The organism is Pseudomonas sp. TSRC2-2, from assembly GCF_049897785.1.
Taxonomy (GTDB): Bacteria; Pseudomonadota; Gammaproteobacteria; order Pseudomonadales; family Pseudomonadaceae; genus Aquipseudomonas.
In genome coordinates this window covers 52,328-283,013 of record NZ_JAFCWZ010000004.1, presented here as the reverse complement: position 1 = coordinate 283,013, position 230,686 = coordinate 52,328, and the positions used below count along the sequence as shown (strand labels likewise).

Below are 230,686 nucleotides of genomic sequence, written 5' to 3'. Positions count from 1 at the left end.
CAGCACCTGGCTGGAGAGGGGAGAAAAGGCTGCGGTGACGATCTGGAAAATCGAGAACAGCAACGCTACGTAAAACAGGCTTTTTGGCCAGTCTCGCGGGTTCGCGGAAATACCGTGATGCTCGTCACTCATTGGCTGCCTTCCTCATGACCACGCAAAGGAATCGACGCTGCAGCGGCTGTCACGCCACTGCGCATAAGCGCTTATAAGGCGCCTTTTTCCTTGTAGTAGCGCTCGGCGCCAGGGTGCAGCGCGATCGGCAGGTTTTTCGCGGCCGCTTCCAGTTTGATGTCCTTGGCCGCTGAATGGGAGTTACCCAAACGCGTCAGGTTGTCGAACAGCAGCCGGGTCATGTCGTAGACGACGTCATCAGGCAGGTCGGCGCGAGTCACCAGAATATTGGTGATTGCCACGGTGGGCACGGCTTCGGCCTGTCCGTCGTAGGTGTTGGCCGGGATCATTGCGCTCTGGTAGGCCGGATTGCCGATCTTTGTCACCACCTCGCTCGGGATCGCCACGTAGTTCAGCGGCATCACCGACGACAGGTCACGAATGGCGGCCATGCCCAATCCAGACGACTGCAGGGTGGCATCCAGTTGCCGGTTCTTGATCAATTCCACCGATTCGGCAAACGGCAGATATTGCACCTTGCCCATGTCCTCGTAGGTCAGGCCGGCCGCTTTGAATATCGCCCGCGCATTCAATTCAGTCCCGGATTTAGGCGCGCCGACCGAGATGGTCTTGCCCTTGAGATCGGCGAGGGTTTTGATCCCCGACTCTTTGCTGGCGACGATCTGAATGTAATTGGGATAGGCACCGCCCAAGGCGCGCAATTTGGTCAGCGGTGCTTTGAAACCGGCGTCTTCCACGCCGTTTTTGGCGTCGGCCACTGAGTCGCCCAAGGCCAGGGCCAGCTCGCCGCGTCCGGCCTGCAGCAGATTGAGGTTTTCTACCGACGCTTTGGTGGCCTGCACCGATGTCTTCGAACCGGCAATGCCGTCGCTGTAGATTTGCGACAAGCCGACGCCGATCGGGTAGTAAACCCCGCTGGTTCCGCCGGTGAGAATATTGATGAACACGGGCGCGGCCTGCGCAGCACTGCTAAGGGTCAGCGTGGCGGCGGCCAGCAGGGCAAAACGTGTTTTGACTCGCATGGGGGCATTTCTCCGTCTTGTTATGGTTTTAAGCAGAGTGATTGCACTCTGTCGGTCCCGGCTGAACGTGATCGCCACTTCAGTTCATCCCCAGCCAGGTCGGCAGCACCAGTGAAATCCAGGGCACGTAGGTGATCAGCACGAGGAACAGCAGCAGAATCATCAACCAGGGCATGGCGGCTTTTACGGTGGCGGGCAAGGACATTCCCGTCACCGCTGAAGTCACGAACAGGTTCAGGCCCACGGGTGGCGTAATCAGGCCGATCTCAAGGTTGACCACCATGATGATGCCGAGGTGAATCGGGTCGATGCCCAGTTTCATCGCGATAGGGAAAAGGATTGGCGCGAGGATGAGGATGATCGCTGACGGTTCCATGAACGCGCCGGCAATCAACAGCACGATGTTGACCATCAGCAGGAACGTCACGGGCGTCAGGCCGGCTTCTATTACCCAGGCAGTGATTTGTTGGGGTAATTGTTCGGTGGTCAGCACGTGGGCGAACAGCATGGCGTTGGCAATGATGAACATGAGCATGATGCTCAGCTTGGCCGAGTCCAGCAGAACCTTGGGTGTCTCGCGAAAGGTCAGATCCTTGTAGACGAACAGAGCGATGAAGGCCGAATAGACGGCTGCCACTGCGGCAGCTTCGGTCGGGGTGAACATGCCCGAATAGATGCCGCCGAGGATGATCACCATCAGCAACAGGCCCCATATTGCCTTGCGCGCCGTACTCAAGAATTCGCGAAGGGTCGCACGCGGCAAGGCGGGGAGGTTTTTCTTCACCGCGACGATGTAGATCGCCACCATCAACGCCGTGCCCAGCAGCAGGCCAGGTACCACGCCGGCCATGAACAACTTGCCAACGGAGGTTTCTGTAGCAGCGGCGTAGACCACCATCACAATCGAGGGCGGGATGAGAATGCCCAGCGTCCCGGCATTGCAAATGATCCCTGCGCCGAAGGCCTGCGGATAGCCGGACCGGACCATGCCGGCGATCGCAATCGAGCCCACCGCCGCGACCGTTGCGGGACTCGAACCGGAGAGGGCGGCGAACAGCATGCAGGCCAGCACCGCCGCGATGGCCAGGCCGCCGCGAATATGCCCGACACAGGCGTTGGCGAAGTCGATCAGCCGGCGGGCAACGCCGCCAGTGGTCATGAAGGCCCCGGCCAGCAGGAAAAAAGGAATCGCCAGCAGCGTGTAGTGTTCCGAGGTCTCGAACAGTTTGATCGCCAGCGAGCGGACCGAATCGGGACTGAAGAAAATGATCGTCATCGAGCCGGCAAGCCCCAGAGAAATGGCAATCGGCACGCCGATGAACATCAGGGCGAACAAGGCTACGAAGAGGAAGGCAATGGTCATGGCTTGTCATCCTCGTGTTCGGCGAGTTTCAGCGCGTCGGCGGCTTCGTCGGCCAAGCCGAGGCCGGTTTGGCGATTCAGCAGGATGCGCAGCAGAATTTCAGCGAAGCGGATGAACACCAGCGCAAACCCCAGCGGCACGATCAGTCCGATATGCCACTGCATGACGCCGAAATGGCCGAGATCCTCGGCGCCGATACCGGCGTTCATCAACGTTTCAATCCATTCGAAGCTGGCGACGCCCAGCAGCCCGGCATAGGCCAGACAGCACAGGCAGGCCAGAATGCCGATGTAGCGCTGCACCGATCGCCGCGCCAGTTTGACCAGTGCGTCGACACCGATATGCCCGGCGGTGCGTACGCCGTAAGCCAGGCCGAAAAAAATCAGCCAGCCGAACAGCGCTTTGGTCAGGGCAGTGCTCCAGGTCATGGCCTGCGCCATGCCCATGATCTGATCGCCAACGGCGAACAGCGGAACACTGGCGGCCGGCCAATGATCGGCGAGCCAGTAAAACAGACTGTAGAAATTGTTGAGGATCACGTAGACAAACGTGACGAGGGTCATGGCCGCCAAGAGGAAGACGATGAAGCCTTCCTCGAAGTGTTCCCAGATTCGCCGAAGCGCTTTCATGGATGGCAATCTCACGTCGGTGGAAGACGGGCAGGTTCCGCCCCGGCGGCGCCTGCCGTGCGATTATTGCGCCTGGTTCGCGGCTTCGGCGGCAGAGATCAGCTCAGGACCGATTTCGCCTTCGAACTTCTTCCACACCGGTTTCATCGCATCGCGCCATTGCGCACGTTCTTCTGGGGTGAGCGTGATGATTTCCGTGGTTTTGGCTGCAAGGATGCGTTGCTTGTCACCCTCGTTCAGTTGCTGGGCTTCCTTGTTCACGTGAGTGGTGACTTCCACGACGATCTTGTCCAGTTCGCTGCGCACGTCCGGTGGCAGACCGTTCCAGAATTTGGTGTTGGTGATCAGCATGTAGTCCAGTACACCGTGGTTGGACTCGGTGATGTATTTCTGCACTTCATGCATTTTCTGGCTGTAGATGTTCGAGTAGGGGTTTTCTGCACCGTTGACCACGCCGGTCTGCAGCCCCTGATACACCTCGGCAAAACTCATCTTGCGCGGATTGGCGCGCACTGCCTTGAACTGCTCCTCCAGTACCGCCGAGGCCTGTACCCGGAACTTCAGGCCGCGCGCATCAGCCGGTACACGCAGTGGCTTGTTGGCCGACAGTTGTTTCATGCCGTTGTGCCAATAAGCCAGGCCGGTGATGTTTTTGCTTTCCATGGATTTGAGCAGACCCTGACCCTGCGGGCTCAGCTGAAAGCGATCGACAGCGTTGATGTCATCAAACAGAAAGGGCAGGTCGAAGAGCTGAACGGTCTTGGTGTATTGCTCGAATTTGGCCAGCGATGGCGCAATCATCTGCACATCGCCGAGCAACAGTGCTTCCATTTCCTTGCCGTCACCAAAGAGCGAGGAGTTAGGGTAGACCTCGACCTTGACCTTGCCTGGCAAGCGTTCTTCCACCAGTTTCTTGAACAGCAACGCACCTTGACCTTTGGGCGTCTGGTCAGCGACGACATGCGAAAACTTTATGATCACCGGGTCTGCCGCCATGGCCGGGTTCATGCTGCTTACCGCCAAAGCGCAGGCAAGTGCGCTGAACAGAGATCTGAGCATCTGGGTTATTCCTCTTTTTTTATTGTAGTAACAGCTCTATGCGCGGGACGCGTTCGAATGCCGGGACATGCTCAAGTCTAGGCAGAAATATCTGATTTGCCGGGAAAACTGGCAAGAAAGCGCAAAACATCAACGCAGGGTTGGTCTCGCGCCTTCAACCAGGAACTCTTCAGGACATGGCATGCGTCCAGTCGCTGCCCGTTCCTCGTGACATTGCGCCACGCGGCTTGCATTTCGAGATCCGGTTTAACTCATCAAGGCGAGGTTCAGCGCTCAATGTTTCACAATATTTCCGATGAGCTCATCCCATGTCGTGGTTGCTGGGAACAGTTCAAGCAAAAACGCCGTGAACACTTTGACATTCGGGCTACCGCAGTCCCCGTTGCGAGGTCAGCACATGTTCAAGCTGAGGCTCGAGCACGGCTCTGTACGCGGCCAATAGATGTGCCTGCGCCCACTCAAGATCCGGGCGCAACCATTCCAGCGCATCCTGAGCAGTGAACGCCAACAGACGCTGTCGTTTCATCTCGGCATCTTCATGGGTGATCAGTGCCAAGCCATCACAACTGTTATAGGTTTTGCTGACCTGAGCGAGCGCTGCGAGAAAAATCGGCCGAGGTTCGCGCGCTGTGGTGTAGGCAAGGTTGCGCGAATGGATCGACATTCCGGTGTCGAGGGCCTCATACCAGCCTTCCACTGCGACGAGCATGCGCCCGTTGTGTTTGACTCGGTCAAACACCCTCGAACGCATGACCAGATGCAGCGGCAGATGAGTCAGCGGTGGCAGCGTGCCCATCGACCAGTTGGGTGACCACCCCCAGCGTACCGGCAAGCAGTCCAGAGTCCCGTCGCGGCGACAGATGCCATGGACCCGCATACCCGGTTTGATCAGATTACGCCGCTCAGGTGGTGCTTCGCCTGAAGTGTCGTCTTCTGCCAACCCGATTGGTGCATCTACGTTCGCTGTCTCACCGGTGACCAGAAGAGAAGCCATTTGGTGTGCTGCGGCGTGTTGAACGATGTACTCACACATGGCGAATCTCTTGGTCGGCAGGGCTTTGTGCACTGCACGCACCTCGGGCGTTTGTGATGTTGTGCTGCTCTGGGACAGGCGGGCGGCGCAGGATATTCATATCGCCAGATCCTCGTCCCAGCACACCGCCTTCGACTCGTGCCATTGCACCTCGGTGACGCCGAAACGCTCGGCCATGGGTTTCGAGAACCGTTTCAACGGAGGCCGGCCGGGCTTGGGAATCGGCGTCAACCCGGCGTCGCAACTTGCCCACTGCCAGGCATCCGCGTTGTTCATCAATTTGGCGCGGATAATGAAGGATTTGGGCACACCGTGGAGTCGGTACTTGATCATGTACAAATCTGTCTGGCTCATGAGGCTCTCCTGTTGCTCATGAAAGAGGGATGCCCCTCGTGCCAGGAAATTCATAGATTTTTCTAACAACTCGACATGCGTTCGTATCGGTTGAAAATAAGTTATACAGACCGCGCTTCTGGTATAAGGAACTTTTGTTTTTCACTGAGCTAGTTTGTGGAAAGAAACTAAGCGGAACGACAAAATCAAATGAAGTTAGATGCCGATGGTGGCATTTAAATATTATTTTTCTTCATGATGAATATTGCTGCTTTTATTAAGCAGAACCGTGCAATTTCGCAGTTGATACAACTAAGTTGGCACGCAAGTGCAAGTACTCTGAAGGTTCTGTTAATCAGGAAGTCTTGCAAACGAAGCGGCAATCGAAATTTTTTCTGTACAAGTTTAATTCGCCTCATGTAATGGTTGATGACCCGATTGTGCCTTGACAGGAAGAGGGGCCATGGAAAACGACGACCTGCATCAAACTTGTACAAGTTGCAATAAGCTGTACAAAACCTCGCTGCAAGCAGAACGTTACAAGGCAAGCGCCGGCCATGCGGGGCTTTGTGAGACCTGTCTCCAAACCGAACAGGAGCGGGTGATCGACGAGCGTTTGGCCCTGTGCGCCGCGAAGATGCTGGTGATTGATCGTCAGTTCAAGCCCCCGGCGAAGCGCTGATGTCGGCTTTCAAGTAAAGCGGGGCGCCGGACATGCCGATGCCCATCAGTTTTGATTTGTCGTTTTATTGATCACTGTTCAGGTGCTGCGATCAATCAGCCAAGCAATAAAAACCACGAAGGGCTTCCACAAGATTGCTCCGCCAATTACTGCTGCCCAACCCAGGCAAAGCCACGCTCACCCTTGAACCGCCCGCCGCTCAATAACCCAGTACAAAAACGCCTATGCGATGGGCCAGTAAATCAATAATGAGATCCACGACATCGCTGTCAACGCCGCGCCGTGCGCGTACTCACATCCACCCAGACCGCCAACACCAGAATGCTGCCCTTGACGATCATCTGCCAGTAGCTATCCACATCGAGCATCGACATGCCGTTGTCCAGGCTGGTGATCACCAGCGCGCCGAGGAGGGCGCCGTAAACGGTGCCGGAACCGCCGCGCATGGAGGTGCCGCCGATAAAGCAGGCGGCGATGGCGTCGAGTTCGCCCATGCTCCCGGCGGACGGTGAGCCGGCGGCGAGGCGTGCGGTGTTGACCACGCCGGCGAGGGCGCACATCACGCCCATGATGCCGAAGATCCACAGCTTGACCGCCTGCACATTGATCCCCGACAGGCGCGTTGCTTCCATGTTGCTGCCGACCGAGTAGACCCGGCGGCCGAACACGGTCTGGCTGGTGACGTAGCTGAACACCCCGAGCAGGATCAGCAACAGCAGCACCGGCACCGGAATGCCGTCGTAGCTGTTGAGGGTCTGGACGAAACCGGCGAGCACCGCGCCGATCACCAGCACGCGAACAACATCACGCACCAGTGAATGCGCCGCCAGGCCATGCAGGGCGCGATTGCGCCGTTGTTTCCAGGTCAGAAAAATCGTCAGCACGAACAGCACAATACCCAGGCCAGTGCCGATCGCGTGGGGCAGATAACCCTGGCCGACGTAGACCAGCTCCGGCGAGACCGGGGCAATGGTGGTGCCGCCGGTAATCCCCAGCAAAATGCCGCGAAACGCCAACATGCCGCCCAGGCCGACGATAAATGACGGGATGCGCAAGTACGCTGCCATGTAGCCATTGGCGAGACCGATCATCAGGCCGCACAGGGCGACCAGACTCAGATTCGCCAGCAGCGGAATGTGATAAACCACGTCGAGTATTGCCGCCAGACCACCGAGCAGGCCGAGCAATGAGCCCACCGACAAATCGATCTCGCCACTGATGATCACCAGCACCATGCCGCAGGCCAGGATTCCGGTGATCGACATCTGCCGCAGCAGGTTGGAAAGGTTACGCGGGGTGAGGAAGCCGCCCTCGGTCTGCCAGCTGAAGAACAGCCAGATCAGCACCACGGCAAATACCAGCGCGAGCATCTTGTAGCGGGTGAACAGTTGTTTGACCTGATTCATTTACGCGGTTTTCCGATCGTTATTGTTATGGCTGCCGGGCTGGCTGAGCGCGGCGGCGAGCACCTGTTCCTGGGTCAACTCATGGTTGACGAAGTCACCGCGCAACTGGCCCTCGCCGATCACTAATACGCGGTCGGACACGCCGAGCACTTCGGCCAGCTCCGACGAAACCATGATGATCGACACGCCTTCGGCGGCCAGCGCGCCCATCAACTTGTAGATCTCGTACTTGGCGCCGACGTCCACGCCTCGGGTCGGCTCGTCGAGAATCAGCACGCGCGGTTTGGCCAGCAGCATTTTCGCCAGAACGGCTTTCTGCTGGTTACCGCCCGACAGGCTGGTGATCGGCAGGGACGGACTTGCGGTCTTCAGATGCAGACGGGAGATTTCCCGGTCGATGCAACCCAGCTCGGCTTCGGCATCGATGCGGGTCATTTTCGAATAACTCTCGAGCACGGCGAGGGTGATGTTCTGGCCGACGCCGAGGTCGGGAATGATGCCCTGGCGCTTGCGATCTTCAGGGACCAGGCACAGGCCGGCGCGGATCGCCTTGAGCGGCGTGCGCGTGTCGATCGGTTGGCCGTCCAGCCAGACGTCGCCTTCGTGACGCCCGGGGTAAGCGCCGAACAGCGCAGTCACCAATTCGGTCCGGCCGGCCCCGACCAGCCCGGCGATCCCGAGAATTTCGCCACGTTTGAGGCTGAAGGAAATGTCGTCGACCCGTTTGCGCCTGGGGTTGTCGACGTCGTAGCAAGTGATGTGGCGCGCCTCGAAAATCACCTCACCGATCTCATGCGGCTCGCTGGGGTAAAGATTGCTCATTTCGCGGCCGACCATCTGCGTGATGATCTGTGGAATATCCATGTCTGTCATGGCGGTGGTGGCGATGTGTTTGCCGTCACGGATCACCGAAATGGTGTCGCATACGGCGGCGACCTCATCGAGTTTGTGCGAGATGTAGACGCAGGCAACGCCCTTGGCTTTGAGGTCGCGGATGATGTCGAGCAGCACTTCGATTTCCGAGCGGCTCAGGGCCGAGGAGGGCTCATCGAGAATCAGCAGACGCGCCTGTTTGTTCAGGGCCTTGGCGATTTCCACCAATTGCTGGTAGCCGCCGCCGTACTGCGAAACCGGCAGCGACACGTTCATGTCCGGCACTTTCAATTCACGCATCAAGGCTTCGGCACGGTGGATCATCGCCGGGTAGTTCATGCGCCCGCCGGGCAGCGTCAGCTCATGGCCCATGAAGATGTTTTCGGCCACCGACAGATCGGGCACCAGGGTCAGTTCCTGATGGATGATGACGATGCCGGCGGCTTCGGTTTCGCTGATTGATTGCGCCCTGAGCGGTTGGCCGTCCCAGAGGATTTCGCCGTCCCAGGTGCCATGGGGATAGACCGCGGAGAGGATCTTCATCAGCGTCGACTTGCCGGCACCATTCTCGCCACACAGACCCACGCATTCGCCGGGCCGAACCTTGATGTCGATGCCGTTGAGCGCTTTGACACCGCCGAAGGTCTTGACGATGCCGTTCATTTGCAGCAGATAGTCGGACATAACCAGGGCTCGTATTCCAGGGGCTCAGAAAACACGGAACCTGTCGGAGCGAGCTTGCTCGCGAAGGCGTCAGCACATTCGTTCACGATGCAAGCTGAACCAGCGTCTTCGCGAGCAAGCTCGCTCCCACAAGGTTCCTCATAACCAAAGGATCACTGCCCGGCAATCTGTGCCTTGGTGTAGAAGCCGTCCTGTTCGAGCAAGTCGATGTTGTCCTTGGTCAACGGCGTGGGTGTCAGCAGGATGGTGTCGACCTTTTTGCTGCCGTTGTCGTACTGCGAGGTGTAGGCCGGTTTCTCGTTGCGTGCCAGTTGCACCGAGAGCCTGGCCGCTTCGGACGCGATGAGTTTCAGTGGTTTGTATACGGTCATGGTTTGCGTGCCGGCGATCACGCGTTTGACCGCCGCGAGGTCAGCGTCCTGCCCGGAAATCGGCACTTTGCCGGCCAGTTGCTGGGCGGCCAGCGCCTGAATCGCACCGCCGGCGGTGGCATCGTTGGAGGCGACGATGCCGTCGATTTTGTTGTTGTTACGGGTCAGGGCGTTTTCCACAATGCTCAGCGCTTCGGTCGGGTTCCATTCCTTGACCCATTGCTGGCCGACAATCTTGACATCGCCCTTGTCGATGGCCGGTTGCAGCACCTTCATCTGGCCTTCACGCAGGATCTTGGCGTTGTTGTCGGTCGGCGCACCGCCTAGCAGAAAGTAATTGCCCTTGGGCGCTGCTTTCAGCACTCCGCTGGCCTGCATTTCGCCGACCTTTTCGTTATCGAAGGAAATGTAGGCGTCGACATCGGCGTTGAGAATCAGCCGGTCATAAGACACCACTTTGATCCCGGCTTTCTTCGCTTCGGCCACCGCGTTGGTCAGCACCGTGGCGTTGAATGGCACGATGACGATGACATCGACGCCGCGAGAGATCAGGTTTTCGATTTGCGAAATCTGCTTCTGCTCGTTGGCGTCCGCCGATTGCACGAAGACTTTGGCGTCCATTTTTTCCGCCGCCGCGACGAAGTAATCGCGATCGCGCGACCAGCGTTCCAGGCGCAGGTCATCAATCGAGAAACCGATTTTCGGGTGGGTAGCGTCAGCCATTACCGGCAGGGCCAGCAACGCCAGGGCACTGGCCAACAGCGTACGTTTCAAGTTCTTCATGGTGGTGCGTCCTTTTATTTTTGTTGGAAAGACACGGCCTGACGATGAATCGGGCTGGTAGAACTGTAGAGAATCTGCCGGCGCAGCAGGCACAGAATTGTCGTGCAATTGTCACAGCGTCGTTGCGTCGGCAGAGGGTCTCGGCAATCAGCGATAGAGGTAACGGTTGACGATATTTTCGATCATTTCCTGGCGGCCACTGACGGCTTGCGGGTTCAACTCGTTGGTGAACGCGTGCTCGGCCAGCGACTCAAGATTGAAATCGCCTGCCATCACCGCTTGCCCGAACGGCTGACGCCAGCCGGCGTAACGTTGATCCTTGAGGGTTTGCAGTTGATCGTTCTCAACCATCGCGGCGGCGCGTTCCAGCGACAGGGCGAGGACGTCCATGGCGCCAACGTGACCGTGGAACAGGTCGATCTCGTCGAGGCTCTGACGGCGCACCTTGGAGTCGAAGTTGAAACCGCCATTCTTGAAGCCGCCGGCCTTGAGAATTTCATAGGTTGCCAGGGTCATTTCTTCGACGCTGTTGGGGAATTGATCGGTGTCCCAGCCGTTCTGTGGATCGCCACGGTTGGCGTCGATGCTGCCGAAAATCCCCAGCGAGGCGGCGGTGGCGATTTCGTGATGGAAGCTGTGACCGGCCAGGGTCGCGTGGTTGGCCTCGATGTTGACCTTGATTTCCTTCTCCAGGCCGTACTGCTGGAGAAAGCCGAACACCGTGGCGCTGTCGTAATCGTACTGGTGCTTGGTCGGCTCCTGCGGTTTGGGCTCGATCAGCAGGTCGCCGGTGAAACCGATTTTGTGCTTGTGCTCGACGACCATGCGCATGAAGCGCCCGAGTTGTTCGCGCTCGCGTTTCAAATCGGTGTTAAGCAGGGTTTCGTAGCCTTCGCGGCCACCCCACAGTACGTAGTTGGAGCCCTTGAGGCGATGCGTTGCGTTCATGGCACTGAACACTTGCGCGGCAGCGCAGGCGAATACTTCCGGATCCGGATTGCTCGCAGCACCGGCGGCAAAACGCGGATTGCTGAAGCAGTTGGCCGTGCCCCAGAGCAACTTGATGCCGCTCTGTTCCTGATGCTGCTCTAGGCGATCCACCATTTGCGCGAAGTGTTCGCGGTACTCCTTCAGCGAGTTGCCTTCGGGGGCGACGTCCGTGTCGTGAAAGCAGTAGTAATCGATGCCCAGTTTGCTGAAGAACTCGAACGCCGCTTCAGCCTTGCCGATGGCCAGTTGCATCGGCTCGCCGCTGCGTTGCCAGGGGCGTTTGAAGGTGCCGGCGCCGAACACATCGGAGCCCGGCCAGACGAAGGTGTGCCAGTAGCAGGCGGCCATGCGCAGGTGTTCGCGCATGGGTTTGCCGAGGATCAGTTTGTCGGCGTCGTAGTGGCGGAAAGCGAGGGGCGAATCACTGTTCGGGCCTTCGTAGGGAACCGGCTCGATATGGGGGAAATACTGCATGGACGTTGTCCTTGTTGTTCTTGGCGGTGTCTCGATACTAGCAACGGCCCCGCACCTGCTGATTATGAAAAGCCTCAACAGCGAGTGCGATTTTGCGTATTGAGATTCGGCGGCTTCGCGCCTAGTCTGTGTCCATCGTCGCCGCGACAAGGCGGCCCGGAACAGCATAAAAACAATGAAAAGCTTACCGCCCGTGCACCGCATTGCCCTGTTATTCAACGGCAGCAAGATCTACGACCGTGGAATCATCAGCGGCATCGGCAACTACCTGAGCAGCACCCGCGCTTCCTGGGACTTGTTTCTGGAGGAGGATTTTCTCTGCCGCTTGAAGGGCATCGAGCGCTGGCAGGGTGACGGCATCATTGCCGACTTCGACGATCCGCTGATCGGCGAGGCGCTGGCCGATATTCATTTACCGGTGGTGGCGGTGGGCGGCTCCTACGAGGATGCGCGCGCCTATCCGAAAGCGATTCCCTACGTCGCCACCGATAACAATGCCTTGATCAGCCTGGCGTATTCGCATCTGGTCGAGGCGGGGCTGCAGCGCTTTGCCTGTTTCAGCCTGCCGCAGGCGCAAGCCAATCGCTGGGCGCAGGAGCGGGAAAAAGCCTTTCGTAAACTGATGCAGCGCGACGGCCTGCACGCTGAGGTCTATCGCGGCATGGGCACCAGCGCACCGCTATGGGACAGCGCCGTCGAACAACTGATCGCCTGGCTGCACAGCCTGCCCAAACCGATCGGTATCATCGCCGTCAGCGACGCCCGCGCTCGGCAGTTGCTGCAAGCCTGCCTGACCGCCGGCATCGCCGTGCCGGAGCAGGTCGCGCTGATTGGCATCGACAACGACCCGCTGACCCGCAGCCTGACGCGTGTGCCGCTGAGCTCGGTGATTCAAGGCACCGAAACCATGGGCCGCACCGCCGCGCAGCTGCTGCACCAGATGCTCCACGGCATGCCGTCCACCGGCACGCAAATCCTGATTCCGCCGGACGCGGTCAATGTGCAGGTGTCGAGCCTGCATCAGCCGCTGGGCAATCCCTACGTGATGCAAGCGCTGCTGTTCATCCGCCAATATGCCTGCCAGGGCATCAAGACCGCGCAAGTGGCGGCCTATGTCGGCGTGTCGCGCTCATCACTGGAAGCGCATTTTCGCGCCGAGCGCGGTTGCAGCGTGCATGACGAAATCTTGCGTTTCAAACTGGCGGCGGCCACCAGTGGTTTGAAAAACACCGATGCTGCGATTGCCGACATTGCCCAGGCCTGCGGCTTCAAGTCTGCGCAATATCTGCACACGGTGTTCCGTCGCGAGTTCGGCTGCACGCCCCGCGAATATCAGCAGGGCGGGGCGTAGCGCTGCGAAGACTTACGCCAGCGCAGCGGCACTGGCTCTGGAGCGCCAGGCAAACGCCAGCACCATCAGCAGGCCCAGAGCGGCCATCGCCGCCCCGGCCAGAGAAATCGCCGGATAACCCAGCCCGGCATTGATCACCGCGCCACCCAGCGCCGCGCCGATCGCGTTGCCGAAATTGAACGCACCGATGTTTACCGCCGAAGCCAGATTCGGCGCGTCCTTGGCCGCTTCCATCACGCGCATCTGCAGCGGCGGCACCAGAGCGAAGCTGGCGAAACCCCAGATCAGAATGGCGACGGCGGCCGGCAGCGGCCAGCGCATCAGCACAGTGAACGCCAGCAACACCACAATCAATGCGCTCAGCGACACGATCAGGGTGCGGTCGATCGAACGGTCAGCCGCCTTGCCACCCCACATGTTGCCCAAGGTCAAACCGACGCCGAACAGCACCAGCATGGCGGTGATGAACGCGGCGGAGGCGTGGGTTTCGCTGCTGAGAATCGGTGCGATGTAGGTGAACACGGTGAACATCGCACTTGAGCCGACCACGGTCAGGGCCAGCGCGGCCAGCACCGGACCTCGGCCCAATACACGAATTTCCGCCAGCGCACCCGCGCCTTGCTCTGCTTTCAGGTTGGGCAGGGCGAACCACAACGCGACCATGGTCAACACGCCGAGGCCAGTAATACCCCAGAAAGCAGTGCGCCAGCCGAACAACTCGCCGAACCAGGCCGCCAGTGGCACACCGCCAATGGTTGCCAGGGTCAGGCCCATGAACATTGCCGCCACGGCGCCGGCACGTTTTTGCGGCGCGACCACGCTGGCGGCAACTACGGAGCCGACGCCAAAGAACGCACCGTGATTGAGCGAGGTGATCACTCGGGCGACCATCAGGCTGTAGTAATCGGTGGCCAGCGCCGACATCAGATTACCCAGGGTGAAAATCGCCATCAGCCCGATCAGCAGGTAGCGCCGGGGGATCTTGCCGGTGGTCAGGGTCATCAGCGGCGCGCCGAGCAATACGCCCAAGGCGTAGGCGCTGACCAACAACCCCGCAGCGGGAATGGAAACGCCGAGATCGGCAGCGATGCCGGGCAACATGCCCATCGGCGCGAACTCGGTCACGCCGATGCCGAAGGCGCCTACAGCGAGTGCAACAAGTGGTGGATTGATACGCATGGAAAGTCTCCTCATCTATGCCGCCAATGCTACGATCCATCGTTTTAAGGCGGTAGATAGCGATTTTGGCAATCACCTTTGCGCAAGAGGCACGAATGGACTTCAACGGCAGGTCAGGCGAAATGAGCGTGTTCGTCACCGTGGCGCAGGAGGGCAGCTTATCGGCGGCCGCGCGCGCATTGGGGCTGACACCCTCGGCGGTCAGTCGCATCATCGCCCGCGCCGAACAGCGACTGGGCACGCGTCTTTTGTTGCGCACCACCCGCGCACTGACTTTCACCGCCGAGGGCGAGGCCTTCCTGCGCGGTGCCCGGCGGATTCTGGCCGATATGGACGAAGTGGAAGGGGCCATTACCGATCAAGGCGTCCCCAAGGGCCGCTTGCGTGTCAGTGCCGCCCTTGGCCATGGACGGCTGACCATTGTGCCGCTGGTCGCAGCCTTCACCGCTCGCTACCCGAACATCGTCGTCGACCTCAGCCTGGGCGACGAAGTCGTCGACATCCTCGCCGGTCAGGCGGACGTCGCCATCCGCTTCGGCCATCTGCCCGACAGCCCACTCACCGCGCGCCGGCTCGGCCACACCGGCCAGGTCGTGGTAGCATCGCCCGACTATCTGCAACGTCATGGCACGCCTCGGCAACCCGAAGACCTGCTCAAGCACAACTGCCTGCGCTTCAACTTCCGCCGCGCCGAAGCCAACTGGCCGTTCATCCGCGACGGCCAGGAATTTTCCCTGAAAGTCAGCGGCAACATTGAATGCAGCAGTGGCGAAGCATTGGCCCAGTTCGCCCGACTCGGCGCCGGCATTGCGCGCATTGGCGAGTTCACCGTCAGGGAGGATTTGCAGCGCGGCACGCTGATCGCGCTTCTGCAAGCGTGGAACCCCGGCGATGAGGAACCGATTCATGCGGTGTTCGTCGGCGGCGCAGCGATGCCGGTGCGGGTGCGGTTGTTTGTGGATTTTTTGCTGGAGCAGCATCGGATATAGGCGTGCTGCGCGGCATTTGCTTTCACTCGTTCGCAAGATTTTCCCGCGCCCACTGCTCGGCCGTCGTGACCTGTATCGTCTGCTGCTCATTGAACGTACCCGCTTTCGGCCACGCCACACCTCGACCTTGGGCAAACACCGCGCGGTACTTTTTGATGTGATGCGTAGGGTCTTTTTCCAGTTCCTGCATCAGGTGCGGCACTGTCCAGACGTTACGCTTGAAGGGCCGCCCGAGCACGCGTTCGAGAAGGCTCGCAACCTGTCCATAGGTCAGCGTGTCGCCAGACAGATACACGATCTCGTTGCGCAAGCGCGGCTCGAAAAAAACGATTTCTGCGGTCAGCTTACCGATGTCGCCCGGGGTCGTGAGCGTCACGCTTGTGTCCAGGCTGCCCAGGGCGTTGACAGCGCCATTCTCAAAATCAACGACTTCAAACACTGGCTCAAACAGGAAACTGGTGAACATGCCGGTCGAGATGATCACCCATTCGGTTTTGTCCTGCGCGCGCAGCAGTTCGCGCACGTCGAGCTGAGCATCGAACAGATCCTGCGGACTGCCCCGGCCGATCACCTCGAAATCTACGCCAAACTGCCAGGGAAAGTAGCGCTTGATGCCGGACTTGAGCGCGGCGGTCGCCAGCTTCATCGGCGTCTCGCGACCGGCGACCATGCCGGCGCAGCCGATGACGGTATCGAACGGTGCGAAGACTTCGGCCAGTTGGTCGATCGAATCGTTGACCAGATCTGCCGCCACCATGTGCACGCCGAACCTGCGCAGTTCATCGATTTCGGCTTTCTTTTCCGGCACCTGACTGTCGATCGTCGAGGCCCTGAGCAGGACGCTGATCGTGCTGCCGGGCGAGCGCTTTGCCACGCGCGCAAGGTTGCGCAACACCGGCAGGCCGAGCTCACCTGCGCCCAGGACGAGAATGGATTGCGAGGAAGGGGTGGTCGATTCGGTCATGATGTCTCCTGGGATCTGCATGTAAGATCGGCAAATGCTGGCACGATCGGGCGGCATTCAGAAGAAGGCACACGCGTGATACCAGGTGAAGAAATGACTGATCAGCAAGCGCTCAGCGAGGCAGAAGCGATCTGCCAGACGCTCAGACGAGACGATGATGGCGTGCGTCGCGAAGTTCTCGCTCACGCCGGCAGCCGTTGGTCTCTGGGCATCCTCCATGCTCTGGGTGTGTACGGCACGATGCGCCATGCCGAGATCAAACGGCAGATGACCGGCGTGACTCAGCGCATGTTGACCAAAACCCTTCGTGCGCTGGAACGCGACGGCCTGCTGACCCGGCGAGAGCTCGACCAGGTGCCGCCGCACGTCGAGTACGAACTCACGCCATTGGGTATGGGATTGCTGGTGCGGATGTCGCCGATCTGGACCTGGGTGGTGGAAAACGTCGAGGGGTTCCGCCAAGCACGACGTACATTCGATAGCCAGACCGGCAGGAAACCTTCCTGGCAAATTCCTGTGCCGGCGCGGGACGCTTCTGAAGCGTCAGACTGAGGTTTCGCGCTTCAACTCGTCGGCACGGCGAACACGGCACTGGCGCGCGCGACCGTTCGCTCACCGACATGCAGACTGACGCCAGCAAACGCCAGTTGACGTCCTTTTCTGGAGTACTCAAGACGCACTTCGAGCCATTCGTTGATGTGCACCGCGCCGAGATAATCCAGGGTCATGCTCGCCGTGATCAACGGCTGCGGCGGATCGCTGGAGAAGGCCATGGCGTAGCCCATGCCGACATCGGCCAAAGTCGCCAATACACCGCCATGCAAAGTACCGCGACCATTGGCGTGGCGGGAGTCGGTCAGCAAGCCCAGTTCCAATTGCAGACCGTGGCCTCTGGCGTAGATCGGGCCGAGCAGATCCAGCAACGGGCTGCTGCGGGTGAATGGAGTGAAGCCTTCGGCAATGGCCGTGGTGTTCATGTTCCCTTCCTGCTACGGGGGACTGACCTGTGCGATTGAGCGAGGAATCGCAAGACGGGGCAAGCACTATGCGAATGTGGAATTTACTGCGATAAGTGCGCGAGACATGAAACTGACAGGCAAGGAGCCACGGGTGAATATTCAAATTCAAATCGCAAAAGATACGGATGCGCCGGCTATCAGTAAAACGATCATCAAGACGCTCCGTGAGAGTAATGCTGGCGACTATCCAGCCGAAATCCTTGATCGAGTGATGGAAAGTTTTTCGCCCTCGAAGATCCTTCGCTTGTTGGCTGAACGTCAGGTGCTGGTCGCTGCGCTCGACAGTCAAATCGTCGCAACGGCGAGTCTCGATCGAGACGTTGTTCGAAGTGTATTTGTCGACCCGAACTTTCAGGGAATGGGTATTGGCAGGCAATTGATGGAGCGCATTCAGTCCCTCGCCGTGGGCGCTGGTTTCGAACTGCTGCGCGTTCCTTCCTCAATCACCGCAGAAGGCTTTTATGCTTCGCTTGGCTTCAAGAAGATCAGAGAGGAATTTCATCAGACGGAGCGCACGATCATCATGGCGAAAACGTTGAAACGTTAGACCGTCAATGCGACGACACAAACGGCGAAGCAGTCGTCGGTGCCGGCGGCGCGTAGGCCTGTTTCATCCACGCCACTTCCGCGAGCGGCGTGCGGCCGAAGAGGCGTTTGAAGTCGCGGCTGAATTGCGAGGCGCTTTCGTAGCCGACCGGAAAGGCAGTTTTTGCCGCAGTCAGGTCGTTACGCAGCATCAGCAGTCGTGCCTGGTGCAATCGCGTCGACTTCAAATACTGCATCGGCGAGGAATCGGTGACCTTGCGAAAGTGCAGATGAAAATTCGGCATGCTCATCTGCGCTTCCTCGGCCAGGGAGGCGATGCCCGGCATGGTGATATGACGCTGTTGGACTATGCCGGATCGGATCGAAGTATTGCCTGATCCTATCAACAAGGTTCTGAATCCAGTTGTTTAGCGCTGGCCCCCAGAAAGCGGGAAAGTCCTGCAGGTCTCAAACCCGCAGGACTTTCGCCTCTTGGCAACACGCGCTTAGGCTGCGCGACGACCCGGTGTGCGGTCCGATCCATCAGCGGCCAGAGCCTCACCCAATGGGGTGCGGTCTGAGCCGTCGGCAGCGATGGCCTGGCCTTGCGGGGTCTTGTCATAACCGTCTTCAGCCACCGCCCGGCCCTGGGGCGTACGCTGCGAGCCATCGGCGGCAACGGTCTGCTGTGGTTCGCTGACTTGGGTGAAGAAACGATCTTCCTGATTGCTCGGTAGTGCGAATGCGCTGGCGCTGAGGGCGAAGGTCGCGACGGCGATCAGTTGGTTTACAGTTTTCATGGCGGTGACTCCGGTCAAATGGGATTGAGGTCCGGGTCGTTCAGATCAGTCTCTGGTTAACCCGTTGCAGCGGTGTGTTCTGCATGGGTTCAGATTAGGGGGCAGGGCGCCGGTGGCGTTAGGCGGATACTGTTGGCGATTTGCCTGATTCTGCCTGATTGAAAACAGCCATCGACTTCAAATCGTAGATGTGCTGACTGCAGAACATGCAGGGTAAAGTCAGATTCAGCCTTCCACCCACCCCGCATGTAACTGCACAAACCGCACCTGCAGCCATTCGATAAACACCTGTACCTGCGCCGGCAAATGCGTGCGGCTCGGGTACAGCAGCGATACTGGCCGAGGCGCGGGGCGCAGCGGTTGCAGGATCTCTACCAATGCTCCGCTGGCCAGATGCTCGGCCACCGCGATACCCGGTGCCTGAATAATGCCGAAGCCCGACACGCCACACTGCACATAGGCGTTCGACTCGGTGACGGTAATGCCTTTGCGGCTGACATAGGTTTTCTGCTTGCCCTCAACTGAAAACTGCCAGGGCAAGGTGCGGTTGTTCTGGCCAGACAAAAAGTTAACGCCTTGATGGTTCGCCAGCTCTGCAAGCGTTTCGGGTGTGCCGTGCTCGCGCAGATACTCGGGCGCGGCGCAGGTGACCATGGTCGCCTGCGCGATGGGGCGGGCGATCAGGGTTGAATCAGGCAACTCGCCGATGCGCAGCGCACAATCAATGCCTTCGCCGACCAGATCAACCGTGCGATCGGTGACGCCCAGCACCATGTCGATGCCGGGGTAGGCGTCGGTGAATTCGCGCAGGCTTTTGATGAATTCCAGCTGCGCGAACGCGGTGGGGATATCGATACGCAGTCGGCCGGACAGCGTGGCTCCGGTGCGATCGAACATCGTGGTGGCGGCAGTGATCTCGGCCAGGATTTCCTGTACCCGCTGATAGAAAAGTTCACCCTCGGCGGTGAGTGCGACTTTCCTCGTAGTGCGCTGGAACAGGCGCACGCCGAGTGAGGTTTCCAGCTCCTGAATATAGCGAGTGACCTGCGGCCGGCCGATATCCAGTGACTGCGCCGCTTTGGTGAAACTGCCCAGCTCCGCCAGTCGGGCGAACAGGCGCATCGATTGCAGTAATTCCATGACTTTCCCGGTGAGCTTCAGTGTCTGGCTTTGTTGCCTCAGAGTAGAACAATCCTGTCTGTTTCCAAGCATTTATTGCGTTGGCATAAAAGCCAATCATGGGCCCAAGGCAAACCTGCTCAGGGTTTGTGGCCAATAACGCATTTGGAGACTCATCATGAAAGCGTGGTTACTGAAAGATTTCGGGCTCGACAATCTGCAACCGGGCGAGACGCAAACGCCGCAGCCCAAGGCTGGCGAACTGCTCGTCAAGGTCGGCGCGGTCTCGCTGAATTTTCGCGACAAGGCCATCGTTGACGGCATCTATGAGCCGCACCTGGTGCCGAAACCGCTGATCCCGGTAAGCGATGCCGCTGGTACCGTGGTTGCCATCGGCGACGGCGTTGCCCGCTTCAAGATTGGCGACCGGGTCAATTCGCATCTGTATTCGCGCTGGCTGGACGGCGAGCCGGGGCCGAATGAGCCGGATTATTGCTTCGGCTCGCCGCTGCCCGGAGGCCTCGCCGAATACATGATCATCCACGAGGACAGTGCCGTCGGCGCGCCGGCCAACATGAGCGATGAAGAGGCGGCGACGCTGCCGATCGCCGCGCTCACCGCGTGGTACGCACTGGTCGATTTCGGTGCCATCCAACCGGGCCAGACCGTGTTGGTGCAGGGCACCGGCGGCGTATCGATTTTCGCCGTACAGATCGCCACGGCGCTGGGCGCCAAAGTCATCGCAACCTCAAGCAGCGATGACAACCTGCATGCGGTAAAACGTCTGGGTGCTGTCGCCGGTATCAACTACCGCACCACGCCGAACTGGGCGGACGAGGTGCTGAAACTCACTGACGGCAAGGGTGTGGATCTGCTGCTCGATGTGGCGGGAGGCAATGGCATCAATCAGTCGGTAGCAGCGACCAAGGCCTCGGGGCGGATTGCGCAGATCGGCTTTCTCACAGGGCAGACAGTCGAGCTGAACCTGATGCCGCTGATCTTCCGCCAGACCACGATTCGCGGCATCGCGGTAGCACCGCGTTCATCGTTCGACCGGATGAACGTGTTCCTCGCCGAGCACGACATTCGCCCGGTGATCGACCATGTGTATCCGTTTGAACAAGCGCGCGAGGCCTATGAGCATCTGGCGAAAGGGGCGTTTGGCAAGGTTGTGATCAAGGTGGGCTGATGCAAGTGAGGCGCCAGGGAAGGCGCCTTTTTTCTCGTTTCAGGTTTGCGGTTCGCCGCGCTCAACCATCGCGCGCCATTCGCGCAGTGCTGTGCAGTCTTCGGGGACTTCCAGCTCAACCAGCGCCGAGAAGATCATTGCGCCCAACACGGCAATATCGGCCATGGAAAAACTGGTGCCGGCCATGAGCGGCTGATGACGAGCGGACATTGCGTTGTTTGATGAATTGATCGGCAGTTACGAAAGCGCTGGGCTGATGTCGGCGGATTTCGCCAAGTAGCTTGCCAGTCGTGCCGAGATCCACTGCCGGCTGTAAGCCAGCACATGGTCAGCAGTGGCTGTGGGGAAGTGAATGAACCCATGCGGACACTCCGGCAGCCTATGCATTTCCACCGGCGCCGTGTGTTGCCAGCGCTCGGCGATGAGCAGCGTGTCATCGCGCAGCGGATCGAGCTCACCGGCAAACAGCAGCGCTGGTGGCAGCCCACTGAAGTCGCCATACAGCGGCGACAGCGGGGGCTGACGTCGTTGTTCATCGCTGATATCGGGGGTAAGCAGGCGTAACGCTTCGACCATTCCCGGGCCGTCAAGCACCAGAGTATCGGCCGGCGCGGTGCGCACACTGGGCGTGCCGGTCAGGTCATAGACGCCGTAGTAGAGCAGCGCACCGCAGATCCGTTGCAGCAGCTGCGGCGAAGATTTGAGGGCGAGCAGGGTGGCCGCTGCCAAATGCCCGCCAGCCGATTCACCGACGACAACTACGGGCAAACCCGCAAACTCACCACCGTTCAAAATGCCGCGAGTGGCGCGTAGGCAGTCTTCCAGCAAGCCCTCGATCGGCGTCGACACGGCCAGCCGATAATCCACTGACACCACCGCCACGTCGCAGGTGTTGACGATGGCGATGTTGAAGTTGTCGTCCATCTGCGCATTGCCGATCACCCAGCCGCCACCATGGAAATCCAGCACCACGCCTTTGGCTTTGCCCTTGGGGCGGATAATCCGCACCGGCACCGTGTCGATGGTCTTGCACTCAGCCGCCAGCCCATGCTGGCGCAGCCTGCGGCCACCACCCACCTGACCCGCGCGCAGCAACGCCTGGATCAGCCGTGGCGTGAGCCGGTTGCGGATCTTGAACCGCGGCAGCCAGGCGAGCTTTTTGTTGAACGCACGAATCTGCGCCAGCTCGCGCTCGCCTTGTGGCCATGGAAAATCGCTCACAGGCGATTCTTCATCAGGATCGAGCAATTCAGCGCCGCCGCGACGCTCAGCCATGCCAGGTACGGGAATAGGATCAGCCCGGTGACCACGTCAAGTTGCAGGGCGAGTACCACCATCACCGCAACCACCACCCACAGCACCGCCAGAATCACCAGCGCCGCCAGCACCTGATGTGCACCGAAGAACACCGGCGTCCACAGCGTGTTCAGGGCGATTTGCGCGGCCCACAAGGCCAGCACCGTTTGGCTGCCGGGGATCAGGCTCAGGCGATAACCGGCCCAGGCCAGCAGCAAGTAGATGATCGTCCACGCTACGGGAAAGGCCCAGTTGGGCGGGGTGAAAGAGGGTTTGGTCAGCGATTCGTACCACGGGCCGGGTTTGAACATCACGCCGGTGGTTGCCGCCGCTGCGCAGGCCAGAAGGAAAATGAAAAAGGTCATTGCCAGTCCTTAGCTGTGATCAGCTGTTATGGAGAGTTAAGAAGAGGACGCTTCGCTGCGCAAAAAGTTTGTTTGAACATGCAATTTGGCAGCGAGGTTGAACTAAAAGCTGACTGCTGCGTCAGGATAAACACTGCCATTTACCCACCGACGCGGACGACATCATGTACACCCATCACATCGAATATCGATTCAACGGCGAGCCTCGTACTTATCTGCTCGAACTCAAGGAAGCGCAACTGGCCGAGCACGATGCAGCGATGCACCTACTGGAACTGCATCTGGGCGATGCGGAGAACAGCCTGGTCATGCCCACGGCAGACTCGACGCCAGAGCAGGTTGTTGAGCAGGCTGAGCGCGTCGGTTTGACGGATATTCGGGTGATCAGCCGGACTGCTTGACCTTCACGGCCCTTCGCATTCCAGGCCGCTGTCCCCGCCACTGCAATAGCGATCACGCCCTCGTTGCTTCGCTGCATAGAGCATCTTGTCAGCCGACTCGATCAGGGTGGCGGGTGTGACGTGCTCGTCTGCAGGCTTGGCCACTGCAATGCCTGCACTGGCAGTGACGTGACCCAGCGGATGCGCCTTGTGCTCGAGCGCCAGGGATCGAACGGTTTGAAGTATGTCCTGAGCCACAAGCGCCGCCCCTCGAATATCGGTGTTGGGCAGCAACACGGAAAACTCCTCGCCGCCATAGCGCACGGCCAGATCACCCGGTCGCTTGACCGCTCGCGCAATCGCTTGGCCGACAGCGGCCAGGCAGTCGTCACCTGCCGCATGCCCGTAGGTGTCGTTGTAGAGTTTGAAGTGATCAACGTCGAGCATGATCAATGAAATCGACGAACCCTGGCGTCTGGCCAGGCGAATCTCGTCGGCCAGCGCAGTGTCCAGACGGCGGCGGTTGGCCAGTCCGGTCAGGCTGTCGGTCAACGCCATGTCCTTCATCGCCTGGTGCGCCTTGCGCAGATCCTTTTCCATCACCATCCGTTGGCGCAGTTGCCTCAGAACAATCAATCCGAAAACCGTGAACGCGGTGATCACCGACAACAGCACGAATCCGGTTTTGATCAAGTCCCAACGCCATGGCGCAATGATCGATTCGCGAGAAAGTCCGGTTTCCACCACCAGTGGGTACGTGGTCAAGGCTCGGTAGCCATACAGACGCGGGGTGCCATCGACGATGGCCCGGACCTCGGCAATACCTTGGTTGGATAAGGGCAGGTAGCGCTTGAACACTTCACTGTCGGCGAGACTCTGACCGATCACCGAGGCGATGAAGGGCCGACGTACGAGGATGGTGCCATTGCGCAACGCCAGTACCAGTGCACCCTTGTCATCGATCTTGAAATCGCCGTAATAGTCGACGAAGTAACTGACCTTGATCGTTCCCAGCAGCACGCCGGCGAACGAGCCGTCCGGGTTATTCAAGCGGCGGGAAATCGGGATGATCAGGTCATCCGTGGATTTGCTTTTGACGACATCACCGATGCGCACGCTTCGATCGGTGTGGGTGCGGTGGTACTGGAAATAATCGCGGTCGGCGTTGTTGGCCGGGTCCGGGATAATTTCCTTATCGGTGACAATCCACTGCCCGTCCGGGCCATAGATGAACAGGCCGTGCAACTGCGGCATCAGTTTGGCTTGCTGGACCAGCAGCTTGTGAATGCGAGGCACGTTGATGTTTTGTAAGCCATCGCCTTCCACGCGCTCGCCCAGCGCGGCGGTCAACACGTCTACCTGGCGAATGGCGTCCTCGGCATGCTGCGCCGTTGCCCGAGCGAGGTTGGTGACTGAATTGCGGGCAGACGAAAACGCAGAATGGTAGTCACGCCACGTCCGCCATCCTTCGACACCCAGAAACGCCAGAATGACCGTCAGCATGAAGATCACGGTCAGGCGGAAAGCGGCTATCTCGCTGGAAGCTTTGATGGGAGCGGGTTGTGCGGCGTCATGCCCTTTCGTGTCGGGCAGTTTGCAACCGAGCATTTGAAGATCCTTATGCTTGTCATCTCGCATCTCTGAAAGATGACCTTCCTTCTCCCCTTGGAATTCAATCTATTGCCCTGGCCAAGCGGCGGCCGTTGGATCGTTCCAAGCCTTGTCGGGTCTATATCTCCAATGGAAGCGCTCTTTGAGGAGAGACTTGTGAGTGGAATCATCACGGCCCGTGACTTGAACATCGATCTGCAAAACCCCAGCGAAACCGGCCTGTTCAAATGGTTACTTGCCAGTTTTCTGATGGGCAAGAGGATTCAAGGTGCGATCGCAGCGAAGGCGTATCAAGTCATAGTAGAGCAGCATCACAAAGACACGCCGCAAAAGCTTGCGCAGTGTACTCACCGTCAACTGGTGTCAATGCTGGGGCAGGCGCGTTACGTGCGTTACGACGAGAGCACGGCGTCGCGATTACTCGCGTTGGCAAACAAGCTCAACAGCGAATACGCCGGTAAGGTCGGTCACATCGTGGCGGCAAGCGCGGATCGTAAGGCGCTGGAGAAGCGCCTGTCCGAGTTCGAGGGGATAGGGCCGAAGACCGTCGAGATCTTCATGAGGGAAGCGGCTGCTGTGCTGTTCTGACTGTGCGAATTCTGTACGCCCGACGCCGCGACGCCAGGATCACGGCGCAATGAGTTTCCCCGCCAGTTCGCTCATCATGATCAGCGTTCCGCCGGCGAATATCGCGCAGCCCAGCACAAACTGGAGTCCAGGGGCGACGATCGGCATGAAGGGTGACTTCCGGTTTTCAAGCGTTTTCATGTTGTCCTCCCGTTAACGATGAAATCCTTCAGCCACGTCGAGTGATCGGGTGCGCGCCGCCAATGCGCGCCTGGCAACCACTGGCATCGTGGGCGAGGCGTCGTCGATTGTTGCTGGCTCGTCGGAAGGCGGAACTTCGGTCTCGTCGGCGAAGTTATTCGGCAGCAGCGTACCCAAGCCGAATACATTCACCGCCATGCTGACTTTCATTCCTCGACAGGCCTGTTTGCAGTCGAGCTCAAAACCAGCGTACGCGTGCTCCATCAAGCGTTGAAAATGTTCAGAGGTCAGTGCCGTGACTTTGCTGCTTTTCATGTTGTTCACCTTGAGCAAGTGGCGACCCCGGTCCGGGGCCGCCGGGCCGGGTTCAGACATCTTTGCCCTGTACGTAACCTGAGCCCAGATCAGCACCGGTCACCGGTTCGCTGAGTGGGTCGGAGGCCGTGCGGATCTTCATCGCCTCAAGCACTTGTTCATCTTCGGCTGGAAGGTTGACGGTCGCCAGACCATCACCGCCGTCGACTGCCGGCTGTGGATTTTCCACGTATTCCCACGCACCGCCTTCATTCCAGGGACCACGAACGTTGGGTTCGCCGGACATGTTGAAGTACTTGTGGGTGAACTCAGGCATCCCGGGCAGTTTGCCCTGCGGGAAGTTGGGCTGGATCGAATGCAGGGCCTTTTCGAAGGACTGTTGATGCGCAATTTCCCGCGTCATCAAGAAGCCAAGTGCCTCTTTCACACCCGGATCATCAGTGATGTTGATCAGGCGCTCGTAGAGGATCTTCGCCCGCGCTTCGGCGGCGATGTTGGAACGGAAGTCGGCGGTCGGCTCGGTGATCGAGTCAACGTAGGCCGCTGTCCACGGCACCCCGGCCGAATTGACCAGCGGTGCGCCTGCACCGTAAAGCAGGCTGGTGATATGCGAGTCATTACCGGCGCCGTTCAGCGCGCGGTACAACTCGCCTTCCTCTTGCACGCCTTCGGCCATCTGGCCCTTGGCACCTTTGTTGAGCATCACGATGATCGAGCCGACCACCTCCAGATGGCTCAACTCCTCGGTGGCAATGTCCAGCAGAAGGTCTTTACGGCCCGGATCTTCCTCGGCCAGGGCTTGCGTGAAATAGCGGGCCGCTGCCGCCAGCTCGCCATTGGCACCCCCGAATTGTTCCAAAAGCAGATTGGCCAGACCCGGATTGGGCTCGGCCACGCGAACGGTGTACTGAAGTCGCTTGTTATGTATGAACATTCAAATTTTCCTCAGACCAGGCTATCGCGCCTTGACCCTTGTGGGCGTTGGCGCATGCATAGTTTGTGAGGAGGGCGCGCAGCAGAAATTTCGTTTTTTGCACAGTGGCTGGACGGGCGGCAGAGTGCGGAAAGTTCAGCAAACAGGACGGTTGGCTCAACCCTGCCGGGAGCAACCTCGCTCTCACAGGATCTGTAACGTTCAAGATTATGGACAGATCACGCACCTCACGGCCCATTCGCGCGGCCATTTTATTGCCAGCCGAAACTGTCATATTTCCTCCCGCTCGCCTGCGCATAGTGACCAGCCCAACGCTGATTTCATGAGGCTGCACTGTGTTCCAACGTCTTCTGTGTTCGCTGTCCGTTCTGAGCCTGTCCATCGCCGCTGCGCACGCGGGCGAGCCAGTAACCCTTGATACGCCGCGATTGTCCGGCATCGACAATTTTCGCGACCTTGCCGGCACCACTATCGCGTACTCCACAACCCACGACGGCACGATGCGCAGCGGCGTGTTCTACCGCTCCAATGCGCTGACTCCTTCGGCGGCGGATCTGACCACGCTCAATGGCCTCGGCATCAAAGCCATTTACGACTTGCGCACTCCCAGCGAAATCGCCGCTACGCCTGACACGATGATCACGGGAGCGGCTTATCGCAACATCGACATCATCGGTAGCACCACCTCAGGTGCGAACATCACCGACATTTCTTTCCATAGCGCCGCCGAAGCCGTGGCGATGATGGAGCAAACCAACCGTGCTTTCGTCAGCGATGCCGGCATGCGCGGGCAGTTCGGCCAGTTGTTCAATGAACTGGCGAGTGTCGACGCCGCGCAGTTGTTCCACTGCACCGCCGGCAAGGACCCACCGGCTGGACCGCCGCGGTGTTGCAGAGCATCGCGGGGGTCGATGACGCGACGATCATGGCCAATTATCTGGCGACCAACGACTACACCGCCGCCCGTGTCGCTGCGACGTTGAAAGCCTTGCCGCCGAGCATGGCCGCCGTTTACGAGCCGCTGCTCGGCGTGCAGGCCAGTTACTTGCAGGCCGGCCTCGACCAGGTCGCCGCCGAGTACGGCAGCATGGACAACTACCTCAAGCAGGGCCTCGGTCTGTCGCAGGAAACTATCTATGTGCTGCGCGGCAAACTGGTCGAATACAACAACTTGCCGGGGCAGGCCGGGCTGATCGGCAATGCCGCCGCGGGTGCCGAGTTGCTGCGCCAGTTGCAGAGCAGCGAGCTGTCCGGCACCTACAGCGCTTACAACTATTACCTGCAATCGGCGATCGACGCCGGCACCTTGGGCGGCGTCGAATCCCAGGTCGGCGGTCAGGTTCACGCCGATGCGGCCAGCTACCTGCTGCGCCAGAACGCGATGATCGAACAGGCCGCCGCAGCATTCGCCAGCGGCAGCGATTTGAAGGTCGGCCAATACCGTCTCTGGAGCACAGCACTCGCCAGCTACCTGGGCACCGACGGCTCGGCCCACGCCGACAGCAGCAACGAACACAGCCAGGGCTTGATGCTCGGCATCACCCAGCGCTTCAGCCAACAACTCAGCGCGCGCGGCGGTTTCGGTTACAGCAAGGGCAGCGTGGGCGGGGCGGGGGGCGAGGCCGATACAGACTTCACCTTCATCAACCTCGGCGCGCGTTATGGTTTTACCAGCCTGGAGCGCGGCGTGTTTGTCGACGCCAACGCCAGCGCCGGTTACGTCGACTACGACAGCAAACGCGAGCTAGGCGGCCTCGGCACAGCCAGAGGCGATACTCACGGCAACCTCACTGGCGCGACACTGGCGTTGGGTTATCGCGCGCCGCTCAGTGGCATGACACTTGAACCGAGTCTGGGCTTTCGCATCAGTCATCTCGACTTGCAGGGCTTCCAGGAGAAGGGCAGTGAACTGGCCCTCGACGTCGACGGCATCAAGCAGACTCGTCGCAGCGCGGTGGCCAATCTCGATGTCGCGTTCACACCGATGACAATCGGCGCGTGGCAGCTGGTGCCGGGGGTGCGCGTAGGTTACGAGCGTGCGCTGGGCGATCAGCAAGTCGACAGTGAAAGCCACCTGCTGGGGCTGGATATCGAGCAGCGCGCGGCGTTCGATAATCGCGATCAGTTCAGCGGCGGCGTTAATCTGATGGCCAGCCTCGGTGCCCTGAGTGTGGGCGCCGAGGTCGGGGCCAACGGTGGCGGTGACAGCCATGGATTTAATGGCGGTCTCAAGGCCAGTTACGCGTTTTGAACGACACGAGCCCGGCAGATTACCGGGCTCCTCTGCTCAGGCATGCTGCGCACGCGACGGTTGCTGTGTGCGTGCCGGCTGCGCGGTGGGTTCGGGCAGCGAGGCAACGTGCACCGTGCGCGCCGGGAAGGCGAATGTCGCGTCCAGTTCGCTTACCGCCTCCATGATTGCCAGATTGATGCGTTGCTGCACATCCATGTAGACGTTGTAACTGGCGTCCAGAACGATGTACACCGTCTCGAATTCCAGCGCGCTTTCACCAAAACTGCGGAAATGGCAGCGGTCGAAGCGCGCCTGTTTTTCGTTCTTGATGATGCTTTCTACACGTTGAGTGATCTGGCGAATCTGTTCGGTCGAGCACTCGTAAGTCAGACGAAATTCGAACACCACCCGTCGTTCCTGCAAGCGCTTGTAGTTCTGAATGGTGCTGCCGATCATGTCGGCGTTGGCCATGACAATCTGCTCACCGCCCAGACTGCGGATGCGCGTGGTCTTCAGGCCGACGTGTTCGACCGTACCGGCCAGCGTGCCGACCACGATGAAATCACCCACCTCAAACGGCTTGTCGACGGCAATCGACAGCGAGGCGAACACGTCGCCAAGAATGTTCTGCACCGCCAGCGCCACAGCGATACCGCCGACACCGAGGCTGGCGACAAACGCCGTGATGTTGACGCCCAGGTTCGACAGCATCGCCAACAGAATCACTGCCCACAGCAACACTTTGACGCCCCACAGGCTCAGGGTCGCCAAAGCGCTCGCCTGAAAAGTACCGGTCGCGTTATGCCGCGAAAAATAGCGGTGCAGCCCCAGCGCCAGCGCGCGGTTGGTCCATAGGCCGACCTGTAGCGCCGCAACCACGAACCACAAACTGCTGACCCGTCCGAGCCAGCGCTGCGGCAAATCCAGCAACCCGATGCCGACCAGAATCGACGCCAACAGCAGCAACGTGGTGCTGGTCGCCGCCAGCACTTCGCTGGCCATATACGTCAGATGCCCGTTGCCAGCGCTGGCCCGCGCCTGCACCTTGCGGAAAACAAAACGGATCGCGGTGGTGGTCAGCAGATAACTGAGCGTCGCGGCGAGAAACGCCAGCACCCAGTTCGCCAGTGAAATTCCTAAAATCGTGTGCGCTGTGAAAAATCCGATGAAATCCTCGGTCATTGAAACCCCCTTTTTCGCCACGTGGCCTGTCTGGGGTTAGTCGCCCTGAGATTCCTGCTGTTCCATCAAATGCAGATTTCACCGGATCGAATGGTCAACGCCTGGCTTTCAACTGCGCTGGGCTCACACCGTAAGCACTTTGAAAATACTGACAAAAGCGCCCGACATTGCTGAAGCCAAAACGCAACGCCACCTCCGTCACCGAGCCCGCATGACCCCGCTTTAACGCTTCATAAGCGCGCTGCAAACGCACCTGACGCTGATAGGCCACGATCGACATCCCGACAAAACGCCGAAAACCTTCCTGCAACGCGCGCTGACTGACATGACTCAACCGGGCCAGATCCACACCACTGACCAATTGTTGCGGATGTGCCTGAATAAACTCCATCGCCACCTTCACATGCCGCGGTGCCACACACGGCGCCGGCCGGCGCAACGCCTCGGTGAAATTGTGCGGCCACGCCTCCAGCACCGCATCGATCAGCATCTCGCGCAAGCGCGACGGCATCAACGTGCCGCTGTTGATCAGCGCATCGAACTCAGTGCCCGTGGCCAGGTCGATCAACGCCTTGAGGCCATGAAACGCCGGCGTATCCAGATCCACGCTCGGCTCAAACACGATCTTCTGCACGATCGGTTGCTCCAGCAGCGCCGCCAAACGTTCGGTGAGCTGCTGGCGATTGATCGAAATGCCGTGATGCGCGTGATCGTCAACAAACCGCATCGAACGGATGTCCGCCTTGTCGATCGCCAGACCGACGTGCGACATGCCAATGGATTCAGTGACGTGGTTGAAAACGATCTTGCCGGCGGTGGGAATGACGAAGGTGATTTCATTCTGCGGGTCGGGGAGCGTGACGCTGAAGTCGCCGTGATAATGCATGCGCCGGAAACTCACCCCATCGTGCCGCCCATAGACACCGCCGATGATGATATGGGAGGGCGGCGGCGGGGTGTCAGCGTAACGGTTGCCGAAAAGCCTGGAGAAGAGGGCGCCGAAGTCGCAGGAGGTGAGGTTGTCGGAGCGCAGGACGATTTTCTGACGGGTTGCGGATGTTGTGGCGATCGGCGGCATTTTGGAATGCGGGCTCTTGGGGCGACGGTGGAGACGGGAAGATTAGGGGGTGGGCGTGACTGTCTGGTGACAAGGCTTGGCAATCGTCTGCTTTCGGCCAATAGCGGACATCCATTCCGTTACTGGCCAATCATCAGCTCCTCACATCCGGTCCTTCAATTGATCTTGTTCAGCTGCGGTAGCTGCCACTTGCCCGAAAGAGCATCCTGCGATGGTTGATACAGACGTAACATCACGTAGAAACCGCCTTCGGGTGCGGGTAACCAGTTAGCAGCATGCTCTCCCTGGGGTTTTTTGTGGGAAATGGGAATGGTGATAGAACCATCCGCCGCGACTTTTAACCCCGGCGTGTCGGAGCCGACCTTGTAGCGACCGATTTCGTTGTCGACCAGCATCTTGTTGCTCGCGTCATACAGGGTCAGCGACCAGAACGCATTCACCGGCGGCGCCGAAGCCAGTTTGATTTCGTATTGACTGGCGCCAGTGAGTGGTTGGTTTTTGCTGTCGGTAAAGCGCAGCGGATACATCGCTTCATGCTCACCCTGACCGCCCAGATAAGGCCCGGCCACCATGGCGCGCAGCGGATAGTTGAAGCCAAAGCTGTCGAGACCCGTCACCCAATTCCAGCCGTTGCGCACTTGCGACGTGCTGGCCAACGACGCAATCGCCACGTAGGGCGCATCTTTCAAACCTTCCTCAAGGCCTTTGCGAGTGGCCGGATTGAGCTTGTCGGGTGAAAAGCCGCTGTCCGTTAGCCCAATGCGGGCGAACTGGGCAAACAATGCAGCATCGGCAGGTTTGACCGGATTGTTCTTTAGCGCCGAGGCCAGTTCGGTAAAGAAGCCCAGCGGGTCGTCGCCAGTCTTCGGTAAGGCTGGCAAGGATTCATCCGTGTGCGACTTCCCACTCAGCGGCACGACACTGAATTGTTTTTGCAGCGCCAGGATCGGCGCGACATCTTCGCCCTGCTTGACGTGGATACGCCCCCACAGCCAGATTTTCTTGGTTGAAACGTCGAGACGCGTCGCATCTTTTGGCAGCTCGCCCTTCCAGCCAGGTGGCACCAGCACATATTTGCCGGCCTTGGTGCCGGTCGTGCGCCGTCCGACATAGTGCTCAAGCTCTTGCCACATGTTGAACACGTCGACCACGTAATAGCGGTCATGTGTATCGGGCACGGTCAAAACGTAGGGCTCGGTCAGATCCAGCACCGCACTCATGTAGTAGGTGTCATTGTTGGCGGTGGGCATGTCCTTGGCGGACGGTGACGCCAGCGAAGTGGCCCAGCCGATCTGGTTCAGGCCTGCTCGATAGCTGGTGTCGGGTTTTGGCGAGGGGACGGTTATGTATTCACGAACCACTCTTTCCATGCGCACAAGCGGATAGCCCCAGTTGTAGGCAGAAATCGCCAGGCTGTACCCATCAGCATGCATGCCTTTTTCCACGGCATCGGGAGTGGCAGGTGTGGTCAGGAGCAAGTCCGGCGTACTGGCTTGTGCATTCATTGCACTGCCGAGCGCAGCACACAGGGGCAAGACACAGAGAAACCACTGGCGAGATGAATTCATAACGAGCGTCCTTTCACGAGGAAGTGCGCCGGGCAAACCCGACTCGAGCACTGACCTGACGGCTGAATGTCTGCAAGAACCCTAGGCACAGAGTTGCTTGGCGTCAAACAGGCATGCCAGCCCCAGTGGTTCAGCGGTTGGCTATAGTGTTGATCGCTTGTTGGAATTCAGGGATCAATAGCGGGGATTAACCGATGCGCAACAACGGAGTGCTTAACGTCAGCCTGCTGGCCTTAGCGATGCTGGCCAACCCGCATCCGGCCCTCGCCCAGACGAGCATCGAAACGCAGGGTGGACAACCGCCTCCCGGTTCGCACAGTTCCATTGTGGACTTTGACTACCAGATCAAATATCAGCGCGCTTTTGAAGCCGTGCTGTGGAATATGCCGGCGATCGCCATCTACAGTTTCAGACGCGCGGCTTTTGACAATCTTGGGGTCAGGGACAACGACATCATTGCCTATTCGGCGCCAGCGACACCGAAGCTGGAAGCCATCACCGCCAACAGCAGCACGCCTTACATCACCGCATTCACCGACCTGCAAAAAGGCCCGGTGGTTCTGGAACTCCCTGCCGCCGGCGAAGACGGCAGCGTCTATGGCCAAGTCGTTGATGCCTGGCAGTTGACCATCGCCGACGTTGGCCCCTCGGGTCTGGACAAGGGCAAGGGTGGAAAATTGCTGTTCACGCCTCCGGGGTTTAACGGTGAAATACCCGCTGGCTACATTCACGTTCCATCACCCAATTACCGCATCGCCCTCGCATTTCGCTCTGTGCGCGCGCCCGGCAAAAGTGCCGCTGATGCCTATCAGTATGCAAAGAAGCTGCGCATGTATTACCTGGCCGAGGCGAGCAATCCGCCACCGCAACGCTTTATCGACCCGATCGACAAGGTTTACCCGACCCTGCCTTTCTATGACGAGCGCCATTTCGCGGACATGCATGCGGTCATGAGTGTCGAGCCTGCACGCCCGCAGGACAAGGTGATGCTCGGGATGTTGCGTTCGCTGGGGATCGAGAAAGGCAAGCCGTTTGCCCCGGACGAGGTGACCAAAAAAGCCATGCGCCAGGCGGCCATTGATGCCTGGTTTTACCTTCAGCACTGGTTCGATAACCTGCCAAAAGACAAATTCTACTGGCCAGATCGGCACTACGCGTCTCTGCTGATGACCGATGAAAACAAGCGCTTCTCGTTCGAGTACGAAGACAATATTGATCTGATCGGACGCGCGACGGAGTACTTCTGGTGCACCTATATGCCGAAGGAGTTAAGCGACTCGCCGGCAACGCAATACCTGATGGCCATGGCCGATAAAAACGGCAAGCCACTTGAAGCTGGCAAGACCTACAAAATCGACGTCCCGGCAAAAATGCCGGTCAAGCAATTCTGGGCGTTGACTGTTTATAACCGCGACACCATGTCGTTCATTTACAGCGAGACCAATCGTACAACCCTGTCCTCGTACGACCTGGAAGCAATGAAGAAAAACGCCGACGGCAGCGTCACGATCTACATCGGTCCCAAAGCGCCCGCCGGGCTGGAAACCAACTGGATTCCCACAGCGGGCAAGCGGCCGTTACCGGCCATGCGCTTTTACGGTGGCACGGAGGCACTGAACGACAGGAGCTTTGAATTGCCGGATTTCGAATTGTTTGAGTGAACCCACTATCCGACCCTGCGTTGAGAGTTTCTCGATGTCAGCTATCGGCCGGATAGCGACGGTCTGGCTCAGACCGTCGCAGTGTTGGTTAAACCTCGGTCTGCTCTGCCGTTTCCAAAGCATCATCGACCTCGATACCCAGGTTTCATTGAAGCTTGTGCGATCAACCCAGAAGACCAGACTTCTGTCCAGGCAAGTGATCATCCTCTCTGGAATCAGGAATTACGTTAAGACGTCACGTGGCACCCATTCAAAGGGTTTTTTTTCGAATCGGCAAATCAGAGAAAAACCGAGCGCCGCAGTCCAGGTTATGACTCGTTCACCGGCGCAACCATCATCTTGAGGCACTTCAAAAACAGCGGCCGATATTCTTCTGGCAAGCGTTCCAGCAACTTCCTTTCCACTTCTGCATCACGCGGCAACACGCGATCCAGTAGCTCGGCGCCCTCGGTGCCGAGGTACAGCTGATAGGCGCGTTGGTCGGTTTTGGCGCTGGTGCGGATCAGCATGCCGTTGGCGCACAGGCGTTTGACCATTTCGGCAACGGTGTTGCGATCCATGAACAGATGACCGGCCAGTGCGTTCTGGGTCAGGCCGGGGTGTTGCGATACCACGATCAGTGCTGCTTTCTGTCGCGGGGTGATCGATTCGCCGGAAAACTCTGCGTTGAACAGTTCTTCCGCGACGAAGTGCGCCCGCCGCAGCAGGTGGGAAACGATGTCTTCCAGGTGAAACTGGTCGACGAGTGTCTGGCTTTGAGAAGAAAGTTTCGCGGGCTCTGGCGTGCGTGTGGATGGCATTGGACGTCCGGTCATTCCTTGCGGTGGCGATCCTTGGGGATCAATAATAAGTACGTGCACGTACTATTTGTCAGGCAAATCAGCCAGTTAAGTATTGGTGTTCCGGTACGGCGATACAAGCCTGCTGGTAGCCACCGTGCACGTACTGCTTTTTGCGGGGGATTCGCTCAAAAAATCGTTGACAGCTCAGATAGTCAGTCATAGCATCGGTCCCATAAAGGACGTATACGTACTTAATGAAAATAACAAGATGATCTGGTCAACGACCCCGGCAACGGCTGTTACATGGACTCCTCTGGTCAGCCGCGCCTTGCCTGCGCCGCATTTTGCCTATAGCCCTGTGGTACGGGCGGGCGGCTTCGTTTACGTCTCGGGAATGGTCGGTCTCGATCCGGCTCACGGCGGATTGGTAGACGGCGGTCTGGCCGCAGAGGTGCAGCAGATCCTGATCAACCTCAGCGAAATGTGCAAGGAGCTGACGATCGGACTGGAGCAATTGATGTTGGTGCGGATCTATTGCGCTGACTTCAGCCAGTTCGGCGTGCTCAATCAGCATTGGCAAGCCTTCTTCGAAGGGCGGACTCCACCTGCGCGGACTTCGCTAGGGGTGGCGGCGCTGCCGCTGGGGGCGTTGGTTGAAATGGAATTTCAGTTCGCGATTGATTCTTCACTGCCCTGATGCAACACAAAAAGAACAGGAGAAGCGACATGGCAAACGGTGAAATTATCAGCGGGTTTCTGGCCCCTCATCCTCCGCACATTCTGTATGCAGAAAACCCACCCCAGAACGAACCGCGCTCCCAGGGCGGTTGGGAACAATTGCGCTGGGCCTATGAGCGCGCGCGCTCCAGTGTCGAGGCGTTGAAGCCGGATGTATTGCTGGTGCACTCGCCGCACTGGATCACCTCCGTGGGGCATCACTTCATCGGCGTCGAGCACCTGGCCGGGCGCTCGGTCGACCCGATCTTTCCCAACCTGTTTCGCTTCGACTACTCGATAAAATTCGACGTCGAACTGGCCGAGGCCTGCTGTGAAGAAGGCCGCAGGGCAGGGCTGCAGACCAAGATGATGCGCAACCCGCGTTTTCGCGTCGACTACGGCACCATCACCGCACTGCATATGATCCGCCCGCAGTGGGACATTCCGGTGGTGTCGATCTCGGCCAACAACACGCCTTATTACCTGAGCATGGAAGAAGGCCTGGTGGAGATGGATCTGTTGGGCAAGGCCACCCGCGAAGCGATCGCCAAATCGGGCAAGCGCGCGGTGCTGCTGGCATCCAATACCCTGTCGCACTGGCACTTTCATCAAGAGCCGGAGCCGCCGGAAGACATGACCCAGGAGCATCCGCAGAGCCAACTGGGCTATCAGTGGGACATGCGCATGATCGAGCTGATGCGGCGCGGGGAAATGCATGAAGTCTTTCGTCTGCTGCCGCAGTTCATCGACGAGGCGTTCGCCGAAGTGAAGTCCGGTGCGTTCACCTGGATGCACGCGGCCATGCAGTACCCGCAACTGGCGGCGGAACTGCACGGCTACGGCACGGTGATCGGCACCGGCAACGCGGTGATGGAATGGAATCTGCTCAAGGCCGGCCTCGCCCGTGCCGCAGCGGAAGCCGCCTGAACCTCGCGACTCGCAGACCTCTTTTCAAGGTGAACAACCATGACGCTTGTATCGGCTTTTCTGGTCCACGGTAGCCCACTGCCGCAACTTTGCCCCGATGTGCCCAATTGGCAGCGCTTTCAGCAGGCCATGCAACAGGCCGGCGCCGCATTGCGTGCCTCTCGGCCCGACGTGGTGCTCGTCTATTCAACGCAATGGTTCGCCGTGCTCGATGAGATCTGGCTGACCCGGCGCCGCAGCGAAGACATTCACGTCGACGAAAACTGGCACGAATTCGGTGAGCTGCCCTACGACTTGTACAGCGATGTGAGCCTGGCCAACGCGTGCATCGAGGCCTGCCGGGCCCAAGGCGTGAATGCCCGTGGCGCCGATTATCAAGGCTTTCCGATCGACACCGGAACCATCGTCGCCAGCACCGCGCTGGGTGTCGGCAGCGAAGCGTTGCCGCTGGTGGTGGCGTCGAACAACCTCTACGACAACGCCGAAGCGACCGAGAAGCTGGCGGCGATTGCCGTGGCCTGCGCTGCCGAACAAGGCAAACGCGTGGCGGTGGTGGGCGTCGGTGGCTTGTCCGGGAGCCTGTTTACCAAACCCATCGAAGCGCAGGACGACCGCATCGTCCACGCAGAAGAAGACGCCTGGAATCGCAAGATTCTGGCGCTGATCGAGGCGGGCAATGTCGATGCGCTGCGCGAAGTGTTGCCGGCCTACGCCGCCGAAGCGCGGGTAGACATGGGTTTCAAGCATTTTCACTGGTTGCTCGGCGCACTCGGCGGGCGTTTCCGGGGCGCCACAGTGCATCACTACGGCGCGTTGTATGGCAGCGGCGCCGCTGTCGTGGAGCTCAACCCCTGAGGGACTGAACGAGCAGGTGCGCGATCTCGCTCGAAACCGCTGCTGAAGCGCGCCGCATCAATCTTTTTCCGTAGACCGTTTGCGTTGCCGGTGCAACGCAAGCCGTGCATGCCTGCGCCCGCGATTTGTCGGGCCGGGCCTCTGCGAATTCGCGAGCCGGCTGCAGGCTCGCCGTCAGCCGTGTCATTGAGGTCAGTCATGAAAAACTATCGAAATTTTGTCAATGGTCGCTGGGTAGAGAGCCCGCGCACCTTCGAGGACATCAGCCCGGTCGACGGCTCCGTCGTCGCCGTGGTCCACGAGGCTGGCCGCGAGCTGGTGGACGAGGCGGTCAAGGCTGGCCACCGCGCCGTCGCTGGCGCCTGGGGCCGCACCAGCGCCGCAGAACGTGTCGATGTTCTGCGCCGGATCGCTGACGAAATGGAGCGCCGCCAGGCCGATTTTCTCGCCGCCGAAATGGCCGACACCGGCAAACCGCTGGCGATGGCCTCGGTGATCGACGTGCCACGCGGCATCGCCAATTTCCGTACTTTCGCTGACATTCTCGCCACCGCGCCGCTGGACAGCCATCGCCTGGACCTGCCAGACGGTGCCTACGCGCTCAACTATGCCGCCCGCAAGCCACTCGGCGTGGTCGGGGTGATTTCCCCGTGGAACCTGCCGTTGCTGTTGCTGACCTGGAAGGTCGCGCCGGCCCTGGCGTGTGGCAACGCGGTGGTGGTCAAACCCTCCGAAGACACCCCCGGCACCGCGACGCTGCTCGCCGAAGTGATGCAAGCCGCCGGTGTGCCGGATGGCGTGTTCAACCTGGTGCACGGTTTCGGTCCGGACTCGGCCGGCGAATTCATCTCCCGGCACCCGGACATCAGCGCCATCACCTTCACCGGCGAATCACGCACAGGCACCACCATCATGCGTGCTGCCGCCGAAGGGGTTAAGCCGGTGTCGTTCGAGCTGGGCGGCAAGAACGCGGCGATCATTTTCGCCGACTGCGACTTCGAGAAAATGATCGACGGCATGATGCGCGCGCTGTTTCTCAACAGCGGTCAGGTGTGCCTGTGCTCTGAGCGGGTTTATGTCGAACGACCGATTTTCGAGCGTTTCTGCACGGCAATTGCCGAGCGCATCAAGGCGATGAAAATCGACTGGCCGCACGACCCCGCCACCCAGATGGGGCCACTGATTTCGGCCAAGCATCGCGACAAGGTACTGAGCTACTTCGAACTGGCGCGCCAGGAGGGTGCGACCTTCATCGCCGGTGGCGGCGTACCGCATTTTGGTGATGCACGTGATAACGGCGCATGGGTCGAGCCGACCGTCATTGCCGGGCTGTCCGACGACGCCCGTTCGGTGCGCGAAGAGATCTTCGGGCCGATCTGCCACGTGTCGCCGTTCGACAGCGAGCGTGAAGTCATCGCCCGCGCCAACGACACCCGCTACGGCCTCGCCGCCACCATCTGGACCACCAACCTGAGCCGCGCGCACCGCGTCAGCGAGGCCATGCGCGTGGGCATCAGTTGGGTCAATACCTGGTTTCTGCGCGATCTGCGTACGCCGTTCGGTGGCGCTGGATTGTCCGGCATCGGCCGTGAAGGCGGCATGCACTCGCTGAACTTTTATTCGGAACTGACCAACGTCTGCGTACGCATTGACCAGGAGAGCGAGCAATGAGCAAACAACTTCAACGGGTCGCCGATCTGCTCGACCAGGCGGCCACAAGCGGCGAACCAGTGCCGCCGGTGCGTGACCAGTTGGCCTCGATTGCCGACGCCTACCGGGTGCAGCAGCTCAACACCCAGCGCCAGGTGCACGCCGGGCGGCGTATCACCGGGCGCAAGATCGGCCTCACGTCGCGCGCAGTGCAGCAGCAACTGGGCGTGGATCAACCGGACTTCGGCACCTTGTACGACAGCATGGAGGTCACCGACGGCGAGGCGATCGCCTGGCCACGCCTGATGCAGGCCAAGTGCGAGGCGGAAGTGGCGCTGGTGCTGGAGCGCGATCTGGACCGCGACAACATCGTGCTGAGCGATTTGCTCGCGGCCACCGCCTATGCGCTGCCGGCGATTGAAGTGGTCGGTAGCCGCATCGCCAACTGGAACATCAGCATTCTCGACACCATCGCCGATAACGCCTCGGCGGGTCTCTACGTGCTCGGCCAGCGGCCGGTGAAACTTGCCGATCTGGATTTGCGTCTGGCCGGCATGGTCATGGAGCGCCAGGGTGAGCCGGTATCTTTCGGCGTCGGTGCGGCGTGCCTGGGTCATCCCTTGAATGCCGCGTTGTGGCTGGCACGCACCCTGGTCGAAATGGGCACGCCACTGCGGGCCGGCGACGTGGTGCTCAGCGGTGCCCTGGGGCCGATGGTCAGTGTCGCGCCCGGTGATGTTTTCGAGGCACGCATTCAGGGTCTGGGCAGCGTCCGGGCCTGTTTCGAACCCGCCAATTGAGGTGATCCGCATGAAAATCCAACGTATTGCCCAGCGCCTCGATGAGGCGGCCCGGCTCGCTCAGGCGACCCTGCAACTCAGCGGTGAAGACACCGTCACGCTGGACGAGGCCTATCAGGTGCAGCGCCAGTTGATCGAACAACGTCTTGCCCGTGGCGCGCGTCAGGTGGGCATGAAAATGGGCTTCACCAGCCGCGCGAAAATGGCCCAGATGGGTGTTTCCGATCTGATCTGGGGGCGCTTGACTTCGGACATGTGGATCGAGGAGGGCGGCAGCATCGATTTGTCGCGGTATGTGCACCCGCGTGTCGAGCCGGAGGTGTGCTTTCTGCTCGGCAAGCGCCTGCAAGGGCAGGTGACGCCGTTGCAGGCATTGGCCGCAGTCGAAGCCGTCGCGCCGGCGCTTGAGGTGATTGACTCGCGCTACCGCGACTTCAAGTTTTCGCTGCCTGACGTGGTCGCCGACAACGCGTCGTCGTCCGGCTTCGTCGTCGGCGGCTGGCAGCGGCCCGACACCGATCTCGACAACCTGGGGCTGGTAATGAGCTTCGACGGCCGAGCGGTGGAGATGGGCAGCACGGCGGCGATTCTCGGGGCCCCGGTGCGTGCGCTGGTGGCGGCGGCGCGCCTGGCTGCACAGCACGGCGAAGCGCTGGAGCCCGGCAGCCTGGTGCTGGCCGGTGCAGCGACGGCAGCCGTGGCGTTGCGTCCGGGCGTCGCGGTGCGTTGTGAATTCCAGCAGCTGGGCAGCGTGGCGTTCCAAACGCTGCGCGAGGAGTAAAGCCATGAGTGACAAAGCGCAAACCCGTGCCCGCGTGGTCGAGGGCAAAGCCACCCCGTTGGGCGCCTTTCCACACGTCAAACGCGCCGGTGACTTTCTGTTCGTTTCCGGCACCAGTTCGCGACGTCCCGATAACAGCATCGCCGGTGCCGAGCTGGATGCGACAGGGCGCGTGCGCCCGTGCATTGAAGTGCAGACCCGCGAGGTGCTGAACAACATTCGCGACATTCTGCGCAGTGTCGACGCCGACCTCGAAGATGTGGTCGAGGTCTGCAGCTATCTGGTCAACATGAACGATTTCGCTCAGTACAACCAGGTCTACGCGCAGTTCTTCGACGCCGACGGCCCGACGCGCACCACCGTAGCCGTGCACCAGTTGCCCCACCCGCACCTGGTCATTGAAATCAAGGCCGTGGCCTACAAGCCATTGCGCTGAACCCACTCACCGAGTGCGGGCCGCAGCCGAGGCGGTGGCCTGCACTCGACAGGAGAAGAACAGATGTCATCTGCTCGCATTCCCGTGGCAATCATTGGCTCGGGCAACATCGGCACCGATCTGATGATCAAGATCCTGCGCAATTCCGACATGCTCGAAGTGGCTGCGATGGTCGGCATCGACCCGACCTCCGACGGTCTGGCGCGTGCCGAACGTCTCGGCGTGCCCACCACCGCAGAGGGCATCGAGGGACTGCTCGCGTTGCCCGATTTCAAGAAAATCCGCATCGCCTTTGACGCCACTTCGGCAGGTGCGCACAAGGTGCATGACGCCAGACTGCGCGACCACGGTGTACGCGTCATCGACCTGACCCCGGCCGCGCTTGGGCCTTTCGTGATTCCGGTGGTGAACTTCGCCGAGCATGCCGAGGCGCCGAACCTGAACATGGTGACCTGCGGCGGCCAGGCGACCATTCCGATCGTGCATGCAGTGGCGAGCGTGGCGCCGGTGCATTACGCCGAAATCGTCGCGGCGATTTCCAGCAAGTCCGCCGGCCCGGGCACCCGCGCCAATATCGATGAATTCACCGAGACCACCTCTCGCGCCATCGTCGAAGTGGGCGGAGCCGCCCGTGGCAAGGCGATCATCGTCCTCAACCCGGCCGAGCCGCCGCTGATCATGCGCGACACCATCTACTGCTTCGTGCCGCCGGATGCCGACACCCAGGCAATCGCCAGCGCCGTCGAGGCGCGCGTCGCTGAAGTGCGTGGTTACGTGCCGGGTTATCGGCTCAAACAACACGTGCAGTTCGAGCATTTTGGCGATGACAACCCGCAGAACATTCCCGGTCTTGGCTGGAGCACCGGCATCAAGGTCGCGGTGTTCCTCGAAGTGGAAGGTGCCGGGCATTACCTGCCGGCGTTCGCTGGCAACCTCGACATCATGACCAGCGCGGCGTTGACCGTCGCCGAACGTATTGCCCAAGCGCAACTCGCCGATGAAGGGGTGGGAAAATGATCGACAAGAATAGAAAAATCCACGTTTGCGACGTCACCCTGCGCGACGGTATGCATGCCGTGCGTCACCGCTACAGCCTCGAACAGGTGGCTCGGATCGCCCAGGCGCTGGACGATGCCGGCGTCGACAGCATTGAAGTTGCGCACGGCGATGGCTTGCAGGGTTCGAGTTTCAACTACGGCTTTGGCGCACACACCGATCTTGAGTGGATCGAGTCGGCGGCGGCGGTGGTCAAGCGCGCCCGCATTGCCACGCTGTTGCTGCCGGGGATCGGCACCGTGCACGACCTCAAGGCTGCCTACAACGCTGGCGCGCGCATCGTGCGCGTGGCCACTCACTGTACCGAAGCCGACGTGTCCCGCCAGCACATCGAATACGCCCGTTCGTTGGGTATGGACACCGTCGGTTTCCTGATGATGAGCCACATGCAAACCCCCGCCGGGCTCGCCGCGCAAGGCAAGCTGATGGAAAGCTACGGCGCGCAGTGCATCTACGTGGTGGACTCGGGCGGGGCGATGAACATGTGGGACATTGCCGAGCGCTTCAAAGCCCTCAAGGACGTGCTCGACCCGGCTACCGAGACCGGCATGCATGCCCATCACAACCTCAGCCTCGGCGTGGCCAACAGCTTGATTGCCCTCGAAAACGGCTGTGATCGCATCGATGCCAGCCTCACCGGTATGGGCGCCGGAGCCGGTAACGCACCGCTGGAAGTGTTCATCGCCGCGGCCCAGCGTATGGGCCTGAACCACGGCTGTGATGTGAAAAAGCTGATCGATGCCGCCGAAGACATTGTCCGCCCGTTGCAGGAGCGAGTGGTGCGGGTCGACCGCGAAACGCTCGCGCTGGGTTATGCCGGGGTTTATTCAAGCTTCCTGCGCCACGCCGAAGCGGCCGCCAGCAAATACGGTTTGTCGGCTTTCGACATCCTCGTCGAGTTGGGCAAGCGCCGGATGATCGGCGGCCAGGAAGACATGATCGTCGACGTCGCCCTCGACATGCTCAAAAAGACCTGAAGCGCTTATTTACAGGTTTTTCCGATAAGGCCCGCAGGTGATGCGGGCCTGACCGGGGGGCGGCTGCGCTTGTGAAAGGTAAGCGCCTGCCTGGTTTTTTCGCCAATCAATGGGTAGACACGATGAACAATAACAACAGTGCTGTAAGCCCATCTCTCGTCACCGCGCGGCTGTTGTTGGGCTGCTCGCTGACCGCGCCGGCCGCGCTGGCCCTCGCCACTGAAGGTGGCGGCTCCATGTACCCTATGGGTGCCGAGAACTACTTGTCCGGCGCAATGCCGCCACCGGGTCTGTATGGCACCGTCTACGCCCAGCATTACCGCGCCGACCGTTTGCGCGGCAATGACGGGCGGCAGCTGCCAGTGGACTTCCGCCTGCGCGCCGATGTCATCGCGCCGCGCGTCGTGTGGGTCACCGAGCAGAAGGTGTTGGGCGGCAGTCTGGCGTTCCATGCCATCGCGCCGCTGGTCGAGCTGAAGGTCTCGCTCGATGGCGCCAGTCAGCGCAAGCGCGAGCTGGGCGACATCACGTTCGGCCCCGGCCTGGGCTACCACTACAGTGAAAAAATGCATGCCGCCTATGGCATCGATTTCTTCGCGCCCACGGGACGTTTTGACCGCGACGATCTGGTCAATATCGGCCGTAATTACTGGACCGTGCAACCGGTGGCGGCCTTCAGCTACGTCGATCCGGACGGGCTGAACATCGACATCAAGACCATGTACGACTTCAACCTGCGCAACCGCGCAACCGATTACCGTTCCGGCCAGGAGCTGCACGCCGACTATGCCATCGGCTGGGGCTTGCGCAATGGCTGGGTGCTTGGTGTGGGCGGCTACGTGTACCGGCAGACCACCGACGACGATGTCCGCGGTGAGCGGGTCGAGGACAATAAAGGTCGTGCGTTCGCCATCGGCCCATCGATCAAATACAGCAGTCAGCAAGGTTGGTTTGTGACTGCAAAGTGGCAGCAGGAGCGCGCGGTGCGCAATCGCGCCGAAGGCGACGCCTATTGGCTGAAGCTGGTTTTTCCGTTCTGACCTCTTGGCGAACGATTGCCAATGGCGCTGGCCCCCAAGAACTTCCCGGAGCATGCCTGTATGAAAACCCCGATCTACCAACGTTTTACCTCGACGGCGCAGCTTGACGAGCAGTACGACATCGAGGCCTCGGTCAAGGACTTCGATGGCTATGTTCAGCAATTCATCGAGCAAAGCCAAATCGCACGCGCCCAACTGCCCAATAGGCTGGATGTGCCCTACGGCCCGACCCTGGACGAAACCTTCGACGTGTTTTTCCCCCAACAGGCAACCCCCGAAACCTTGCGCCCGGCAGTGTTCTTCGTTCATGGCGGTTACTGGCGGGCGACCACCAGCAAGGAGTGGAGCTTCGTGGCCAAGGGCTTGGCCGCGCTGGGCGTGGTGACGGTGGTCGAGAACTACACCCTGGCGCCGAAAGTCACCATTGCCGAGATCGTACGCCAGCATCGCGCGGCGTTCTGCTTCCTGTGGCGCAACGCCGAGCGGTTCGGGATTGATCGCGAGCGCATCGTGGTGGTCGGGCATTCGGCTGGAGCCCACGGAGTGGCCGAGCTGCTGGCGACCGATTGGGTGGGCGACTATGGCCTGCCGGCCCAACCCTACCAAGGCGCCATCGCTGTCAGCGGGGTGTTTGACTTGCGTCCGCTGCCGCATACCTTCCTGGCCTCGACAATTGATTTCACCTGGCAATCGGTCGAGTCGCTGAGCCCGATATTGCACATCCCGGCGCAGCTGCCGCCCCTGATGCTGGCCTACGGGCTGCGCGAAACGGACGAATTCCGCCGCCAGACGACGGACTATGCCTGCGCCTGCAGAGAGCACGGTGCGCCGGCCGAGCTGCTCGCGCTGGACTCAGACCATTTCAACATTCTCGACGACCTGGCGGCAGGCAGCGGGCCCATGGTGCAGTGGATCAAGCGGTGGCTAAAGCTGGACGCTCGGGCCTGAATCCGAGAGCGATTTCTGCCTGGTTGTAACTGTTCCTTTGCACCTGAGCGCTTTGGCTCGTTCCAATTGATGCTCTGCGAAACCGACTCAAGAACAACCTGGCTGTGAATTTCAAATCAACAAAAGGTAGGGTTCCCAATGAAAAGCAAAATTGCCGTGTCGGTATTGCTCGCCTCTGTGGCCTTCGGTGTTCAGGCCGCAGAGAACAATATGGTCTGCGAAAAACCACTGCCGCTCTCGGCGCCTCAGGATGAATGGTCACTGTTTCAGGAAACGGTCAAGCGCGCGCCCGCTGTCATGGGCGATGTGCACCGTGAATATTATGGCAAAGGCCTGGATAACTTCGGCGACCTGCGTTTACCCAAAGGCAAAGGGCCGTTTCCGGTTGTAGTGGTGGTTCACGGTGGACGCTGGAGCGCTGATGTCAGCCTCGATTACATGGCGCCGGTCGCTGATCTGCTGACCAAGGCAGGCTTCGCGACGTGGAACATCGAATACAGCCGTGTGGGCAGTTACGGCGAATGGCCGAACTCTTTCAAAACGGTCGCGAGCGCGGCGGACAAGTTGCAGGAGCTGGCGAAGACGTACCCGTTGGACTTGAAGAAAACAGTCACCATCGGTCATTCATCGGGGGGCCATTACGCGCTGTGGCTGGCCGGTAGAAGCCTGTTGAAGCCGGAGTCTGAACTGTATGCCGCGAACCCGTTGAAAATCTCCGGCGTGGTCGTGCTCGATGGTGTGGTCGACCTGGCCTGGTATGCGACCCTGCCCCGCGGCGATGTTCAGGCCAAGGTGCTTGGCAACATTCAAGGTGAGGCGCTGCAGAAGCGTTTGCAGGAAGTCTCCCCGGCGCAAATGCCACTGGTAAAAGTCCCGCAGGTATTCATCACCAATCAGAGTGACCGCTTTCCCTCCGTTCGCGATTACGTGAAGCGCGCAACAGCTGCCGGCGTGCAGTCGCGGTATGACGCGCTGTGTGATTCCAATCACTTTGCGCCCGTGAACACGGCCAACGCCGAGATGGCAGAGAAGCTGGTCAAGTACGTGTCCGAACTGTCCCGATAAAGTCTTGGTTAACTGACTTTCGGACGCTTCGTAACAATCCGCTATCGGCATATAAAAATAATAAAAGTTGAGGGTTATCCCTATGTGGCTTCCTGTAAAGAGTGGAGCTGTGCTGGCGTGTGTCTTGCCGGGCATGCTACTGAGTGTTGAAGCGCTGGCGGAGAGTTCCGACAGCGGTTTTTTAAAGGGAAGTTCTCTGACACTGGATACCCGGCACTGGTATTCCAAAGAGATCGGCAGGCGAGACACGGTCTACCGTTATCGTACCGATGATGGGCCACGGGTTTCGCATGACCGAGTTGCCTGGCAACAGGGCTTCAAGCTGGGGTTTATCTCCGGATATACACCTGGGACGGTGGGCGTGGGGCTTGATCTCGCTGCGTATTCGGTCGTTGCACTGGAGCGCAATCCCGCTGATGCGGCAGGCGGCAGTAACCGCATGCTGGTCAACAGCGACGGTGATGTCGAGCCGAGCTGGAGCCGCCTGGGCGTTGCCGCGCTGAAGTTGCGAATGGCTGAGTCGGAATTGAAAATCGGCCGTCATCAAGTGGCCAACCCCGTGATGAACTTTTCCGATACGCGTACCGTACCGGCGTCTTTTGATGGATGGTCGTTCGAAAACTCATCCATCAAAGGTCTGGTATTGAAGTCCGGTTATTTCTCGAAAATGGCGCCCCGCTATGCGGCCGGCACAGAGCCTATAGGGCTTCAATATGCAATGCGCCCGGTCAGCAGTGACTGGACCGCCTACGCGGGGGGTGATTACACCAGTGCGGGCGGGTTGAAGAGCAGTGTCTATGTTTCCCGTATTCAGGATATCTGGGACCGGGAATATCTAGGCATAGGCCGGGACTTCAAGACAGGAGAGATAAAAACCTCCGTCAAGTTGTCGGCTTACAACACTCAATCCAGCGGAAAACAAGAGGCCGGTTATATCGATCAGCAGGCCTATGGCCTGACGGTTACCCCCAGCTTCAAGAACCATACCGTCGAGTTGGGGCTGCAGAAAATAGTCGGCGATGAGTTCTTCGATTACGTCAAAGAATCGAATGCCATTTCGTTGCCCAATACCATGGTTTCCTATTTCAACGGGCCGAACGAAACCTCGTTTCAGGTCAAATATATCAATGACTGGGCGGCTTACGGCGTGCCGGGCTTCAAAAGCATACTTTGGCATACACGTGGCTGGGGCATTGACGGCACCGGTTACAACGCGGGCAGCAAAGGTGTTTATACCGCTTCACCCCTTCAGGATAACGAGCACCATAATGAAACCGGTGTTTTCGCCAGTTATACCGTCCAGGCAGCCGAACTGAAGGGGGCCAATATCCTTGCCGGCTACGCCTGGCATCGCGCGAGCAGTCATCAGGTCGAGGGCAACTTTGACGAGCTGCGGGTCATCGTGAAAATACCGGTGTCGTTGTTCTGAGATTCCACCGCGTCGCGCTTGGCCTGGTGGATATGCATCCTCCTGCCGCGCCTCTTCGGGTGCGCGGCAGGATGGTTGTCGAAGGCTGCAATCAATCAAAGGGGGGACGCCCGCGACCAGCAGCTTTTGGCCGGAAGCGGTCGTTTGCGCTGGGTAAAAAAAGGCGCGACGCCGATGGAAAATTACTCCGCCAACCAGGATTTCATTTTTTATATCTGAAAAAAAACGGGCGCATTCCGGGCCCGTTTTTCATTTTTTTCCTCGATTTATTCTTTTAGGCTGTTCTACGTTTCGTTGATATCGACCCAGCAGACGCCTGTGACGATACCCCAATTACCCTTCTCGTTAGGCCTCCGCCAGTAAGCCTTAGGTTGGGCTCTCAAATACGCAAGTGCTTGTTCATAGTCAGCCATTTTACGCTCGTCTCCTTTGGGCCCTACGGTAAATCCTCCGGCGCTTTTTAATGTCGGCGAGAAGATGGAGCCATCTTTTGCTTTCGGTACCAAGAGAGACGAGGACACTACTTTTTTGATTCGATTACCTGGTCTTCTTCCTCGAACGGAGTGATCGTTTCTGCAAGCAATGCCTCACCAAATCCGAGAATTTCGGCGTAGCGCTTGCGAAGTAAACCCTCCCTCGCATCCAGGAAATCCCGGAAGCGCTCGATTTTGTAAAGCTCCGGCTCGGCCGGAATCGAGTGCTGATTAATGAACTCAGGGCTGCGGTCTGCCAGCCAAACGTCAAAAGCTGTATCCGATTTCTCGATGTTGTCGAGGTAAGGCAACAATTGCAGATTGCTTAACCGGTCTTTTCCGTGAAGGTAAGCGTCCACCTCCGACTCGGGAATACCTTGGCTCAGCAGCTTCGCCTTGGTCAGGCTGCCCTGAGGAAAGATGTGGTCGATATGGTATTGCGATGTCCCCCAGCGGGTATCCGGATGAAGGAGGGAAATGGCGAAAAAGCAGGTCCATTCCTGATAGGTCAGGGACAGCAGATCGTCCAGGCTACGAGGGTCGGTGAAATCAATTTGGCTCTGCCTGCGTAGACCGATGAGCAACGCTTGTTCCGGGAAATCACTGGAGGTGGCCATGCTCTCCTGAATGATCTTTCGTGACTGACTGATGGTCCCGTCGGACGACCCGCCGAATGTACTTGCCAGCAATGCCTTGACGAGCCATCGGTGCATGGCGCGGACGGCGCCTACGTGAGTGGATTCGGTGGAATTGAAACGCATGGAAGTCTGGAAAAAATAATAAGCGATCGGCAATAGAGCGTTGGCGCTTGTCAGTGTCTCGCGATCAATGCCGAAGTCGTTGGTAAGGCGCACGGTCATTTCGAGGGCGGTTTTGATTCTGCCCCAGTTCTCGCGGATCAGATCCAGATTTTTCTTGGTGAAATTGGACACCTTGTACGCGTTCGGCAAATCCGACAACACCAGACATGCCTTCATGACCCAGTCTTTGTCGAAATTGTTGTTGCGGGCCAGACCGGTGTTCAGGTAATCCACAAACCCATAAATTTCTTCCCGTGCGTTGAGATCTCCCCATGTCGTCGTAATGGTCGACAGCAACAAGTCGGACTTGCTGAGCTTGGTACCGCCTTCATTGGCACGGACAAAAATGTCCAACACTCGCTCCAGGGATCGACTGCTTTCGGTAAAAAAGGCGATGGATTCGTCCACCCAAATGGCGTGGTAGAGCTTCTTCAAGTTTCGCTCGACGATCTTGCGATCCACACGACTGATGTCTTTCTCTTCCAGCGTTTCCAGAGTTTTTTCCAGGTAAGTGTCGAATTGATCCTTGTCCGCAAACTGCATAATGCTGCTGACAGGGAACCAGTGCGCATTTTCCCGATCGGTCGGTGGCGAGGTGAAGAATGACAAGCCGAAGGACACATCAGATTCGGCCTCCTCGTCGCTGGCATCCTTCATCAAATCGAGGTATAGATTTTGTCGTACCCAAGAGTCGGGGTTTTGCCAGCGCTTCCCCTTGAGCTTGACCTTGTAACTGCCCCGCAATCCAATTAGCAGTGACGTCAGTCGTTGCTGACCGTCCAGTACCAACGTCAGGTGTTGGTCGTTGATCTTGGCCTCTTCGTTATGGAAGTCACCGAATTTGAAATCTTCGACAAACTTATAAATATCGAGTTTCTCAGCTTGAGAAGGATCTATATCCCAGAAAAGAAAAGAACTGATGGGGTAGCCTTTAAGCAAGCTGTCGAACAGGCGAACAATCTGTTCCGGTGTCCATACGTAGGGACGCTGAATAGCTGGCAGGTAGTAGTCACGATTCAAGCGGCGGATGACGGCCGCAATGGTGCTGGATTTGTAGGCCATAGTTCGTCCTTGGAGTGCACGTGAAGCGGAAGAGGCAGAGGGAGGGTGAGACTCGGGATCGACGTTAGCTCAGACACTTGAAGGCCGCAACAGAATGGGTTGTGAGAGTGCTCATTCATTTTTTCGCATTTATGCAGGCAATGTGATGTTTGGGAGTTGGGCTCGGAAGAATTGAGGAAGACAAATACGAAGGGGAGATAGCTCTTATGGACAATAAACTGACATCTAAAGTCGCGGTCATTACAGGTGCTGCTCAAGGGATTGGCGCCGCAATTGCTCGAGGTTTCATAGAACACGGCTGCTTTGTTTACCTCACTGACTTAAACGACGAACTGGGGACAGCGACTGCGAGCGCATTGGGAAAACGTGCCGCTTATCTGCATCTTGATGTGCGGTGTGAAGAAAATTGGCAGCGAGTAACCACCCAAGTCGTGGAGACACACGGCAGCCTTGATGTATTGGTAAATAACGCGGGCATTACCGGGTTTGAGCAGGGGGTTGTCCAGCATGACCCCGAGCATGCGCGTCTGGAGGACTGGCGTGCCGTGCATGAGACTAATCTCGATGGGGTGTTTCTCGGCTGTAAATACGCCATTCGCGCCATGCGCCGTACCGGGGCTGGCTCCATTATCAATATTTCCTCTCGCTCCGGGCTGGTCGGAATTCCTGGCGCGGCTGCCTATGCATCGTCCAAAGCTGCCGTTCGCAATCACACCAAAACGGTGGCGCTTTACTGCGCCGAGCAGGGATTGAAAGTTCGATGCAACTCGATCCACCCGGCCGCCATCCTTACTCCAATGTGGGAGCCAATGTTGGGCACTGATGCAGGTCGTGAAGAGCGAATGGCTGCACTTGTTCGAGACACTCCACTCAGAAGATTCGGAATGCCCGAAGAAGTCGCGGCGGTGGCCCTGTTATTAGCCTGCGATGAAGCTGCGTACATCACCGGTAGTGAGTTCAACATTGATGGCGGTCTGCTGGCGGGGTCAGCAGCGACGCCAATAGCGTCGGAGGACAGCGAACGCTGAAACTGGAGATGGGTACGCGCGCTCCTGCAGCTCAGGGAGGCTGGAGCTTCTGGATAAGATGCTCACGATTTGCGCGCGATTTAGAAGGTCTGCATGCAGGTGAACTGACGACGACTGGAACGACTCGCTATGCCCGCAAGTCGTACCTGTTTACGAACATTTCAAGGTACGGCGCAATGGATAAGACAATCACCGTGGATCAACTGGCTACCACCGATCTGGGATCAATCAACGAGATATGGCTCGGCGGAACTCATACCCAGTTATGTCTGTGGCGCGCTGAACAAGTCTTCACCCATGAGATGCTCAGCGAGGGTACCCATGATCAGAATGTTCAACGCCTGTGCTTGCAATTAGTTAATCCTGACGATCGCGACGCGGTGGCCCGTGTTGAAGCGATCGCGCGCGAACGGCTAAAAGAATTGGGCAAGCAGGGCGAGTTTTATCCGGCCGAGAACGCGGACACTCATCAATAGTCGCGCTGCATCTGCTAAAGAATAGGGAGGCGCTAGTGCGCTGTTGCCAAAGCAGCGCCTCAAGCGTGTTCTTCAACCCTGCGCACATCACCCAACGAATCACGCTGCATCGACTGCAGATTCTTTTCGATGGTTTCGCACAGTGCTTCCATTTGAATCTGGTGTTCGCTGTGGCGAAACGGGCTTTGCAGATCGGTGCCGATGCGCTCGATGGCCAGCAGCATGAATCCTACGACGGTCGAGGCCAGCGGCGTGAACCAGCCCAGAGATTCGACCAGGCCCACCGGTACGATCAGGCAGAACAGCGAAATGAACAGTCGTGGAAAATAAACGTAAGGGTAGGGCAGCGGGGTATTGGCGATCCGCTCCATGCCGCCCTGACTGTTGGACAGGTCCACCAGCGTGGACTCAAGCCGTGCCAGGCGAATACTGTCCAGATGCCCGGCCTTGTATTCCCGAGCAAGCAACGTCGCCGAGCCGGTAAGAATATCGTTGGCAAAGTTATTGGTCGTGCCACTGCGGGCGAACTCTTCGGCGGGAATGAAAGCCCGTACCTCATCGGGACACGGTTGGCCCTGCAGATGCGCAGCGAGGCAATTCACATAGGCAACGTGACGACGCAAAAGGGTCGACTTGACCGGATTCACCTCGCTGCCGGCATCGTCCAGCAGCGTCAGCACCTGCCGGGCGAAGCTACGGGAATTGTTGATCATCGACCCCCACAGCGTCCGCGCTTCCCACCAGCGGTTGTAGGCGCTGCTGTTGCGAAAGCTGATCAACACGATCAGCGCCGAACCGAGCAAGGTCAGTGGCATCAGCGGCAGGTTCAACTTGGTGTTGAGAAACAGCATGAAGTCTACGGTGACCGCGATGTCCCAGAGCAGCAACCAGAACAAAGCCCAGCCTACGTAGCCCAGGGTCTTGATGATCAGACGGTATTTTTTGACGATGGCAGCTCTCAAACGGAAACCTCGCGGCGAGCAGTTTGCTTAAACGCTTAAGCTCGGACGATGTCTGGCACCGGCAGTTCCGTGGTGCAGCAGTCAACCGTCAGTCAATGTGCGAAGCCTGACCATTCGAGTCGCCAATGCTGGAGAGAAAGATTCGGGTATCCCGATTAGATCGCAGATGAACCACACGGCAAGCTGACGGCGCCGTTAACGCGAATTGGCGCATGTGGGCCCGTGATGTGTTTCTCGTCTGCCACATGAACCTGAGAAACTTTGGCAGGTTCGCCAGCCGTTCGGGGCAGTTTTCCGGCAAATCTGCCCGAGACTGACCACGATGAAGCAGCGTTCTGCGCAGCACGCGCAAGAAGCGAAGCGTCGCCGACCGGTCGATCCAGATCAGCAGATCGGCACGGGCCACGCGGTTTTCCCAAGTAGTTGAATGGCCACCCTCGAATATCCAGCGATCGCGCGCCTCGACCTCCAGGCATAATCGCGTCTTCTCATCCCGGCTTCTTTCGATCCAGCCTGGCTGCCAATGGATCGTGTCGATATGCACCACTGGCAAACCCGTGCGCTCACCGAGCTTACGCGCCAATGTACTTTTGCCCGACCCTGGTTGACCGACAATCATCACGCGTTGCATCGAAGCTCCTTCTCGCTCTGCAAGCTGTATTTTGGGGCGGGCGATTCTACGGCAATGGCTGTCTCGGTCAATGCCGTGCCGAAGCTGCTGGGATTACTCACAATGAGCCGAGTGCCGCTGCCGTAGTGCCTGGGTTAGCTTTCGTATCTGTTTATATTTCGCGACCACAGCCATGACTGATCGTCAGATCATTGTCCAGACAGCATGAAGTTGCTTTGCGAGCGTGCCGGTCATGCGCCCGCTGTAAAGGTCGGGTGCCGAGTCGGCCATTTTCAGAACTCCGTGCCAGTGCGCCTCATCACTGATTTTGAACTTTGCTTTGCGCGCCATTTCCATTGTTTGAGGTGACAAGCATCCAGCTCCGCGCACCGCAGCTGACTATCACACCTGAATCAAGGAATGAACGTGACTGCTCCCACTCATAAACCTTCTCTGCGCCGGGCCATTACTTTCCCGATGCTGTTTCTGTTTATTCTCGGCGATGTACTCGGCGCGGGTGTTTATGCGCTGGCCGGCACGATCGCGGGAGAAGTGGGTGGCGCAATCTGGGTGCCGTTGCTGATTGCACTGTTCTTCGCCATGTTGACGGCGGGTTCCTACGCAGAGCTGGTGACCAAGTACCCCCACGCTGGCGCGGCTTCGGTTTTCGCTGAAAAGGCATTCAAGTCACCGCTTGTTTCATTCCTTGTCGGTTTTTGCATGCTGGCGGCTGCGGTCACCAGCGCAGCGGGTTTGTCGCTGGCTTTTGCCGGTGATTACCTCAACGCCTTCGTCGACGTATCGCCGCAGATTGCAGCCCTTGTGTTTCTTTTGGCTATTGGCCTGCTCAACGCGCGGGGGATCAAGGAGTCGCTCGGGGCGAATCTGGTGATGACCGTGATTGAGCTGTCCGGGTTGATTCTGGTGATCGTCGCCGCTGTCTGGTATTTGCGCACGGGGGAGGCGGATCTTGGCCGAACGCTCACGTTCAAACCTGGCGTGAGTCCCATGCTGGCGGTGCTGGGGGCGGCATTGTTGGCGTTTTATTCCTTCGTCGGTTTCGAAACTTCGGCCAACCTGGCCGAGGAAATCAAGGACGTGCGCAAGGTCTACCCGCGCGCCTTGTTCGCCGCTTTGCTTACCGCTGGTGTGGTTTACATGGCGGTGGGTGTGGCGGCTTCGTCGGTTCTGCCTACCGAGAAGTTGGTGGCCACGTCGGCGCCTTTGCTCGAAGTTGTCCGCACATCGACCCTCGCAATCCCGCCGGCGCTGTTCTCCTTTATTGCGCTGATCGCTGTGGCCAACGGTGCGCTGTTAACCATGATCATGGCCAGTCGATTGACGTATGGCATGGCCAATCTGGGGCTGTTGCCGGGCGTTTTGGGTGCGGTGCTGCCTGAGCGAAAAACCCCTTGGGCGGCCATTGTCGCAACCACCGTGGTGGCCATTGCCCTGACGCTCACGGGTACTTTGGCAACGCTGGCAGAGACGGTGGTTTTGTTGTTGCTGTTCGTGTTTCTGAGTACCAACGTGGCGGTACTTGTCCTTCGGCGCGACAGGGTCGAGGAGGATCACTTTCGTGTGCCGACCTTTGTCCCGGTGCTTGCGATCGTGTCGTGTCTGGTGTTGCTCAGTCAGCAGGGTTGGGAGACCTGGTTGCGGGCGGGGGCGTTGATCATTGTCGGGGTGTTGCTGCACGGCTGTTCTCGTATCAAATTTTCCGCGATCAGTAAGGCCGGGTAGTGCGGCGGCCTGATGGATTGGTGTCGTTTGTGCGAGCGTCTTCGCGAGCAGGCTCGCTCCCACAGTGGTGGGCGGGCTGGCAACATTCATGAACCAACACTCATTGTCAGTCTGCGGGCGTGTGAGTAAGCTGCCGACATGAATCAGACCTCCGCTTCCCCATCATTTCCTGGCCCCCGTGGTCCAGTCGATCACGACATTCGCGATCAGATTGTCGCGGCCGCCAACGAGCACTTCAGCCAGTACGGCTACGCCAAAACCACGGTGTCCGATCTGGCCAAGGCCATTGGTTTCTCCAAGGCGTACATTTACAAATTCTTCGATTCCAAGCAGGCGATTGGCGAAGCCATCTGCGCGAACTGTTTGGGGCAGATCGTTGCGGCGGTCGAGCTGGCGACCAACGAAGCGGGCCTGACGCCCACCGAGCGCTTTCGCCGGCTGGTAAAAACCGTGATCGCCACCGGGGTGAACCTGTTCTTCAACGACCGCAAGCTTTACGACATCGCAGCCTTTGCAGCGGGTGAGAATTGGCCGAGTGCGCAGCGTTACGATGCGCAGATCAAACGCTTTATCACCGACATTGTGCGTGAAGGGCGCGAGGCCGGTGAGTTCGAGCGCCGTACGCCGCTGGACGAGACCGTCGAATCGATCCACTTGGCCCTGCGGCCCTTCGTCAATCCGCTGCTGTTGCAACACAACCTCGATTTTGTCGAAGTGGCGCCCGCGCTGACTTCCAACCTCATCTTGCGCAGCTTGATGCCTTGACCCTCTGCTGATCCGAATACTCGGATCAGTCGCCCCACACCCCGTTCCCGTCTTGATGCGCCGGCTTCGAGAAACCTTCAAATGGCCAGGGCGTGACTGTTGACTGATATGGTCACGCGGATAACATGGCCGCTGCAGTGCAGATATTTCATTTCCGAGACACCCCTAGAGTTCACACAATGAAAAAAACAATGCTCAAACGCCCGGTGGGGCTGGCTGTCGTTCTTGCGTCGTCCAACGTTCTGGCGGGCGGTTTCGCGCTCAATGAGCAAAGCGTCAGCGGCATGGGATCGGGTTTTGCCGGTCGCTCTTCTTCGGCGGAAGACGCCAGTACCGTTTTCGGCAATCCGGCGGGCATGGCGCGGCTCAAGCGCGAGCAGGCGAGCGTGGGGCAGGCCACGCTGTTCGCGAAGTCCGATATCAGCCAGACCCGCAGCACGTTTGGCGGCCAGGAAGACGGCGACATGGTGCCGACCACCACTGTGCCGATGGGTTATTACGTCAAGCCGATCGATGAGCACTGGGCGTTCGGCGTCGGATTCTACGTGCCGTTTGGTCTGATCACCGACTATGGCAGTGGCTTCGCGGGCCGCTATTACGCCAATAAAAGCGAAGTCACCACGCTGACGTTCCAGCCGACCATCAGCTATGCCTTCAACGACAAGGTGTCGATCGGCCTTGGCCCGACCATCAATCGCATCAGCGGCGAGCTGTCGGGGATGGTGGCCAATCCGCTGAGCCCCGGGCGCAATGACGGCAAAGTCAAAAGCACCGGCGACGATACCGCGCTGGGCTTTAACGCAGGCGTCATGGTGCAGGCGACCGAGCAGACCCGCTTGGGCCTGACCTATCATTCCAAGGTCAGTTACCACCTCGATGCGAAAACCAAACTTACCGATGGCATCTTCAACGTGCTCGGCGTCAGTGGCCGCAGCTATGACGCATCGCTGGACGTCGACACCCCCGAGTCTGTGGACTTCTCGGTGACTCATCAGCTCAATCACGACTGGACGCTGTATGCCGGCAGCACCTGGACGCGCTGGAGTCGCTTCAAAGCGCTGACGATCGAAAACAGTGGACTGCCGCCACTGCTCAGCGGCCAGTTGGGGACAATCAGCGAACAGCAGAACTGGCGCGACACCTGGGCCCACGCCATCGGCGCGGCGTACCGGTTGAACAATCAATGGGTGCTGCGTACCGGGTTCTCGGTTGATCAGTCTCCGGCGAACAACACCAATCGGGGGCCGCGTATCCCAACGGGCGATCGCAAGGTCTTCAGCCTCGGCGCCGGTTGGACGCCAGAGGAGAATGTCACCGTTGATGTCGCCTACTCTTATCTTTGGGAAGAGAGCGTTGAGATCAACGACAGCTCGACAGGCAAAGGTTCGTACAGCGCCAAATACAAAAACAGCGCCAGCGGCCTCGGTACTTCTGTCAGCTATCGCTTCTGATTCAGCGCAAAAAAAACGAGCCTTTAGTGACTGTTGACGTTATCGGTCACACGACTGAGAATATGATGATCATCCTATTTTCAGTAAAGGAATTCCATGCGCCGGCTCCGACCTTTCCCCCTCGCGGTATGTTTGTTGCCCTTGGCCCTGACGGCGTGTGGGGATTCTTCCAACGCAAAAGATCCGCGCACCTTGGCGCCCATTGTCAGATCGACGCCGGTGCAACCGGCAGAAAATGGATCTCGATCATTCACCGGCGTCGTAGCGGCGCGCATCCAGGGCGATCTGGGCTTTCGCGTCTCGGGCAAGGTGCTCGAGCGGCTGGTCGATACCGGTCAAACGGTCAAGCGCGGCCAGCCGCTGATGCGCCTCGACCCGATCGACCTTGGCCTTCAGGCGCGAGCGCAGCAAGAGGCCGTTGCGGCCGCTCGCGCCCGCGCCAGACAGACCGCCGATGACGAAGCGCGCAATCGCAAACTCGTCGCCGCCGGCGCTATTTCGGCATCGGCCTACGATCAGTTCAAAGCCGCCGCTGACACCGCCAAGGCGCAACTCAATGCCGCTGTGGCGCAAGCGGACGTAGCGCGCAACGCCTCGGGTTACGCGGTTTTGGTGGCGGATGCCGACGGCGTGGTGGTGGAAACCCTCGCCGAGCCCGGGCAGGTCGTCAGCCCGGGTCAACCGGTGGTTCGCTTGGCACGCGCCGGTCAGCGTGAAGCCATCGTCCATTTGCCCGAGACCTTGCGTCCCGCAGCAGGCTCCACCGCCCAGGCCAAACTGTATGGCGATACGTCGGCTGCGGTCAGCGCAAGGCTGCGATTGCTTTCCGATTCGGCCGACCGCACCACCCGCACCTTTGAGGCGCGCTATGTGCTGGAAGGCAAGCTGGCCAATGCGCCGATCGGCTCGACGGTCACCGTCGAAATTGCCCAGGGTTCTGCGCCAGAACAGGCGTTGAAAGTGCCCATCGCCGCCATTTACAACCCGGGCAAAGGCCCCGGCGTGTGGGTCATCGCCGGCACACCGGCAAAAGTGAGCTGGCGCCCGGTTGAGGTCCTGGGCCTTAGCGATGACTCGGCTCGGGTTGCCGGCGCGCTCCACATCGGTGAGCCGATTGTGGCGCTGGGTGCGCATCTGCTGCGCGATGGCGAAGAAGTGCGCTTGTCAGCGCGCGACGATGGTCAGGTTGCCGGGAGCCGTCCATGAGCGAGGGCCGGTTCAACCTCTCTGCTATCGCCGTTCGCCAGCGCGCGATCACGGTGTTCCTGATTTTTCTCATCGCCGTTGCCGGCGTCCTGTCGTTCTTCAAATTGGGCCGGGCGGAAGATCCGCCGTTCACGGTCAAGCAGCTAACGGTGATGACCGCATGGCCCGGAGCGACCGCGCAGGAGATGCAGGACCAGGTCGCCGAACCCCTCGAAAAACGCTTGCAGGAACTGAAGTGGTACGACCGCTCGGAAACCTATACCCGCCCAGGGCTGGCGTTCACCGTAGTGTCGTTGCTCGACAGCACACCGCCGTCGCAAGTGCAGGAAGAGTTTTATCAGGCACGCAAAAAGCTCGACGATGAAGCGATCAGGCTGCCGGCGGGTGTTATCGGGCCGATGATCAACGATGAGTTTTCCGATGTGACCTTCGCGCTGTTCGCCTTGAAAGCCAAGGGCGAGCCGCAGCGCTTGCTGGTGCGCGACGCGGAAACATTACGCCAGCGCCTGTTGCACGTGCCGGGTGTGAAGAAGGTCAACATCATCGGCGAGCAGGCCGAGCGGATCTTCGTCTCGTTTTCCCATGATCGGTTGGCGACGCTGGGCCTGTCGCCGCAGGACATCTTCGCCGCGCTGAATAATCAGAACGTACTGACGCCTGCAGGGTCCGTCGAAACCAAAGGCCCAGAGGTGTTTCTACGCGTCGATGGTGCGCTCGACACGCTGCAGAAAATCCGTGACACGCCAGTTGTCGCGCAGGGGCGAACGCTCACGCTGTCTGACGTGGCCACGGTTGAGCGCGGTTACGAAGACCCCGCGACCTTTCTGGTGCGCAACAATGGCGAAGAAGCGCTGTTGCTTGGCGTAATCATGCGCGAGGGCTGGAACGGTCTTGATCTGGGCAAGGCGCTGGATGCCGAGACGGTCAAAATCAATGGGGAAATGCCCCTCGGCATGACCCTCTCCAAAGTCACCGATCAGGCGGTGAACATCGACTCGGCCGTGGGCGAGTTCATGGTCAAGTTTTTTGTCGCGCTGCTGGTAGTCATGCTCGTGTGCTTTCTGAGCATGGGCTGGCGTGTCGGCGTAGTGGTAGCAGCGGCGGTGCCGTTGACCCTGGCGATCGTGTTTGTGGTGATGGCGGCCACCGGCAAGAACTTTGACCGGATTACCCTGGGGTCGCTGATCCTCGCGCTCGGGCTGCTGGTAGACGATGCAATCATCGCCATTGAAATGATGGTGGTGAAAATGGAGGAGGGCTACGACCGCATCAAGGCCTCCGCTTATGCCTGGAGCCACACGGCGGCGCCGATGCTGGCCGGTACGCTGGTGACGGCGATTGGCTTTCTGCCGAACGGCTTTGCGCAGTCCACGGCGGGCGAGTACACCAGCAACATGTTCTGGATTGTCGGCATCGCGCTCATTGCTTCGTGGGTCGTCGCCGTGGCATTTACGCCTTACCTTGGGGTGAAGCTGTTGCCCGACATCAAAACAGTCGAGGGCGGGCATGCGGCGATCTACGACACGCCGCGCTACAACCGCTTTAGGCGGATTCTGGCGTGGGTGATTACGCGCAAATGGCTGGTGGCGGGCATGGTGGTTGCGCTGTTTGCGGTTGCGATTCCGGGCATGGGGCTGGTGAAAAAACAGTTCTTTCCCACCTCTGACCGCCCCGAAGTGATGATCGAAGTGCAGATGCCCTACGGCACGTCCATCGAGCAGACCAGCGCCGCAGCGGCCAAGGTCGAGGCCTGGCTGCAAAAGCAGGATGAAGCGAAAATCGTCACGGCCTATATCGGCCAGGGCGCGCCGCGGTTTTTCCTGGCGATGGCGCCGGAGTTGCCGGATCCATCGTTCGCCAAAATCGTTGTGCTGACCGACAACCAGGACGCTCGTGAGACCCTCAAGTTGCGCTTGCGCGAAGCGGTGGCCGAAGGTCTCGCTCCGCAGGCTCGCGTCAGGGCAACGCAGATCGTGTTCGGGCCGTATTCGCCATTTCCGGTGGCCTACCGGGTGACGGGGCCTGATCCGGCGAAATTGCGCGACATCGCCGAGCAGGTCAGGGCGGTGATGCAGGCCAGCCCGATGATGAGAACCGTCAACACCGACTGGGGCCCGCTGACGCCGACGCTGCATTTCAACCTGGATCAGGATCGTTTGCAGGCAGTGGGGCTGACGTCCAGCGCAGTCGCCCAACAATTGCAATTTCTGCTCAGCGGCGTGCCGATCACGGCGGTGCGCGAAGACATCCGTTCCGTGCAGGTCGTTGGCCGTGCGGCGGGCAATATCCGCCTTGATCCGGCGCAGATCGAAGGCTTCACCCTGGTCGGCGCAGCGGGGCAGCGCATCCCGCTGTCGCAGATCGGCCAGGTCGAAGTGCGCATGGAATATCCGATCCTGCGGCGCCGTGATCGCACGCCGACCATCACCGTGCGTGGCGACATCGCCGAAGGCCTGCAGCCTCCGGACGTCTCGGGCGTGATCATCCAGCAGTTGCAGCCGATCATCGCGCAATTGCCGTCCGGTTACCGGATTGAACAGGCGGGTGCAATCGAAGAGTCCGGCAAGGCCGGCAAGGCGATCCTGCCGTTGCTGCCGATCATGATCGCCATGACCTTGCTGATCATCATCGTCCAGGTGCGTTCGATCTCGGCGATGATCATGGTCTTCCTCACCTCGCCGTTAGGCTTGATCGGTGTGGTGCCGACGCTGCTGATCTTCAACCAGCCATTCGGCATCAATGCGCTGGTCGGGCTGATTGCGCTGTCAGGGATTCTGATGCGCAACACGCTGATCCTGATCGGGCAGATTCATCACAACGAGCAGGAAGGCCTCGCGCCGTTTCATGCCGTGGTCGAAGCGACAGTGCAACGGGCGCGGCCGGTATTGTTGACCGCGCTGGCGGCGATTCTGGCGTTTATTCCGCTGACCCATTCGGTGTTCTGGGGGACGCTGGCGTACACGCTGATTGGCGGCACGTTTGTCGGCACGATTATCACACTGGTATTTCTGCCGGCAATGTATGCGATCTGGTTCAGGATTCGGCCTGAGAACAAGGGGCATTCGGACACTGTAAAAACTGCCTGAGCAGATGATTCGAGGTCTCTGGGCTGGCCTCTTCGCGGGCAAGCCTGCTGCCGCATAAACCGTTTGGTTACGCAGAAAGGGCGGCCGTCTGAGACAGTGCGGCCGCTTCTCGTCTCACTCGGCCAATTCGATCAGTTCGCCACCGTCCTTTGTCAGCCGCTGCAAAAACGCCTGTGCATCCAGCAACTGATACGGAAAATACAGCCCCGGCTCGACCGGTGGCTGCCCGTCCAGCCCAAGCAGTCGCTCCAGCAGCATGGCCACGCTGAGCCCGGTCAATGCCGCCGCACCTGAGCGATGAACCAGGGCGTGCCGTGTGCGCAAGGGCTGCCCTTCGTGGTCCGTTCCCGCGAGTTCGATGAGTATCTCGGTCGACATCGGCTGGCCCTTGCGCCGGGTCGAGCTGACGCCGCTGGCGAGGTTGAACTCAACGTTCGCAGCGTCCGTGGCAGCGGCGAGGCCGGTGACGTCGATGGAGGAAAAGCCGCTGCCGTGCAGGGTCGTGCCGTCGACGGCGCGGAAGCTGGCCTTGGCGTCGTCGCCTTCACGCCAGATGAACTCGCCGTCGCGACGGGTCAGTGCGGCGGGCAGCATTTTGCTCAGGTGTTCGAAATCGACGGCTACAGTCGGGCCACCGCCGTCCTGTTCGTCAACCAGCGCATGGATGCAGATGTCGTGCACGTGGGCGAACACCTTGGCGATGTGCAGCGTTGCCACGGTGGTCGCACCGACCATCCATTCGTAGCCGAGCACAATCGGCGACGCGTCGGGCGTGTGCATGAAACGGGCGATTTGCGGTGCGATTTCGAACACACCGGAAGAAATGCTCAAGTGTGGCACCTTGCGGTTTTGTGCAAAGCGCAGCCCGGCGAGGGCATGGTCCATGTAGAAGAGGGCGATGGCGCTGACGGGACGATCACCCAGCCCAAGATCTTTTGCGCGAGGATCGATGACCACACCTTGGGCATTGCCGATTTGCTCAGCGGCTTGCTCTGCCTTGGCGAGGTCGCGTCCGCCGATCAGCAACGGAACGTTCGGGTGCGCCGCGCGCAATGCGCGGGCCGTCTGGTGGCCGATGGCGCCGGAACCGCCCATGAACAGAATGGGATGAAGTGGCATGAATCCTCCTCATTTTTTTCTGGATTGAAGCGTGCGTGGGTCAGATACCCTAGCACGCACTTTGCTCATCGCCCGTTTCGTCGCTCGCCGTTCCGACGAACGCCGGCAGGCAAATCCGCTCGCTCCACTTCGCTCAGTAGCGCCAGAAAACCGGAGTGATCAGCACCAGAACAGTCAGTATTTCAAGCCGTCCCAACAGCATGCCTACTGTCAGCAGCCACTTTGCGGCGTCGGGTAGCGATGAGAAGTTGCCGGCGGGGCCGATGATCGTGCCCAGGCCGGGCCCGACATTACATACCGCAGTGGCGGCGCCGCTCAATGCGGTGGTCCAGTCCAGCCCGATCAGCGCAAGCCCCAGTGCGATCAAGGCGATGGTGATGGTAAAGAAAAAGGAGAACGTCAGGAGCGAGCGCAGAATGTCTTCGTCGATCGGGTGACCGTTGTATTTTTTCTGAATGACGGCGCGGGGGTGGATCAGTTGCTTCAAGCTACTGACCAAGAGGGCCGCAGCGACCTGGAAACGGAAAATTTTCAGGCCGCCAGCCGTCGAACCTGAGCATCCGCCAACAAACGTCAGGTAAAAGAACAGCAGAACGGCAAAGCTGCCCCATAGCGTGTAATCGCCTACCGCAACACCCGTCGTCGTGACCACCGAGGTGACATTGAGCGCGACAATCCGAAACGCATCCAGCCATGAGTGTTCGCTGTGTACGTATAGCCATGTCCCCACGGCCAGCCAGGTCGCGACCAGAAATCCAATGAAACCCCGCACCTGCTTATCCTTGATCAAGGCAAACCGGTGTCCACGCAAGGTCGCAACGTAAAGAGTAAACGGCAGGCTGCCCAGAATCATGATGACAACGGCCACCCAGTGAATCGCTGGCTGCGTCCAATGCCCGAGTGAGGCATCGGAGGTCGAGAAGCCGCCCGTGGAGATTAGCGACATGGCGTGATTGAGCGCTTCAAACGGCGTCATCCCGGCAGCCCAGAGGGCGGTTGCACCGATGCCAGTCAGGCTCAGGTACAGGATGAGAATGTATTTGGCGGCGACGTGGGAGCGCGGCGTGACTTTTTCTGACCAATCCGAGGATTCGGTTTGGAAAAGCCGCATGCCCCCCACGCGCAACAGGGGAAGGATGGCCACTGCCATGCCGATGAAGCCGATGCCTCCAAGCCAATGCAACATCGAACGCCAGATCAGCAAACCCGGTGAGGCCGTATCCAGTCCGGACAGGACGGTAGAGCCGGTTGTCGTGATGCCGGACATCGTTTCGAAGAAGGCGTCGGTGTAGCTGATATGGCTGATCAGCACCATGGGCAATGCCGCGAAAGTGCACACAACTACCCAGCTGCCGGTCGTCAGCAGATACATGTCTCTGGGCCGTAACTGAGCGGTCTCGGGTCGGCCCCGAACGACCAGCACAATGCCGCAGGTGAATGTGACAAGACTGGCCCAAAGGAACGCCGACAGATCGTCACTGCGATCGAAAACGAGCAGCGTGACCATCGGAATGGCCATGCTGACCGCCAGCGTGATCAGGAAAATACCCAGGATAAAGGCGATGAGCCGCAGTGCTGCGAGTGACATGAAAGGTAGCCCGAAAAATCAACGCCGCGCAGTATCGGCCGGCTCGCGGTTATGCCCCGTAAAATTTGCGTAAAAATTACGGGGCATGTAAAGGCGCGGCGGCAGGTTGATTCACAGGTCTGGGCGCCTGGCCCCTGCTGCCACCGCCTGGTTCAGCCCACCAGATGAAGGAACTGCATGTGCCGCTCGTATTGATCGAGGATATCTCCGATCACCTCTTCGCGTGACCAGCCCATGATGTCCTTGTCTTGCCCACCTTCTCGCAAATGCACTTCGGCCCTGAAATATTTGCGATCCTCGTCCTGAGTGTCACCCATGACGAAACTCGGCATTGCGTAGGGGTGTGGGCGCACTTCATAAATGAACTGGGGGTTGTCGGCACTGCCGACGCTGAGTCGGACGCTGCTGTCTTCCAGGTCTTCGACATTGCACACATAGCCCTGCTTTCGCCATTCCTCAGCCACCGACAGACACGCCGGTTTCGCCGTCTCGGTAATGAAGCGAAGCACATGTGAACGCCGCGGGAACATGGCCATGGTCCGTAGCCTGCGTTGCCAGCTCCCCGGGCTGCGGCTTACCCCGGGCGACATCGACTGATAACGCAGTCCGCGTTTGGTCGCGTCAAGTTTCAAGGCTTTGAGAAGACCTCGCATGCTGAAAAGCAGGGTAATGGTGAACGGCAGGGCGCTGGCGATGGTCGCGGTCTGCAAAGCCTTCAGACCATCTGCCAGGAGCAGAGCAATGGCAACCAGGCCCATGCTCGAAGCCCAGAACACGCGCTGCCATACCGGCGTGTTTGCCGATCCGCCCGAAGCCAGCATGTCGACAACCATCGCGCCGGAGTCTGCCGAGGTGACGAAGAACACCACGACCATCACAACGGCGACCAGCGAGATCACTCCTGAAAACGGGAAATGCTGAAGGAAGGCGAAGAGCGCGAGGGAGGTGTCCTTATCAATGGCTGCGCCCAGGTCGGTGATGCCTTCGGTGAGAATCATGTGAATGGCGGTATTACCGAACACGGTCATCCACAACAGCGTGAAGGCTGCGGGAACAAGCAACACACCCATGACGAATTCGCGGATGGTGCGGCCTCGGGAAATGCGTGCGATGAAGAGCCCGACAAAGGGCGACCAGGCCAGCCACCAACCCCAGTAGAACAATGTCCAACCGCCGATCCAGTCGGTGGGTTGGTAGGCATAAAGGTTCAACGTTCTGCTGACGATTTCGGTGAGATAGCCACCGGTGTTCTGCACGAAGGTTTGCAGGATGAGCACCGTAGGGCCGAGTACGATCACCATCAACAACAGCAGCACAGCCAATCCGAGATTGAGTTCCGAGAGGCGGCGCACTCCTTTGTCCAGACCGGTGACAACCGAAACAGTGGCGAGCCCGGTCGTGGCGATAATCAACAAGATCTGTACGGTGGTATTGATCGGAACGCCGAACAAGGCGTTCAGACCCGTGTTGATCTGCGCAACACCAAAGCCCAGGGACGTTGCGACACCGAGCACCGTGCCGATGATGGCGAAGATGTCGACGGCATGACCTATCGGCCCGTAGATACGATCTCCGATCAATGGATAAAGGGCTGATCTGAGCGTGAGCGGCAGGCCGTGACGATAACTGAAATAGGCCAGAATCATTGCCACGATGGCGTAGATCGCCCAGGCATGCAGGCCCCAATGGAAGAAGGTGATCTTCATTGCTTCGCGTGCAGCCTCGACGGTGTTGCCGTCTCCGACTGGCGGGTTGAGAAAATGCATGACCGGTTCAGCCACGCCAAAGAACATCAGGCCGATCCCCATGCCGGCCGAGAACAGCATCGCGAACCAGGTTGTGCTGCTGTAATCAGGGCTGCTGTGGTCGGGGCCGAGTTTTATATCGCCGTATCGGCTGATACCGAGAAACACAACGGTACCAAGGATGATCGCTACGGCAAGAATGTAGAACCAGCTGACATTGGTGATGATCCAGCTTTGAACATCGGCAAACACCAACTGAGCGTGGGCCTGGAAAACACTGGCATAGATAACCAGCAATAGCAGGATGATTCCCGATGTATAAAAAACCGGCGGGTTGAGTGTGGGCGTCGCGCTTGGGTCGGCCTTGGCTGTCATATGAATCTCCTCGGGACGGTCACAGCGATTCGTGTTCCTCTCTCGCTGATGCAGGGCGTTGCAGATGACTCTGCACATCCAGGTACGTTCCGTTCAGCGCTGATATCAAAATAGACGTTCGCAGTCTATTAGGTTGGATCCTGGATCCAATTATTGATGTATTTTATCGTTAGTCGACAGGCGGTAGACTAAGACTATTGCTAGCAGTGATGGCGCAATGACATATTGCAGCATCTTTCCTCACCTCACGATGTACCGAAAATGCGCCCCCTCAAGTCACTTGTTGCAGCGTCGATGCTGCTCAGCGGGTGCAATGGAATGCCAGTCGCTTTTGTTCAGGATCCTGTTTTAGACCAAGCCTTTGTCGTTCACTCCGGCGCGCCTTTGCCTTACCTGCTGATGGGTTCGGCTGTGCAATGGAATGAAGATTTCGCGGTGACGGTGAAGCACATTCCTTACTTGTCGGGCACGGTGTTCCAGGGCCAGGCAGACGTGCAGTTCTTCCGCCACAAGGCCAATAGCGTGCCGGCGTGGCGCGGTTACAAGCCGGGCGAAGAGCTGACCTCGGTGGGGTTCAATTCGCTGTACATGTCGATCAAGGGCACCGGCCAGGCCTTGCCGGCCATGGTTCGCCTCGACGTCAAAGAGGGCAACGTGCTTTACGGCACCCACAATGGCGCGCTGGCCAAAGGCATGTCCGGCGGGCCGGTATTTTCCGCCGATGGCAAAGTGGTTGGCATCAACGTGGCATTCCTCACCCGTGATGACGTCAGTCGGCTCAAACGCCCGGACCTGATCGATCAACCGCGCGTGAGCATTTTCCTGCCGTACGCGGAAATCAATCGCGAATGGTCGCGCTATCAGGCCAGCATCACCCCGGCAGCGCCACCAGCGACCAAGCTGGCCAGCCGTTGATCAGCGTTCGCGCAACGCTTCGCGGGCGCGATTGAGCGGTTTGATCAGGTAGTCGAGCACGGTTTTTTCGCCGGTACGGATGTCCACCGTGGCGATCATCCCGGGCACGATGGCGAAGCGTTTGCCGGCCTTGTTGCGCAGTTCATCCGAAGCGGTGCGGATGAATACGCGGTAATAGAAGATCTCCGGTTTGGCTTCGTCCTGAATCGTGTCCGGCGAGATTGTCACCACTTCGCCGTCGAGGCTGCCGTAGATCGAGTAGTCGTAAGCGGTGATTTTCACTTTCGCTGCCTGGCCAGGATGAATGAAGGCAATGTCGCGCGGCGAGATGCGTGTCTCGATCAGCAGTTGCTCATCCAGCGGCACGATCTGCATGACCTGGCCGTTGGGCGCAATCACGCCGCCAATGGTGCTGACCTCGATGTCCTTGACGATGCCGCGCACCGGCGAGCGCAGGGTCAGGCGTGACAGCGAGTCGGTGCGACCACGGATCACCGCTTCGAGCATCTGCGCCTCGGCGTTGGCTTTGGCCAGATCTTCGCGCGCGCGAACCATGTAATCGGAACGCGCTTCGGTGGCCTTCAATTCAAGCTCCGAGCGCTGGCGGGTCAGACGCAAGACTTCGACCCGGCTGGAGGCGCCGATCTTCGCCAGATTTTCGGTGATCGCCAGTTCGCTGCGCACCAGTTTCAGCGAACTCTGAATGCCGTCGAGGGTTTGCGCCAGACCTTTGCGCCGGGTCTGGTAGAGCTCGGTTTCGGCACGGATCAAATCGGGGAAGTCCTGCAACGAGGGATCAAACGTCAGCGGTTTTTCGCTGACTTCAGCCTGCAAGCGATTGACGCTGGCCAGCGCTGCACGGTACTTGGCCGCGCTTTCGCCGACGTTGGACTGGTTTTTCACCGGGTCCAGTTGGGCCAGAATCTGCCCGCGCTCGACCAACGCACCTTCGCTCACATTGAGCTGCTCGAGGATGCCGCCCTCCATCGACTGGATCACTTGTTCGCGAGAGCTCGGCACGACCTTGCCGGTGCCGGTCGATACCTCGACCACTTCAAACCACGCTGCCCAGGCGATGAAACAGGCGAGCATCAACGCGCACCCCCAGATTACTTTCGCGCCGCCGGCGAGCGCGCGCTCATCGTGGCCGTCGAGGTAGGACATCGGGTCGGGTACGTCGGTCATCATCGGTTTCATACCGCCACTCCTTTGCCGGGGGCACGCAACCGCGCCAGCGCGGCGTCGCGGTGGTCGTCAATGACGATGCGCCCGTTGTCGAGGACGATGATCCGCTCGACCAGTTGCAACACACTGACCCGGTGCGTGGCGACCACCAGCGTTCGGCCCTGGGTCCAGGTCGCGAGTTTTTCCAGCAGCAGACGTTCGGTGACGTCGTCGAGTGCAGCCGTCGGTTCGTCAAGCAACAGCACTTGTGGCTGACGCAACAACAAGCGCGACAGCAACAGGCTCTGGCGCTGACCGCCCGACAGGCCCAAGCCACCTTCAAGCACCAGGTGATCCATGCCTTTGGGCAGTTGACGAACGAAATCCAGCGCACCGGTAACGTTCAACGCCGCGATGATTTCCTGATCGCTGGCCTGACCGGCGCCGAGGGTGATGTTGTCGCGCAGGGTGCCGTGAAACAGTCGCGCCTGTTGCGACAGCAGGCCGACGTCGCGGCGCAGGTCGGCCGGATCCAGATGCGCCAGGGCGATGCCGTCCAGCGTGGTTTCGCCGCTGCTCAGATCCATTGCACCGCCCAAGGCCTGGAGCAACGTTGATTTGCCGGCGCCGTTGCGGCCGAGCAGGGCGATGCGCTCGCCGGGGCGGATGGTCAGATCGATGCTGTTGAGCGCCGGGGACGATTCCTCGCTGTAGCGAAAACTCGCCTGACGCAGGCGGTAGTCGCCACGAATCGCCGGCAGGTGCACACGCTGGCTGCCTTCGGGATGATCCACCGGCATCTGCATGATCCGGTTCAAGCCTTCGAGCGCCACTTTGGCCTGCTGCCAACGGGTGAGCACGTGGGTCAGTTGTGCCATCGGCCCCATCATCCGTGACGACAGAATCGACGCCGCGACGAGGCTGCCGGTGGTCAGGTCGCCGGCAATCACCATCGGCGCGCCGAACACGATCACCACGGCAAACACGCCGCCCTGCACATTCTGCGTCCAGGCCACGAGGCTGTTGGTCAGGGAGCGCAAACGCAAGCTGCTGTCCGCCGAGGCGGCGTTGTACTGATTCCACTGTTGCTGGAAACGCTGCTCGGCTTGCAGCGCCTTGATGTCGTCGAGGCCCTGAATACTTTCCACCAGCATGGCGTTGCGCAGCGCCGCTTCGCGCATCGACGCATTGGCCAGTTTGGCCAGACGCGGTTGCGCGATGATTCCGGGCAACAGCATGAACACCAGCGCCACCAATGGAATCAGCACCAGCGGACCGCCGATCAAATAGAACACCAGCAGGAACAGCAAAAAAAACGGCATGTCCGCCAGCGCCGTGGCGGTGCTTGAAGTGATCAGATCGCGGATCTGCTCCAGCTCGCGCAGTTGCGAAATGAACGAGCCGGTGGACTTGGGCCGGGCGGAATTACGCAAGCGCAGCGCATGACCAAACACCAGATCGGACACCCGCAAGTCAGCGCGCTTACCCAGCACATCGGTAATGCGCAGACGCAGAATGCGCATGACGAAATCGAACAGCAGCGCCAGCATCACTCCGCCGAACAAAACGTACAGGGTTGGCAAGGATTCCGCCGGAATCACCCGGTCATACACCTGCATGGAAAACAGCACCCCGGCCATGCCCAAAAGGTTCGCTACCAGCGAGGCGATCATCACCTGGGTGTACGGCCGCAGATCGGTGAGGACGATGCGCCGGAACCAGTGTTCGTCGTAGGGCTTGATGTAGTCGTTGGTACGCACGTCGGCCACCGGTTGCGTCGGGCGCAGAATCACCGTGCGCAGGGCCTGCTCGGCGAGAGCGCCGGCTTCCATGCGACTCTGCAAACCTTGATCGCCACTGAAGCAGATCCCCAGTTCGCCGGTCTCGCCGATGCTTTCGAGTACGCCGACCTGACCATCGCGCAGTTGCACCACCAGTGGCGTGCGCCAGCGGCTCAGGCTCTTGTTATCGAAGCCCGCAAATTTGACGCTCAAACCGGCCTGACGGGCCATGTGCCGAACCACCTCTTCGACGCGGCCTTCGCTGTGCACCGAAGCCAGGTGCACACTTTGCGGCGAGACGTCGAGGCGATAGTGGCGGGCGACCTTGAGCACCGCTTCCAGCCACGGCGAATAATCTTCGCGAGCCTCCGCAGCGGCGGGTTCGGGAACAGTGATGCTGGCATCGGTCATGGCAGGATCTCGAAATTCTGGGTGGCACTGTGGTCGATGCCGAAGACCCGGCGAATCGCACCGCTGTTGTAGAAACAGTCGATCTGCAGGCGTTGCAGATCGGCCCGGGTGTTGACCAGATCGAAGCGCGACTGGTGGATTTCCTGCTCGGCGTTCAGCAGGTCGAGCAGCGGTCGCGTGCCCAGTTCCAGGTACTGGCGGCCATACAACATGCGTGCCTCGGTGATGCTGGTCTGGCGAAATTGCAGCGAGCGCAGCCGCCGGTTCAGGCCCGAGGTTTGCGCCTGGGCTTCAGCCAGACCCTGGCGCGCTTGCAGGCGGGCGAAGTCTTCGGCTGAATCCGCTGCGGTCAGCGCATGCCCGGCAGCGCGGCTGCGTGCACTGATGGCACCGCCCTGATAGATCGGCACTTCGAGGTTGAGGAAGATCCCGACTTGGGTGCGATCGGCGCGCGAGTTCTGCTCGTCGTAGTTGTTATCAAGGTACTGGTTGACCGAGGGTTGCAGCGACAGCGTCGGGTAGGCCTCGGCTTTGGCCTGGGCCAGCTCGGCCTGGGCCTGGGTGCGTTGCGCAGCCGCCTGGAGAACGGCGGGTAGGGTGTCGGAGATCTGCGAGGCGTCGCAGGCCTGGGTTAGCGTAGGCGCGGCGGCGTCGCTGACCGCCGGCGGCGTGCGCCGACCGAGCAGACTGGTCAGCGTCGCTTGCCAGCGTGCGTATTGCGCCTTGAATTCCTGCAACGTCGCCGTCGCGCCTTCGGCCCGGGACTGCGCCTGGACCATATCGGAACGGGTGCTGGCGCCCATGTCGCTGCGCTGTTTGGCCAAGTCGACGATGCCACCGATGCCCTGAATCTGTTCACGGGCAACCTCAAGCAGACGCTGATAACGCTGCACCTCGATGTAGGCCCTGGCGGTGTCGCGGGCGATGTCGTCGATCGCCAGCAGAATCCCGGCCTGACTGCGCGCGACCCGCGCCCGGGCAGCGTCGACCGAGCTGGACACCTTGCCGAAGTCGTACAGCATCTGCTTGAGGGAAATGTTCACCGACTGGCTGCCGGCATCGCTGCCGTAACCGCTGGTGTAGCCACCCTTGATGCCGCCGGTGACCTGCGGGTAATAGCCGGATTCGGCGACGTTGACCCCTTCGCCTTGCTGGAACAGCGTGCCGATGGCTTCGCCGATCCGTGGGTGCCAATCCACGGCCAGCCTGACCGCTTGTTCCAGCCCCAACGCATCGGCAGACGCTTTGGAAGCAAGGGCAGGGCGCTGACGATAGTCCTTGCCTGCCGGTTGTTGCAGTTGCGACGGGCTGATGCTGCGCAAGCTGCTGTCGAGATTGTCGTCGGCGCGAACGCCGACGGTGAAAGCGGGGTAGAGGCCGATGGTCAACAGGACCACCGGCCATTTCTGGCGAAAAACTGACTCCACAGACTTCCCTTACTGTTGAGAGACGGACGTTGCTGATGCCTTGTTTCAAACCACTTGAATGCCGTTCTGCACCCACAAGTGGTGGCTCGGATCCTCCTGCGCCGTGTATTGAACATAATCGATGCCGTCGGCCTGCTGCGTGCCATCGGCGGACCAGCCATCGGTCATGTGCACGCTGTCCTTCTCGTCACCCTTGATCAGCAGGGTGTTGTTGTCAGACGAAGTGATCGCCAGCAAATCGTTGAGGTTCAGGGTTAGCGCAACCGCACTGGAATGGTTGAGGTCGAGGATTTCGACGTTGTGAATCCTGCTCTGCAGATCGCCAAGGTTGATCGATACGTCACCACCGGCCCAGAGCAGGGTGTCGGTGCCGCTACCGCCATCTACCGACGTGAATTGCTGGTCGGCGATGATCAGCGTGTCGTCGCCACCGCCACCTTGCAGCGTGACAGCGCCACCGTGCGAGCCGTCCAGCGTGTCGTTGCCCTCAGCGCCCTGAATCAACTCACTGCCAGTGGCACGGGCGAGACCGAGGTCATCGCTGGCCAGCGCCGAGAACGCGGTGCTGGCGAAAGCGCCAGCGTTGTTCAGGTCGATGGTCAGCGTCGCGGTATCGACCGTGCCGTTCGGGTGGGTGAGTTGATAGGTGAAGGTGTCTTCCTGGCCGATCACCGCATCGGTCAGCCCGGCCTTGAGCGTGTAGGTGTAATTGCCGTTGGCCTGGACCAAAAGCGTGCCGTAGTTGCCGACCAGCGAGACGCCGTTGTAACCCGGCGCCACGTAACTGCCGGCGACCAGCACGCTGAGCAGGGTGTAGACCGAGCCGAGCACATCGGCGCCGCCGCCCGCGGTGTCGGTGAGCAGGTTGCCGGAGACGGGCGTGTAGCTGCCGACCACGAACTGGTTGGTGTAGGTCGCCGCGTTGATCAGGCTGGTATTGACGCTGGTGAGCAGACCGAGGCCGCCCACCGCCACCCGCACCTGATAGCTACCGGCGGTCTGGTCGTCGAACTTGATCCCGTAATTGCCGCCGCCGAGATTGAGCAGGGCATTGCCACCGTAGCTCTTGACCAGTACGTACTGGTTGGTGGCGGTGTTGAGTTTGTACAGGCCCACCGTCATCGAGCCGAGCAGCGCCAGCAGGTTGCTGGAGTTGACCACCACGGTCAGGTCACTGACGGTATCGGCCGCGACCACCGTGTTGTAGTTACCGCTGCCGCCGCCCAGCAGCACGTTGAACGTGCCGAGGGCGGAGTTGGTGGTGACTTCGCGGTTGATCAGGGTGACGTCGGTCGAGGCAATGTCCGGCGTGGCATCGACCACCAGCGCCGGGCTGCCGAGATTGGCGTCGTTCCACACTTCGGTGGCTTGCGGACTGTCAATGCGCACGTAGAGATTGGCGGTGTCGCTCAAGCCGTTCGGGTGCACCAATTGATAGTTGAAGACATCAACCTTGCCAACGCTGCCCACACTGCCGTTGGGCTTGTAACTGTAGGTGCCGTTGGCGTCGATGGTCAGCGTGCCGTACAGCCCTTGCACCGTGGTGCCGGCCCCGGCGCTGACCCAGGCGCCGTTCTTGAAGATCTGCAATTGCGCGCCGTTGTCCGGACCGGTCTGATCGACCGTGCCATCGACGCCGACATTGGTGATGACGTTGCCGGTCACCGCGGGTCCGGCAATGCCGTTGAACTGCGTCAGGCTGCTGACGTCCAGTTGCAGTTGCGTATTGACCGTGGTCAGCACGCCGATGCCGGTGCTCGATACCGTCAGGCGATAATCGCCTGAAAGCAGATTACCGATGTCGACCCGCACGCCCTGGCCGGTCAAGGCAATCAGATCGAGCAGGCCGCCACTGCCGTTGACATCCAGAGTCACCCAGGTGCCGCTCGCATTTTTTACCTGCAGGGTATAGACCACGCCATCGAGCAGGGAAATCAGGCTGTTGGTGGTCAACGTCAGGGTCGGATCAAGCTGCGTGCCGCCGGCCACGGTGAAGGTGAAGGTTTTCGAGAATCCGGCCAGCAGTGTGCTGAACGAGTCGTTGAACGTCTGAGACGCGGTGACTGGTGCCAGGGTGACGGTGCCTACGACGAGGTTATCGCTGGCGATCACCGGCGCATTGACGTCGACATCCGGCGCGGTGACGTTGGCGGCGATCGATACGTTGCCGCGTGCGTCGCTGAGGTTGATGGTGAGTTTTTCGCCGTTGATCTGTGCGCTGCTCAGAGCGACGGTGAACACACCGAGGTTGTTTACCGTGCCAGTGCCTAGAACGGCGCCGGTGGCCGACTTGATGGTCACCGTTGCGCCGGCCTCACCGGTACCGGTGACGGTCAGACCATCGGCACCGACCAGTAGCGCCGTGGCGGCCGCGGGTGGCGTGAGGTCTGGCGCCGTCGCGCTCGCCGCAGCAGATACGTTGCCGCTCGGATCGGCCTGGGTGACGCTGAGCACTTGGCTGTTGATCTGCGCCGAGGCCAGCACCACGGAGAAACTGCCATTGGCGGCGACGGTGGCGGTGCCGAGCACGACACCGCCGACGCCACGCACGCTGATGGTCGAACCGGGCACACCAACGCCGGTGAGCAAGGTGCCGCTGCCATTGACGCTGACACCAGTCGGCGCACCGGGTGCGGTGATATCCGGCGCCGTCACGCTGGCATTGGGCGACAGGTTGCCGGCCGGGTCGACCAGGCGCACGGTCAACAACTGGCCGTCCAGTTGCGCGGTGTTCAAATTGAAGCTGAAGGTGCCGCCGCTGCCCACCGTGGTGCTGCCGAGCAGCGCGCCGCCCGGGCCGTAGACGTTGACCGTCGCACCGGCTTCACCCGTACCGCTCAGGGTCAGACCGTTGGCAGCGAGCGTCAAACCGCTCGCCGCAATCGGCGCCTGTACGTCGGTTGCCGTCAGGTTGAATACCGGCGACAGATTGCCTGCCGGGTCTGCCTGCTGAACATTTAGCTGCTGGCCGTTGAGCTGTGCGCTGGACAGTTGCACGGTGAAGGTGCCGCCGGCATTGACCACGGCGGTGCCGAGCACAGTGCCGGCCGCGTTGGTCACGCTGACAGAGGCCCCGGCTTCACCGCTGCCGCTGACGGCCAGGCCGGTACCATTCAAGGCGACGCTGCTCAGCGCTGCCGGCGCTGTGGTGTCGGCGACGCTGAGGTTGGTAACCGGCGAAACGTTGCCCGTCGCATCACTCTGCGTGACGTTCAGTTGCTGGCCGTTGAGTTGCGCCGATGACAAGGTCACCGAGAAGGTTCCATTGCCCGCCACCGTCGCGGTACCCAACACCGCGCCGCCAACACCGCGCACGGTAACAATGGCGCCGGCTTCACCGAGCCCACCGAGCACCAGCCCGGCGCCGCTGAGCACCAGCGCCGTCGGAGCCGCCGGAGGGGTGATGTCTGGCGCGGTTACGTTAAGCCCGGAAGAGGTGTTATTGGACGCATCGGTCTGTGTCGCATTGAGCACCTGACCATTGACCTGCGGCGTATTGAGCTGCGCGCTGAAGGCGCCATTGGCGCCGACCGTCGCATTGCCCAACACCACGCCGCCCGCGCCGGTGATGGTCACCGACGCGCCGACTTCGCCGCGCCCGGTGACCAGTGTGCCGCTGGCATTGACTGCCAGATCGCTGAGTGGCGCGGGCGCCGAGGTGTCACCGGCTGTGATTTCAGTCGGCAGCGAAGCGCCGCCCAACGCAGTGTTGGCAGTGACTTCCAGGCTCTGGCCGTTGGTTTGCGCAGGCGTCAGCACCACGCTGAACGTGCCATCCGGGCCGGTGACGCCGGTGCCGATCAGGCTGTTGTCCGCAGCGAAGACATTGATGGTGGTGCCGATGGCAGCCGTGCCGGTCAGCGTCACACCGTCGCTGGACAGGACCAGATCGTCCGGTGCGTCCGGGGCTGGAACTGCCGGAACAGTCAGGCTGGCGTCTACGGACACATTGGTGGCGAGGTCCTTCTGCGTCACGGTCAGCACCTGGCCGGCAGTGATGCCCGGCGCCAGATTGACCAGGAACGTACCGTTGGCCGCGACCGTACCAGTGCCGACCACATTGTTCAGCGCATCGGTCACCTCGACACTTGCACCGGCCTCGCCACGACCGGCGAGTTGAGTCAGTTCGCCGTTGATGGTCAGACCAGTGACCGCATCGGGAGCGGTGGTATCAGGTGCCGGGAAGACAAATGTCGGCGATGAGTTTTGCGCTTCGTCTGTCGCGATCACTGACAACAATTGGCCATTGGCCTGAGGTGGATCAAGCTCGACGGTGTAGGTGCCATTGCCCAGCGTCACCGCTGTGCCCAGCACGGTCCCGTCAGCCGACAATACCGTGACGGTGCTGCCCGCTTCGGCGGTACCGGCGAGAACGGTGCCGGCGCCGGTCAACGATGTAACCGTCGGCGCGAGCGGTGCAGTGCTGTCCGGCGCGTTGACCAGTGCGGGCTCGGAAGGATTGTTTTTCGCGTCGGCCTGAACCACTGAGAGCGTACGGCCATCGAGTTGCGCAGCGGACAACGTGACGCTGAAGGTGCCATCGACGGCCACCGTCGCCGTGCCGAGTACCACCGCACCGTCGCGCACGGTGACGATCGCGCCGGGCTCGCCGGTGCCGGTCACGATCAGTCCGTCCTGGCTGACGTTGAGATCGGCGACTGCCAGCGGATCGGTGGTGTCGCCTGCAAGCACGGGCGCTGTCGGCGATGTGTTTGACGCCAGATCCGTTTGGTTGACGCTCAACGATTCACCGTTCACTTGCGGCGGATCGAGGGTCACGCTGAATGATCCATTGGCGGCCACGATTGCCGAGCCCAGTACCGTGCCAGTCGCGCTGAGCACACGTACGGTGGCGCCGGCTTCACCGGTACCGGTCAGCGTCACGCCATCGGGCGTGAGAGCAAGGCCGGCAGGCGCGGCAGGCACGGTGGTGTCCGGTGCAGTAACGGGCACGATAGGCGACGGATTGCCCGCCGCATCACGCTGGATCACTGACAAGGCTTCGCCATTGAGCAGCGGCTGATCCAGAGTGACAGTGAAACTGCCATCGGCCTGCACGGTGCCGGTGCCGACGATGGTGCCCACCGCGTTGGTGACGACCACTTGCGAGCCAGCCGCACCGGAACCGGTGATCAGGCTGCCGCTGGCATCGATGTCGACATCGGTCAGCGCGGCGGGAGGCGTGCTGTCAGGCGCCGTCAGGGTGCCGGCAGGCGAGGCATTGCCGACCGCATCCGCCAACACCACGAACAGCGCTTGGCCATCGGTCTGCGCCGGGCTCACGGTAACCTGGAAGCGACCGTCGCTGCCCACTGTGCCGGTGCCCAGCTCGGTGCCGTCCGCCGACGTCACGCGGACAATGGCACCGACTTCGCCGGTGCCGGTGAGCTCGTCGCCATTGGCATTCAACTGCAAATCGGCCGGTGTCGCCGGCGGGGTGAGATCCGGTGCGACGACCGTCACCGGCGCGCTGACGTTACCCGGAGGGTCGGCCTGCTGGACGCTGAGGATCTGTTCGTTGATCTGCGGCGGATTGAGGGTGACGCTGAAGGTGCCGTCGCCGAGTACCACGCTGGTGCCGAGCAGGGTGCCGTTGGCATCGCGCACGGTCACGGTTGCGCCAGGTTCGCCGGTGCCGATGACGAGGGCCCCCGAAGGGTTGATGTCGACATTGTCCAGCGGGTCGGGCGGGGTAAAGTCCGGTGTGGTCAGGCTCACCGCAGGCGAGTCGTTGCCCGCTGCGTCGGCCTGGACCACGGTGATCACTTCGGCATTGGTCAACGCCGGGTTCAGTGGCAGGGTGAAGGTACCGGTCGCGCTGACCACGGCGGTGCCAAGCACATTGCCGTCGCTGTCGATGACCCGGACCTGCGCGCCCGGTTCGCCGCGCCCGGTCAAGCTTGCGCCGTCGCCATCAATGTTCAGTTGCGAGACAGCTGTAGGCGGTGTGCTGTCGACCGAAGTGAACGGAGTGGCGGCTGAGGTGTTGCCCGCCGCATCCGTCAGCGACACGGTGAGCGCCTGGCCGTTGGCTTGCGGCGTGGTCAGAGTGATCGCAAACGTGCCATCGATGCTTACGGTGCCGGTGCCGACCAGCGTACCGGCGGCGTTGTAAACGTTGACCGTGGTGCCAGCCTCACCGGTACCCGACAGCACAGTGCCGTCCGAACTTGCCGCCAGCGCCGCCGGCGGATTGGGGGCGAGCAGGTCCGGGGCGATCAGGTTGACGCTGTTGGATTCGTTGCCGGCGACGTCGGCCTGGCTCAGGCTCAGCGTCTGGCCGGACGTCTGTGCCGGGCTGAGGGCGACGCTGAACGTGCCGTTGGCCGCCACTACGGCGCTGCCGAGGACGGCTCCGCCGGTGCCGAGCACGGTGACGGTGGCGCCGGCTTCACCACGCCCTGTCAGGGCCGTGCCGTTCGGTGCCAGGCTCAGTTCGCTGAGCTGTGTTGGCGCAGCGATATCGGCGGCGGTGTAGTCAGTTGGGGACGAATTGATGCCGGTGCTCGACGTCGCCACGGCAGTCAGCTGTTCGCCGTTGAGTTGCGCGGCATTGAGCGTGACGCTGAAGCTGCCATTGGCCGCCACCAGCGCGCTGCCGAGCAACACGCCGGACGCATTGTGAATGCTCACGGTGCTGCCGGCGGTGGCCGACCCGGTCAGGGTCAGACCGTCAACGCTGAGGGCCAGATTGGTCGGTGCGCTTTCCGCCAGGTCGCCCGGCGCGGTCACCGGGCTGGCCGGCCCGGTATTGCCGGCAGCATCGATCTGCACAACGGAAAGATTCGCTCCCGCCACCGCAGCCGGGGACAGCGTGACGCTGAAGTTGCCGTTGCTGCCAACGGTCGCGGTACCCAGCAAGACACCGCCGGCATCGCGAACTTCCACGCTGGCGCCAGCCTCACCGATACCGGTGAGCGTTGCGCCATTGGCGCTGACCGCCAGATCGCTGGTTGCCAGCGGCGCCGTGGAGTCGGCGGCATTGACGAGCGCAGGAGCGGACGGATTGCCTGCCGCGTCGGTGGCTATCACGTTCAGCGCCTGGCCATTGCTTTGCGGGCTGTTCAGCGTCACCTGGAATGTGCCGTTTGCCGCTGCCGTGGTGGTGCCAAGAAGATTGCCCTGGCTGTCGCGCACGGTCACCGTGCTGCCGGCCTCGGCGTTACCGGCCAGTTGCACGCCTGCCGCGTTGAGGGTCAATGCGCTCGGGATCGCCGGCGCAGTCAAATCCACCGAAATGACTTCAACCGCCGTGGACACGTTGCCCGGCGGATCTTCCTGAGTAACGGTCAACACTTCGGCATTCAGCTGTGCTGCATTCAGGGTGACCGTGAATGCACCGCCAGTGCCGACCTGCGCGCTGCCGAGCAAAGTGCCGTCGGCGCTGCGCACCGAAACGGTGGCGCCCGGTTCGCCGTGGCCGGTGACGGTGACGCCGTCGGCATTCACCGCCACTTGGGTGAGTGCGGCAGGCGGGCTGATGTCGGGCGCATTGACGCTGGTCGACGGTGAAGCATTGCCGGCCGCATCGGTTTGACTGATCGCCAACGCCTCGCCATTGGTCGGCGCGGGCGCCAGGGTCACGCTGAACGAGCCATCCGCGCCGACCACGACGCTGCCCAGCACGGTGCCGTTGGCGGTGGTGACATTCACTGTTGCGCCAGCCTCGCCCGTGCCGCTGAGGGTGCTGCCATCGGCGCTGATCAGTGGATTCTGCACAGCGGCCGGTGCGGTGCCGTCGAGGGTGACCACGCCGGTAGAAGTCGAGGTATTGCCATTGGCGTCGGTCAGGCTGACCTGCAGGGTTTCGCCGGTGTTTTGCGCGTTGGGCAGGGTGACCTGGAAGTTGCCGCTCTGATCGACCACACCGGTCGCCAGAACATTACCGGCGGCGTCGCGAACCGTCACGGTACTGCCGACTTCGCCCTGGCCTTTGACCACGGTGCCGACGTCATTGATGCTGACGCCCGTTGCGGCGGCGGGCGGTTGCAAATCGGTGGCGATGATGCTGGCCGGTTGCGACAGGTTGCCGGCGGCGTCGCCTTGGATCGCGGTGAGCGCCTGGCCATTGAGCTGCGCCGGCGTCAGCGTCAGGCTGAACGTGCCGTTGCTGGCGACCAGCGCCGTGCCGAGCACGGTGCCTGCGCCGTCGGTGACGGTCACCGTCGCACCGGCCTCGCCTCGACCTGTCAGCGCCGTGCCGTTGGCATTCAGCGCCAGATTGGTCACGGCGTCCGGCGCCGTGCCATCGATCGCCGTCACGGTGCCGGGTATCGATACGTCACCGTCGGGACTGGTGGCCGTCACCTGCAGCACTTGCGCATTGATCTGCTTGGCACTGAGCAGCAGGGTGAACCGGCCGAAGCTGTTGATCAGTCCCGAACCCAGTACAGCGCCGCTGCTGCTGGTTACCGTCACGGTGCAACCGGGCGTTCCGGCGCCGGTGAGGGTGAAACCGTCGGCACTCAAGGCCAGATCGGTCGGGGTCGCGACTTCGGTACCGTCCAGACCTGCCAGCGGAACAACGGGCGAATCATTGCCACCACCGTCAGTGCTGAAGACTTCCAGATCACCGCCAGGTTCGGCCGGTGGACTCAGGGTCACGACGAAGCGGCCATCCGCACCCGCCTTTACGGTGCCTAGCACAAGACCACCGCCGGCGATGCTGACGGTGACGGTCGTGCCCGGTTCGGCAAGGCCGGATACCTGCGTGCCGGCCGGGTTGAGCGCGAGATCGCTGACCGGACCCGGCGGGGTACTGTCCGGCGCGGTGACGCTGCCGGGAAGCGAACTGTTGGTGCCGTCCGACACCACGACTTGCAAGGCTTCGCCATTGGTCTGAGCAGTATCGAGACTGACCGTGAATGCGCCTGTGCCGTCAGCGGTAGCGGTGCCGATGACGTTGCCGTCGGCATCCAGCACCTCAACGCTGTTATTGGGCTGCGTGGTGCCGGTGACCGTGGCACCCGCCGGATCGATGAGCAGACCGGCCGGGGCTGGCGGGGCGGTGATGTCCGGTGCGGTGACTGGAGTGGCCGGCGAGGGCAGGGCGCTCGCATCGGTCTGGATCACGCTCAATACCTGGCCGTCGAGCTGAGCCGGACTCAGGTTGACGCTGAAATTGCCGTCGCTGGCGACCACCGTAGTGCCGAGCACCGTGCCGTCGGGCGCGCTGACGGTTACGGTGCTGCCCGCTTGCCCGGTGCCGGTCAAGGTCACGCCGTTACTGGCGAGCACGACATTGTCCGGCGCCAGCGGCGCGGTGGTGTCCGTCGCCGTCAATGGTGTGCTGGGGGAAACGTTCACGCCATCCGATTGGCTGACTTGCAGTTGCTGGCCTTCGATCTGCGGGCTGTTCAGCGGCACTGTAAAGGCGCCTGTGGCGTCGACGATCGCGGTGCCCAACACATTGCCGGCCGAATCCTTGACTGACACCGTGGCACCGGGTTCGCCGGTGCCACTCAGTTCAGTGCCACCTGCATTCAGCGTCAGATCCGAAGGGGCAGTGGGAGCCTGGATATCCGGCGCTTCAACTGGAACTGCCGGCGAGCCTGAAGGCGAGCCATCGCTCTGCACGACGCTGAGGTTCTGGCCATTGGTTTGTGGCGAGGACAAGGTGACTTCGAACCGGCCGTTGCTGCCGACGACAGCTGTTCCCAGCACGGTCCCATTGGTGTCAGTGACAGTAACGGTGGCACCGATCTGACCCGCGCCGGAGACCACGGCGCCATTGGCGGAAATGCTTACATCGGTCACGGCAACCGGTGTGGTCAGATCGGGTGCGATCACGTTGACCGGCGCCGAAGGATTGCCGTCCGCGTCGGTCTGGATCACTTGCAGTTGTTGCGCATCGGTCTGTGGTGTGGAAAGTGGAACGGTAAAATTCCCGTCGGCGCCCACCGTGCCGGTGCCGATGATATTGCCGGCCGGATCGCGCACGGTGACTGACGCACCCAACTCACCCTTACCGGTGAGCGTCTGCCCCTGAGCGTCGAGCGCGAGATCGGAGACGGCCGTCGGCCCTTGGGTGTCAGGTGTGACGTAGCTCAGCGGCGCGGAGGTGTTGCCAGCGGCGTCGCTGGCACTGATCTGCAGCGTTTCGCCATTGTTCTGTGGACTGCTCAGTTGCAGGCTGAACGTGCCGTCCGCCGCCACCACGGCCGTGCCGAGCACATTGCCGTTGGCGTCGCGCACCGTCACGGTCGAACCGACCTGGCCGCGCCCACTCAACTGGGTGCCATCGATGCTCACCGCGATGTCGCTCGGTTGCGTCACGCCATCGAGGTCGACGGCGATAACGGTGGCTGCTGGCGAAGGGTTGCCGGCGGCGTCGGTGACCTGCACGCTGAGCGCTTGACCATCGATTTGCGCGGCGTTGAGTTGCACGGTGAACGAGCCATCGGCTGCGACTAACACCGTGCCGAGCAACGTGCCTTGGGCATTGGTGATGCTGACTGTGCCGCCGGGCTCGCCACGGCCGGTGACCGAAAGGCCATCGCTGCTCACGGCCAGATCCGTTGCAGCGCCGGGACCGGTGATGTCAGGTGCATTGAAGGTCACGGTCGGCGATTGCGCACCAGCGCTGTTGACCGCGACGATACTGACGATTTCGCCGTTGGCCTGCGCGCGGATCAGCGTCAGCAGGAAACTGCCGTCAGCAGCCACTGCCGCGCGCCCGAGCAATTCGCCATTGGCGGCGCGCACTTCAATCGTCGTCCCGGCCCGTGCGGTGCCGCTCAGTTGGCTGCCGTCGCTGCTCAAACCGAGGTTGGTTGGCGTCTGCGGTTCAATGATTTGCGGCGCACTGACTGTTTCGCCGGTGGATGTGTTGCCCGCCGCGTCGGTGGCGCTCACGGTCAGCGGCTGGCCGCCGGTTTGCGCGGGGCTGAGCGTGACACTGAACGTGCCATCAGCCGCCACAACGGCGCTGCCGAGCAGGGTGCCATCGGCCGCGCGCACCTGAATGGTTGCGCCGGCTTCACCGGTACCGCCAAGCTGCGTGCCATCGGCGCTCACGCTGAGATTGCCCGGCGCAGCAGGCGCGGTGGTATCCGGCGCGGTAATCGAGCCCGGCGTCGACACATTGCCCGCAGGGTCAGTGAGTGTGACGTCGAGCGGCTGGCCATTGTTTTGCGGCGTACCCAGGTCGACCTGGAAACTGCCATCGGCGCCGACCGTTCCGGAGCCTAAAAGATTGCCCGCCGCATCGCGCACCTGAACGACACTGCCAACTTCGCCAAAACCACTCAGCACCCGGCCATCGGCCGACAAGGTCAATCCGGTCGCAGGAGCAGGGGGCGTTGCGTCGCCACCGCTGCCGCCACCACCACCTCCGCCGCCACCTCCGCCCGTAGCGGCCGCCGCACCACCCGCGCCCAACAAGCCCAGCCCGGCAATCGCCCAGGCCGGTGTCGCGCCGTCAACCACGCCAACGCCGGCGATCAGTTCATCCAGCGAATTGATTTCTTCAAAGGTAAAGCCATTGAATGGCTCGGCGTTATAGCGGGCCTGCCACAGCGTCGCGTCGTCACCCTGAAACACAATGTCGTTGGGCACACCGTCGGCGCTGGTGACAAAAAAATTGGAGATTTTGATTTGCTCGCCAGACTTCAGATTGACGATCAAATCCTGACCGCTGCGACTGGTTGACGCCAATTGGTCGGGACGGACCGGCATTTGTACAACTGACGGCTGATTGAGCTGAACATTGCCCCAGTTCTGGGCAGTGAGCTGAGAATTGGCTTTGTCGGCAATGACGATGTTGTCCATTACTACTCCCTGTAATTGGCTGGGCGGACGTCCACGGATGGTTTTAAAACCATAGATAGGGAGTGTCAGATCGGGCTGCCTGATTTTTGGCGAGCGAATGAATGGGCATTTGCCCACGCTTATCTATCTGAAAATCTGTCCAATTTAGGTCGTTACCGTTTGTCGGGACGTTGGATCCAAGCGGTTTTTGGATGCAACAAAATGTGTCGTTTTCGACATTATCCAAAGAGAGGCTGGAAAGGGCTCGGGCGGAACTGAAGTGGGTGATGGCTAAGCGATATTGAATTTCCAAAAGCTTGGGCCAACCTCCGCAGCTGTCTTTCTGCGAAGGTATTAATCAATAAGCGTAGAAGGGGAGGCAGGCTTTGTATAAGAAATCCTGTTGTACCGTTTCAGCTCTTCGTTCTATCCCTCAGCAGTTAATACGCTAGCTATCGTTCGCCGAAGTGATCGAACGATATCCAGCGCAGACTGCTCGGTGACACCGCCGGGGTACTGATCAAACATATGCGGCGCCCCAGGATAGACATGCAACTCGACGGCAACACCGGCGCGAGACAGGCGCAGGGCAAATGCAATGTCCTCTTCAAGAAACAGATCCAGCGCCCCGACGGCCAGAAACGTGGGCGGCAAGTCACTCAGATCGTTTTGCAGGGCTGGCGAAAACCAGCCGATTTGCAGGTCATCCAGCGCTTGGTTAGCGCGCAGGCACTCCCAACAGAACTGGTTGGCTTGCGCCGGCCAGCCAATCACACCGGTCGTGCTGTTCTGGTGAGGCGAGGCTGCGCTGCCCGAACGGTAATCGAGCATCGGATAAACCAGCACCTGGCTGGCGATGGGATATTCGCCGCGATCCCGCGCCGCAATTGCCAACGCTGCTGCCAGCCCGGCGCCGGCACTGTGGCCCATAAGGATTACTTTGTCGGCGTCGATATTCAGCGATTGCCGGTGGGCGAAAACCCAGGCGAGGGCGGTGTAGCAGTCCTCGAGAGGAATGGGGAAGGGGTGTTCAGGCGCGAGACGGTAATCGACAGCGACGATGATCGCCTGCAGTTCTGCGGCGAGATCGGCCAGATAATCGTCGGCCATTTCCGGGCAGCCCAGGACGAAACCTCCACCGTGGATGTACAGGATCACCGCAAAATTACCGTCCGGTGCGGCGGCGGGCCGGTAAAGACACAGGCGCAAATCCTCACCGTCGTGGGCCTTGATCCATAGGCTTTCACAGCGTGCGTGTTCTCGGGGTTGGAATGTCGCGTGAACACGCTCCCTGATCCCGGGCAGCGTTGCCAAAGTCCAGACTTGTGCGCCGGGCGTCAAAAAGCTCTCAAAGTCGGGATCCAGCAGTTCATGGGCTTTCATGTTCTGCCTCCTGTTGGCGAACGAGCGAGCGCCTCGAATCGAGGCGCCGGCTACCTTGGAGTTACAGCCAGGCTTTGATCTGCGCGCAAACGGCCGGCGTCGAAATGCCGTAGCGATCATGCAGCGTCGGCAGGGCGCCGGCGTCGAGGAAGGCGTCGGGCAACGCGATCTGTCTGAAGGTGGGCGTCACGCCATTGCGCAACAACAACCCGGCAACCGCCTCACCCAAACCGCCGATGATCGAGCTGTTCTCGGCTGTGACCACCAGACGCCCGGATTTACGCGCTTCGGCGAGAATGCTTTGCTCATCCAGCGGCTTGATGGTTGGCACGTGCAGCACGGCCACATCAATGCCGTCGGCCTGCAATTGCCTGGCCGCTTCCAGTGAGCGCATGGTCATCAGCCCGGTGGAGATGATCAGCACATCATTGCCCGTGCGCAGGGTCTTGGCCTTGCCGATCTCGAATTGATAACCGTACTCGTCCAGCACCAACGGCACATTGCCGCGCAGCAAGCGCATATAGACCGGGCCTTGGTGAGCGGCGATGGCCGGCACGGCCTGTTCGATTTCCAGCGCATCGCACGGGTCGACAATCATCAGATTGGGCATGGCGCGGAAGATCGCCAGGTCATCGGTGGCCTGGTGACTCGGGCCGTAGCCGGTGGTGAGGCCGGGTAGGCCGCAGACGATTTTGACGTTGAGGTTTTCTTCGGCGATGGCCATGCAGATGAAGTCATAGGCGCGACGCGACGCGAACACCGCATAGGTAGTGGCGAACGGCACAAAACCCTCACGGGCCATTCCGGCGGCGGCACTCATCAGCAGTTGCTCGGCCATGCCCATCTGATAGAAACGCTCCGGGTGCGCCTTGGCGAAAATGTGCAGGTCGGTGTACTTGGACAGGTCAGCCGACAGGCCGACAATGTCTGCGCGCTGGTCGGCCAGCGCCGCGAGCGCATGGCCGAAAGGTGCCGAACGAGTCGCCTGGCCCTCGGAGGCAATCGAGGCAATCATCGCCGAGGTGGTCAGGCGCTTTTTCACCGGCGCGCCAGTAGCAGTCGAAGGCGCAGTGTTGGCGGCGTTGCTCATTGGTCTTTTCCTTCTTCAAGGTTGCTCAGTGCCAGGTCCCATTCGTGTTCTTCGACGCGAATGAAGTGGGTCTTTTCCCGGTTCTCCAGAAACGGCACGCCTTTGCCCATTTTCGTGTCGCAGATGATCACGCGTGGTTGCGTACCTGGATGATTGCGGGCGGCATCGAATGCAGCGACCAGGGCGTCGAGGTCATTGCCGTCGACGCGCTGGGTGAACCAGCCAAAGGCTTGCCAGCGATCGACGATGGGTTCGAACGAGAGGATCTCGCTGGAATAGCCGTCGGCCTGCTGGTTATTGACGTCGACGATGGCGATCAGGTTGTCGAGCTGCCAGTGCGAAGCCGACATCACCGCTTCCCAGGTCGAGCCTTCATTGAGTTCGCCATCGGACAGCAGGTTGTAGACGAACGAGGCCGAGCCTTTGCGCTTGAGGCCCAGGCAGGCACCGACCGCGATGCCCAGGCCCTGACCCAGCGAGCCGCCGGTGATTTCCATCCCCGGCGTGTAGGCGGCCATGCCCGACATCGGCAGGCGGCTGTCATCCGAGCCGTAGGTTTCCAGCTCGTCGAGCGGAATGATCTCGGCTTCGATCAGCGCTGCGTACAGTGCGATGGCGTAGTGGCCGATGGAGAGATAGAAGCGATCGCGCTGCTCCCATTCGGGGTCTGCGGGGCGATGATTCATCGCATGGAAATAGGAGACCGCCAACAGGTCAGCCGCGCCGAGGGCCTGGCCCACATAGCCCTGGCCCTGAACCTGGCCCATGCGCAGTGCATGGCGGCGGATGTTGTGCGCGCGCTGGTTCAGGCTCAGCGATGCAGCGTGTGAAAGATTAGTCGTCATGATGAAACTCCGTTGACTCAACGATTGACCAAAGCGGCAGGAATACGCAGAACCAGGCTCGCGCCGAGGAACAGCACGCCGGTAATCAGGTACATGCCGATGGCACTGGAACCGGTCAGGGTGGTGATCCAGCCGATCAGATAAGGCGAGCAGAACCCGGCGAGGTTGGCGAAGCTGTTGACCGCGGCGATGCCGGCCGCCGCAGACACTCCGCCGAGCAGCGTGGTGGGCAGCATCCAGAACAACGAGGTGGCGGACAGAATGCCGGAGGCGGCCAGGCACAGGCTGAGGATCGACAAGGTCGGGTTGCCGCCCATCATCGCTGCCAGGCTCAAACCGATCGCACCGGCGATCATCGGCACGATCAGGTGCCAGCGGCGCTCGCGATGTTTGTCGCCACTGCGACCGACCAGGAGCATGGCGGCGATGGCGCACAGATAGGGCAGGCTGGTCAGGAAACCGATGTGCAATGGGTCGGAAACCCCTGCGTTACGCACCAGTGTCGGCAGCCAGAAGGTGATTGCATATTGGCCCATGACCACACAGAAGTAGATCGCCGCCAGCAGCCACAAGCGCCGGTCGCGGATGAACTCGCCGATCGAGGCGTGGGTGACCTTTTGCTGGTCGTCTTCGGCCAGTTCGCGAGTGATCAAGGCTTTTTCGTCGTCATTGAGCCAGGTCGCCTGATGCACGCCGTCCTTCAGATAACTCAGCACCAGCAGGCCGACGAGCACGGTGGGCACCGCTTCGAGCACGAACATCCACTGCCAGCCCGCCCAGCCGTGCACACCGGCAAAGTGGTTCATGATCCAGCCCGAAAGCGGGCCACCGACCATGCCTGACAGCGGAATGGCGATAAACCACAACACGGTCATGCGCGCCCGCCGATAGGACGGAAACCAGTAGGTGAGGTAGAGCAGCAGGCCCGGCGCCAGACCGGCTTCGGCGATCCCCAGCAGAAAGCGCAGGGCATAGAACTGCCAGGCGGTTTCGACGAAGGCGAACAGCGCCGAGACGATGCCCCAGGTGATCATGATCCGTGCAATCCACACCCGCGCACCGACCTTGTGCAGGATGATGTTGCTGGGCACTTCGCAAAGGAAATAGCCGATGAAGAACACCCCCGCGCCCAGTCCGTAGACCGTTTCGCTGAGGGCCAGATCGTTCATCATTTGCAACTTGGCGAAACCGACGTTGACCCGATCCAGATAGGCGCACAAATAGCACAGCATCAGGAACGGCATCAGCCGCCAGGCCGTTTTGCGATAGGCAGAAGAACGCACGGTCGAAACCGCTTCGAGCGACAGGGTAGTCATGATGGTCTGATCTCTTGTTTTTATTGACCGCCAGGCCATCAGGCCCGGCTGCGTCATCGATCCAGAACCGCACGGGCCACGCAGGCCCGCCCAGAGTTACTCAGTGAATCAGCATGCCGCCGTTCACATCCAGGGTGATGCCGGTCAGATAAGCGGACAGGTCGCTGGCCAGAAACAGTGCGGCGTTGGCGACGTCCTGCGCTTGACCCAGGCGCCCGAGCGGAATGCCTTCGATGATGGCGTGACGGCGGTCATCCTGCATCAGGCCGCCGGTGATGTCGGTGTGAATCAGCCCCGGAGCGATGGAGTTGACGCGGATGTTGTCCGGCCCCAATTCCCGTGCCATGGCCTTGCCCAATCCCAGCACACCGGCCTTGGCCGCGCTGTAATGCGGGCCGCCGAAGATGCCGCCGCCGCGTTGGGCCGACACCGACGACATGCAGACGATGCTGCCGAAGGACTGCTGACGCATCAGCGGGATCACCGCCTGGGACATGAGCAGGGTACCGCGCAGGCTGACGTCCAGCACTTTGTCATAGTCAGAGCCGCGAATATCGAGGGTCTTCAGTGGCTGGGTGATGCCGGCGTTGTTGATGAGAATATCGATGCGCCCGAAGTGCTCGATGATGGCGGCAACGGCTTGCTGAACCTGCGCTTCGTCGGCCACGTTGGCCGCCAGGCCCAGATGACCTTCGCCCAGTGCTGCGGCGGCGTCACGTGCTGCGGAGGCATCCAGATCGAGGATGACCACGCGAGCGCCGTGTTGCGCAAATGTGCTGGCGGTAGCGCGGCCAATGCCACGGGCAGATGCGGCACCGGTAATGATTGCGACTTTGCCTTGAAGAAGCATGGAGGATTCCCTCGAATTGTTTTTATTGGGTCGGTGTGTAAGCAACCGATGACTCAGCTTGTCCTCCGGGGCGGGCGTGAGCAATAACGCGGAAGTCACTCAATGCTGAAAAAAATTCAGCACTCGTCAGGCCGTTTCGCAAATGCTTGAATGAAAACGGTCCGTACATCACAAGAAATCACCACGGAGTCCCCATGCGCTCAGACACTGAGGCACCGAACATCCTGCCACCGCTGAAAGCAATTCAGGCCTTCGAGCAAACCGCGCGCTTCGGCAACGTCGCCAGGGCGGCGGAAGTGCTGGACCTGACACCCTCGGCAGTCAGCCATCAACTGGCGAAACTGGAGGGGATGATCGGCCGGCAACTATTTGTTCGCGCCGCTCGGGGCGTCTCGCTGACGCCGGTCGGCGAGCAGTACCTCAAGGAAGTCTCCGGGATTTTGCACAGTCTCGCCGTTGCCACTGAGCGTGCGGCCAGCGATGTCAGCCTCGATTGCCTGCGCTTGCATTCATCGCCGAGCTTCGGCCTGCTCTGGCTGATGCCACGCCTGGAGGCGTTTCGCGCGAGTCATCCGGACATTCAGATCAACCTGTCGTGCTCCTATGAATCGCTGCACTTCAGTCGCGACAAGATCGACGTCGATATCCGCCACGGTCTGCCGAACTGGCCAAGCTATGAGGTGCGCACGGTCAGGAACGAGACATTCGCGGTGCTGACCTCACCGAAACTGCTCGGGCAACGCCCGGTGCGTGGTGCTGCGGATCTGCTGGAGTGCGATCTGATTCTGTCGGAAGCCACCCTGCTCAAATGGCCGCAATGGTTTGCCCAGCATGGTCTGGCGCGTCCGGAACGGCCTTACGCATTGAGCTTCGATCGCTCGTACATGTCGCTGGAAGCCGCGAGTCACGGCTTGGGTTTCGCGCTGGAAAGCACATTGCTGGCGCAGAAGTATCTGGCCGCGGGCACATTAGTGGAGGTGGCGCCTGAATCACTGAGTGCTGCGGTGGCGGCGCACCATTTGGTATTCCCCAAGGCGCATTCCAGCTTTCCACGGGTCAGGCGTTTTCTGGCGTGGATGGAGAGCGAGTTGGGCCACGAATTCGCGTATTGAGTCGGGATCAATTCTTTCAAACTCTCTGAACCGCTCAAGGTCAATCCATTATCGGTCTTCTCAATCACATCAGAGGTGAAGGAATGGATAACTACCACATCAGTAAAAACGAGCAGCGCTGGGAACTGGTCAAAGAGGGCGCGCAGCGTGCGTCGAAAACGGCTGCGACCAAAGCCGAGATTACGCAGATCGCCAGCGATTATCTGAAGGGCAAAACCGCTTCTCTGAAAATCCATAAAGAGGACGGGACGATCCAGGAAGAACGTACCTTTCCGCGCGCCGCCGATCCGCGAAAAACCAAAGGTTGAGGCGCCTGTTCTGCTCTGTGATCAACGTCTCTTCAGAAGGGTTTGAGTATGGTCATTGCATGCCTGGGATGGGGCTCGCTGATCTGGAAGCCGGACGGTTTGCCGCTGGCGAGCGAATGGTTTGCAGACGGGCCGCGGGTACCGATCGACTTCGTACGCGTCAGTGATAGCGGCGAGCTGACTACGGCAATCAGCGCGAACGCTCCGCCATGCAAAGTGCTGTGGTCGGTACTGGACGTGACCGACCTCGATCAGGCCCGTGAACTCCTGCGTATTCGAGAGGGCATCCCTGAGAGCAGGGAGGATGGCGTCGGCAGCTTCACCGTCGGAACCTCGCCGACGGGCCTGCTCGCCGAATGGGCAATGCCTCGGCAACTGGACGCGGTGATCTGGACAGCGCTGCCCGGCAGATTCAAAAACATAGAAGGGCTGGTGCCCAATGTCGACGACGCGGTTTCTTATCTAGCCGGGTTGAGCGGCGCAGCCCACGAACAAGCGCGCGATTATATCGAGCAGGTGCCGGCGCAGATCGACACGCCTTACCGGCGCGAGATCATTGCCAGGCTTGGGTGGAAATAATGAGCGCTCGAAGCCAGGCGCAGATTGCCGCTATCTTTGATCAGCTGTTGGCGCTGCGCGAAAGTGTCGACATTCTCCAGCATGTGGAGAGCGATAGCGTCGAGTCGCTTCGTGGCCATCAGACCGTGGACGCCCCGGAGTCATTGGATCTGGTCTTTCAAAAACTTCATGAAGACATCGCCAGCATGGAAGAAACGTTGGCGACGATCGCCGAGGCTACCGGTGATGTGCCGAAGTTGTGAGGGGCGCGCGGGGCTGGCATGCAGGGATGATGTGGCGGGTCTGGCGCCATCGCGAGCAGGGAGGCTGGCGGCGGCTGGGATAGTAAGGTGGAAGCCACCGAACGGTTCGCACCAGTCTTGCAGCACTCTGACCAAACGCCCTTCAGCCAGATGCGCACCGAACTCGTCCTCAGGCAGGTCCGCAATCCCTAAACCGTTCACAGCCGCGTCGGCGATGTGCCCAGCGTTTTCAACTTCAGGCAGCGACGTGGGGGAAACGATAAGTTGCGCACGCTAAGCCGGCAAGACAGCCACTTCCGAAGGAGGCGGCACAGGTTGATTGCCGCCTGTGCTGCCATGCTCATCTTGAGCGCTGCCGCCGACTCGCGCCCGGCGAGCTTCCCGTCATGCGCTTGAACGCACGACTGAACGCCGCTTGGGAGGTGTAGCCCAAACGTTGCGCCACTTCTTCAATCGGCAGTCTTTCCAGCGTCAGCCATTGACTGGCCAGGCGCATCCGCAGTTCGGTGGCGTAGCGCAGCGGCGGGGTGCCGAGGGTGGTCTGGAAGCGTTCGGCGAACACCGAACGTGAGGTGTTGCACAGCGTTGCGAGTTCGGCGACGCTCCAGTCGCGGCCTGGTTGTTCGTGCAGGGCAAGCAAGGCCTTTGCCAAACGCGGGTCACGCAGGGCGGCGACGAGACCTGAGGCGTTGCCGCAAGCACATTCGACCCAGCCCCGAACAATCATTGCAGCCACCACATCGGCAAGGCGTGCGAGGATCCCGGCGAAGCCGATCCGCGCCGCGCTGACTTCGCGCTCCATGGTCGCCAGGATTGGCATAAGTCCCGGATAGCGCTGGCCACCGGCGTCGATCAACATGAGTCCAGGCATCAGCCGACCGAGGCCGTGCAGGCTGCCGAGTTCGAATTCCATACAGCCGCTGAAGAGCAGGGCGCTATCGGGCGTATCGCTGCTTTGCCCGACCTGCAGCGCACAGACTGTGTCGCCGAGTGGCGCGGCGACGGCGCTGTCAATGTCCTGCACTTCGGCGCCTGGGTGTGAGAGCAACCGGTGCGAGGCCCCATGGGCAATGAATACCGCATTGCCCGCCGACAATTCGTACAGGCTGCCATCCTCTAGCCGCAAGACAGTTGAACCCGCGGCAACGAAGTGAAAATACGCATGGCCGGATTTTTGACTGAAACCCAGGCCATACGGCGGACCGGCGTGGATCCGCCGATATTGCACGCCACGCAGGCGCATGCTGCGCAGCAACTCAGTGATGAGGTCTGAGGACACAGAAAAAGGATCAGTGCTGCTCATGTTCGGGGTTTCGATCAAAAGTTCAAGACTGTGCATCATAGATCATCCGGTTTGCCGTCAATAGACTGCCCTCACGAAATGTCCGAGGGAGTTTTGAAATGAATGAATATGTCTGTGATGGGCGAGCTGAAGAAGAGCCGACAGTGCCTGCGTGGATGGCGGTTTTCTCACTGGCGATGGGAGTGTTCGGATTACTCACCGCCGAATATCTGCCGGCCAGCCTGCTGACCCCGATGGCGCTGGATCTTGGCGTCAGCGAAGCGCTGGCCGGGCAAGCCGTGACGGTGACAGCGGTGGTCGCGTTGTTTGCCGGATTGTTGGTGCCGGGGTTGACGCGTAGCCTGGATCGGCGGCGGGTGTTGCTCGGGTTTTCGGCACTGATGATTGCCTCGAATCTACTGGTCGCGTTGTCGTCCAGCCTAGCGGTGCTGCTGATCATGCGAATCCTCCTGGGCATCGCCCTGGGCGGTTTCTGGAGCATGGCGGCGGCGGTGGCGATGCGCCTGGTGCCGGCGGCGCTGCTGCCGCGCGCGCTGTCGATCATCTTCAGCGGGATCGCCGTGGGTACGGTGGTGGCGGTGCCGCTGGGCAGTTATCTCGGCGGCCAGTTTGGCTGGCGCAGTGCGTTTTTCGCGGCGGCAGCGGTGGGCGTGGTGACGCTGGTCTTTCAAATGTTCACGCTACCCAGTCTGGCGCCGCATCGTCCGTCACGCCTGCGTACGGTACTCGAGGTGTTGCTGCGACCGGGCATTGCCATCGGCATGTTCGGCTGCGTACTGGTGCACACGGGGCACTTCGCGTTGTTCACGTACATCCGGCCGTTTCTGGAAAGCACTACCGGCGTCGGCGCGCAGACCTTGGCCCTGATGCTCCTTGGTTTCGGCGTGGCAAACTTTGCCGGCACGTTGTTCGCCGGTTGGCTGTTGCAGCGCAATCCACGGGCAACGCTGGTGCTTATGCCGGTTTTAGTGGGCGTTGCCGCTCTGGCGCTGGTCGGGTTACCGGCCTCGCTCACCGGGCAGGCGTTGCTCCTGGCGCTGTGGGGGATGGCCTTCGGTGGCGTGCCGGTGGCATGGTCGAATTGGGTGGCGCGTTCAGTACCCGATCAGGCCGAAAGTGCGGGCGGCATGGTCGTCGCGTCGGTGCAGTCTGCTATTGCCGCCGGTGCTGCCGCTGGCGGTTCAGTGTTCAGTTTCAGCGGCATCAACGGTGTATTTGTCGGGGCCGGAATGCTGATGTTGCTGGCTGCGTTACTGATCGCATTGAAGGTCAATGTCGATGTGCCGGAGCCAGGCTCGCCGGCAGCGGCGCCCGTGCATTTGTGATTTGATCAAGGTGTTGCACGAGTGGCGGCGATGTCCCAGGTTCGCATGATCTGCGTGATGGCAGCATCGATGTTTTCCGGTGCGGTGTTGTCTCTGGCGAGGATGGATATGCCTTGCAGGAAACTGTCGAATACCGTCGCCATCACTGCTGCACTTGTGCCGCTCGCCAGCTCACCGGCATTCACAGCACGCTCGACGCAGGCTTGAATACCGGCGCGGGTGCGCTGCCGTGAGCGGGTCAGGGCTTGCGCCACATGGGCGTTTTCCGGGCTCGGCGCGCTCATGATACCGAGGGTCACCATGCAGCCCTTGGGGTGCGCGTCGTCGCATTGCATGCGTGCCGACTGGCGCAATGCGGTCTCGATCGCCTGGCGCGGTGGCAGACTCTCGTCCCACAGGCATTCGGTGACTTGCGCGTAGGTGGCCAGATAACGTTGCACGCATTCCTCGAACAAGGCCTCCTTGGAACCAAACGCGGCGTAGAAGCTCGGCGCCGAGATACCGTCACCCAGGCCCGCCTTCAACTGGGCCAGCGATGTCGCGTCGTAGCCGTGTTGCCAGAACAATTGCAAGGCCTGATCGACAGCCTCGGCGCGATCAAACTGACGGGGGCGACCGGTTCTCGCCATGAGCAAACTCCTCGTTGATTTCAAATACAGACTAGTCGATACAGAAATTGTTGACAACGCTGCACGTGCGCCTTCAGGATTTAGATCGATCGGTATTTAAATCTGAGTCGGTTTTTTCGAGGAGCTTCCCGTGACACCTTCAATAACGTTAACGGCTACGCCAAAAGGCTTGCCCGTTGGTGCTTTGCTGGCGTTGGCCATGACTGGCTTCATCTGCATCGTCACTGAAACCCTGCCGGCGGGCTTGCTGCCGCTGATCAGCGAAGGCCTGGCAATTTCGCCGTCCATGGCCGGGCAAATGGTCACCGCGTATGCATTGGGTTCGGTGTTGGCGGTGATCCCGATGACCATCGCCACCCGTGGCTGGCGGCGCCGCAACGTGTTACTGCTAACGATTGTCGGTTTCCTGCTGTTCAATTCAATTACCGCGCTGTCGTCGCACTACGGCGTGACGCTGGTCGCACGGTTTTTCGCCGGGGTAGCGGCGGGTCTGGCGTGGAGTCTGTTGGCCGGCTACGCGCGACGCATGGTCGAGCCTGAGCAGCAGGGCAAGGCGTTGGCTCTGGCGATGGTTGGCACACCGATCGCGCTGTCGCTGGGCGTGCCTCTGGGTACCTGGCTCGGCGGGCTGGTCGGTTGGCGCACCACGTTCGGCCTTATGTCAGCGCTGACCCTGGTATTGATCGTCTGGGTACTGGTGAAAGTGCCCGACTATTCGCCGCAACCGGCCAATCAACGCCTGTCGCTGGGCAAAGTCCTGACTACCCCGGGCGTTCGTCCTGTGCTGGCCGTCGTGATCAGCTGGATGCTCGCGCACAACATTCTCTACACCTACATCGCCCCGTTTGTGGCGCCGGCGGGCATGGCCGAGCGCGTGGATGCGGTATTGTTGATCTTCGGCATCGCCGCGCTGGTCGGCATATGGCTGACGGCGAAACTGGTCGAGCCGCTGCTGCGCTCGACGGTGTTGCTGAGCCTGGCAACCTTTGCCGCTGTCTGCGTAGCGCTGGGTTTTGGCGCAGGGATTGCTGAGGTGATCTATTTAGGCGTGGCGGTATGGGGATTGACCTTTGGCGGCGCGGCGACGCTGTTGCAAACGGCCCTGGCTGACGCAGCGGGTGATGGCGCCGATGTGGCCTTATCGCTGAACGTGGTGGCGTGGAACAGCGCAATTGCCGGGAGCGGTGTGGTCGGCGGGGTGTTGCTGGATCACTGGGGCGTGGCCTCTTTTCCATGGGCCATGCTGGTGTTGGTCGCTATCGGCTTTGCCATTGCCTGGGGGGCTCGGGCCCACGGTTTCAGACCGGGACCGCGATCGACCGGAGCAGAGGCAGTGGCGGGGCACTGAGCCCCGCCGATTTCATCTTGTTAATTGCGCTTGGGCAGTTTCCAGTTCGGCCGGATGAAGTGGCAGGTGTAGCCGTTCGGAATCCGCTCCAGATAATCCTGATGCTCGGGTTCCGCTTCCCAGAACGGACCCGCCGGTTCGATTTCCGTTACCACGCGGCCGGGCCATAGTTTCGAAGCGTCGACGTCGGCGGCGGTGTCTTCGGCGACGGCGCGCTGCTCGTCGTTGAGGTAGTAGATCGCCGAACGATAGCTCGGGCCAAGGTCGTTGCCCTGACGGTTGGGCGTGCTCGGGTCATGGATCTGGAAGAAGAATTCGAGGATCTGCCGGTAGCTGATCACTGCCGGATCAAACTTGATCTCGATGGCTTCGGCATGGTTGCCGTGGTTGCGATAGGTCGCATTCGGCACATCGCCGCCGGTGTAGCCGACTCGGGTATTGAGCACGCCCGGGTAGCGGCGCAACAGATCCTGCATGCCCCAGAAGCAGCCGCCGGCGAGAATGGCAGTTTCGGTTTGAGTGGTCATGGTGTGTCCTTCCTCTCGGAGACGATGGGGATATGCCTTGTTATGAGGGCGTGTTTGCCGATTCCAAGGTCATTGCCGAATGCGATCTGGATCAATGGGCGGGATTACTTGCAGTTTTCGTCAGAAATTCGCTGATCAGCGCAGTTACCTGTTGCTGTATCACCGCACGTGGCCGCGCATTGTCACCATCGCGACAAATGATGCCGTCACCCGGACTGTCTTCTTCGAGCAAAGCCTCCGCAGCCGGTTTGCACGGCGACATGAAAGTGAAATGGCTGGCGTCGGCGATTTCGATATATCCGGTCGATGCCTGAGGCAGTCGCTTGGCCAGATCAGCTGACTCCAGTGCTGCCGGCAGATCCTGTGACGGCGCACCAGCGGCGATAACCAGCGTTGGCACCGGCAATGTCCCCAGGCTTTGGCTGGTCATGCCGCGCGAGAGGCCCAAGTCCAGCGAAATCACAGCGGTGACGCGCTTGTCGCGCAGGTCACTGGCCAGTGCAGTCTTCGATTCCGGTGTGTTTACCGGATTCATCTGTTGATAGACCTTGCAACTGGAGAGCTGCGGATGGATTTTGCAATCGCCCGCAAACAGGTCCGGATCGAACCGTGATCCGGCGATTTCCAGCGCAGTCCAGCCGCCGAGGGAGTGGCCGACCACCGCAATGCGACCCTTGTCGACGGCGCCGAATTTATCCGGTTGGGAGGTGACTGAGTCAATGGCGCGGCTCAGGTCGACGGGGCGCTGCCACAACTGTGCCGCCGCCTGCGCGCTACGGTCATGAGTGGTGGTGCCGGGATGGTTGACGGCTGCGACGATATAACCCTGATGGGCCAGCGCACTCGCCAGCCAGGCCTGATTACTCCAGTTGCCTCGGTAACCGTGGGATAGCACGACCAATGGATGCTCACTCGCAACGGGTGGCGCATCACGAACGGCTGAGACACCAACAAAGACTGCGTCATCGGCGATCAATTGGGCGGTGGTTGTCGTCGTGCCTGGGTACCAGACGGCCATTTCCAGCGGACGATTGTGTTGCGGGTCGGGCAGGGTGGTGGTCTGGAAACCGATGGCGCTGATGTCAGCCAGTGCGCTGGTGGAAAGGACGATGACAAGCGAGGCCGTCAGTGCGGCTTTCAATGGATTGATCATCACGCTCTACCAAACCCAAAGAAAGAACGCAGCTTGCTCGGTGACTTGCGTTCGTAGAACGGTTTGGTCTCTTTGAGGAAGTAATCACTCAGCCCGGCTTGTCCCGTCAGCACGCGGCAAAAATCAACCGGCCCGCCATCAGGGGCTGTGTCTCCAGCGACATTGCCGGCTTCGCGCATGACCTGTTCGATATTGCCATCCGCTTCGATGCCGACGATCAGGTGCGGCTTTTCATCAACCGAGGCGTCGTGCATCAGCGCCAGGAACGCACGTTTCACATTGGCGTGTTTGGCCAGCAGTTGCGAGAGCGAATGGACCATCGTCGATGGGTAGTCCGAAGGCTGTCCAAACAACACGTTGGTTTCTTTTTCGACGGTACGCTGCGTGGCGGGCCGGCCGATCTCGCCTGAGAGCAGGAGGTGCACTTCATCAGGAAGGAATTCCTTGCCGTACGGCGACTTCGGATTCAGAAAGAGCAGCGCGCCCAGAGTGATTTCGAACAACGATCGTGCAGGTATCTCCATATAGCTCTGCTCGCTGTCGATGGATTGTTGCAGCGTTGGCAGCGAGGAGAAGAACGGGATGACCGGCGTTCCATCGGGCTTCTGCCAATGGGCGATGCTGATATTGCTGCCAGCCTCGAGATTGACATGGCCTTGAGCAACACCGGCGGTGCCGAGGATGTAGACGGTCGAGCCCAGGAGGGTTCGATAGAACTCAGGGCGATGCGCGGGTTCGTCCGCGGCCAGCCGGAGTGATGTTTCCAATGAGTTTTCTTGGCAGGTATCCATGAGGTCAGTCCGTTATTTTCAATGCAGAGAGCGATGATTACCTGGCCGACTCGAGGATGCCTGCATTCACCGGCATTTCATCCAGCCTCTCGGGCCATATCTGATCGTCGGTGCCACGTAGCGATTCAGCGGACCACCAACGGTGATCGGCCATGACCTCGGTTTCTTCCTGAGTCCAGCCGGCTCTGGATAGCCCTTCGCTTGGCGCGTGCAAGACCAAATATTGTTCGACCGCGAGTACAGTTTCGCTGCTGGGTAATAGCAAGGAAAGGTCCCGGTGTGCTACAGGTCCGCCAACCGTGAGGACCTCTATGCCGGTTTCCTCACGCAATTCACGTATTGCAGCGCTTTGCGTTTGCGCATCTACATCTTCCTTGAAGGACTTGCCGCTGCTTGTTGCGTTGCGGATTCGTATTGCAACAGTACGTCGGCGGGGCAAGAGATCCTTATTGCAACGATTAAAGACCACCAAACCCGCTAAACCACGGAAAAACGACTCCAGCTTCATGGCCTCTATACGTACACCTCGCGCGCAATTGTCTGCGACAACGAAGCCAGCTGATGATTGCCGGTACCGCCAATAGCGTGAAAACCCACTGAAAAGCATTGGTGGAGTGAAGCGCCATGGCCGCAAGCACGTTAATCAATAACGCACCAACAATCACAGCGTTGTACCTGACGTGCCGACGTATGATCGCAGCAAACTCTTCCCAGTCGTAAATCAACCAGTCGTGGGAAAACTCTCCGCATTCGCAGCACTTGTGGGTTGGCGGAAGGTGGTCAGTGATGAAGCCACACGCGGGGCAGCAGACTGTCATAGATCGAACCTGTCGCTAGCTGTTTCAAGTCGCTAGCCAGCGTAGTGCAATTCTCTTCGCACTGAGTGCTATCCGTTATCAGCCCTCACAACAAACTCCATGAAACCCCAACGTAAACCCCCATCCCTTCACCCGGCGTCGAGCGCGCGGCGTCCACGCCTTTGTCGTCATACCCCGGCGTGACCGTTGCCGCGTAGCGTTTGCCGGTCAGGTTGCGCATGTCCACCCAGCCTTGCCAATCACCCTTCGGGGCGTTGTAGCCCAGCGTTGCGCCGAACAGCGCGTACGGGTCGGCGTAGTAGCTGTTGGCGTAGTCCACTGCAGTTTTGGAGACCAGTTGCGTGTTCACGGCGGCGAAGAAACCCTGCGGCCAGTCGTAACGCAGTTCGCCCTGGTAATAATGCATCGGCAGGCCCGGCAGGCGGTTGTCGCCGAAGCGCTCATCGTCGCGGTAGTGAAAGTCGCTGAAAGTGTAGGCCTGGCGCAAGCTCAGTTGGCGGCCGTCGGCGGCGGTCCAGAGTTTGCTGTTGAGGCTGGCCTCGATCCCTTGGTGTACGGTCGGGCTGGCGTTGAGTTCGTAGGGCGTGACGGCGCTGGCATCCGGCAGCACCGAGAGCAGTTCGTGACGAACTTGCGCGTAATACCACGCCAGACTCCATTCGCCCAGGTTGCTGTCGCCACGGCCGCCGAGTTCCAGGGTCGTCGCAGTCTGGTTTTGCAGTTCGATCGGGTCGCGCTGGGTGCCGGTCGCAGCACCGTTGCCGGCAGGGAAGCGTACGTTGGAGCTGTAGATCAGTGACCACGGATGCGGCGCTTCGACGGAGCGGCTGAGATTGCCGAACACTTGCACGTCCGGGGTGATCTGGTAGCGCAGGCCGATCCGTGGTGCGTAGTCCCAGTCGTTGAGGCTGGTTTTGCCGCCGCCTTGCGGATAGGTCACGGCGCTTTCGCGACGGGTGTAGACGGCGGCGAGGCCGGTCGTCAGCCAGAGGTCGTCAGCGATTTCCAGGTCGTTACCGAAATGCAGCACGGTATCCGAGCCCTGATAAGTGAAGTTGCGCATCCGTGTGCCGGGCGCATGGTTGGCGGTATTGACACTCGGGATGCGCACGAACTCGCTGGCGCCATCGTTGGGCAGATGCTTGGTCACGCGCAGGCCGGCATTACTGCGGCTTTCCATGCCGAACAGGGTGTCGCGACGCTTGTAGTCGAAGGTGCCGCTGACATCGGTGTAAGCGACTTTCAGCCGGTTCGGGCCTTCGCGCAAATCCATCGGGTAGTCGTGGTAGACAAGGCCGGTCTGAATGCTCGAGTCGTCGTCGAGGTAGAAGGTGGTCTTGTTGCCGATGAAGGTACTGCCGGGTTGTTTGCGGCTGTCATCGCGGGTGACATACGCCGGGTTGGCTGCCCGAGGCCTGTGTTCGATGGAATGTTTGGTCACGCGGCCGGCGAGGTCGTTGTCGGTTTCCCGGTAGCGAAAGTAGAAGCGAGTCTCCAGGTTCGGGTTGAAGCGATAGCCGAAGTTGGCGATCAGGCCTTTGCTCTCGCTGGCGGTGTGATCCTGATAGCCGTCGGCGTTGGCCTCGGTCATGGACACGTAGTAATCGAAATCCCCCAGCACTTGCCCGGAGCTGATCTGGCGCTGCTGATAGCCATGGCTACCGGTGGCGTAGCGCACTTGCAGCTTCGGCGCGGTGTAACCGGTGTGGCTGACGTAATCGACAGCGCCACCCAGCGCCAGCGAGCCGCGATCAAAACCGTTGGCACCCCGCAGGACTTCGACATGGTCGACCCACAGCGGCTCGAGCAATTCATACGGTGTGCCGCCGGGACCGGTCAGCGGCAGGCCGTCGAGCATCGTATACAACCCGGATGCATGGGCGCCGGGTGCGCGGTTGATGCCTGAACCACGGATGGAAATCTTCACACCTTCGTTGCCTGCCGACTGCGCATACACCCCCGGTTGATAGGCCAGCACATCCTGATTGCTGGCAACGCGGCCCTGCAACGGCTGGCGCATGTCGACCACGTTGGTACCCCCCGGCACCTGTTCAAGGCGTGCCCTGGCCTCTTCGACCGTTGCATCGGTGCCACTGCGCTGTTCCGCCGAAATCAGCACTTGCCCCAGTTCCAGACCTTGGGTCTCGGCCATCGCCGGGCAGGCCAGGGCCAGACCGAGCAGGGCAGTGGGCAATGATTTGGGCGACGGCATCGAAAAACTCCAGCAAACAGTGGATCGGGCAATGAACAGTGCGACGTCGGAACAAACGCAGGAAACACATGGCGGCCCGGCTTTTTTGCCCCACGATGGCAAACAGCCGGGCGTGGGCTAACCTCACGGCTCAGGCCCTTTGGGTCAATAAACAATTTCACCGGGCTGTTGAAGCGCGAGGACGTATTCATGGCGAAAAACTACAAGAAACCTGCAAAGGCCCTCGAACGCCCGAGCTTGAAAAACAAGGACTATCTTGCGCAACTGCGCAAACTCCATATTGAACTGGTCAAGCTGCAGGAGTGGGTCATCGCCAAAGGTGTCAAGGTTTGTATTGTGTTCGAAGGCCGCGACGGTGCGGGGAAGGGTGGGGTGATCAAGGCGATCACTGAGCGCGTCAGCCCACGGGTGTTCCGCGTGGTGGCATTACCGGCGCCGACCGATCGCGAAAAGAGCCAGATGCATGTGCAGCGTTACCTGCCGCATCTGCCGGCAGGCGGCGAAGTGGTGATCTTCGACCGCAGTTGGTACAACCGCGCCGGTGTCGAGCGTGTCATGGGTTTTTGCACGGAGGAGCAGGCCGACAAATTTCTCAAGTCGATTCCGTGGGTGGAAAACGCCATCGTCGATTCGGGAGTAATCCTGCTCAAGTACTGGCTCGAAGTCAGTCCAGAGGAACAGACCCGCCGGCTCGAAGCGCGCATCAATGACGGACGCAAGATATGGAAACTGACGCCGATGGATCTCAAATCCTACAGCCGCTGGTACGACTACTCACGGGCGCGGGACGAGATGTTCAAATACACCGATACCGATCGAGCGCCGTGGATGGTTGCTGACTCAAATGACAAACGTCGCGCACGCCTGAACATCATTACTGATCTGCTGAGTCGCATCCCTTATGAAGAGGTGAAGCGCGATAAGGTCCAATTGCCGAAGCGGCAGAAACCGGGCAAGTACCGGGAGCCGGATTATCCGTACAAGCGCGTTGCAGAAAAATTCTGACGAAGCGTTCCAGACCTCACCTTGTTGCCGCGCAGTGATTGTTCACCGGGTCCGCAGGGACTGTTCGATCACCTCCACAAAGGCCTTCACCAGCGGGCTGCGCTCGCGTTTGCGCGTTAAAACCAATAAAGGCGCCGTGGCACTGGGTTCTGCGAGGGGCCGATAGGTCACGCCGTGCTTGACCAGGGCTTGTGTGCATTGCGGCACAACCGCAACGCCCTGGCCAGCGGCAACCAGCGCAATGATTGAGGTTATCTGCTTGCCGCTCGGCCCGGGGCGTGGCGTCAGGTCGTTGCGCCGGTACAGCGCGGCGATGATGTCATTCAGGGCTGAGCCGTAGTCGCTCGGGAATGTGATCAGTGGAAATGCACTCAATTCGGTGAGCGTCACGTGGCTTTGCCCGGCGAGGGCGCTGTCACTGGGAACGGCCGCCATCAATGGTTCGTTATCCAGGCAAATGACTTGAATGTCCGGGTTCGCGTCGGCCGGTCGCATTCGGCTCATGCCGATGTCCAGGCGTCCTTCAACGATCTGGGCGCATTGCATGCTTGAAGCGCCTTCTTCCACGGTCAGTTGCACGTCGGGATACGACGAGCAAAAGGTCTGGATGGTCTGGCTGAAAACGTCCGAAAGGGCGATCGAACTGGCATAGCCGACAGCCAGATGCCCAGCCGAGCCGGCCGCCAGTTTGCTGGTAATGGCCGCTGTCAGGTCGACTTGCTCCAGCACGGCCCTCGCGTAGGGCAGAAAATGTCGGCCCTCCGAGGTCAGCGTGACGCTGCGCGTGCTGCGGTCGAACAAGCGAAAACCCAATTCCGTTTCCAGCGCCGAAATCTGCCGGGTCAGCGGCGGCTGGGCGATATGCAGACGCATCGCAGCGCGGCCGAAATGCAATTCGTCGCTCACGACGAGAAAGTAACGCAGACGGCGCAGATCGATCATGTTCATCCCTGGTATCAATCGGTCGGAAATCGGTATTGGATCCTGAAACCTGTCCATCTTATAAAAGTGTTTGAAAATATTACGAGCATTTCTTGTGAGCCTTCGCATGTTTTGTCCGCGGATCGCCTTGTTTCTGGCGGGATGCGCGGCGTTTATCAACCTGTATGCGACGCAGGGGCTGCTTAATGAGCTGGCCACAGCGTTCGATGTTTCCGCCCGACAGGCCAGCTGGAGTATCACCGTCACCACGCTGGCGGTGGCCGTGGCAGCCTTGTTCGTTGGCCGGCTCACCGCGCAGGCCGAGCAGCACCGGGTTATTGCCGTGGCGGCGATCCTGCTGGCGCTGCCTGCGCTGCTGACAGCCTGGTCAGGCAGCTTCGCTGAGTTTCTGCTGTGGCGAGCGGTTCAGGGGCTGTTGATACCGCTGGTGTTTGCCACCAGCATTGCCTACATCGGTGTGCGTTGGAGAGACGGCGCGGTGACCGAAGCGACCAGCGTCTACGTTGCCGGCACCGTGCTCGGCGGATTCTGCGGACGATTTCTTACCGGGTGGGTCACCGAATTTGCTGATTGGCGCCTCGCTCTGGCGCTGCTGGCGGGTCTGAGCCTGATCCTCGGTCTGGCCATTGCCTGGTTTCTGCCGCCCAATTCACGCACCTCTGTTCTGCCACCGGCGTACCGCCCTGGCGGGCGTGCCGAACGTTTCAGCAAGCCCTTGCTGGCCGCCTATGCCGTGGGCTTTTGCGTGCTTTTTGCGCAAATTGCCACCTTTACCTACGTTGGCCTGCACCTGAGTCGCGCGCCGTTTTCCCTGAGCACCGGCGCATTGGGGGCGATCTATTCGGTGTTCCTGCTGGCGCTGGTGGTGGTACCGATCGCCGGACGCCTGGGCAAGGCCCGGCCGCGTAGCGAGTTGATCACCGCCGCAGCATGCCTTGGAATCGCCGGCTCACTGCTGACACTGACTTCTTCGCTGTGGCTGACCATCGCCGGGCTGGCGCTCAGTTCTACCGGCGTGTTCCTCGCCCAAGCCGCTGCCAATGCATTTATCACTGCCCATGCCCGAGTCGACAAGGCCGGGGCCGTGGGCCTGTACCTGACCAGTTACTACCTGGGCGGCAGTTTCGGTGCGTTCGTGCCGGGCACGCTATGGGAGCTGGGCGGCTGGCCGGCGTGCGTCGCCCTGATCATGGTGTTCCAGATTCTCCCGCTGCTGGCGATTCGTCGCGGCTGGAAGGTTCCCGCACTGCCGGTCATGCCCGGCGCTTCTGCGTCAAAGCGCTTGATTCATCATCCAACAAGGAAAATGTCAGATGACCGTGAGTAACCTGCTGCCGCTGCAAAGCGCTTTATTGTCCGTGATAGAGCCCATACTCGACGACATGCCTGCCGGTGTTCTGCAGCACGCATTGGTCGAGGCGTTTCGCAGTCAAGTGGCAGAGCTGGTCGACATCGAGCGTTCTTTCAAGACGCTGACTGCGCGCCATCATAGCGCCGCCTCCCTGCGCACCTTCTTCGGCAGTTGGTCGAAAACCCGCCGTCGATGGGTTTGTCGAGGCGATGGGCGTAGCGGTCGTGCAGTCCGCTGCGCAGGACATCTTCATCGAGTACCTCCAGCGCAAGGCTGAAGTAATGCGCACTAGCGCTCACCCCCGTGTCCGGATGACATCAAACAGCGCTGACTGCCGTCGCTGGACGGGATGGTCATGCCTTGAAAAAAGTGGATCGCCATGAACAAGCTGATTGAAAGCCTTATTCCGATTCCGGTAGCCGCCCTTGGCGCCTGGCTCGGTTACCTCTCCGGGTTTGCGCTCGGCGACCTGATCGGCGCCATCTGCGCAGTGACCGCGCTGAGCAAACTGGGGGTGCGCATGCGCATGCCGTATCCCTTCGTGGCCACCGTGCAACTGCTGCTGGGGATCAGTGTCGGCTCCATTGTCACCGGGTCAATGATGCGTGAGTTGACTGACTTCAGCATTTTGCTCGGCCTGTTGATTTGCATGACCACGCAGATCTTCGTCGGCTATAACTGGCTGCGCCGCATGGAGAAGTGGGGGCACATCGAAAGTCTGCTGGGCTCGATTCCCGGCGCGATGGCAGCGGTGATGACGGTATCGGGCGAGCAGGGACCGGCCTCAGGGCGCATCGCTTTTGTGCACATTGTGCGCCTGCTCGCACTGCTGGCTGTGGTCACCCTCATTGCCGGCGGTCATTCGGACAGCATTGCACCGACGCTGGGCACGCTGGATAACTGGCTGAGCGTGGTACCGCCGGCCATTGCAGCGGTGCTGGCCGGCTACCTGCTGGAGCGATTCGACGTGCCGGCGCCGTACATGCTGACTGGCCTGCTGTGCACCGCAGCCGTAAATGTTGGCTTCCCGGAGGCCGATCTGCATGTGCCCGATCCGTTTGCGGTGGTTGCGCTGATCCTGCTGGGCGGGCTGATCGGCATTCGACTCAAGGACATCACCTTCAAGGATGTCGTGCGTTATATCCGTGCCGGCCTGGTGGTCACGGCACTGACGTTCTGCACCACGTTGCTGGTCGCGTTTGTGATGAGCAAATTGACTGGCAAGCCGTTTCTGACCTTGTTCATGTCCTGGGTGCCGGGCGGCGTCGAGGTCATGACCGCAGCCGCGTTGCTGCTCAAGCTGGACCCGGCGTTCGTGATGCTCAACCACGTCGTGAGGATGTCGATCATCCATATTTCCCCGGTGTTCCTGCCCAAGCGCCTGTTCCAGGAACAGCCCGCGCCTTTGCCACAACCTCAGACCGAGCCGTAATCGCTGCCACCCTTCGAATAAACAAGGATTTGATCTCGATGCCACGGGTTTCGCCCGCGATGCACACCGGCTTGATTCGACTTTGCTGACGTCGCTGATCGGCAGTGGTGTGGCGACCCCTCATCCAATGGGCGGCATCTGCGTGGACCGCGCGTTGCCGGCGACGGCAATTGCTTGAGTCGAGTCGCCGGGCCACTAGATGACTCCATCCGTCGTCTGCTCTGAACCTCTGTCGCACTGATTTTTCTACCGGGTAAGTCCCTCAGGAAATACCCGTATGTTCGATCAGCAAAAAAAGGCATCACTGGCGGCATGGCGCAGGATGGCGGAGCAGACCGAGGCTGTTGTGGATCCGGAGCAGCAATATGACGACCTGCTCAAGGCTGCCGACGAGATGGAGGAGCAGGGCCTGATCACTGGCGCTGAGTGGCGCCAGTTGGTGCGCGACGCCGGTAACGTGTTTACCCATAACGAAGAAGAGACGCACGGCTGACAACTGCCATTGGAGGACATGCCATGCTCAGTTATCTGTTTATCGGCGCCAACGATGTCGAGCGTTCGGCGGCTTTTTACCAAGCGATCCTGACGCCGCTCGGCTACCGGCATGATCGCGAAGAACACTATTGTTTTTACCTGCCCGATTGCATCGACAAGTCCAACGGCCCCGGCAGTGTGCACATTTCGCAACCGTTCAATGGCGAGCCGGCAACGCCGGGCAACGGCATGATGCCGGCGTTTCGCGCCGACTCCCGGCAAAAGGTCGACCAAGTGCACAAGGCCGGGCTCGACGCTGGCGGCAGCGATGAAGGCCCGCCGGGCACCCGCGAGGCCTACACGCCGGACTTTTATGTGGCCTATCTTCGCGATCCCGAAGGCAACAAGCTTGCTGTGTTCTACAGCGGCTGATGGATGGAGCCTGTCGATTCGGCCCTGATGGCGGCCCGCGCCCAGTTCGCGATCACGATCAGCTTCCACATCGTGCTGGCGGCTTTCAGCATCGGTCTGGCGAATTTTCTCATGGTGCTGGAGGCGTTGTGGTTGAAGAGCGGGCGCCAGATTTATCTGGACGTTTATCGCTACTGGCTCAAGGTGTTTGCGCTCAACGTCGCGGTGGGCACGGCGTCGGGATTGATTCTGGAGTATCAGTTTGGCCTTAACTGGTCGCGGTTCTCGGTGCAGGCCGGCGATGTCCTCGGGCCGCTGATGTTCTATGAAGTGATGGCGGCGTTTTTCATCGAAGCGGGGTTTCTCGGCATCATGTTGTTCGGCCTGAAGAAGGTCGGCCCCCGTCTGCACTTTTTCGCCACTTGCGCGGTGGCGGTGGGCTCAGTCATCAGCGCGTTCTGGATACTGTCCGCCAACTCATGGATGCAAACCCCCGCCGGTTATTCGATTGGCGCGGATGGACGTTATCTGGCCGAGGATTGGTGGGCAATCATCTTCAACCCCTCGTTTCCCTATCGTCTGGCGCACATGCTGCTTGCCGTGTTTATCGGCAGTGCGACGCTGGTTGCCGGCATCAGCGCCTGGCAGTTGCGCAAGGCTTCGGAAAACCCGCGCGCTCGCCTGCAATTTTCCATGGCGCTGTGGGTGATTGCGGTGCTGATGCCGGTGCAGATTGTCGTCGGCGATCTGCATGGCCGACACACCCTGCAGGCCCAGCCGCAGAAGGTGGCGGCAATCGAAGCTTCATGGACGCGCCCCGCGCAAGGGGCCGGAGAGCCACTGCGGCTGTTCGCCTGGCCGGATAGGCAAGAGCGGCGCAATCATTGGGAAGTCGCCATTCCCCGGGTCGGTTCGCTGTATTTGCAGCATGACCTGACCAGCACCATCGCCGCGCTTGATGAATTCCCGCCTGAAGACATCCCGCCAGTGGCACCGGTATTTTTCGCGTTCCGGCTGATGGTCGGGCTGGGGCTGTTGATGCTGGGGCAGGGCGTGGTCAGCCTCTTCCTGCGTCGGCGCAATCTTCTGTTCACTGCGCGCGGGTGGTTGGGCGCTTGCGTGCTGCTGGCGCCGGCCGGATTTGTCGCGATGCTCAGCGGCTGGGTGGTCACCGAAGTGGGACGGCAGCCGTTTACGGTCTACGGACTGATGCGCACGGCGGACAGTCTGTCGTCGGTGTCCAGGGCTCAAGTCATCGCCTCGACATGGCTGATTCTGTTGTTCTATCTGCTGATCTTCGGCATCGGCCTGTGGGTGCTGCTGCGCCTGTTGCGTGAGCCGCCGCAGCAGGACCAACCGGGGCCGCAGCCCACGCTTGCCGACGAAACCGGGCACTGAGGAATCACAGACATGGGCACGGACTGGCTGACGCTGTTGTGCGCCGCCGCATTGGCGTTTTCGGTGATGAATTACGTATTGCTCGACGGCACCGATCTGGGCGTCGGCATGCTCATGGGCCTGACCGGCTGCAGCCAGCAGCGCAGGGCGATGGCGGTGACGATTCTGCCGGTGTGGGATGCCAACGAAACCTGGCTGGTGCTCGGCGGCGGTGGGCTGCTGGCGCTGTTTCCGTTGGCTTATGCGATCTTGCTGCCGGCGCTGTATGTGCCTTTTATCGTGATGTTCCTCGCATTGATTGCGCGGGCCATGGCGTTGGAGTTTCGCGACTACGCAGCGAACGGACAATGCAAAAGAATCGTCGACGGCGTGTTGGCGCTGGCTTCGTTGCTGACCGGTGTTGTTCAGGGCATGGTGCTCGGCACCCTGGTGCAAGGCGTTGCGCATCAGGGCGGTCAGTACATTGGCGATGGCCTCGATTGGTTGAATCCGTTCCCGGTTTTGTGTGGCCTGGTGCTGGTGTTGGGTTACCTGTGGCTGGGGACTTGCTGGTTGTACTGGCGCACCCTGGATGAACTGCAGCGGCACTCGGCACGCCAGGCCCGCCTCTTGGCCGTGGTTGTCACGGTGTTATTGCTGGTGTTGATCGCATGGACGGCTACGTTGCAGCCGCAATACGCTCGGCGGCTTGCCGATATTCGCCTGTGGTTGCCAGCAGGATTGATCCTCGGCGCTTTATCGATGATGTTCACCAAAGGCTTTCGCAGCCGCTTTGACTTCATCCCGCTGTTCGCCGCCTTGGGCGTTTTCGTGCTGGCCTTCGCGGTGATGCTGGCCGCGCTCTATCCCTTCATCATTCCGCCGGATCTGACCTTGAGCGCAGCCGCTTCCAGCCCGAACAGTCAGATCTTCATGCTGGTCGGCTTCGCCGTGCTCATACCGATCACTCTGGCTTACAACACCTTCGGCTTTCGCGTGTTCAGCGGCAAGGTGCGCGTTGCGGTCAACGGCTGAACTTCATGTCACCCGACCTTTTTTGCCCATCGGCGACAGCCTCGAAGCCCGCAACAAGTCAGCAAAAGCCGCCTTGTCGATCGGCCGGCTCATGAAGTAGCCCTGCACCTCATTGCATTGGTCCTTGCCGAGAATCGCCAGTTGTTCCTCGGTCTCGACGCCTTCGGCAGTCACCGTTAAACCCATGGCTTTGCCCAGACCGATGATCGCCTGCACCACGGCACGGTCATTGGTGCCGCTGCTGATCGAGGCAATAAAGCGCTTGTCGATCTTGATCCCGTCGAATGGATAAGCACGCAGGTATCCAAGCGACGAATAGCCGGTGCCGAAGTCGTCCATGTTCAGGCGTACGCCGAGTTCTTTGAGCTGGTTCATGGTGGTCAGCGCGCCATCGGTGTCGTTGAGCATCACGTTCTCGGTGATCTCCAGCTCCAGACGACTGGCCGGGAAACGCGTACCGACCAGTACTTGGCGAACATCCTCGACCACATCGCTCAAAGCAAATTGTGCAGGCGACAGGTTGACCGACAGCAGAATGTCAGGCGGCCAGTCCAGCGCGGTTTCGCAGGCTTCGCGCAATACCCAGCGGCCCAGCGGCACGATCAGATCGGTCTGCTCGGCGAGCGGAATGAACACGTCCGGCCCGAGCAATCCTTGGGTCGGATGCTGCCAGCGCACCAGCGCTTCGACTGAAACGATGTGCTTGCCGTCGACCTTGTAGCGCGGCTGATAGTGCAGGACGAATTCGTTGTGCTTGAGCGCGTGGCGCAAGTCATCTTCCATCTGCCGGCGCGTCTGGATCTGGTCGCTCATGTGCGCTTCAAAGTAGCACCACGTATTTTTGCCGTCGGACTTGGCCTGATACAACGCAATGTCGGCATAGCGGATCAGATCGCTGGCGACGAAGCCGTGACGACGGCTGAGGGCGATGCCGATACTGGCGCCGATATGCAAGGGATGGTGCTCGTAATTGATCGGTTGATGGAGGCTGCCGATCAAGCGTGTGCAGAATTTGTCGATCTAGTGATGGCTGTCCATGCCGTTGAGCACCACCACGAACTCGTCACCGCCCAGGCGCGCAACGATGTCGTGCTCGCGGGTGCATTCGCGCAGACGCGTGGCGACTTCCTGGAGCACCGCGTCACCGGCCGGGTGGCCGAGGGAGTCGTTGATCGGTTTGAAGTTGTCCAGATCGATCATCAGCAGCGACAGCGGCGGTGCGTGTTCCTTCAATAGCAGAACTTCATCCAGATAACGCGCCAGCTTGTTGCGGTTGGGCAGACCGGTCAGGGCGTCATGCATCGACAGATGCTGGATCTGCGCATGGGCGGCAACTTCGTCAGTGATGTCGCTGGCGGTGCCCCGATATCCGACGACGTTGTTTTTGTCGAAAATCGGCCGCGCAGAGAGACGACAATGACGCGGCTGCCCGGACTCGTCACGGTAGGTGCAGCGTAAGTCGCCGGCACTGTTTTCATCGCTCAGTTTGCGCAGCCACAACGCCAGCGGCGTGGTATCGCAGGTCAGCAACTCCCCGATGTTCTGCCCAAGCCAAAAGGCCTGCGGATAGCCGGTGACTTCGCTGAAACGCGCTGACAGGTAGGTTAGCGACAGCTGACCATCCACTTCCCAGATCCAGTCCGACGCTGCTTCGGCCACGGCGCGAAAGCGTTCTTCACTGGCTTCGAGCGCATGATTGGCCGCTTCGAGCGCCTGATTCGAGGCCTGCATCGCTTCAATGCTGTTGTCGACGTATTGCGACGAGCGCAAGGCGTGGCGGAAGAAGTACGCGGTCAGCAACATCAGCACCAGAAACGTCGCGCCGAGCGGTGGCACCAGTGACCACAATAATTGCTGGCCGGGTCGTTGCAGGTCGGCGACCAGGCTGTAGCCGGTGCTGTCGAGCGGCACGCTTGGATGGCCTTTTTCAATGGTGTCATCCGGAACGAGGGTCAGGTTCGTCAGGCCATAACCGGCGCCGATCTTGCGCAGTTTGGTCGGAGTCAGCTTGTCGACGAACACCAGCACGGAAGTGTTGCGCAGTTCGTCCAGCGGTCGTTCATCGTTGGGAATGATCGCCGCAGCGGTAATCAGCGCGGGCCAGCCTTCGAACAGCGAATAGCTGCTGACCGGCTTGGTCAGATCAGGCTGGCTCAGCACCTGCTCGACCAGCGCCGGGGCGGGCGCTTGCAGCACCGTGGAGACGTCGGTTTCGACCATCTGCCCGCGAATCACCGCGTACTTGGTGCGATTGCGGTCGAGGACAAATACGCCGTCGTAGCCGTCGGTAGTGAACATGGTTTTGCCCATGTTCTGCTCGGTGTAAGCCCAGTTGACGTCGATCGGCCCGCTCAAGGCTTCATAGGCTCGCGTCCAGTAGGCGTAGCTGGTGATGTAATTTTTCGAAGTGGTGACGCGGTTTTCCACGGCGCGCACGGAATAGAACTGGTTCTGTTCCAGATCTTTGGCATCGAGGGACTTGGCGATGCCCAGCAAGGTGCTGATGGCGGCAATCACGCCGGCGACGAACAACGCGCCCACGGCGATTGCCAAACGACGGGTCACAGCGCGTTGCGGGGTGGAGATTGGCTGCGCAGCGTGAGTAACGGCCATGTGCTCGTCCTTGATCCGGTGTCTTCTGAATCTAGAACAATGGCGAGCGCACAATGTTCAGATTGTTGTTCTAAGGCATCGACTGGATTTGCTCAAAGTGTAGCGAATCTTGCGCAATTGCCAGCACGCCCGGCCGGCGGCGAATCCCGAAAGGGCGAGACTTCCCGCACAAAAACCGGATAATGGCCGCCATTCGTTTAGCCGTATTCTGGTAATCCCGCATGGAAATCAAGGTCAACTTTCTCGACAACCTTCGACTTGAAGCCAAGTTCGACGACTTCACGGTGATCGCCGATCAGCCCATCCGCTACAAGGGCGACGGCTCGGCACCGGGGCCGTTCGACTACTTCCTGGCGTCGTCGGCCTTGTGCGCGGCTTACTTCGTCAAGCTGTACTGCGACACCCGCAACATCCCGACAGAGAACATTCGCCTGTCGCAGAACAACATCGTCGACCCGGAAAATCGCTACAACCAGATCTTCAAGATCCAGGTCGAATTGCCCGCCGATATTTCCGACAAGGATCGCCAGGGCATCCTGCGCTCCATCGATCGCTGCACCGTCAAGAAAGTGGTCCAGACGGGCCCCGAGTTCATCATCGAAGAAGTCGACAACCTCGACGCCGATGCCCAGGCCTTGTTGATGCCGCAGTCCGGCTCTGAGGCGGGCACCTATATCGCCGGCAAAGACCTGCCGCTGGAACAGACCATCGCCAACATGTCGAAGATCCTTGCCGACCTTGGCATGAAGATCGAGATCGCCTCGTGGCGCAACATCGTGCCGAACGTCTGGTCGCTGCATATCCGCGATGCGCATTCGCCGATGTGCTTCACCAACGGCAAGGGCGCGACCAAGGAAGGCGCGCTGGCTTCGGCGCTGGGCGAGTTCATCGAGCGCCTCAATTGCAACTTCTTCTATAACGACCAGTTCTGGGGCGAAGAAATCGCCAACGCCGAATTCGTGCATTACCCGGATGAGCAGTGGTTCAAGCCGGGGCCGAAGGATGAATTGCCAGGCGAGATTCTCGACGACTACACCCTCGGCATTTACAACCGCGACGGCGAGCTGCGCGGCTCGCACCTGTACGACACCAATTCCGGCAACACCCAGCGCGGCATCTGCTCATTGCCGTTCGTGCGCCAATCGGACGGTCAAGTGGTGTACTTCCCCTCCAACCTGATCGAAAACCTCTACCTGAGCAACGGCATGAGCGCCGGCAACACGCTGGCCGAAGCGCAGGTGCAGTGCCTCTCGGAAATCTTCGAGCGCGCGGTCAAACGCGAAATTCTCGAAGGCGAAATGGCCCTGCCGGACGTCCCCCAGCAGGTGCTGGAGAAATACCCGAGCATCCTCGCCGGCATCAAGGGCCTGGAAGAGCAGGGCTTCCCGGTGCTGGTCAAAGATGCCTCGCTGGGCGGTGAATTCCCGGTGATGTGCGTGACCCTGATGAACCCGCGCACCGGTGGCGTTTTCGCCTCGTTTGGCGCGCATCCGAGCCTGGAAGTCGCGCTGGAACGCAGCCTGACCGAACTGCTGCAGGGCCGCAGCTTTGAAGGCCTCAACGACTTGCCGCAGCCTACGTTCTCCGGGCAGGCCGTGACCGAGCCGAACAATTTCGTCGAGCACTTCATTGATTCCAGCGGCGTGGTGTCATGGCGCTTCTTCAGCGCCAAACCAGACTTCGAATTCGTCGAGTGGGACTTCTCCGGCGAAGGTGAAAACTCCAACGGCGAAGAAGCCGCGACCCTGTTCGGCATCCTCGAAGACATGGGCAAGGAAGTCTACATGGCGGTGTACGAGCACATCGGTGCCAAGGCGTGCCGCATCCTCGTGCCGGACTACTCGGAGATCTACCCGATCGAAGACCTGATCTGGGACAACACCAACAAAGCCCTGCAATTTCGCGCCGACATCCTCAACCTGCACAACCTCAGCAAGGTCGGCCTGCGCAACCTGGTTCAGGGCCTGGAGCGCAGCGAACAGGATGACTACACCGATATCACCACGCTGATCGGCATCGAGTTCGACGACAACACGCCGTGGGGCAAGCTGACGATCCTGGAACTGCGCTTGCTGATCTATCTCGCGTTGCAGAAGTTTGACGAGGCCAAGGATCTGGTTGAGGCGTTCCTGCAGTACAACGACAACACCGTTGAGCGCGGCTTGTTTTATCAGGCTGTGAATGTGGTGCTGGAGATGGAGCTGGATGACGACCTGGAGCTGGAGGATTACGAAGCCAACTTCCGCCGGATGTTTGGCGACGAGCGCGTGGACGCGGCGATCGGTTCGGTGAATGGCAGTGTGCGGTTTTACGGCTTGACGCCGACGAGCATGAAGCTGGAAGGGCTGGATCGGCATTTGCGCTTGATCGAGAGCTATAAAAAGCTGCATGCGGCGCGGGCGAATGCGACAACCTTGTCGCGTTGAGAGCACGCGATCCAAATGCAGGAGCTGCCGAAGGCCCGAGCCTGCGGCAGCTCCTGCAGATCGAGCTAACCTCAGCGCCCATGCGCGGCGTCAGCCAACTGCCCCGTATCCACCCGCACAAAGACCGAATCGCCCACTGCCGTCAGCACCTCCCCCGCATACACCTCGCAAAACACCCGGGTCTTGCGCCCGACTTCACCTTCAACCCGCGCGCGCAATAGCAGCGGTACGCCCATCGGTGTCGGTTTGATGAACTTGATCCCGAGATTGCCGGTGACGCAGTCGATGCGCGGCAGGCTGCCGGCTTCGCGGTTTTCCGCGCGATAGTGCCAGGCCATGGCGGTCCAGTTGGAGTGACAGTCGACCAGCATGGCGATCAGCCCGCCGTAAACCAGATCCGGCCAGCCGCAATAATGGGCTTCGGGCAAGTGTTCGGCGACCACATGGCTGCCGTCTTCGTCCCAGCGGCTTTTGACGTGCAGGCCGTGCGGGTTGCGCCCGCCGCAGCCGTAACAAACGCCTTCGGGGGCGGCGAGATCTTGCAGCGGGGTGTCGTGGCTGGACATGGTTGAATTCATCCTGGAGTGGCGAGGCCGGACAGGCGCACGCGGTTGCGTCCGCCGCGTTTGGACTCGTAGAGCGCGGCATCGCCAAGTTCGATCAGCGCATCCAGACTGGCTGGTGGTTTGTCGAACAGGGTGGCGCCGATGCTCAAGGTCACCGCAGCGGACGTGGGATAGCTGTGCGACGCCAAGGCCAGAAACTGTTCGCGCAAGGCATTGCCCAGTTCAAGGATAGCCTCGGGCGAGGCGTTGTTGAGCAGCATCAAAAACTCATCGCCGCCCAAGCGCGCAGTCAGCGCATTGGCCGGCAGCTGGGCGCGGATCATCTCGCTCAAGGCAATCAGCAAGCGGTCGCCGGCGATGTGCCCGTACTGATCGTTGACCAGTTTGAAGTTGTCGATATCGATCAACAGCAGCGCACCCGGTCTTTGCGCGGATACACCGGCCAACAGGCGTGGCGTGCGTTTTTCCAGGGCGCGGCGGTTGTAAAGGGCGGTGAGCGGATCGCGCTCGGCGAGGCGGGCGATCTGCTTTTCCCGGCGATATCGCTCGGTGCCGGTCATCGACAGAGCAATCAACATGATCGCCATCGCGCCTTCGACCAGTGAGATCTGAATGATCTCGCCGCGAAACGCCGCCAGATCGATCAGCGTACCGGGGATCACTACGGTCAAAGCCTTGGCCACATAAAAGAGGCCGTGGCCGAGCAGCACATAGCGCAGTTGCACCGCGCCGACGCTCAATGACTTGCCGTGCGGACGCAGCAGCGAACTGGCCTTCAGCGTGGGAATGGCTACCAGCAGCGAGTTGGCCACCAGCATGGCTTTCGACCACAACGGCCCCTCCGGCAAGAGCAACATGATCAGCCACGTCGCGAAAATCAGGTACCACGCCGGCGACAGTCGGGTCTGGGTGAAGCGCGCCACACCCAGCAGGAAAAAGAAATGCGCGGTCACCAACAGGCCGTTGGCGAACCAGATGCCCAGCAGCATAAAACCGCTGCTGCGCAGCAAGGCGAGGGTAGAACCGAGGGTGATGGTGGCGAAACCGGCGCTCCAGAACAGGAGCGAAGGCTCACGGATGCTGCGCCATTCGACCGCCAGGTACAGCGCGGCAGCGGCTGCGAGGGCGATTGTGATGGTCAGCATCGTTGGCGGGTCGAGCGGCATTTCCGGGCAGGCCTGTCTGTATGGCAATAGGCCTGCGATTGTAAGCGTTTGGTCAGGTTTTTCGCAGGGGGCGCGTTGTCCGGCAGACCACTGGCGTTGCAGCGGTCACTCTTGCGCGGTTAGCCAAGTGTCTACAACGCGGCGATCGAGCTCTTCCCAGTAGGCCATGCCCAGTACTCGCGTGGTGTTGAGCCCGCGCAGGTAACCGCGCAGCTGCTGGCCAGTGTCGCGAACCAGTTGCGCATCGCGAATGTTTTTGTCCAGCAGGACGGTTTCGTACTGGATCAGGTATTCCGCCACGCGCTCGCGATATTCGGGCAGCACGGCATCACGGATCAGATCAAACGTTCTCAAGGCGAGACCCTCATCATATTTTCCAGGCAGGTCGAGTGTGCATCAGTCAGCTCGTCACGCAACTATTGCTAGAAGTAATAGTGACCATCAAGAAACGCAAGTTCTGCTTTGTCGGCGTTGGGCGGAAAATCGCCTCCATCGAAGACGCAGCTCAAGGAAATTGCGCGATGAAAACTCTGACTCGACTGGCAATGATCGCCCTGCTGATGGGCGGGGTGATGGTTGCACCGGCTTACGCGGACGACGCCCGGTCGTGTCACCTGCAACCCATCGCCGCCAGCGCCTCAGCCCTGCAGCACACACAGACTGTAGGTGTGTTGTTGAGCGAAAACACTTTGCAGAACCTGCAATATCTGGAGCGCTACCACGACATGGCGCTGAACGGCGCAAAAGACGCACTGGATTCGCGAATCCGCGACGCCTTTGTCGGCAGCTCCGACCCGCAACTGGCGCTGGACTGGCTGGTGAGTTCACTGCAGCAGCAGTTCGTCTCGGTCATCGTTTACGACAACCTGGATGACCTGCTTCAGGCTCACCCGGACGTGGTAGTCAAGCTCGACACCTTCAATCGCTTGCTGACCCAGCGCAATAGTCTGGTCGAGGCGCGCTTTTCGGCACGGTTCTACGACGCCGATCTGCAGTACATCGGCAAGGCCGAGAGGGCGATCGAGCGAGAGTTGCCTTCGGTCTGGGTGCATAACCAGGCGGCGCCGCATATTGCCGCGCAGATCAATCAGCAGCGTGACCTGCAACTCAATGCGCTGAAGCAATTCGATGTGTCGCTCAAGGCCCTGGTGGCGTCGAGCTGACTCTTAAACGTAAATGGCAACGGCGGCGCCGTGAAGTCGAACCGTTGCCGGTTGAACCGAACCTTTATTTTCAGGATTACCCCGATGCGTCCTTTATTCGTGCCTGCCATGGCTTTTGTTTCCCTGTTGCTTGCCGGTTGCGCTTCGGCGCCGAACGATCCGACCCTGACTTTGCAGACCAGCAAGACACCAGCGCAGTTCGCCGAATGCGTAGTGCCGAAGCTGCAGGGCAGTGCGTTGAATCCGACGGTTTCGCAGAGTCAGCGCAGTTATCGGATTGTGGTGCCGAGCAAGGTCGCGGCGGATAACGTGCTGGAGGCGTACAAGGCGGGGAAGGGCGGCAAGGTGTTCATTTATGAGCGGCATTTGCTGGCGTCGAATTTGTTGCCGTCGAGTTTTGAGCGGGCCGCTCAGGAGTGCATTTGATCTGAGCGCCCGGATGGTTTCTTGACAGAGCTCCTTTGGTTGGCCGCAACCAACCAATTTTTTCGCCCCACACTGGTTTTCGGTTGTGGGGTTTTTTTTTGGACTTGGCGGCCTTTGGGCCGGCCATACTCTGAGGGGTTGGGTGGATATCCGTTTTTTTGGGTGTTGCGGCTGGCGGTTTCGCCCTTACGGCGAGTCCCTTTTGGCAAGCGCCGGAATGCCGGCCCAGCCCAAAGGAACCAAAAGGTCTTCGCCCTCACTCAGCCTGCCGACGGGCTTCAGGATCAAAAGCTACTCGAGCTTGCGCTCATCGTGTGTAGGAGCTGCCGTAGGCTGCGATCTTTTGCTTTTGCTTTTCTGTGGGAGCGAGCCTGCTCGCGAAGGCGGTATGTGCCGCGATCACGAACAGCGCTCCAGAACCGGTTCACCCCGTCACACACCCAACCGGCACTTTTCCCGCAAACGTATCAACCAGACTCGCCACCACCATTTCCCCCATCCGCGTGCGGGTCTGCAAGGTGGCGCTGGCCCGATGCGGTTGCAGCACCACTTGTTCATTAGCAAACAACGCTTCAGGCACAGTCGGTTCATCGACAAACACATCCAGCCCAGCCCCGGCAATCTCTCCCGCTGAAAGCGCGGCCACCAGATCCGTCTCATTCACCAGTTTGCCCCGGGCGACATTGATCAGATAACCGTCCTTGCCCAACGCTTGCAGCACTTGCGCGTCGATGATCGCTTCGCCCTTGTCCGCCGCCGCAGCGAGGATCAGGGCGTCGCTGTCGCGGGCCAATTGTTTGAGGTCGGCAACGAAGGTGTGCGGGACGTCATTCATCGGTTGCAGGTCGGTGTAGCTGATCGGGCAGCCGAAGGCGGCGGCGCGGGTGGCGATGGCGCGGCCGACGCGGCCCATGCCGACGATGCCGATGCGCATGCCGGACACTTGCCGCGCCAGCGGCAGGGGCGCGAGAGGGGTTGGGCTTTGCGGCCATTGGCCGGAGCGTACGTAGCGGTCGCTGGTGCACAGGCCGCGACACACCGATATGAGCAGGCCGATGGCGAGATCGGCGACGTCTTCGGTGAGTGCGCCAATGGTGGCGGTGACGCGGATGCCGCGGTCGCGGGCGTAGGCGAGGTCAACGGCGTCGGTACCAACGCCGTTGACCGCGACCACTTCCAGGTTCGGCAGTTGCGCCATCAGCGCCTGGCTGATGCCGGTGTGGCCGCCGGTGATCACGCCGCGAATGGTGGCGCCGTGTTCCTTCATATAGGCGGGTTTGTCCGTCTGCTGGAAGTAGCGGCGCACGGTAAACAGTTCTTCCAGGCGCGCGTTGATTTCCGGGATCAGGATCGGGCTCAGTTGCAGGATTTCTGGCTTCATGGCTACCTCGTTACGCAATAAAAAGGCCGGCTCAACCGCGGCCGGCAAACGGCATGGCACTGGCCATGACGGTCATGTTCAAAACGTTGGCCGACAGCGGCAGCCCGGCGATATAGCGCACCGCGTCGGCGACGTGGTTGACGTCGACCATTGGCTCGACGGCGATGCTGCCGTTGGCCTGGCGTACGCCTTTGGTCATGCGCACCGACATTTCCGTCAGGGCATTGCCGATGTCGATCTGGCTGCAGGCGATGTTGAATTCGCGGCCGTCCAGCGCCAGCGATTTGGTCAGGCCGAGCACGGCGTGTTTGCTCGCGGTGTAGGCGCTGCTGAACGGGCGCGGGGTGTGTGCGGAAATCGAACCGTTGTTGATGATCCGCCCGCCCTGTGGTTGTTGCTGGCGCATCAGCCCGAACGCGCCGCGGGCGCAGAGGAAGACGCCGTTGAGGTTGGTATCGATCACGTTGCGCCACTGCTCGAACGTCAGTTCATCCAGCGGCACAGCGGGGGCGTTGACGCCGGCGTTATTGAAGACCACGTCGAGGCGGCCGTAGACCTCAGCAATCGTTGCGAACAGCACATCGACACTGGCCGGATCACGCACGTCGGTGGGCACGGCCAAGGCTTGATGACCCTGGCTCTGCGCCAGTTCGACCAGCGCTTGCAAGGGCTCGGGCCGGCGTCCGGCGAGCACGAGGATGAAACCGTCCGCCATCAGGCCCAGCGCCACGGCTCGGCCGATACCACTGCCGGCGCCGGTGACCAGCGCGACTTTCAAAGGGGTAGTCATAGTGTTGTTCTCCTTTTTTCTGAATCAGCTGGATCAGGGACGTGGGCCGACGCGCATGTCCAATTGGCCGATGCCGTCGATGCCGGCGCTGATCACGTCGCCCGGTTGCAGGCCATCCACACCGGCGGGGCTGCCGGTCATGATCAGGTCGCCAGCGCGCAGGGCCACCGATTGCGAAATGCGCGCGATCACTTCACTGACCGACCAGATCTGGCTGTCGAGGTTGTCGCGTTGGCGTTCTTCGCCGTTGACGTTCAGCCACAGTTCGCCCTCGGGATGGCCGCAGCGGCTCACCGGCACGACGGCCGTCATCGGCGCGGCGCCGTCGAAGACCTTGGCACCTTCCCACGGCAAGCCGTTGCTCTTGGCTGCGCGCTGCACATCACGGCGGGTCAGGTCGAGGCCGGCGGCGTAGCCCCAGACGTAGGCCATAGCCTGATCTTCAGGGATATTGGCGCCGCCTTCACCGATGGCCACGACCAGTTCGATTTCGTGGACGAAGTCCTCGCACACCGAGGGGAAGGCGACGTCGCCGACGGCATCGACCACACAACTTGCCGGTTTCATGAAAAACACTGGCGGCTGGCGCGACTGGCCTTGCGCGTCCGGCCATGGATAGTTGCGGCCGACACAGAACACCCGGCCGACGGGGAAGCGTTGCTCGCTGCCGAGTACCGGCAAGGTCACGGGCAGATCCGGGGTAAAGACGTATTCGGTCATGTTCATCCTGCGGGTCATCCTGTTTGAAAGGGCAGCGTACGGCGGCTGGCATCGGCGAAGTTGGACGAAAGCCGCCTGCGTTTGGACAAATCCGGGTTATTGCGCTCAGCGCGCCTTCAGCTCAATGCGGTACAGGCGCCCGAGCAGCAACGAGTAGGAGAGGGTGCCGATCAGCGCCACGCCGCCAATGAACCAGAACGCATAGGCGAAGGTGCCGGTGGCGTGAACGATGGCGCCGATCACGATCGGCGTGACGATGCCGCCGATGTTCGCCGCCAGGCTGGTAATGCCGCCGGTGAGGCCGATCAGCTCTTTCGGCGCCACTTCCGAGACCGCCGCCCACGACGAGGACGCGATGCCTTGGGCGAAGAAGGCGATGGTCAGCACGGCGATGCAGATCAGGTTGGAATCAGTGAAATTCACCAGCACGATCGACATGCCCAGCATCGAACCGACTACCAGTGGCAACTTGCGCGCAAACGACATCGAGTAGCCGCGACGGATCAGCAGGTCGGAGACGATGCCGGCCAGCAGAATCCCCACCGTAGCGCCAACGAACGGCAGTACGGCGAAGATCCCGGCCTTGATCATGGTCAGTTTGCGTTCTTCGATCAGGTAGGTCGGGAACCAGGTGAGGAAGAAGTACAGCGCCGAGGTGCTGGCGAACTTGCCGATGCAAATTGCCCAGATCTGCCGATAGCTGAACAACTCGGCAATCTGCCGCCAGTTGAAACGGGTGCGCTCCTGACTGCTCTTGACCAGACCACCGCCTGTTTCGATGTACTTCAATTCTTCCTGGCTGACTTTTTTGCAGTTCAGCGGATCGCGATACAGGTACAGCCACAACACACCGAAGACGATGCCGAGTGCGCCGGTGCTGTAGAACACGTGGCGCCAATCAAAGGTGGTCGCCAGCCACAACAGCGCGCCGGTGAACAGCGCCGTGCCGAGGTACTGGCCGCACACATAAATACTGCTGGCCATTCCGCGTTCCCGCGCCGGGAACCACACCGTCACGGCACGACTGTTGGCCGGGAAGGCCGGGGCTTCCATGGCGCCGACCGCCAGGCGCAGGCCGAACAGCGAGGCAAATCCCGTCGCGAACCCTTGGCAAACGGTGACGGTCGACCAGCTGATCAGCGATACGCCGTAGGTAAAGCGCGAGCCAAACCGATCGGCAATGAAGCCGGCGGGCACCAGCGCCAGCGCATAAGTCCAGGCGAATGCAGAGAAGATCAGGCCCATCTCGATCTTGTCCAGGCCAAGATCCTTGGCCATGAATGGCGCGGCGATCGAGATGTTCACCCGGTCGATGTAATTGATGATCGTCGCGATCAGCAGCAACGACAGCATGAACCAGCGCCGCCGCGTTGGCAGGCGCTGCGCCGTAACCGCATCGCGTGCGCCGGCTATCACCGGCGGGACAGTGGCACTTGAGGAATGGGAGTTGGACATGCGGAGACCTCGTTATTGTTAGAAGAGTCGAGATTTTTCGAGCAGCCGATGCCGTTGCCCGCAACGTGTGGGGCAAGGCAATCGAACGGGTTGCAGCCTGGGTTTCAGACGTTCAGGAACGTCTTTGTGCAATTGGTTTCAAGGGGAGGTCGGGCGGGGCGGCGAGGGGAAATAGCAGGATCATGACGTGCGCACCTTTGATTGTTTTTGAAAGAGGTTGGGCTGCGTTGGTCATTACAGTGGTCGTACAACGGTTCTAAATCAACCGATGGGTTAGAACGTTTTTTCTTGAAAAAAGTGGATTTGACGAACCTGTCCAAAAAGATAAATACGATTTATCTTGAGAATAAAGATCAGATTCAAATCACAAACAACTGAAAAATAATGACTTTCAATATTGTTAAGCGAATGCGGTTTTTGGACAGGCACATGGTGAGGCTTCTTTCAAAAAAGCCAGCGTCATCGTATGACTCATTGCCGCCCACCGCCCAACCCTGCAAGATGGCAGGCGCTACCTCACTGCCCGGAGGACCTTCTGCCCATGTCTTCACCCAGCCGTATCCCTACTTACGTCATGCAGCAACGCAGCGAATTGACCGATTTCTACATTCGCGACAAAAAGGGCCGGCGCGCCGAAACCGCTCCTCACCGGCACGAGTACTTCCAGATCCAGATCAACCTCGGTGGCGACACCGTGCAGCACATCGGCAGCGTCCAGCGGCCATTTCCCCGCAACACTTTGGCGTTCATCCTGCCGCACCGCGTGCACGTGATTCCGCATCCCGCAGACAGTAATTTCATCGTCATCAATTTTTCCCAGACGTTTCTCTTGCCGCATCTGCAATGCGATCCGATGGACCTGGAAGAGGTGTCGATCCTGCTCGCGCCGGAGCTGTCGCCGTTCCGCTTTCAGGAACACCTGGATTTCATTCTGGGCGATGAGGATTTCGCTCAGGTCTGTGGTTTGATCGAGCAGATGCGCAGTCTTGATGAGAACCGTCAGTTCGGTACGCGCGAAATGCTCAAGGGCTTGTTGCTGCAAATGATTGGCAGCGTGTGTTTTCTTTACGCCGAGCCGCTCAAGCGCCTGGCAGAAGAGAATGCGGCCGAGAACAGCCGTCGCGACGCCTTGAGCCGAATGTTCGAGTATTTGCGGAAGAACATCGCCGATCCTGATCTCAATCTGATCAAGGTTGCAGCTGCGACTTATCTGTCACCGACTTACCTGACGCACTGGCTGCGCAAGGAAATCGGCAAGACCTTCACCGAGCTGGTGCTGGAGCGGCGCATGCACGCCGCGCGCAACTTCCTGCTCAACAGCACGCGCTCGGTAGGCGAAGTGGCGCGGTTGTGCGGATTCGCCGATGAGGCTTATTTCTCCCGGCGTTTTCGCCAGATTCATGGCCAGCCACCGGGGCAGTTTCGTCGCCGCCAGCTCAACCCGGACACGCCGCAGACACCGTTGAATACGTAGAACGGTGCTCAGACCCACTTGAAGCGGGCGGGGAAGCGCGCCACGAAACAGGTGCCCGCTTCACTGTTGGACGTCACGCTCAAGGTGCCGTTGTGCGCATTGGCAATTTGCCCGGCGATGTACAAGCCCAATCCCAACCCTTCATTACGCTGGCCCGCTTCGGAGCGCGAAAACGGCTCGAACAGCAGTGGCATCAGCGCAGGCGGGATCGGCGCGCCCTGGTTGATCAGCGAAATGACAATTTCGTCGCCCTCGGCGCAAGCCTTGAGCACGATTGGTTCGGCGGTGGAACCGTGAGTCACGGCGTTGCCCAGCAGGTTCGACAACAACTGGCTGATGCGCAGCGGGTCGCAATAGACGCCGGCCGGCACATCAAGCACATCAATGAACTGCGCCTGCGGGTAGGCCGCCTGCACTTCTCCAAGGGTCTGGCGTAATGTCTGTTGCAGGTCATCGACCAATTTGCGCTGCACCGGAATCCCGCTGCCCAAGCGGCCCCGGGCAAAGTCGAGGATGTTTTCGATCAGCACGCCCATGCGCACCGAGCTGGTGCGGATCGCCGACAGCAGCGTGCGCGAGCGCTTGTCCTCGGCTTTGCTTTGCAGCAGGTCGGCGCTCATGCGAATGGCGCTGAGTGGCGTGCGCAAGTCGTGGCCCAGTACGGCGATGAATTGCTCGCGCAGGCGACCCATTTCATTGGCGTCGGCCAACGCGGTTTTGGTTGCGTGCAAATGGCCCTGGGTATCCAGACTCATCGCAATCAACTGGGCGAAAAGGGTGAGGGTCTTTTCGATGGCTGAGTCATCGAGATTGGCCGGCACCGAATCGATGGCGCACAGCGTGCCGAAGAATTCGCCGTTGGCCTTGATGATGGGAATCGAGATGTAGCTTTCCAGCCCGTAGGTTTTCGGCGTGTGGTGCGAGGAGAACACCGGATGCTGGCTCGCGTGGCCGAAGATCACTGGTTGATGATGCTGGCGGATTTCATGACAAATCGTCGACTCAAGCACCAGTTCTCCGCCGGGCAACAGCCCGAAGTCGATCGAGTCATCCACGGCGCAGGCGATCCACTTGCTCTCGGTGACCCGCGCGACGGCGGCGAAGCGCATGCCGGTCATGTGTTTGACCATGCTCAGAATCACCGGCACAGCGTCAATGCTGCCGATGGCTTGGAGGTCGGAGGAAAAATCTGTCTGGGGCATGGCCGGCGCTTCGCGAAAGTGTCGCCAGAGACTATCGGTAATTGCCGGTCGTGCCTAATGAACATGCAAAAAAGGCGCCGGGAAAACTCCCGGCGCCCTGTGTGTCAAGCGCTGATCGTTATCGATCAGAACTTGTACTTGGCCGTCATCATGTAGCTGCGCGGCGTGCCGTAGTTGTCGGTCGAGCCCCACGTCACATCGCTTCCGATGGAGGAGTAGTACGTGCGATCGAAAATGTTGTTGGCGTTGACCTGCAGGTCGAGGTGCTTGTTGACCTCATAACCGGCCATCAGGTCGGTAACCGCGTAGCCGCCCTGTTCGAGCCGGTAGCTGCCGCCGTTGGCCAGGGCGATGTCGTTGTACATCCGGCTCTGCCAGTAGACGTTGCCGCCCACGCGCAGTTTTTCCAGCGGGCCTTTGAAGCGGTATACGGTGGAAACCTTGAACAGATGCTCCGGCATGTCGGTGTCGAATTTCTGATTATTGTTGGCCGGGTTTTCGTCCTTGATGTAGTGGGCGCGGGTATAGGTGTAGCCGGCGCCGACTTGCCATTGCTCGGTCAGCGCACCCTGCAGTTCCATGTCCACGCCTTGAGCGCGAACCTTGCCGGAGGTTTCGTAGCAGGTCAGTTCCGGGCAGCCGAGCTGGGTCGCCGCCTGGGTGGCGCGGTTGGTCTGGTCCATTTGGAACACCGCTACGCTGCCGTTCAGCGCACCGTCGAAGTATTCGCCTTTGATGCCGACTTCGTAGTTTTCACCGACGATTGGCTCCAGCACTTTGCCGCCAAGATCTTTCTGGGTTTGCGGGGTGAAAATGTCGGTATAGCTGGCGTAGACCGAGTGATGGTCATCGAGCTTGTAGATAAGGCCAGCGTAACGGGTCAGGTTACGGGTGACTTTGAAGTCGCCGTCGGCGCTGCGATCGTCGTAGTCATACCAGTCCAGACGACCGCCGAGGATCAGCGTCAGCGGGTCGGCGAGGCTCAAGCGGGTGGTCAGGTAAACCGCGTCCTGAGTGGTGACGTTGCGCGACTTGCCACTGCGCACGAAGTCAGGCTTGGGCGCGGCGATCGGCAGGCCGGTGTCGTAGGGCGAGTATTCCTTGGTGGTGGCGTCGTACACGCGGTTGCTCGCGCCGACCACTAATTCGTGGGTGCGACCGAACGCTTCGAACGGGCCGCTGGCAAAACCGTCGAACGCGCGTTGTTTGTCGGTGTGGTGCGATTGATAGGCGGTGGTTTCCAGCGGGCCGTCGTAGCGCGAAAGGTAGGTGCCGGAGAATTCGCCATCGAGTGTCGAAGTCGAACCGCCCAGATGCAGTTTCCAGTCGTTGGCGAAACGGTGTTCGACTTCGCCAAACACGGTGTCGATCTGCAGCTTGCGGTTTTCCCAATCGGTGCCCGGGTAAGTGGAGCGGGGGAGGTCGAGGTGGTGGCCGTCTTCGCCGATGGGCAGGCCGCCCCAGAAATAGTTGGTCTGATCGTTCTGCCGGGAGAAGCCAAGGGTCGCGGTGGTGCTGTCGCTCAGGTCGGCTTCACCGATGGCGTAGAACAAGCCGTGATCGTTTTCTTCCTTGTCGCGGAAGCTGTCGGCGCCCTGATACGACGTCACCACGCGGCCACGCAGCGTGCCGCTGTCATTGAGCGGGCTCGAGGCGTCGACTTCACCACGGTAGTCATCCCAACTGCCGGCGGCGCCGGTGAGCGTCACGCGCTGGTCGGCGGTCGGGCGCTTGCGCACCATGTTGATCGCCGCCGACGGGTTGCCGGCACCGGTGACCAGACCGGTCGCACCCCGCACGATTTCCACCCGGTCGAACATCGCCAGGTTCGGTTGCACGGCCAGAGTGAACGGCGAATACGAGCTGGGCAGGCCGTCGTACATGATGTTGTCGATGTCGAAACCGCGCGCCTTGTAAGTCTGCCGGCCCGGACCGCTGGCCTCGCTGAGGAACAGCCCCGGCGTGCCACGCACCACGTCGTTGACGCTGGTCATGTTCTGGTCGTCCATGCGCTGACGGGTGATAACCGTCACCGCCTGCGGCGTTTCGCGCATGGTCAGCGACAGCTTGGTGGCGGTCTGCATCGGCCCGGTGGTGTAGGACTGTGTGTCTTCGGTGGTGCTGCTCATCTGCGTGGCGCCGATTTCGGTCGCTTGCAGTTCAAGCGGGCCGTTCGCGGGTGCAGTGGAGGCAGCTTCCTCGGCCAGCACAGGTGCGATGCTCGCCATGCCGATGGCGATCGCGAGCAGGTTAGGTGAAAGATTCGAACGGCGGTGGAGGTTGTGAAACGACATCTATCTGCTTCCCCAAAATTACCCAAACGAAACTGATGCGAGTGCATGTAAGAATTATTCGCATTAGTATGTAGGAAGTTTCTTGGGGAATAAACCCGTACGGGTCAGTGAGTTAATGATTTTTTCACAATTGAATCGATGCTCTCGTGGAAACTAATGTGGGAGCGGGCTTGCTCGCGAGAGCGTCGTGTCAGCCAACCCATTTGTTGAATGACACGACGCTTTCGCGAGCAAGCCCGCTCCCACAGTTTTTGCCTGGTGGTCGGTCAGACAGACCGCGTCTGGTTCAATTCAGATCTTCTGCCCCATGCCGCTCCGGCACCTGACTGTCTTCATCGCCCCAGGTGCGATTCACTCGCTGCCCACGCATGACCGCCGGCCGCTTGGCGATTTCTTCCGCCCAGCGCTGTACATGGGTGTACTCGTGCGCCGCGAGAAATTCCGCCGCCGAGTAAACGTTGTTGCGCACCAGTTGCCCGTACCAGGGCCATACGGCGATGTCGGCGATGGTGTAATCGTCGCCGGCCAGATAGGCGTTGTCGGCGAGACGGCGGTTGAGTACATCCAGCTGCCGTTTGGCTTCCATGGTGAAGCGGTTGATCGGGTATTCGAGCTTCTCCGGCGCATAAGCATAGAAATGCCCGAAGCCACCGCCCAGATAAGGCGCCGAGCCCATTTGCCAGAACAGCCAGTTGAGGGTTTCGGTGCGACCGGCCGGATCCTTGGGCAGCAAGGCGCCGAACTTTTCCGCCAGGTACAGCAGGATCGAGCCGGACTCGAAAACCCGGATCGGTGGCTCGACGCTGCGATCCAGCAGCGCCGGAATCTTCGAATTGGGATTGACCTCGACAAAGCCGCTGGAGAACTGATCGCCCTCGCCAATGCGGATCAGCCAGGCGTCATACTCAGCCTCGCTGTGCCCAAGCGCGAGCAACTCTTCGAGCATGATGGTGACCTTTACACCGTTGGGCGTCGCCAGCGAATACAGCTGCAACGGATGCTTGCCGACCGGCAGCTCCTTGTCATGGGTGGGCCCGGCGATCGGCCGGTTGATGCTGGCGAAGTGGCCGCCAGAAGGGGCTTCGTTTTTCCAGACCTTGGGCGGAACGTAAGACGCGTTGCTCATGAAACGGACCTCGTCGATGCTGGGAGCGAACAGGTAGACACCGTATCTCGAAAGGATTGAGAACACTACCTTGTGCGAGCTGGCACAAATCTCCGATCAGAGCGAGCCTGCTCGCGAAAGTGTCGCCGCGCCTAACGGCTCCAATGCTGCCCAACCGCACCGCCGGCTCCCTGCACCGGATCTGTCTCGGGAAACGCAAGGCCCTCGATCCGCGCCAACTGCGCATCACTCGGCGCGGCCCGGCAAATATCCGCCTGCTGCCCCGGTGGATACGCACCCACCACGAGAAAGTCCGCACTCGAGCCCAGATTGCAGTGCCCGGTCCCGGCCGGCAGCAACAGCACATCCCCGGCACTGACGACCACCTCCTGCCCATCAGGCCCGCCCAGCATCAACCGCGCCTGACCCGCCGCCACGCCAAGCACTTCGTGGCCTTCGGTGTGGTAGTGGTGATAGTCATAAATGCCGTAGCGCCACTGCGCTGGCCAGCCATTGGCACCGAACGTCTGCTCGAAGCGCGCCGCCGGATCGTCGCCCTCAATGGCCACCGCGCTGCGGTAGATCAGCACCGGCAGACACGGATTGTTCGGCACCCAGTCATTGCGTTCCAGCAGCAGGGTTTGTACTTCGGTCATGGCCCATCCTCCTTCGATCATTTCTCAATCGACCACAGAGCAGGGCGCTCGCCTCAAAAAAACATCTGCGCGCAAACACGGCGCCTGAGCCCGTGCCCGCGCAATCCAGCGAAACTTCATCGCGCAGAGCACTGTCCAGACCCTTACATGTCCATGCAGCGGTAAATGGCGAGGGTCAAGATGACGATGACAGTAGGGGATTTTCTGGTTGAACGGCTCAGCGAGTGGGGCGTGACGCGGATTTTTGGCTATCCGGGCGATGGCATCAACGGTGTGTTTGGCGCGATGAGCCGGGCCAAGGGCAAGATCGAATTCGTCCAGGCGCGACACGAGGAAATGGCTGCGTTCATGGCCTCGGCCCACGCCAAGTTTACCGGCGAGCTGGGGGTGTGCATCGCTACCTCCGGCCCCGGTGCTTCGCACCTGATCACCGGCCTCTACGATGCGCGCATGGACCACATGCCAGTCCTGGCCATCGTCGGCCAGCAAGCGCGCACGGCGCTGGGCAGCCACTACCAGCAAGAGCTGGATCTGGTGTCGATGTTCAAGGATGTCGCCGGTGCTTTTGTGCAGCAGGCTTCGGCGCCTTCGCAAGTGCGCCATCTGCTTGATCGCGCGGTGCGCACTGCGGTCGGCGAGCGCCGGGTCACCGCACTGATTCTGCCCAATGACTTGCAGGATCTGCCCTACGAACAACCGGCGCGCGCCCATGGCACCGCGCATTCCGGCGTCGGGTATAGCAAGCCGAAAGTCGTTCCTTATGCGGCCGATCTGCAACGCGCCGCCGAGGTGCTGAACAGTGGCGAGAAAGTCGCGATTCTGGTCGGTGCCGGCGCGTTGGAGGCGACCGATCTGGTCATCGCCGTAGCGGAAAAGCTCGGCGCGGGTGTTGCTAAAGCCTTGTTGGGCAAAGCAGCGCTGCCCGACGATTTGCTGTGGGTCACCGGCAGCATCGGCCTGCTCGGCACCGAGCCCAGCTACAAGCTGATGAGCGAGTGTGACACCTTGCTGATGATCGGCTCGGGCTTCCCGTATTCCGAGTTTCTGCCCAAGGAAGGCCAGGCGCGCGGCGTGCAGATCGACTTGCAGCCGGACATGCTCAGCCTGCGTTATCCGATGGAGGTCAATCTGGTCGGTGATTCAGCGGAAACCCTCGCCGCGTTGCTGCCGCTGCTGGAACAGAAGACCTCAAGCAAATGGCGCAAGAAGATCGAAGGCTGGCGCAGCAGCTGGGAGAAAACCCTGGAAAAACGCGCCATGGCCAAAGCCGATCCGGTCAACCCGCAACGGGTGGTCTACGAGTTGTCACCGCGCTTGCCCGAGCAGGCCATCATCACCAGCGACTCCGGCTCGTGCGCCAACTGGTATGCCCGAGATCTGAAAATCCGTCGCGGCATGAAATGCTCTTTGTCCGGTGGTCTGGCTTCAATGGGCGCGGCGGTGCCGTATGCGATCGCAGCAAAATTCGCTTTTCCCGAGCGACCGGTCATTGCCCTGGTCGGCGACGGCGCGATGCAGATGAACAACATGGCCGAGCTGATCACCGTCGCCAAATACTGGCGGCAATGGCAGAGCCCGAAATGGATCTGCGCGGTGTTCAACAACGAAGATCTCAATCAAGTCACCTGGGAACAGCGGGTGATGGAGGGCGATCCCAAGTTCGAAGCGTCGCAGAGCATTCCCGACGTGCCGTACCACCTGTTTGCGATTTCCATTGGTCTCAAGGGCATTTTCGTGGATCGCGAAGAAGACGTGGCGTCTGCATGGGAGCAGGCGCTCGCCTCGGAAGTGCCGGTGCTGATCGAGTTCAAGACCGACCCGAACGTGCCGCCGCTGCCGCCGCATATCAAGCTTGAGCAAGCGAAGAAATTCGCCACGACGTTGCTCAAAGGCGATCCGGACGAAGCCGGGGTGATCGTGCAGACCGCCAAGCAGGTGCTGGGCGCCGTGTTGCCGGGCAAGAAATGACGGTGTGCGCTTGAACGAACCAGCGATATTCATCGGTTGCGCCGGCTGGAGTCTCGGGCGCGAGCACTGGCCGGCATTCCCCGCCGAGGGCACGCACCTGCAACGCTACGCCGCGCGCTTCAACTGTGTGGAGATCAACAGCTCGTTCTATCGTCCGCATCGGCGCCAGACCTATGAGCGCTGGGCCAATTCGGTGGCGCCGGACTTTCGCTTTGCAGTCAAAGTGCCGAAGCTCATTACCCACGAGCAACGGCTGGCGGACAGCGCGGCTGCCCTTGATGAGTTTCTCGGACAGTGCCAGGGCTTGGGTGATCGGCTCGGCTGCCTGCTGGTGCAACTGCCACCGAAACTGGCGTTTGAGGCGCCGGTGGCCGAGGCGTTTTTTCGTGCCCTGCGCGAGCGGTTCCAAGGCCGCGTGGTGCTGGAACCGCGACACGAATCGTGGACTGACGCTGAGGCCATGCTGGTGGATCTGCAGATTGCCCAAGCGGTGGTCGATCCATCGAGGATCAGCACCGATACCGCGCCGGGCGGCTGGCAAGGCCTGCACTATTGGCGCCTGCATGGCTCGCCACGGATTTATCACAGCGCCTATGAAGCGCCTTGGCTGCAACAGCTTGCCCAAAACCTGCGGCGCGCGAATGCCGAAGGCAAGGGCATCTGGTGCATCTTCGATAACACCGCCAGCGGTGCCGCCACGGCCGATGCGCTGGCTTTGAAGGCGTTGATCGAAGACCGTTCACCCTGAAACGGCAACGCTCGCGCCACCCACACAAACCCTCCGGCTACAGGTAAACTCCGCGCACTTTTTCAAGGAGTTCACATGAGTTACTACCAGCCGGGCATTCTCGCCACCCCTGTTCCAGCGCAAGCACGTCATCTGTTTTTCGCCCTGGCGTCGGTTGAAGCCTTGCCGCAAGCGATCGACAACCTGCTGATGCTGGTAGATGGCAAGTCGGCGGTGGTGGGTTTTGGTGAGTCGTTGACCAAGGCGTTGAACGTAGAAATCGCTGGCCTGCGCAGCTTCCCGGCGCTGACCGGCGTTGGCGTGAACAACCCGTCGACCCAGCATGCCCTGTGGATCTGGCTGCACGGGATTGACCGGGGTGAGCTGCTCAACCGTTGCAGTGCCTTCGAGGCGGCGCTGGCCCCGGCCTTGCGTCTGGTAGAGATGCAGGAAGCTTTCCGCCACATGGACGGCCACGATCTCACCGGTTACGAGGACGGCACGGAAAACCCGCACGATGACGCCGCTGTCGCCGCCGCGCTGCTGAGCACCGGCGCTGACGGGCTGGTCGGCGGCAGCTTCGCCGCGATCCAGCAATGGCAGCATGACCTCAAGGGCTTTCATCGCCTGTCTGCCGGCGCCAAGGACGACATCATGGGGCGTCGCTTGAGCGATAACGAAGAAATTGATGACGCGCCGATTTCCGCCCACGTCAAACGCACCGCACAGGAAAGCTTTGCGCCCGAAGCGTTTGTCGTGCGCCGTTCGATGCCTTGGATCGAAGGCGATCGGGCCGGATTGATGTTCCTTGCTTTCGGTTTCTCGCTGGATGCCTTCGAAGCACAACTGCGGCGCATGAGCGGTCTGGAGGACGGCATTGCCGATGGCTTGTACCAGATCAGCCGACCGATCACCGGCGGCTACTACTGGTGCCCGCCACTCAAGGACGGACGCCTTGATCTGCGCGCGCTGCGCATCGGCTGAGGACTGGAGATGAACGTGGTGCGCTGGGGCATGATCGGTTGCGGCAGTGTCGCGGAATGCAAGAGCGGGCCGGCCTTCTACAAAGCGCCCGGTTCGGCACTGGTCGCGGTGATGGGCCGACGCTTCGAAGCGGTGACCGACTACGCCGCGCGCCACGGCATCAGTCGCGTCTACACCGATGTCGATGCGCTGATCAACGATCCGCAAGTTGACGCGGTGTATATCGCCACACCGCCTGACAGCCACCACGCCTACAGCCTGAAAGTCGCTGCCGCCGGCAAGCATTGCTGCGTGGAAAAACCCATGGCGCTTAATGCCGGGCAGAGCCGTGAGATGCAGCAAGCGTTTGCCGCTGCCGGTCTGCATTTGTTCGTCTCGTATTATCGCCGCTCGCTGCCGCGCTTTGCGCAGGTGCGGCGATGGCTGGAGGAGGGGCGCATCGGTGATGTCCGCCATCTGAGCTGGACGCTGACGAAAGCGCCGTCGCCGGCTGATCTAGAGGGTCGGGATAATTGGCGCACCGATCCGGCGGTGGCGGGCGGTGGTTACTTTGCCGACCTGGCCAGCCATGGCCTGGACCTGTTTCAGTATCTGCTCGGCGACATCGTTGAAGTCGCCGGCTTCACCGCGCATCAGGCGGGTTTGTACGCGGCGGAAGATGCGGTCAGCGCCAGTTGGCGATTCGCCTCCGGGGCGCTGGGCATGGGCTGCTGGAATTTTGTTGCGGACCGGCGTGAGGACCGCGTCGAGATTATCGGCAGCCAGGGACGTATCGGTTTTTCGGTGTTTGATGAGCATCCGGTGCAACTGTTTGCGGATCAACAGATCAGCCTGGAGATCGCTCATCATGAGCATATCCAGTGGCATCACGTGCTGGGGATGAATGCGCATATTCGCGGGGAATCCCACCATCCTGCCGTGGCCGAGCAAGCCGTCAAGACCGACTGGGTCATGGACCGGATCCTCAAACGCGTCTGATATCCCGATCACACATCGACTCCATTGTGGGAGCGGGCTTGCTCGCGAAAGCGGTTTTGCTGTTAGCTAATTCTTCGCTGACACACCGCCTTCGCGAGTAGCCCGCTCCCACATTTTGGATCTCCTGTAACCATCTAAGGTTATGCCCAAACAATATTTCTCAACCTCGTCATAACCTCTCTAAGATCACGTCATAACTCGTTATAACAAGTGATCCCGTGATGACCGATAACGTTCTCTCCCTCAGCAGCGTTCCGCTGCACACCCAACTGCGCGATGTGCTGCGTGCGCGGATTCTCGACGGTGAATACCCGCAAGACAGTCAGATGCCTTCCGAAAGCGAGCTGGGTGCGCTGTTCAAAGTCAGCCGCATCACCGTGCGCCAGGCGCTGGGTGATCTGCAAAAGGAAGGGCTGATCTTCAAGATCCACGGCAAAGGGACTTTTGTCGCCAAGCCGAAAACCTTTCAGAACGTCAGCAGCCTGCAAGGCCTCGCCGAGTCGATGACCGGGCGCGGCTACGAGGTGATAAACCGTCTGCGCAGTTTCAAATTCATTCCAGCCGACAAGCGCGTCGCCGAGCGGTTGCAGGTGGCCGAAGGCGAGATTGTCGCGCAGATCAAACGCGTGCGGCTGATCAACCGCGAGCCGATCTCGCTGGAAATCACCTACCTGCCCAAAGCTGTCGGCGAGCGGCTGGAGAAGGCGGATCTGGTCACCCGGGACATTTTCCTGATCCTTGAAAACGACTGCGGCATCGCCCTCGGCCACGCCGATCTGGCCATCGACGCGGTACTGGCAGACAGCGATCTGACCCAGGCGCTAGACGTCGAAGCCGGCTCGCCGATCATGCGTATCGAGCGCCTGACCCACGACGCCCAAGGCCAGCCGCTGGACTTCGAACACCTTTATTACCGTGGCGACGCGTTCCAGTACCGCCTGCGGATCGATCGGCAAAAAGGGGAGCAGGCATGACGCGCAATACGCTGGAGCAGGAATACGACATTGTCGTGATTGGTGGCGGTACAGCCGGGCCAATGGCGGCGATCAAGGCCAAAGAGAAGAACCCCGATTTGCGCGTGCTGCTGGTCGACAAGGCCAACGTCAAACGCAGCGGGGCGATCAGCATGGGCATGGACGGCCTGAACAACGCGATCATCCCGGGGCATTCGACGCCGGAGCAGTACACCAAGGAAATCACCATCGCCAACGACGGCATCGTCAATCAGGCGGCGGTGTACGCCTATGCGACGCACAGTTTTGAAACCATCGAACAACTCGACCGCTGGGGCGTGAAGTTCGAGAAGGACGAGACCGGCGACTACGCGGTGAAAAAGGTCCACCACATGGGCGCCTATGTGCTGCCGATGCCGGAAGGGCACGACATCAAGAAAGTCCTGTATCGGCAGTTGAAACGCGCGCGGGTAAGCATCACCAATCGCCTGGTCTGCACGCGTTTGCTGACCGACGAGGAGGGCGCGGTCAACGGTGTGATGGGCTTCGATTGCCGCACCGCCGACTTCCATGTCATCAAGGCGAAAGCGGTGATTCTCGCCTGCGGCGCGGCCGGACGCCTCGGTCTGCCGTCGTCGGGCTACTTGATGGGCACCTACGAAAACCCGACCAATGCCGGCGACGGCTATGCGATGGCCTATCACGCCGGCGCTGAACTGGCCAATCTCGAGTGCTTCCAGATCAACCCGCTGATCAAGGATTACAACGGCCCGGCGTGTGCCTACGTCACCGGCCCGCTGGGTGGCTACACCGCCAACAACAAAGGCGAACGCTTCATCGAGTGCGACTACTGGAGCGGGCAGATGATGTGGGAATTTCATCAGGAACTGGAGAGCGGCAACGGTCCGGTGTTTCTCAAGCTCGATCACCTGGCCGAGGAAACCATCCAGAACATCGAGGAAATCCTGCACAGCAACGAGCGCCCGAGCCGTGGTCAGTTCCACGCCAATCGCGGCACCGACTACCGCACGCAGATGGTCGAAATGCACATTTCGGAAATCGGTTTCTGCAGCGGCCATTCGGCGTCGGGCGTGTGGGTCAATGAGCGTGCCGAGACGTCGGTCAAAGGCTTGTACTCGGCCGGCGACATGGCCGCGGTGCCGCACAACTACATGCTCGGCGCGTTCACTTATGGTTGGTTCGCCGGGCACAACGCGGCGGACTTTGTTGCCGGGCGCGATTTTTCTGCACTGGACAGCGAGCAGATCGCCAGGGAAAAAGCCCGGGTCTATGCGCCGCTTGATCGCGAACACGGCCTGCCGCCGGCGCAGGTCGAGTACAAGCTGCGGCGCTTCGTCAACGACTATCTGCAACCGCCGAAAGTGACCAAAAAGATGCAGATCGGCCTGCAGCGCTTCAGCGACATTGAACGCGATCTCGAGCAGATGAAGGCCAACAATGCCCACGAATTGATGCGCGCGATGGAAACCAGCGTGATCCGCGACTGCGCCGAAATGGCCGCCCGCGCCTCGTTGTTCCGCGCCGAAAGCCGCTGGGGCCTGTACCACTATCGCGTCGATCATCCGCAGCGCAACGACGCCGAATGGTTCTGCCATTGCCATCTGAAGAAGGGCGAAGACGGGGCCATGACCAGTTTCAGGAAAGCCGTCGAGCCCTACATCATCCCGCTCGACGCCGAAGAAATGCAGGCCTACGACCGCTTGCGCGTGGGCGCCTTCGCCGCTTGATGCACGACTAAACAAGAGGGTCCGAACCATGGCTTATCAAGCTCAGGAAATATTCTTCCGCTCCAACGCCCCGGTCACCGTGGACGAGGACAAATGCATCGCCGAAAAGGGCTGCACCGTGTGTGTCGACGTCTGCCCGATGGACCTGCTGGCGATCAACCCGGCCACGCAAAAGGCCTACATGGCGTTCGATGAATGCTGGTATTGCATGCCGTGCGAGAAGGATTGCCCGACGGGGGCGGTGAAGGTCGACATCCCTTATTTGTTGCGTTGAAACCCGATCCCTGTAGGAGCTGCCGAAGGCTGCGATCTGTTGATCTGAAAAGCAAAATCAACAGATCGCAGCCTTCGGCAGCTCCTACAGGGGATTTGTGGCAAGCCATTAGCTACCCGGAAACCCCGGACGCTCGATTCACCGAAAACCCCTCGTTTCCCACCGCGCCCTGATCGCGGCGGAGACGAATTTCAAATAAACGATTCGAGGGGAAACACTCATGTTGCGTGCAGCAATTGCCAGTCTGGTACTGGCTTCGTTCACCTTGTCGGCCTCGGCCGAAACCATCCGCATCGCCATCGGCACCCAGGACACCACCATCAACTGCGCCGCCGGCGGGCTGCTGATCCGTGAGCTTGGCTTGCTCGACAAATACCTGCCCCACGACGGCGCATATAAAGACGCGAAGTACGACGTGCAGTGGAAGAACTTCACCAGCGGAGCACCGCTGACCAACGAGATGGTCGCCGGCAAACTCGACTTCGGGGCGATGGCCGATTTCCCCGGTGCGTTCAACGGTGTGGCGTTCCAATCCGCAGGCAAGCACAGCCTGTTCATCAGCGTGCTGTCGGGCAGCATCAAAGGCAGTGGCAACGGCATCGTCGTACCGAGTGCCTCGCCCGTGCAGAGCTTGGGAGAACTCAAGGGCAAGACCATTTCAGTGCCGTTCGCCTCGACAGCCCACGGCATGTTGCTGCGTGCCGTGGCAGAGCAGGGCTGGGACCCGCTCAAGGATGTCAACATCATCGCCCAGCCACCGGAAGTCGCTGGCTCGGCATTGCAGGCCGGCAAGATCGACGCCCACGCCGATTTCGTACCGTTCGCCGAACTGTTCCCGAGTCGTGGCTTCGCCCGCAAGATCTACGATGGCGCCCAAGCCAACGCGCCGACTTTTCACGGCGCATTGGTGGATCAGGCCTATGCGAAAAAGTATCCGGAAATCGTCGTCGCCTATCTGCGTGCGAGCATCGAAGCCAACCAACTGCTCGCCGCCGAACCGGAGAAGTACAGCGAACTGATCGCCAAAGTCACTGGGGTCGATGCCGAGGTCAACTACCTGTTCCACGGCCCGCTGGGCGTGCAGACCCGCGACCTGAGCTGGAAACCTGAATACCGTCAGGCCGTCGGTACCGCCATCGATACCTTGAAGCTGCTGAAGAAAGCCGATCGCGGTCTCGACCTGAACAGCTTCATCGACGACCAGTACATCCGCGCCGCCTTCAAGGCTGCGAACCTCGATTACACCGCGCAACTGGCCAACTACGCGCAGACGCCGTTGCCGGGTGTGGATGCGGCGACGGGCAAAGCCATCACCGACGTCAGCCATGTCGCGGAAATCTGGGTGCGTGGCGAGGAAAAAGTCCGCCGTTATGGCTCGGCTGAAGCGGCCTTCACCGCGTTGGCAGGGTTGAAGCAGGAGGGCAAGAACATTCGTGCGGTGTATGCGCAGGCCAGTGACAGCGGGATCAAGTTGCTCGCTGAACAGGCGTGGTTTGCCAGCGACGCCAAGGGCCGCCTCAGTGCATTTCTGCTCAAGGGCCAGGCCCAGCAATACGCCACGGCGCAGGGCGGCAAGGTGTTCGATTTCAGTGACGCCACTGCGCAAGCCGTTGCCGTGCGCTGATCTTCGGTACGCCCGATTCCCTGTGGGAGCGGGCTTGCTCGCGAAGGCGGTGCATCAGTAAATAAATAATTGCCTGACACACCGCATTCACGAGCAAGCCCGCTCCCACAAAGGATCCCGGTTTGAGAGGAATAATTGTGTATCGATCCTGTTTACGTTGGTTCCCGAGAGCCGCCTCACTGTTGCTCTGCCTATTGTTCTGGCAGCTCGCCGCCAGTCACCACTGGAACCTCGGCCTGGTCACCTTCGCGAACGTGCCGACGCCACTGGCCGTCATCGAAGCTGCGCTGGGCCTGGGCGATTCGGGCAAACTCTGGCAGCACTTGAGCAGCAGCCTTGGCCGCGTCTTCGCCGGTTATCTGGCGGCGTTGATCATCGGCATCGCGCTGGGCCTGGCCATCGGCCGTTCGAAATGGGCCGAAGACCTTCTGTTGCCGCCACTGGAAGTCCTGCGCCCGATCCCCGCCGTGGCCTGGATCCCGCTGGCGATCCTGATGTTTCCGTCCTCGGAATTGTCGATGGTTTTCATCACCTTCACCGGCGCGCTGTTCCCGATCCTGCTCAATACCGTGCACGGCGTCGAAGGCGTTGATCCACGCCTGATTGCCTCGGCGAAAAGCCTCGGAGCAGGGCGCCGGGCGATTCTGCTGGAGGTGATCCTGCCGGGCGCTGCGCCGAGCATCATCACTGGTCTGGCGATCGGCATGGGCACCTCGTGGTTCTGTCTGGTAACGGCGGAAATGATCTCCGGGCAGTTCGGCATCGGTTACTACACCTGGGAGTCCTACACCATTCAGAACTACGCCGACATTGTCGTCGGCATGCTCCTGATTGGCGTGTTGGGCATGGGCAGCAGTTGGCTGATCAAACGCCTGGGCGGTTTGTTTACGCCCTGGCATCGACCGCGAGGCAAAGCCTGATGAGCGTTATGCAAACCCCGGACGGGCGAATCGACATCCGCCAGTTGTCCATCGTCCTCGGCCAGGGCCGCGAAGCTTTCGAAGCGGTGCAGGGCCTCGATTGCCAGATCGAACCCGGCCAGTTCGTGTGCATTCTCGGCCCGTCCGGTTGCGGCAAGTCGACCTTGCTCGGCGCTCTGGCCGGACACTTGAGCGCCAAGACCGGCAGCCTGAAAGTCGACGGCAACGAGGTGGCCGGACCATCACCACAGCGCGGCATGGTGTTCCAGCATCACACGTTGTTCCCGTGGCGAACGGTGCGCGACAACGTCGCCTTCGGCCTGAAGATGCGCGGCATCGGCAAGGCTGAGCGGCATCGCGCCGCTGATGAAATCCTCAAACTGGTCGGTCTCGAAGACTTTTCCGAACGCTGGCCGGATCAGCTCTCCGGTGGCATGCAGCAGCGGGTGGAGATCGCCCGGGTGCTGGTCAATCGCCCGCGCCTGTTGCTGATGGACGAGCCCTTCGGCGCACTGGATGCGTTGACCCGTCTGAACATGCAGGAGCTGCTGCTGGACATCTGGACGCACATCCGCACCACCGTGGTTTTCGTCACTCACGACATCGACGAGGCGCTGTTTCTCGCTGACCGCTTGCTGGTGATGAGCGCGCGACCGGGGCGGATCATCGAAGACTTGCGTCTGGATTTCCCGCGTCCACGCACCAGCGAACTGGTGACCAGCCCGGCATTCGCTCGCCTCAAACGCCATTGCCTCGACCTGCTGCGCCACGACAACGAACGCCCGCTGCCGCGCCTCAATCCGCTCGGCCTGCCTCCTGAAAACCCTTTGCCGCGATTTGCCCTATGACCTCTATTTTTGCTGTGACCGACAACGAAGACATCCTCGCCCTGCAACCGCGTCTGACGGCTGCAGACGCCGGCGTGCGGCGCATTGCCCTGATTGATCTGGCCGATCTGGAGGAGCCGGATGGCTTGCTCTGGCTGGTCGATCGACTGCGACAGGATCCCGCCGAGGACGTCCGCGCTGAGGCGGCACGTCTGCTCGAAGCGTGGGAGGACGAAGCGGTCGTGCAAGCCCTGTGCGAGGCACTGACGGATCCGGCGCCCGCTGTGCAATCGGCCGCGGCGCAGAGTCTGAGCCTGCTCAAGACGGCAGCGGCGGGGCGGGTGATTCTGCCGTGGACCACTCATGCCGATGTCAGTGTGCGCATAGCCGCCTTTCGGGCGTTACGAGAATTGCGCTTCGCCGAAGCCGCGCCGGCTGCCTTCGCCGCCTTGGAGGATGCTGACGCCAGTGTTCGTCGCGAAGCGGTCGGCGTGCTCGGCTGGCTCAAACAGCTCGACGCGCTGCCAGCCCTGGCGCAACTGGCCAGCGACGATCCGGACACCGAAGTGCGCCGCGCCGCCACCGGCGCGCTCGGTCTGGCCAGCGATGCCGAGGTGTTGCCGGCGCTGCGCCAAGCCTTGCACGACCCTGCCTGGCAAGTGCGCGAAGAGGCTGCGACTACCCTGGGCAAGGTCGGCCACAGCGACGCCGGCCCGGCTCTGGTCGAAGCACTGAACGATGACTATTGGCAAGTGCGCCTGCGCGCCACTCGCAGCCTCGGCCGCTTGCGCTTCGCCCCGGCGCGGGACGCGCTGATCGACACCCTCGGCCACCGCATCAGCAACTTGCGCAAGGAAGCTGCGCTGGCCCTCGGTGAATTGAACGATCGCGGCGCCGTGGCCGCGTTGCAGGCGGCGCAGGACGATGGCGACCCGGAAGTGCGCAAAGCTGTGCGCATCGCGTTGAGTCAGTTGCAGTGAACCCGCTGTCGGTGGGCAATTCGCAAAGTGCGCGCACGTTACGCCTGAGGTGGCCGGACGGGCGTGAATCGCTGCTCACGCATGCCGATCTGCGCCGACAATGCCCGTGCTCGCAATGCCGCGCGTTTCGCCTGCGCGGCGTTACACCGCTGGTTGATGATCGTGTACGCCTGATAGAGGTCAACCCGCAGGGTTATGGCGTGCAACTGGTGTTCAGCGACGGCCATCAGCGCGGGATTTACCCGTGGGAGTACCTGGCGCAACTGGATTCCTGACCTTATCCGATGATCGTTCCCACGCAGAGCGTGGGAACGATCAGATCGCAGCCTTCGGCAGCTCCTACGTCGGCTTGCGCCGACTGGCGGTTCTTGTCAGGAAATTCCCACAGGAGTACAAATGTACTCCATGACAAACCTGACTCCCCGCCGTACCGCCATTCTGACCTTTATCCGCGATCGCATCGCCGAACACGGTCAACCCCCCAGCCTCGCTGAAATCAGCGAGGCTTTCGGTTTTGCCTCGCGCAGCGTGGCGCGCAAGCATGTGCTGGCGCTCACTGAAGCCGGTTTCATCGAGGTCAATCCGCACCAGGCCAGAGGCATTCGCCTGCTCGGCCAGCCGCCGCGCCCTGAGCTGCTGGAGATTGCGGTGCTGGGCCGCGTGGCCGCCGGTGCGCCAATAGGCGCCGATGCCGACATCCATAACCGTTTGCTGCTCGACCCTGCACTGTTCTCCCGCGCCCCGGATTACCTGCTGCGGGTGCAGGGCGACTCGATGATCGAGGACGGCATCCTCGACGGCGATCTGGTCGGGGTGCGGCGTAATCCCGAGGCGCTCAATGGCCAGATCGTCGTTGCGCGTCTGGACGGTGAAGTCACCATCAAACGCTTCGAACGGGTAGGGGAAGAGGTGCGCCTGCTGCCGCGCAACCCGGCGTACAAGCCGATTGTCGTGCGTGACGATCAGGATCTGGCCATCGAGGGCGTGTTCTGTGGTCTGGTGAGGCAAGGCTGATGGGCGCCGTCGTTGCACTGGATACGCTGTTCAATGGCGGCCAGGTCTGGCGCGGCCGGCCTGCGCCACCGGCGGCGAGTCCGCAGCCGACCGGGCATGCGGCATTGGACGCGGCCCTGCCCAGCGGTGGCTGGCCGGAATCGGCATTGAGCGAAATCCTCCTCGCTGGCCCCGGTGTCGGCGAGTTGCAACTGGTCTGGCCGACCCTGGCGCGATTGTCGGCGGCCGGTGAACGCATCGTGCTGGTGGCGCCGCCGTTCGTGCCGTACCCGCAGGCCTGGGCCAATGCCGGAGTCGATCTGCGCCAGCTGTCAGTGATTCAGGCCAGCGAACGCGATGCCTTGTGGGCGGCGGAGCAATGCCTGCGCTCGGGCAGTTGCGGCGCGGTACTGTGTTGGCCAAACAAGGCTGATGACCGAGCCTTGCGGCGTTTGCAGGTGGCGGCGGAAACCGGCCAGACCCTGGCTTTTGCCTGGCGCCCGTTGAGCGAAGCGGTTAACCCGTCACCGGCAGCGTTACGCATTGCCATCGATGCCAAGCCGGCGCAGCTACGCGTGCTCAAGTGCCGTGGCGGGCTGGCCCGTGCGACGCCGATTGCCTTTGCTTTGGGGCACTGATCGTCATGCGCTGGGTATGTATCCTGTTTCCGCAATTGGCGCTCGACGCCGTGCTGCGTCAGCGTCCTGATCCCGACGAGCCGCTGATCCTGCTCAGCGGCCCGGCCCAGCGCCGGATGCTGCAAGCGGTGAATCCGGCGGCGCGCAAACTCGGCCTGCGCCCCGGCATGTCGATGACTGCCGCGCAAGCCATGAGCAAAGGCTTTGCCACCGCCGATTACGAGCTGGCCGAGGTCGAGCACTGGCAGCAGTTTCTGGCCGCTTGGGCCTATCGTTTCAGTGCTCAGGTCAGCGTGCATTATCCGCGCACTGTGGTGTTCGAGATCGAATCCAGTCTCGGTCTGTTCGGTACCTGGCCGCAATTCGAAGCCCGTCTGCGCCAGGAGTTGAAAGACCTGGGCTTTCGTCACCGCATCGTCGCCGCGCCGAACCCGGTGGCCGCGCGGGTGTTGGCCAATGCCTACGATGGCTTGGTGGTGCCGGACGGCGAAGCCTTGCAGCATCACCTCGGGCAATTGCCGGTTGATCGTGTCGGGCTGGAGCCGAATGTCGCTACGGCGTTATCGCGCATGGGCCTGCGCAACCTCAGTCAGGTGCAAAGTCTGCCACGCCAGGCACTGGCCCGACGTTTCGAAGCTCAAATGCTCAAACACCTCGACACGCTGTTCGGCGCACGCCCCCTGGCGCTGGCGTTCTATCTACCGCCGGACCGTTTCGATAGCCGCATCGAACTCAATTTCGATGTGCAGTCCCATCAGGCCTTGCTGTTCCCGTTACGACGCTTGACCGGCGATCTGTCGGCGTTTCTCTGTGGACGCGACAGCGGAGTGCAGCGCTTCGACCTGCATCTGGAACATGCCGGGCTGCCGGACACGGTGATCAAGGTCGGCCTGCTCAGTGCCGAACGTGACGCGGCGATGCTCTTCGAACTGGCCCGTGGGCGACTGGAACAAGTGCAGGTCGAGGCGCCGGTACGTGGTTTTCGCTTGCGCGCCGAGGATCTGCCGACTTTTGTCCCGCAATATCAGGAACTGTTCGACGACCGCCCGCAGCAGACTTTGCCCTGGGAGCAATTGCGCGAGCGCCTGCGCGCACGGTTGGGTGATGACGCGGTGCAAGGGCTGCGTTTTCAGGCCGATCACCGCCCCGAGTGTGCATGGCAGAACGCCGTCGATAAACAGCCTTGTCCAGGCTTGCCCAACCTGCAGCGCCCGGGCTGGTTGCTCAACGAACCTCAAAGCGTGCCGGAAGGTTCAGCGCGGATTCTCATGGGGCCGGAGCGCATCGAGTCCGGTTGGTGGGACGGTGGCGACGTGCGGCGTGATTATTACCTGATCCAGAACCGCACCGGTCAGCAGGGCTGGGCCTGGCGCGCGGTGGGTGAGGGCGGTCCGCTATGGCTGCAGGGCTGGTTCGCATGAATGCCGGATATGCCGAACTGCATTGCCTGTCGAACTTCAGTTTCCAGCGCGGAGCCTCGAGCGCGCTGGAGCTGTTTCAGCGGGCGAAAAAGCATGGTTATCAAGCGCTGGCGATTACCGATGAATGCACCCTGGCCGGGATCGTCCGTGCTTGGCAAGCAGCAAAATCCGTTGAGTTGCCGCTGATCATCGGTAGCGAAATTCGCATCGATAACGGCCCGAAACTGGTGCTGCTGGTGGAAAACCTTGCCGGTTATCAAGCCCTGTGCGGCTTGATCACCCAGGCCCGGCGCCGTACGCAGAAAGGCCAGTATCAGGTTTTGCGCGAAGACTTCGCCCAAGCGCTGCCCGGTTTGCTGGTGTTGTGGGTGCCGGATTCAGCGAACGACCAGAACGAAGGGCGCTGGCTGAAACAGACATTCGGTGAACGTTTGTGGCTCTCGGTGCAACTGCATCGAGGGCAGAATGACCAGCAGCGGTTGGCGGCATTGCTGACGCTCGCAGCTGAGTTGCAAATCCCGGCAGTAGCCAGCGGTGATGTGCACATGCATGCACGGGGGCGCCGCGCCCTGCAGGACACCATGACCGCGATCCGTCATCACGTACCCGTGGCCGAAGCGGGTCTGCGCCTGCATCCCAATGGTGAGCGGCATTTACGCGGTCTCGAAGTGCTGCGCGAGTTGTATCCGCCGGCCTTGCTCGAGGAGTCGGTCAAATTGGCCAGGCGTTGCACCTTCGAGCTGAGCGAGCTGCGTTATCAGTACCCGAAAGAGCTGGTGCCCGAGGGCCAGAGTGCCAGTTCCTGGTTGCGGCACCTGACCAAACAAGGCATCGCCTGGCGCTGGGAAAAAGGTGCGCCCTTCAAGGTGCTCAGACAGATCAATAAAGAACTGAAGCTGATCGCCGAGCTCGGCTACGAAAGCTACTTCCTCACCGTGCACGACGTGGTGTGTTTCGCCCGCACGCAGAACATCCTCTGTCAGGGGCGCGGTTCGGCCGCCAACTCGGCGGTCTGTTATGCCTTGGGCATCACCGAGATCGACCCCGACCGCACCACGCTGCTGTTTGAGCGCTTCATGTCGAAAGAGCGCAACGAACCGCCGGACATCGATGTCGATTTCGAGCACGAGCGCCGTGAAGAAGTCCTGCAATACGTGTTCAACCGTTACGGTCGGCGGCGTGCGGCGTTGACGGCGGTGGTCAGCACCTATCACGCCACCGGCGCCGTGCGCGATGTGGCCAAGGCGCTCGGACTGCCGCCGGATCAGATCAACGCGCTGGCCGATTGCTGCGGCCGCTGGAGCGATGAAACGCCGCCGCTGGAACGCTTGCGTGAAGGTGGCTTCGACCCCGACAGCCCGGTGCTGCGTCGGGTGCTGAGCCTGACCGGGCAACTGATCGGCTTCCCCCGGCACTTGTCCCAGCATCCCGGCGGTTTCGTGATTTCCGAACAGCCGCTGGACACCCTGGTGCCGGTCGAAAATGCAGCCATGGCCGACCGTACGATCATTCAGTGGGACAAGGACGATCTCGATGCCGTCGGCCTGCTCAAGGTCGACATTCTGGCGTTGGGCATGCTCAGTGCGATTCGCCGCTGCTTTGACTTGCTGCGTCGTCATCGTGATCTGAACCTGACGCTCGCAACGATCCCGCCAGAAGACAAACCGACCTACGCCATGATCAGCCGTGCCGATACGGTCGGTGTGTTTCAAATCGAATCGCGGGCGCAGATGTCGATGCTGCCGCGTCTGAAGCCGCAGACGTTCTACGATCTGGTCATTGAGGTGGCGATCGTCCGGCCCGGGCCGATTCAGGGCGGCATGGTTCATCCGTACTTGCGCCGACGTAATAATGAAGAAGCGGAAACCTATCCGTCGCCGGCGCTCAAAGTCGTGCTGGAAAGAACCCTGGGCGTGCCGCTGTTTCAGGAACAGGTCATGCAGATCGCCATCGTGGCTGCCGACTACAGTCCCGGCGAGGCCGATCAGTTGCGCCGCTCCATGGCTGCGTGGAAACGCCATGGTGGACTGGAGCCGCACAAGGCGCGTCTCGCCGCCGGCATGGAAAAAAACGGCTACACACCGGAATTCGCCGCGCAGATCTTCGAGCAGATCAAGGGATTCGGCAGTTACGGTTTTCCCGAATCCCACGCTGCCAGTTTTGCCTTGCTGACTTACGCCAGTTGCTGGCTCAAGTGCCACGAGCCGGCGGCGTTCGCCTGTGCGCTGATCAACAGTTGGCCGATGGGCTTCTACAGCCCTGACCAGATTCTGCAGGACGCGCGCCGACACCAGTTGCAGATCCGTCCGGTGGATGTGCGCGCCAGCGACTGGGATTGCAGCCTTGAACCGCTGAGTGCCGGGCAGCCGGCGATTCGCATGGGCCTGCGCATGATCAAGGGGTTTCGCGAAGAAGATGCCCGGCGTATCGAAGCCGCGCGCCGACACGGAGCCTTTGCCAATGTCGCTGACCTGGGTGAGCGTGCCGCCCTCGACAGTCGTGCGCAGGCCTTGCTTGCAGACTCCGGCGCTCTGCGCGGCCTGGCCGGGCATCGTCATCGCGCGCGTTGGGAAGTGGCCGGGGTACAGAAACAACTCGGCCTCTTCGCCGGCCTGCCCAACGAGGAAGAAATCAAAATCGTCCTGCCCAAACCCAGCGTTGGCGAAGACCTGCACGCCGATTACGCGACGGTGGGCACCACACTGGGGCCGCATCCGTTGGCATTGTTGCGTGGTGAGTTGCAGGCCCGGCGTTGCCGCAGCTCGCGGGAATTGATGGATATTGAACACGGCCGGCCGGTCAGCGTGGCAGGCCTGGTCACTGGCCGACAGCGCCCCGGTACGGCCAGCGGGGTGACGTTCGTGACGCTGGAAGACGAGTTTGGCAACGTCAATGTGGTGGTCTGGCGTGACTTGGCTGAGCGGCAGCGACAGGTACTGGTCGGTTCGCAATTGCTCAAGGTCGACGGCCGCTGGGAACGCGAAGGCGATGTGCGCCACTTGATCGCCGGGCGCCTGAGCGACCTCAGTCCACTGCTTAATGGCATTCACGTGCAAAGCCGGGACTTTCACTGACCCCTTCACGGGCAAGCCCACTCCCACAGGAATTCTGGTTGTACTGAAGATTGTCGATTTGCCTCCGGACCAATGTGGGAGCGGGCTTGCTCGCGAAAGCGGTGCATCAGGCGATGCCGACGTTGAATGTGCCAACCCCTTCGCGGGCAAGCCCGCCTCACAGGTTTTGGTCTGCGTTCAAAACAGATACAAATCAAAAGGCTGCACCTTTCGGCCGATCGCAGATATTCTGCGCTTCACACGGGTACGGGAACCCGACGAATCTCCATGGCCAGCCACTGCCAGGAGGAGTTGCCCGATGCCAAAGGAGTGTTCGAATGAGCGAAAAAAAGCTGGAAACCACGGTCGACCGCGTCTACCAAGGGGTTTATGCGGCGATCAGCAAGCGTTCGTTGCGCCCCGGCATGAAGCTGGGCGAGGCTTCGCTGGCCGAATTGTTCAATGTCAGCCGCACGTCGGTGCGTGCTGCGCTCAAGCAATTGGAGGCTGATGGCCTGGTGACGACCGAGCCCAACAAAGGCGCGTCGGTATCATTGCCCAGTGACGCAGAGCTGCGTTCGCTGTTCGAAACCCGACGGTTGATCGAAATCGGCATTGTCACCGAGCTGTGCCGGCGCAAAGACACCGTTGCCATGCAGGACCTGCGCGAGCACTTGTTGCTCGAAGACGCCGCCCATGCGGCCGGCGACCACGAACGTCTGATCCACTTGCTTGGCGAATTCCACCTCAAACTGGCGCGCAGCCTGAACAATCCGGTGCTGCTCGACTGGTTCCAGAAGCTGATCTCGCGCGCCTCGCTGTATGCCGCCGCGCTCGACGACGACAGTCACCAGGCCTGCCGCGACGACGAACACCTGCGCTTGCTCGAGTACATCGAGGCTGGCAATCAAAGCGCTGCGATCGAGCTGACCTGCACGCACCTCAACGGGATCGAGAAGGCGATTCTCGACGTCGCTGCAAAAATGAAAACCGGCTATCACCCGCTAAAACACCTGATTGGCGTCTGAATGGCCCGGTGTCGCAAATCGGCTACACCTGCGATGAAACCAATACGCTTTCAGAGCCTCGAAACACACGGGCGTCGCGTCGTTGTAGCGTTGCGATAGATCGGAAAACCGCAAAATAGGACACTGAGTCAGGCGATGCAGTTTTTATCCCAAAGCCACGGCTGTGACGGCTGGAAGGGCGAAATGGCCGAACGCATCCGAGCGTTCGACTGGAGCCCTACCGAACTGGGCGCGCTCGCCGAATGGCCGGTCAGCCTGTGCAACACCGTGCAACTGATGCTGGCTTCGCCGCTGCCGATGGTGATGCTCTGGGGCCACGCCGGCTACATGATCTACAACGACGCCTATTCCGAATTTGCCGGCGGCCGCCATCCCTATCTGCTCGGCGTGCCGGTAGAGCTGGGCTGGCCGGAAGTCGCTGAATTCAACCGTCACGTTGTCGACACCTGCCTGGCAGGCGGCACCTTGTCCTACCGCAACAAAGAGTTGGTGTTGCTGCGCGACGGCGTGCCCGAAGACGTCTGGATGGATTTGTATTACAGCCCGGTGGCCAATGACGAAGGCGTGCCCGGCGGCGTCATGGCAATGGTGGTCGAGACCACCGAACTGGTGCATTCCGAGCGCCTGCGCCAAGCGGCGGAAGATGCTTACCGCGCCGACAACGAGCGCGTGCGTCTGGCCTTGAATGCCGGCGCACTGCTTGGCTCGTTTGTCTGGGACATCAAAAACAATCGCTTGTCCGCCGATGAGCGTTTCGCCCGCACCTTCTCCTATCCTGCGGACCAGGACCTGAGCGATCTGCAACAAGAAATTGCCGAATCGCGCATCCATCCCGAGGATCATCGGTGGGTGCAGGAACGGGTTGCCCACTGCGTGCGCACTGGCGAACCGTACAACGCCGAATACCGCGTGCAGCGTGGCGACGGCCAGTATCTGTGGGTCTTGGCCAGTGGTGCCTGCGAGTTCGATGAAGACGGCAAGCCGTTTCGCTTCCCCGGTGTGCTGATTGACATCCATGAGCGCAAGAATGCTGAAGACTCGCTGCTCAAATTCACCCGCAATCTCGAACAACGCGTGGCTGCTGAAGTCGATGCGCGGCTGGCGGCTGAGGAGCAATTGCGTCAATCGCAGAAGCTCGAAGCCATCGGTGGCCTGACCGGCGGCGTCGCCCATGATTTCAATAACCTGCTGCAAGTGATCGCCGGCAACCTGCATTTGCTCGCTCGGCATGAGCCGAACAATGCCAATGTGCAACGCCGGGTCGGGGCTTCGCTGGCGGCGGTCGAGCGCGGTGCCAAATTATCTTCGCAACTGCTGGCGTTTGCCCGTCGGCAACCGCTGTCACCGGCCGTGTGCAACCCTGAGCAGATTTTCGAAGGCGTTGGCGAATTGCTGCAACGCGCCCTGGGCGAAACCATTCAGATCGACGTGCAGTTGCCGTCGCAGCCGTGGCACATCAACGTCGACCGCAACCAGCTGGAAAACGCGATTCTCAATCTGGCGATCAACGCCCGCGACGCGATGAAGGGCGAAGGGGTTATCGGCCTCAGCGCCGCTAATGTCTGCCTGGACAGCGACTACTGCGCCGGCAAGGGCATCGCGGCCGGTGAGTATGTTCGTGTGGCGGTCAGCGACACCGGCGTGGGTATTGCCCCACAAATGCTTGAGCAAGTCTTCGAACCGTTCTTTACCACCAAGGCCGACGGGCAGGGCACCGGGCTCGGTTTGAGCATGGTTTTCGGCTTCGTCAAACAGAGCGGCGGCCACGTCGAGATCGACAGCCAGCTGGGCGACGGTACCCGAGTGCAACTGTATTTCCCACGCAGTCTTCGTCCGGTCCGTGAAGAGGCCACGAGCGTCGGCGAACGCAAGAGCGGTGGCCACGAAACCATGCTGGTGGTCGAAGATAACGACGCAGTGCGCGCCTCGGCGGTGGAATTGCTGCGCGAAGAGGGCTATCGCGTGCTGACGGCCTGCAATGGTGACGTCGCCATGCAGATGCTGCTGGAAGGCATCGAGATCGACCTGATTTTCACCGACGTGGTCATGCCCGGCCTGATCAAAAGTTCGGATCTTGCTGCCTGGGCCAAGGTGCAGACGCCGCCGGTGCCGGTGTTGTTCACCTCCGGGCACACCCGCGACATCATTTCCCGCGACCATCAGCTCAGCCCCGATACACATCTGCTCGGCAAGCCGTACAGCCCGCAAGCGTTGCTGCAGACGATTAGCGAGGTGCTCGGCACCTGAACCCGAGCGCCACCCTTATATTCCAATCAAGGCAGGTCAATGACTTCCAAGCGCAATTGCAAAGCACCCGCCGGCATGGTTCGTGTGCGCGGCGCCCGCGAACATAACCTGAAAAACGTTGACGTCGATATTCCACGCGATGCGCTGGTGGTGTTCACCGGCGTCTCGGGTTCGGGCAAGTCGTCGCTGGCGTTTTCGACGTTGTACGCCGAGGCCCAGCGGCGCTATTTCGAATCGGTGGCGCCGTATGCGCGGCGGCTGATTGATCAGGTTGGCGTGCCGGATGTCGATTCCATCGAAGGTTTGCCGCCCGCCGTGGCCCTGCAACAGCAGCGCGGCACGCCAAGTGCGCGTTCGTCGGTGGGCAGCGTGACGACGTTGTCGAGCCTGATCCGTATGCTCTATTCCCGCGCTGGCAGTTACCCGCCGGGGCAGCCGATGCTGTATGCCGAGGACTTTTCACCGAACACGCCGCAGGGCGCGTGCCCGGAATGCCATGGCCTTGGCCGCGTCTATGAGGTGACCGAAGGGCTGATGGTGCCGGATCCGAGCCTGACCATCCGCCAGCGCGCCGTGGCGTCCTGGCCCTTGGCCTGGCAGGGGCAGAACCTGCGCGACATCCTCGTGACCATGGGCATCGATGTCGACATCCCGTGGAACAAACTGCCCAAAAAGCAGCGCGACTGGATCCTTTTCACAGAAGAAACGCCGACGGTGCCGGTGTACGCCGGGCTGACCCCGGAAGAAACCCGCGTCGCCCTCAAGCGCAAGATAGAACCGAGCTACCAAGGTACTTTCACCGGCGCCCGGCGCTACATCCTGCACACCTTTACCCACTCGCAAAGTGCGCTGATGAAGAAGCGTGTCTCGCAGTTCATGCGCGGCAGTCCGTGCCCGTTGTGCGAGGGCAAGCGGCTCAAGCGCGAGGCGTTGTCGGTGACCTTTGCGGGCTACGACATTGGCCAGCTGGCACAAATGCCGTTGCTGCAAGTGGCCGAAGTACTGAGGCCGGTGGCGGCGACCAGTTACCTGGAACAGGCTGAGGGAAGCGGCGACACCCTCAGCCATGCGCAGACTCGCGAGGCCCGTAAACAGCGGGTCGCCCATGGCGCCAGTGGCCACGCCAGCGCGCCGGATGTGCGCCACACGCCGAACCTGTCGCTGGAAAAACGTCTGGCAGCGCAGCGTATTGCTGAAGATCTGCTGGAGCGCGTCAGCACCCTGACCGATCTCGGCCTGGGTTACCTGGCGCTGGAGCGCAGTACACCGACCTTGTCGTCGGGCGAGTTGCAGCGTTTGCGTCTGGCCACGCAATTGGGTTCGCAGCTGTTCGGGGTGATTTATGTGCTGGATGAGCCGTCCGCCGGCCTGCATCCGGCGGATGGCGAAGCGCTGTTCGAGGCGCTGCAGCGGTTGAAGGCGGACGGCAACACGCTGTTTGTGGTCGAGCACGATGTCGAAACCATGCGCCGTTCCGACTGGCTGATCGACGTCGGCCCGGCAGCGGGGGAAAAGGGCGGGCGAGTGCTGTACAGCGGCCCGCCTGAGGGGCTTGCCGAGATTGCGGATTCGCAGACCCGCGCTTATCTGTTCGCCGAAAACCAACGACCTGAACGCACCGCGCGCAAGCCGAGCGGCTGGCTGAAGCTGGACGGCGTCACGCGGAACAATCTGAATAATCTGAGCGCCGAATTCCCCCTGGGCTGTTTCACCTCGGTGACCGGGGTGTCTGGCTCCGGCAAATCGAGTCTGGTCAGTCAGGCATTGCTGGAACTGGTCGGCGCGCAGTTGGGGCGGCCGGTGGCCGAGGTCGAGTCGCAAGAACCGAGCCTGGAAGATGACGTACAGCCGCCCAGTACCGGCCAGATCACCGCCGGCCTGGAGTCGATCAAGCGGCTGGTGCAGGTTGATCAGAAACCGATTGGCCGTACACCGCGTTCCAATCTGGCGACCTACACCGGACTGTTCGATAACGTGCGCAAGCTGTTCGCCGCGACCCCCGAAGCGCAAGCGGCGGGCTATGACGCCGGGCAGTTTTCCTTCAACGTCGCCAAGGGCCGTTGCGCCACGTGCGAGGGTGAGGGCTTTGTCAGCGTCGAATTGCTGTTCATGCCCAGCGTGTATGCGCCGTGCCCCACCTGTCATGGCGCGCGCTACAACCCGCAGACCCTGGCAGTTCTCTGGCAGGGCTTGAGCATCGCGCAGGTGCTGCAATTGACCGTCGATGAAGCGGTGGCGGTGTTCGCCGAGCAGGCGGGGATACGTCGTTCGCTGGAGGTGTTGCGCGATATCGGCCTGGGGTATCTGCGCCTGGGGCAACCGGCCACCGAACTGTCCGGCGGCGAGGCGCAGCGGATCAAACTGGCGACCGAATTGCAGCGCAGTCAGCGTGGCGCGACCTTGTATGTGCTGGATGAGCCGACCACGGGATTGCACCCTAGGGATGTCGACAGGTTACTGGAGCAGCTCGATACATTGGTGACGGCAGGGCACACGGTGATCGTCGTCGAACACGAAATGCGTGTCGTCGCGCAGAGCGACTGGGTGATTGACATCGGCCCCGGCGCGGGCGATCAGGGCGGCAGGATTGTCGCTGCCGGCACACCGCAAAAAGTCGCGGCGAGCAGAAAGAGCAAGACTGCGCCGTTTCTCGCTCGGGCGTTAAGCCGATGATGGTGGCGCCCTCGCTAGCGTCTTCGCGCGCAAGCCCGCTCCCACAGTTTTGTGGGTTTACCCGGAAAACTGGTTGCACACCAGATCCCTTGTGGGAGCGGGCTTGCTCGCGAACGCGGAGTGTCAGGCGCCACCAATCGTGCGGCGGACCTTGTCGAGCAATTCGCTGATCTGGAATGGTTTGACCAGCATGTCCATCCCTGTACCGAGAAAGACCTGGCGGTTGAGCGCAGTTTCGGCGTAGCCGGTCATGAACAGGATGGGCAGCCCTTCGTGCCAGCCACGGGCAACATCGGCCAGTTCGCGGCCACTCATGCGCGGCAGGCCGACGTCGGTCAACAGCAGGTCGATTGACGGATCATTCTGCAACCGCTCCAGCGCCGACTCGATATCCGCCGCCTGCGTGCAGCGGTAGCCGGCATCTTCCAGCACTTCGGTGACAAACAAGCGCACCGTGGCCATGTCCTCGACAATCAGCACATGCTCGCCACTGCCTTTGGCGTCAGGCATCGGCACTGGCGCGTCGGCACCGGTCGGGTCGTTGGTGCCGGGCAGCATGATCGTCACTTCGGTACCTCGCCGGGCAACGCTACGGATGTGCGCGTCACCGCCGGACTGGCGGGCGAAGCCGTAAATCGTCGACAGGCCGAGCCCGGTGCCCTGGCCCAACGGCTTGGTGGTGAAGAACGGCTCGAACACCTTGTCGATCACGTTGTGTTCGATGCCGGTGCCGTCGTCGCGTACCGACAGCGCCACGTACGCGCCATCGGCCAGATTCGGATCGCCATGGGAATAAGCGGCGTACGTGTTGACCCAGATATTGCCGCCGGAGGGCAGGGCATCGCGGGCGTTGATCACAAGGTTGAGCACCGCGCTTTCCAGCTGCACCGGGTCGACCAACGCAATCGCCGGTTTGTTGGTCAGTTCCAGCTTGAGATTGATGCGCTCACCGATGGTGCGCACCAGCAACTCTTCCAGCGAGCGAACGTGCTCGTTGATGTCCACCGGCCGCGTATCCAGCGGCTGCTGACGGGCGAAGGCGAGCAGGCGATGGGTCAGCGAGGCCGCGCTCATCGCTGAGTTCAGCGCTGCTTCGGTGTAGAACTGCACCTTGTCCAGACGCTCATCGGCCACGCGTTTCCGGATCAGTTCCAGACTGGTGATGATCCCGGTAAGCAGGTTGTTGAAGTCGTGGGCAATGCCGCCGGTGAGTTTGCCCAGGGCATCCATTTTCTGCACTTGCAGCAATTGCGCTTCGGCGCGCACGCGCTCGGCGACTTCCTTGGCCAGTTGGGTGGTGGTGTCGTCCAGTTGCGCCAGGTGCGAGCGCTCACGGTGGCGGTGCTCGGTGACGTCTTCGACGAACACCAGGCTTAGCTCTGGCGTGCGATAGGGCGAGATCTGCCATTGCGTTTCGCGAATCTCACCCTGCACGCGCATGTTCAGCGTGCCCTTCCAGCGCTCGCCGTCGACCAGACGCAGGCGCAGTTCGTCGAGGATGGAGCATTGATCTTCGGCGAAGCATTCACGCAGCGCCTGCGGATCGCGGTTATCGACGATCAGCTGGGCAAAGGCGTGATTGCATTCATGCACTTTCAGATTGGCATCGAGTACTGCGATCGGCGCCGAGACGTTGGCGAAAATCTCGCGAAAACGTGCCTCGCTTTCGCGCAGGGCATTTTCCGTATCGCGCACCCGCAGCAGGGTACGCAGCGTCGCCAGCAGCACATCGGGGTCGACCGGGTGAATCAGATACGCATCGGCACCGGCGTTGAGACCGGTGATGATGTCGCCGGTCTGGATCGACGCCGCTGACACATGAATCACCGGCAGCAGCGCGGTGCCCGGGTCGGCGCGCAGCAGGCGAACGATATCGAAACCGCTCATGTCCGGCAGGTTGACGTCGAGGATCAACGCATCGAGGGCTTCGCTCTCGATCAGAGCCAGGCCGTCGCTGCCGGTGCCGGCCTCAAGCACCGTGTAGCCGTGGCGCTCCAGGCGCCGGCGCAAGGCGTAGCGGGTGGCGACGTTGTCATCGACGATCAGCAGGCGGATGTCACGATTCATCGACGTTCTCCAGAGCGATTGCCAGCGGGATGATGACGAAGAATGTCGAGCCGACGCCCGGCGTGCTTTCAACCCCGACTTCACCGCCGAGCAAGGCAGCGAAACGCTTGCACAGTGACAGGCCCAGACCGGTGCCGCGCAGACGCTTCTGCAATGGCGAATCGACTTGGGAGAAATCCTCGAACAGCGTGTCATGCAACTCGGCAGCGATGCCGATGCCGGTGTCGCTGACGGCAAAGCGCACCTTGTCTTCACCTTCCAGTCGCGCCGACACGCGCACTTCGCCACGGGTGGTGAATTTCAGCGAGTTGGAAATGAAGTTGCGCAGGATCTGCCCGAGCTTCTTGTCATCGGTATACAGGCGCGGCAGGCCCAGCGGCTCTTCGAAGATCAGATCCACCGCCGAAGCATCGACGATTGGCCGGAACATCCCGCGCAGGGCCGAAAACAGGTCGAACATGTCGAACCAGGCCGGCGAGATGCTGATGCGCCCGGCTTCGATCTTCGCCAGATCCAGCAGGTCATCAACCATGTCGCTGAGCTCACGGGCAGCGGTGCTGACGAAGGCTACCTGCTTGTGCTGCTCAGGGCTGAGCGGGCCGTCAAGTTCGTCGGCGAGCAGACTGGTGATGCTCAGAATCGAACCCAGCGGCGTGCGGAATTCATGGCTCATGTACGACAGGAAACGGCTTTTCAGATCCGATGCCTGACGCAGTTCTTCAGCCTGAGTGTCGAGCTCGGCGTACAGCGCCAGCACGCCCTGGTTGGTTTCATCGAGCTCTTCGCGCAGAGCAGTGGTTTCGCGCTGCAACTGAGCGATGAGCGCCGCCTGTTCGGCAGGGCTCAGGGTTGTCGATTCAGCCATGGGTGGCCTCCAGATCAACGACCAGCACCGTCACGTCATCGCGACCACGACAGAAGTCGCGGTGCAGGACGCTGGCTATCACGGACGGATGGCGATGCACCAGGCCGGGGTAGTCTTTGAGGTTCCAACGGGACTGTAAGCCGTCGCTGTACATGATCAATAAATGTCCGTTCACGTGAGCATAGTCAAAGGGTTTGGCTTTACGGTACTGGCCGCCAACGATGCCAGGGTGCGAGGCCAGGCCGCGTGACTTTTCGGGGTCGAGCAAGCTGGCGCCGATATTGCCCACACCGGCGAATGTCAGGCTATCGCGCTGGCTGTCGAACTGCGCGAAGGCCACAGCGCCGCCGCGGGTACCGAGCATTTCCTGATGCAAGTCTTCCATCAATGGCACGGGATCGGCAAAGGGTGCCCGGGCGAATGCGTGAGCACCGGCCAGACCTGCGCGCTCGGCATCTTCGCCGTGACCGAGGCCATCGACGACCAGCGCGCTGATCCGCGCGCCCTCATACGCCAGGTGCCAGACGTCGCCGCAGGCGGGATCGGCATGCAACGAATGCTGGCTTACCCCGAAACGGATATCGGCCTGCCGATCACCGCGTGGAAATATCCGCGCCAGCAACACAGCGCCACGGTGGTCAGCGTAAACATCAAACACATCAGTCTGTCGCGACACCGCGCCAAGACCGATGCCCTGCGTACCGCCAGTGGAGAAACCGTCCGCCAGACAGGCATCCAGATCAAAGCCTTGCGCGCGATCCACCGTCTGCATTTCGAGGCCGAAACCGTTGCCCGGCCTCGTCAGTACACGCAGGTGAAATTCACCGCGCTGGGCATGCTTGAGTACGTTGCTGGCCAATTCCGTCGCGACCAGCGCCACCCGCCCGGCATCGTTTTCGTCGAAGCCATGCTGTTCGGCGAGTTTCTGCGCGGTGCGCCGCGCGTGACCGATCTGGCTGCTGTCCTCGATCGGCAGAACCTGGGTCAACGACCCGGTGATATTCATGTCCATCGTGTGATCGTAATGCGCGTGCCTTTGCCCGGCTCAGTGTCGAGTTCGAATTCATTGACCAGGCGTTTGGCGCCAGTCAGACCCAGGCCCAGGCCACTGCCGGAGGTCCAACCGTCGGTCATCGCTAGTTTGATGTCGGGGATGCCCGGGCCTTCGTCGCGGAACGTGATGCGCAAACCGACCCGGCCGTTTTCCTCGAGGATCTGCCAGTCCATGTCGCCGCCGCCGCCATAGACCATGGTGTTACGCGCCAGCTCGCTGACGGCGGTGACCAGTTTGGTCAGGTCGATCAGCCGCATGCCGCATTCGGTGGCGAGCTTGCGCGTGGTCTGGCGGGCGAGCACCACGTCCTGTTCAATGGAGATGGGTTGAGTACCGCTGCTGCGTACGGTCATTGCAGGCGTACTCGATCCTGCAGCAGTTTCATTCCGCGTTCGACGTTGAGGGCGGTGCTGACGCCCGGCAAAGTCATGCCCAGCTCAACGAGCGTGATCGCCACGGCCGGCTGCATGCCGACCAGCACGGTTTCGGCGTCCATGATTTTCGATAACCCGGAAATGGTGCCGATCATGCGCCCGATGAACGAGTCGACCATGTCCAGCGCGGAAATGTCGATCAACACGCCGCGCGCCGAAGTCCGGCTGATGCGCTCGGACAGGTCGTCCTGCAGGGTCATGGCGAGTTGGTCGTGCATGTCGACCTGAATGGTCACCAGCAGCAAATCGCCCATCTGAAGAATCGGAATACGTTCCATCGGCTCAGACCGCTTTGCCGAGGCTGATGCCCAGGCGAGTCAGAGCCAGCTTCAACGCGTCGGCCAGGTTGGCTTTGGTCACGACACCTTGCAGATCAAGACCCAGGTGGACGATGGTTTGTGCAATCTGCGGACGCACGCCGCTGATAATGCAGTCGGCGCCCATCAGGCGAATCGCGGTGACGGTTTTCAACAAGTGCTGGGCGACCAGGGTGTCGACAGTCGGCACGCCGGTGATGTCGATGATGGCGATTTCCGAACCGGTGTCGACGATGCGCTGCAGCAGCGACTCCATCACCACTTGCGTGCGCTGCGAGTCGAGGGTGCCGATCATCGGCAGGGCGAGGACGCCGTCCCACAACTTGACCACCGGGGTCGACAGTTCCAGCAGTTCTTCCTGCTGACGCTTGATCACCGCTTCGCGGGATTTCTGGAAGGTGCCGATGGTGTGCATGCCGACGGTGTCGAGCAGCTCGGACACTTCCAGCAATTGCTCGGCGAGCAGCGCAGGCTGGTCTTGATAGTGGTTTTGCAGCAGGGCGAACAACGGCCCCTTCAGCGCAAAGATGAAGTTGGCGGTTTGCTGGGAATCCTGGCCGAGCAGGGCGCGGCTCTGCGACAGCTTCTCAAGGAACTGACGGGTGTCTTCCCAGCCTGCGGCGGCGACTTTGCTGCCGTTGCCATTTTCCAGACCGGCCAGCAGCAGGCTGAGCAAATCGCGGGTTTGCTGAGTGACGTCATGTTCTTTGAGGTTGCGCGTCGCGCCGCTGGCTTCGAGGCGTTTGGTCCATTCGCTCAACAGCTGAGTCTGGTTGTTCTTGATTGCTTCAACTGTGCTGTTCTGCAGTGCTGCCATGTGCGTGTCGCTCCGTTTCATAAGGGGCCGGCCTGGCGAAATGGCCGGCGCGAATTGACTGACATTTGCCGCTGGAAATAGTTGTTCATCCTGCGGTGAATTTTCTACCTGCCGCGTCGATCGCCCCGATAACTCTAGTCGGCGAGGCAACAGGCAACGATCTTTTGAACGAATCTACGGCGTCAGGCTTCGAATCTGCATGCCCGACGTTTTCCAGTCGTGCTGGAAGAGTGAGGCAGGACTATGAATGAGGTGGATATGAACGAGCAAGCGCCGCAACAGCAAAATCAGTCCTCAGCGTCGATTAACCGCAACGATCCAGCGATCGACCCGCAAACACCGGGGCAAACTCAGCCTGCGCCGGCGGAAAAAGGACAGGCGGACAGCGCCGCTGCTGAGGTCGATCAGAAGCAGCATCACAGCGACAACAGCAATGACTTCAGCCCTGGTTTCAAGCCCGATCCGGATCGCCCTGCACCGGGCGAAAGCACCGATGCCGATATCGATACCGATGGCGGTTGATCGCCGAAACGCAAAAAGGCCGCATCAATAGATGCGGCCTTTTTATTGCCCGCAGGTTACTTGCTCGGGTGTTTGGCCTGCAGCTCTTTGGCATGGGCCAAGTGTTTTTCCAGCGCTGGCAGCATTTTCTGCGCGAACGCTTTCAGCTCCGTGGCGCCTTTGGTCTTGTCATCGGTCACGGTGTTAGCCTGTTTTTTGAACAGCTCGATTGTTTCCTGGTGAGCCATGACCTGGTTGTTGGCGTAGGCCGCATCGAAGGATTCATCGCGCATGTCGAGAATCTTTTCCTTGGCCTGCTTGACCAGGGTAGTGGTGTCCGGGACTTCGATGTCGTTGGCTTTGGCAATCGCCGCCAGCTCATCGTTGGCTTTGCTGTGATCCGTGATCATCTGGTTGGCAAAGGCCTTGATGTCAGCAGACTGGCTTTTTTCGAGGGCCAGGCGACTGGTTTCGATCTCGGCGATGCCACCGGCGGCGGCGTTATCGACAAAATCGTTGTCGGTCGCGGCAAAGGCGCTGCCCATGCCGGCAGACAGTGCAACAGCCAGAGCGAGATGACGCAGGTTGAATCCGTCCATTGGGTGTCTCCACGCAGGTTTTTGTGAGCGTTATCCAATGGAGCGAGCGCCCGTGCCAAAGGTTTTATCGCATTTACGACAGGGCGACGAACGGCAACCGCTGGTCTGACAGGGAGTCGACAGATGCCATTGTGCAAGGCCATGCTGACCATGAGTCAGCGCATCGGTCGCGCTGGTTATCGATCAAATTGATGGAGGTGTTTCATGCCGGTTTCACATGATCTGTATCAGGACCTGGGCTGCAAGAAGGAAGAGATCGAGCAAAAACGCTCCGAGGATCCGAAGCTGGATTCGTTGCTCAACAAGTATTTCGATGTTGATAAAGCGGTTGTCGAGGCCGAGAACGCCCAGTCAGATGCCCCTACCGACGACGAGCTGAAAAAACTCAAAGAGAAGCGCGTGATCGTCAAGGAACAGATCGTTGCCCGACTGGCCGGGCAGCCGCTGACGGGACAGTAATCAACCGACCCGTGGTCGCCCTTTGAGGGGAACGGCGGGGCCAATGGCACCTCCAATGTGCAGAGTCCGCAAACCATCGACTCGTTGCGAGGTGCCACATGAACGATCCCAAATTCCCCAGTGAAGAGCAGGGCGGCTTCGACCCGATTCCGACCCGTCCTGAACCGAACAGCCCGGCGCATACCACTGCGCATCCGGAAAAAACCGTAAAAGAACTGCCAGAGGATGAAGATCCGGAGAAATTTGACCGGTCCAGCAACTGACAGATCGCTATCGTTGGCTTGCCAGCGATAGCGTCGGTTCAGACGGTGAAAATTTTTGCCGTTTTACTTCAGGGCCGAATCCAACCCCATGCGCCCCATATGCGTAGCCTTCAACGAGCCGAAATACAGCCACTGTCCGTATTCGCGAACGGTGGTAATCGGCGAATAATTGCCATCGCTCGCATCCTGCAGATTGGCAATCACCTTGGCGTCCAGATCGAGCCCGAGGACAAAGCCACGCTTCTCTACAGGCTTGGGCAAAACCGTCAACGCCCGCACGATCATCTTGCGCAAAAACGGATGTTCAGCCGTGCCGTCGAGCAAGGCATTGCGTGGCGCATACAGCGCTACCCAAAAGCGATTGCTGCCATTGAACGAGAGGTTGTCCGGCAGCCCGGGCAGGTTGTCGATGAACACATCATGTGTGCCAGCCTTCGGCCCGCTCAGCCAATAGCGGCTGATGCGATACGCGCCGGTCTCGTTCACCAGCACATAGGCTTCGTCCGGGCCAAGCGTGACGCCATTGGCAAATTGCAGCTTGTCGAGCAGCACGCTGGTCTTGCCGGTTTGAAAGTCGTAACGCAGCAAGCGTCCGTCGGCGCCATGTTCGATGATTGCCTCGCCGTCCTGCCCATAGCCCCAGCGGCTTGAGGCATCGCTGAAGTAGGCGAAATGGCCCGACTTGTCGACCGCCACATCATCCGTGAAGCCAAATGGAACACCGTTGGCCTCGGTCGTCAGGGGAATCACGCGTCCCTGCGCATCCAGTGACAGCAAACCTTTGACCGCATCGGCAATCACCAGCATGCCATTCGGATGACGTGCCAGACCCAAGGGGCGGCCACCGGTGTCGGCCAGAACCTTGCGCTGCGTGCCGTCGAGACTGCTGCGAATCAGCCTGCCGTCATGCAAACCGGTGATGAGGAATTCGTCTTCCAGCAGTAACGCTTCCGGCCCTTCGATGTCGCTCGGCCCGATCTTGACCACGCCTTTGAGGCGCTGGTTGTCCGCGTAAACTCCGTCCTTCAACGAGGGCACCGGTGGCGGTGTCCAGGCCACCGGTTCGACTTTGGTCGGCAGCAATAACAGCCATGCGATGGCGAAGACGACCAACAGGATCAGTCCAAAACGTAATTTCACGCGCTGGCCCTCGCTGAACCGATGTGCGCAACAGCCTTGTCGCGCAGGGCGAGCATCGACGCGGTAGATTCGCGTTCGATGCGCCGCTTGAGCAACAGGTGATTGGCCAGACGCATGAGCAAGCCGTCAAAGCGATATTCCAACGTGCGTGCGAAGCGCGTGCCGCCAGCCTGCGCCGAGCATTCATAAGTCAGCTGTAGCGACAGGCTCTGATCACTTTGCGCACGTGCGCACCAGCGCCGGCCCGGCAGGTATTCAGTGACTTCCCAGCGCAAGTGACCGGCACGTCCGCCGGCATGGATGTCCTCTTCGAAACGCGCACCGGCATGCAGTGGACCTTGCGGGCCGTCAATCTTCAATGAGGAGGGGTGCCAGTCCGGCCAGTGACTGACGCTGGCGGCATAGGCCAGCACGGCAACCGGTTCACCGGCGATAGCGATTTCGTGCTGCATGCGCGTCATGGGCATTTTCGGATAACTCAAAGGGGCGGGTTCCGGCTCGTGATACAGCGTGCCGAACAGATAGTCCATCAGGGGCAGAACGATGTTGAAATTGCGCGTCTGCATGCGCTCGCGGCGGTGATGCAGTTCATGCAGGCGGCGCATCTGGCGAATCCACGGTAACCGCGTCAGCGGATTTTGCGGCGGCAGATGTTCGCAGGCATGGAACGCTTCATAGAGCAGATAGCCAAGCACCATGCTTGCGCCGAACAGCCCGGCGACATTGGCGTTGAGCTGCGCGAGCAGCCACCACAGGGGCAGGGCGATGACCAGCGTATGAATAACGATCAGCCAGGCTGGAAACAGAATCACCCGCCAGTCCCGCGCGCTGTCGTAGGCCATATGGCCGGGCGTGAAAAAGCTGTGATGGTCGCCGGCATGTCGGGCGTAGAACATCTTCGCGAAGGGCTTTTTGTGGTGGCCGAGGTGGCGGTGAACCATGTACACGCCGAAGTTGAACAGCAGCAGGGTCAGCGGCACGGTCAGCCACTGCAGCCAACTCACCGAATGCACTGAACGCCAGAACAAAGCGATCGCAAGCATGCCGAACGCCAGCACAAAGAAGCCGTGCAGCCATGGGTTGTACAAAGGATGAATGGCCGCGCGGTAGCGGCTGCGGAATGCCTCGGTGGTCTGCCTCAACGCTTTCACCTGCGGGGATCGTTGTCATACCCGGCAGATTAGCCGATCCGCTGACTCGTGCAGGGTCAACCTTGAGGTCACAAGCGCCATGCTCTGGACTGAAGCTGTCGGGTCAGCTCAACGGATTCCAACGTTGCGACCAGTCGTCATCGGTGCGGATTACTTCTCGCAACAGATCGAAGGCCTGTTGCAACACTGCCGAGTCGCGATCACGCGAATACACCAAGTAAGTCGGGTAGCCGAATTCCGGCGCTTTGGTGACGGCTTCCAGTGCGCCGGTTTCCAGATACGTACGCACGACTCGGGTGCGGAAATAGCCGCTACCGCCATGTTCGAGGATGTATTGCAGGGCCAACGGTCCAAGGTTGAAACTCAGCGCGGCTTTGGCTTTTTCCGGCAGGGCGGCGTCGTGCTGGCGGCGAAAGTCAGGACCCCAATCGATGTAGACATACGGTTCGGGACGCTCGGGTGCGCGGACCAGAATCAGCTTTTCTTCCAGCACCTGCTCGACCTGCAGCCCGGGCCAGTATTCCGGTTGATAGACCAGTGCTGCATCGAGCACACCGAGTTCGAGCTGACGCAGCAGATTTTCGCCGTCGCGAATCTCCATGCGCAGAGCATGCCCGGGGATTTTCTCGCGCAGTTCCGCCGCCCAACTGAGCATCAACGGGTTGCACAGGCTGACCTCGCCACCGATGTGCAAAACGTTGTGATAACCCTCGGGCAGCGGCAAGTCGCGGCGTGCAGCCTCCCAGGTCTGCACCAGTTGATTGGCGTAGATCACGAATGCTTCGCCATTGGCCGTCAACTTCGCCCCGGCGCGATTGCGCACGAACAGTGTGCTGCCCAACTGGCTCTCGAGCTTCTGCACCCGCGCGGTAATCGCGGTTTGCGTGACGAACAGCTTCTGCGCGGCAGCGGCAAGGCTGCCGTGACGGACGATTTCGAGGAAGGTGCGAGCGAGGTCGATGTCCATAGGGCGGGGCCGGTATCTGGAGGTGGGCGCATTGTAAGTCAAAAGTTCCTCTCCCCAACTTGAAAGCAACAACGAATTGAACCGCTGAAAATTGCGTTTCAGTCCTACGGCAACAGGAGCGTTTTGATCAGATGACCATTGAGGTGTTCGGGCGACAAGCCAAGGCCGAGTCATGGCTCAAGCAACGCGCGACTGACTGCTACGGTTATGTGCCGATCGATCTGAGCGGACATGCGTATGGTTGAGGAGTATCTGAACCAGATCAAATACGGGGCTTATCAATAAACCCCTTGCCCTGGGGCAGCGGCATGGGGCCGAACGGGGCGGTGGCCGCTGCTTGATCGTATTCGTGAGCATCTGCGAATCCGAGGCGACAACTTCCAGATTCCGGGAGCGATGAAGGGCCGATGAGTCGCTGCCAGCTACATCCGCGGCGGCTCGCACGCTACATCTGGATTGAGGCTTTCAACCAATATAAAGATCCGGTACATTTCGCGCCCACGCTTACAACAAGGAAGTTAACGATGGCAAAGCCTGCCGCTCGACTCAGCGATCTTAATGCATGCCCGATCACAGGCCATGGCACCAATCCCAGCAACAGCGGTTCCGGTGATGTAAACATCAATGGAATGCCGGTTTTGCGTGTCGGAGACACCACGGCTTGCGGAGACACTGTCACCGAAGGCATCAGCAATATTTTGATCAATGGCAAGCCTATTGCTTTCTTGGGCAGTGCGACGGCCCACGGAGGCATGGTAATCACGGGCTCTGGCGACGTTTTTGTCGGCACCCAGGTCGGTTCCGCACCTTTCGCCCCGATTATCACTGTTCCTAAACACAGCGAGCGCTTCCAACTGGTTGATGAGACCACCGGCGAAGCGATTCCCGACATGCTCTATTGCATCGAAACGGGTGACGGTCAGCGTCTCGTAGGCCATACCGATAGTCACGGTAACGCCGCGCGGGTGTTTACCGCCAACGCGACTTCGATAGTTGTGCAGTGGGGTAAGGAAGCCGCCGCCCATCTCGACGCGCTCGGCCTAGACTACTAAGGGAGGTGGCAGGTGGCAGCCCCCAAAACGAATCAAGCTCAAACGAGCGATCAACATACAACGACTCAAGTGAAAGGTACGCTGGCACAGGATTACGTAACGGTTGTGGGTGCGTCTTACATGTCTCTTTATGAAGAGATTCGTGGTCAGAAGGGCAACAAGATGCGCTTTATCAATCAGGGTATCCGCCAACTCACAAAGTATCCAACCGGCACTCCAAACTTCACGATTCAGCGTGTATTTCTGATTTTCAAAAACGACTATCCCGCGAACTTGCTGGCGGCTTTGAAGGACGTTGTCGAAAATCAGCACGGAGCACAGTACCGGGAGATGGACTCCATCTCCGGTCTTGTGGATTTCATCGCAGCTCGGCAACGCCGCGGGCGCGAGATCAAACAGCTCGATTTTTTTTCCCACGGAGTGGTGGGCAGCATCGAGTTGGGCTACGAGCTGGATAAAAACGATAGCTATCGTCTGCGTGATGCCCAAGCGAATATGTTCAAGCCCGAAGCGTTTGCCTATGGTGCGAAAATTCACTCCTACGCTTGTCGCACAGGTTTGGGTATCGATGCCGACTTCAAGGTCAATGAAACAGAAGATCCTCATTACGAGCGCAGCCTGGCGCAGATTCTTGCTAATGCGACCCGGACCACCGTGTGGGCATTCCCAAGGCGCAGCAACTACGACACAACTTACGGTACTGCGGCGGAACGGGGATCTGTCCCGGGCATTCGTGAAAGAGACGCAACTGATGGGCAAGCGATGCGGAACTATTTGAGTCGAAAAACCGCTTATGAACGAAAGCTGATCGAACATCGCAAGACCCTCAAAGACCCAACGGCGCAACTACCTGATGAACAGGCGCCGCAGGCGCCAACGCCAACAGTCTCTGAGGAAGAGCGCAATTTGTTGGCGCACGATGACAGCCGAGCATTGTATGAACGGAAGATTGGATTTCCGCTGGATGCCTTAGGCGCACATCGTGACGTTCGATCAGGTGATACACCGGACGGCGTACCCAAACACCTGCTTGCCTATAAGCCGCTATGACGGTCCCGAAGTTTATAGGTAGACGTCACGTCTTATGTGTCCTGTTGATTGCCGTCAGCTTTGCAGGACTATTTATTTACGCCAAGGAAGTCCAGATGCCAGCCAAAGTAATGATGTATTACGGCCCGTGGAGTCCGGAAGAAAACCGTTTCGATGCCACCCGGTGGTTCAGTTCAGGTATGTATCGCCCTCGTCTCATGGGTACTCCGTCTGAACAGAGCCCAGTGACCATGCTGCGCAATAAGCCTGAAGATTTGCGACATATTGAGAATGATGTTCTCTTGACCGAAGCGTTATTCGCTATAGGGCGACAGTTTCCAAAGTTGGACACCGAACACCTCATTCTGAATACGCCGGACCTGCATCGTCAGATACGGTATGCCTATAGTTCATTTGCCGAGCCCGACAGGCCGGTGGATACCTATTGGCTTTTCATCAGGTTTGAAAACAGGATCGTGGTCGTTACGATCGATTGGGACGTGACAGAAAAGAAACTCTTGCCCCGCTCGATGGCTTCGAATCTGATGGAAAACAGTGATGAAGAGGCGGCATACCTTCAGGTAAGAAAAGAGCTTGATGGGACCGCTTCAGCCAAGCGTTAACTCACGTTGCCATGAATTCAATGGTTGAAACGACAAATCCCGCCAATAAGCGGGATTTGGGTGTTACCAAGCTGCTTCTTACGAAGGGAACAGCTCCGACAATTTCATCGACAGCATCATATCGCCTTCAACGCGCAGCTTGCCGCCCATGAAGGCCTGCATGCCGTCGGTTTCGCCGCTGACGATGTCTTTCAGGGTCTGGCTGTCCAGCACCAGCGTGCAGTTGGCGTCAGGGTTTTCACCTTCCTGGATGTCGCAGGTGCCGTCTTTGACGATCAGTGCGTATTGCTTGTCTTCGTCGGTGATGTTGAAACCGAAGACCAGGTCCAGACCGGCAGCGGCGGCTGGGTTGAACTTGGCTTGCATTGCTTTTACGGCATCAGCTACGGAGGTCATGGTTCGATCCTTTCTTGGTCATGGGAGCTGGGTGGTTACAGCCAGGGTCACAGTAAGCCGGACTCAGCGAAAAGTGATGAGTTCCGGGGCCTTCAGCAGTTGCAAATGTGCGTGACTGTTGAAGGAAGCCAGAGCCACCTCGCGACCGCGAAACTTCAGTTGGTTGAGCGAGGTGTTGACGATTTGCCAGTTCAATTCAAAAGCCTGTCTGGCAGGCATTTGCGTAATCAGATGAAGCAGGGCTGTGATAGTGCCGCCGGACGTGAACACGGCGATTTTCTGGTTTTTTTCTGCCAGGTCGAGAATGCGGTGCAAACCGGCCTGAACCCTTTCGACGAAACCCAGCCAGCTTTCCAGCCCCGGGGTGTCATGAGTGCCGGCGAGCCAGCGCTCGACGATCAGGGCAAAGATGCGTTGGAACTCACCGCGGTTTTGCGCGGCGTTGCGCAGGATGTCGAGGGCTTCCGGCTCTTGCGGCAGCATGGCCGGGAGCAGGGCGCGAATCACCGCGTCGGCGTCAAATTCATTGAAAGCGGAATCGGTTTCGAGGACTGGAACCGGCAGGCCTCGGTCGCTGAATTGCGCCAGCGCGCTGGTGGCGGTGTGCTGTTGACGGCGCAGGTCACCGGCAATGCAACGATCAAAACTGATGCCAAGGTCGGCGAGGTGCTGGCCGAGGATTTCTGCCTGACGCACGCCGGTCGGTGACAGGACGTCATAATCGTCTGCACCAAAGGAGGCCTGGCCATGTCGTATCAAGTAGATGCTGCCCACGTCCGCGTCGTCCCGGTACGTTGAAGGTCAGGCGAGGTTATGAGGATGGCGGAGAGCTGTCAATGAAAAAACATACGCTTGTTTGAAATGCCCGTTACAGGCGTGTTGCCAGAGGTTTCACGGCTGGTCGACGAGCCGGCGCATGGGTATGCTGGAGCCATTCCGCGTGTGTCTCACCTTCACGCACTGCTTTGAGGAGTCTCTGTGGATTTTTTCACCGAATACGCCAGCTTTCTGGCCAAGACCGTCACCTTGGTGATCGCCATTCTGGTGGTGCTCACCAGTTTCGCCGCATTGCGCAGCAAGGGGCGGCGCAAGTCGGCGGGCCAGTTGCAGGTCAGCAAACTCAACGATTTCTATAAAGGCCTGCGTGAACGTCTGGAGCAAACTTTGCTCGACAAGGATCAGCTCAAGGCATTACGCAAGGGCGAAGCGAAAACCGAGAAAAGCGCGAAGAAGCAAAAGAACAAACCTGAGACCAGATCCCGGGTGTTCGTACTCGATTTCGATGGCGACATCAAGGCTTCCGCCACCGAAAGCCTGCGCCATGAGATCACCGCGCTGTTGACCCTGGCCACACCGAAAGATGAAGTGGTTCTGCGTCTGGAAAGTGGCGGCGGCATGGTGCACAGCTACGGTCTGGCGTCTTCGCAACTGGCCCGAATCCGCGACGCCGGCGTGCCACTGACCGTGTGCATCGACAAGGTCGCAGCCAGTGGCGGCTACATGATGGCGTGTATCGGCGACAAGATCATCAGCGCTCCGTTCGCGATTCTGGGTTCGATCGGCGTAGTCGCCCAGTTGCCTAACGTCAATCGCCTGCTCAAAAAGCACGATATCGACTTCGAAGTGCTGACCGCCGGGGAGTACAAGCGCACCCTGACCGTGTTTGGCGAAAACACCGAAAAGGGTCGCGAGAAGTTTCAGGAAGACCTCGACATCACGCATCAATTGTTCAAAAACTTTGTAGCGCGTTATCGCCCGCAACTGGCGATAGACGAAGTGGCCACCGGTGAAATCTGGCTCGGTATCGCTGCGCTGGAAAACCAACTGGTGGATGAACTGAAGACCAGCGATGAATACCTGGCGCAGAAAGCCAAACAGGCCGAGGTCTACCATCTGCACTACGCCGAACGCAAAAGCCTGCAGGAACGCATCGGCATGGCCGCAAGCGGTTCGGTGGATCGTGTGCTGTTGAGCTGGTGGAGCCGCCTGACCCAACAACGCTTCTGGTAAAACCGCAGGCAAAAAAAACGCCGGTCAATGACCGGCGTTTTGGTGTTCGCAGCAAATGTGCGCAGGCTTAGCGCCGACGGAACAGCGGCAGCGGTTCGTCAGCAGCGGCCTGATAAGTCACCGAAAAGTCCTTGAGGCCTTCCAGTGCTTCGTAGGGATCTTTGTCGGGACGTACAGCGAACGCATCGAAACCGCAGCGACGCATGTAGAACAGCTGATCACGCAGAACATCGCCAATCGCCCGCAGCTCACCTTTGAAGCCATAACGATCGCGCAGCAGGCGGGCGTTGGAGTAGTTGCGGCCGTCGGTGAACGCCGGGAAGTTCAGCGCGATAACCTGGAAGCAATCGACGTCTTCACCAATCTCCTCGGCTTCTTCGTCAGCGTCCAGCCACACGCCCAGACCGCCGTCGCGGGCCTTGAGCGCGTGACCATGATCACGCCACAGCGAAAGCGGCACGATCAGGTCGTCGCAATTGGAAATGCCATCAAACGTCGCGTCCTTGGGCAGCAAGTGCCAGGTCTCGTCGACGACTTCGTTGTTCTTAATGATTCGCTGCATAGACGCGTTCCTTGAAGAGGTCGATGCCAATACGCTGATAGGTGTCGATGAAGCGCTCGTCTTCGGTGCGCTGTTCAACGTACACATCGATCAGTTTAGAGATCACGTCAGGCATGGCGTCCTGTGCGAAGGACGGGCCGAGGATCTTGCCCAGGCTCGCATCACGGCTGGCGCTGCCACCGAGGGAAACCTGATAGAACTCTTCGCCTTTCTTGTCCACACCGAGAATGCCGATATGACCGACGTGGTGGTGACCGCAGGCGTTCATGCAACCGGAGATGTTCAGGTCCAGCTCACCGATGTCGAACAGATAGTCCAGATCGTCGAAACGACGCTGGATCGATTCGGCGATCGGGATCGACTTGGCGTTGGCCAGCGAGCAGAAGTCCCCGCCCGGGCAGCAGATGATGTCGGTGAGCAGGCCGATGTTCGGTGTGGCAAAACCTTGCTCGCGCAACTCGCCCCACAGGGTGAACAACTGGCTCTGTTCGACGTCGGCAAGAATGATGTTCTGCTCGTGGGACGTGCGCAATTGACCGAAGCTGTAACGATCGGCCAGATCGGCGACGGCGTCGAGCTGCTTGTCGGTAATATCGCCCGGCGCCACGCCGGTCGGCTTCAGCGACAGGGTCACGGCGACATAGCCCGGCTTCTTGTGCGCCAGGGTGTTGCGGCTGCGCCAGCGGGCGAAACCTGGATGCTCTTTGTCCAGATCGGCCAGCTGTGCGGTCTGGTTGTCCAGTGCCTTGTAGTCCGGATCGACGAAGTGCTTGGCGACACGCTGCAGTTCAGCTTCGGTCAGCGTGGTCTGGCCACCGCGCAGGTGTTCCATTTCCGCATCGACTTTCTGCGCGAACACTTCAGGGGTGAGCGCCTTGACGAGGATCTTGATCCGCGCCTTGTATTTGTTGTCACGACGGCCGTAGCGGTTGTAGACCCGCAGGATGGCGTCGAGATAGCTCAACAGGTCCTGCCACGGCAGGAACTCGTTGATGAAGGCGCCAACAACCGGCGTACGACCAAGGCCACCGCCAACCAGCACACGGAAGCCTAGTTCGCCAGCGGCGTTATAAACAGGTTCCAGACCGATATCGTGAACTTCAATGGCCGCGCGGTCGCTGGTCGAACCGTTGACGGCGATCTTGAATTTGCGCGGCAGGTAGGCGAATTCCGGGTGGAAGGTGGTCCACTGACGGACGATTTCGCACCAGGGGCGCGGGTCGATCACTTCATCTGCGGCGACACCGGCGAACTGGTCGGTGGTGACGTTGCGCAGGCAGTTGCCGCTGGTCTGGATGGCGTGCATCTGCACGGTGGCCAGTTCAGCCAGAATGTCCGGGATGTCTTCCACCGCCGGCCAGTTGAATTGCACGTTCTGCCGCGTACTGATGTGGGCGTAGCCCTTGTCGTAGTCGCGGGCAATTTTGGCCATCATGCGCACCTGGCGCGACGTCAGCTGGCCGTAAGGTACTGCCACGCGCAACATCGGCGCGAAACGCTGAATGTACAGGCCATTTTGCAGGCGCAGCGGGCGGAATTCTTCTTCGCTCAGCTCACCTGCCAGATAGCGTCGGGTCTGATCACGGAACTGCTTGACGCGGTCCTCGATGATCCGCTGATCGTACTCGTCGTATACGTACATATAAGTCCTGTTCTCAGGCTTGGGCTACTCGGAAAACGCTGCGTTTTCGCTTGCTGGAGTCCGATGTTGCCTCTGCAATTCTGCGCGCACGGCCGCGCACTCCTGAAGGAGCCGGGGCAATATACCCGTTTGCAGTTATGCGCAAAAGTGATGTTTGAGTATATGTAAAGAACCAAATCGCCTAACGATAATCGCTATCAACTATTCCACATTTGTCGTGCGGACAATCTTCGTCTTAACTGTGGTCGAGTCTTTCTGCAATCACCGACAAAACCGACAAGAGGCGATGCAATGAGCAACCCGACCAAGGCAAGAAAGAGCGACAGCAGTGTCGATGCGTGGGCCATCCTGTTCCTGATCATTCTCGTGGTAGGGACAGCGGTATTCTGGGTCAGTCATCAGTAAGTGAAAACTCCGGGCCTGACCGCATGCCTCCAGTCGGTAGTTCGCCGGTGACAAGGCGTGATCGCTCTGCCATGGCCCGGATTTTTTTCGTTTAGCCCTCAAACCCCGGCCAGATGCAACACCAGTTTGACGATGCCAAACAGGGTCAAGCCGAACAGGGCGGTGAACAAAATCCCCAGAATGACGAAATGGCTGGGCTTGCCATGGGTGAAATCCCTTTCGCGGTTCTTGCCGCTCTGCACCCCGAACGCAGCTGCCATTACGCTGTGCAACATCTGCCACAGAGTCGGTGGTTTGTTGCCGCTTGGATCGTCCATCTATCCCTCTCCCCGAAGTCGTTCCTGATCAGCATAGTCAAATAACCGCTCGTAAGCGCTTCCAGACACGACGTAACAACTCGCTCGCCATCCGATAACCATGTACCACCGGCCAGATCGGTGTGGGTGATGTGCTGCCGCTTCATTTACAGGAGCGTTGTATGTCCCCCGATTCCCCCCTATCCCAAACCGCGCAAGCCATGGTCACACCTGTGGCAACGGAGAGCGTGCATGCGCCGCTGCTCGAAGCCGCGTTGCCGCAATGGCTGATCGATGCGCCTGCGCGCAGAAAAGCTGAGGTCAAACAGGCCAACAGCTCAATCCCTGACTGGTATGCAAAGGCGTCACCCACGCAACGCGACGTATTGCACAAACGCTTTAACGACAGCTTCCAGGCGCAGGTGCAACTGGATAAGACGATGTCATCGTTCAAGGATATCGACGCGTTTGCCAGGCCTTTGCTGCTGGAGGCGTTGAAAAGCCGCTTTCAGGTGCAAGTGGATGTCGACAAGACGCTGTTGTGTTTGAAGCGACCCGTTCTTGTGACTATCGCTCGCGTGGAAGTCGGCACGTTCGAGGTCCTGACATTGCCCCTGCTGCAGGCGGCGCTGCACAACTTTGAAAGTGAGGAATGCAAGTACGGCGCCTTTCACAAAAGCTCAACCTTCGCAGTGCAGAACGGCACACCCGGTCACTACAAAGCAGTACCGGTCAATGTATCGGTGAGGAACTTTCTCAGCCTGTGTCGGGAACTCGACATTGGGGCTAAATATCAAGCGTACCTGCGTTCTTTTTTCCATCCCGCCGACCCCAAGGCAGAAGCAAAGCTGCGCCGGCATTTCATTCTCGCTCAGAAGACCGCTCTGCATGCGGCGGCCGAACAAGCGTTGTTGACAAAGGCCATCCGCCGTCAGGATCACGCGATGATTCTTTCGGTACTCCAAGGCAATAAAGCCCCCAGACTGGACAACAAGATAGTCTCGTTCCAGGACTTGAGTCTGATGAACTACAGGCTGGTCGGCTGCATTGTCTTTGTAATATATGACAGGTTCCCATCGTTTGATGAGGTGATTCTGTATGTGCCCAACGACCCCGCGCATCCGCTCAAGCGCTATACCGGCACGCAGATGCAGGACACCTTGAAACGCCTGTTGTCTGCCCGTGATCCACAGCAGCTGCAGAGCACCGCGCCGACCGCCTACCAACAGTTTTTCAGCCAGTTTCTTCCTTATAAACGGCGCGCCGAATATTTCAGCCAGTTCGTCAAGCCCGCCCATCCCGCCTCCGATTGGCTGCGGTCGGCATCGCTCACGACCGCGCAAATCATGACGGGTCTCGGCACATGGGAGACGCCTCCCGAGGTATCGGTGATGATTCCGGATACCGACCCATTTGTGGCGGCCTCACCGATGCCGGACCTGGAGGCTTACATCAAGGGCAGAAACAATGACCTCTGGACGTACCTCTACGAAAAGCACCGCGACAAGGTGTTTGGTGATGCCCGTAGCCACGCGGTGCCAACCGAGGACGTCGATGCCAAGGCACGCGACGCCAAACTTGCTGTGCTGCTGCAATTTGGCCTGCTGGCGGTCAACGTCGTAGCAATGTTCGTCCCCGTTCTGGGCGAAGCCATGATGGCGGTCATGGCTGGCCAATTGTTGCTTGAAACCATTGCAGGCGTCGTCGAGTGGAGCGAAGGCGACAAGCATGCGGCCAAGGCCCATTTGGTCGATGTCGCCGAAAACCTTGCGCTGATGGGCGCGATGGCCGCTGCGGGTGCGGGTTTCAACCGGTTGATGGCGGTCAAGCCTGAGCCGCTCATCGAGAGCCTGCACCCGGTGACGCTGGCCAACGGAAAAACCCGCCTGTGGAAACCCGACTTCAGCGGTTACGAACAGGACGTCACGTTGGGCGCCTTATCCGAGCCCAATGCGTTGGCGCAGTATTCGTTCGACGGCAGAACGTTTATCCGCCAGGGCGGCAAGATCTACGAGCAGGTTCAGGATGAGGCGACTGCACAATGGCTGCTCAAACATCCCACCGATCCCGATGCCTACCGGCCCGTCCTTGTGCATAACGGCCACGGAGCCTGGCGCCTGGCACTGGAACAACCCATGACCTGGGAGCGTCTGGACCTGCTGCGACGCATGGGGCCGGTAACCGACGGTTTTTCCGATGACTCCCTGCTGATGCTGGCCGATATCAGCGGTGTCAGTGACAACACGTTGCGCAAGATGCACATGGACCACCTGCCGCCGCCACCGGAATTGCGCGACGCCATGAGTTTGTTCGAGGCGGATGCCGGTGCGCGGCAGATGATCGAGCAATTACGCGGCGCGAGAACGATCGATGAGCGGTTTCTGTACGCGTTGCCATTGATCCCCGAAATGCCGCGTTGGCCAGCCGGTCGGGTGCTGGAGATCGTTACCGGGTCGGAGAGGGCGGCAAAGTCGATCCGCTATGGTGCGCAAAACCCGGGGGCGGGAATTCACCAAAAACCCTCGATACGTCTCAATCGGGCACACGTCATGAACGGGGAGATGCCTGCACGAATACTGGCAGCGCTGGAGGAAGATGAAATCATTCATCTATTGGGCAGCAAAGGCGCACAGTTTCGGCCCGCAAGGCCTGACGAGTTCATGCTGCGGCTAGCCGAGTATGCGTACACGCGTCAGGCAGCGATTTTCGACAGCCTATACACGGGCACCCAACCGATGATCTGGCGTGCACGCATCCTGCACCGAGAATGTCCCGGTCTCGGTCAGGCAGCGGCGCAGGACGTGCTTGATCATGCAACGCTGGCGCAACTGAGCCAAATGGACGCAACCGGACGTTCGCCTCTCAAGCTGCTCGAAGAGGCCCGCTGGCATGCTCGCCAAGGGCGCCAGCTCCGCGCCTTTGCCGGATTGCACAGTGAGAATCTCGCCTCGGCAGCGAGTCGGCGGCTGGCACTGTTTGCACTCGAACAATTGCCGGAATGGACCTCGACGCTGCATCTGCAGATTCGCGAAGGCAGCATCACCGGCGCCTTGCTGGACAGCATCGGCGAACCGGCGGCCCCGGTTAAACGCTATCTGGTGAAGAACGGGCCTTTTTATCAGGCATTCGATCAGCGCGGGCTCGCGCTTAACAGAGTGTCCAGAGTCGAGGAGAGCTTTTACAGCTCGCTCGTGTACGCCTTGCCCGATGACCTGCGTGCGACGCTGGGGCTGGATGAGGGCAGCAGCGGCCGTGAACTGCAGCATAGGATTATCGAGTCAGCGCATATTCATCGACTTGAAGCGGCGCGCGTGCTCGAACCGCAAGCCCCATGGTTCAAACCCCCGGTGCGGGTCGCTGCGAGGTTGCATGGGTATTACGCGAGCGGGCGGGGCAGGGGGTTCAATCAGTCGCTGGATTGGCGAGTCACGCAGTTGTATCCCCAACGGCAGCAGGCCGATGCATTTTTCGCCCAGCAACGAGGCCGTAGCGACGCGCAGATCCACGCCGAATTGCGAACGCGCCAGCAGGATTGGGACGCTCTCAACACCAGCCTTGATCAATGGCTGGCAGGGCCGACGGATGGCCAGACTGCACAGCACCGAACCCAACTGGCTCAGGCATTGCGAAGTGCATGGCGCAACGCACCCTTGGCCGGACAGCTTGCCGATGCCGCGCGGCTGTCATTGATTTGCGACACCTCGCTGCCGGTGCTGAACACACGCTTTGCCCATGTGCATGAACTGTCGCTGACGGGAATCGGCGTGACGGACGCCAATGCTGATGGCTTCCTGGCAGCTTTTCCGAACCTCACCGATCTGTCGATTGGCGAGCCGGGACCGGTTTATCAGCGCAGATCCTTGGCTGTGCCGCTGACGACGCTGCCACCCGCAGTCGGACGATTGCCGCGATTGACCCGCCTGCGGTTCTCCACCGATGCGCCTTTACTGGCGCAGACCCTTGCGCCAAGGCTCAGGGCGCTGACGTCGCTGGAAACGCTGCACATCGACTATTCGGGAACCGACGCCACCACACTCCACGGGCTCGATCTGGCGCCGTTGACGCAATTGCGGACGTTACGCATAGACGCGCCGCGTGCGTTGTGGCAATGGCCTGCCTACGCTGAACGGCTTGAGCGGCTTGGGCGCCTGAACCTGACCAACACGCTGGTCGAAGCCTTGCCGGAGTCGCTTTATCAAGGGCACGAACAACTGTGGGCCGGGCTTTCGCTGGATTGGTCGCGGGTCACCCCGGCTACCTTCAGGCGCGCTTACGATTATGTCAGTCATTATTCCGGCCCTTTTGGGCATTTGCTCGATGTGCATCAGATGGTGCGCGAGTTCTGTCGTGCGGAGCTGGATGCCATGGCAATCAGGCCGGGTGTGGCCGATCCTTTGGCCGAAGCCTTTTTTGGGGCCTGGGCTACAGCTGAAACGCGAGTCGAGGCTATCGAGGATCTTCGCGCCGAACATGAAGCCGTATTCGCTCAGTTCTACGCACCCGCCCTGCGCCATGGAACACGCTATGCAGCGCTCCGGCGCCGCTGGTCGACAGGGCGCAACGCCGACATGCTCAATGCGCTGAGAGCGAGCTGGCATGGCACGATTCGCCGGCGTTATGGCTTGCCGGCCAGCGTCGAGACGTTTGAGTTGCCCGTTGCGCGAACACCGCTTTCCCTGCCAGCGCAAGCCGAACGGCTCACCGAGCTGCCGTCGCTGCCGGCCGGCAGTTTTGCGCATGTGCGCACCTTGCGCCTGGCAAGGCTGGATGTGCCTCTTGAACAGGCCCGCAGCTTTCTGCGTGCGTTCAGTCAGCTTGAAAGCCTTGCAATCACGCAGGCGACCTTTACCGAACTGCCTTTTACCGCGCACGAGTTGCCAGCATTGACCCATCTGGACATGTCAGACAACAGGGTCGCGGTAACGCCGCTCGTGCAGCGGCATATCAACGGATTGCAGCGTCTGCAACGGTTGGATCTGAGTCATAACCCGCTCGATAACGTCGATGTCGGCGCTTTGCGTCGTTTGCGCGCCTTGAACCTGCGCTCAACCTCTATGCAAACATGGCCCGGCGGCGCCGAACACCTGCGGCGATTGACCTGGCTCGATTTGCGCGACAATCGTATCGCGTCATTACCGCCGTCAGTGCTGTCTCACCCCGACATGCTGATGAGAACCAATCTGACCGGTAATCTTTTCGACCTTGATGGTGAAGCGGCCTTCCACGCAGCGTTGCATGGCGTCGAGAAGCAAAGGGGCTTGCAGCAGGGCACGCTGCTGCGCTTCGCGGCGCAACCGGTGCCGGAACCATTTCCTCCCTCGGAAACCGGTTGCTCATTCCTTGATTTGCTGTTGCCGCTTCCAGAGCCGGTAACCGTGTTGCCCGCAGACGCTGTGGCGTCGGCGCATGTGCAACGTCTGAGCGCGATCATGCCGCGGGCAAGCGCTGAGCCTTTACTGGACAACTGGCGGGCGACGGGATGGAGTGATGGGCGAATCGAAGCGCAAATCAGCGTCTGGCATCGGTCCTGTGAGGACTTGAACCGCCAGTTGAATGACTGGCTGTACATCCGCGAGGTACGCACGCAGAGATTGCAGATCAACGCGCAAAACCGTTCGTTTGCGGCGCGAAGAATCCGTGAAGCGTGGCTCGACGGACTCATCGAAACCCCTGGCAGACCGGGGCTTGAGCTGGAATTCGAGGGGTTGCAGACAGGTGATTTGCCGGCGCTGTCTGTGCAACTTCCAGCGGTGACGACGCTGGATCTCAGCGGGGTGGGCATGACCGTGCAGGGTTGCGACGGTTTTCTGGCTGCCTTTCCCTCGCTCGATACCTTGTATATCAGTGGCAACGAACTGACGGCTTTGCCCGGCCCGGTGCTGCGGATGCGTCATCTGCAACGTCTGCACATGCAGTATTGCGACCTGCAGAGCGCGACGAGCCTTTATCCGTTGGTTCTGCGTGCGCAACTTCGCCATCTGGACATCGGATACAACGACGTGCGTATGTTCAACCCGCCCGACTTTGGCGTCATCGAAACCCTCGATCTGCGTTACAACCGCCTGAGCGAATGGCCGGTTGGTGTGTTGCAGGCACCTCGGTTGCGCGACCTGAACCTGAGCGGTAACGAGATCGCCGACATCCCCGTTGATCTGTTCAATGGCACGCACGCGCCGCTGATCGATGGCATTGACCTGTCCGAGAACCAGCGCTTGTCGCTGGCTGCATTGCAGGAGCTGCGCCGCTACGCCCGCGAGCACGCATCAACCCATGCGCTGGGAGTTTCATCGAGAAGCATCAACAGTATGATCGATGCGCGCGTCCTGCCTGACCCTGTCACTGACGCCGAGCCCACCGGCAATGAAACGAGTGCTGTCGCTCATGACCCTCATGCAGTCATAGAACCGGTGGAGGTCGTTTTTGACCCGGCCATCGACGTAGCGCCCACGTCGCTGGATCCCTGGCTGCGACACAGCAGCCCGGAGGTGGTGGGACAAAGACGCACTGCCTGGGCACAGTTGGCTCGCGAACCGAATCATGAGCGGTTTTTCCAGTTGTTGCGGCTATTGCGCGACACCGAGGATTTCCGCTTGGTACCGGCAGATCTCAGCCGAAGAATGTGGGACGTCGTACAGGCCGCCACGGAAAATACCGAGTTGCGACAGTTGTTGTTCAAAGGTGCTGAAACCCATGGCACCTGTGTCGATGGGCGAATTTTGACATTCAGTGATCTGCAGGTACGCGTTGCGGTTTATCGCACCTTGCACGACATTCCCTTGAACCGAGTCGCGCTGCGGGGCCGGGCACTGGTGCGCCTTTCCCGGCAGTTGTTTCGTCTGGATCGGGTAGAAGTGCTCGCCGAGGCTGCGGCGCAAGGCCTGGACCGCGCCGAGGTACGCCTGAAATACCGCATCCGTCTGACCCGTGGCTGGGGAGACGGTATTGAATTGCCCGGGCAACCGGCCTACATGCTTTACGACGCGCCCTTGAGCGATGAGCGGCTGATGCAGATCCGGGCTTCAATCCTGGAAGCGGAGCAGACGGACGCGCTGCCGGCAAGCATGATCGAACGCGACTACTGGAGCGCTTATCTGCAAGAGCGCTACCCGCAAGAGATGCGCACAATCGACGATGAAATCGACGCGCAGCGTGAGCAGCTCTGGACCGTGCTGGATGATCGGCTCGCGCGGGGTGAAATCGATGCGCAACAGTACGATCAGCAACTCAGTGATCTGGGCAGGACCATGGAGGAGCGGCGCCGGCAAAAACGCATCGCGCTGACGCGACGGGAGATCATTGACCTGCAGAGTCATGCCGGTGAGTCCGAGCTGCCCGGTCGTCTATCACCGACGCCGGGGCCGTCATCGCGACCGTAAAAGGCGCATTGGGGCAGTCACCTGCCGGGGCTTGTGACGTATCCGGTTACTCATCGCCGGCTGTGCAATATCCGGGTACCGCAGACGCGATGGTCCGACGTGGTCTGCTGATTGTTTCCCCATAAGGAGCAATCATGAACCCGACGTCATCCACTGCGCGAGCGAAGCCACCTGCTTCGCTCGCGCAGCCTGCAAAACCGAAAGCGACGCAAAGCCTGCACGGCCAGTTCCTGACGAAATCGATCCCTGCCTGGTTGACCAATGCTTCAGCGCAAAGGCGCGAGGCGTTCAAGGGCGTCACAACCGCGCTGCCACCCTGGTTTCTGAACGCGACGCCGACTCAGCGCCAGACGTTAAGCGACCGCTTCAAGGCCAGTGTCGATGCGCAGAACAGCCTCGATAAAAGCATGGCGACGTTCCAGCAGGTCGAAGCGTTTGCCAGGCCTTTGCTGATCAAGGCCCTCGCGGACGAGTATCGGCTGCAAGTGGACGTAGACAAGACTTTGCTGTGCCTGCGTCGGCCGCTGGAGGTCAGTGTTCTGGCAATAGAGGTGGGCTCCTTTGAAGTGCTCAAACTGTCATTGCTGGAGGCCGCGCTGCATAACTTCGAAGCCTGGGAGTGTGGTGAGGGCGCTTACCATGCAACCTCCGGATTTATGGTGGCAACGACTGAAACCGGGAATTATGAGGCCGTGAGCATTGCGATCTCGGTCAGTCAATTCCTCGGATTGTGTCGCCGTCTGGACATTGGCAAGCAATATCAGACCTGGTTGCAGGCATTCTTTCATCCTGCGGATGCAGTGACCGAGGCGGTGCTGCGCGAGCGTTTCATTGCCAGCCAGAAAGCGACAATGCGCGCTGCTGCCGAGCAGGCTTTACTGACGAAGGACATCGAAGCTGCGCACTACGCGATGATCGTTTCGGTGATCGAGGGCGAGCTCAACCCCTCGGTCGGCAACAAGCCTGTGTGGTTTCGCGACTTCAGTCTGATGAAAAAAAGAATGACTGGCTGTGTGGTCTTCGTCATCAGCGAGAAGTACCGCTACAGCAATGAATGGCTTGTTTACATTCCTCACGATCCCGAGCACCCGTTCAAATGCTATCGCGGCAATGACGAGAAAGAAGAGTTCAAGCGGCTGCTCACGGCTCGAAACACGCCCTCGGCGTCGGGCGCGGATCCGACCGCCTATCAGCGCTTCCTCAGTCAGTTTTTGCCGTACGACCAACGAGGCGACTATTTCAGTCAGTTCACCCGTAAGGCAGCGGATTCGCCAAACGACTTCTGGCGCTCCCCGTGGCGCATCGTCACCTCGTTTGGTCCTGGTGCGCCTATTACTCGAATCAAGCAGTTGCCCCCGCCGCCTGCCGCAAAACTGGAGCCTGAACCTGATCCATATATCGCTCCCGGCGCGCTCCTGCAAAGGCAGCGCGGGCTGTGGGAAAGAAACCAGGATCTGTGGCAGTACCTCTACGACGAGAGCCGGGCCAAGGTATTGGCCGACGCGCGGAGCCATGCCGTGCCCACCGACGATGTCGACGTCAAGGCGCGCGAGGCCAAACTGGCGCACCTGATGCAGATCGGCCTGCTCGGACTGAACGTGGTGTCGATGTTCGTACCGGTGCTGGGCGAAGTGATGATGGTGGTAATGGCCGGGCAACTGCTCTATGAAACCCTTGAAGGTGCGATTGAATGGGGTGAGGGCGATCGTCGTGCCGCCAAGGATCATCTGATCGATGTGGCGGAGAATCTGGCGCAGATTGCGCTGATGGCAGGGGTAGGGGCAGGGGTGCGGAAAATCTCCAGCGCCAAAGCTGTGCCGGTGATCGAGCAGCTACAGCCAGTGAAGTTGCCCAACGGCGAAACCCGCCTGTGGAGATCAGACCTGCAAGCTTACGAGTCCGCTGTTGCGCTGCCCGACAGTCCCGGCCCGAATGATGCCGGGCAGCATGTGTTTGAAGGAAAAACCTACATTCGCCAGGGCGGCAAGGTCTATGAGCAGTTTTTCGATGACTCGATCGGCAAATGGCGCATCAGGCATCCGAGCGATACCAACGCCTGGCAGCCGATACTCGACAGCAATGGCCGCGGCGCCTGGCGGCATACGCTGGAGCGTGTACAGAGCTGGGATCGTCTGACCCTGCTGCGGCGGATCGGCCATGCAACCGAAGCCTTATCCGATGCACAACTGATCAAGGCTGCCGATATCAGTGGTGTCAGTGAGGGCGCACTGCGCAAGATGCACATTGATCATGCGTTGCCACCACCGCAGCTGACCCAGGCCATGCGCGTGATGCAGGCCGATAGCAGTGCGGCACGGGTTGTTGAGCAGTTGCGCGGGACGAAACCGATCGACGAACTGTATCTCTACGCGTTGCCGCTGATCACCGAAATGCCACGCTGGCCGGCAAACCGGGTGCTGGAAGTTTTTGACGGCGAGCCAGTGTCCGGCAAGTCCGTCAGGTACGGTTCAGAGCGGCGATTCCGCGACGTTGGTGTCAAGGCGCCGATTCAGATATCGCGGGCCGATGTCCTCAGCGGTGACCTGCCAGCAAATATCCTTGCGGCTCTGGACGAGTCCGAAGTCACCCGGCTGCTGGGAGAACAAGGTGCACGCGTGCGCGATGCCCGGCCGGCAGAATTCGGCAAGCAGATCGCCGACTACGCCAACAGCCGTCAGCCGGCGATCTACGACAGCCTCTCTCTGGGGACAGACCCTGTCGATCCACAGGTTGCGCGCTTGCAGAAGGCCTGTCCTGGACTCAGCGAACCGGCGGCACAAACGGTGCTGGCACACGGGCGCCCCGAAGAGCTGGAGCAACTCGGCTCGGGCCAGCGAGTGCCACTGCGCTTGCTGGAAGAAGCGCGCTGGTATGCGCGCCAAAGCCGACAAGTGGCGGCGTATGCCGGTCTGCGCAGCGAAAACATCGCTTCCGCGGACAGCCGACGCCTGGCGTTGCACACGCTGGAACAATTGCCGGGTTGGGCGAACAACGTTCGAATTGAAGTTCGTGAGGGCCATGACGCTGGCACGTTGCTTGACAGCATCGGCAGTGAAACAGGCGTTGAGAAAAAATACCTGATCAAGAAAGGCGTCCAGTTCCAGGCGTTCAACGAACGCGGTGAGGCACTCAACAGCCTGCCTCGCAACGGCGACAATTTTTACGCATCGATCATGCACGCCTTACCTGACGAAGCGCGACGCAGCCTCGGTGTGCCTGAGGTCGGACAGTCTGCCGAGCTGCAAACCAGGATCATTGATTACGCCGATCAGCATCAAGCTGAGGCATCAGCGCTGCTGGCACCCCAGGTCAGGTGGATCAAGCCGCCCGTGCGGGTGAGCGCTACGCAGATCGGTTACCCCGCCAGCGGACGCGGCGCGGAATGGCAAACGCACCTGATCGAACATGTGCGCGACGTCTATCCGCAACTGACCGACGAACAGGTTCAAGGCTTCATTCTCGAACAATATCGGGCCGGAAGAGACGACAGCGCTATCTTCGAACTGTTGCAATCCCGTCGGCGTGAGTGGGAGCAACTGAACGCGACGCTGGATGAATGGGCAGGGACATCGACGCTGGCACCTTGGGAACGTTCCGGTACAGATCACAAGTTTCGCGCCGCGCAAGCGTTGAAAACCTCTTGGCGCAACGCGTTGTCCACCGGCGTCGCGGGTGCTGATCAACTTTCGATTCTCACCTACGACCCTCTGCCGGTGCTGACCGCCGACTTTGCTCATGTACGTGAGCTGTCGATTGGCGGCAACGGTTTGACCGACGCCAATGCAGACGCATTCCTGGCGCGGTTTGCCAATGTGCAAAAGCTGTCGCTGGGGGAGCGGGGCAGCCTGTTTGGCACCTACATGGCGCATGAGCAGGCACTGACGACCCTACCGTTGACGGTGACGCGAATGGCCGCGCTGACGAAGCTCAAGTTTAGAAGCCAGGCCACGGTCATGGCTGCAGATCTGTCGACACGATTGCGTACGTTGACCGCTGTTGAGGAGCTTCATCTCGACCTTCGCAGCGGCGCGGGCATGCCGCCTGGCCTCGATCTGGCTCCCCTCAGACGCCTGAAAAAACTCAAGATCGAAGCACCAGGCCTTAGGCAGTGGCCGGCTTATGTCGAGCAACTGCCTGAACTGGAACGTTTGGATCTGACGCAGACGTCTATCGCGTCGCTGCCACAGACGCTTTATGTGGGGCACGAGAAACTCTGGGCGGGCTTGTCGCTGGACTGGTCGAAGTTTTCTCACGACGCGTTCAAGCCTGCTTACGACTATGTGAAAAACTACTTGGGGCAGTGGCAACATCTGGTTGATCTGGACTCGATGGTTCGCCGCTACTGCGCCGGAGAGCTGCAGTTCCTCACGGGCGAGGCGGGCCGTATCAACCCGTTGCCTGAGCGCATCATGAGCCTATGGAACACCCCGCAAACCCGACTCAAGGCTGTGGAGATTCTGCGGGTGGAGCACAACGCAATTTTCCGCCAGTTCTACGAGGCCACTGCATCAGGAGAATTACGTACAGCGATGCCGGCAGCGCGCTGGCAAACGCCGGCCAATGCCCGGGTGGTGCGTGCACTTGAACAGAACTGGCGCGCAGCCATACGCAGGCGTTATCGCCTGAACGACGACGTGCGTCCCTTCAATGCCACGGACTGGACAGCCGGCGCGGATATCGGCGATGCCGGTGTGTTTGAGCTGGTTGACAATGCATGGGTAGTGGGCGAGGCGTCAGTCAGTGAACTGCCGCAATTGCCAGCCGGTACGTTTGCTCACGTGTCAAGCGTTCGGCTGGATCGGCTGAATGTGCCGATCGAACAGATTCGCGGTTTCCTCCAGGCATTCAGTGGCGCTACAAGCCTGGAAGTCACCGCCTGCGGGTTGACAGAAGTGCCGGTCCGGTCAGCCGATGTGACCCGACTGACGCAGCTGGACTTGTCGCTCAACCGTATCGCCGTTACCCCTGACGTTCAGGCCCAATTCGATGCGCTGAATAAACTGGAGCACCTCAATGCCCGGCTCAATCGGCTGGACACACTCGACGTTTCTCGCCTGACAGGGCTCAAGACGCTGAACCTCAGTTCAAATGGACTGAACCAATGGCCGACAGGCGCGCAAAGCCTGCCGCGTTTACAAGTGCTGGATTTGCGTCATAACACCATCGGGTCGCTTCCCGAAGATGTCCTTGCCAACGACACGGTGCTGCTCAAGACCCGCTTGCTCAACAACCGCTTCAGCGTCGCAGGCGAGGCAGACCTTCAAGCCGCGCAGCGCCGGATTGAAATGTCCATCGGTTTGCCCGAGGGCGCTTTGCAACAGTTCGATGCGCAGTCGGCGTCACTGCCGGGCATTTCAAGCGCGACCCTGCCCGAAAGCGCGCTGAATCGCGCCGGTCAGCTGTTACCACTCCGGCCGGTCTCCGAAATCAGCGGTGCCTCTGACATGAGCGCCAGTGTGCTGGAGATATTTCCTTCGCTGACGCTTGACCAAGCGCAAGCCAGCGTTGCGCGCTTACGCAGCGAAGGGCTGCTTCCCGAGCAAATGGCGGACAGGCTGAACCAGTGGCGAGCGACTAACGAGACGCTGACGCGTGAGTTGAACGGCTGGATTTTCAATCCGGCGCCGGGGCCTGGTGAAGGTGTGTCGTCGTCCACGAGACTGTTCGACGCGACGAGGATCCGCACTTGCTGGCGCGACGGGGTTACCGCTCTTACCGGGTCGGCCGGACAGACGCTGAGCCTTTCAGCGGGACTCATCGGGGATTTGCCTGCGTTGTCTACCGTGTTTTCCCATGTACGAACACTGGACCTGACAGGGGTCAAGTTTACCGTTGAAGGTTTCAACCGCTTTTGCCCGGCGTTCCCTGAGCTGACCACCCTGAGACTCAACGGCAATGCACTGGATCGGCTACCGGACGCTGTCGGTCGGCTGAACCGTCTGGAGCGGCTGGAATTGAGCGGTAATCGCCTGGCCGCGGCGCAGACGGTGTATCAGCACGCGGGCGGAGCGCCGCTGCGCTGGCTCGACCTCAGCCACAATCAGCTGGAAGAATTCAGCACCGCAAGCTTCAGCCGTCTGGAGACCCTCAACCTCAGCCACAACGGTCTGGATTTCTGGCCGGGCGGCGTGCTTGAACTGGCGCATCTGCAAACGCTGGAGCTGTCTGGCAACAACATCAGGATCTTCCCGGACCGGCTGTTGGGCGGCAACCATGAGGGGCTCGTGGCGGGTACTGATTTGTCGGAGAATTCGCTGACACTCAACGCGCTGGAGCAACTCAGGGATTACAGCGTCGCGCATGGAGACGGTGATCTGATGGGATACTCGCCAACGTCTCTGCAGCGTGAAATTGAGGAACGCGTCCTTGAGTCTGATAGCGATTCCAGCTCCGGAACGGATTCGAGTTCGGATTTCACTAGCGACGACGGTGACGATCCGAGTGGCGGCGGCAATGCCAGACGCGTTGATACGCATGCCGTTGTCGAGGCCGCTGAGGACATTGCCAATTCGGCGCAGGATGTGGCACCGCCGGCGATGGAAACCTGGATGACCCATACGCGTGCCGATGTGCGGGCCGCGCGGCAAGCGCTATGGCTGCAATTGGCCCGACAGGCCAACCATGAGTCGTTCTTTCATTTGCTCTCGACCTTGCCCGACACCCTCGAATACAAGCTGTCCGGCGCCGATCTGACTCACCGGGTGTGGCTGGTCATCGAGGCTGCCACGGAAAATACCGAGCTGCGCGAGCTGTTGTTTCTCAACGCCGAGACGCACGGCACCTGCGGCGATGGCCGGATTCTGTCGTTCAGCGAACTGGAAACCCGTGTCTATGAATACAACGCCCTGCGCGACGTTCCGCGGCATCGCCCAGAGCAGCGCGGCAGAGCCTTGCTCGATCTGACCCGCCGCCTGTTTCGCCTGGAAAGGGTGGACCGGCTGGCCGAAGCCGCGGCCAAAAACAAGGACCGCGCCGAAGTCCGCCTGCAATACCGCATCGGCATGACTCGCGGCTGGCCGGATGGCCTGGAACTGCCAGCACAACCCGAGCACATGCTATACGCCACACCGATTCGCGGGCAGCGATTGCTCGACGCGCAAGCAGCCGTTCTCGCCAATGAAGCATCGGACAGGTTTCTGGAGGATCTGATCGGTCGCGATTACTGGATTCGCTATTTGCGCGAGCGCAATCCTGAGGTGTTCGAAACACTTGAAAGCAACGCGAGCCGGCGTCTGGAGGAGGTTGAGGACGCTCATCCGGACAAGGACGCCAACGAGCTGACTCGTAATAGCTACCTGGAGGCGATGGCAGCCCTGGAGATCGAACTGGCGGAAGCGCGCGTTGAGAAGTTGAAAGAGCTGTCTCGCGCGCAAATGCAGAGTCTGGCGCCGGTGGTTGAAGGCGCGGCACAACCCGCTCCTTCTTCACCGCAGCCCGGCCCATCATGGCGACCGTGAGTGGATGAGTGATGAGGCCCGGGAGCAGGGTGCTTCCGGGCCTGGAACATGTCAGCTGTCGTAACCCAGATTCGGTGCCAGCCAACGTTCAGTGACGCTCAAGTCCTGACCCTTGCGCGCGGTGTAGCTCTGCACTTGATCCTTGTCGATCTTGCCCACGGCAAAGTACTGCGCCTGCGGATGGGCGAAGTACCAGCCGCTGACCGCTGCGGCCGGGAACATCGCGTAATGCTCGGTCAGGAACACGCCACTGCGCCCGGCGCGCATTTCGGCAGCCTCTGGGTCGAGCAGAGTGAACAGTGCGGCTTTCTCGGTGTGATCCGGGCAGGCCGGGTAGCCGGGAGCGGGGCGGATGCCTCGGTATTGCTCTTTGATCAGCGCATCGTTATCCAGCGTTTCGTCCTTGGCATAACCCCAGTGCTCCTTGCGCACTTGCTGGTGCAGCCATTCCGCGCAGGCTTCGGCCAGACGGTCGGCAAGGGCCTTGACCATGATCGAGTTGTAGTCATCGCCGGCGTCTTGATAAGCCTTGGCCACTTCTTCGGCACCGATGCCGGCGGTGGTGATGAATCCGCCGACGTAATCGGTGACTTCGCTGTCTTTCGGCGCCACGAAGTCGGCGAGGCAGAAGTTCGGTTTGCCGTCGGTCTTGATGATCTGCTGACGCAGATGATGCAGCTTGGCCAACGGCTTGCCGTTATCGTCGTACAGCTCGATGTCGTCTTCGTTGACCTGATTGGCTGGCCAGAAACCGAACACCGCGCGGGCGCTGATCAGCTTCTCGTCGATCAGTTTGGCCAGCATCTCCTGCGCGTCCTTGTACAGCGCGGTGGCGGCTTCACCGACCACTTCGTCTTCGAGAATGCGCGGGAACTTGCCGGCCAGATCCCAGGAAATGAAGAACGGCGTCCAGTCGATGTATTCGGCCAGCACCTTCAAATCGATGTTGTCGAGCACTTTGCTGCCAGTGAACGTCGGTTTCACTGGCTGGTAACTGGCCCAGTCAAATTGCGGCTTCTTGGCGATGGCGGCGGCGTAGCTCAGGCGTTCGGTGCGGGCGCTGCGGTTGGAGGTACGCTCGCGCACGTCGATGTATTCCAGACGGGTCTTCTCGACGAACCCGGCCTTGAGCTCCTTGGACAACAACTGGGTTGCCACGCCGACGGCGCGCGAGGCGTCGGTCACGTAGACCACGGCATCGTTGCTGTACTTGGGCTCGATCTTCACCGCCGTGTGCGCTTTGGAGGTGGTCGCGCCACCGATCATCAGTGGCAGGTGGAAGTCCTGACGCTGCATTTCACGGGCGACGTGAACCATTTCATCCAGCGACGGCGTGATCAGGCCGGAGAGGCCAATGATGTCGCATTTCTCTTCCTTGGCGACTTGCAGGATCTTCTCCGCCGGGACCATCACGCCGAGGTCGACGATGTCGTAGCCATTGCAACCGAGCACGACGCCAACGATGTTCTTGCCGATGTCGTGCACGTCACCTTTGACGGTGGCCATGAGAATCTTGCCCTTGGCTTCCGGTTTGTCGCCTTTTTCCAGTTCGATGAACGGAATCAGGTGCGCCACGGCCTGCTTCATCACCCGGGCGGATTTCACCACTTGCGGAAGGAACATTTTGCCCGCGCCGAACAGGTCCCCGACGATGTTCATGCCGGACATCAGCGGGCCTTCGATCACTTCGATCGGCCGGGCGAATGACTGCCGTGACTCTTCGGTGTCTTCGACAATGTGGGTGGTGATGCCTTTGACCAGCGCGTGTTCCAGACGCTTGTTGACGTCCCAGTTGCGCCACTCTTCGGTCTCGGCTTCCTTGACGCTGCCATCGCCCTTGTACTTGTCGGCGATGGCGAGCAGGGCATCGGTGCCGTCCGGGGTGCGATTGAGGATCACGTCCTCGACGGCGTCACGCAGTTCGACCGGGATCTGGTCGTAGATCTCCAGTTGACCCGCGTTGACGATGCCCATGGTCAGCCCGGCGCGGATGGCGTAGAGCAGGAACACCGAGTGGATCGCTTCGCGCACCGGATTGTTGCCACGGAACGAGAACGACACGTTCGAAACACCGCCGGAACTCAGTGCATACGGCAGCTCGTCGCGGATGTAGGCACAGGCGTTGATGAAGTCGACGGCGTAGTTGTTGTGTTCTTCGATGCCGGTGGCCACAGCGAAAATGTTCGGGTCGAAGATGATGTCTTCCGGCGGGAAGCCGACTTCGTTGACCAGAATGTCGTAGGAGCGTTTGCAGATTTCCTTCTTGCGCGCTTCGGTGTCGGCCTGGCCGGCTTCGTCAAAGGCCATCACCACCACCGCAGCGCCGTAGCGCTTGCACAGCTTGGCGTGATGGATGAACTGCTCGACGCCTTCTTTCATGCTGATCGAGTTGACGATGCCCTTGCCCTGGATGCACTTGAGGCCGGCTTCGATGACTTCCCATTTCGACGAGTCGATCATGATCGGCACGCGCGAGATATCCGGTTCGCCGGCGATCAGATTGAGGAAGGTGACCATGGCCTTCTTCGAATCGAGCATGCCCTCGTCCATGTTGATGTCGATGATCTGCGCGCCGGCCTCGACCTGCTGCAAAGCGACTTCAAGGGCTTCGGTGTAGTTGTCTTCACGAATCAGGCGGGCGAATTTCGCCGAACCGGTGATGTTGGTCCGCTCGCCGACGTTGACGAACAGCGAGCTGCGATCGATGGTGAACGGCTCCAGACCCGAAAGGCGGCAGGCCTTGGGAATATCCGGAATCTGCCGCGGTGCGTAACCGGCCACGGCTTTGGCGATGGCTTCGATGTGCCCCGGGGTGGTGCCGCAGCAACCGCCGACGATGTTGAGGAAGCCGCTCTGGGCGAATTCTTCGATGACTTTGGCGGTTTGCGAAGGCAGTTCGTCGTACTCGCCGAATTCGTTGGGCAGGCCGGCGTTCGGGTGCGCAGAAACGTGAGTGCTGGCCTTGTTCGACAGCTCTTCCAGGTACGGACGCAGTTCGCTGGCGCCGAGGGCGCAGTTCAGGCCCACGGAGATCGGCTTGGCGTGGGCTACCGAGTTCCAGAACGCTTCGGTGGTCTGGCCCGACAGTGTGCGGCCGGAGGCGTCGGTGATGGTTCCGGAGATCATGATCGGCAGTTCGATGTGCAGCTCTTCGAACACACCTTGCACGGCGAAAATCGCCGCTTTGGCGTTGAGGGTGTCGAAGATCGTCTCGATCAGGATGAGGTCGGCGCCGCCCTCGATCAGCCCCTTGGTGGCTTCAGTGTAGTTTTCCACCAGCTCATCGAAAGTGACGTTGCGGTAGCCGGGGTTGTTGACGTCGGGCGACAGCGAGCAGGTACGGCTGGTCGGGCCGAGCACGCCGGCGACGAAGCGTGGCTTGGCCGGATTTTCGGCGGTCTTGGCGTCGGCAATCTTGCGCGCCAGCCGTGCGCCTTCTACGTTTAACTCGTAAGCCAGCTCTTCCATGCCGTAATCGGCCATGGAAATGCGCGTGGCGTTGAAGGTATTGGTTTCGAGAATGTCGGCGCCGGCGTCCAGGTAGGCCTTTTCGATACCGCCGATCACGTCCGGGCGGGTGATCACCAGCAGGTCGTTGTTGCCCTTGACGTCGCTCGGCCAGTGCGCGAAGCGTTTGCCGCGATAATCCTGCTCTTCGAGCTTGTAGCTCTGGATCATCGTGCCCATCCCGCCGTCGAGAATCAGGATGCGCTCTTTGAGGGCTTGCTTGAGAGCTTGAAGGCGGACGCTGCGATCGGACATGTGGACTACTCGAAAAGACCATTACGAAGGAGCGCGATCATAGCAAACCTGTGCGCTTTTGGAGCATCCGCAGCTTTTGCATGAATATCGCTCATGTTGGTACGGCCGTCATAACGGTAGAATCGTCGCCTTTTTTACACAATCGGGATCAGCAGCATGCCGTACCGCGTCATCAGTTTATGGTTGCTGGTCCTGAGCGGGAGCGTCGCGGCGCAGGATCCTGCTGCTCCTTCTTCTATTTCCTATACCCGGGACATTCAGCCGATTTTTACCGAGAAGTGCGTGGCGTGCCATGCCTGTTACGACTCGGCGTGCCAGCTCAATCTGGGCAGTGGCGAAGGCGCCGCTCGTGGCGCGAGCAAGATGCCGGTGTACGACGGCGAACGCACCCAGGCAGCACCCACCACCCGATTGTTTTACGACGCCTTCGGCAAGCGCGCCTGGCAGCAGAAAGATTTCTATTCGGTGCTCGACGCTCAGGGCAGTCAGGCCGCGCTGATGGCGCGCATGCTCGAACTCGGCCACAACACGCCGCTGACGCCGAACGCCAAGCTGCCCGAGGACATTGTCCTGGGGCTCAATCGCAACAATCTCTGTGCAATGCCCGCCGAGTTCGACGGCTACGCCGGCGCGCACCCGAAGGAGGGCATGCCGCTGGCAGTCACCGGTCTGACCAACCAGCAATATCAGACCTTGCAGCGCTGGCTGGCGTCTGGCGCGCCAATTGACGAGCAGAGTCTGGCGCCCAATGCGCAAGAGGCCATGCAGATCCTGCAGTGGGAAAACCTGCTCAACGCCCCCGGCGCGCGGCAAAGTCTGGTCGGGCGCTGGCTGTTCGAACACTGGTATCTGGCGCACATCTATTTCAAGGACGGCGAGCCGGGGCACTATTTCCAGTGGGTGCGTTCGCGCACGCCGAGCGGCCAGCCGATCGATCTGATCGCCACGCGCCGCCCGAACGACGACCCCGGCACGCAGGTGTATTACCGCTTGTGGCCGGTGCAGGGAGTGATCGTGCACAAGACGCACATCACCTATGCGCTGAGTGCGGCAAAAATGGCCCGCGTCAAAAGCCTGTTCTACAGCGGTAACTGGCAGGTCAATGCGCTCCCAGGTTACGGCCCGCAAAGCCGCGCCAACCCATTTGCGACCTTCGAGGCGATTCCGGCTCAGGCGCGCTATCAGTTCATGCTCGATAACGCCGAATACTTTGTTCGCACCTTTATTCGCGGGCCGGTGTGTCGGGGGCAGATCGCGACAGATGTGATCCGCGACAACTTCTGGGCGTTGTTTCAGGCACCGGAACATGACCTCTATATCACCGACCCGAACTACCGTGGCCAGGCCACACCGTTGCTGGCGATGCCGGGGCAGAACGACGATGTCGGCAGCGTGCTGAGCCTGTGGCGCAACTATCGCGACAAGCGCAACGAATACGAAGCCCTGCGCCGCGACAGCTACGCCGATCTGCCGGCACCGAGCTGGTCGACGCTGTGGGCCGGCAACGACAACGCGCTGTTGAGCATTTTCCGTCACTTCGACAGTGCGTCGGTGACCAAAGGCCTGATTGGTGAAGTACCGCAGACGATGTGGCTGTTCGACTATCCGCTGCTGGAACGCACCTACTACCAGCTCGCGGTCAACTTTGACGTGTTTGGCAACGTCTCCCATCAGGCGCAGACGCGCCTGTATTTCGACCTGATCCGCAACGGTGCCGAACAGAACTTCCTGCGCCTGATGCCCGCCGACTCCCGTGAGGATTACCTCAATGATTGGTACCAGGACGGCGGGCAGTTCAAGATGTGGCTCGATTATGAAGCCATTGATGACGACAAGCCGACTGCCCTGAAACTCGACGAAAAGGACCCGAAGCGCGATTTTGCGATGCAATTGCTGGCGCGTTACGGTGACCTCAATGCGCGACCTGATCCGATCAATCGTTGCGATGGCGCTTACTGCTCGCGGCCGAACATCGACCCGGCACTGCAAAACGCCGAGCAAGCCTTGAGCCGTCTCGCCTCGCGGCCGGCGGCGGGGCTGAAAGTCATCGACCAGATGCCCGAAGCAACCCTGCTGCGTGTCGAAACCGCCAGCGGCAAGCGCGAGGTCTACAGCCTGCTGCGCAATCGCGCGCACAGCAACGTGGCGTTTTTGCTCGGCGAATCACGGCGTTATCAACCGGGGCTCGACACCCTGACCATTTATCCTGGCGTGCTGACCAGTTACCCGAATTTCATGTTCAACGTGCCGGCCGAGCAGGTGCCGGCGTTTGTCGATGCCATGGAAAATGCCAGGGATGCCAACCGGTTCGAAAAAATCGTCGAGCACTGGGGCATCCGCCGTAGTCATCCGCAGTTCTGGCTGTATTTCCATGACTTGAGCCGATACATCCACGAAACCGAGCCGGTGGAAGAGGGTGTGCTGGACATGAACCGGTACGAGAATCTTTGAGCAGACAACGACGCAGGCTTGTGGCCTGCGTCTTTGGGTGCGTCAATGCTGAACAGCTCTCATGTCGGGTCGGTCGCTGACGCGACGCCAGCGGCCCTCAAGGTTTTCCAGTAATCAGAGCCGTAATCGAGGAACAGTTCGGTGCCTGCCGGAATCTTCTCCCATGCGAGCAAAAACACCATGTATTTGCCAACATAGATCGAGCCAACGTTCTCGACGCCTATGTTGGCCTGGCCGGGCACATTGACCGCATTGATCAGGCTCAGCACGTTGCTGTTGCCATGACCGCTCAGAGTGGCGCCCTTCGTTGCCGTTGCGAAGAGAAACGTGCTGACTTTCTCGGTGGATTTCTCCAGCATTTCCGCCCGTACGGATCTGGTCGTGCGGTGCAGTTTGCCGGTGTAAGGTCCTAGCACTTCGAAAGGCTCGATGTCGACTTTGGCAAATACCGACAACCCCCGTTCCGGGCCGTCGAGCGGTCGTCTGACCTCGAGTCGACTGGCCAGCCTGTCATGATGGCGGCCTTCATCGGCGATCCATTCCTGGACGTCTTCGGTGATTCTTCGTGTCATTTCCTTGAGTCTGGGACCCTCGAACCCCGCGAGAAAGCGATTGGTTTCGGTGATGGTGATTTTGTCGATATCACCCTCAAGTTTGCTCGTGAGGCTGATTCTGACATCCGTCGGGTCCTGAAGAATGGGGGCATTGTTATTGATGTGATGCCCAAGCGAAGGGATCAGGTCTGCGTCGCGCGGGGTTTCAGGCGCAGCATTGTCCAGGCGAGGTCGTTTGGAACTGCCAGCAACCGGCGGCGAAAGTGGTCCTGTTTCGCGGGGCGAAGGCGGCTGTGGTAACTGCCAGGAAGCGGATTTTATCCCCGTGCCGGGGGGTAGGGACTTTCGAGCACGCATGAGCGCTGAATCCGAGGCAGCGAGCAATTGCAGACACTCTGGCACCGCACTTCTCAATTCACCCCGATCATTGACAAACGTTGACCAGAGCACCGGGTCGAGATTGTTGTCATCGAGGAACGTACCCATGGTGCTGGCGGAGCCGATAGCGATGTAACGCACGCGCCATTGCTCGATGTGCTCTGCGGTCAAAGGCGTGAACGCCTGGTTATGGGCATATTTCTCCAATACCTTTCCCGGTGCCCGAAACGAGCCATCGGTGTTGACGTGGGTAATGAAGTCCTGCGGGTCAAGATTGTGCGTGGCGGCGAAGCCTTCGCGGCTGAGGGTGCTGCGGCCTTCCTGCGACAGGCTGCGCCACTCCCGCAGATGCTCGTAGGTGACGACCGTACGCGCGGTGTCGGCCCGATCCAGTATCTGTTGACCCAGCGGTTTCAATTGCCCTTCTGTGTGGACGAATTGCCTGAAGGCGGCCGGGTCCAGCCGATGTTTTTTCGCAAACGCCTCAAGGGTGACCTCCAGCACATGCTCGCTGAACCGCGACCACTTTTGCAGATGCAAAGGCGTTGTCACGTTGGGGTCATCAGGCGCGCCGCCTCTGACCCGGATTTCCCTGCTGTACCAGTGGCCGGGCTTTACTGATGAGAGGTTGATCGACAGGTCACGGTTGTTCTTCGGGTTGACTAGCACCACCGAGAAGCTGTTTTCCCCGTTTTGCGCGGTTTCCTGAATGAATCCATACGAGTTTTCACGTATCTGGTAAACGGCGACAGTCCCGTTTTCATCGATGTTGCAGATGAATTTCTGGTTGTATTCAGGACGGAAAAAGATCCCTCGCGAGTCGGCCTGGAGGCCGGAAATCCAGTGGGGCTGAACAGCGTAGGGCTGCAACAACGGACTGCTGTTGCTCATCACTCTCACCGGCTCGCGGTAGCGAGGGCCGAACGCCTGCCCGGACAGCGCATCGATGAACCGATAATCCGCCGCGCCGACGCTGCCGACGTTGCGCATGGGAATGTCAGCGATTCCTTCGACGGTGCAGAGCCGGTCGCCGGGTTGGCGCGGTGCCCAGGTGTTCGGGTCGACTGCGATCAAGTGCTGAACGCTGACCGTTCCGTCGCGCAACTGGGCAATACCCAGGCGTGCCTGGCGCATTGCCGCCGCGCCGAGCTTGCGCAGGGTAAAGCGACCGAGCTTGAGCAATGCCAATACCGACTCCAGCGGGTTGAGTTCGCGCAGCGTCGATACCAATAGAGTTCGCGTCAGACCGGCAAATTTTGGCAGGGCGAGGCGCAGGCCGAGCGTGCCTGCCTGGCTGACCAGGCGGGTACAACCGGCGAGGTATTTGCCGATAGGCAGCGCAAACGAAACGATGTCGGTGAACAGGCCGAGCCCGCCGCGCTCGATGCGTTGCGGCTCGCCGGATGCCAGATCATCAATGGCGCCCCAGAACGGTACGAACATTTTTCCCCAGAAGGTGAGGTCCTCGAGAAAATCCCGGCCGATGTCGGTGCTGCGTGTGGCCTTGCGGGTGTCTTCGAGCAAGGCCGACTCATCCTTGTAAAACAGCTCGCGGGCGATCATGGCGGCCAGTTCTTCTGCCCGGGCAGAGGTCAGGTTATTGGCTGCAAAGGGCAGGGTGCGTGCCGCGACGTCGGGCGAGCGTTTTTCGATGGGTACCGCGGCAAACGTTTCGCCAACCTGTTCGACGATAAGGTTGGCGTGCTCGTCCGTTCTGGGTTTCGAGCCGTCGCGGTAGGCTTCCCAATCGAACGGCAATTGGGTGCCTTTTCTGAATGAACCCCGGCTTGTTCGACTGCTGGAGCCAACGCTCTCGACCTTGATCTCACCGCCAACTGGCAGCGAGTCGATGTCTTTGCGCAAGCGCACGATACCCGCTCGCGGAAAGACTTCAATGTAGCGGACCTTTGCCGGATAGACCGGATTGATCATTCGCAGAATGAACCCGCAGCGGCCACGCACGGCGTCGGTGTTGGCTTTGTTCTCATGTTCGACCTGCATGTCGTTCAGCGGCAGCCGCAGCGAGTAAACAGTCACTTCGTCCCGCTCCAGATCACCCCGGCATGCAGGCAGATATTGGGCGAGCAATGTCTTGATCAAACACTTATAGGCGGCTCTTGGGGTGACCAGCCAGGCATGAAACGCCTGGTCATACGCTGCGTCTGACTCATAGCGAAAGCGACTGGGTGGGGTCAGCGCGAGGTTTTTCAGGGCATCGAGCATTTCTTGCTCATGCTGTTCCAGCGTGCTCAATGCCAGCTCTATTTCGCTGACCGGATAAGCCGTCTGACGTGTGGCGAACAATCCCATCGCCGCTGCCCACTCCACCGTCGGGCGGACTTTGGCGGCGGCAACCAGTCGCTGTTGCTCGATATCGTGCGCAAAGGCCCGGAAATGCTCCGCCGGCAAATTGAGCAACTGTTCGAAGGTCATGTGCCGGGAGGAGCCGGGCGCGACGGATTCGGCAAGCATGAAACCACTCCTGAAATTGACCCAGGTGCTGGACGTGGCGTACGGCAGTGCGTCGGGAATATCCTGAACCCACGCTTCGCTGGCCACGTTGCTCTTCATGATGGCCACCGCTAACAAGGCAATAGGCCGCTCGACCGACAGTGATCTTTGGAAGTGCTCGATCAACGATTCGTGGATGGACGAATAGCCACAACCGGGCCCGATCAGTATCTGCAGTTCGTTTTGATAGTTGCCGTGCGGGCCCGGTTTTACGCTCAGCCAGAGCGCTCGCCACAACAACCTGGTCAGTACACTGGCCGGGCGGTTTTGCTCGTTCTTCGCGGTGTACCAATCCAGTGCTGCGGCAATACGTTGTGCCAGTTGCAGGTTGTTCGCCGATTGCAGGGCTGTTTCCAGCAGCGCTACCGGCGTGGTTTGGCTCAACTTTGCAAATTTGCCATTGGATTTAACCGGTACGACATGTGCCAACAGGCAGCGCGATGTCTCGGCTTCGATTTCGCGGACAACCCGGGTGATCGTTTCGTCGCTTTCAGCGCTGAACAAGTGCTCGAAGTCACTGACGGCCCCGTGATGCCCAAGCAACCATAACGCGCGATGCTCCACCAGATTGTGCAGCAGGCGCTGCCATTCCGCCTGTGTGGCGGGACGCCGTGGGATCAGCGCGTACCAGGCCAGAACCTGGTCGAACCGCACGGAGCCGTCGCTTTTGACCCCGTTGCCGACTTGACGGTAGATATCGAGCAAGACATCAACATCGATCGACCAATACATCGGAACATCTCTCAGCGTTACCGAGTGACCGGCGATCGGGAAAACTTCCGCCGGGTCAGGTGTCGGCGACTTCGTGGAACTCAACTGGACGGACAGGAAGTCGTACAGGAAGTCGTTGCCTAACAGCGATTGATCGACCGTGGCTGGCGTGGAAAGGTGCGTTATGAAATCTTCGTCTGTCTCGAGTTTTTTCAATACACGAAAGGCTTCCTTGCATTCGCGCCCCAATTCGGAGGCGGCGGGCGGGTGGTAATAGAGCTCACTGGCATCGGTGTTGAAGTTGTCGTCGATGAGGCCATGCAAGTAACTGATCAGGTGGTTGAGATCCTGCAATCTGCGAGGCGGCGTCTTGTTGTAGAAACTGGATAACGAAGTAGACATTCAAGGCCTTTGAACCGTAGCGGCTGGAAAAGTAGTCGAAGGCCTTGAATATAGGGGCACGGAAAACCGGCAGAGGTATACATATATATGGGGGCGAATGTGCTTGGGTTTCCATTTGTTAACAGCCACCCGTTGATCAAGCGCTCATTCGTCGCCACCGTCAGCGAGCAGGCGAGGGCACACGTGCGGCTTTTTCCGACAAAAATACTGGGACTTTGTCCCGCGCTCCGATTGGCGTAAACTGAGCCCAAGCCTGCGAGGAGTTTTTATGACCGCTATTACCATTACCGACGCCGCCCATGATTACCTGGCCGACCTGCTTTCCAAGCAGAACACCCCCGGCATCGGCATCCGTGTCTTCATCACCCAGCCTGGCACCCAGTACGCCGAAACCTGCATTGCCTACTGCAAGCCGGGCGAAGAAAAACCTGAAGATACTGCGCTGGGGCTGAAAAGCTTCACTGCTTATATCGATTCGTTCAGCGAAGCGTTTCTCGATGACGCCGTCGTCGACTACGCCACCGACCGTATGGGCGGCCAGTTGACCATCAAGGCGCCGAACGCCAAGGTGCCAATGGTCAATGCCGACAGCCCGGTCAATGAGCGCATCAATTATTACCTGCAAACCGAGATCAACCCGGGGCTGGCCAGCCACGGCGGTCAGGTCAGCCTGATCGATGTGGTCGAGGACGGCATTGCCGTATTGCAGTTCGGTGGCGGTTGCCAGGGCTGCGGCCAGGCTGACGTGACCTTGAAGGAAGGCATCGAGCGCACCCTGCTCGAGCGCATCCCGGAGCTCAAGGGCGTTCGCGATGTCACCGACCATACGCAGAAAGAAAACGCCTACTACTAAGACGTTCGCTGCGAGCATGAAAAACGGCGCCCCGTGAGCGCCGTTTTTTTATGGGCAATATTCGCCGACCCTGTTGGCGGAACTGCTCGCAAAGGTGCTTCTAGGGGCGATAAAGGTGCGCATGCCCGGCGCGATACAACGATGACTCGCTGAACACCTCACTGCCCAGCACCCGCCCGACCAGAATCAGCGCCGTACGCCGAAACCCTTTGGCCTCGACTTTCCCGGCAATGTCCTCCAGCGTGCCAACCACCCAGTCCTGATCTGGCCATGTCGCCCGGTGAATAACGGCAATCGGGCAATCCGCGCCGTAATGGGGCAGCAATTGAACCAGTATCTTCTGCAGATGATTGACGCCCAAATGAATGGCCATGGTCGCGCCATGTTGCGCCAGACTGGCCAGTTCCTCGCCGGCCGGCATGGCAGTCTTGTCGGCGTAACGGGTCAGAATCACGCTTTGTGAAATGTCCGGCAGGGTCAACTCGGCGCCGAGCAGCGCTGCGCATGCCGCTGTGGCAGTCACGCCTGGAATGATCTCGAAGGGAATGCCGAGCTCGCGCAGATAGCGAATCTGCTCACCGATCGCTCCGTACAGACTCGGATCTCCGGAATGCACGCGCGCGACGTCCTGGCCTTTGGCATGGGCACTCTTGATCAGATCGATGATCTGTTCCAGGTGCAGCTCGGCACTGTTGACCACGCTATCGGCCCGGTGACCTTCCAGCACTGCCGACGGCACCAGCGAGCCAGCGTAGATAATCACCGGGCAGGTGCGGATAAGGCGCTGGCCTTTGACAGTGATCAGTTCCGGATCGCCGGGGCCGGCGCCAATAAAGTAGACGGTCATTGTTGAATCCTGGTGAAGAGGCGCAGCTGCCCCACAGATGAAGTGTGCTCATGATCGATGGCAACGATTATCGGGATTTTACGCAGCGCCAGCCAATGCCAGCGTGGCCTGCGCATATTTCTGCCGCGCAATGAGCAGTTTCGCTGGCGCCCGGAGCAGTTGCTCGGCCATTGCCAGCGCGGCGCTTTCCGCCACGCCGTAGCAGCCGGTGCGCTCAAAGGCGATCTGTGATTGATGGCTGAGACGCTGTTGGTAACCGGCCAGTTCGGCACTGCTGAAAAACCGCAAGGGCAGGTTCAACTGTGTGGCCAGTTCCAGCAGACCCGGTTCGTCACGCTTCAGATCGATAGTGGCTAACGCCTTGACGGCTCGCAGTTCGATGCGATGCGCCTGCAGGGCTTGATCGAGTAACGCGCGCAGCGTACTGGCCGGGCAGCCGCGCTGGCAGCCCAAGCCAACAACCAGCGTCGGCGCTGCGCGGTCATTGATCATGCCTGATAGTGCCCTGCGCTTTTGCGGCGGAACAACCAGGCACTGATCAGGCCCAAGGCCAGCCAGAACGCTACGTTAGTCAACTGAGAAGCGATTTTGAACTGGGTTTCCAATACCTCCGGCGCGAGCATGGAATGCACCTGTGGCTGCGGCGCGCCGATCACATGGGGCACTGCAAGAATCGCCACTCCGAGAATCTTCATCAGCCAGTGACGGCTGAAGGCGATCAGTGCCAGACCGACAGCGGTCGAAGCAGCAGTGCCAATCCACCATATTTGTCGCGATGCCAGATCGGCGGCTGCCGTGCCCGGCAATTCTGGCGGCAGCCCCAGCGTTGGCGCGAGAACGAACGTGGCGTAACCGGCCAGCCCCCAGAGCAGACCTTGCGAAGTCCGGGTCGGCGCGCGCAGGGTGTAAAGGCCAGCGAGCATCAAGGCGAAACCCACTGCCACCACCAGATTGCCACCGGTGGTCGAGACCACGCGCTGCCAGCCGTCTTCGGGCTCCCAGGCTTCGCCATCGTGGCTGTGGGCGGCAGTGCCAGCGGCGTGTTCGTGAACTTGCACGACCGGTTCGGATTTCTCGAAGGTTTCGGCCTGCAGAATCAGTGGTGATACCCAGAAACTCTGCAGCAACGTCAGCAGCAGGGCGGCCAGCAAGCCGGTGAACCCCGCTGTTTGCGCGATACGCTTGATCATGTCGGCAGGTCTCAGTGGCAAGGGAACGCAGCGCTGTGGCGGGTATCGTGGGCAGCGTTGTGCACTGCTTCGATGTGCGAGAAACCGGCGAACCAGACCAGACTGGCGCCGAGGATCGAGGCGAAGAGGGCGGCGGCCACGCGTTGGCCGAGAGTGGTGGTGCTGGAGATGTGGTCAGTGTGGCTGACGGTATTGCTGATGATCGACATAGCGCTTCCCTCTGAAATGTCAGCGGGTGAATAGAGCGCAGGAAAATCCCTGCGAGTCGGGCACGCAGGGATTTCGAACAGCGCCCGCCCACCGCGGGTTTGTTGGTGGTCAGCGGCGCTTGCGCGCGCTGGGTGTTGCGGGCCGGTCTCCGGGCTCACGAGGGGTTGGTTTGTCACCGACCTGCAAGCGTCACCTTCCCATGCCAGGGCACAGTGGATTTGACGCTTCGCTCGCTTACCGTTGCGGGGGCAGCACCGGACTGACATGGCTTTGAGTAAAGCACATGATTCACCGGTTTCCCGTTTCACCCTGTGAAGGGCACCCGTAACAAGGTGTGCAGGAGAACATGGGTTTGGGTTTTTAGTCAATTTGTGGGTCTTATCCGTTACCACAGCCACCGATATCCAAGCCACCCGGGTTCAGCCCATTGACCCAACACCCACCCATGCGTAGCCTTGCGCATTCGAGGTTCTTCGGCACTCGCCGAAGCTAAGAAGGGAACGCGGTCAAAGCCGCGGCTGCCCCCGCAACTGTGAACGGTGAGGTTCGTTGCCACGCCACTGCCAGCTCAGCCAATGAGCCAGCGGGAAGGCGCAGCGAATGCCAGGCCCAGCGCCTGAACACCGTCAGCCAGGAGACCTGCCTCGTCACAGATTCTCACTACAACCGGGCGGGGTGATCCGGTGGCGAATGCTTCCGGCGTACACACGCGCTGCCGGTTCTCGTCCCGTATGCCCGCCGCTTGCCAAAGGGCATACCGATGAAAACACTGGCCAAACTCCCCGTCACCATCGTCACCGGTTTTCTCGGTTCGGGCAAAACCACGCTGCTACGGCACATGCTCGACAACGCTCAGGGCCGGCGCATCGCGGTGATCGTCAACGAGTTCGGCGAGTTGGGCATCGACGGTGAAATCCTCAAGCAATGCACCATCGGCTGCACCGAAGAAGAGGCCAGCGGCCGCGTATACGAATTGGCCAACGGCTGCCTGTGCTGCACGGTGCAGGAAGAATTCTTCCCGGTGATGCGCGAACTGGTAGCCCGTCGCGGTGACCTCGATCACATTCTCATCGAAACCTCGGGCCTGGCCCTGCCCAAGCCATTGGTGCAAGCGTTCCAGTGGCCGGAAATTCGCAGCGCCTGCACCGTCGATGCGGTGATCACTGTGGTCGACAGCCCGGCCGTCGCCGCCGGCACGTTCGCCGCGTTCCCGGATCAGGTCGATGCCCAGCGCAAGCTCGATCCGAACCTCGACCATGAATCGCCGCTGCACGAGCTGTTCGCCGATCAACTGGCGAGCGCCGATCTGGTGATCCTCAACAAGGCCGACCAGACCAGCCCGCAAGACTTGGCTCGCGTACGCGCTGAGGTCGCCGAAGAGCTGCCGCCAGCGGTAAAAATCATCGAAGCCAGCAACGGTCGTTTGCCGCTCGAGGTCTTGATCGGCCTCGGCGCTGGCTCCGAAGAACACATCGATAGCCGCCACAGCCACCATGATCACCATCATGACGGTGATGACGATCATGACGACCACGATCACGACGCCTTCGACTCGATCTCCATCGAACTGCCGCAAGCCGACGAAAGCCTGCTGCTCGACGCACTGACGCAATTGGTGGTGCAGCACGGCATTCTCCGTGTCAAAGGTTTCGCCGCCATCCCGAACAAACCGATGCGCTTGTTGATTCAGGGTGTAGGCACGCGTTTCGACAAGCATTTCGACCGTCAGTGGGGCGCTGAAGAAGCGCGCGTCACGCGTCTGGTGCTGATTGGTCAGGCACTGGATGCCGTGCAACTCGAAGCGCAATTGCGCGCCGCGCTCAGCGTTTAAGCCATGCACCTGCTCAGGACTCAGCCCGGCGGATTCGTCTCGGATGACAACATTGCCGACCTCGGACAAACCCCCGCCGAGCTGGTGATCCTGTGCAGCGGCGATTCCAGCCTGGCGCTGCTTGCCGAGGCGGCGCAGCAGCTGCCGGATGATTATCCGAGCTTGCGTCTGGCCAACCCGATGCAGGTGCAGAATCATGCGTCGGTCGATTTGTACGTGGACGAAGTGCTGCGACACGCCAAGGTCATTCTCATCTCGCTGCACGGCGGCATCGCCTATTGGCGCTACGGCGTCGAGCGGCTGATCGAACTGTCCGAACGCGGCGTGCAACTGATTCTGGTACCGGGCGATGACCGTCCAGACCCCGAGCTCAGCGACTTGAGCACGGTCAGCGCTCAGGCACGCGATCGACTCTGGCAGTTCCTGCGTCAGGGTGGCATGGGCAATGCGCTGGATTTCTTCCGTTGCCTGGGCAACCAATGGTTCGCCCGCGATTACCCGTGGAGCGAGCCGCAGACCCTGCCGCGCACAGCCATTTATCATCCACGGAAAAACACCGCCGCCCTGAGTGACTGGCAAGCCGAATGGCTGCCCGATCAACCTGTGGCGGCGCTGTTGTTTTATCGCTCGCATTTGCAGGCCGCGAACACCGCGTTCATCGATGTGTTCTGTCAGCGTTTGCAGGCGGCCGGGCTCAATCCGCTGCCGGTCGCAGTAGCCAGTCTCAAAGAGCCAGCCTGCCTGGCGGTGGTCGAGGATTGGCTGGATGAAGTCGAAGCGGGGGTGATTCTAAACACCACCGGGTTCGCCCAATCGAGCCCGGAAGCACCGCATCTGCGCCCGTTTCGCCGCAATATCCCGGTGATTCAAGCGATCTGCGCCCAAGACAACGAGCCCGGCTGGCGCGCCAGCGAGCAGGGCCTCGGGCCGCGCGACCTGGCGATGCACATTGCCTTGCCGGAACTCGACGGGCGCATCATCAGCCGGCCGATCAGCTTCAAGGATCTGGCCTGGCGCAGCGAGCGCAGTCAGTCCGACGTGGTTTGCTACCGCGCCCAGCCCGAGCGCATGGATTTCGTCGCCGAACTGGCGCGGCGCTGGATTGATCTGGCGCGCGTGCCCAATGGCGAAAAGCGCATTGCGCTGATCCTCGCCAACTACCCGACCCGCGACGGTCGCATCGGTAACGGTGTCGGTCTCGATACGCCGGCGGCAGCGCTAAACATTCTGCGGGCATTGCGCGGCGAGGGTTATCCGCTCACGGCCGAGTTGCCCGACAGCGGCACCGAGCTGATTCAGCAATTGCTCGGCGGCGTCAGCAATGACCTCGACAGCCTCGATCTGCGCCCCTGTCAGCAGAGCCTGGCGATGGACGATTACCTGGCAATGTTCAACGCGTTGCCGCAGGCCAATCGCGCTGCGGTGCTCGAGCGTTGGGGATCGCCACACAATGATCCGATGTGCCGCGACGGTCGCCTCATGATCGCCGGTCTGCGTTTCGGTCTGACCTTTGTCGGCATCCAGCCGGCCCGGGGTTATCAGGTCGATCCGAGCGCGGTCTATCACGACCCGGATCTGGTTCCGCCGCACGGTTATCTGGCCTTCTACTTCTGGTTGCGCAACACCTACGGCGCTCATGGCGTGATCCATGTCGGCAAGCACGGCAACCTCGAATGGCTGCCGGGCAAAGGTGTCGGCCTCTCGGACAATTGCTGGCCGGACGCGCTGCTCGGGCCGCTGCCGAATATCTATCCGTTTATCGTCAACGATCCGGGCGAGGGCGCCCAGGCCAAACGGCGCACGCAGGCGGTGATCATCGACCACCTGATGCCGCCACTGACGCGCGCAGAAACCTATGGGCCGCTGCGCAATCTCGAGTTGCTCGCCGATGAATATTACGAGGCGCAACTGCTTGATCCGCGCCGCGCGCGTGAGCTTCAGCGCGACATCCTGCAATTGGTCCGGGACACGCAGATCGACCGCGAACTGCAATTGGACGCTGCGCTGGACAGTGACGCCGATGCGGCGATCTGGTTGCCGCGTCTGGATACTTATCTGTGCGATCTGAAGGAATCGCAGATTCGCGATGGTCTGCACATTTTTGGTGAATCGCCGAGCGGGCGCTTGCGCATTGACACGTTACTGGCGTTGCTACGGATTCCGCGCGGTGATGGCAAGGGCGCACAGTCGAGTCTGTTGCGGGCGTTGGCCAAGGCGTTTGAACTGGGCTTTGATCCGCTGGATTGCGCGTTGGCCGATCCGTGGAGCGGCGCGCGTCCCGGCGAGTTGCAGTCCGTCAGCGATGAAGTCTGGCGCACCGCCGGCGACACCCGCGAACGCCTCGAATTGTTTGCCACCGACCTGATCTCCCAAGCACTGGATTTCCCCTGTGGGAGCGGGCTTGCTCGCGAAGGCGGAGTTTCAGTCGACGACCCTTTGCCTGACACACCGCTTTCGCGAGCAAGCCCGCTCCCACAAGGGCCGGGGTGGGCTGAGGTTGATTCGATACTCGAGCATCTGCGCGAAGTCGTCGCCCCACGCCTGGACGCTTGCGGCGCGGCCGAAATGCGCGGGCTGCTCGATGCGTTGCGCGGTCGTTTCGTCCCCGCCGGCCCCAGCGGCGCGCCCAGCCGTGGCCGCCTGGACGTGCTGCCGACCGGGCGAAACTTCTATTCTGTAGATGTGCGCAACCTGCCCACCACCACGGCGTGGCGCATCGGTTTCCAGTCCGCCACGCTGATTCTCGAGCGGCACCTGCAGGATCATGGCGATCACTTGCGTCAATTGGGCTTGTCGGTCTGGGGCACCGCAACCATGCGCACAGGCGGCGATGACATCGCCCAGGCCATGGCGCTGATGGGGGTGCGCCCGGTCTGGGCCACGGGCAGTCAGCGCGTGGATGATTTCGAAATTCTGCCGCTGAGTCTGCTCGATCGCCCAAGGGTCGACGTGACGCTGCGGGTCTCGGGGTTTTTCCGTGATGCGTTTGCCAATCTCATCCGCCTGTTCGACGCCGCCGTGCAAGCGGTGGCCGCGCTGGACGAACCGGATGACTTGAATCCACTCGCCGCCAAAGTGCGTGCCGAACGCGAGGCGCTGTTACAAGCGGGCGCCGACGAAGACACTGCGCGGCGTCAGGCCGGATGGCGGATCTTCGGCGCAAAACCGGGTGCATACGGCGCCGGGGTGCAAGGCGCGATCGATGGGCGCCTGTGGCAGACCCGCGAAGACCTCGCCGAGGTCTACCTGAATTGGGGCGCCTACGCTTATGGCGGTGCAGACGATGGCACCGCCGCCCGCGAGCAATTCAGTCAGCGCCTTAGCCAGGTTCAAGCGGTGCTGCACAACCAGGACAACCGCGAGCATGACTTGCTCGATTCCAATGATTACTACCAGTTTCAGGGCGGCATGCTCGCGGCAGTGGAAAGCCTGCGCGGCGAGGCGGCAGCCAGTTATCACGGCGATCACAGCCAGCCGGATCTGCCGAAGATCCGTACCTTGAAGGAAGAACTGAACCGCGTCGTGCGCTCGCGAGCGGTGAATCCGAAGTGGATCGACGGAGTCAAACGGCACGGCTATAAAGGTGCGTTCGAACTGGCGGCGACGGTTGATAATCTGTTCGCCTTCGACGCGACGACGCAATTGATCGACGACCATCAATATGCCTTGCTGGCGGATGCGTATTTGCTCGATTCGGCGACGCGGGATTTTGTGCGTGAACATAATCCGCATGCTCTGCGCGACATGACCGAGCGCATGCTCGAGGCGCAGCAGCGGGGGATGTGGCAGGAGCCGGGGGCCTATAAAGAAGCACTTGAAAACCTCCTGCTGGACATTGAAGAAGACACCTGACACACCGCGATTCCCTGTAGGGCCGAGCCCCAGTTGAAGCAATTCACCGACCATGACCGAGTACCCACAATGACCGACACCCCGCATTTCCCGCTCTCTGCCGTGGTCGGCGCCGACGATTTGAAACTCGCCCTGTGCCTGACCGCCATCGACCCGAAAATCGGCGGCGTGCTGATCGAAGGTCCGCGCGGCATGGCCAAGTCGACGCTGGCCCGGGGCCTGGCGGATCTGCTCGCCAGCGGTCCATTCGTCACTTTGCCGTTGGGCGCCACTGAAGAGCGGCTGGTCGGCACCCTCGATCTCGACGCAGCCCTTAGCAGCGGTCGCGCACAATTCTCCCCAGGAGTTTTGGCCAAGGCTGACGGTGGCGTGCTGTACGTCGATGAGGTCAATCTGCTGCCGGATCATCTGGTGGACCTGCTGCTTGATGTCGCCGCCAGCGGCACCAACCTGATCGAGCGCGATGGCATTTCCCATCGGCATTCGGCGAAATTCGTCCTGATCGGCACCATGAACCCCGAAGAGGGGGAACTGCGACCGCAACTGCTTGACCGTTTCGGTTTGAACGTCGCGCTCAGCGGTCAAACCGCGCCCACCGAGCGCGGGCAGATCATCCGTCGGCGGCTGGATTTCGATAGCGATCCGCGAGCGTTCTGCGCGCAATGGGAAGGCGAGCAGCACATCTTGCGTTTGCGTTGTGAAAACGCACGTGAGCGCTTGGCTGACATCCCGCTGGACGATGCAGCATTGGCGTTGATTACCGAGCGCTGTTTCGCTGCTGGCGTCGATGGCTTGCGCGCCGATCTGGTCTGGTTGCGCGCGGCTCGCGCCCATGCCGCGTGGCGCGGGGCGGATGCAATTGCCCAGCAGGACATCGACGCGGTGGCCGAATTCGCCCTGCGCCATCGTCGTCGCGAACAATCTTCATCCGGCGCTGAGCCGCCTGCGCCGTCGCCGGCGGGCGCAGAAAGCAATTGCGACGCAGGGCAGGGCCAGTGGGGCGAAATGCCGGCGACAGCGCAAGTGACCGGCGCTCGCCGCGAAGTGCCGAGCTGGCCGCCGCTGGCAAAAAAGCCCTAGGCATTCGCCCCCGATCCGACGCGGGGGCGAATGCCAGACCCCGCGCCGGACAACTCGATAACGGCCGTCAAGGGCAACGGCAGGCGGCCAGCAGCGGCGCGGTGAACTGGCCGGGCACGCTGCTCAATGGCCGCCCTCAGCGGCGCGCTGATCTGCTGTTTCATCAGCGCACTCGTTCGCCCCATGAAATCTGGCTGGTCATCGTCGACGCTTCGGCTTCGACCCGTCGCCATCAGGCCCTGAGCGATGCCAAAGGCTTGCTCGCACAACTGTTCGACGATGCTTACCGCCAACGGGCGCGGCTGGCCTTGCTGACGGCCAGTGGCGCCGCGCCGAAGTGGCAGGTGCAAGGCTTGAAAGCCTCAAGCGGCCTGCGTGTCTGGCTCGACAAGCTGGGCGCCGGTGGCGGGACGCCGTTGCTCGCGGCGCTGGCGCAGGCGCAACAGTGGTTGTCCGTGCGGCGCAAGCGTTTTCCCGCTGAACAGCAACGCTGTCTGATCGTGACCGATGGTCGCTTGAAAGAACTGTCCGGACTGCCGGTGCTCACCTGCCCGGGATTGCTGATCGACATCGAGCGCGGGCCGATACGACTGGGCCGAGCAAAGGAACTGGCGACCGCGCTGCAAGCGCAGTATCAGCATATCGATGCGCTGGGTTTGAGCTGAACATTCGATTCCTGCTGTTGATACAGATTTTGAAATGATTTGCTGCTGTGGAGCAGGCCGGTTGAACCTGTACGCTCCAAGGCCATTTTTCATTCAGGATTTACATGAACACCCTCTTGGAGCCTCCCAGTCAGCACTCCCCAACGCGCCTTCACGCGATCTTGATCCATTCGCAGCATCCCGTCTTTCGACTTCCGACTATCGTTGATAACGCGGCTCTTGAGCCTTCGCGTTGCACTTCGCCGTGTCCGGCAGCCTGAATTCACAGAATAGAGATCGAGACGTTTTATGGAATGGTTAGCGGATCCCACGGCCTGGTTAGGCCTGTTGACTCTGATCGTGCTGGAGCTGGTGCTGGGTATCGACAACCTGGTGTTTATTGCAATTCTTGCCGACAAACTGCCGCCGCATCAGCGTGATCGCGCGCGGATCATCGGTCTGTCGCTGGCGCTGATCATGCGACTGGGCCTGTTGGCGAGTATCTCCTGGCTGGTCACGCTGACGCAGCCATTGTTCGAGGTGTTCGACAAGAGCTTCTCCGGACGTGATCTGATCATGCTGTTCGGTGGTGTGTTCCTGTTGTTCAAGGCCACCATGGAATTGCACGAACGGCTCGAAGGCCACGTCGGCGAGCGCTCGACCAACACTGCCTATGCGCTGTTCTGGCCGATCGTGGCGCAGATCGTGGTACTCGACGCAGTGTTTTCCCTCGATGCGGTGATCACCGCCGTAGGCATGGTCGATGAATTGGCAGTGATGATGATCGCCGTGATCATCTCCATCGGCCTGATGATTGTCGCCTGCAAACCGCTGACGCGTTTTGTCAACGCGCACCCGACCGTGATCATGCTGTGTCTGGGCTTCCTGATGATGATCGGTTTTGCCCTGACGGCAGAAGGTCTGGGTTTCCACATCCCGAAAGGTTATCTGTACGCGGCCATCGGGTTCTCTATCCTGATCGAAGTGTTCAACCAGATCGCCCGTGCACGCCGCAAGCGTTCGATGCAGGGCTTGCGGCCCTTGCGCGAGCGCACTGCCCATGCGGTGATGCGTTTGCTCGGTGGGCGCAAACTGGCCGTGGAGGAAGTTGGCGAAGAGATTTCCGATTTGCTCGATAACGGTGGGGCGCCGGTAGCCGAACTGTTCGACCGCCGTGAGCGGGTGATGATCAGCGGCGTGCTGCAATTGGCGGAGCGTGCGATTCGCCACCTGATGACGGTGCGCGCCGACGTTGACCTGATTGACCTTGCCGATGATGCAGAAACCATTCGTACGAAGTTGATGCATTCGTCCTACTCGCGCTTGCCGTTGATTCGCGATGGTGCGGTGGATGAGCCGTTGGGCTTCGTGCACAAGAAGGAGTTGCTCAAGGAATACCTGGCCGGCAACGAGCCGAACCTTGAGCATCTGGCACGCAAGACCATCAATCTGCTCGACAGCTATTCGATCCTCAATGCGATGGAACAAATGCGCGCGGCGTCGACGCACATCGCCTTCGTGGTCAATGAGTTCGGTGACTTTGTCGGCGTGCTGACCATGACCGACATCCTCGAATCCATCGCCGGCGAGTTACCCGATGCCAGCGAAATCGAAGGTCCGGATGTGGTCGAAGAGCACAATGGTTTCCTCGTCAGCGGTGCGCTGCCGTTGGCTCGCGTACGCCAGCGCACCGGCTTCGGTGCCGAACCGACCGAGGACTATCAGACCATGGCCGGGTTGGTCATGAGCCTGCTTGATCGGTTGCCGATCACCGGCGATCAACTGCAATACGAGGGCTGGCAGCTGACCGTCAGGGCGGTTGAAGAGCGGCGGGTGACACGGGTGTTGCTGGAGCGTGCTGCCGCGTAATACCGAGTTCTGTAAAGGCTGCCGGCCTCTTCGCGAGCAAGCTCGCTCTCATGTCTGAACGCAGTCAGGTGGGAGCGAGCTTGCTCGCGAATGCAATTTGGCAGGCACCTGCGATCCCTTCCTGACAGTTGTTCAGATTGTCTTGATTGCCACGGTCACAGTGAACCGTGGCACTTGGTTGTTTTTGGTGCGCCGCGCCCTTGCATGTGGCGCGAATACCCGCCTCGTGTAGCCAAAGGTAGCGCGCGTTGAGGGCGTGCCGGGTAACAGCGGCATTACATTCATCGCATCCACCTGATTTCAAAAACATTTCATTGCGCTGCAGATTCCTTCGACACGCTGTGGCACACTTTCTGCTGTTCATTCCGCAGTAACAAACCGAGTTCCGGTATAGCGGAATAAACACCTCTCAGGAGTGCTTGCCATGCATCGCCGTCCTTCGTTAATCAAAGCGTGTGTTTTTGTTCTTGCAGCGTCTACTTCGGTCATGGGCCTGGCCCAGGCGGCTGACAGCAAGCTCGACAGTGTCCTGGCTCGTGGCAAGTTGATTGTCGGCACCGGCAGCACCAATGCGCCGTGGCACTTTCAGGGTGCGGACGGCAAGTTGCAGGGTTTTGATATCGACATCGCCAGGATGGTGGCCAAGGGGCTGTTCAACGATCCAGGCAAAGTCGAGTTCGTGGTGCAGTCGTCCGATGCGCGGATTCCCAACCTGCTGACCGACAAGGTCGACATGAGCTGCCAGTTCATCACCGTCACCGCCAGCCGTGCGCAGCAAGTTGCGTTCACTTTGCCGTACTACCGCGAAGGCGTCGGCCTGCTGTTGCCGAACAACAGCAAGTACAAGGAAATCGAAGACCTGCAAGCGGCGGGCGATGACGTCACCGTCGCGGTGCTGCAGAACGTGTACGCCGAAGAACTGGTGCATCAGGCATTGCCCAAGGCCAAGGTCGACCAGTACGACAGCGTCGACCTGATGTATCAGGCGGTGAATTCCGGGCGCGCCGATGCCGCCGCCACCGACCAGTCCTCCGTTAAATACCTGATGGTGCAGAACCCGGGCCGCTACCGCAGCCCGGCTTACGCCTGGAGCCCGCAGACCTACGCCTGCGCGGTCAAACGTGGCGATCAGGACTGGCTGAACTTCGTCAACACCGCGCTGCACGAAGCCATGACCGGAGTTGAATTTCCGACTTACGCCGCGTCGTTCAAACAGTGGTTCGGTGTTGATCTGCCGTCGCCTGCCATCGGTTTCCCCGTCGAATTCAAATGATCCCGTGAGAGTGGGGCGATTTCAGTCGCCCCGCTCAAGGTACTGCTGACCATGAACTATCAGTTGAACTTTGCTGCCGTGTGGCGCGATTTCGACACCTTGCTGGCGGGGCTCGGTTTGGGCTTGCAGCTGGCGCTGGTGTCGATCGCCATCGGCTGCGTGATCGGCCTGCTGATGGCGTTTGCCTTGCTGTCGAAGCATCGCGCCTTGCGGGTGCTGGCCTCGATGTACGTCACGGTGGTGCGCAACACGCCGATCCTGGTGTTGATTCTGTTGATCTACTTTGCCTTGCCGAGCCTTGGGATACGTCTGGACAAGATCCCGTCGTTCATCATCACGCTGTCGCTGTATGCCGGCGCATACCTGACCGAGGTCTTTCGCGGCGGCTTGCTGAGTATTCCCAAAGGCCAGCGCGAAGCGGGGCTGGCGATCGGTCTCGGCGAATGGCAGGTCAAGGCTTACGTCACCGTGCCGGTGATGCTGCGTAATGTCTTGCCGGCGCTGTCGAACAATTTCATTTCGCTGTTCAAGGACACTTCGCTCGCCGCTGCGATTGCGGTGCCGGAGCTGACCTATTACGCGCGCAAGATCAACGTCGAAAGCTACCGGGTGATCGAAACCTGGCTGGTGACCACGGCGTTGTATGTCGCGGCCTGTTACTTCATTGCCATGCTGCTGCGTTACCTCGAGCAGCGCCTGGCGATCCGCCGATAGGAGGCTGCGATGTACCAATCTCCCAGTTGGTTGCATGAATTGTGGCTGGCGCGCGAACCGTTGTGGCAGGGCTTTCTGACCAGCGTGCAAGTTTCCGCCTTGGCCATCGTCCTCGGTACCCTGCTTGGTGTGGTCGCCGGGCTGGTCCTGACTTACGGCAGATTCTGGATGCGCGCGCCGTTCCGGGTTTACGTCGATCTGATTCGCGGCACGCCAGTATTCGTGCTGGTGCTGGCCTGCTTCTACATGGCGCCGGCGCTCGGTTGGCAGATCAGCGCGTTTGAGGCCGGCGCTCTAGGGCTAACCCTGTTCTGCGGCTCGCACGTTGCCGAAATCGTACGCGGCGCGTTGCAAGCCTTGCCGCGCGGCCAAATGGAGGCGGGCAAAGCCATTGGCCTGACGTTCTACCAATCCCTCGGCTACGTACTGTTGCCTCAGGCGCTGCGGCAGATCTTGCCGACCTGGGTCAACTCGTCCACCGAAATCGTCAAGGCTTCGACCTTGCTCTCGGTGATCGGCGTCGCCGAATTGCTGCTCAGCACGCAACAGATCATCGCCCGAAACTTCATGACCCTGGAGTTCTATCTGTTCGCCGGTTTTCTGTTCTTCGTCATCAACTACGGCATCGAATTACTCGGCCGGCACATTGAAAAGCGGGTGGCCCTGCCATGACTCAAGTTCAAGTTGCTTCACCGGATCAGGCGCTGCTGGACATTCGCGGCCTGCACAAACAGTACGGCGCAGTGGAAGTGCTCAAAGGTGTCGACCTGAGCATGCAGCGCGGCAACGTCGTCACGCTGATTGGCTCCAGCGGCTCGGGCAAGACCACGTTGCTGCGTTGCGTGAACATGCTGGAAGAATTCCAGGGCGGGCAGATCCTGCTCGACGGCGAATCCATCGGCTACGACGAGATCAACGGCAAACGGGTTCGCCATCCGGAAAAAGTCATTGCCCGTCATCGCGCGATGACCGGCATGGCGTTCCAGCAATTCAATCTGTTCCCGCACTTGAGCGCGTTGCAGAACGTCACGCTGGGCCTGCTCAAGGTTAAGAAGATGCCCAAGGACGAAGCCGTGGTGCTCGCCGAAAAATGGCTCGAGCGCGTCGGCCTGCTGGAGCGGCGCAATCACTTTCCCGGTCAGTTGTCCGGCGGCCAGCAACAGCGCGTAGCCATCGCCCGGGCCATCGCGATGAACCCGAGCCTGATGCTCTTCGATGAGGTCACCTCTGCCCTCGACCCGGAACTCGTCGGCGAGGTGCTTAACGTTATCAAGGGGCTGGCCGAGGACGGCATGACCATGTTGCTGGTGACCCACGAGATGCGTTTTGCCTTCGAGGTCTCGGACAAGATCGTCTTCATGAATCAAGGGCGCATCGAAGAGCAGGGGCCTCCCAAGGAACTGTTCGAACGCCCGCAATCGCCGCGTCTGGCTGAATTTCTCAAGAGCACGCGGTTTTGAATCTGCACTTTTGCAATCAGGAGAAACACCCATGAGCATTACGCGTTACGGCACCGGCAGCACCGCCGCCGGCGGCCAGCCTCGTCCCTTCGCCCGCGCTGTTGAAGCGGATGGCTGGCTGCATGTGTCCGGTCAGGTACCGGCGGTGGATGGCGAGATCATTGTCGGCGGCATCGTTGAGCAGACCCACCAGACCATGAAGAACCTGATCGCGATTCTCGAAGAGGCCGGTTATGGCCTGGAGGATGTGGTAAGGGCCGGTGTGTGGCTGGACGATCCACGGGATTTCAGCAGTTTCAACAAGGTCTTCGCCGAGTATTTCAAACCCGAACACGCCCCGGCCCGGGCGTGTGTGCAGGCGAGCATGATGGTCGATTGCAAGGTTGAGATCGACTGCATTGCCTACAAGAAGAAGGCCTGAGGCAACGCGGCTCTTGTAGGCGCTGCCGAAGGCTGCGATCTTTTGGCATTTTTGGATGCGCCAAAAAGGCAAGATCAAAAGATCGCGGCCTGCGGCAGATCCTACAGGGAATATCGAGTGAGTAATGACATGACCGAAGACACCATCAAACGCCGGGCACGCGGTCTGGACCGGGCGTTCGATATCCTCGATTTTCTCAAGGAAATCGGCCAGCCGCTGCGCCCCAATGACATCGCCAGCGGCATCGGCGGTCCGAAATCCACGGTCTACGAACTGGTCGCGTCCCTGCTCGAACGACGGATTCTGGAGCCGGTGGGCAAGGACGGTCACGTCTATCTGGGCCGGCAGCTGTATTTCTTAGGCCAGGCGCATCTGCGTCATTTCGACCTCAGCCGCGAGGCCGATCACGCTCTGCAGGAAATCGTCAGCCAGACCCGCGAAACCGCGCAGATGTGCCTGCTCAACGGGCGCAAATACACGGTGGCGCTAATGAAGGAGGGCGAGCGGCATTTCCGTATTTCGTCCGACATCGGCGAGAACGCGCCGATCCCGTGGACGGCCTCCGGGCGCCTGCTGCTGGCGCATCTGAGCGATCAGCAGATCATCGACCTGATCGATGAGGACGACTACATCCTGCCCGACGGCGAACGCCTGCCGCTGGAACGCTTTCTGGCAGAGATTCGTCAGGCCGGCATCGATGGGTTCTTCTCCTTCGACAGCGTCGCCGACACCTTCACCCATTGTTTCGCCGCGCCCGTCAAAGACCCGCAAGGCGTGGCCATTTGTACCTTGTGCATCGTCGCCCCACGGGCCGATGCGAAAAACAATTACAACGACTATCGCCGGGTTTTGATTGAGAGCGCCAACAGCCTCGCCCGGCGTATCAACGAATAACCGTGGCTGCCTGCGGCCGCGACTGTGAGGATTGGACCATGACGACTGCCATCAACTCTGCCGTGGAAAAGGGCGACGCCACCATCGGCGCACAGCTGACCCGCGACGTCAGCCTGCCGGCGCTGGTGCTGCACCGCGAAGCGCTGGAGCACAACATTCGCTGGATGCAGACATTTGTCAGTGACAGCGGCGCGGAACTGGCGCCCCACGGCAAAACCAGCATGACCCCGGCGTTGTTCAAGCGACAGCTCGACGCCGGCGCCTGGGGCATTACCCTCGCCAGCGCCACTCAGACCCGCGCCGCTTATGCTCATGGCGTGCGACGGGTGTTGATGGCGAATCAGTTGGTCGGCACGCCGAACATGGCGCTGATTGCCGATCTGCTGGCCGATCCGGCGTTCGATTTTTATTGCATGGTCGATCATCCGGACAACGTCGCCGACCTCGGGGCTTACTTCGCCTCGCGTGGGGTCAAACTCAACGTGATGATCGAGTACGGTGTGGTCGGCGGGCGCTGTGGTTGCCGCAGCGAGCAGGAAGTCATCGAACTGGCCAGGGCCATCGACGCGCAACCGGCGCTGGCACTGACCGGCATCGAAGGTTACGAAGGCGTGATCCACGGCGATCACGCGGTCAGCGGCATCCGCGAGTTCGCCGCATCGCTGGTGCGCCTGGCGGTGCAGTTGCAGGACAGCGGCGCTTTCGCAATTGCCAAGCCGATCATTACCGCATCCGGTTCTGCCTGGTACGACCTGATCGCCGAATCCTTCGAAACGCAGAACGCCGCTGGCCGCTTCCTCAGTGTGTTGCGCCCGGGCAGCTACGTGGCGCACGACCATGGCATCTACAAAGAGGCGCAGTGCTGCGTGCTCGACCGTCGCAGCGACCTGCACGAAGGCCTGCGCCCGGCGCTGGAAGTCTGGGCTCATGTGCAGTCGCTGCCGGAACCGGGTTTCGCGGTGATCGCGCTGGGCAAGCGCGACGTTGCATTCGATGCCGGTTTGCCCGTGCCGTTGTTGCGCTACAAGGCCGGCGTGGTGCCGGCGGCGGGTGAGGATGTCGGTGCATGCAAGGTCACGGCGGTGATGGATCAACATGCGTTCATGACGGTGGCACCGGGCATTGAGCTGCGGGTCGGCGACATCATTTCCTTTGGTACCTCGCACCCGTGTCTGACGTTCGATAAATGGCGGGTGGGGTTGCTGGTAGATGAGCAGTTGGCGGTCATCGAGACCCTGGAGACTTGCTTCTAAGGCTTGAGACCGCGTTGCGCCCATTCGCGAGCAAGCTCGCGAAGACGCCAGTCCAGACACCATCGATCAACCAGAGACAGCACAAAATGAACACCCTCAGCCCCCAGGGCCCGAACATTCCACATATCGCCCTCATCGGCGAATGCATGATCGAACTGCAGCAACGCGCCGACGGCAGTCTGCAGCAAAGCTTCGGTGGCGATACGCTCAATACGGCGGTGTACCTGTCCCGCGCGATGGGTGACAAGGCGCAAGTCGATTACGTAACAGCGCTGGGGGATGACAGTTTCAGCGACGCCATGTGCCAGATCTGGCGCAGCGAAGGTATCGGCCTCGATCTGGTGCAGCGTTTGCCCGGTCGACTGCCCGGTTTGTACTGCATCCAGACCGACGCCAGCGGCGAGCGGCGTTTCCTGTATTGGCGCAACGAAGCGGCGGTGCGCGATTGCTTCACGACACCTGCGGCTGAACCAGTCCTTGCGGCCTTGCCCGACTACGATGTGCTGTATTTCAGCGGCATCACCCTCGCCGTACTCGGCATGCAGGGGCGCGCTCGCCTGGTCAAGACGTTGAGCGAAGCCCGGCAGCGCAATGCGCGTATCGTTTTCGACAATAACTACCGCCCACGCCTGTGGGCTTCGGTGGAAGAGGCGCGGGCGGCGTATCGCAGCGTTTTGCCTTACGTCGATCTGGCGTTACTCACCGTAGATGACGAACAGGCGCTGTTCGGTTTTGCCGATGGCGAAGAAGTGTTCGCCTCTTACGCGCAGTTCGGCACGCCGGAAGTGGTGCTCAAGCGTGGCGCCGAGGCGTGTCTGATTCGTTGTGCGGGGGAGGCGTTTGAAGTCCCGGCGCTGAAGGTTGAAAAGGTCGTCGACACCACGGCGGCAGGGGATTCGTTCAGTGCGGCGTATCTGGCCAGGCGCCTGCTCGGCGGCAGCCCGGCAGAGGCGGCGCAGGCGGGGCATGAATTGGCCAGTCGGGTGATTCAGGTGCCCGGAGCACTGATCCCCAAAACCTGAAATCCAATCCCTTGCACTCGTCAGCTCCTACACAGCAGCAGCGATCAATCGCGGTAAAACACCTGCACCAGGTGATAACCAAACTTGCTCTTGATCGGCCCATGCACGGTGCGCAGCGGTTTCTTGAAAATCACCGCATCAATCGCGCCGACCATCTGCCCCGGCCGCACTTCGCCCAGATCGCCGCCGCGCTTGCCCGACGGACAGGTCGAAAACTTCTTCGCCAGCACATCGAACGCCTCGCCCTTGGCGATGCGCTGCTTGAGTTGTTCGGCCTCTTCGGCGGTTTTCACCAGAATGTGGCGGGCTTGGGCTTTCATCGTGCAATACCTGATAACGGGGCGACGGCGGGGCGCGCGATTATGCCTCAAGTCACGGGGTCGGGTTGATCAACTTGCGAATCTTGCTCGCCAGCACTTCGAGGACAAATGGCTTGGCGACCATGTCCATACCTTCTTCAAGGAAACCCTGACGTTCGGCAGCAATTTGCGCGTAACCGGTCATGAACAGCACCTTCAGCTCCGGACGATGCTGACGGGCAATCTCCGCCAACTGGCGACCGTTCATGCCGGGCAGCCCGACATCGGTGACCAGCAGATCGACGCGCCGCGCAGACTCGAGCAACGGCAGCGCGGTCTGAGCGTTTTGCGCTTCGACGGTTTTGTAGCCCAGCTCCTTGAGCAGATCGAGCACCAGCATGCGCACCGCCGGATCATCCTCGACGACCAGCGCGGTTTCACCAGTCGATGACGCCGCGATCGGTTCGGCATTCTTCACCGACACTGCCTCGGCATCCAGTTCAAGCAAGCGCGGCAAGTACAGGCGCACACAAGTGCCTTGCCCCGGCACGCTGTCGAGGCTGACATGCCCGCCCGACTGCTGGGCGAAACCGTAAATCATCGACAGCCCGAGCCCGGTGCCCTGGCCGATCGGCTTGGTAGTGAAAAACGGGTCAAACGCCTTGGAGCGAATTGACGGCGTCATGCCGGTGCCGTTATCGCTGACCGCGAGCATCACGTATTCCCCGGCCTTCACCGGCTCGAGAATGGTGATGTCACTGCTGTCGAGATACACGTTGGCAGTCTGGATCAGCAACGTGCCGCCTTCCGGCATCGCATCGCGGGCGTTGATCACCAGATTGAGCAGCGCGTTTTCCAGCTGACTCACGTCGGTGCTGACTGGCCAAACCTCTTCAGGCAGGCGCAGTTGCAGATCGATGGCATCGCCCTTGGTGCGGCGGACGAGGTCTTCCAGCGAATGCACCAGTTCGTTGACGTTCAGTTGTTTGCGGTCCAGCGATTGGCGCCGTGAGAACGCCAGCAAGCGATGCGTCAGCGCCGCCGCGCGATTAGCCGAGGACACCGCCGCCTCGGTGAATCGGCCGATCTCGTCGGCGCGACCGTTGGCGATGTAGCGCTGCATCAAATCCAGACTGCCGATGATGCCGGTGAGCATGTTGTTGAAGTCGTGGGCAATGCCCCCGGTGAGCTGGCCGACGGCTTCCATCTTCTGCGCGTGGCGCAAGGCATCCTCGGCGCGCTCGCGCTCGAACATCTCGTTCTGCAAACGCTGGTTGGCCTGGGCCAGTTGCTCAGTGCGCGCGCTGACCCGCTCTTCAAGCGTTTCGTTGAGATTGCGCAGGGCTTCTTCGGTTTTCTTGCGCTCGGTTTCGTCAATCACAAAGATGTAGAAACCGTTGACCGCACCGTCTGCGCCGTGACGTGGCAGATAGTTCATCAGGGCATGACGGGTGCTGCCGTCGCGGTGGGGGGTGTAGAAACTGAAGGAACACGAGCGCCCGGCCAGCGCTTCAGCGATATAAGGCGCACGCAGGAAATACGCCTCCTCGCCGATGACTTCGCGGATTGTGCGCCCGTACAACTCCTGCGGTGTCAGGCCGTACCAATCGAGATAGGCCGCGTTGTTGAGGCGGAAACGTTCTTCTGCGTCGACGTAGCTGATCAGGATCGGCATGGCGTTGATGATCAACTGCAATTCGGTCTGGCTCTGACGCAGCGCCTGTTCCGTGTGTTTGCGTTCGGTCAGATCCAGCGCCGCGCCGAGAAACCGCATCGGCCGACCATGATGGTCCTTGTAGCAGCGCCCGCGTGCGAACACCCAGCGCAACGTGCCATCGGCCTGCAACAAGCGGTATTCCTCGGCGTACTCGGTGCCATGAGTAATGCAATGTTTGATGCCACGCGCGACCATGGCGCGGTCTTCCGGGTGCACCCCGTGCAGATATTCGCTGATCGGCAACTGTCCGGCCCCGGCCGGATCGACGCCATGCAATTCGGCGAAGTGCGCATCGGCGATGAAGCGATCTTCACCAATGTCCCAATCCCAGGTGCCGACCGCGTCGGTGGCGGCGAGGGCCAGTTGCAGGCGCTCTTCGGACTGACGCTGGGCCTTGAGGCTTTCCTCGGAGCGGCGCTGCAATTCAAGGGCGATGCGGCGGCGTTCGTTGGTTTCGATGGCGGTGATCAGAATTCCCGCGACCTGTGCCGTTTCATCACGAATCGGGCTGTAGGTCAGATCCAGCCAGAAATCGGTTTTTTTACCGTCGCGTTGCACGCTGAAACGCTGCTCGCTGAAGCTGCGCACCTGGCCTTGCAGTACCGCCTGATAAATTGGTTCGGAAAAATCCCGCACTTCCGGCCAGACCTCATGCGTCGGCTGCCCGAACGCCTCGGGATGCTTGCTGCCGGCGAGCAGGGCGAAACCATTGTTGTAGATCTGCGTCAGCTCAGGACCCCATAACAACAACATCGGCATCGGCGAATGAAGCACGATATCCACGGCCGTGCGCAGGCTTTGCGGCCAGGTGCCGGCGGCGCCCAGCGGGCTGCGGCTCCAGTCGGTGCGGGCAATCAGGGCCTGAGCGTCATCGATGGTGGGTACAGCATTCATGTTTCAATCCTGAGCGTGGTTCTGTGAGACGGGGTCTATCATTGTTGCAGGAGCCGCGCAAAGCGTAGGCCAAATCTGCTGTTTCAATGCTTCGCGGGTGCTTTCAGCCATGGAAATCGATGCACTGTTGTCAATATTGTCGCAAAAAAACGGTTCTGATCTATTCCTCTCCACCGGCGCAGCGCCGAGCGCGCGCATTGACGGTGTGCTGAGGGCATTGAGCGACCAGCCATTCAAACCCGGCGAAACTGCGGCTATCGCCGCCTCCCTGGTGGACGCCGAGCAACGGCGGGAGTTCGACCGGGATCTGGAAATGAACCTGGCAATCTCCCGAACGGGCGTCGGGCGATTCCGCGTAAACATTTTTCAGCAGCGCAACGACGTCTCGATCGTGATTCGTAACGTCAAACTCGACATCCCGCGATTCGAAGACCTGAAGCTGCCGCCGGTATTGCTGGAAACGGTGATGCTCAAACGCGGCCTGATCCTGTTCGTCGGCGCGACCAGTTCGGGCAAATCGACCTCGTTGGCGGCACTGATCGATCATCGCAACCGCCACAGTGCCGGGCACATTGTGACGATCGAGGACCCAATCGAATATATACATCGGCACAAGCGCTCGATCATTAACCAGCGTGAAGTCGGCGTTGATACACGCAGCTTCCATGCGGCGCTGAAGAACACCCTGCGCCAGGCACCGGATGTTGTGTTGATCGGCGAAATCCGTGACCGCGAAACGATGGAACATGCGCTCGCGTTTGCCGAAACCGGGCATCTGGTGTTGTCGACGTTGCATGCGACCAATGCCAATCAAGCGCTGGACAGGATCATCAACATGTTTACCGAAGAGCGCAGGCCACAACTGCTGCAAGCCTTGGGCAATCACCTCAAAGCCTGCGTGTCCCAGCGCCTGGTCCGCACGCGCGACGGTCAGCGCCGCGCAGCGGTGGAAGTAATGCTCGGCACACCAACCGTCAGCGACTTGATCCGCAGCCACCAATTGGGCGAGCTCAAAGGCATCATGGAAAAATCTGCCGAGTCGGGCATGCAAACCTTTGACGCTGCGTTACACGCGCTGGTGATAGAGGGCGCCATCAGCGAGGAGGAGGCCCTCAAGCACGCCGACTCGGTGAATAATCTGCGGCTGCGATTGAAGCTGCAGGCCGACGGCGCGCCAGGGAACCCTGACTCGGGTGAGTGGGGGTTGATGGATTGATCCCGCTCAGTTGCGCAATTCGACGCGGTCGCGAAACTGTTCCAGTGCTTGCGGATTGGCCAAGGCATCGGTGTTCTTCACCTTTTCGCCATGCACCACATTGCGTACCGCCAGCTCGACGACCTTGCCGCTGATAGTGCGCGGTATGTCCGTCACCGCCACAATCCGCGCCGGGACGTGCCTGGGCGTGGTATTGGCGCGGATCACGTCGCGGATTCGCTGTTCAAGCCCTGCATCCAGTTCGACGTCGTCGCGCAGACGCACGAACAACACAACCCGCACATCATCCTGCCATTGCTGACCGATGGCGACGCTGTCCAGTACCTCAGTGATTTTCTCGACCTGGCGATAGATTTCCGCTGTGCCGATGCGCACACCACCCGGATTCAGCACCGCATCCGAGCGGCCGTGAATCATCATCGCGCCATGGGGCAACTGTTCAGCGTAATCACCTTGCGCCCACACGCCGGGAAAGAGACTGAAATAGGACTGACGCAGTTTTGCGCCGTCGGGGTCATTCCACAAACCAATAGGCATCGCCGGGAAATGCCGGGTGCAGACCAGTTCGCCTTTCTCGCTGACGACCGGCTGGCCGGAGTCGTTCCACACCTCGACGGCCATGCCCAGGCTTTTACCCATGATCTCCCCACGGCGTACCGGTGACAGCGGATTGCCGTTGACGAAGCAGGAAACGATGTCGGTGCCACCGGACATCGAAGCCAGGCATACGTCGGTTTTGAAGTCGCGATAAACGAAATCGTAACTGTGCGGCGATAGCGCCGAGCCGGTGCAGAGCAAGGTTCTCAGGCTTGCCAGATGATGACTTTCGCGGGGTCTGACGCCACTGCTTTCAAGCGTGGCGAGGAACTTCGGGCTGGTGCCGAACACGCTGATGCGCTCGTCGTCGATCAGGTCGAGCAAACGCTGAGGGTCCGGGTGAAACGGCGAGCCGTCGTAGAGCACCACAGCGCTGCCGACTGCCAATGCCGAGACCAGCCAGTTCCACATCATCCAGCCGCAGGTCGTGTAGTAGAACAAGCGATCACCAGGCCCGAGATCGCAATGCAAACCGTGCTCCTTGACGTGTTGCAGGAGCACGCCGCCGGTGCTGTGCACAATGCATTTCGGCACGCCGGTGGTGCCGCTGGAGTACAGCACGTAAAGCGGATGATTGAACGGCACCGGGATGAAATACGGTTCGCCGCCGGGCTGATAAAAATCCTCCCACAAGGTAACTTCCGCCTGGGTTGGGTAATCCTCGGTGCGCGCCTGCGCTCGGGCGTACGGGACGATGACCAACTGCTGCAGTGTCGGCAGCTGCGCGAGGATTTCATTGAGCTTGGCAGTCTGGTCAAGGGTTTTTCCGGCGTATTGATAACCGGCGCAGGTTAGCAGCAGTTTCGGTTCGATCTGGCCGAAGCGATCGATCACGCCGTGGGTGCCGAAGTCGGGTGACGAGCACGACCAGATTGCGCCAAGGCTGGTGGTTGCCAGCATCGCCACCAGGGTTTGCCAGGTGTTGGGCATGCAAGCTGCTACGCGATCGCCTTGAGCAACGCCCGCCGCCCGCAGGCTGGCCTGAAAACCGGCGACGTGTTCGGCCAGCTCGGCCCAGGTCAGTTGCTCACGCTGGCCGCTCTCCGCGACGGCGACCACTGCAACGGCATCGTCGCGACGGCGCAGCAGGTGTTCGGCGAAATTCAGTGTCGCCCCGGGGAACCACTCGGCGCTGGGCATCGCTGCGCCTTCGCGCAAAACGGCATCGGGCTGAGTGTGAAAACGGATATCGAAGAAATCGACAACCGTTTGCCAGAAATCGGCGCGTTGCCCGATGCTCCATTGGTGCAGGGCAGGGTAGCCATCGAGCTGAAGCGAATGCCGCTGATTGATCTCGCGCCGCAAAGCGTCCATACGCGAACGAGCGATACGCTGGGCGTCGGGTTGCCAGAGGATGTCGGACATCAGTTGCCTCTTGTTGTTTGATTACACATAGCTGCGCAGGCGCGGGCGGCTTTATTGCGCCAACCAGCCACCATCAATATTCCACGCCGCGCCGCGCACCTGGCTGCCGGCTTCGCTGCACAAGAACAGCACCAGCTCACCCAGATGCTGCGGCGTGACGAACTCCAGCGACGGCTGTTTCTCGGCAAGCAGATCATGCTTCGCCTGCTGCGGATCGACGCCTTTGGCCGCGCGATCATCGATCTGCTTCTGCACCAGCGGCGTCAACACCCAGCCCGGACAGATCGCATTGCAAGTGACATTGCTGGTCGCGGTTTCCAGCCCGACTACCTTGGTCAGACCGATAACACCATGCTTGGCGGCGACATACGCGGCTTTGCCGGTGGAACCGACCTGGCCATGCACCGAGGCGATATTGATGATGCGTCCCCAGTTTTTCTGGCGCATGCCCGGCAGGCTCAAGCGAGTGCTGTGAAACACCGAGGACAGGTTGATCGCAATGATCGAGTCCCAGCGCTCCACTGCAAACTCCTCCACCGCAGCCACGTGCTGAATGCCGGCGTTATTGACCAGAATATCGACGCCGCCAAATTCACGCTCGGCGTAAGCGATCATGTCGGCTATCTGCGCCGGATCGCTGACATCGGCGGGATGGTGGCCGACCTTGCCGCCGAACCGGGCGACCTCGGCGATCACCTGCGAGGCGTCGCCGAAGCCATTGAGAATCAGGTTGGCGCCAGCTTTCGCCAGGCTCAGCGCGATGCCCAGGCCGATGCCGCTGGTAGAACCGGTGACCAAAGCTGTCTTGCCGGAAAGAGTGGTCATGAATACCTCACACAATGCCAGTGGCGTAGAAAGTGCCGATCACCACGAAAACCGCCAGGGTCTTGATCAGCGTAATACAGAAAATGTCTTTGTAGGCTTCGCGGTGGGTCAGCCCGGTGACGGCCAGCAGCGTGATCACCGCGCCATTGTGCGGCAGGGTGTCCATGCCGCCGCTGGCCATCGCTGCCACGCGGTGCAGAACTTCCAGCGGAATATTCGCCGCGTGCGCCGCGCTGATGAATTGCTCGGACATCGCTGCCAGCGCAATGCTCATGCCGCCGGAAGCCGAACCGGTGATGCCGGCGAGCAGCGTCACGGTGATCGCTTCGTTGACCAGCGGATTGGGAATTTGCTTGAGCCAGTCGGCCAGCACCAGGAAACCGGGCAGCGACGCGATCACCGCGCCAAAGCCGTACTCGGACGCGGTGTTCATCGCCGCCAGCAATGCGCCGCTGACCGCGCTTTTACTGCCTTCGGCGAGTTTGCTTTTAATCGCCTTGAAGCCGAATGCCAGCACCATGAGGATGCCCACCAGCAGCGCCGCCTGCACCGCCCAGATCGCCGTAAGCTTGGCGATCTCGGTGGTGACCGGCGCAGCCATCCCCGGCAGCGCCAGGCTGTGAGTCTTGCCGTACCACTGCGGAATCCATTGGGTGAACAGCAGATTCATGATGCCCACTGCCAGCAAGGGCGACAGCGCAATCCATGGGTTGGGCAGCTTCAGGTCTGCGGCCGTCTCGGGCTCGTTGCGCAGTTCAGTGCCGTAACCTTCACCGGCACGCTGTGCCTTGTTGCGCTGACGCTGAAGAAACAGCATGCCGGCGCAGAACACGAAAATCGTGCCGATCACGCCCAGCCATGGCGCTGCCCACGCGGTGGTGTTGAAGAAGGTGCTGGGGATGATGTTCTGGATCTGCGGAGTGCCGGGCAGGGCGTCCATGGTGAACGAGAACGCACCCAGGGCGATGGTCGCCGGGATCAGACGCTTGGGGATGTTGCTCTGGCGGAACATTTCGGCTGCAAACGGATATACCGCAAATACCACCACGAACAGCGATACGCCGCCGTAAGTGAGCAGGGCGCAAACCAGCACAATCACCAGCATGGCCTGTTTAGTGCCGAGCAACCGAATCGCGGCAGCCACAATCGAGCGCGAGAAACCCGACAATTCGATCAGCTTGCCGAACACTGCGCCAAGCAGGAACACCGGGAAGTACAGCTTGATGAAGCCGACCATCTTGTCCATGAATACCCCGGTGAACGCGGGCGCCACGGCGGACGGATCGGTGAGCAGGACCGCGCCGAGGGCGGCGATCGGGGCGAAGAGGATGACGCTGTAGCCACGGTAGGCAGCAAGCATCAGCAGCGTCAGGGCTGCCAAGGCAATGATCACACTCATTGTGTGTCTCTCCAGGATTGTTGTTTTTATAGGTGGAACGGGTGTGGAGAGCTGTTAGCGATTACTGTGCCAAATACCTAACGTGTTGATATCTGTAGATATTTCCCGAAGGAGTGAGATTGTGCAGGAAAAGTTGTCTCGTTTGTGAGACCGAAAAGATCGCAGCCTTCGGCAGCTCCTACAAGGAAATACGTATCTACCCTGTAAGAGTCGCCGAAGGCTGCGATCTTCTGAACTTAAAAAACCTATCCATGATATGAGACCAGTGTCTCTTTATGTAGACTTAACGATCCCCAGCGCAGCCATCTTCTTGTACAGGGTCGACCGCCCCAGCCCCAACCGAGCCGCAGCTTGCGGTACTTTCCCCTCGCATTGCGCTAACGTCGATTCGATCAACTGCCGATCAAACCGCGCCCGCGCCTGCGCAAATGTCTCACCGGCCGACGCTTGCAGACTCGGTTCGGGGGTTCGCTCAACTGGAGTAAACGTGCCAATCGCCCCGCGAATATCCTGCTCTGTCAGCAGCAAATCATCACTGAGCAACGCCGCCCGCTCCAGTACATTGCGCAGCTCGCGAATATTGCCCGGCCACGCATGCTGGCCCAGCAACGCCATCGCATCGCGGTGCAATTCGTGCTGGCTGCGCAGCTCTTCCAGGATCGCCTCGCTCAGCGCCGGGAGGTCATCGAGACGTTCGCGCAGCGGTGGCACCTGGATCGGCAGTACGTTGAGGCGGTAGTACAAATCGGCGCGGAACTCGCCGCGTTTGATCGCCGCCTGCAGATCCGTCGAGGTTGCCGCGATCACCCGCACATCGCTCTGAATCACTTCGTTGGAGCCGACCGGTTCGAACTCCTTTTCCTGCAGCACCCGCAGCAGTTTGCTTTGCAGCGGCAGCGGCATGTCGCCGATCTCGTCGAGAAACAGCGTGCCGCCCTGAGCAATCTGCAGCTTGCCGGTGCGTCCCTTGCGATCGGCGCCGGTAAAAGCACCGGGTGCTGTGCCAAAGAACTCGGCCTCCAGCAGCGCCTCGGGAATCGCCGCGCTGTTGATGCTGACGAAGGCCTTGTGCGCGCGGGGCGAAGCGCTGTGAATCGCTTGCGCGAGCAGCTCCTTGCCAGTGCCCGTTTCCCCCAGCAGCAATACCGGCGAATCAGCGCTGGCACTGCGCCGGGCGCGGCGTTTGACTTCCAGGCTGGCAGCGCTGGTACCGATGAAATGGGCGAAGTTGTATTTGGTCTGTCGCGCACGCAGCAGCGAGCGGGTCGAGGCCAGTTCTTCCTGCATGCTCAGGTAACGCTTGAGCATCGGCGACAGCGTGCGCAGCTCGTCGAACAGGGCAAAACCGATGGCGCCGATCACGCTGCCGGCGTCGTCGTGAATGGGCAGGCGCATCACCACCAGCGGTTCCTTCGGCGTGTCCTGCATGTCCAGCAGAATGGGCCGACCGGTACGCACCACCTCACGCAGCAAGCTACCGGGGATCACGCTTTCGCAAGGTTTGCCGATCGCGCCTGCTGCTGAGGCAAGACCAAAGCGCCGGGCGTAGCGTTCGTTCATCCAGACGATATTTGCGTCGCGGTCGACAATCACCGTGCCCTCGCTGGATTGCTCGATGATCTCGAACAGCGAACGGATCGCCAGGGTGCGCACCCGTTGGTAGTCCTTGAGGCTTTCGGTGGTGTTCATGAAAATTGATCCTGATGTGTGTCGCCAGTGCCGGCCCCTTCGCGAGCTAGCCTGCTCGCGAAGGGGCCGCTGTGCCGAGGCTAGCGCCGATTATGCCTACCCCGGATGTGCTGCCGCCAACAGCTCTTGAGTGTAGGGATGCTGCGGGTTGTCAAACACGTCATGACTGGCGCCACGCTCGACGACCTGACCGTCCTTGATCACGATCATGTCATGGGCGAGGGCGCGCACTACCGCCAGATCGTGGCTGATGAACAGGTAAGTCAAGCCGTGTTTCTCCTGCAGGTCACGCAGCAGCGCAACCACCTGTTTCTGCACGGTGCGGTCAAGCGCGGAAGTCGGTTCATCGAGCAGGATCAGCGCGGGTTTCAGCACCAGCGCCCGGGCGATGGCGATGCGCTGACGCTGGCCACCGGAGAACTCATGCGGATAACGATGGCGACTCTCGGGGTCCAGGCCGACTTCCTTGAGTACGCGAATCACTTGCTCTTCGCATTCGTCAGCCGTCGACTCGCCGTGGACTTCCAGGCCTTCACTGATGATCTGCGCCACCGACATGCGCGGGCTGAGGCTGCCGAAAGGGTCCTGAAACACCACCTGCATCTGACGCCGCCACGGCCGCAGTTGCTTTTGATCAAGACTGTCGAGCGCTTCGCCCTGAAAGCGAATGCTGCCTTCGGAGTCGAGCAAGCGCAGGATCGCCTGACCCAGTGTTGACTTGCCCGAACCGGACTCGCCAACGATCCCCAGGGTCTTGCCACGCTGAATATTCAAGCTGACCCCATCGACCGCGCGCAAATATTGCTTGCGCTGGAACAGTCCGCCACCGACCTGGAAATCAACGCGCAGGTCAGCCACTTCCAGCACGTTTTCACGTTCGTCACGGGGCAGGGCTTCACCTTCAGGTTCCGCGTTCAACAACACGCAGCTGTAAGGGTGTTTCGGCTCGGTGAACAGGGTTTCGCAGGGTGCCTGCTCGACGATCTCACCAGCCTTCATCACACACACGCGTTGCGCGATGCTGCGCACCAGATTGAGATCGTGACTGATCAGCAGCAGCGACATGCCGAGTCGCTGTTGCAGGGACTTGAGCAGCACAAGGATCTTGCGTTGCACGGTGACATCCAGCGCCGTGGTCGGCTCGTCGGCGATCAACAGCTCCGGCTCACACGCCAACGCCATGGCGATCATCACCCGTTGTCGTTGGCCGCCGGACAGTTGATGTGGATAGGCTTTCAACCGTTCCCCGGGCTTCTGAATGCCGACCAGCCCGAGCAGTTCGAGAATGCGCTGCTGCGCTTGTTTGCCGCCGAGGACACGGTGCAGCAACAGGGTTTCGCCGATCTGCTTTTCGATGGTGTGCAGCGGATTGAGCGAAGTCATTGGCTCCTGAAAGATCATGGCGATGCGATTGCCGCGCAGTTCTCGCAAGACCTTCGGATCAGCACCGAGCAGTTCCTGGCCGCGATAGCGAATGCTGCCACGGGTTTGCGCCTCGCTCTCAGGCAGCAACTGCAGGATCGAATGCGCGGTCACCGATTTCCCCGAGCCCGATTCGCCGACCAGTGCCAGGCACTCACCGGGGCGGATATCCAGGCACAGGTCACGCACCACAGTCTGGCCATGGAAAGCGACATTGAGGTTGCGGATTTCGATCAGATTTTCAGTCATGGTCACGCTTCAGGATCGAGGGTCAAAAGCGTCACGTAACGCTTCACCGATGAATACCAGCAAGGAAAGGATCAGCGCGAGGGTGAAGAACGCGGTCAACCCCAGCCATGGCGCTTGCAGGTTCTGCTTGCCCTGACCGATCAACTCGCCAAGCGAAGCGCTGCCGGCCGGCATGCCAAATCCCAGGAAGTCCAGCGCGGTCAGCGTCGAAATGGCCCCGGTCAAAATGAACGGCAGGTAGCTCAGCGTCGCATTCATTGCGTTGGGCAGGATGTGCCGGAAGATCACCTTGCGGTCAGTCAGGCCCAAGGCGCGTGCGGCTTTGACGTATTCCAGATTGCGCCCGCGCAGAAATTCGGCGCGCACCACGTCCACCAGCGCCAACCAGGAAAACAGCGCCATGATCCCCAGCAGCCACCAGAAATTCGGCTCGACGAAACCGGAGAGGATGATCAGCAGATACAGCACCGGCAGCCCTGACCAGACTTCCAGCACGCGCTGTCCGAGCAAATCGACCCAGCCACCGTAATAGCCCTGCAACGCGCCGGCGGCGATACCGATCAGCGCGCTGACAAAGGTCAGCATCAGGGCAAACAGTATCGAGACCCTCGCGCCGAAAATGACCCGCGCCAGCACATCGCGCGCCTGATCGTCAGTACCCAGCCAGTTGACTGAGGTCGGGGGGCTCGGTGCGGGTTTGTTCAGATCGTAGTTGGGCGTGTCGTCGCTGAACGGTATCGGCGGGAACAGCAACCAGCCGCCGTCCTTGCGGATCAGATTCTGCACATACTCGCTGCGATAATCAGCCTGGAACGGCAATTGCCCGCCGAACTCCTGTTCGGTGTGACGCTTGAATACCGGGAAGTACCACTGGTCCTGATAGCGGACCACCAGCGGTTTGTCGTTGGCAATCAACTCGCCACCCAACGTCAGCATGAACAGACCGATGAACAGCCACAGCGACCACCAGCCGCGCCGGTTTTTCTTGAACCGCTCGAAACGGCGTCGACCCAAAGGCGAGAGCTTGAACATCAGGCATTCCTCGCGGCGAAGTCGATACGCGGGTCGACGAGGGTGTAGCAGAGGTCGCCGATGAGTTTTATCAGCAGGCCGAACAGCGTGAAGATGAACAGCGAGCCGAACACCACTGGGTAGTCCCGCGACACCGCGGCTTCGTAGCTCATGCGTCCGAGGCCATCGAGCGAGAAGATCACTTCGATCAACAGCGAGCCTGCGAAGAACACGCTGATGAACGCCTGAGGTATCCCCGAGACCACCAACAGCATCGCGTTGCGAAACACATGCCCGTACAGCACGCGGCGTTCGCTCAAGCCTTTGGCGCGGGCCGTCACTACGTACTGTCGGGTGATTTCATTGAGGAACGAGTTTTTCGTCAGGATCGTCAGGGTCGCGAAGCCACCGATCACCAATGCAGTGACGGGCAACACCAGATGCCAGAAATAGTCGGCGATCTTGCCCAGTGTCGACAGCGATTCGAAATTGTCCGAGACCAGCCCGCGCACCGGAAACCAGTCAAGCGACGTGCCGCCGGCAAACACCACGATCAGGAACATCGCAAACAGAAACGCGGGCATGGCGTAACCGATGATGATGGCCGTGCTGCTCCAGATGTCGAAATGGCTGCCGTGATGCACAGCCTTGCGGATGCCCAGCGGGATCGACACCAGATAAGTGATCAGCGTCGCCCACAGCCCGAGGGAAATGGTCACCGGCATCTTTTCCAGAATCAGGTCAGTGACCGTTGCACCACGAAAGAAGCTCTTGCCGAAATCCAGCTGCGCGTAATTCTTCAGCATCAGCCACAGCCGTTCGTGGGCCGGCTTGTCGAAGCCGTACTGTTTTTCGATGTCTTTGATCAGTTGCGGGTCCAGGCCCCGGCTGGCCCGCGAAGGGTTACTCGACGTCTCGCTGGCGCCACCGCCGACACTGGCGCCGCCGATCCCTTGCAGATGGGCGATTGCTTGTTCCACTGGCCCGCCGGGCGCGGCCTGAACGATCACGAAATTGACCAGCAGGATAATCACCAGCGTCGGAATGATCAGCAGCAGCCGCCGCAGTGTGTAACCCCACATCAGTGCGGTCCTCCGGGTCTTCTGCGACTGATTTTCTCAGCGGTCATTTGTTGATTGGTCAGCGGCGTTCGACTGATTTCCCACCAGCTCTCGATGGCTTCGTCATTGCTCGCCTGCACCGTGGGGATGCCGAAGCGATTCCACCACACGGTCGAGGTGCCCGGCGGG

General features: G+C 60.4%; 186 protein-coding genes, 5 pseudogenes and 2 riboswitches (2 of these 193 cut by a window edge). Of the genes and pseudogenes, 94 read left to right on the top strand and 97 right to left on the bottom strand.

The window, feature by feature from the left end; translation table 11 throughout:
• From ACP7D9_RS09975 to ACP7D9_RS09945, 7 genes are all read right to left on the bottom strand, one after another.
• A protein-coding gene (locus tag ACP7D9_RS09975) for a TRAP transporter permease (RefSeq protein WP_426157099.1) crosses the window boundary here: on the bottom strand, positions 1-132 show its 5' portion. The gene continues 1,896 nt to the left of window position 1, outside the view; 132 of the gene's 2,028 nt are visible here — the first part of the coding sequence; the start codon lies at positions 130-132; its stop codon lies beyond the left edge, outside the window.
• Between the two features lie 71 nt (positions 133-203).
• On the bottom strand, positions 204-1,154 hold the full coding sequence (locus ACP7D9_RS09970) for a TAXI family TRAP transporter solute-binding subunit (protein WP_101162488.1): 951 nt from the start codon (positions 1,152-1,154) through the stop codon (positions 204-206).
• Between the two features lie 79 nt (positions 1,155-1,233).
• Entirely contained in the window at positions 1,234-2,517 is a 1,284-nt protein-coding gene (gene dctM, locus ACP7D9_RS09965; protein WP_397478283.1) for a C4-dicarboxylate TRAP transporter large permease protein DctM, read from the bottom strand.
• On the bottom strand, positions 2,514-3,146 hold the full coding sequence (locus ACP7D9_RS09960) for a TRAP transporter small permease (protein WP_101162485.1): 633 nt from the start codon (positions 3,144-3,146) through the stop codon (positions 2,514-2,516). Before ACP7D9_RS09960 ends, dctM begins: the two co-directional genes overlap by 4 nt.
• Before the next feature lie 63 nt (positions 3,147-3,209).
• Positions 3,210-4,205: a C4-dicarboxylate TRAP substrate-binding protein DctP gene (gene dctP / locus ACP7D9_RS09955; RefSeq protein ID WP_101162483.1), complete on the bottom strand. Its 996-nt coding sequence runs from the start codon at positions 4,203-4,205 to the stop codon at positions 3,210-3,212.
• Between the two features lie 367 nt (positions 4,206-4,572).
• Complete coding sequence (locus tag ACP7D9_RS09950) at positions 4,573-5,271, bottom strand: SOS response-associated peptidase family protein (RefSeq protein ID WP_426157095.1); 699 nt, start codon at positions 5,269-5,271, stop codon at positions 4,573-4,575.
• Between the two features lie 63 nt (positions 5,272-5,334).
• Positions 5,335-5,592 (bottom strand): DUF6555 family protein, encoded by a 258-nt coding sequence (locus ACP7D9_RS09945; RefSeq protein ID WP_101162480.1) that lies wholly within the window; start codon positions 5,590-5,592, stop codon positions 5,335-5,337.
• Between the two features lie 442 nt (positions 5,593-6,034).
• Between ACP7D9_RS09945 and ACP7D9_RS09940 the strand changes: the two genes are divergently transcribed.
• Positions 6,035-6,253 carry a hypothetical protein gene (locus ACP7D9_RS09940; protein WP_426157093.1) on the top strand — a complete coding sequence of 73 codons (219 nt, stop codon included), beginning with the start codon at positions 6,035-6,037 and terminating at the stop codon, positions 6,251-6,253.
• Positions 6,254-6,522: 269 nt separating this feature from the next.
• On the opposite strand, the gene ACP7D9_RS09935 is transcribed toward ACP7D9_RS09940, so the two are convergent.
• From ACP7D9_RS09935 to xylA, 4 genes are all read right to left on the bottom strand, one after another.
• A complete protein-coding gene (locus ACP7D9_RS09935; protein ID WP_101162477.1) occupies positions 6,523-7,659 on the bottom strand; it encodes a sugar ABC transporter permease in 1,137 nt (378 codons plus the stop codon).
• On the bottom strand, positions 7,660-9,216 hold the full coding sequence (xylG, locus tag ACP7D9_RS09930; RefSeq protein WP_426157091.1) for a D-xylose ABC transporter ATP-binding protein: 1,557 nt from the start codon (positions 9,214-9,216) through the stop codon (positions 7,660-7,662).
• A 152-nt stretch (positions 9,217-9,368) separates the two neighbouring features.
• Entirely contained in the window at positions 9,369-10,370 is a 1,002-nt protein-coding gene (gene xylF, locus ACP7D9_RS09925) for a D-xylose ABC transporter substrate-binding protein (RefSeq protein WP_101162473.1), read from the bottom strand.
• Positions 10,371-10,517: 147 nt separating this feature from the next.
• A complete protein-coding gene (gene xylA / locus ACP7D9_RS09920) occupies positions 10,518-11,834 on the bottom strand; it encodes a xylose isomerase (RefSeq protein WP_426157089.1) in 1,317 nt (438 codons plus the stop codon).
• A 175-nt stretch (positions 11,835-12,009) separates the two neighbouring features.
• On the opposite strand from xylA, the gene ACP7D9_RS09915 reads away from it, so the two are divergent.
• Positions 12,010-13,185 (top strand): XylR family transcriptional regulator, encoded by a 1,176-nt coding sequence (locus ACP7D9_RS09915; protein WP_101162469.1) that lies wholly within the window; start codon positions 12,010-12,012, stop codon positions 13,183-13,185.
• A gap of 12 nt (positions 13,186-13,197) precedes the next feature.
• Here ACP7D9_RS09915 and ACP7D9_RS09910 read toward each other — a convergent pair whose 3' ends face one another.
• Positions 13,198-14,364 carry an MFS transporter gene (locus tag ACP7D9_RS09910; protein ID WP_312998629.1) on the bottom strand — a complete coding sequence of 389 codons (1,167 nt, stop codon included), beginning with the start codon at positions 14,362-14,364 and terminating at the stop codon, positions 13,198-13,200.
• A gap of 95 nt (positions 14,365-14,459) precedes the next feature.
• Between ACP7D9_RS09910 and ACP7D9_RS09905 the strand changes: the two genes are divergently transcribed.
• Positions 14,460-15,353, top strand: coding sequence for a LysR family transcriptional regulator (locus tag ACP7D9_RS09905; RefSeq protein WP_426157086.1), 894 nt, complete (start codon positions 14,460-14,462; stop codon positions 15,351-15,353).
• 22 nt (positions 15,354-15,375) lie between these two features.
• On the opposite strand, the gene ACP7D9_RS09900 is transcribed toward ACP7D9_RS09905, so the two are convergent.
• Positions 15,376-16,317, bottom strand: a complete 942-nt coding sequence (locus ACP7D9_RS09900) for an aromatic alcohol reductase (protein WP_426157084.1) — start codon at positions 16,315-16,317, stop codon at positions 15,376-15,378.
• A 93-nt stretch (positions 16,318-16,410) separates the two neighbouring features.
• Between ACP7D9_RS09900 and ACP7D9_RS09895 the strand changes: the two genes are divergently transcribed.
• A complete protein-coding gene (locus ACP7D9_RS09895) occupies positions 16,411-16,869 on the top strand; it encodes a winged helix-turn-helix transcriptional regulator (RefSeq protein ID WP_426157082.1) in 459 nt (152 codons plus the stop codon).
• Between the two features lie 11 nt (positions 16,870-16,880).
• Here the strand turns inward: ACP7D9_RS09895 and ACP7D9_RS09890 are convergent, their stop codons facing one another.
• A complete protein-coding gene (locus ACP7D9_RS09890) occupies positions 16,881-17,294 on the bottom strand; it encodes a PaaI family thioesterase (protein WP_426157080.1) in 414 nt (137 codons plus the stop codon).
• Positions 17,295-17,427: 133 nt separating this feature from the next.
• Here ACP7D9_RS09890 and ACP7D9_RS09885 point away from each other — a divergent pair, with 133 nt between their 5' ends.
• Complete coding sequence (locus ACP7D9_RS09885; protein ID WP_426157078.1) at positions 17,428-17,883, top strand: GNAT family N-acetyltransferase; 456 nt, start codon at positions 17,428-17,430, stop codon at positions 17,881-17,883.
• 4 nt (positions 17,884-17,887) lie between these two features.
• Here ACP7D9_RS09885 and ACP7D9_RS09880 read toward each other — a convergent pair.
• The 3 genes and pseudogenes from ACP7D9_RS09880 to ACP7D9_RS09870 form a co-directional block, all read right to left on the bottom strand.
• A pseudogene (locus tag ACP7D9_RS09880) lies at positions 17,888-18,199 on the bottom strand (helix-turn-helix transcriptional regulator); the annotation flags it as partial.
• A 168-nt stretch (positions 18,200-18,367) separates the two neighbouring features.
• Entirely contained in the window at positions 18,368-18,661 is a 294-nt protein-coding gene (locus tag ACP7D9_RS09875) for a hypothetical protein (RefSeq protein WP_426157076.1), read from the bottom strand.
• A 225-nt stretch (positions 18,662-18,886) separates the two neighbouring features.
• Positions 18,887-19,801, bottom strand: a complete 915-nt coding sequence (locus ACP7D9_RS09870) for a LysR family transcriptional regulator (protein ID WP_426157074.1) — start codon at positions 19,799-19,801, stop codon at positions 18,887-18,889.
• A gap of 157 nt (positions 19,802-19,958) precedes the next feature.
• Here ACP7D9_RS09870 and ACP7D9_RS09865 point away from each other — a divergent pair, with 157 nt between their 5' ends.
• Positions 19,959-20,969 (top strand): zinc-dependent alcohol dehydrogenase family protein, encoded by a 1,011-nt coding sequence (locus tag ACP7D9_RS09865; RefSeq protein ID WP_426157072.1) that lies wholly within the window; start codon positions 19,959-19,961, stop codon positions 20,967-20,969.
• 39 nt (positions 20,970-21,008) lie between these two features.
• Here ACP7D9_RS09865 and ACP7D9_RS09860 read toward each other — a convergent pair.
• From ACP7D9_RS09860 to tspO, 3 genes and pseudogenes are all read right to left on the bottom strand, one after another.
• Positions 21,009-21,170, bottom strand: a pseudogene (locus tag ACP7D9_RS09860) (glutathione S-transferase); the annotation flags it as partial.
• Positions 21,171-21,206: 36 nt separating this feature from the next.
• Complete coding sequence (locus tag ACP7D9_RS09855) at positions 21,207-22,244, bottom strand: alpha/beta hydrolase (RefSeq protein ID WP_426157070.1); 1,038 nt, start codon at positions 22,242-22,244, stop codon at positions 21,207-21,209.
• Positions 22,187-22,630, bottom strand: a complete 444-nt coding sequence (gene tspO / locus ACP7D9_RS09850) for a tryptophan-rich sensory protein TspO (RefSeq protein WP_312998651.1) — start codon at positions 22,628-22,630, stop codon at positions 22,187-22,189. Before tspO ends, ACP7D9_RS09855 begins: the two co-directional genes overlap by 58 nt.
• Positions 22,631-22,794: 164 nt before the next feature.
• On the opposite strand from tspO, the gene ACP7D9_RS09845 reads away from it, so the two are divergent.
• On the top strand, positions 22,795-23,031 hold the full coding sequence (locus ACP7D9_RS09845) for a hypothetical protein (RefSeq protein ID WP_101162447.1): 237 nt from the start codon (positions 22,795-22,797) through the stop codon (positions 23,029-23,031).
• A 3-nt stretch (positions 23,032-23,034) separates the two neighbouring features.
• Here the strand turns inward: ACP7D9_RS09845 and ACP7D9_RS09840 are convergent, their stop codons facing one another.
• Positions 23,035-24,618 (bottom strand): sensor domain-containing diguanylate cyclase, encoded by a 1,584-nt coding sequence (locus ACP7D9_RS09840; protein ID WP_101162445.1) that lies wholly within the window; start codon positions 24,616-24,618, stop codon positions 23,035-23,037.
• A 132-nt stretch (positions 24,619-24,750) separates the two neighbouring features.
• On the opposite strand from ACP7D9_RS09840, the gene ACP7D9_RS09835 reads away from it, so the two are divergent.
• Positions 24,751-25,209: a DNA methylase gene (locus ACP7D9_RS09835; protein WP_371918399.1), complete on the top strand. Its 459-nt coding sequence runs from the start codon at positions 24,751-24,753 to the stop codon at positions 25,207-25,209.
• Between the two features lie 39 nt (positions 25,210-25,248).
• Here the strand turns inward: ACP7D9_RS09835 and ACP7D9_RS09830 are convergent, their stop codons facing one another.
• Genes ACP7D9_RS09830 through ACP7D9_RS09820 form a run of 3 tightly spaced genes read right to left on the bottom strand, consistent with a single transcriptional unit; the run spans position 25,249 to position 26,638 of the window.
• Positions 25,249-25,389, bottom strand: coding sequence for a hypothetical protein (locus tag ACP7D9_RS09830; protein WP_397478275.1), 141 nt, complete (start codon positions 25,387-25,389; stop codon positions 25,249-25,251).
• 12 nt (positions 25,390-25,401) lie between these two features.
• Positions 25,402-25,704, bottom strand: a complete 303-nt coding sequence (locus ACP7D9_RS09825) for a hypothetical protein (RefSeq protein ID WP_101162443.1) — start codon at positions 25,702-25,704, stop codon at positions 25,402-25,404.
• Between the two features lie 52 nt (positions 25,705-25,756).
• Positions 25,757-26,638, bottom strand: coding sequence for a manganese catalase family protein (locus ACP7D9_RS09820; RefSeq protein ID WP_101162441.1), 882 nt, complete (start codon positions 26,636-26,638; stop codon positions 25,757-25,759).
• Positions 26,639-26,973: 335 nt separating this feature from the next.
• Between ACP7D9_RS09820 and ACP7D9_RS09815 the strand changes: the two are divergent.
• Positions 26,974-28,889 (top strand): annotated as a pseudogene (locus tag ACP7D9_RS09815) (tyrosine-protein phosphatase).
• A gap of 36 nt (positions 28,890-28,925) precedes the next feature.
• On the opposite strand, the gene ACP7D9_RS09810 reads toward ACP7D9_RS09815, so the two are convergent.
• The 3 genes from ACP7D9_RS09810 to ACP7D9_RS09800 all read right to left on the bottom strand — a co-directional run bounded on the left by ACP7D9_RS09810 (position 28,926) and on the right by ACP7D9_RS09800 (position 32,735).
• Complete coding sequence (locus tag ACP7D9_RS09810; RefSeq protein WP_101162438.1) at positions 28,926-30,053, bottom strand: mechanosensitive ion channel family protein; 1,128 nt, start codon at positions 30,051-30,053, stop codon at positions 28,926-28,928.
• A 94-nt stretch (positions 30,054-30,147) separates the two neighbouring features.
• Positions 30,148-31,131: an AraC family transcriptional regulator gene (locus ACP7D9_RS09805; RefSeq protein ID WP_426157065.1), complete on the bottom strand. Its 984-nt coding sequence runs from the start codon at positions 31,129-31,131 to the stop codon at positions 30,148-30,150.
• Positions 31,132-31,286: 155 nt separating this feature from the next.
• Positions 31,287-32,735, bottom strand: a complete 1,449-nt coding sequence (locus ACP7D9_RS09800; RefSeq protein ID WP_426157063.1) for a DUF1254 domain-containing protein — start codon at positions 32,733-32,735, stop codon at positions 31,287-31,289.
• Positions 32,736-32,893: 158 nt separating this feature from the next.
• Between ACP7D9_RS09800 and ACP7D9_RS09795 the strand changes: the two genes are divergently transcribed.
• The gene (locus ACP7D9_RS09795; RefSeq protein ID WP_426157061.1) at positions 32,894-34,360 is read left to right on the top strand and encodes a DUF1254 domain-containing protein; all 1,467 of its coding nucleotides are present in this window, start codon (positions 32,894-32,896) and stop codon (positions 34,358-34,360) included.
• Positions 34,361-34,668: 308 nt separating this feature from the next.
• On the opposite strand, the gene ACP7D9_RS09790 is transcribed toward ACP7D9_RS09795, so the two are convergent.
• Complete coding sequence (locus tag ACP7D9_RS09790) at positions 34,669-35,160, bottom strand: MarR family winged helix-turn-helix transcriptional regulator (protein ID WP_426157059.1); 492 nt, start codon at positions 35,158-35,160, stop codon at positions 34,669-34,671.
• A gap of 136 nt (positions 35,161-35,296) precedes the next feature.
• On the opposite strand from ACP7D9_RS09790, the gene ACP7D9_RS09785 reads away from it, so the two are divergent.
• The 14 genes from ACP7D9_RS09785 to ACP7D9_RS09720 all read left to right on the top strand — a co-directional run bounded on the left by ACP7D9_RS09785 (position 35,297) and on the right by ACP7D9_RS09720 (position 48,042).
• Positions 35,297-35,839: a RidA family protein gene (locus ACP7D9_RS09785; protein WP_426157057.1), complete on the top strand. Its 543-nt coding sequence runs from the start codon at positions 35,297-35,299 to the stop codon at positions 35,837-35,839.
• Positions 35,840-35,868: 29 nt separating this feature from the next.
• On the top strand, positions 35,869-36,786 hold the full coding sequence (locus tag ACP7D9_RS09780) for a tRNA U-34 5-methylaminomethyl-2-thiouridine biosynthesis protein (RefSeq protein WP_426157055.1): 918 nt from the start codon (positions 35,869-35,871) through the stop codon (positions 36,784-36,786).
• Between the two features lie 39 nt (positions 36,787-36,825).
• Positions 36,826-37,641 carry a tRNA U-34 5-methylaminomethyl-2-thiouridine biosynthesis protein gene (locus ACP7D9_RS09775; RefSeq protein ID WP_426157053.1) on the top strand — a complete coding sequence of 272 codons (816 nt, stop codon included), beginning with the start codon at positions 36,826-36,828 and terminating at the stop codon, positions 37,639-37,641.
• Positions 37,642-37,839: 198 nt separating this feature from the next.
• The gene (locus tag ACP7D9_RS09770; protein ID WP_426157051.1) at positions 37,840-39,312 is read left to right on the top strand and encodes a 2-hydroxymuconic semialdehyde dehydrogenase; all 1,473 of its coding nucleotides are present in this window, start codon (positions 37,840-37,842) and stop codon (positions 39,310-39,312) included.
• Positions 39,309-40,091, top strand: a complete 783-nt coding sequence (locus ACP7D9_RS09765) for a 2-keto-4-pentenoate hydratase (RefSeq protein WP_426157049.1) — start codon at positions 39,309-39,311, stop codon at positions 40,089-40,091. The genes ACP7D9_RS09770 and ACP7D9_RS09765 overlap by 4 nt, the downstream gene beginning before the upstream one ends.
• A gap of 10 nt (positions 40,092-40,101) precedes the next feature.
• The gene (locus ACP7D9_RS09760) at positions 40,102-40,872 is read left to right on the top strand and encodes a 2-keto-4-pentenoate hydratase (protein ID WP_426157047.1); all 771 of its coding nucleotides are present in this window, start codon (positions 40,102-40,104) and stop codon (positions 40,870-40,872) included.
• Positions 40,873-40,876: 4 nt separating this feature from the next.
• Positions 40,877-41,308 (top strand): RidA family protein, encoded by a 432-nt coding sequence (locus ACP7D9_RS09755; RefSeq protein WP_397478267.1) that lies wholly within the window; start codon positions 40,877-40,879, stop codon positions 41,306-41,308.
• 63 nt (positions 41,309-41,371) lie between these two features.
• Entirely contained in the window at positions 41,372-42,325 is a 954-nt protein-coding gene (locus tag ACP7D9_RS09750; protein ID WP_426157045.1) for an acetaldehyde dehydrogenase (acetylating), read from the top strand.
• Positions 42,322-43,341 carry a 4-hydroxy-2-oxovalerate aldolase gene (gene dmpG / locus ACP7D9_RS09745; protein WP_426157043.1) on the top strand — a complete coding sequence of 340 codons (1,020 nt, stop codon included), beginning with the start codon at positions 42,322-42,324 and terminating at the stop codon, positions 43,339-43,341. Before ACP7D9_RS09750 ends, dmpG begins: the two co-directional genes overlap by 4 nt.
• Positions 43,342-43,463: 122 nt before the next feature.
• On the top strand, positions 43,464-44,381 hold the full coding sequence (locus tag ACP7D9_RS09740; protein ID WP_426157041.1) for a SphA family protein: 918 nt from the start codon (positions 43,464-43,466) through the stop codon (positions 44,379-44,381).
• Positions 44,382-44,402: 21 nt separating this feature from the next.
• The gene (locus tag ACP7D9_RS09735) at positions 44,403-45,329 is read left to right on the top strand and encodes an alpha/beta hydrolase (RefSeq protein ID WP_426157039.1); all 927 of its coding nucleotides are present in this window, start codon (positions 44,403-44,405) and stop codon (positions 45,327-45,329) included.
• 138 nt (positions 45,330-45,467) lie between these two features.
• Positions 45,468-46,394 carry an alpha/beta hydrolase family protein gene (locus tag ACP7D9_RS09730; protein ID WP_426157037.1) on the top strand — a complete coding sequence of 309 codons (927 nt, stop codon included), beginning with the start codon at positions 45,468-45,470 and terminating at the stop codon, positions 46,392-46,394.
• 82 nt (positions 46,395-46,476) lie between these two features.
• Positions 46,477-47,823, top strand: a complete 1,347-nt coding sequence (locus ACP7D9_RS09725; RefSeq protein WP_426157035.1) for an OprD family outer membrane porin — start codon at positions 46,477-46,479, stop codon at positions 47,821-47,823.
• A gap of 18 nt (positions 47,824-47,841) precedes the next feature.
• On the top strand, positions 47,842-48,042 hold the full coding sequence (locus ACP7D9_RS09720) for a hypothetical protein (protein ID WP_312998704.1): 201 nt from the start codon (positions 47,842-47,844) through the stop codon (positions 48,040-48,042).
• Positions 48,043-48,343: 301 nt separating this feature from the next.
• Here ACP7D9_RS09720 and ACP7D9_RS09715 read toward each other — a convergent pair whose 3' ends face one another.
• Entirely contained in the window at positions 48,344-50,158 is a 1,815-nt protein-coding gene (locus tag ACP7D9_RS09715; RefSeq protein ID WP_101162405.1) for a DUF262 domain-containing protein, read from the bottom strand.
• 206 nt (positions 50,159-50,364) lie between these two features.
• Here ACP7D9_RS09715 and ACP7D9_RS09710 point away from each other — a divergent pair, with 206 nt between their 5' ends.
• Both ACP7D9_RS09710 and ACP7D9_RS09705 read left to right on the top strand, forming a co-directional pair.
• The gene (locus ACP7D9_RS09710; protein ID WP_426157033.1) at positions 50,365-51,186 is read left to right on the top strand and encodes a glucose 1-dehydrogenase; all 822 of its coding nucleotides are present in this window, start codon (positions 50,365-50,367) and stop codon (positions 51,184-51,186) included.
• A 176-nt stretch (positions 51,187-51,362) separates the two neighbouring features.
• Complete coding sequence (locus ACP7D9_RS09705) at positions 51,363-51,662, top strand: hypothetical protein (RefSeq protein ID WP_426157031.1); 300 nt, start codon at positions 51,363-51,365, stop codon at positions 51,660-51,662.
• Positions 51,663-51,721: 59 nt separating this feature from the next.
• Here the strand turns inward: ACP7D9_RS09705 and ACP7D9_RS09700 are convergent, their stop codons facing one another.
• The 3 genes from ACP7D9_RS09700 to ACP7D9_RS09690 form a co-directional block, all read right to left on the bottom strand.
• Complete coding sequence (locus ACP7D9_RS09700) at positions 51,722-52,624, bottom strand: bestrophin family protein (protein ID WP_101162399.1); 903 nt, start codon at positions 52,622-52,624, stop codon at positions 51,722-51,724.
• 88 nt (positions 52,625-52,712) lie between these two features.
• Complete coding sequence (locus ACP7D9_RS09695; protein ID WP_426157029.1) at positions 52,713-53,255, bottom strand: AAA family ATPase; 543 nt, start codon at positions 53,253-53,255, stop codon at positions 52,713-52,715.
• A gap of 183 nt (positions 53,256-53,438) precedes the next feature.
• Positions 53,439-53,606, bottom strand: coding sequence for a hypothetical protein (locus ACP7D9_RS09690; protein WP_426157027.1), 168 nt, complete (start codon positions 53,604-53,606; stop codon positions 53,439-53,441).
• Between the two features lie 48 nt (positions 53,607-53,654).
• Between ACP7D9_RS09690 and ACP7D9_RS09685 the strand changes: the two genes are divergently transcribed.
• The 5 genes from ACP7D9_RS09685 (at position 53,655) to ACP7D9_RS09665 (ending at position 61,485) form a co-directional block, all read left to right on the top strand.
• Positions 53,655-54,977: an APC family permease gene (locus ACP7D9_RS09685; protein ID WP_426157025.1), complete on the top strand. Its 1,323-nt coding sequence runs from the start codon at positions 53,655-53,657 to the stop codon at positions 54,975-54,977.
• Positions 54,978-55,115: 138 nt separating this feature from the next.
• Complete coding sequence (locus ACP7D9_RS09680; protein ID WP_426157023.1) at positions 55,116-55,742, top strand: TetR/AcrR family transcriptional regulator; 627 nt, start codon at positions 55,116-55,118, stop codon at positions 55,740-55,742.
• A gap of 179 nt (positions 55,743-55,921) precedes the next feature.
• Positions 55,922-57,193 carry an OmpP1/FadL family transporter gene (locus tag ACP7D9_RS09675; RefSeq protein ID WP_426157021.1) on the top strand — a complete coding sequence of 424 codons (1,272 nt, stop codon included), beginning with the start codon at positions 55,922-55,924 and terminating at the stop codon, positions 57,191-57,193.
• A gap of 96 nt (positions 57,194-57,289) precedes the next feature.
• The gene (locus tag ACP7D9_RS09670) at positions 57,290-58,399 is read left to right on the top strand and encodes an efflux RND transporter periplasmic adaptor subunit (RefSeq protein ID WP_426157019.1); all 1,110 of its coding nucleotides are present in this window, start codon (positions 57,290-57,292) and stop codon (positions 58,397-58,399) included.
• Positions 58,396-61,485 carry an efflux RND transporter permease subunit gene (locus tag ACP7D9_RS09665; RefSeq protein WP_426157017.1) on the top strand — a complete coding sequence of 1,030 codons (3,090 nt, stop codon included), beginning with the start codon at positions 58,396-58,398 and terminating at the stop codon, positions 61,483-61,485. The genes ACP7D9_RS09670 and ACP7D9_RS09665 overlap by 4 nt, the downstream gene beginning before the upstream one ends.
• A gap of 114 nt (positions 61,486-61,599) precedes the next feature.
• Here the strand turns inward: ACP7D9_RS09665 and ACP7D9_RS09660 are convergent, their stop codons facing one another.
• From ACP7D9_RS09660 to betT, 3 genes are all read right to left on the bottom strand, one after another.
• Positions 61,600-62,604, bottom strand: coding sequence for an NAD(P)-dependent oxidoreductase (locus ACP7D9_RS09660; protein ID WP_426157015.1), 1,005 nt, complete (start codon positions 62,602-62,604; stop codon positions 61,600-61,602).
• A gap of 133 nt (positions 62,605-62,737) precedes the next feature.
• A complete protein-coding gene (locus ACP7D9_RS09655; RefSeq protein ID WP_426157013.1) occupies positions 62,738-64,192 on the bottom strand; it encodes a TrkH family potassium uptake protein in 1,455 nt (484 codons plus the stop codon).
• Between the two features lie 152 nt (positions 64,193-64,344).
• Positions 64,345-66,312 carry a choline BCCT transporter BetT gene (betT, locus tag ACP7D9_RS09650; protein WP_426157011.1) on the bottom strand — a complete coding sequence of 656 codons (1,968 nt, stop codon included), beginning with the start codon at positions 66,310-66,312 and terminating at the stop codon, positions 64,345-64,347.
• Positions 66,313-66,630: 318 nt separating this feature from the next.
• Between betT and ACP7D9_RS09645 the strand changes: the two genes are divergently transcribed.
• On the top strand, positions 66,631-67,227 hold the full coding sequence (locus ACP7D9_RS09645; RefSeq protein ID WP_312998750.1) for a trypsin-like peptidase domain-containing protein: 597 nt from the start codon (positions 66,631-66,633) through the stop codon (positions 67,225-67,227).
• On the opposite strand, the gene ACP7D9_RS09640 is transcribed toward ACP7D9_RS09645, so the two are convergent.
• The 9 genes from ACP7D9_RS09640 to ACP7D9_RS09600 all read right to left on the bottom strand — a co-directional run bounded on the left by ACP7D9_RS09640 (position 67,228) and on the right by ACP7D9_RS09600 (position 89,242).
• Positions 67,228-68,415: an HlyD family type I secretion periplasmic adaptor subunit gene (locus ACP7D9_RS09640; protein ID WP_426157385.1), complete on the bottom strand. Its 1,188-nt coding sequence runs from the start codon at positions 68,413-68,415 to the stop codon at positions 67,228-67,230.
• A 5-nt stretch (positions 68,416-68,420) separates the two neighbouring features.
• Entirely contained in the window at positions 68,421-70,583 is a 2,163-nt protein-coding gene (locus ACP7D9_RS09635) for a type I secretion system permease/ATPase (protein WP_426157009.1), read from the bottom strand.
• Entirely contained in the window at positions 70,580-72,010 is a 1,431-nt protein-coding gene (locus ACP7D9_RS09630; protein WP_426157007.1) for a TolC family outer membrane protein, read from the bottom strand. The genes ACP7D9_RS09635 and ACP7D9_RS09630 overlap by 4 nt, the downstream gene beginning before the upstream one ends.
• A 45-nt stretch (positions 72,011-72,055) precedes the next feature.
• The gene (locus ACP7D9_RS09625; RefSeq protein ID WP_426157005.1) at positions 72,056-83,779 is read right to left on the bottom strand and encodes a BapA/Bap/LapF family large adhesin; all 11,724 of its coding nucleotides are present in this window, start codon (positions 83,777-83,779) and stop codon (positions 72,056-72,058) included.
• A gap of 405 nt (positions 83,780-84,184) precedes the next feature.
• Positions 84,185-85,141: an alpha/beta hydrolase gene (locus tag ACP7D9_RS09620; protein WP_426157003.1), complete on the bottom strand. Its 957-nt coding sequence runs from the start codon at positions 85,139-85,141 to the stop codon at positions 84,185-84,187.
• A gap of 61 nt (positions 85,142-85,202) precedes the next feature.
• A complete protein-coding gene (locus ACP7D9_RS09615; protein WP_426157001.1) occupies positions 85,203-86,231 on the bottom strand; it encodes a transketolase family protein in 1,029 nt (342 codons plus the stop codon).
• Entirely contained in the window at positions 86,228-87,076 is an 849-nt protein-coding gene (locus ACP7D9_RS09610) for a transketolase (protein WP_426156999.1), read from the bottom strand. The genes ACP7D9_RS09615 and ACP7D9_RS09610 overlap by 4 nt, the downstream gene beginning before the upstream one ends.
• A gap of 17 nt (positions 87,077-87,093) precedes the next feature.
• Positions 87,094-88,392: an MFS transporter gene (locus ACP7D9_RS09605; protein WP_426156997.1), complete on the bottom strand. Its 1,299-nt coding sequence runs from the start codon at positions 88,390-88,392 to the stop codon at positions 87,094-87,096.
• A 100-nt stretch (positions 88,393-88,492) separates the two neighbouring features.
• Complete coding sequence (locus ACP7D9_RS09600) at positions 88,493-89,242, bottom strand: SDR family NAD(P)-dependent oxidoreductase (RefSeq protein WP_426156995.1); 750 nt, start codon at positions 89,240-89,242, stop codon at positions 88,493-88,495.
• 194 nt (positions 89,243-89,436) lie between these two features.
• Here ACP7D9_RS09600 and ACP7D9_RS09595 point away from each other — a divergent pair, with 194 nt between their 5' ends.
• From ACP7D9_RS09595 to ACP7D9_RS09580, 4 genes are all read left to right on the top strand, one after another.
• Positions 89,437-90,354: a LysR substrate-binding domain-containing protein gene (locus ACP7D9_RS09595; protein ID WP_426156993.1), complete on the top strand. Its 918-nt coding sequence runs from the start codon at positions 89,437-89,439 to the stop codon at positions 90,352-90,354.
• Between the two features lie 83 nt (positions 90,355-90,437).
• Positions 90,438-90,662, top strand: a complete 225-nt coding sequence (locus tag ACP7D9_RS09590) for a DUF2188 domain-containing protein (RefSeq protein ID WP_397478369.1) — start codon at positions 90,438-90,440, stop codon at positions 90,660-90,662.
• A gap of 48 nt (positions 90,663-90,710) precedes the next feature.
• Complete coding sequence (locus ACP7D9_RS09585; RefSeq protein ID WP_397478255.1) at positions 90,711-91,241, top strand: hypothetical protein; 531 nt, start codon at positions 90,711-90,713, stop codon at positions 91,239-91,241.
• Positions 91,241-91,483: a hypothetical protein gene (locus tag ACP7D9_RS09580; RefSeq protein ID WP_101162369.1), complete on the top strand. Its 243-nt coding sequence runs from the start codon at positions 91,241-91,243 to the stop codon at positions 91,481-91,483. The genes ACP7D9_RS09585 and ACP7D9_RS09580 overlap by 1 nt, the downstream gene beginning before the upstream one ends.
• Here ACP7D9_RS09580 and ACP7D9_RS09575 read toward each other — a convergent pair.
• Positions 91,458-91,702 (bottom strand): annotated as a pseudogene (locus tag ACP7D9_RS09575) (hypothetical protein); the annotation flags it as partial. The gene ACP7D9_RS09580 and the pseudogene ACP7D9_RS09575 sit on opposite strands and share 26 nt — an antisense overlap.
• A 121-nt stretch (positions 91,703-91,823) precedes the next feature.
• A complete protein-coding gene (locus ACP7D9_RS09570; protein WP_426156990.1) occupies positions 91,824-92,822 on the bottom strand; it encodes a cupin domain-containing protein in 999 nt (332 codons plus the stop codon).
• A gap of 62 nt (positions 92,823-92,884) precedes the next feature.
• Here ACP7D9_RS09570 and ACP7D9_RS09565 point away from each other — a divergent pair, with 62 nt between their 5' ends.
• Positions 92,885-94,111 (top strand): MFS transporter, encoded by a 1,227-nt coding sequence (locus ACP7D9_RS09565; protein ID WP_426156988.1) that lies wholly within the window; start codon positions 92,885-92,887, stop codon positions 94,109-94,111.
• A gap of 5 nt (positions 94,112-94,116) precedes the next feature.
• Here the strand turns inward: ACP7D9_RS09565 and ACP7D9_RS09560 are convergent, their stop codons facing one another.
• Positions 94,117-94,740 carry a TetR/AcrR family transcriptional regulator gene (locus ACP7D9_RS09560; protein WP_426156986.1) on the bottom strand — a complete coding sequence of 208 codons (624 nt, stop codon included), beginning with the start codon at positions 94,738-94,740 and terminating at the stop codon, positions 94,117-94,119.
• Between the two features lie 130 nt (positions 94,741-94,870).
• Between ACP7D9_RS09560 and ACP7D9_RS09555 the strand changes: the two genes are divergently transcribed.
• Positions 94,871-96,088, top strand: a complete 1,218-nt coding sequence (locus ACP7D9_RS09555) for an MFS transporter (RefSeq protein WP_426156984.1) — start codon at positions 94,871-94,873, stop codon at positions 96,086-96,088.
• Between the two features lie 20 nt (positions 96,089-96,108).
• On the opposite strand, the gene msrA is transcribed toward ACP7D9_RS09555, so the two are convergent.
• The 5 genes from msrA to ACP7D9_RS09530 all read right to left on the bottom strand — a co-directional run bounded on the left by msrA (position 96,109) and on the right by ACP7D9_RS09530 (position 101,589).
• Positions 96,109-96,615 (bottom strand): peptide-methionine (S)-S-oxide reductase MsrA, encoded by a 507-nt coding sequence (gene msrA, locus ACP7D9_RS09550; protein ID WP_426156982.1) that lies wholly within the window; start codon positions 96,613-96,615, stop codon positions 96,109-96,111.
• A gap of 91 nt (positions 96,616-96,706) precedes the next feature.
• Positions 96,707-97,756 carry an alpha/beta hydrolase family protein gene (locus ACP7D9_RS09545; protein WP_426157383.1) on the bottom strand — a complete coding sequence of 350 codons (1,050 nt, stop codon included), beginning with the start codon at positions 97,754-97,756 and terminating at the stop codon, positions 96,707-96,709.
• A gap of 11 nt (positions 97,757-97,767) precedes the next feature.
• Complete coding sequence (gene sseB / locus ACP7D9_RS09540) at positions 97,768-98,559, bottom strand: enhanced serine sensitivity protein SseB (protein WP_426156980.1); 792 nt, start codon at positions 98,557-98,559, stop codon at positions 97,768-97,770.
• A 37-nt stretch (positions 98,560-98,596) separates the two neighbouring features.
• Positions 98,597-99,067 carry an NUDIX domain-containing protein gene (locus ACP7D9_RS09535; protein ID WP_426156978.1) on the bottom strand — a complete coding sequence of 157 codons (471 nt, stop codon included), beginning with the start codon at positions 99,065-99,067 and terminating at the stop codon, positions 98,597-98,599.
• 395 nt (positions 99,068-99,462) lie between these two features.
• Complete coding sequence (locus ACP7D9_RS09530; RefSeq protein ID WP_426156976.1) at positions 99,463-101,589, bottom strand: TonB-dependent receptor family protein; 2,127 nt, start codon at positions 101,587-101,589, stop codon at positions 99,463-99,465.
• Between the two features lie 189 nt (positions 101,590-101,778).
• On the opposite strand from ACP7D9_RS09530, the gene ppk2 reads away from it, so the two are divergent.
• Positions 101,779-102,594 (top strand): polyphosphate kinase 2, encoded by an 816-nt coding sequence (gene ppk2, locus ACP7D9_RS09525; RefSeq protein WP_101162343.1) that lies wholly within the window; start codon positions 101,779-101,781, stop codon positions 102,592-102,594.
• A gap of 42 nt (positions 102,595-102,636) precedes the next feature.
• On the opposite strand, the gene ACP7D9_RS09520 is transcribed toward ppk2, so the two are convergent.
• On the bottom strand, positions 102,637-103,536 hold the full coding sequence (locus ACP7D9_RS09520) for a LysR family transcriptional regulator (RefSeq protein WP_426157381.1): 900 nt from the start codon (positions 103,534-103,536) through the stop codon (positions 102,637-102,639).
• Between the two features lie 94 nt (positions 103,537-103,630).
• On the opposite strand from ACP7D9_RS09520, the gene ACP7D9_RS09515 reads away from it, so the two are divergent.
• The 7 genes from ACP7D9_RS09515 to cydB all read left to right on the top strand — a co-directional run bounded on the left by ACP7D9_RS09515 (position 103,631) and on the right by cydB (position 109,616).
• Positions 103,631-104,863 carry an MFS transporter gene (locus tag ACP7D9_RS09515; protein WP_426156974.1) on the top strand — a complete coding sequence of 411 codons (1,233 nt, stop codon included), beginning with the start codon at positions 103,631-103,633 and terminating at the stop codon, positions 104,861-104,863.
• Positions 104,850-105,164, top strand: a complete 315-nt coding sequence (locus ACP7D9_RS09510; protein ID WP_426156972.1) for a hypothetical protein — start codon at positions 104,850-104,852, stop codon at positions 105,162-105,164. The genes ACP7D9_RS09515 and ACP7D9_RS09510 overlap by 14 nt, the downstream gene beginning before the upstream one ends.
• Before the next feature lie 102 nt (positions 105,165-105,266).
• Complete coding sequence (locus ACP7D9_RS09505; protein WP_426156970.1) at positions 105,267-106,319, top strand: AbrB family transcriptional regulator; 1,053 nt, start codon at positions 105,267-105,269, stop codon at positions 106,317-106,319.
• Positions 106,320-106,596: 277 nt separating this feature from the next.
• Positions 106,597-106,812: a hypothetical protein gene (locus ACP7D9_RS09500; RefSeq protein WP_101162335.1), complete on the top strand. Its 216-nt coding sequence runs from the start codon at positions 106,597-106,599 to the stop codon at positions 106,810-106,812.
• Positions 106,813-106,835: 23 nt separating this feature from the next.
• Complete coding sequence (locus ACP7D9_RS09495; RefSeq protein ID WP_312998811.1) at positions 106,836-107,225, top strand: VOC family protein; 390 nt, start codon at positions 106,836-106,838, stop codon at positions 107,223-107,225.
• 3 nt (positions 107,226-107,228) lie between these two features.
• Positions 107,229-108,602 carry a cytochrome ubiquinol oxidase subunit I gene (locus tag ACP7D9_RS09490; RefSeq protein ID WP_426156968.1) on the top strand — a complete coding sequence of 458 codons (1,374 nt, stop codon included), beginning with the start codon at positions 107,229-107,231 and terminating at the stop codon, positions 108,600-108,602.
• A 12-nt stretch (positions 108,603-108,614) separates the two neighbouring features.
• Positions 108,615-109,616: a cytochrome d ubiquinol oxidase subunit II gene (gene cydB / locus ACP7D9_RS09485; RefSeq protein ID WP_426156966.1), complete on the top strand. Its 1,002-nt coding sequence runs from the start codon at positions 108,615-108,617 to the stop codon at positions 109,614-109,616.
• Positions 109,617-109,619: 3 nt separating this feature from the next.
• Here cydB and ACP7D9_RS09480 read toward each other — a convergent pair.
• Positions 109,620-112,229: pseudogene (locus tag ACP7D9_RS09480) on the bottom strand (bifunctional diguanylate cyclase/phosphodiesterase).
• Positions 112,230-112,450: 221 nt separating this feature from the next.
• Here ACP7D9_RS09480 and ACP7D9_RS09475 point away from each other — a divergent pair.
• Positions 112,451-114,655: an OsmC domain/YcaO domain-containing protein gene (locus ACP7D9_RS09475; RefSeq protein ID WP_426156964.1), complete on the top strand. Its 2,205-nt coding sequence runs from the start codon at positions 112,451-112,453 to the stop codon at positions 114,653-114,655.
• Between the two features lie 71 nt (positions 114,656-114,726).
• Here the strand turns inward: ACP7D9_RS09475 and ACP7D9_RS09470 are convergent, their stop codons facing one another.
• The 3 genes from ACP7D9_RS09470 to ACP7D9_RS09460 form a co-directional block, all read right to left on the bottom strand.
• Complete coding sequence (locus tag ACP7D9_RS09470; protein WP_426156962.1) at positions 114,727-115,221, bottom strand: PaaI family thioesterase; 495 nt, start codon at positions 115,219-115,221, stop codon at positions 114,727-114,729.
• 8 nt (positions 115,222-115,229) lie between these two features.
• Positions 115,230-116,387, bottom strand: a complete 1,158-nt coding sequence (locus ACP7D9_RS09465) for a GGDEF domain-containing protein (protein WP_426156960.1) — start codon at positions 116,385-116,387, stop codon at positions 115,230-115,232.
• 105 nt (positions 116,388-116,492) lie between these two features.
• The gene (locus ACP7D9_RS09460) at positions 116,493-116,741 is read right to left on the bottom strand and encodes a hypothetical protein (protein WP_426156958.1); all 249 of its coding nucleotides are present in this window, start codon (positions 116,739-116,741) and stop codon (positions 116,493-116,495) included.
• Positions 116,742-116,908: 167 nt separating this feature from the next.
• Between ACP7D9_RS09460 and ACP7D9_RS09455 the strand changes: the two genes are divergently transcribed.
• Together ACP7D9_RS09455 and ACP7D9_RS09450 are read left to right on the top strand one after the other, a co-directional pair.
• A complete protein-coding gene (locus tag ACP7D9_RS09455) occupies positions 116,909-117,550 on the top strand; it encodes an ATPase (protein ID WP_426156956.1) in 642 nt (213 codons plus the stop codon).
• A gap of 84 nt (positions 117,551-117,634) precedes the next feature.
• Positions 117,635-117,976, top strand: a complete 342-nt coding sequence (locus ACP7D9_RS09450) for a hypothetical protein (RefSeq protein WP_101162316.1) — start codon at positions 117,635-117,637, stop codon at positions 117,974-117,976.
• 424 nt (positions 117,977-118,400) lie between these two features.
• Here ACP7D9_RS09450 and ACP7D9_RS09445 read toward each other — a convergent pair whose 3' ends face one another.
• From ACP7D9_RS09445 to ACP7D9_RS09425, 5 genes are all read right to left on the bottom strand, one after another.
• Positions 118,401-119,357 carry a 2-hydroxyacid dehydrogenase gene (locus ACP7D9_RS09445; protein WP_426156954.1) on the bottom strand — a complete coding sequence of 319 codons (957 nt, stop codon included), beginning with the start codon at positions 119,355-119,357 and terminating at the stop codon, positions 118,401-118,403.
• 31 nt (positions 119,358-119,388) lie between these two features.
• Positions 119,389-120,147, bottom strand: a complete 759-nt coding sequence (locus ACP7D9_RS09440) for an SDR family oxidoreductase (RefSeq protein WP_426156952.1) — start codon at positions 120,145-120,147, stop codon at positions 119,389-119,391.
• A 33-nt stretch (positions 120,148-120,180) separates the two neighbouring features.
• Positions 120,181-120,873 carry a fumarylacetoacetate hydrolase family protein gene (locus ACP7D9_RS09435; protein ID WP_101162308.1) on the bottom strand — a complete coding sequence of 231 codons (693 nt, stop codon included), beginning with the start codon at positions 120,871-120,873 and terminating at the stop codon, positions 120,181-120,183.
• Between the two features lie 99 nt (positions 120,874-120,972).
• Positions 120,973-122,322: an MFS transporter gene (locus ACP7D9_RS09430; protein ID WP_312998854.1), complete on the bottom strand. Its 1,350-nt coding sequence runs from the start codon at positions 122,320-122,322 to the stop codon at positions 120,973-120,975.
• A 359-nt stretch (positions 122,323-122,681) separates the two neighbouring features.
• The gene (locus tag ACP7D9_RS09425) at positions 122,682-122,873 is read right to left on the bottom strand and encodes a hypothetical protein (RefSeq protein ID WP_426156950.1); all 192 of its coding nucleotides are present in this window, start codon (positions 122,871-122,873) and stop codon (positions 122,682-122,684) included.
• Here ACP7D9_RS09425 and ACP7D9_RS09420 point away from each other — a divergent pair.
• Positions 122,864-123,796: a helix-turn-helix transcriptional regulator gene (locus tag ACP7D9_RS09420; protein ID WP_041478660.1), complete on the top strand. Its 933-nt coding sequence runs from the start codon at positions 122,864-122,866 to the stop codon at positions 123,794-123,796. The two genes, ACP7D9_RS09425 and ACP7D9_RS09420, sit on opposite strands and share 10 nt — an antisense overlap.
• A gap of 8 nt (positions 123,797-123,804) precedes the next feature.
• On the opposite strand, the gene ACP7D9_RS09415 is transcribed toward ACP7D9_RS09420, so the two are convergent.
• From ACP7D9_RS09415 to ACP7D9_RS09400, 4 genes are all read right to left on the bottom strand, one after another.
• Positions 123,805-124,998: a GAF domain-containing sensor histidine kinase gene (locus ACP7D9_RS09415; protein ID WP_426156947.1), complete on the bottom strand. Its 1,194-nt coding sequence runs from the start codon at positions 124,996-124,998 to the stop codon at positions 123,805-123,807.
• Positions 124,999-125,123: 125 nt separating this feature from the next.
• Positions 125,124-127,292, bottom strand: a complete 2,169-nt coding sequence (locus tag ACP7D9_RS09410) for a TonB-dependent siderophore receptor (protein ID WP_426156945.1) — start codon at positions 127,290-127,292, stop codon at positions 125,124-125,126.
• Between the two features lie 286 nt (positions 127,293-127,578).
• On the bottom strand, positions 127,579-128,418 hold the full coding sequence (yghU, locus tag ACP7D9_RS09405) for a glutathione-dependent disulfide-bond oxidoreductase (RefSeq protein ID WP_426156943.1): 840 nt from the start codon (positions 128,416-128,418) through the stop codon (positions 127,579-127,581).
• 131 nt (positions 128,419-128,549) lie between these two features.
• Positions 128,550-129,053 carry a cupin domain-containing protein gene (locus ACP7D9_RS09400; RefSeq protein ID WP_426156941.1) on the bottom strand — a complete coding sequence of 168 codons (504 nt, stop codon included), beginning with the start codon at positions 129,051-129,053 and terminating at the stop codon, positions 128,550-128,552.
• A gap of 180 nt (positions 129,054-129,233) precedes the next feature.
• Between ACP7D9_RS09400 and ACP7D9_RS09395 the strand changes: the two genes are divergently transcribed.
• The 19 genes from ACP7D9_RS09395 to ACP7D9_RS09305 all read left to right on the top strand — a co-directional run bounded on the left by ACP7D9_RS09395 (position 129,234) and on the right by ACP7D9_RS09305 (position 153,089).
• Complete coding sequence (locus ACP7D9_RS09395; RefSeq protein WP_101162294.1) at positions 129,234-131,021, top strand: thiamine pyrophosphate-requiring protein; 1,788 nt, start codon at positions 129,234-129,236, stop codon at positions 131,019-131,021.
• A 10-nt stretch (positions 131,022-131,031) separates the two neighbouring features.
• Positions 131,032-131,769, top strand: a complete 738-nt coding sequence (locus tag ACP7D9_RS09390) for a DUF72 domain-containing protein (protein ID WP_426156939.1) — start codon at positions 131,032-131,034, stop codon at positions 131,767-131,769.
• A 75-nt stretch (positions 131,770-131,844) separates the two neighbouring features.
• Complete coding sequence (locus ACP7D9_RS09385) at positions 131,845-132,732, top strand: Dyp-type peroxidase (protein WP_312998875.1); 888 nt, start codon at positions 131,845-131,847, stop codon at positions 132,730-132,732.
• Between the two features lie 9 nt (positions 132,733-132,741).
• Positions 132,742-133,710, top strand: a complete 969-nt coding sequence (locus ACP7D9_RS09380; RefSeq protein ID WP_426156937.1) for a Gfo/Idh/MocA family protein — start codon at positions 132,742-132,744, stop codon at positions 133,708-133,710.
• A 221-nt stretch (positions 133,711-133,931) separates the two neighbouring features.
• The gene (locus ACP7D9_RS09375; RefSeq protein ID WP_426156935.1) at positions 133,932-134,684 is read left to right on the top strand and encodes a GntR family transcriptional regulator; all 753 of its coding nucleotides are present in this window, start codon (positions 133,932-133,934) and stop codon (positions 134,682-134,684) included.
• Complete coding sequence (locus tag ACP7D9_RS09370) at positions 134,681-136,411, top strand: fumarate reductase/succinate dehydrogenase flavoprotein subunit (RefSeq protein ID WP_426156933.1); 1,731 nt, start codon at positions 134,681-134,683, stop codon at positions 136,409-136,411. The genes ACP7D9_RS09375 and ACP7D9_RS09370 overlap by 4 nt, the downstream gene beginning before the upstream one ends.
• Positions 136,412-136,439: 28 nt before the next feature.
• Positions 136,440-136,685 (top strand): 4Fe-4S dicluster domain-containing protein, encoded by a 246-nt coding sequence (locus tag ACP7D9_RS09365; RefSeq protein ID WP_003225615.1) that lies wholly within the window; start codon positions 136,440-136,442, stop codon positions 136,683-136,685.
• A gap of 220 nt (positions 136,686-136,905) precedes the next feature.
• On the top strand, positions 136,906-138,309 hold the full coding sequence (locus ACP7D9_RS09360) for an ABC transporter substrate-binding protein (protein ID WP_426156931.1): 1,404 nt from the start codon (positions 136,906-136,908) through the stop codon (positions 138,307-138,309).
• Positions 138,310-138,446: 137 nt separating this feature from the next.
• Entirely contained in the window at positions 138,447-139,229 is a 783-nt protein-coding gene (locus ACP7D9_RS09355; RefSeq protein ID WP_426156929.1) for an ABC transporter permease, read from the top strand.
• Complete coding sequence (locus ACP7D9_RS09350; protein WP_101162281.1) at positions 139,229-140,077, top strand: ABC transporter ATP-binding protein; 849 nt, start codon at positions 139,229-139,231, stop codon at positions 140,075-140,077. Before ACP7D9_RS09355 ends, ACP7D9_RS09350 begins: the two co-directional genes overlap by 1 nt.
• Complete coding sequence (locus ACP7D9_RS09345; RefSeq protein ID WP_426156927.1) at positions 140,074-141,036, top strand: HEAT repeat domain-containing protein; 963 nt, start codon at positions 140,074-140,076, stop codon at positions 141,034-141,036. Before ACP7D9_RS09350 ends, ACP7D9_RS09345 begins: the two co-directional genes overlap by 4 nt.
• On the top strand, positions 141,033-141,311 hold the full coding sequence (locus ACP7D9_RS09340) for a DUF971 domain-containing protein (RefSeq protein ID WP_426156925.1): 279 nt from the start codon (positions 141,033-141,035) through the stop codon (positions 141,309-141,311). Before ACP7D9_RS09345 ends, ACP7D9_RS09340 begins: the two co-directional genes overlap by 4 nt.
• A 121-nt stretch (positions 141,312-141,432) precedes the next feature.
• Positions 141,433-142,050 (top strand): transcriptional repressor LexA, encoded by a 618-nt coding sequence (lexA, locus tag ACP7D9_RS09335; protein WP_101162276.1) that lies wholly within the window; start codon positions 141,433-141,435, stop codon positions 142,048-142,050.
• Complete coding sequence (gene imuA, locus ACP7D9_RS09330; protein ID WP_101162274.1) at positions 142,050-142,667, top strand: translesion DNA synthesis-associated protein ImuA; 618 nt, start codon at positions 142,050-142,052, stop codon at positions 142,665-142,667. Before lexA ends, imuA begins: the two co-directional genes overlap by 1 nt.
• A 5-nt stretch (positions 142,668-142,672) precedes the next feature.
• Entirely contained in the window at positions 142,673-144,088 is a 1,416-nt protein-coding gene (locus ACP7D9_RS09325; protein WP_426156922.1) for a Y-family DNA polymerase, read from the top strand.
• Entirely contained in the window at positions 144,064-147,162 is a 3,099-nt protein-coding gene (locus ACP7D9_RS09320; protein ID WP_426156920.1) for an error-prone DNA polymerase, read from the top strand. The genes ACP7D9_RS09325 and ACP7D9_RS09320 overlap by 25 nt, the downstream gene beginning before the upstream one ends.
• 317 nt (positions 147,163-147,479) lie before the next feature.
• Positions 147,480-148,169: a GntR family transcriptional regulator gene (locus ACP7D9_RS09315; RefSeq protein ID WP_076563214.1), complete on the top strand. Its 690-nt coding sequence runs from the start codon at positions 147,480-147,482 to the stop codon at positions 148,167-148,169.
• 135 nt (positions 148,170-148,304) lie between these two features.
• A complete protein-coding gene (locus ACP7D9_RS09310) occupies positions 148,305-150,416 on the top strand; it encodes an ATP-binding protein (RefSeq protein ID WP_426156918.1) in 2,112 nt (703 codons plus the stop codon).
• Positions 150,417-150,455: 39 nt separating this feature from the next.
• The gene (locus tag ACP7D9_RS09305) at positions 150,456-153,089 is read left to right on the top strand and encodes an excinuclease ABC subunit A (protein WP_426156916.1); all 2,634 of its coding nucleotides are present in this window, start codon (positions 150,456-150,458) and stop codon (positions 153,087-153,089) included.
• A gap of 123 nt (positions 153,090-153,212) precedes the next feature.
• On the opposite strand, the gene ACP7D9_RS09300 is transcribed toward ACP7D9_RS09305, so the two are convergent.
• The 6 genes from ACP7D9_RS09300 to ACP7D9_RS09275 are packed head-to-tail and all read right to left on the bottom strand — an operon-like array spanning position 153,213 to position 158,643.
• On the bottom strand, positions 153,213-155,156 hold the full coding sequence (locus ACP7D9_RS09300; RefSeq protein WP_426156914.1) for a response regulator: 1,944 nt from the start codon (positions 155,154-155,156) through the stop codon (positions 153,213-153,215).
• Complete coding sequence (locus ACP7D9_RS09295) at positions 155,146-156,021, bottom strand: sensor histidine kinase (protein WP_426156912.1); 876 nt, start codon at positions 156,019-156,021, stop codon at positions 155,146-155,148. The genes ACP7D9_RS09300 and ACP7D9_RS09295 overlap by 11 nt, the downstream gene beginning before the upstream one ends.
• Positions 156,014-157,027: an ATP-binding protein gene (locus tag ACP7D9_RS09290; protein WP_426157379.1), complete on the bottom strand. Its 1,014-nt coding sequence runs from the start codon at positions 157,025-157,027 to the stop codon at positions 156,014-156,016. Before ACP7D9_RS09290 ends, ACP7D9_RS09295 begins: the two co-directional genes overlap by 8 nt.
• Entirely contained in the window at positions 157,024-157,428 is a 405-nt protein-coding gene (locus tag ACP7D9_RS09285; protein ID WP_426156910.1) for an anti-sigma regulatory factor, read from the bottom strand. Before ACP7D9_RS09285 ends, ACP7D9_RS09290 begins: the two co-directional genes overlap by 4 nt.
• Complete coding sequence (locus ACP7D9_RS09280; RefSeq protein ID WP_016774466.1) at positions 157,425-157,787, bottom strand: STAS domain-containing protein; 363 nt, start codon at positions 157,785-157,787, stop codon at positions 157,425-157,427. Before ACP7D9_RS09280 ends, ACP7D9_RS09285 begins: the two co-directional genes overlap by 4 nt.
• 4 nt (positions 157,788-157,791) lie before the next feature.
• Positions 157,792-158,643, bottom strand: coding sequence for an STAS domain-containing protein (locus ACP7D9_RS09275; protein ID WP_101159394.1), 852 nt, complete (start codon positions 158,641-158,643; stop codon positions 157,792-157,794).
• Positions 158,644-158,901: 258 nt separating this feature from the next.
• On the opposite strand from ACP7D9_RS09275, the gene ACP7D9_RS09270 reads away from it, so the two are divergent.
• Positions 158,902-159,165 (top strand): hypothetical protein, encoded by a 264-nt coding sequence (locus ACP7D9_RS09270; protein ID WP_426156907.1) that lies wholly within the window; start codon positions 158,902-158,904, stop codon positions 159,163-159,165.
• A gap of 56 nt (positions 159,166-159,221) precedes the next feature.
• Here the strand turns inward: ACP7D9_RS09270 and ACP7D9_RS09265 are convergent, their stop codons facing one another.
• On the bottom strand, positions 159,222-159,743 hold the full coding sequence (locus tag ACP7D9_RS09265) for a DUF4142 domain-containing protein (protein ID WP_039758662.1): 522 nt from the start codon (positions 159,741-159,743) through the stop codon (positions 159,222-159,224).
• A gap of 204 nt (positions 159,744-159,947) precedes the next feature.
• On the opposite strand from ACP7D9_RS09265, the gene ACP7D9_RS09260 reads away from it, so the two are divergent.
• Both ACP7D9_RS09260 and ACP7D9_RS09255 read left to right on the top strand, forming a co-directional pair.
• The gene (locus tag ACP7D9_RS09260) at positions 159,948-160,202 is read left to right on the top strand and encodes a hypothetical protein (RefSeq protein ID WP_426156905.1); all 255 of its coding nucleotides are present in this window, start codon (positions 159,948-159,950) and stop codon (positions 160,200-160,202) included.
• 98 nt (positions 160,203-160,300) lie between these two features.
• A complete protein-coding gene (locus ACP7D9_RS09255) occupies positions 160,301-160,465 on the top strand; it encodes a hypothetical protein (protein ID WP_165368399.1) in 165 nt (54 codons plus the stop codon).
• Positions 160,466-160,528: 63 nt separating this feature from the next.
• On the opposite strand, the gene ACP7D9_RS09250 is transcribed toward ACP7D9_RS09255, so the two are convergent.
• The 3 genes from ACP7D9_RS09250 to ACP7D9_RS09240 all read right to left on the bottom strand — a co-directional run bounded on the left by ACP7D9_RS09250 (position 160,529) and on the right by ACP7D9_RS09240 (position 163,723).
• Entirely contained in the window at positions 160,529-161,605 is a 1,077-nt protein-coding gene (locus ACP7D9_RS09250; RefSeq protein ID WP_426156903.1) for an SMP-30/gluconolactonase/LRE family protein, read from the bottom strand.
• Positions 161,602-162,747 carry a sterol desaturase/SRPBCC family protein gene (locus ACP7D9_RS09245; protein ID WP_426157377.1) on the bottom strand — a complete coding sequence of 382 codons (1,146 nt, stop codon included), beginning with the start codon at positions 162,745-162,747 and terminating at the stop codon, positions 161,602-161,604. Before ACP7D9_RS09245 ends, ACP7D9_RS09250 begins: the two co-directional genes overlap by 4 nt.
• Positions 162,748-162,859: 112 nt before the next feature.
• Positions 162,860-163,723 (bottom strand): LysR family transcriptional regulator, encoded by an 864-nt coding sequence (locus ACP7D9_RS09240; protein ID WP_024012724.1) that lies wholly within the window; start codon positions 163,721-163,723, stop codon positions 162,860-162,862.
• Positions 163,724-164,247: 524 nt separating this feature from the next.
• On the opposite strand from ACP7D9_RS09240, the gene ACP7D9_RS09235 reads away from it, so the two are divergent.
• The 3 genes from ACP7D9_RS09235 (at position 164,248) to ACP7D9_RS09225 (ending at position 166,427) form a co-directional block, all read left to right on the top strand.
• The gene (locus tag ACP7D9_RS09235) at positions 164,248-164,775 is read left to right on the top strand and encodes a PAAR domain-containing protein (protein WP_101159397.1); all 528 of its coding nucleotides are present in this window, start codon (positions 164,248-164,250) and stop codon (positions 164,773-164,775) included.
• 12 nt (positions 164,776-164,787) lie between these two features.
• Positions 164,788-165,825, top strand: a complete 1,038-nt coding sequence (locus tag ACP7D9_RS09230) for a hypothetical protein (RefSeq protein WP_312998950.1) — start codon at positions 164,788-164,790, stop codon at positions 165,823-165,825.
• Positions 165,826-165,920: 95 nt separating this feature from the next.
• The gene (locus tag ACP7D9_RS09225) at positions 165,921-166,427 is read left to right on the top strand and encodes a hypothetical protein (protein ID WP_426156900.1); all 507 of its coding nucleotides are present in this window, start codon (positions 165,921-165,923) and stop codon (positions 166,425-166,427) included.
• Between the two features lie 78 nt (positions 166,428-166,505).
• Here the strand turns inward: ACP7D9_RS09225 and ACP7D9_RS09220 are convergent, their stop codons facing one another.
• A complete protein-coding gene (locus ACP7D9_RS09220; protein WP_016774477.1) occupies positions 166,506-166,823 on the bottom strand; it encodes an SCP2 sterol-binding domain-containing protein in 318 nt (105 codons plus the stop codon).
• A gap of 63 nt (positions 166,824-166,886) precedes the next feature.
• Positions 166,887-167,597 (bottom strand): histidine phosphatase family protein, encoded by a 711-nt coding sequence (locus tag ACP7D9_RS09215; RefSeq protein WP_426156898.1) that lies wholly within the window; start codon positions 167,595-167,597, stop codon positions 166,887-166,889.
• Positions 167,598-167,801: 204 nt separating this feature from the next.
• Here ACP7D9_RS09215 and sohB point away from each other — a divergent pair, with 204 nt between their 5' ends.
• Positions 167,802-168,833 (top strand): protease SohB, encoded by a 1,032-nt coding sequence (gene sohB / locus ACP7D9_RS09210; protein ID WP_426156896.1) that lies wholly within the window; start codon positions 167,802-167,804, stop codon positions 168,831-168,833.
• Between the two features lie 67 nt (positions 168,834-168,900).
• Here sohB and ACP7D9_RS09205 read toward each other — a convergent pair whose 3' ends face one another.
• The 3 genes from ACP7D9_RS09205 to ACP7D9_RS09195 all read right to left on the bottom strand — a co-directional run bounded on the left by ACP7D9_RS09205 (position 168,901) and on the right by ACP7D9_RS09195 (position 171,759).
• Complete coding sequence (locus ACP7D9_RS09205) at positions 168,901-169,395, bottom strand: DUF934 domain-containing protein (RefSeq protein ID WP_312998961.1); 495 nt, start codon at positions 169,393-169,395, stop codon at positions 168,901-168,903.
• Entirely contained in the window at positions 169,379-171,037 is a 1,659-nt protein-coding gene (locus ACP7D9_RS09200; RefSeq protein ID WP_397504509.1) for a nitrite/sulfite reductase, read from the bottom strand. Before ACP7D9_RS09200 ends, ACP7D9_RS09205 begins: the two co-directional genes overlap by 17 nt.
• Positions 171,038-171,540: 503 nt before the next feature.
• Positions 171,541-171,759, bottom strand: a complete 219-nt coding sequence (locus ACP7D9_RS09195) for a DUF2970 domain-containing protein (protein ID WP_426156893.1) — start codon at positions 171,757-171,759, stop codon at positions 171,541-171,543.
• A gap of 161 nt (positions 171,760-171,920) precedes the next feature.
• On the opposite strand from ACP7D9_RS09195, the gene ACP7D9_RS09190 reads away from it, so the two are divergent.
• Together ACP7D9_RS09190 and ACP7D9_RS09185 are read left to right on the top strand one after the other, a co-directional pair.
• Entirely contained in the window at positions 171,921-179,114 is a 7,194-nt protein-coding gene (locus ACP7D9_RS09190) for an NEL-type E3 ubiquitin ligase domain-containing protein (protein WP_426156891.1), read from the top strand.
• Between the two features lie 134 nt (positions 179,115-179,248).
• Positions 179,249-186,571 (top strand): NEL-type E3 ubiquitin ligase domain-containing protein, encoded by a 7,323-nt coding sequence (locus tag ACP7D9_RS09185; RefSeq protein ID WP_426156889.1) that lies wholly within the window; start codon positions 179,249-179,251, stop codon positions 186,569-186,571.
• Between the two features lie 51 nt (positions 186,572-186,622).
• On the opposite strand, the gene metH is transcribed toward ACP7D9_RS09185, so the two are convergent.
• A complete protein-coding gene (gene metH / locus ACP7D9_RS09180; protein ID WP_426156887.1) occupies positions 186,623-190,333 on the bottom strand; it encodes a methionine synthase in 3,711 nt (1,236 codons plus the stop codon).
• A gap of 156 nt (positions 190,334-190,489) precedes the next feature.
• Between metH and ACP7D9_RS09175 the strand changes: the two genes are divergently transcribed.
• Positions 190,490-192,784, top strand: a complete 2,295-nt coding sequence (locus ACP7D9_RS09175) for a fatty acid cis/trans isomerase (protein WP_312998974.1) — start codon at positions 190,490-190,492, stop codon at positions 192,782-192,784.
• 59 nt (positions 192,785-192,843) lie between these two features.
• Here ACP7D9_RS09175 and ACP7D9_RS09170 read toward each other — a convergent pair whose 3' ends face one another.
• Positions 192,844-197,340: an SET domain-containing protein gene (locus ACP7D9_RS09170; protein ID WP_426156884.1), complete on the bottom strand. Its 4,497-nt coding sequence runs from the start codon at positions 197,338-197,340 to the stop codon at positions 192,844-192,846.
• A gap of 268 nt (positions 197,341-197,608) precedes the next feature.
• On the opposite strand from ACP7D9_RS09170, the gene nfuA reads away from it, so the two are divergent.
• Entirely contained in the window at positions 197,609-198,193 is a 585-nt protein-coding gene (gene nfuA, locus ACP7D9_RS09165) for a Fe-S biogenesis protein NfuA (protein WP_003225494.1), read from the top strand.
• 100 nt (positions 198,194-198,293) lie between these two features.
• Here the strand turns inward: nfuA and cobM are convergent, their stop codons facing one another.
• The 4 genes from cobM to ACP7D9_RS09145 form a co-directional block, all read right to left on the bottom strand.
• The gene (gene cobM / locus ACP7D9_RS09160) at positions 198,294-199,040 is read right to left on the bottom strand and encodes a precorrin-4 C(11)-methyltransferase (RefSeq protein WP_426156882.1); all 747 of its coding nucleotides are present in this window, start codon (positions 199,038-199,040) and stop codon (positions 198,294-198,296) included.
• 78 nt (positions 199,041-199,118) lie between these two features.
• The gene (locus ACP7D9_RS09155; RefSeq protein ID WP_426156880.1) at positions 199,119-199,532 is read right to left on the bottom strand and encodes a cobalamin biosynthesis protein; all 414 of its coding nucleotides are present in this window, start codon (positions 199,530-199,532) and stop codon (positions 199,119-199,121) included.
• Positions 199,529-200,230, bottom strand: coding sequence for a CbtA family protein (locus ACP7D9_RS09150; RefSeq protein ID WP_426156878.1), 702 nt, complete (start codon positions 200,228-200,230; stop codon positions 199,529-199,531). Before ACP7D9_RS09150 ends, ACP7D9_RS09155 begins: the two co-directional genes overlap by 4 nt.
• Before the next feature lie 11 nt (positions 200,231-200,241).
• Positions 200,242-200,439 carry a CbtB domain-containing protein gene (locus tag ACP7D9_RS09145; RefSeq protein WP_101159413.1) on the bottom strand — a complete coding sequence of 66 codons (198 nt, stop codon included), beginning with the start codon at positions 200,437-200,439 and terminating at the stop codon, positions 200,242-200,244.
• A gap of 123 nt (positions 200,440-200,562) precedes the next feature.
• Positions 200,563-200,781, bottom strand: a riboswitch (cobalamin riboswitch).
• A gap of 108 nt (positions 200,782-200,889) precedes the next feature.
• A riboswitch (cobalamin riboswitch) is annotated at positions 200,890-201,101 on the top strand.
• Positions 201,102-201,200: 99 nt separating this feature from the next.
• On the opposite strand from ACP7D9_RS09145, the gene cobW reads away from it, so the two are divergent.
• From cobW to ACP7D9_RS09080, 13 genes are all read left to right on the top strand, one after another.
• Entirely contained in the window at positions 201,201-202,271 is a 1,071-nt protein-coding gene (gene cobW, locus ACP7D9_RS09140) for a cobalamin biosynthesis protein CobW (protein WP_426156876.1), read from the top strand.
• A 3-nt stretch (positions 202,272-202,274) separates the two neighbouring features.
• Complete coding sequence (gene cobN, locus ACP7D9_RS09135) at positions 202,275-206,123, top strand: cobaltochelatase subunit CobN (protein WP_426156874.1); 3,849 nt, start codon at positions 202,275-202,277, stop codon at positions 206,121-206,123.
• A gap of 69 nt (positions 206,124-206,192) precedes the next feature.
• Entirely contained in the window at positions 206,193-207,203 is a 1,011-nt protein-coding gene (locus ACP7D9_RS09130; RefSeq protein WP_397478222.1) for an ATP-binding protein, read from the top strand.
• Complete coding sequence (locus ACP7D9_RS09125; RefSeq protein WP_426156872.1) at positions 207,119-207,868, top strand: vWA domain-containing protein; 750 nt, start codon at positions 207,119-207,121, stop codon at positions 207,866-207,868. Before ACP7D9_RS09130 ends, ACP7D9_RS09125 begins: the two co-directional genes overlap by 85 nt.
• Before the next feature lie 288 nt (positions 207,869-208,156).
• Positions 208,157-209,716 carry a TerC family protein gene (locus ACP7D9_RS09120; protein ID WP_426156870.1) on the top strand — a complete coding sequence of 520 codons (1,560 nt, stop codon included), beginning with the start codon at positions 208,157-208,159 and terminating at the stop codon, positions 209,714-209,716.
• Positions 209,717-210,140: 424 nt separating this feature from the next.
• Entirely contained in the window at positions 210,141-210,989 is an 849-nt protein-coding gene (locus ACP7D9_RS09115) for a transporter substrate-binding domain-containing protein (protein ID WP_426156869.1), read from the top strand.
• Positions 210,990-211,040: 51 nt separating this feature from the next.
• On the top strand, positions 211,041-211,703 hold the full coding sequence (locus ACP7D9_RS09110) for an amino acid ABC transporter permease (RefSeq protein WP_426156867.1): 663 nt from the start codon (positions 211,041-211,043) through the stop codon (positions 211,701-211,703).
• A 9-nt stretch (positions 211,704-211,712) separates the two neighbouring features.
• On the top strand, positions 211,713-212,375 hold the full coding sequence (locus ACP7D9_RS09105) for an amino acid ABC transporter permease (RefSeq protein ID WP_426156865.1): 663 nt from the start codon (positions 211,713-211,715) through the stop codon (positions 212,373-212,375).
• The gene (locus ACP7D9_RS09100) at positions 212,372-213,163 is read left to right on the top strand and encodes an amino acid ABC transporter ATP-binding protein (protein ID WP_426156863.1); all 792 of its coding nucleotides are present in this window, start codon (positions 212,372-212,374) and stop codon (positions 213,161-213,163) included. Before ACP7D9_RS09105 ends, ACP7D9_RS09100 begins: the two co-directional genes overlap by 4 nt.
• Before the next feature lie 31 nt (positions 213,164-213,194).
• The gene (locus tag ACP7D9_RS09095; RefSeq protein ID WP_016774497.1) at positions 213,195-213,584 is read left to right on the top strand and encodes a RidA family protein; all 390 of its coding nucleotides are present in this window, start codon (positions 213,195-213,197) and stop codon (positions 213,582-213,584) included.
• 129 nt (positions 213,585-213,713) lie between these two features.
• Positions 213,714-214,478 carry an IclR family transcriptional regulator gene (locus ACP7D9_RS09090; RefSeq protein WP_101159422.1) on the top strand — a complete coding sequence of 255 codons (765 nt, stop codon included), beginning with the start codon at positions 213,714-213,716 and terminating at the stop codon, positions 214,476-214,478.
• A gap of 38 nt (positions 214,479-214,516) precedes the next feature.
• Positions 214,517-215,731 carry an amino acid deaminase gene (locus ACP7D9_RS09085; RefSeq protein ID WP_426156860.1) on the top strand — a complete coding sequence of 405 codons (1,215 nt, stop codon included), beginning with the start codon at positions 214,517-214,519 and terminating at the stop codon, positions 215,729-215,731.
• 86 nt (positions 215,732-215,817) lie between these two features.
• The gene (locus ACP7D9_RS09080; RefSeq protein WP_426156858.1) at positions 215,818-216,753 is read left to right on the top strand and encodes a sugar kinase; all 936 of its coding nucleotides are present in this window, start codon (positions 215,818-215,820) and stop codon (positions 216,751-216,753) included.
• Between the two features lie 44 nt (positions 216,754-216,797).
• Here the strand turns inward: ACP7D9_RS09080 and ACP7D9_RS09075 are convergent, their stop codons facing one another.
• Together ACP7D9_RS09075 and ACP7D9_RS09070 are read right to left on the bottom strand one after the other, a co-directional pair.
• Positions 216,798-217,073 carry a peptidylprolyl isomerase gene (locus ACP7D9_RS09075; protein ID WP_007912322.1) on the bottom strand — a complete coding sequence of 92 codons (276 nt, stop codon included), beginning with the start codon at positions 217,071-217,073 and terminating at the stop codon, positions 216,798-216,800.
• Between the two features lie 52 nt (positions 217,074-217,125).
• A complete protein-coding gene (locus ACP7D9_RS09070) occupies positions 217,126-219,663 on the bottom strand; it encodes a PAS domain-containing protein (RefSeq protein ID WP_426156856.1) in 2,538 nt (845 codons plus the stop codon).
• 109 nt (positions 219,664-219,772) lie between these two features.
• On the opposite strand from ACP7D9_RS09070, the gene ACP7D9_RS09065 reads away from it, so the two are divergent.
• Positions 219,773-220,879: a PilT/PilU family type 4a pilus ATPase gene (locus tag ACP7D9_RS09065; RefSeq protein WP_426156854.1), complete on the top strand. Its 1,107-nt coding sequence runs from the start codon at positions 219,773-219,775 to the stop codon at positions 220,877-220,879.
• Positions 220,880-220,885: 6 nt separating this feature from the next.
• On the opposite strand, the gene ACP7D9_RS09060 is transcribed toward ACP7D9_RS09065, so the two are convergent.
• The 8 genes from ACP7D9_RS09060 to ACP7D9_RS09025 form a co-directional block, all read right to left on the bottom strand.
• A complete protein-coding gene (locus ACP7D9_RS09060) occupies positions 220,886-222,841 on the bottom strand; it encodes an acetoacetate--CoA ligase (protein WP_426156852.1) in 1,956 nt (651 codons plus the stop codon).
• Positions 222,842-222,892: 51 nt separating this feature from the next.
• Entirely contained in the window at positions 222,893-223,666 is a 774-nt protein-coding gene (gene hbdH / locus ACP7D9_RS09055; protein WP_426156850.1) for a 3-hydroxybutyrate dehydrogenase, read from the bottom strand.
• Positions 223,667-223,673: 7 nt separating this feature from the next.
• The gene (locus ACP7D9_RS09050; protein ID WP_101159429.1) at positions 223,674-225,065 is read right to left on the bottom strand and encodes a GntP family permease; all 1,392 of its coding nucleotides are present in this window, start codon (positions 225,063-225,065) and stop codon (positions 223,674-223,676) included.
• A 273-nt stretch (positions 225,066-225,338) separates the two neighbouring features.
• On the bottom strand, positions 225,339-226,754 hold the full coding sequence (locus tag ACP7D9_RS09045; RefSeq protein ID WP_426156848.1) for a sigma-54 interaction domain-containing protein: 1,416 nt from the start codon (positions 226,752-226,754) through the stop codon (positions 225,339-225,341).
• A 96-nt stretch (positions 226,755-226,850) separates the two neighbouring features.
• A complete protein-coding gene (locus ACP7D9_RS09040) occupies positions 226,851-228,425 on the bottom strand; it encodes an ABC transporter ATP-binding protein (protein WP_426156846.1) in 1,575 nt (524 codons plus the stop codon).
• 9 nt (positions 228,426-228,434) lie between these two features.
• The gene (locus ACP7D9_RS09035) at positions 228,435-229,457 is read right to left on the bottom strand and encodes an ABC transporter permease (RefSeq protein WP_426156844.1); all 1,023 of its coding nucleotides are present in this window, start codon (positions 229,455-229,457) and stop codon (positions 228,435-228,437) included.
• Entirely contained in the window at positions 229,457-230,518 is a 1,062-nt protein-coding gene (locus tag ACP7D9_RS09030) for a microcin C ABC transporter permease YejB (protein WP_426156842.1), read from the bottom strand. The genes ACP7D9_RS09035 and ACP7D9_RS09030 overlap by 1 nt, the downstream gene beginning before the upstream one ends.
• Positions 230,518-230,686: the end of an extracellular solute-binding protein gene (locus ACP7D9_RS09025; RefSeq protein ID WP_426156840.1), read on the bottom strand. The gene runs 1,700 nt beyond the window's last position; the window shows 169 of its 1,869 coding nt (coding positions 1,701-1,869); its start codon lies off the right edge, out of view; its stop codon occupies positions 230,518-230,520. The genes ACP7D9_RS09030 and ACP7D9_RS09025 overlap by 1 nt, the downstream gene beginning before the upstream one ends.

Excerpts from the sequence above, each read along its gene's own strand:
- ACP7D9_RS09260 (WP_426156905.1), top strand. The coding sequence starts at position 159,948 with ATGCCGGTTTCACATGATCTGTATCAGGACCTGGGCTGCAAGAAGGAA.
- ACP7D9_RS09905 (WP_426157086.1), top strand. The coding sequence starts at position 14,460 with ATGGACTTCAACGGCAGGTCAGGCGAAATGAGCGTGTTCGTCACCGTG.
- ACP7D9_RS09435 (WP_101162308.1), bottom strand. The coding sequence starts at position 120,873 with ATGAACATGACCGAATACGTCTTTACCCCGGATCTGCCCGTGACCTTG.
- ACP7D9_RS09780 (WP_426157055.1), top strand. The coding sequence starts at position 35,869 with ATGGCAAACGGTGAAATTATCAGCGGGTTTCTGGCCCCTCATCCTCCG.
- cydB (WP_426156966.1), top strand. The coding sequence starts at position 108,615 with ATGGGCACGGACTGGCTGACGCTGTTGTGCGCCGCCGCATTGGCGTTT.
- nfuA (WP_003225494.1), top strand. The coding sequence starts at position 197,609 with ATGACCGCTATTACCATTACCGACGCCGCCCATGATTACCTGGCCGAC.
- ACP7D9_RS09625 (WP_426157005.1), bottom strand. The coding sequence starts at position 83,779 with ATGGACAACATCGTCATTGCCGACAAAGCCAATTCTCAGCTCACTGCC.
- cobN (WP_426156874.1), top strand. The coding sequence starts at position 202,275 with ATGCACCTGCTCAGGACTCAGCCCGGCGGATTCGTCTCGGATGACAAC.
- ACP7D9_RS09185 (WP_426156889.1), top strand. The coding sequence starts at position 179,249 with ATGAACCCGACGTCATCCACTGCGCGAGCGAAGCCACCTGCTTCGCTC.
- ACP7D9_RS09795 (WP_426157061.1), top strand. The coding sequence starts at position 32,894 with ATGCGCAACAACGGAGTGCTTAACGTCAGCCTGCTGGCCTTAGCGATG.
- ACP7D9_RS09560 (WP_426156986.1), bottom strand. The coding sequence starts at position 94,740 with ATGGCGAGAACCGGTCGCCCCCGTCAGTTTGATCGCGCCGAGGCTGTC.
- ACP7D9_RS09060 (WP_426156852.1), bottom strand. The coding sequence starts at position 222,841 with ATGTCCGACATCCTCTGGCAACCCGACGCCCAGCGTATCGCTCGTTCG.
- ACP7D9_RS09695 (WP_426157029.1), bottom strand. The coding sequence starts at position 53,255 with ATGCAACGCGTGATGATTGTCGGTCAACCAGGGTCGGGCAAAAGTACA.
- ACP7D9_RS09430 (WP_312998854.1), bottom strand. The coding sequence starts at position 122,322 with ATGTCCAACTCCCATTCCTCAAGTGCCACTGTCCCGCCGGTGATAGCC.
- ACP7D9_RS09805 (WP_426157065.1), bottom strand. The coding sequence starts at position 31,131 with ATGCCGCCGATCGCCACAACATCCGCAACCCGTCAGAAAATCGTCCTG.
- ACP7D9_RS09595 (WP_426156993.1), top strand. The coding sequence starts at position 89,437 with ATGCGCTCAGACACTGAGGCACCGAACATCCTGCCACCGCTGAAAGCA.
- ACP7D9_RS09915 (WP_101162469.1), top strand. The coding sequence starts at position 12,010 with ATGAAAAGCTTACCGCCCGTGCACCGCATTGCCCTGTTATTCAACGGC.
- xylG (WP_426157091.1), bottom strand. The coding sequence starts at position 9,216 with ATGTCCGACTATCTGCTGCAAATGAACGGCATCGTCAAGACCTTCGGC.
- ACP7D9_RS09110 (WP_426156867.1), top strand. The coding sequence starts at position 211,041 with ATGAACTATCAGTTGAACTTTGCTGCCGTGTGGCGCGATTTCGACACC.
- ACP7D9_RS09810 (WP_101162438.1), bottom strand. The coding sequence starts at position 30,053 with ATGACCGAGGATTTCATCGGATTTTTCACAGCGCACACGATTTTAGGA.
- ACP7D9_RS09840 (WP_101162445.1), bottom strand. The coding sequence starts at position 24,618 with ATGCTCGGTTGCAAACTGCCCGACACGAAAGGGCATGACGCCGCACAA.
- ACP7D9_RS09195 (WP_426156893.1), bottom strand. The coding sequence starts at position 171,759 with ATGGACGATCCAAGCGGCAACAAACCACCGACTCTGTGGCAGATGTTG.
- ACP7D9_RS09310 (WP_426156918.1), top strand. The coding sequence starts at position 148,305 with ATGCAGTTTTTATCCCAAAGCCACGGCTGTGACGGCTGGAAGGGCGAA.
- ACP7D9_RS09830 (WP_397478275.1), bottom strand. The coding sequence starts at position 25,389 with ATGAAAACGCTTGAAAACCGGAAGTCACCCTTCATGCCGATCGTCGCC.
- ACP7D9_RS09300 (WP_426156914.1), bottom strand. The coding sequence starts at position 155,156 with ATGAATCGTGACATCCGCCTGCTGATCGTCGATGACAACGTCGCCACC.
- ACP7D9_RS09105 (WP_426156865.1), top strand. The coding sequence starts at position 211,713 with ATGTACCAATCTCCCAGTTGGTTGCATGAATTGTGGCTGGCGCGCGAA.
- dmpG (WP_426157043.1), top strand. The coding sequence starts at position 42,322 with ATGATCGACAAGAATAGAAAAATCCACGTTTGCGACGTCACCCTGCGC.
- xylF (WP_101162473.1), bottom strand. The coding sequence starts at position 10,370 with ATGAAGAACTTGAAACGTACGCTGTTGGCCAGTGCCCTGGCGTTGCTG.
- ACP7D9_RS09645 (WP_312998750.1), top strand. The coding sequence starts at position 66,631 with ATGCCAGTCGCTTTTGTTCAGGATCCTGTTTTAGACCAAGCCTTTGTC.
- ACP7D9_RS09620 (WP_426157003.1), bottom strand. The coding sequence starts at position 85,141 with ATGAAAGCCCATGAACTGCTGGATCCCGACTTTGAGAGCTTTTTGACG.
- ACP7D9_RS09730 (WP_426157037.1), top strand. The coding sequence starts at position 45,468 with ATGAAAAGCAAAATTGCCGTGTCGGTATTGCTCGCCTCTGTGGCCTTC.
- ACP7D9_RS09095 (WP_016774497.1), top strand. The coding sequence starts at position 213,195 with ATGAGCATTACGCGTTACGGCACCGGCAGCACCGCCGCCGGCGGCCAG.
- ppk2 (WP_101162343.1), top strand. The coding sequence starts at position 101,779 with ATGGCGAAAAACTACAAGAAACCTGCAAAGGCCCTCGAACGCCCGAGC.
- ACP7D9_RS09440 (WP_426156952.1), bottom strand. The coding sequence starts at position 120,147 with ATGACTACCCCTTTGAAAGTCGCGCTGGTCACCGGCGCCGGCAGTGGT.
- ACP7D9_RS09475 (WP_426156964.1), top strand. The coding sequence starts at position 112,451 with ATGGAAATCAAGGTCAACTTTCTCGACAACCTTCGACTTGAAGCCAAG.
- ACP7D9_RS09420 (WP_041478660.1), top strand. The coding sequence starts at position 122,864 with ATGTCTTCACCCAGCCGTATCCCTACTTACGTCATGCAGCAACGCAGC.
- ACP7D9_RS09305 (WP_426156916.1), top strand. The coding sequence starts at position 150,456 with ATGACTTCCAAGCGCAATTGCAAAGCACCCGCCGGCATGGTTCGTGTG.
- ACP7D9_RS09350 (WP_101162281.1), top strand. The coding sequence starts at position 139,229 with ATGAGCGTTATGCAAACCCCGGACGGGCGAATCGACATCCGCCAGTTG.
- ACP7D9_RS09765 (WP_426157049.1), top strand. The coding sequence starts at position 39,309 with ATGAGCAAACAACTTCAACGGGTCGCCGATCTGCTCGACCAGGCGGCC.
- ACP7D9_RS09565 (WP_426156988.1), top strand. The coding sequence starts at position 92,885 with ATGAATGAATATGTCTGTGATGGGCGAGCTGAAGAAGAGCCGACAGTG.
- ACP7D9_RS09120 (WP_426156870.1), top strand. The coding sequence starts at position 208,157 with ATGGAATGGTTAGCGGATCCCACGGCCTGGTTAGGCCTGTTGACTCTG.
- ACP7D9_RS09670 (WP_426157019.1), top strand. The coding sequence starts at position 57,290 with ATGCGCCGGCTCCGACCTTTCCCCCTCGCGGTATGTTTGTTGCCCTTG.
- ACP7D9_RS09725 (WP_426157035.1), top strand. The coding sequence starts at position 46,477 with ATGTGGCTTCCTGTAAAGAGTGGAGCTGTGCTGGCGTGTGTCTTGCCG.
- ACP7D9_RS09935 (WP_101162477.1), bottom strand. The coding sequence starts at position 7,659 with ATGAATCAGGTCAAACAACTGTTCACCCGCTACAAGATGCTCGCGCTG.
- ACP7D9_RS09660 (WP_426157015.1), bottom strand. The coding sequence starts at position 62,604 with ATGCCACTTCATCCCATTCTGTTCATGGGCGGTTCCGGCGCCATCGGC.
- ACP7D9_RS09395 (WP_101162294.1), top strand. The coding sequence starts at position 129,234 with ATGACGATGACAGTAGGGGATTTTCTGGTTGAACGGCTCAGCGAGTGG.
- ACP7D9_RS09115 (WP_426156869.1), top strand. The coding sequence starts at position 210,141 with ATGCATCGCCGTCCTTCGTTAATCAAAGCGTGTGTTTTTGTTCTTGCA.
- ACP7D9_RS09065 (WP_426156854.1), top strand. The coding sequence starts at position 219,773 with ATGGAAATCGATGCACTGTTGTCAATATTGTCGCAAAAAAACGGTTCT.
- ACP7D9_RS09665 (WP_426157017.1), top strand. The coding sequence starts at position 58,396 with ATGAGCGAGGGCCGGTTCAACCTCTCTGCTATCGCCGTTCGCCAGCGC.
- ACP7D9_RS09145 (WP_101159413.1), bottom strand. The coding sequence starts at position 200,439 with ATGTCGATCATCAGCAATACCGTCAGCCACACTGACCACATCTCCAGC.
- ACP7D9_RS09835 (WP_371918399.1), top strand. The coding sequence starts at position 24,751 with ATGGAAGCGCTCTTTGAGGAGAGACTTGTGAGTGGAATCATCACGGCC.
- ACP7D9_RS09075 (WP_007912322.1), bottom strand. The coding sequence starts at position 217,073 with ATGAAAGCCCAAGCCCGCCACATTCTGGTGAAAACCGCCGAAGAGGCC.
- ACP7D9_RS09865 (WP_426157072.1), top strand. The coding sequence starts at position 19,959 with ATGAAAGCGTGGTTACTGAAAGATTTCGGGCTCGACAATCTGCAACCG.
- ACP7D9_RS09740 (WP_426157041.1), top strand. The coding sequence starts at position 43,464 with ATGAACAATAACAACAGTGCTGTAAGCCCATCTCTCGTCACCGCGCGG.
- ACP7D9_RS09275 (WP_101159394.1), bottom strand. The coding sequence starts at position 158,643 with ATGGCAGCACTGCAGAACAGCACAGTTGAAGCAATCAAGAACAACCAG.
- ACP7D9_RS09615 (WP_426157001.1), bottom strand. The coding sequence starts at position 86,231 with ATGAGCAACGCCGCCAACACTGCGCCTTCGACTGCTACTGGCGCGCCG.
- ACP7D9_RS09220 (WP_016774477.1), bottom strand. The coding sequence starts at position 166,823 with ATGACCTCCGTAGCTGATGCCGTAAAAGCAATGCAAGCCAAGTTCAAC.
- ACP7D9_RS09845 (WP_101162447.1), top strand. The coding sequence starts at position 22,795 with ATGTACACCCATCACATCGAATATCGATTCAACGGCGAGCCTCGTACT.
- ACP7D9_RS09375 (WP_426156935.1), top strand. The coding sequence starts at position 133,932 with ATGACCGATAACGTTCTCTCCCTCAGCAGCGTTCCGCTGCACACCCAA.
- ACP7D9_RS09635 (WP_426157009.1), bottom strand. The coding sequence starts at position 70,583 with ATGACCGATGCCAGCATCACTGTTCCCGAACCCGCCGCTGCGGAGGCT.
- betT (WP_426157011.1), bottom strand. The coding sequence starts at position 66,312 with ATGACAGCCAAGGCCGACCCAAGCGCGACGCCCACACTCAACCCGCCG.
- ACP7D9_RS09945 (WP_101162480.1), bottom strand. The coding sequence starts at position 5,592 with ATGAGCCAGACAGATTTGTACATGATCAAGTACCGACTCCACGGTGTG.
- ACP7D9_RS09155 (WP_426156880.1), bottom strand. The coding sequence starts at position 199,532 with ATGATCAATGACCGCGCAGCGCCGACGCTGGTTGTTGGCTTGGGCTGC.
- ACP7D9_RS09320 (WP_426156920.1), top strand. The coding sequence starts at position 144,064 with ATGGCTGCAGGGCTGGTTCGCATGAATGCCGGATATGCCGAACTGCAT.
- ACP7D9_RS09270 (WP_426156907.1), top strand. The coding sequence starts at position 158,902 with ATGAACGAGCAAGCGCCGCAACAGCAAAATCAGTCCTCAGCGTCGATT.
- ACP7D9_RS09045 (WP_426156848.1), bottom strand. The coding sequence starts at position 226,754 with ATGAACACCACCGAAAGCCTCAAGGACTACCAACGGGTGCGCACCCTG.
- ACP7D9_RS09465 (WP_426156960.1), bottom strand. The coding sequence starts at position 116,387 with ATGCCGCTCGACCCGCCAACGATGCTGACCATCACAATCGCCCTCGCA.
- ACP7D9_RS09040 (WP_426156846.1), bottom strand. The coding sequence starts at position 228,425 with ATGACTGAAAATCTGATCGAAATCCGCAACCTCAATGTCGCTTTCCAT.
- ACP7D9_RS09530 (WP_426156976.1), bottom strand. The coding sequence starts at position 101,589 with ATGCCGTCGCCCAAATCATTGCCCACTGCCCTGCTCGGTCTGGCCCTG.
- ACP7D9_RS09150 (WP_426156878.1), bottom strand. The coding sequence starts at position 200,230 with ATGATCAAGCGTATCGCGCAAACAGCGGGGTTCACCGGCTTGCTGGCC.
- msrA (WP_426156982.1), bottom strand. The coding sequence starts at position 96,615 with ATGACCACTCAAACCGAAACTGCCATTCTCGCCGGCGGCTGCTTCTGG.
- ACP7D9_RS09500 (WP_101162335.1), top strand. The coding sequence starts at position 106,597 with ATGTTCGATCAGCAAAAAAAGGCATCACTGGCGGCATGGCGCAGGATG.
- ACP7D9_RS09410 (WP_426156945.1), bottom strand. The coding sequence starts at position 127,292 with ATGTCGTTTCACAACCTCCACCGCCGTTCGAATCTTTCACCTAACCTG.
- ACP7D9_RS09225 (WP_426156900.1), top strand. The coding sequence starts at position 165,921 with ATGCCAGCCAAAGTAATGATGTATTACGGCCCGTGGAGTCCGGAAGAA.
- ACP7D9_RS09705 (WP_426157031.1), top strand. The coding sequence starts at position 51,363 with ATGGATAAGACAATCACCGTGGATCAACTGGCTACCACCGATCTGGGA.
- ACP7D9_RS09605 (WP_426156997.1), bottom strand. The coding sequence starts at position 88,392 with ATGACTACCCTGTCGCTCGAAGCGGTTTCGACCGTGCGTTCTTCTGCC.
- ACP7D9_RS09900 (WP_426157084.1), bottom strand. The coding sequence starts at position 16,317 with ATGACCGAATCGACCACCCCTTCCTCGCAATCCATTCTCGTCCTGGGC.
- ACP7D9_RS09790 (WP_426157059.1), bottom strand. The coding sequence starts at position 35,160 with ATGCCATCCACACGCACGCCAGAGCCCGCGAAACTTTCTTCTCAAAGC.
- ACP7D9_RS09175 (WP_312998974.1), top strand. The coding sequence starts at position 190,490 with ATGCCGTACCGCGTCATCAGTTTATGGTTGCTGGTCCTGAGCGGGAGC.
- ACP7D9_RS09640 (WP_426157385.1), bottom strand. The coding sequence starts at position 68,415 with ATGATGACCGACGTACCCGACCCGATGTCCTACCTCGACGGCCACGAT.
- ACP7D9_RS09735 (WP_426157039.1), top strand. The coding sequence starts at position 44,403 with ATGGCGCTGGCCCCCAAGAACTTCCCGGAGCATGCCTGTATGAAAACC.
- ACP7D9_RS09610 (WP_426156999.1), bottom strand. The coding sequence starts at position 87,076 with ATGACGACTAATCTTTCACACGCTGCATCGCTGAGCCTGAACCAGCGC.
- ACP7D9_RS09600 (WP_426156995.1), bottom strand. The coding sequence starts at position 89,242 with ATGCTTCTTCAAGGCAAAGTCGCAATCATTACCGGTGCCGCATCTGCC.
- ACP7D9_RS09940 (WP_426157093.1), top strand. The coding sequence starts at position 6,035 with ATGGAAAACGACGACCTGCATCAAACTTGTACAAGTTGCAATAAGCTG.
- ACP7D9_RS09710 (WP_426157033.1), top strand. The coding sequence starts at position 50,365 with ATGGACAATAAACTGACATCTAAAGTCGCGGTCATTACAGGTGCTGCT.
- ACP7D9_RS09085 (WP_426156860.1), top strand. The coding sequence starts at position 214,517 with ATGACGACTGCCATCAACTCTGCCGTGGAAAAGGGCGACGCCACCATC.
- ACP7D9_RS09875 (WP_426157076.1), bottom strand. The coding sequence starts at position 18,661 with ATGAAAACTGTAAACCAACTGATCGCCGTCGCGACCTTCGCCCTCAGC.
- ACP7D9_RS09680 (WP_426157023.1), top strand. The coding sequence starts at position 55,116 with ATGAATCAGACCTCCGCTTCCCCATCATTTCCTGGCCCCCGTGGTCCA.
- imuA (WP_101162274.1), top strand. The coding sequence starts at position 142,050 with ATGGGCGCCGTCGTTGCACTGGATACGCTGTTCAATGGCGGCCAGGTC.
- ACP7D9_RS09205 (WP_312998961.1), bottom strand. The coding sequence starts at position 169,395 with ATGCAGCGAATCATTAAGAACAACGAAGTCGTCGACGAGACCTGGCAC.
- ACP7D9_RS09585 (WP_397478255.1), top strand. The coding sequence starts at position 90,711 with ATGGTCATTGCATGCCTGGGATGGGGCTCGCTGATCTGGAAGCCGGAC.
- cobM (WP_426156882.1), bottom strand. The coding sequence starts at position 199,040 with ATGACCGTCTACTTTATTGGCGCCGGCCCCGGCGATCCGGAACTGATC.
- dctM (WP_397478283.1), bottom strand. The coding sequence starts at position 2,517 with ATGACCATTGCCTTCCTCTTCGTAGCCTTGTTCGCCCTGATGTTCATC.
- ACP7D9_RS09035 (WP_426156844.1), bottom strand. The coding sequence starts at position 229,457 with ATGTTCAAGCTCTCGCCTTTGGGTCGACGCCGTTTCGAGCGGTTCAAG.
- xylA (WP_426157089.1), bottom strand. The coding sequence starts at position 11,834 with ATGCAGTATTTCCCCCATATCGAGCCGGTTCCCTACGAAGGCCCGAAC.
- tspO (WP_312998651.1), bottom strand. The coding sequence starts at position 22,630 with ATGACCTTTTTCATTTTCCTTCTGGCCTGCGCAGCGGCGGCAACCACC.
- ACP7D9_RS09190 (WP_426156891.1), top strand. The coding sequence starts at position 171,921 with ATGTCCCCCGATTCCCCCCTATCCCAAACCGCGCAAGCCATGGTCACA.
- ACP7D9_RS09775 (WP_426157053.1), top strand. The coding sequence starts at position 36,826 with ATGACGCTTGTATCGGCTTTTCTGGTCCACGGTAGCCCACTGCCGCAA.
- ACP7D9_RS09495 (WP_312998811.1), top strand. The coding sequence starts at position 106,836 with ATGCTCAGTTATCTGTTTATCGGCGCCAACGATGTCGAGCGTTCGGCG.
- ACP7D9_RS09590 (WP_397478369.1), top strand. The coding sequence starts at position 90,438 with ATGGATAACTACCACATCAGTAAAAACGAGCAGCGCTGGGAACTGGTC.
- ACP7D9_RS09895 (WP_426157082.1), top strand. The coding sequence starts at position 16,411 with ATGACTGATCAGCAAGCGCTCAGCGAGGCAGAAGCGATCTGCCAGACG.
- ACP7D9_RS09685 (WP_426157025.1), top strand. The coding sequence starts at position 53,655 with ATGAACGTGACTGCTCCCACTCATAAACCTTCTCTGCGCCGGGCCATT.
- ACP7D9_RS09520 (WP_426157381.1), bottom strand. The coding sequence starts at position 103,536 with ATGATCGATCTGCGCCGTCTGCGTTACTTTCTCGTCGTGAGCGACGAA.
- ACP7D9_RS09760 (WP_426157047.1), top strand. The coding sequence starts at position 40,102 with ATGAAAATCCAACGTATTGCCCAGCGCCTCGATGAGGCGGCCCGGCTC.
- ACP7D9_RS09825 (WP_101162443.1), bottom strand. The coding sequence starts at position 25,704 with ATGAAAAGCAGCAAAGTCACGGCACTGACCTCTGAACATTTTCAACGC.
- ACP7D9_RS09280 (WP_016774466.1), bottom strand. The coding sequence starts at position 157,787 with ATGGAACGTATTCCGATTCTTCAGATGGGCGATTTGCTGCTGGTGACC.
- ACP7D9_RS09285 (WP_426156910.1), bottom strand. The coding sequence starts at position 157,428 with ATGACCGTACGCAGCAGCGGTACTCAACCCATCTCCATTGAACAGGAC.
- ACP7D9_RS09910 (WP_312998629.1), bottom strand. The coding sequence starts at position 14,364 with ATGCGTATCAATCCACCACTTGTTGCACTCGCTGTAGGCGCCTTCGGC.
- ACP7D9_RS09770 (WP_426157051.1), top strand. The coding sequence starts at position 37,840 with ATGAAAAACTATCGAAATTTTGTCAATGGTCGCTGGGTAGAGAGCCCG.
- ACP7D9_RS09715 (WP_101162405.1), bottom strand. The coding sequence starts at position 50,158 with ATGGCCTACAAATCCAGCACCATTGCGGCCGTCATCCGCCGCTTGAAT.
- ACP7D9_RS09570 (WP_426156990.1), bottom strand. The coding sequence starts at position 92,822 with ATGCACAGTCTTGAACTTTTGATCGAAACCCCGAACATGAGCAGCACT.
- ACP7D9_RS09870 (WP_426157074.1), bottom strand. The coding sequence starts at position 19,801 with ATGGAATTACTGCAATCGATGCGCCTGTTCGCCCGACTGGCGGAGCTG.
- lexA (WP_101162276.1), top strand. The coding sequence starts at position 141,433 with ATGTACTCCATGACAAACCTGACTCCCCGCCGTACCGCCATTCTGACC.
- dctP (WP_101162483.1), bottom strand. The coding sequence starts at position 4,205 with ATGCTCAGATCTCTGTTCAGCGCACTTGCCTGCGCTTTGGCGGTAAGC.
- ACP7D9_RS09325 (WP_426156922.1), top strand. The coding sequence starts at position 142,673 with ATGCGCTGGGTATGTATCCTGTTTCCGCAATTGGCGCTCGACGCCGTG.
- ACP7D9_RS09385 (WP_312998875.1), top strand. The coding sequence starts at position 131,845 with ATGAGTTACTACCAGCCGGGCATTCTCGCCACCCCTGTTCCAGCGCAA.
- ACP7D9_RS09450 (WP_101162316.1), top strand. The coding sequence starts at position 117,635 with ATGCGTCCTTTATTCGTGCCTGCCATGGCTTTTGTTTCCCTGTTGCTT.
- ACP7D9_RS09170 (WP_426156884.1), bottom strand. The coding sequence starts at position 197,340 with ATGTCTACTTCGTTATCCAGTTTCTACAACAAGACGCCGCCTCGCAGA.
- ACP7D9_RS09345 (WP_426156927.1), top strand. The coding sequence starts at position 140,074 with ATGACCTCTATTTTTGCTGTGACCGACAACGAAGACATCCTCGCCCTG.
- metH (WP_426156887.1), bottom strand. The coding sequence starts at position 190,333 with ATGTCCGATCGCAGCGTCCGCCTTCAAGCTCTCAAGCAAGCCCTCAAA.
- ACP7D9_RS09510 (WP_426156972.1), top strand. The coding sequence starts at position 104,850 with ATGACCGTGAGTAACCTGCTGCCGCTGCAAAGCGCTTTATTGTCCGTG.
- ACP7D9_RS09890 (WP_426157080.1), bottom strand. The coding sequence starts at position 17,294 with ATGAACACCACGGCCATTGCCGAAGGCTTCACTCCATTCACCCGCAGC.
- ACP7D9_RS09445 (WP_426156954.1), bottom strand. The coding sequence starts at position 119,357 with ATGAAGCCAGAAATCCTGCAACTGAGCCCGATCCTGATCCCGGAAATC.
- yghU (WP_426156943.1), bottom strand. The coding sequence starts at position 128,418 with ATGAGCAACGCGTCTTACGTTCCGCCCAAGGTCTGGAAAAACGAAGCC.
- ACP7D9_RS09400 (WP_426156941.1), bottom strand. The coding sequence starts at position 129,053 with ATGACCGAAGTACAAACCCTGCTGCTGGAACGCAATGACTGGGTGCCG.
- ACP7D9_RS09855 (WP_426157070.1), bottom strand. The coding sequence starts at position 22,244 with ATGGCTGAGCGTCGCGGCGGCGCTGAATTGCTCGATCCTGATGAAGAA.
- ACP7D9_RS09050 (WP_101159429.1), bottom strand. The coding sequence starts at position 225,065 with ATGAGTGTGATCATTGCCTTGGCAGCCCTGACGCTGCTGATGCTTGCT.
- ACP7D9_RS09240 (WP_024012724.1), bottom strand. The coding sequence starts at position 163,723 with ATGGACATCGACCTCGCTCGCACCTTCCTCGAAATCGTCCGTCACGGC.
- ACP7D9_RS09470 (WP_426156962.1), bottom strand. The coding sequence starts at position 115,221 with ATGTCCAGCCACGACACCCCGCTGCAAGATCTCGCCGCCCCCGAAGGC.
- ACP7D9_RS09365 (WP_003225615.1), top strand. The coding sequence starts at position 136,440 with ATGGCTTATCAAGCTCAGGAAATATTCTTCCGCTCCAACGCCCCGGTC.
- ACP7D9_RS09200 (WP_397504509.1), bottom strand. The coding sequence starts at position 171,037 with ATGTACGTATACGACGAGTACGATCAGCGGATCATCGAGGACCGCGTC.
- ACP7D9_RS09505 (WP_426156970.1), top strand. The coding sequence starts at position 105,267 with ATGAACAAGCTGATTGAAAGCCTTATTCCGATTCCGGTAGCCGCCCTT.
- ACP7D9_RS09295 (WP_426156912.1), bottom strand. The coding sequence starts at position 156,021 with ATGGCTGAATCGACAACCCTGAGCCCTGCCGAACAGGCGGCGCTCATC.
- ACP7D9_RS09080 (WP_426156858.1), top strand. The coding sequence starts at position 215,818 with ATGAACACCCTCAGCCCCCAGGGCCCGAACATTCCACATATCGCCCTC.
- sseB (WP_426156980.1), bottom strand. The coding sequence starts at position 98,559 with ATGGATACCTGCCAAGAAAACTCATTGGAAACATCACTCCGGCTGGCC.
- ACP7D9_RS09970 (WP_101162488.1), bottom strand. The coding sequence starts at position 1,154 with ATGCGAGTCAAAACACGTTTTGCCCTGCTGGCCGCCGCCACGCTGACC.
- ACP7D9_RS09290 (WP_426157379.1), bottom strand. The coding sequence starts at position 157,027 with ATGAATATCACCGGGTCGTTGACCCAGGTTCTGCCGATCGAGGACAGC.
- ACP7D9_RS09820 (WP_101162441.1), bottom strand. The coding sequence starts at position 26,638 with ATGTTCATACATAACAAGCGACTTCAGTACACCGTTCGCGTGGCCGAG.
- ACP7D9_RS09380 (WP_426156937.1), top strand. The coding sequence starts at position 132,742 with ATGAACGTGGTGCGCTGGGGCATGATCGGTTGCGGCAGTGTCGCGGAA.
- ACP7D9_RS09100 (WP_426156863.1), top strand. The coding sequence starts at position 212,372 with ATGACTCAAGTTCAAGTTGCTTCACCGGATCAGGCGCTGCTGGACATT.
- ACP7D9_RS09580 (WP_101162369.1), top strand. The coding sequence starts at position 91,241 with ATGAGCGCTCGAAGCCAGGCGCAGATTGCCGCTATCTTTGATCAGCTG.
- ACP7D9_RS09490 (WP_426156968.1), top strand. The coding sequence starts at position 107,229 with ATGGAGCCTGTCGATTCGGCCCTGATGGCGGCCCGCGCCCAGTTCGCG.
- cobW (WP_426156876.1), top strand. The coding sequence starts at position 201,201 with ATGAAAACACTGGCCAAACTCCCCGTCACCATCGTCACCGGTTTTCTC.
- hbdH (WP_426156850.1), bottom strand. The coding sequence starts at position 223,666 with ATGACCACTCTTTCCGGCAAGACAGCTTTGGTCACCGGTTCTACCAGC.
- ACP7D9_RS09455 (WP_426156956.1), top strand. The coding sequence starts at position 116,909 with ATGAAAACTCTGACTCGACTGGCAATGATCGCCCTGCTGATGGGCGGG.
- ACP7D9_RS09960 (WP_101162485.1), bottom strand. The coding sequence starts at position 3,146 with ATGAAAGCGCTTCGGCGAATCTGGGAACACTTCGAGGAAGGCTTCATC.
- ACP7D9_RS09265 (WP_039758662.1), bottom strand. The coding sequence starts at position 159,743 with ATGGACGGATTCAACCTGCGTCATCTCGCTCTGGCTGTTGCACTGTCT.
- ACP7D9_RS09370 (WP_426156933.1), top strand. The coding sequence starts at position 134,681 with ATGACGCGCAATACGCTGGAGCAGGAATACGACATTGTCGTGATTGGT.
- ACP7D9_RS09030 (WP_426156842.1), bottom strand. The coding sequence starts at position 230,518 with ATGTGGGGTTACACACTGCGGCGGCTGCTGCTGATCATTCCGACGCTG.
- ACP7D9_RS09255 (WP_165368399.1), top strand. The coding sequence starts at position 160,301 with ATGAACGATCCCAAATTCCCCAGTGAAGAGCAGGGCGGCTTCGACCCG.
- ACP7D9_RS09130 (WP_397478222.1), top strand. The coding sequence starts at position 206,193 with ATGACCGACACCCCGCATTTCCCGCTCTCTGCCGTGGTCGGCGCCGAC.
- ACP7D9_RS09090 (WP_101159422.1), top strand. The coding sequence starts at position 213,714 with ATGACCGAAGACACCATCAAACGCCGGGCACGCGGTCTGGACCGGGCG.
- ACP7D9_RS09755 (WP_397478267.1), top strand. The coding sequence starts at position 40,877 with ATGAGTGACAAAGCGCAAACCCGTGCCCGCGTGGTCGAGGGCAAAGCC.
- ACP7D9_RS09415 (WP_426156947.1), bottom strand. The coding sequence starts at position 124,998 with ATGCCCCAGACAGATTTTTCCTCCGACCTCCAAGCCATCGGCAGCATT.
- ACP7D9_RS09750 (WP_426157045.1), top strand. The coding sequence starts at position 41,372 with ATGTCATCTGCTCGCATTCCCGTGGCAATCATTGGCTCGGGCAACATC.
- ACP7D9_RS09360 (WP_426156931.1), top strand. The coding sequence starts at position 136,906 with ATGTTGCGTGCAGCAATTGCCAGTCTGGTACTGGCTTCGTTCACCTTG.
- ACP7D9_RS09535 (WP_426156978.1), bottom strand. The coding sequence starts at position 99,067 with ATGAAGCTGGAGTCGTTTTTCCGTGGTTTAGCGGGTTTGGTGGTCTTT.
- ACP7D9_RS09315 (WP_076563214.1), top strand. The coding sequence starts at position 147,480 with ATGAGCGAAAAAAAGCTGGAAACCACGGTCGACCGCGTCTACCAAGGG.
- ACP7D9_RS09655 (WP_426157013.1), bottom strand. The coding sequence starts at position 64,192 with ATGTCACTCGCAGCACTGCGGCTCATCGCCTTTATCCTGGGTATTTTC.
- ACP7D9_RS09235 (WP_101159397.1), top strand. The coding sequence starts at position 164,248 with ATGGCAAAGCCTGCCGCTCGACTCAGCGATCTTAATGCATGCCCGATC.
- ACP7D9_RS09675 (WP_426157021.1), top strand. The coding sequence starts at position 55,922 with ATGAAAAAAACAATGCTCAAACGCCCGGTGGGGCTGGCTGTCGTTCTT.
- ACP7D9_RS09070 (WP_426156856.1), bottom strand. The coding sequence starts at position 219,663 with ATGAATGCTGTACCCACCATCGATGACGCTCAGGCCCTGATTGCCCGC.